The 230686-nt window shown below is 60.4% G+C and carries 190 protein-coding genes, 5 tRNA genes, 7 rRNA genes and 2 pseudogenes (2 of these 204 only partly in view); 115 read left to right on the forward strand and 89 right to left on the reverse strand.

Annotation, left to right across the window (positions count from 1 at the left end; genetic code table 11):
- From P3R38_RS00280 to P3R38_RS00295, 4 genes are all read left to right on the forward strand, one after another.
- Positions 1-1866, forward strand: the 3' portion of a protein-coding gene (locus tag P3R38_RS00280) for a M3 family metallopeptidase (protein WP_277686708.1). 144 nt of this gene lie to the left of the window's left edge; only the last 1866 of its 2010 coding nucleotides appear in the window; its start codon lies off the left edge, out of view; the stop codon is at positions 1864-1866.
- Between the two features lie 76 nt (positions 1867-1942).
- Positions 1943-3001: a PA0069 family radical SAM protein gene (locus P3R38_RS00285; protein WP_023377994.1), complete on the forward strand. Its 1059-nt coding sequence runs from the start codon at positions 1943-1945 to the stop codon at positions 2999-3001.
- A gap of 292 nt (positions 3002-3293) precedes the next feature.
- Entirely contained in the window at positions 3294-4013 is a 720-nt protein-coding gene (locus P3R38_RS00290) for a carbonic anhydrase (RefSeq protein WP_023377995.1), read from the forward strand.
- A 187-nt stretch (positions 4014-4200) separates the two neighbouring features.
- Complete coding sequence (locus P3R38_RS00295; protein ID WP_023377996.1) at positions 4201-5736, forward strand: SulP family inorganic anion transporter; 1536 nt, start codon at positions 4201-4203, stop codon at positions 5734-5736.
- Between the two features lie 104 nt (positions 5737-5840).
- Here P3R38_RS00295 and P3R38_RS00300 read toward each other — a convergent pair whose 3' ends face one another.
- Positions 5841-6482: a hypothetical protein gene (locus tag P3R38_RS00300; RefSeq protein ID WP_023377997.1), complete on the reverse strand. Its 642-nt coding sequence runs from the start codon at positions 6480-6482 to the stop codon at positions 5841-5843.
- A 370-nt stretch (positions 6483-6852) separates the two neighbouring features.
- Here P3R38_RS00300 and coxB point away from each other — a divergent pair, with 370 nt between their 5' ends.
- Genes coxB through P3R38_RS00320 form a run of 4 tightly spaced genes read left to right on the forward strand, consistent with a single transcriptional unit; the run spans position 6853 to position 11094 of the window.
- A complete protein-coding gene (gene coxB, locus P3R38_RS00305; RefSeq protein ID WP_023377998.1) occupies positions 6853-7980 on the forward strand; it encodes a cytochrome c oxidase subunit II in 1128 nt (375 codons plus the stop codon).
- 43 nt (positions 7981-8023) lie between these two features.
- Positions 8024-9613, forward strand: coding sequence for a cytochrome c oxidase subunit I (gene ctaD, locus P3R38_RS00310; protein ID WP_023377999.1), 1590 nt, complete (start codon positions 8024-8026; stop codon positions 9611-9613).
- Positions 9614-9623: 10 nt separating this feature from the next.
- Entirely contained in the window at positions 9624-10190 is a 567-nt protein-coding gene (locus tag P3R38_RS00315; protein ID WP_023378000.1) for a cytochrome c oxidase assembly protein, read from the forward strand.
- Positions 10191-10206: 16 nt separating this feature from the next.
- On the forward strand, positions 10207-11094 hold the full coding sequence (locus tag P3R38_RS00320; protein ID WP_023378001.1) for a cytochrome c oxidase subunit 3: 888 nt from the start codon (positions 10207-10209) through the stop codon (positions 11092-11094).
- Between the two features lie 45 nt (positions 11095-11139).
- Here P3R38_RS00320 and P3R38_RS00325 read toward each other — a convergent pair whose 3' ends face one another.
- Positions 11140-11343 carry a twin transmembrane helix small protein gene (locus tag P3R38_RS00325; protein WP_023378002.1) on the reverse strand — a complete coding sequence of 68 codons (204 nt, stop codon included), beginning with the start codon at positions 11341-11343 and terminating at the stop codon, positions 11140-11142.
- A gap of 63 nt (positions 11344-11406) precedes the next feature.
- On the opposite strand from P3R38_RS00325, the gene P3R38_RS00330 reads away from it, so the two are divergent.
- From P3R38_RS00330 to P3R38_RS00350, 5 genes are read left to right on the forward strand one after another with little or no spacing between them, the layout of a single operon-like run.
- Positions 11407-12147, forward strand: a complete 741-nt coding sequence (locus P3R38_RS00330) for an SURF1 family protein (protein WP_041925427.1) — start codon at positions 11407-11409, stop codon at positions 12145-12147.
- Positions 12113-12697 carry a hypothetical protein gene (locus P3R38_RS00335; protein WP_202675790.1) on the forward strand — a complete coding sequence of 195 codons (585 nt, stop codon included), beginning with the start codon at positions 12113-12115 and terminating at the stop codon, positions 12695-12697. The genes P3R38_RS00330 and P3R38_RS00335 overlap by 35 nt, the downstream gene beginning before the upstream one ends.
- A 9-nt stretch (positions 12698-12706) precedes the next feature.
- The gene (locus tag P3R38_RS00340) at positions 12707-13780 is read left to right on the forward strand and encodes a COX15/CtaA family protein (RefSeq protein WP_023378007.1); all 1074 of its coding nucleotides are present in this window, start codon (positions 12707-12709) and stop codon (positions 13778-13780) included.
- The gene (gene cyoE / locus P3R38_RS00345) at positions 13765-14664 is read left to right on the forward strand and encodes a heme o synthase (protein ID WP_277686709.1); all 900 of its coding nucleotides are present in this window, start codon (positions 13765-13767) and stop codon (positions 14662-14664) included. The genes P3R38_RS00340 and cyoE overlap by 16 nt, the downstream gene beginning before the upstream one ends.
- Positions 14661-15293: an SCO family protein gene (locus P3R38_RS00350; RefSeq protein ID WP_023378011.1), complete on the forward strand. Its 633-nt coding sequence runs from the start codon at positions 14661-14663 to the stop codon at positions 15291-15293. The genes cyoE and P3R38_RS00350 overlap by 4 nt, the downstream gene beginning before the upstream one ends.
- Before the next feature lie 120 nt (positions 15294-15413).
- Here the strand turns inward: P3R38_RS00350 and P3R38_RS00355 are convergent, their stop codons facing one another.
- From P3R38_RS00355 to P3R38_RS00365, 3 genes are all read right to left on the reverse strand, one after another.
- The gene (locus P3R38_RS00355; RefSeq protein ID WP_023378012.1) at positions 15414-16184 is read right to left on the reverse strand and encodes a MetQ/NlpA family ABC transporter substrate-binding protein; all 771 of its coding nucleotides are present in this window, start codon (positions 16182-16184) and stop codon (positions 15414-15416) included.
- 64 nt (positions 16185-16248) lie between these two features.
- The gene (locus P3R38_RS00360) at positions 16249-16920 is read right to left on the reverse strand and encodes a methionine ABC transporter permease (protein ID WP_023378014.1); all 672 of its coding nucleotides are present in this window, start codon (positions 16918-16920) and stop codon (positions 16249-16251) included.
- A complete protein-coding gene (locus P3R38_RS00365) occupies positions 16920-17927 on the reverse strand; it encodes a methionine ABC transporter ATP-binding protein (RefSeq protein ID WP_023378016.1) in 1008 nt (335 codons plus the stop codon). Before P3R38_RS00365 ends, P3R38_RS00360 begins: the two co-directional genes overlap by 1 nt.
- Positions 17928-18155: 228 nt before the next feature.
- On the opposite strand from P3R38_RS00365, the gene katE reads away from it, so the two are divergent.
- A complete protein-coding gene (katE, locus tag P3R38_RS00370) occupies positions 18156-20291 on the forward strand; it encodes a catalase HPII (protein ID WP_277686710.1) in 2136 nt (711 codons plus the stop codon).
- A 24-nt stretch (positions 20292-20315) separates the two neighbouring features.
- Here the strand turns inward: katE and P3R38_RS00375 are convergent, their stop codons facing one another.
- The 4 genes from P3R38_RS00375 to zur all read right to left on the reverse strand — a co-directional run bounded on the left by P3R38_RS00375 (position 20316) and on the right by zur (position 23181).
- Positions 20316-21023: a PA5502 family lipoprotein gene (locus tag P3R38_RS00375; protein ID WP_023378018.1), complete on the reverse strand. Its 708-nt coding sequence runs from the start codon at positions 21021-21023 to the stop codon at positions 20316-20318.
- 127 nt (positions 21024-21150) lie between these two features.
- On the reverse strand, positions 21151-21933 hold the full coding sequence (znuB, locus tag P3R38_RS00380; RefSeq protein ID WP_023378019.1) for a zinc ABC transporter permease subunit ZnuB: 783 nt from the start codon (positions 21931-21933) through the stop codon (positions 21151-21153).
- Positions 21926-22699, reverse strand: coding sequence for a zinc ABC transporter ATP-binding protein ZnuC (znuC, locus tag P3R38_RS00385; protein ID WP_023378020.1), 774 nt, complete (start codon positions 22697-22699; stop codon positions 21926-21928). The genes znuB and znuC overlap by 8 nt, the downstream gene beginning before the upstream one ends.
- The gene (zur, locus tag P3R38_RS00390) at positions 22696-23181 is read right to left on the reverse strand and encodes a zinc uptake transcriptional repressor Zur (RefSeq protein WP_277686711.1); all 486 of its coding nucleotides are present in this window, start codon (positions 23179-23181) and stop codon (positions 22696-22698) included. Before zur ends, znuC begins: the two co-directional genes overlap by 4 nt.
- Before the next feature lie 18 nt (positions 23182-23199).
- Between zur and P3R38_RS00395 the strand changes: the two genes are divergently transcribed.
- Positions 23200-24156, forward strand: a complete 957-nt coding sequence (locus P3R38_RS00395; RefSeq protein WP_277686712.1) for a zinc ABC transporter substrate-binding protein — start codon at positions 23200-23202, stop codon at positions 24154-24156.
- Positions 24157-24266: 110 nt separating this feature from the next.
- Here the strand turns inward: P3R38_RS00395 and P3R38_RS00400 are convergent, their stop codons facing one another.
- Positions 24267-25217, reverse strand: a complete 951-nt coding sequence (locus tag P3R38_RS00400) for a homoserine kinase (RefSeq protein WP_277686713.1) — start codon at positions 25215-25217, stop codon at positions 24267-24269.
- Between the two features lie 69 nt (positions 25218-25286).
- On the reverse strand, positions 25287-25574 hold the full coding sequence (locus tag P3R38_RS00405) for a DUF2782 domain-containing protein (protein ID WP_277686714.1): 288 nt from the start codon (positions 25572-25574) through the stop codon (positions 25287-25289).
- Between the two features lie 74 nt (positions 25575-25648).
- Between P3R38_RS00405 and polA the strand changes: the two genes are divergently transcribed.
- On the forward strand, positions 25649-28396 hold the full coding sequence (gene polA, locus P3R38_RS00410) for a DNA polymerase I (RefSeq protein ID WP_023378025.1): 2748 nt from the start codon (positions 25649-25651) through the stop codon (positions 28394-28396).
- A 352-nt stretch (positions 28397-28748) separates the two neighbouring features.
- On the opposite strand, the gene yihA is transcribed toward polA, so the two are convergent.
- Positions 28749-29381 carry a ribosome biogenesis GTP-binding protein YihA/YsxC gene (gene yihA, locus P3R38_RS00415; RefSeq protein ID WP_023378026.1) on the reverse strand — a complete coding sequence of 211 codons (633 nt, stop codon included), beginning with the start codon at positions 29379-29381 and terminating at the stop codon, positions 28749-28751.
- Between the two features lie 193 nt (positions 29382-29574).
- Here yihA and P3R38_RS00420 point away from each other — a divergent pair, with 193 nt between their 5' ends.
- The 8 genes from P3R38_RS00420 (at position 29575) to P3R38_RS00455 (ending at position 37331) form a co-directional block, all read left to right on the forward strand.
- On the forward strand, positions 29575-29877 hold the full coding sequence (locus tag P3R38_RS00420) for a c-type cytochrome (protein ID WP_023378027.1): 303 nt from the start codon (positions 29575-29577) through the stop codon (positions 29875-29877).
- Positions 29878-29908: 31 nt separating this feature from the next.
- Positions 29909-30526: a c-type cytochrome gene (locus P3R38_RS00425; protein ID WP_023378028.1), complete on the forward strand. Its 618-nt coding sequence runs from the start codon at positions 29909-29911 to the stop codon at positions 30524-30526.
- A gap of 151 nt (positions 30527-30677) precedes the next feature.
- Positions 30678-31310: a thiol:disulfide interchange protein DsbA gene (gene dsbA / locus P3R38_RS00430; protein WP_023378029.1), complete on the forward strand. Its 633-nt coding sequence runs from the start codon at positions 30678-30680 to the stop codon at positions 31308-31310.
- 12 nt (positions 31311-31322) lie between these two features.
- On the forward strand, positions 31323-32177 hold the full coding sequence (locus tag P3R38_RS00435; RefSeq protein WP_023378030.1) for an endonuclease/exonuclease/phosphatase family protein: 855 nt from the start codon (positions 31323-31325) through the stop codon (positions 32175-32177).
- A 96-nt stretch (positions 32178-32273) separates the two neighbouring features.
- On the forward strand, positions 32274-34271 hold the full coding sequence (locus P3R38_RS00440) for a GGDEF domain-containing protein (RefSeq protein WP_104883087.1): 1998 nt from the start codon (positions 32274-32276) through the stop codon (positions 34269-34271).
- Between the two features lie 103 nt (positions 34272-34374).
- Complete coding sequence (locus P3R38_RS00445; protein WP_023378032.1) at positions 34375-34770, forward strand: hypothetical protein; 396 nt, start codon at positions 34375-34377, stop codon at positions 34768-34770.
- Positions 34771-34851: 81 nt separating this feature from the next.
- Complete coding sequence (locus P3R38_RS00450; protein WP_104883086.1) at positions 34852-35628, forward strand: N-acetylmuramoyl-L-alanine amidase; 777 nt, start codon at positions 34852-34854, stop codon at positions 35626-35628.
- A gap of 92 nt (positions 35629-35720) precedes the next feature.
- Complete coding sequence (locus tag P3R38_RS00455; protein WP_023378034.1) at positions 35721-37331, forward strand: EAL domain-containing protein; 1611 nt, start codon at positions 35721-35723, stop codon at positions 37329-37331.
- A gap of 18 nt (positions 37332-37349) precedes the next feature.
- Here the strand turns inward: P3R38_RS00455 and P3R38_RS00460 are convergent, their stop codons facing one another.
- On the reverse strand, positions 37350-39128 hold the full coding sequence (locus P3R38_RS00460) for a KinB sensor domain-containing domain (RefSeq protein ID WP_023378035.1): 1779 nt from the start codon (positions 39126-39128) through the stop codon (positions 37350-37352).
- Positions 39125-40471 carry a sigma-54-dependent response regulator transcription factor AlgB gene (algB, locus tag P3R38_RS00465; RefSeq protein ID WP_023378036.1) on the reverse strand — a complete coding sequence of 449 codons (1347 nt, stop codon included), beginning with the start codon at positions 40469-40471 and terminating at the stop codon, positions 39125-39127. Before algB ends, P3R38_RS00460 begins: the two co-directional genes overlap by 4 nt.
- Positions 40472-40681: 210 nt before the next feature.
- On the opposite strand from algB, the gene P3R38_RS00470 reads away from it, so the two are divergent.
- The 6 genes from P3R38_RS00470 to P3R38_RS00495 all read left to right on the forward strand — a co-directional run bounded on the left by P3R38_RS00470 (position 40682) and on the right by P3R38_RS00495 (position 46078).
- A complete protein-coding gene (locus P3R38_RS00470; RefSeq protein WP_277686715.1) occupies positions 40682-41503 on the forward strand; it encodes a BON domain-containing protein in 822 nt (273 codons plus the stop codon).
- Between the two features lie 175 nt (positions 41504-41678).
- On the forward strand, positions 41679-41963 hold the full coding sequence (locus P3R38_RS00475) for a hypothetical protein (RefSeq protein ID WP_027906625.1): 285 nt from the start codon (positions 41679-41681) through the stop codon (positions 41961-41963).
- Between the two features lie 43 nt (positions 41964-42006).
- A complete protein-coding gene (locus P3R38_RS00480) occupies positions 42007-42168 on the forward strand; it encodes a DUF1328 domain-containing protein (RefSeq protein WP_003252966.1) in 162 nt (53 codons plus the stop codon).
- 2 nt (positions 42169-42170) lie between these two features.
- Complete coding sequence (locus tag P3R38_RS00485; RefSeq protein WP_041925428.1) at positions 42171-42641, forward strand: inhibitor of vertebrate lysozyme family protein; 471 nt, start codon at positions 42171-42173, stop codon at positions 42639-42641.
- A gap of 736 nt (positions 42642-43377) precedes the next feature.
- Complete coding sequence (gene gltP / locus P3R38_RS00490) at positions 43378-44712, forward strand: glutamate/aspartate:proton symporter GltP (RefSeq protein ID WP_023378040.1); 1335 nt, start codon at positions 43378-43380, stop codon at positions 44710-44712.
- 136 nt (positions 44713-44848) lie between these two features.
- Positions 44849-46078 carry a spore maturation protein gene (locus tag P3R38_RS00495; RefSeq protein ID WP_023378041.1) on the forward strand — a complete coding sequence of 410 codons (1230 nt, stop codon included), beginning with the start codon at positions 44849-44851 and terminating at the stop codon, positions 46076-46078.
- Here the strand turns inward: P3R38_RS00495 and P3R38_RS00500 are convergent.
- The 9 genes from P3R38_RS00500 to P3R38_RS00540 all read right to left on the reverse strand — a co-directional run bounded on the left by P3R38_RS00500 (position 46060) and on the right by P3R38_RS00540 (position 56228).
- Complete coding sequence (locus P3R38_RS00500) at positions 46060-46683, reverse strand: ABC-type transport auxiliary lipoprotein family protein (protein WP_023378042.1); 624 nt, start codon at positions 46681-46683, stop codon at positions 46060-46062. The two genes, P3R38_RS00495 and P3R38_RS00500, sit on opposite strands and share 19 nt — an antisense overlap.
- Complete coding sequence (locus tag P3R38_RS00505) at positions 46680-47618, reverse strand: MlaD family protein (protein ID WP_023378043.1); 939 nt, start codon at positions 47616-47618, stop codon at positions 46680-46682. Before P3R38_RS00505 ends, P3R38_RS00500 begins: the two co-directional genes overlap by 4 nt.
- Before the next feature lie 3 nt (positions 47619-47621).
- Positions 47622-48413, reverse strand: a complete 792-nt coding sequence (locus P3R38_RS00510; RefSeq protein WP_023378044.1) for an ATP-binding cassette domain-containing protein — start codon at positions 48411-48413, stop codon at positions 47622-47624.
- Positions 48410-49543, reverse strand: a complete 1134-nt coding sequence (locus tag P3R38_RS00515; protein WP_027906622.1) for an MlaE family lipid ABC transporter permease subunit — start codon at positions 49541-49543, stop codon at positions 48410-48412. Before P3R38_RS00515 ends, P3R38_RS00510 begins: the two co-directional genes overlap by 4 nt.
- A gap of 99 nt (positions 49544-49642) precedes the next feature.
- Positions 49643-50662 carry a DUF5924 family protein gene (locus P3R38_RS00520; RefSeq protein WP_023378046.1) on the reverse strand — a complete coding sequence of 340 codons (1020 nt, stop codon included), beginning with the start codon at positions 50660-50662 and terminating at the stop codon, positions 49643-49645.
- A 94-nt stretch (positions 50663-50756) separates the two neighbouring features.
- Entirely contained in the window at positions 50757-52160 is a 1404-nt protein-coding gene (locus P3R38_RS00525) for a pitrilysin family protein (RefSeq protein WP_277686716.1), read from the reverse strand.
- Positions 52161-52189: 29 nt separating this feature from the next.
- The gene (locus P3R38_RS00530) at positions 52190-53848 is read right to left on the reverse strand and encodes a Na/Pi cotransporter family protein (RefSeq protein ID WP_023378048.1); all 1659 of its coding nucleotides are present in this window, start codon (positions 53846-53848) and stop codon (positions 52190-52192) included.
- 235 nt (positions 53849-54083) lie between these two features.
- Positions 54084-54854 carry a TerC family protein gene (locus tag P3R38_RS00535; RefSeq protein WP_277686717.1) on the reverse strand — a complete coding sequence of 257 codons (771 nt, stop codon included), beginning with the start codon at positions 54852-54854 and terminating at the stop codon, positions 54084-54086.
- A gap of 66 nt (positions 54855-54920) precedes the next feature.
- Entirely contained in the window at positions 54921-56228 is a 1308-nt protein-coding gene (locus tag P3R38_RS00540) for a CitMHS family transporter (protein WP_023378051.1), read from the reverse strand.
- Positions 56229-56494: 266 nt separating this feature from the next.
- Here P3R38_RS00540 and P3R38_RS00545 point away from each other — a divergent pair, with 266 nt between their 5' ends.
- On the forward strand, positions 56495-56899 hold the full coding sequence (locus P3R38_RS00545; protein WP_023378052.1) for a GFA family protein: 405 nt from the start codon (positions 56495-56497) through the stop codon (positions 56897-56899).
- Between the two features lie 35 nt (positions 56900-56934).
- Here P3R38_RS00545 and P3R38_RS00550 read toward each other — a convergent pair whose 3' ends face one another.
- The 10 genes from P3R38_RS00550 to P3R38_RS00595 form a co-directional block, all read right to left on the reverse strand.
- Positions 56935-58893, reverse strand: a complete 1959-nt coding sequence (locus P3R38_RS00550; protein WP_104881018.1) for a DUF4105 domain-containing protein — start codon at positions 58891-58893, stop codon at positions 56935-56937.
- Positions 58890-59210: a DUF2388 domain-containing protein gene (locus P3R38_RS00555; protein ID WP_027906620.1), complete on the reverse strand. Its 321-nt coding sequence runs from the start codon at positions 59208-59210 to the stop codon at positions 58890-58892. Before P3R38_RS00555 ends, P3R38_RS00550 begins: the two co-directional genes overlap by 4 nt.
- 36 nt (positions 59211-59246) lie before the next feature.
- On the reverse strand, positions 59247-59540 hold the full coding sequence (locus P3R38_RS00560) for a DUF2388 domain-containing protein (protein ID WP_023378055.1): 294 nt from the start codon (positions 59538-59540) through the stop codon (positions 59247-59249).
- A gap of 87 nt (positions 59541-59627) precedes the next feature.
- Positions 59628-59945 (reverse strand): DUF2388 domain-containing protein, encoded by a 318-nt coding sequence (locus tag P3R38_RS00565; RefSeq protein ID WP_023378056.1) that lies wholly within the window; start codon positions 59943-59945, stop codon positions 59628-59630.
- Between the two features lie 302 nt (positions 59946-60247).
- Positions 60248-60463: a DUF1127 domain-containing protein gene (locus P3R38_RS00570; RefSeq protein ID WP_023378057.1), complete on the reverse strand. Its 216-nt coding sequence runs from the start codon at positions 60461-60463 to the stop codon at positions 60248-60250.
- Positions 60464-60857: 394 nt separating this feature from the next.
- Entirely contained in the window at positions 60858-62351 is a 1494-nt protein-coding gene (locus tag P3R38_RS00575) for an acetyl-CoA hydrolase/transferase family protein (RefSeq protein ID WP_023378058.1), read from the reverse strand.
- Positions 62352-62538: 187 nt separating this feature from the next.
- A complete protein-coding gene (locus P3R38_RS00580) occupies positions 62539-63975 on the reverse strand; it encodes an NAD(P)(+) transhydrogenase (Re/Si-specific) subunit beta (protein ID WP_023378059.1) in 1437 nt (478 codons plus the stop codon).
- 2 nt (positions 63976-63977) lie between these two features.
- Positions 63978-64292, reverse strand: a complete 315-nt coding sequence (locus P3R38_RS00585) for an NAD(P) transhydrogenase subunit alpha (protein WP_023378063.1) — start codon at positions 64290-64292, stop codon at positions 63978-63980.
- 11 nt (positions 64293-64303) lie between these two features.
- Positions 64304-65425 carry a Re/Si-specific NAD(P)(+) transhydrogenase subunit alpha gene (locus P3R38_RS00590; protein ID WP_023378065.1) on the reverse strand — a complete coding sequence of 374 codons (1122 nt, stop codon included), beginning with the start codon at positions 65423-65425 and terminating at the stop codon, positions 64304-64306.
- Between the two features lie 408 nt (positions 65426-65833).
- A complete protein-coding gene (locus tag P3R38_RS00595) occupies positions 65834-66760 on the reverse strand; it encodes a LysR family transcriptional regulator (protein ID WP_023378066.1) in 927 nt (308 codons plus the stop codon).
- 162 nt (positions 66761-66922) lie between these two features.
- Between P3R38_RS00595 and P3R38_RS00600 the strand changes: the two genes are divergently transcribed.
- From P3R38_RS00600 to rrf (P3R38_RS00660), 13 genes are all read left to right on the forward strand, one after another.
- Positions 66923-68104, forward strand: coding sequence for an acyl-CoA dehydrogenase (locus P3R38_RS00600; protein ID WP_023378068.1), 1182 nt, complete (start codon positions 66923-66925; stop codon positions 68102-68104).
- A gap of 15 nt (positions 68105-68119) precedes the next feature.
- Positions 68120-69340, forward strand: coding sequence for a CaiB/BaiF CoA-transferase family protein (locus P3R38_RS00605; RefSeq protein ID WP_023378069.1), 1221 nt, complete (start codon positions 68120-68122; stop codon positions 69338-69340).
- 547 nt (positions 69341-69887) lie between these two features.
- A 16S ribosomal RNA gene (locus P3R38_RS00610) occupies positions 69888-71424 on the forward strand.
- Between the two features lie 86 nt (positions 71425-71510).
- Positions 71511-71587 (forward strand) — tRNA-Ile (locus tag P3R38_RS00615).
- A 26-nt stretch (positions 71588-71613) separates the two neighbouring features.
- A tRNA-Ala gene (locus P3R38_RS00620) sits at positions 71614-71689 on the forward strand.
- 242 nt (positions 71690-71931) lie between these two features.
- Positions 71932-74823, forward strand: a 23S ribosomal RNA gene (locus P3R38_RS00625).
- Positions 74824-74953: 130 nt separating this feature from the next.
- Positions 74954-75069 (forward strand): 5S ribosomal RNA (gene rrf / locus P3R38_RS00630).
- A 442-nt stretch (positions 75070-75511) separates the two neighbouring features.
- Positions 75512-77048: ribosomal RNA gene (locus P3R38_RS00635) — 16S ribosomal RNA — on the forward strand.
- An 86-nt stretch (positions 77049-77134) separates the two neighbouring features.
- Positions 77135-77211: transfer RNA gene (locus P3R38_RS00640), tRNA-Ile, on the forward strand.
- Positions 77212-77237: 26 nt separating this feature from the next.
- A tRNA-Ala gene (locus P3R38_RS00645) sits at positions 77238-77313 on the forward strand.
- 242 nt (positions 77314-77555) lie between these two features.
- Positions 77556-80447 (forward strand): 23S ribosomal RNA (locus P3R38_RS00650).
- A gap of 130 nt (positions 80448-80577) precedes the next feature.
- Positions 80578-80693 (forward strand): 5S ribosomal RNA (gene rrf, locus P3R38_RS00655).
- A 109-nt stretch (positions 80694-80802) separates the two neighbouring features.
- Positions 80803-80918, forward strand: a 5S ribosomal RNA gene (rrf, locus tag P3R38_RS00660).
- Together the 16S, 23S and 5S rRNA genes with 4 tRNA genes alongside form the textbook arrangement of a ribosomal RNA operon.
- A 95-nt stretch (positions 80919-81013) precedes the next feature.
- On the opposite strand, the gene P3R38_RS00665 is transcribed toward rrf (P3R38_RS00660), so the two are convergent.
- Complete coding sequence (locus P3R38_RS00665; RefSeq protein WP_277686718.1) at positions 81014-81703, reverse strand: GntR family transcriptional regulator; 690 nt, start codon at positions 81701-81703, stop codon at positions 81014-81016.
- Positions 81704-81923: 220 nt separating this feature from the next.
- Between P3R38_RS00665 and lapG the strand changes: the two genes are divergently transcribed.
- Positions 81924-82667 (forward strand): cysteine protease LapG, encoded by a 744-nt coding sequence (gene lapG / locus P3R38_RS00670; RefSeq protein WP_177429831.1) that lies wholly within the window; start codon positions 81924-81926, stop codon positions 82665-82667.
- Positions 82668-82677: 10 nt separating this feature from the next.
- Positions 82678-84621: a cyclic di-GMP receptor LapD gene (gene lapD / locus P3R38_RS00675; RefSeq protein WP_277686719.1), complete on the forward strand. Its 1944-nt coding sequence runs from the start codon at positions 82678-82680 to the stop codon at positions 84619-84621.
- A 76-nt stretch (positions 84622-84697) separates the two neighbouring features.
- Here lapD and P3R38_RS00680 read toward each other — a convergent pair whose 3' ends face one another.
- Together P3R38_RS00680 and P3R38_RS00685 are read right to left on the reverse strand one after the other, a co-directional pair.
- Positions 84698-85039, reverse strand: a complete 342-nt coding sequence (locus tag P3R38_RS00680; RefSeq protein WP_023378073.1) for a hypothetical protein — start codon at positions 85037-85039, stop codon at positions 84698-84700.
- Positions 85040-85120: 81 nt separating this feature from the next.
- Positions 85121-96319 (reverse strand): retention module-containing protein, encoded by an 11199-nt coding sequence (locus tag P3R38_RS00685; protein ID WP_277686720.1) that lies wholly within the window; start codon positions 96317-96319, stop codon positions 85121-85123.
- 548 nt (positions 96320-96867) lie between these two features.
- On the opposite strand from P3R38_RS00685, the gene P3R38_RS00690 reads away from it, so the two are divergent.
- From P3R38_RS00690 to P3R38_RS00760, 15 genes are all read left to right on the forward strand, one after another.
- A complete protein-coding gene (locus tag P3R38_RS00690) occupies positions 96868-99024 on the forward strand; it encodes a type I secretion system permease/ATPase (RefSeq protein ID WP_277686721.1) in 2157 nt (718 codons plus the stop codon).
- Positions 99014-100390 (forward strand): HlyD family type I secretion periplasmic adaptor subunit, encoded by a 1377-nt coding sequence (locus P3R38_RS00695; protein WP_104882317.1) that lies wholly within the window; start codon positions 99014-99016, stop codon positions 100388-100390. The genes P3R38_RS00690 and P3R38_RS00695 overlap by 11 nt, the downstream gene beginning before the upstream one ends.
- Positions 100391-100691: 301 nt before the next feature.
- Entirely contained in the window at positions 100692-102182 is a 1491-nt protein-coding gene (locus tag P3R38_RS00700) for a BcsE family c-di-GMP-binding protein (RefSeq protein ID WP_027907871.1), read from the forward strand.
- The gene (gene bcsF / locus P3R38_RS00705; protein ID WP_023378078.1) at positions 102179-102364 is read left to right on the forward strand and encodes a cellulose biosynthesis protein BcsF; all 186 of its coding nucleotides are present in this window, start codon (positions 102179-102181) and stop codon (positions 102362-102364) included. The genes P3R38_RS00700 and bcsF overlap by 4 nt, the downstream gene beginning before the upstream one ends.
- Entirely contained in the window at positions 102357-103976 is a 1620-nt protein-coding gene (bcsG, locus tag P3R38_RS00710) for a cellulose biosynthesis protein BcsG (protein WP_277686722.1), read from the forward strand. Before bcsF ends, bcsG begins: the two co-directional genes overlap by 8 nt.
- Positions 103973-104197 (forward strand): cellulose biosynthesis protein BcsR, encoded by a 225-nt coding sequence (bcsR, locus tag P3R38_RS00715; protein ID WP_027907873.1) that lies wholly within the window; start codon positions 103973-103975, stop codon positions 104195-104197. The genes bcsG and bcsR overlap by 4 nt, the downstream gene beginning before the upstream one ends.
- Complete coding sequence (gene bcsQ, locus P3R38_RS00720; protein WP_277686723.1) at positions 104194-104910, forward strand: cellulose biosynthesis protein BcsQ; 717 nt, start codon at positions 104194-104196, stop codon at positions 104908-104910. Before bcsR ends, bcsQ begins: the two co-directional genes overlap by 4 nt.
- Positions 104907-107516, forward strand: coding sequence for a UDP-forming cellulose synthase catalytic subunit (gene bcsA, locus P3R38_RS00725; RefSeq protein ID WP_277686724.1), 2610 nt, complete (start codon positions 104907-104909; stop codon positions 107514-107516). The genes bcsQ and bcsA overlap by 4 nt, the downstream gene beginning before the upstream one ends.
- Complete coding sequence (gene bcsB / locus P3R38_RS00730; RefSeq protein ID WP_277686725.1) at positions 107513-109795, forward strand: cellulose biosynthesis cyclic di-GMP-binding regulatory protein BcsB; 2283 nt, start codon at positions 107513-107515, stop codon at positions 109793-109795. The genes bcsA and bcsB overlap by 4 nt, the downstream gene beginning before the upstream one ends.
- 2 nt (positions 109796-109797) lie before the next feature.
- Positions 109798-110910, forward strand: coding sequence for a cellulose synthase complex periplasmic endoglucanase BcsZ (gene bcsZ / locus P3R38_RS00735; protein ID WP_277686726.1), 1113 nt, complete (start codon positions 109798-109800; stop codon positions 110908-110910).
- The gene (gene bcsC, locus P3R38_RS00740) at positions 110898-114419 is read left to right on the forward strand and encodes a cellulose synthase complex outer membrane protein BcsC (RefSeq protein ID WP_277686727.1); all 3522 of its coding nucleotides are present in this window, start codon (positions 110898-110900) and stop codon (positions 114417-114419) included. Before bcsZ ends, bcsC begins: the two co-directional genes overlap by 13 nt.
- 211 nt (positions 114420-114630) lie before the next feature.
- A complete protein-coding gene (locus P3R38_RS00745; protein WP_023378086.1) occupies positions 114631-115530 on the forward strand; it encodes a TauD/TfdA family dioxygenase in 900 nt (299 codons plus the stop codon).
- Positions 115531-115548: 18 nt separating this feature from the next.
- Positions 115549-116568 (forward strand): ABC transporter substrate-binding protein, encoded by a 1020-nt coding sequence (locus P3R38_RS00750; RefSeq protein ID WP_023378087.1) that lies wholly within the window; start codon positions 115549-115551, stop codon positions 116566-116568.
- Positions 116569-116574: 6 nt separating this feature from the next.
- Positions 116575-117438: an ABC transporter ATP-binding protein gene (locus P3R38_RS00755; protein ID WP_104883075.1), complete on the forward strand. Its 864-nt coding sequence runs from the start codon at positions 116575-116577 to the stop codon at positions 117436-117438.
- Positions 117439-117451: 13 nt separating this feature from the next.
- On the forward strand, positions 117452-118315 hold the full coding sequence (locus P3R38_RS00760; RefSeq protein ID WP_277686728.1) for an ABC transporter permease: 864 nt from the start codon (positions 117452-117454) through the stop codon (positions 118313-118315).
- An 80-nt stretch (positions 118316-118395) separates the two neighbouring features.
- On the opposite strand, the gene P3R38_RS00765 is transcribed toward P3R38_RS00760, so the two are convergent.
- Positions 118396-120183 (reverse strand): monovalent cation:proton antiporter-2 (CPA2) family protein, encoded by a 1788-nt coding sequence (locus tag P3R38_RS00765; RefSeq protein ID WP_277686729.1) that lies wholly within the window; start codon positions 120181-120183, stop codon positions 118396-118398.
- A gap of 121 nt (positions 120184-120304) precedes the next feature.
- Positions 120305-121279: a GlxA family transcriptional regulator gene (locus tag P3R38_RS00770; RefSeq protein ID WP_104882309.1), complete on the reverse strand. Its 975-nt coding sequence runs from the start codon at positions 121277-121279 to the stop codon at positions 120305-120307.
- 178 nt (positions 121280-121457) lie between these two features.
- Between P3R38_RS00770 and P3R38_RS00775 the strand changes: the two genes are divergently transcribed.
- Both P3R38_RS00775 and ycaC read left to right on the forward strand, forming a co-directional pair.
- On the forward strand, positions 121458-121823 hold the full coding sequence (locus tag P3R38_RS00775; protein WP_023378092.1) for an AraC family transcriptional regulator: 366 nt from the start codon (positions 121458-121460) through the stop codon (positions 121821-121823).
- A 74-nt stretch (positions 121824-121897) separates the two neighbouring features.
- On the forward strand, positions 121898-122524 hold the full coding sequence (gene ycaC, locus P3R38_RS00780) for an isochorismate family cysteine hydrolase YcaC (RefSeq protein ID WP_023378093.1): 627 nt from the start codon (positions 121898-121900) through the stop codon (positions 122522-122524).
- 28 nt (positions 122525-122552) lie between these two features.
- Here the strand turns inward: ycaC and P3R38_RS00785 are convergent, their stop codons facing one another.
- Positions 122553-127649, reverse strand: a complete 5097-nt coding sequence (locus P3R38_RS00785) for an ATP-binding sensor histidine kinase (RefSeq protein ID WP_277686730.1) — start codon at positions 127647-127649, stop codon at positions 122553-122555.
- A 244-nt stretch (positions 127650-127893) separates the two neighbouring features.
- Here P3R38_RS00785 and P3R38_RS00790 point away from each other — a divergent pair, with 244 nt between their 5' ends.
- Both P3R38_RS00790 and P3R38_RS00795 read left to right on the forward strand, forming a co-directional pair.
- Complete coding sequence (locus P3R38_RS00790) at positions 127894-128886, forward strand: response regulator (RefSeq protein ID WP_023378095.1); 993 nt, start codon at positions 127894-127896, stop codon at positions 128884-128886.
- Positions 128883-129254 (forward strand): response regulator, encoded by a 372-nt coding sequence (locus P3R38_RS00795; protein WP_023378096.1) that lies wholly within the window; start codon positions 128883-128885, stop codon positions 129252-129254. Before P3R38_RS00790 ends, P3R38_RS00795 begins: the two co-directional genes overlap by 4 nt.
- A 47-nt stretch (positions 129255-129301) precedes the next feature.
- On the opposite strand, the gene P3R38_RS00800 is transcribed toward P3R38_RS00795, so the two are convergent.
- Positions 129302-129556, reverse strand: coding sequence for a DUF2790 domain-containing protein (locus P3R38_RS00800; RefSeq protein ID WP_023378097.1), 255 nt, complete (start codon positions 129554-129556; stop codon positions 129302-129304).
- A 145-nt stretch (positions 129557-129701) separates the two neighbouring features.
- Positions 129702-130832 (reverse strand): annotated as a pseudogene (locus tag P3R38_RS00805) (YifB family Mg chelatase-like AAA ATPase); the annotation flags it as partial.
- A gap of 368 nt (positions 130833-131200) precedes the next feature.
- Here P3R38_RS00805 and P3R38_RS00810 point away from each other — a divergent pair.
- From P3R38_RS00810 to P3R38_RS00825, 4 genes are all read left to right on the forward strand, one after another.
- Positions 131201-132319, forward strand: coding sequence for a site-specific integrase (locus P3R38_RS00810; protein ID WP_277686731.1), 1119 nt, complete (start codon positions 131201-131203; stop codon positions 132317-132319).
- Positions 132309-134351, forward strand: coding sequence for a hypothetical protein (locus P3R38_RS00815; RefSeq protein WP_277686732.1), 2043 nt, complete (start codon positions 132309-132311; stop codon positions 134349-134351). Before P3R38_RS00810 ends, P3R38_RS00815 begins: the two co-directional genes overlap by 11 nt.
- A gap of 61 nt (positions 134352-134412) precedes the next feature.
- Positions 134413-136176: a tyrosine-type recombinase/integrase gene (locus P3R38_RS00820; protein ID WP_277686733.1), complete on the forward strand. Its 1764-nt coding sequence runs from the start codon at positions 134413-134415 to the stop codon at positions 136174-136176.
- Positions 136176-136631 carry a hypothetical protein gene (locus P3R38_RS00825; RefSeq protein WP_176511371.1) on the forward strand — a complete coding sequence of 152 codons (456 nt, stop codon included), beginning with the start codon at positions 136176-136178 and terminating at the stop codon, positions 136629-136631. The genes P3R38_RS00820 and P3R38_RS00825 overlap by 1 nt, the downstream gene beginning before the upstream one ends.
- A gap of 39 nt (positions 136632-136670) precedes the next feature.
- Here the strand turns inward: P3R38_RS00825 and P3R38_RS00830 are convergent, their stop codons facing one another.
- Positions 136671-136967: a helix-turn-helix transcriptional regulator gene (locus P3R38_RS00830; protein WP_176511372.1), complete on the reverse strand. Its 297-nt coding sequence runs from the start codon at positions 136965-136967 to the stop codon at positions 136671-136673.
- Between the two features lie 85 nt (positions 136968-137052).
- On the opposite strand from P3R38_RS00830, the gene P3R38_RS00835 reads away from it, so the two are divergent.
- The gene (locus P3R38_RS00835) at positions 137053-137505 is read left to right on the forward strand and encodes a hypothetical protein (protein WP_176511373.1); all 453 of its coding nucleotides are present in this window, start codon (positions 137053-137055) and stop codon (positions 137503-137505) included.
- 60 nt (positions 137506-137565) lie between these two features.
- On the forward strand, positions 137566-137772 hold the full coding sequence (locus P3R38_RS00840; protein WP_236193417.1) for a hypothetical protein: 207 nt from the start codon (positions 137566-137568) through the stop codon (positions 137770-137772).
- Positions 137773-138307: 535 nt separating this feature from the next.
- On the opposite strand, the gene P3R38_RS00845 is transcribed toward P3R38_RS00840, so the two are convergent.
- Together P3R38_RS00845 and P3R38_RS00850 are read right to left on the reverse strand one after the other, a co-directional pair.
- Positions 138308-138763: a lipocalin-like domain-containing protein gene (locus P3R38_RS00845; RefSeq protein WP_176511374.1), complete on the reverse strand. Its 456-nt coding sequence runs from the start codon at positions 138761-138763 to the stop codon at positions 138308-138310.
- A 9-nt stretch (positions 138764-138772) separates the two neighbouring features.
- Positions 138773-139537: an SDR family oxidoreductase gene (locus tag P3R38_RS00850; protein ID WP_176511375.1), complete on the reverse strand. Its 765-nt coding sequence runs from the start codon at positions 139535-139537 to the stop codon at positions 138773-138775.
- 102 nt (positions 139538-139639) lie between these two features.
- Here P3R38_RS00850 and P3R38_RS00855 point away from each other — a divergent pair, with 102 nt between their 5' ends.
- The 3 genes from P3R38_RS00855 (at position 139640) to P3R38_RS00865 (ending at position 142938) form a co-directional block, all read left to right on the forward strand.
- Positions 139640-140575 (forward strand): LysR family transcriptional regulator, encoded by a 936-nt coding sequence (locus tag P3R38_RS00855; protein ID WP_277686734.1) that lies wholly within the window; start codon positions 139640-139642, stop codon positions 140573-140575.
- A gap of 76 nt (positions 140576-140651) precedes the next feature.
- The gene (locus P3R38_RS00860) at positions 140652-141833 is read left to right on the forward strand and encodes an alcohol dehydrogenase catalytic domain-containing protein (protein WP_236193416.1); all 1182 of its coding nucleotides are present in this window, start codon (positions 140652-140654) and stop codon (positions 141831-141833) included.
- 106 nt (positions 141834-141939) lie between these two features.
- A complete protein-coding gene (locus P3R38_RS00865; RefSeq protein ID WP_176511377.1) occupies positions 141940-142938 on the forward strand; it encodes an AraC family transcriptional regulator in 999 nt (332 codons plus the stop codon).
- Between the two features lie 17 nt (positions 142939-142955).
- On the opposite strand, the gene P3R38_RS00870 is transcribed toward P3R38_RS00865, so the two are convergent.
- The 11 genes from P3R38_RS00870 to mhpB all read right to left on the reverse strand — a co-directional run bounded on the left by P3R38_RS00870 (position 142956) and on the right by mhpB (position 156550).
- Entirely contained in the window at positions 142956-143870 is a 915-nt protein-coding gene (locus tag P3R38_RS00870) for a hypothetical protein (protein WP_176511378.1), read from the reverse strand.
- A complete protein-coding gene (locus P3R38_RS00875) occupies positions 143870-144853 on the reverse strand; it encodes a DGQHR domain-containing protein (RefSeq protein WP_277686735.1) in 984 nt (327 codons plus the stop codon). The genes P3R38_RS00870 and P3R38_RS00875 overlap by 1 nt, the downstream gene beginning before the upstream one ends.
- A gap of 296 nt (positions 144854-145149) precedes the next feature.
- Positions 145150-146793, reverse strand: a complete 1644-nt coding sequence (locus tag P3R38_RS00880; protein WP_277686736.1) for an acetolactate synthase large subunit — start codon at positions 146791-146793, stop codon at positions 145150-145152.
- A 197-nt stretch (positions 146794-146990) separates the two neighbouring features.
- Positions 146991-148739: an FAD-dependent monooxygenase gene (locus P3R38_RS00885; protein WP_277686737.1), complete on the reverse strand. Its 1749-nt coding sequence runs from the start codon at positions 148737-148739 to the stop codon at positions 146991-146993.
- A gap of 411 nt (positions 148740-149150) precedes the next feature.
- Complete coding sequence (locus tag P3R38_RS00890; RefSeq protein WP_277686738.1) at positions 149151-150419, reverse strand: OprD family porin; 1269 nt, start codon at positions 150417-150419, stop codon at positions 149151-149153.
- A gap of 41 nt (positions 150420-150460) precedes the next feature.
- On the reverse strand, positions 150461-151678 hold the full coding sequence (gene mhpT / locus P3R38_RS00895; RefSeq protein WP_176511383.1) for a 3-(3-hydroxy-phenyl)propionate transporter MhpT: 1218 nt from the start codon (positions 151676-151678) through the stop codon (positions 150461-150463).
- A gap of 267 nt (positions 151679-151945) precedes the next feature.
- Positions 151946-152956, reverse strand: a complete 1011-nt coding sequence (gene mhpE / locus P3R38_RS00900) for a 4-hydroxy-2-oxovalerate aldolase (protein ID WP_277686739.1) — start codon at positions 152954-152956, stop codon at positions 151946-151948.
- An 11-nt stretch (positions 152957-152967) separates the two neighbouring features.
- Entirely contained in the window at positions 152968-153906 is a 939-nt protein-coding gene (locus tag P3R38_RS00905; RefSeq protein ID WP_176511385.1) for an acetaldehyde dehydrogenase (acetylating), read from the reverse strand.
- Between the two features lie 12 nt (positions 153907-153918).
- Entirely contained in the window at positions 153919-154713 is a 795-nt protein-coding gene (mhpD, locus tag P3R38_RS00910; protein ID WP_176511386.1) for a 2-keto-4-pentenoate hydratase, read from the reverse strand.
- Between the two features lie 11 nt (positions 154714-154724).
- Positions 154725-155582 carry an alpha/beta fold hydrolase gene (locus tag P3R38_RS00915; RefSeq protein ID WP_277686740.1) on the reverse strand — a complete coding sequence of 286 codons (858 nt, stop codon included), beginning with the start codon at positions 155580-155582 and terminating at the stop codon, positions 154725-154727.
- A 23-nt stretch (positions 155583-155605) separates the two neighbouring features.
- On the reverse strand, positions 155606-156550 hold the full coding sequence (gene mhpB, locus P3R38_RS00920) for a 3-carboxyethylcatechol 2,3-dioxygenase (RefSeq protein ID WP_277686741.1): 945 nt from the start codon (positions 156548-156550) through the stop codon (positions 155606-155608).
- A gap of 322 nt (positions 156551-156872) precedes the next feature.
- On the opposite strand from mhpB, the gene P3R38_RS00925 reads away from it, so the two are divergent.
- Positions 156873-157538 (forward strand): GntR family transcriptional regulator, encoded by a 666-nt coding sequence (locus tag P3R38_RS00925; protein ID WP_277686742.1) that lies wholly within the window; start codon positions 156873-156875, stop codon positions 157536-157538.
- Here P3R38_RS00925 and P3R38_RS00930 read toward each other — a convergent pair.
- The 4 genes and pseudogenes from P3R38_RS00930 to P3R38_RS00945 form a co-directional block, all read right to left on the reverse strand.
- Positions 157533-158450 carry a transporter gene (locus P3R38_RS00930; protein ID WP_236193415.1) on the reverse strand — a complete coding sequence of 306 codons (918 nt, stop codon included), beginning with the start codon at positions 158448-158450 and terminating at the stop codon, positions 157533-157535. The two genes, P3R38_RS00925 and P3R38_RS00930, sit on opposite strands and share 6 nt — an antisense overlap.
- Positions 158451-158471: 21 nt before the next feature.
- The gene (locus P3R38_RS00935; protein WP_176511389.1) at positions 158472-159011 is read right to left on the reverse strand and encodes a cupin domain-containing protein; all 540 of its coding nucleotides are present in this window, start codon (positions 159009-159011) and stop codon (positions 158472-158474) included.
- A gap of 45 nt (positions 159012-159056) precedes the next feature.
- Positions 159057-160172 carry an alcohol dehydrogenase catalytic domain-containing protein gene (locus P3R38_RS00940; protein WP_176511390.1) on the reverse strand — a complete coding sequence of 372 codons (1116 nt, stop codon included), beginning with the start codon at positions 160170-160172 and terminating at the stop codon, positions 159057-159059.
- Between the two features lie 824 nt (positions 160173-160996).
- Positions 160997-161359 (reverse strand): annotated as a pseudogene (locus P3R38_RS00945) (magnesium chelatase domain-containing protein); the annotation flags it as partial.
- Between the two features lie 248 nt (positions 161360-161607).
- Here P3R38_RS00945 and P3R38_RS00950 point away from each other — a divergent pair.
- Both P3R38_RS00950 and P3R38_RS00955 read left to right on the forward strand, forming a co-directional pair.
- On the forward strand, positions 161608-161820 hold the full coding sequence (locus tag P3R38_RS00950) for a PLDc N-terminal domain-containing protein (protein ID WP_023378100.1): 213 nt from the start codon (positions 161608-161610) through the stop codon (positions 161818-161820).
- A 328-nt stretch (positions 161821-162148) separates the two neighbouring features.
- Positions 162149-164173 carry a DUF4034 domain-containing protein gene (locus tag P3R38_RS00955; protein WP_277686743.1) on the forward strand — a complete coding sequence of 675 codons (2025 nt, stop codon included), beginning with the start codon at positions 162149-162151 and terminating at the stop codon, positions 164171-164173.
- Positions 164174-164200: 27 nt separating this feature from the next.
- On the opposite strand, the gene P3R38_RS00960 is transcribed toward P3R38_RS00955, so the two are convergent.
- Positions 164201-164464, reverse strand: coding sequence for an accessory factor UbiK family protein (locus tag P3R38_RS00960; protein WP_023378102.1), 264 nt, complete (start codon positions 164462-164464; stop codon positions 164201-164203).
- Positions 164465-164932: 468 nt separating this feature from the next.
- On the opposite strand from P3R38_RS00960, the gene glnK reads away from it, so the two are divergent.
- The 3 genes from glnK (at position 164933) to sutA (ending at position 167415) form a co-directional block, all read left to right on the forward strand.
- The gene (gene glnK, locus P3R38_RS00965; RefSeq protein WP_002555808.1) at positions 164933-165271 is read left to right on the forward strand and encodes a P-II family nitrogen regulator; all 339 of its coding nucleotides are present in this window, start codon (positions 164933-164935) and stop codon (positions 165269-165271) included.
- Positions 165272-165318: 47 nt separating this feature from the next.
- Positions 165319-166650, forward strand: coding sequence for an ammonium transporter (locus P3R38_RS00970; RefSeq protein ID WP_023378103.1), 1332 nt, complete (start codon positions 165319-165321; stop codon positions 166648-166650).
- A 432-nt stretch (positions 166651-167082) separates the two neighbouring features.
- Positions 167083-167415 (forward strand): transcriptional regulator SutA, encoded by a 333-nt coding sequence (gene sutA / locus P3R38_RS00975; protein ID WP_277686746.1) that lies wholly within the window; start codon positions 167083-167085, stop codon positions 167413-167415.
- Positions 167416-167493: 78 nt separating this feature from the next.
- Here sutA and P3R38_RS00980 read toward each other — a convergent pair whose 3' ends face one another.
- From P3R38_RS00980 to P3R38_RS01005, 6 genes are read right to left on the reverse strand one after another with little or no spacing between them, the layout of a single operon-like run.
- The gene (locus tag P3R38_RS00980; RefSeq protein WP_023378105.1) at positions 167494-168189 is read right to left on the reverse strand and encodes an HAD family hydrolase; all 696 of its coding nucleotides are present in this window, start codon (positions 168187-168189) and stop codon (positions 167494-167496) included.
- Positions 168186-169085, reverse strand: coding sequence for a tyrosine recombinase XerC (xerC, locus tag P3R38_RS00985; protein WP_023378106.1), 900 nt, complete (start codon positions 169083-169085; stop codon positions 168186-168188). Before xerC ends, P3R38_RS00980 begins: the two co-directional genes overlap by 4 nt.
- Positions 169085-169795 carry a DUF484 family protein gene (locus tag P3R38_RS00990; protein WP_277686747.1) on the reverse strand — a complete coding sequence of 237 codons (711 nt, stop codon included), beginning with the start codon at positions 169793-169795 and terminating at the stop codon, positions 169085-169087. The genes xerC and P3R38_RS00990 overlap by 1 nt, the downstream gene beginning before the upstream one ends.
- A 13-nt stretch (positions 169796-169808) precedes the next feature.
- Entirely contained in the window at positions 169809-170639 is an 831-nt protein-coding gene (gene dapF, locus P3R38_RS00995) for a diaminopimelate epimerase (protein WP_023378108.1), read from the reverse strand.
- Between the two features lie 4 nt (positions 170640-170643).
- Complete coding sequence (lysA, locus tag P3R38_RS01000) at positions 170644-171891, reverse strand: diaminopimelate decarboxylase (RefSeq protein WP_104883071.1); 1248 nt, start codon at positions 171889-171891, stop codon at positions 170644-170646.
- 9 nt (positions 171892-171900) lie between these two features.
- On the reverse strand, positions 171901-172113 hold the full coding sequence (locus P3R38_RS01005) for a lipoprotein (protein WP_023378110.1): 213 nt from the start codon (positions 172111-172113) through the stop codon (positions 171901-171903).
- A gap of 257 nt (positions 172114-172370) precedes the next feature.
- Here P3R38_RS01005 and cyaY point away from each other — a divergent pair, with 257 nt between their 5' ends.
- The 3 genes from cyaY to rnk all read left to right on the forward strand — a co-directional run bounded on the left by cyaY (position 172371) and on the right by rnk (position 173484).
- The gene (gene cyaY / locus P3R38_RS01010) at positions 172371-172703 is read left to right on the forward strand and encodes an iron donor protein CyaY (RefSeq protein WP_023378111.1); all 333 of its coding nucleotides are present in this window, start codon (positions 172371-172373) and stop codon (positions 172701-172703) included.
- Position 172704: 1 nt separating this feature from the next.
- Positions 172705-172926 (forward strand): DUF1289 domain-containing protein, encoded by a 222-nt coding sequence (locus P3R38_RS01015; RefSeq protein ID WP_023378112.1) that lies wholly within the window; start codon positions 172705-172707, stop codon positions 172924-172926.
- Positions 172927-173073: 147 nt separating this feature from the next.
- A complete protein-coding gene (gene rnk / locus P3R38_RS01020; protein ID WP_023378114.1) occupies positions 173074-173484 on the forward strand; it encodes a nucleoside diphosphate kinase regulator in 411 nt (136 codons plus the stop codon).
- Between the two features lie 16 nt (positions 173485-173500).
- Here rnk and P3R38_RS01025 read toward each other — a convergent pair whose 3' ends face one another.
- From P3R38_RS01025 to P3R38_RS01035, 3 genes are all read right to left on the reverse strand, one after another.
- Entirely contained in the window at positions 173501-176365 is a 2865-nt protein-coding gene (locus P3R38_RS01025; protein ID WP_027907883.1) for a class I adenylate cyclase, read from the reverse strand.
- A gap of 144 nt (positions 176366-176509) precedes the next feature.
- Positions 176510-176755, reverse strand: coding sequence for a TIGR02647 family protein (locus P3R38_RS01030; protein WP_023378117.1), 246 nt, complete (start codon positions 176753-176755; stop codon positions 176510-176512).
- Positions 176756-176824: 69 nt separating this feature from the next.
- On the reverse strand, positions 176825-177127 hold the full coding sequence (locus P3R38_RS01035) for a hypothetical protein (protein WP_023378119.1): 303 nt from the start codon (positions 177125-177127) through the stop codon (positions 176825-176827).
- Between the two features lie 112 nt (positions 177128-177239).
- On the opposite strand from P3R38_RS01035, the gene P3R38_RS01040 reads away from it, so the two are divergent.
- Positions 177240-177902: a glutathione S-transferase gene (locus P3R38_RS01040; RefSeq protein WP_023378120.1), complete on the forward strand. Its 663-nt coding sequence runs from the start codon at positions 177240-177242 to the stop codon at positions 177900-177902.
- Positions 177903-177977: 75 nt separating this feature from the next.
- On the opposite strand, the gene argH is transcribed toward P3R38_RS01040, so the two are convergent.
- Positions 177978-179372, reverse strand: a complete 1395-nt coding sequence (argH, locus tag P3R38_RS01045; RefSeq protein WP_023378121.1) for an argininosuccinate lyase — start codon at positions 179370-179372, stop codon at positions 177978-177980.
- A 310-nt stretch (positions 179373-179682) separates the two neighbouring features.
- Here argH and P3R38_RS01050 point away from each other — a divergent pair, with 310 nt between their 5' ends.
- The 7 genes from P3R38_RS01050 (at position 179683) to P3R38_RS01080 (ending at position 186098) form a co-directional block, all read left to right on the forward strand.
- Complete coding sequence (locus P3R38_RS01050) at positions 179683-180426, forward strand: LytTR family DNA-binding domain-containing protein (protein WP_023378122.1); 744 nt, start codon at positions 179683-179685, stop codon at positions 180424-180426.
- A 158-nt stretch (positions 180427-180584) separates the two neighbouring features.
- A complete protein-coding gene (gene hemC / locus P3R38_RS01055) occupies positions 180585-181526 on the forward strand; it encodes a hydroxymethylbilane synthase (protein ID WP_277686748.1) in 942 nt (313 codons plus the stop codon).
- Positions 181523-182290, forward strand: a complete 768-nt coding sequence (locus P3R38_RS01060) for a uroporphyrinogen-III synthase (RefSeq protein WP_023378124.1) — start codon at positions 181523-181525, stop codon at positions 182288-182290. The genes hemC and P3R38_RS01060 overlap by 4 nt, the downstream gene beginning before the upstream one ends.
- Before the next feature lie 45 nt (positions 182291-182335).
- A complete protein-coding gene (locus tag P3R38_RS01065; protein WP_023378125.1) occupies positions 182336-183436 on the forward strand; it encodes a uroporphyrinogen-III C-methyltransferase in 1101 nt (366 codons plus the stop codon).
- Positions 183433-184671, forward strand: a complete 1239-nt coding sequence (locus tag P3R38_RS01070) for a heme biosynthesis protein HemY (RefSeq protein ID WP_277686749.1) — start codon at positions 183433-183435, stop codon at positions 184669-184671. Before P3R38_RS01065 ends, P3R38_RS01070 begins: the two co-directional genes overlap by 4 nt.
- A gap of 221 nt (positions 184672-184892) precedes the next feature.
- Complete coding sequence (locus P3R38_RS01075; RefSeq protein WP_023378127.1) at positions 184893-185396, forward strand: disulfide bond formation protein B; 504 nt, start codon at positions 184893-184895, stop codon at positions 185394-185396.
- A gap of 231 nt (positions 185397-185627) precedes the next feature.
- Positions 185628-186098, forward strand: coding sequence for an Rsd/AlgQ family anti-sigma factor (locus P3R38_RS01080; RefSeq protein WP_023378128.1), 471 nt, complete (start codon positions 185628-185630; stop codon positions 186096-186098).
- A gap of 9 nt (positions 186099-186107) precedes the next feature.
- Here the strand turns inward: P3R38_RS01080 and P3R38_RS01085 are convergent, their stop codons facing one another.
- Positions 186108-186773 carry an FKBP-type peptidyl-prolyl cis-trans isomerase gene (locus P3R38_RS01085; protein ID WP_023378129.1) on the reverse strand — a complete coding sequence of 222 codons (666 nt, stop codon included), beginning with the start codon at positions 186771-186773 and terminating at the stop codon, positions 186108-186110.
- Positions 186774-186998: 225 nt separating this feature from the next.
- On the opposite strand from P3R38_RS01085, the gene P3R38_RS01090 reads away from it, so the two are divergent.
- Positions 186999-188168: an AlgP family protein gene (locus P3R38_RS01090; protein WP_277686750.1), complete on the forward strand. Its 1170-nt coding sequence runs from the start codon at positions 186999-187001 to the stop codon at positions 188166-188168.
- Here P3R38_RS01090 and P3R38_RS01095 read toward each other — a convergent pair.
- On the reverse strand, positions 188144-188626 hold the full coding sequence (locus P3R38_RS01095) for a TIGR02444 family protein (protein WP_023378131.1): 483 nt from the start codon (positions 188624-188626) through the stop codon (positions 188144-188146). The genes P3R38_RS01090 and P3R38_RS01095 overlap by 25 nt on opposite strands.
- Before the next feature lie 50 nt (positions 188627-188676).
- On the opposite strand from P3R38_RS01095, the gene P3R38_RS01100 reads away from it, so the two are divergent.
- The 3 genes from P3R38_RS01100 (at position 188677) to P3R38_RS01110 (ending at position 191928) form a co-directional block, all read left to right on the forward strand.
- Positions 188677-190587, forward strand: a complete 1911-nt coding sequence (locus P3R38_RS01100; protein ID WP_104882301.1) for an ATP-binding cassette domain-containing protein — start codon at positions 188677-188679, stop codon at positions 190585-190587.
- Positions 190587-191174: a mechanosensitive ion channel family protein gene (locus P3R38_RS01105; RefSeq protein WP_277686751.1), complete on the forward strand. Its 588-nt coding sequence runs from the start codon at positions 190587-190589 to the stop codon at positions 191172-191174. Before P3R38_RS01100 ends, P3R38_RS01105 begins: the two co-directional genes overlap by 1 nt.
- 121 nt (positions 191175-191295) lie before the next feature.
- Positions 191296-191928: a LysE family transporter gene (locus tag P3R38_RS01110; protein WP_023378134.1), complete on the forward strand. Its 633-nt coding sequence runs from the start codon at positions 191296-191298 to the stop codon at positions 191926-191928.
- Positions 191929-191986: 58 nt separating this feature from the next.
- Here the strand turns inward: P3R38_RS01110 and P3R38_RS01115 are convergent, their stop codons facing one another.
- Both P3R38_RS01115 and P3R38_RS01120 read right to left on the reverse strand, forming a co-directional pair.
- Positions 191987-192739 (reverse strand): slipin family protein, encoded by a 753-nt coding sequence (locus P3R38_RS01115; protein ID WP_023378135.1) that lies wholly within the window; start codon positions 192737-192739, stop codon positions 191987-191989.
- A gap of 2 nt (positions 192740-192741) precedes the next feature.
- Entirely contained in the window at positions 192742-194091 is a 1350-nt protein-coding gene (locus P3R38_RS01120; RefSeq protein ID WP_027907886.1) for a nodulation protein NfeD, read from the reverse strand.
- Positions 194092-194264: 173 nt separating this feature from the next.
- Between P3R38_RS01120 and P3R38_RS01125 the strand changes: the two genes are divergently transcribed.
- From P3R38_RS01125 to P3R38_RS01135, 3 genes are all read left to right on the forward strand, one after another.
- Positions 194265-194723 (forward strand): YbaK/EbsC family protein, encoded by a 459-nt coding sequence (locus tag P3R38_RS01125; protein ID WP_023378137.1) that lies wholly within the window; start codon positions 194265-194267, stop codon positions 194721-194723.
- A 62-nt stretch (positions 194724-194785) separates the two neighbouring features.
- Positions 194786-195028, forward strand: a complete 243-nt coding sequence (locus P3R38_RS01130) for a DUF2789 domain-containing protein (RefSeq protein ID WP_277686752.1) — start codon at positions 194786-194788, stop codon at positions 195026-195028.
- Positions 195029-195098: 70 nt separating this feature from the next.
- Positions 195099-195737 carry a hypothetical protein gene (locus P3R38_RS01135; RefSeq protein ID WP_023378139.1) on the forward strand — a complete coding sequence of 213 codons (639 nt, stop codon included), beginning with the start codon at positions 195099-195101 and terminating at the stop codon, positions 195735-195737.
- Between the two features lie 12 nt (positions 195738-195749).
- On the opposite strand, the gene P3R38_RS01140 is transcribed toward P3R38_RS01135, so the two are convergent.
- Positions 195750-196187: a CBS domain-containing protein gene (locus P3R38_RS01140; RefSeq protein ID WP_023378140.1), complete on the reverse strand. Its 438-nt coding sequence runs from the start codon at positions 196185-196187 to the stop codon at positions 195750-195752.
- Between the two features lie 207 nt (positions 196188-196394).
- Positions 196395-196471: transfer RNA gene (locus tag P3R38_RS01145), tRNA-Arg, on the reverse strand.
- Between the two features lie 275 nt (positions 196472-196746).
- Between P3R38_RS01145 and gabD the strand changes: the two genes are divergently transcribed.
- The 3 genes from gabD (at position 196747) to P3R38_RS01160 (ending at position 201083) form a co-directional block, all read left to right on the forward strand.
- On the forward strand, positions 196747-198189 hold the full coding sequence (gabD, locus tag P3R38_RS01150; RefSeq protein ID WP_023378141.1) for an NADP-dependent succinate-semialdehyde dehydrogenase: 1443 nt from the start codon (positions 196747-196749) through the stop codon (positions 198187-198189).
- Between the two features lie 177 nt (positions 198190-198366).
- Positions 198367-199644: a 4-aminobutyrate--2-oxoglutarate transaminase gene (gabT, locus tag P3R38_RS01155; RefSeq protein ID WP_023378142.1), complete on the forward strand. Its 1278-nt coding sequence runs from the start codon at positions 198367-198369 to the stop codon at positions 199642-199644.
- Between the two features lie 137 nt (positions 199645-199781).
- On the forward strand, positions 199782-201083 hold the full coding sequence (locus tag P3R38_RS01160) for a response regulator (RefSeq protein ID WP_023378143.1): 1302 nt from the start codon (positions 199782-199784) through the stop codon (positions 201081-201083).
- Between the two features lie 45 nt (positions 201084-201128).
- On the opposite strand, the gene P3R38_RS01165 is transcribed toward P3R38_RS01160, so the two are convergent.
- The gene (locus tag P3R38_RS01165) at positions 201129-202106 is read right to left on the reverse strand and encodes a sensor domain-containing diguanylate cyclase (protein WP_027907887.1); all 978 of its coding nucleotides are present in this window, start codon (positions 202104-202106) and stop codon (positions 201129-201131) included.
- Between the two features lie 141 nt (positions 202107-202247).
- Entirely contained in the window at positions 202248-203432 is a 1185-nt protein-coding gene (desA, locus tag P3R38_RS01170; RefSeq protein WP_277686753.1) for a delta-9 fatty acid desaturase DesA, read from the reverse strand.
- 143 nt (positions 203433-203575) lie between these two features.
- Between desA and dibA the strand changes: the two genes are divergently transcribed.
- A complete protein-coding gene (gene dibA, locus P3R38_RS01175; RefSeq protein ID WP_041925579.1) occupies positions 203576-205471 on the forward strand; it encodes a phosphodiesterase DibA in 1896 nt (631 codons plus the stop codon).
- A gap of 51 nt (positions 205472-205522) precedes the next feature.
- Here dibA and P3R38_RS01180 read toward each other — a convergent pair whose 3' ends face one another.
- The 7 genes from P3R38_RS01180 to rpiA all read right to left on the reverse strand — a co-directional run bounded on the left by P3R38_RS01180 (position 205523) and on the right by rpiA (position 212887).
- Positions 205523-206167: a methionine ABC transporter permease gene (locus P3R38_RS01180; protein ID WP_023378149.1), complete on the reverse strand. Its 645-nt coding sequence runs from the start codon at positions 206165-206167 to the stop codon at positions 205523-205525.
- Positions 206157-207266, reverse strand: coding sequence for a methionine ABC transporter ATP-binding protein (locus P3R38_RS01185; protein ID WP_277686754.1), 1110 nt, complete (start codon positions 207264-207266; stop codon positions 206157-206159). The genes P3R38_RS01180 and P3R38_RS01185 overlap by 11 nt, the downstream gene beginning before the upstream one ends.
- A 1-nt stretch (position 207267) precedes the next feature.
- On the reverse strand, positions 207268-208068 hold the full coding sequence (locus P3R38_RS01190) for a MetQ/NlpA family ABC transporter substrate-binding protein (protein ID WP_023378151.1): 801 nt from the start codon (positions 208066-208068) through the stop codon (positions 207268-207270).
- Positions 208061-209449 (reverse strand): LLM class flavin-dependent oxidoreductase, encoded by a 1389-nt coding sequence (locus tag P3R38_RS01195; protein ID WP_277686755.1) that lies wholly within the window; start codon positions 209447-209449, stop codon positions 208061-208063. Before P3R38_RS01195 ends, P3R38_RS01190 begins: the two co-directional genes overlap by 8 nt.
- Positions 209449-210630, reverse strand: coding sequence for an SfnB family sulfur acquisition oxidoreductase (locus P3R38_RS01200; protein WP_277686756.1), 1182 nt, complete (start codon positions 210628-210630; stop codon positions 209449-209451). Before P3R38_RS01200 ends, P3R38_RS01195 begins: the two co-directional genes overlap by 1 nt.
- Positions 210631-210718: 88 nt before the next feature.
- Positions 210719-211960 carry an SfnB family sulfur acquisition oxidoreductase gene (locus P3R38_RS01205; protein WP_023378154.1) on the reverse strand — a complete coding sequence of 414 codons (1242 nt, stop codon included), beginning with the start codon at positions 211958-211960 and terminating at the stop codon, positions 210719-210721.
- 252 nt (positions 211961-212212) lie between these two features.
- Positions 212213-212887 carry a ribose-5-phosphate isomerase RpiA gene (gene rpiA / locus P3R38_RS01210; protein ID WP_023378155.1) on the reverse strand — a complete coding sequence of 225 codons (675 nt, stop codon included), beginning with the start codon at positions 212885-212887 and terminating at the stop codon, positions 212213-212215.
- Between the two features lie 132 nt (positions 212888-213019).
- On the opposite strand from rpiA, the gene ilvA reads away from it, so the two are divergent.
- Both ilvA and P3R38_RS01220 read left to right on the forward strand, forming a co-directional pair.
- The gene (gene ilvA, locus P3R38_RS01215; protein ID WP_277686757.1) at positions 213020-214534 is read left to right on the forward strand and encodes a threonine ammonia-lyase, biosynthetic; all 1515 of its coding nucleotides are present in this window, start codon (positions 213020-213022) and stop codon (positions 214532-214534) included.
- A gap of 38 nt (positions 214535-214572) precedes the next feature.
- Positions 214573-214998, forward strand: a complete 426-nt coding sequence (locus P3R38_RS01220) for a DUF2269 domain-containing protein (protein ID WP_023378157.1) — start codon at positions 214573-214575, stop codon at positions 214996-214998.
- A gap of 67 nt (positions 214999-215065) precedes the next feature.
- Here the strand turns inward: P3R38_RS01220 and P3R38_RS01225 are convergent, their stop codons facing one another.
- The gene (locus tag P3R38_RS01225; RefSeq protein ID WP_277686758.1) at positions 215066-215722 is read right to left on the reverse strand and encodes an HAD family hydrolase; all 657 of its coding nucleotides are present in this window, start codon (positions 215720-215722) and stop codon (positions 215066-215068) included.
- A gap of 140 nt (positions 215723-215862) precedes the next feature.
- Between P3R38_RS01225 and P3R38_RS01230 the strand changes: the two genes are divergently transcribed.
- Positions 215863-216342: an RNA pyrophosphohydrolase gene (locus P3R38_RS01230; RefSeq protein WP_003249017.1), complete on the forward strand. Its 480-nt coding sequence runs from the start codon at positions 215863-215865 to the stop codon at positions 216340-216342.
- Between the two features lie 22 nt (positions 216343-216364).
- Positions 216365-218638, forward strand: a complete 2274-nt coding sequence (gene ptsP, locus P3R38_RS01235; protein WP_277686759.1) for a phosphoenolpyruvate--protein phosphotransferase — start codon at positions 216365-216367, stop codon at positions 218636-218638.
- 69 nt (positions 218639-218707) lie between these two features.
- On the opposite strand, the gene P3R38_RS01240 is transcribed toward ptsP, so the two are convergent.
- Positions 218708-219454: an NRDE family protein gene (locus P3R38_RS01240; protein WP_023378160.1), complete on the reverse strand. Its 747-nt coding sequence runs from the start codon at positions 219452-219454 to the stop codon at positions 218708-218710.
- Between the two features lie 130 nt (positions 219455-219584).
- Between P3R38_RS01240 and P3R38_RS01245 the strand changes: the two genes are divergently transcribed.
- Genes P3R38_RS01245 through P3R38_RS01255 form a run of 3 tightly spaced genes read left to right on the forward strand, consistent with a single transcriptional unit; the run spans position 219585 to position 222213 of the window.
- A complete protein-coding gene (locus P3R38_RS01245) occupies positions 219585-220367 on the forward strand; it encodes a sulfite exporter TauE/SafE family protein (protein ID WP_023378161.1) in 783 nt (260 codons plus the stop codon).
- Positions 220368-220383: 16 nt separating this feature from the next.
- Positions 220384-221193 (forward strand): prolipoprotein diacylglyceryl transferase, encoded by an 810-nt coding sequence (gene lgt / locus P3R38_RS01250; RefSeq protein ID WP_023378162.1) that lies wholly within the window; start codon positions 220384-220386, stop codon positions 221191-221193.
- Between the two features lie 48 nt (positions 221194-221241).
- Positions 221242-222213 (forward strand): thymidylate synthase, encoded by a 972-nt coding sequence (locus P3R38_RS01255; protein WP_023378163.1) that lies wholly within the window; start codon positions 221242-221244, stop codon positions 222211-222213.
- 38 nt (positions 222214-222251) lie between these two features.
- Here the strand turns inward: P3R38_RS01255 and cadR are convergent, their stop codons facing one another.
- On the reverse strand, positions 222252-222695 hold the full coding sequence (gene cadR, locus P3R38_RS01260; RefSeq protein ID WP_023378164.1) for a cadmium resistance transcriptional regulator CadR: 444 nt from the start codon (positions 222693-222695) through the stop codon (positions 222252-222254).
- 83 nt (positions 222696-222778) lie between these two features.
- Between cadR and P3R38_RS01265 the strand changes: the two genes are divergently transcribed.
- The 6 genes from P3R38_RS01265 (at position 222779) to P3R38_RS01290 (ending at position 230488) form a co-directional block, all read left to right on the forward strand.
- Positions 222779-225031, forward strand: a complete 2253-nt coding sequence (locus P3R38_RS01265; RefSeq protein WP_277686760.1) for a heavy metal translocating P-type ATPase — start codon at positions 222779-222781, stop codon at positions 225029-225031.
- 9 nt (positions 225032-225040) lie between these two features.
- Positions 225041-225910 carry a LysR family transcriptional regulator gene (locus P3R38_RS01270; RefSeq protein WP_023378166.1) on the forward strand — a complete coding sequence of 290 codons (870 nt, stop codon included), beginning with the start codon at positions 225041-225043 and terminating at the stop codon, positions 225908-225910.
- A 124-nt stretch (positions 225911-226034) separates the two neighbouring features.
- Positions 226035-227093 carry a putative 2-aminoethylphosphonate ABC transporter ATP-binding protein gene (locus P3R38_RS01275; protein ID WP_023378167.1) on the forward strand — a complete coding sequence of 353 codons (1059 nt, stop codon included), beginning with the start codon at positions 226035-226037 and terminating at the stop codon, positions 227091-227093.
- A gap of 1 nt (position 227094) precedes the next feature.
- Positions 227095-228819: a putative 2-aminoethylphosphonate ABC transporter permease subunit gene (locus tag P3R38_RS01280; RefSeq protein ID WP_023378168.1), complete on the forward strand. Its 1725-nt coding sequence runs from the start codon at positions 227095-227097 to the stop codon at positions 228817-228819.
- Between the two features lie 18 nt (positions 228820-228837).
- A complete protein-coding gene (locus P3R38_RS01285; protein WP_023378169.1) occupies positions 228838-229863 on the forward strand; it encodes a putative 2-aminoethylphosphonate ABC transporter substrate-binding protein in 1026 nt (341 codons plus the stop codon).
- Positions 229864-229939: 76 nt separating this feature from the next.
- Positions 229940-230488 (forward strand): phosphonate degradation HD-domain oxygenase, encoded by a 549-nt coding sequence (locus tag P3R38_RS01290; protein ID WP_023378170.1) that lies wholly within the window; start codon positions 229940-229942, stop codon positions 230486-230488.
- A 107-nt stretch (positions 230489-230595) separates the two neighbouring features.
- On the opposite strand, the gene P3R38_RS01295 is transcribed toward P3R38_RS01290, so the two are convergent.
- A protein-coding gene (locus P3R38_RS01295) for a GTPase/DUF3482 domain-containing protein (RefSeq protein WP_023378171.1) crosses the window boundary here: on the reverse strand, positions 230596-230686 show its end. It continues 1274 nt past the right edge of the window; only the last 91 of its 1365 coding nucleotides appear in the window; the start codon falls outside the window, past its right edge; its stop codon occupies positions 230596-230598.

The following is a 230686-nucleotide window of genomic DNA, read 5'->3' on the forward strand; positions in this document are numbered from 1 at the left end:
ACGCATCCGACCTGGGACGACTTCGTGCTGGCGATCGATGAACTGGACGCCCAGTTGCTGGCCGCCTTCAATGCGTCGTTGCCGCTGCTGGGCAGAGGAGAGGATTGGGGCAAGGCCGTCCTCGGGTTTTATGGAAAGGTTGTTGAACGCTTCGACCAGAAGCTGACCAATGGCCGCCTGCAAGCGCTGTACGAGCGCTTGGCGAGGCGTGCCAACGGCGTGAATCTGGACGCGCACAAGCGTGCCACCTTGCGCTGGTACCTCGACAACTTCGCCATCAGCGGCACGGCCCTCGATACCGACGGCAAGGCCCGTCTGGCTGAGTTGCAGAGGCAGATCACCACCTTGCGCGGGCAATATCAGTTGAATCTCAACCGCCCCGGCCTGCGCATCGACGATGAAGCTCAATTGCGTGGCATTCCCCAGCGTGTGCGCGACGAACTGGCATCCCGAGCGAGGGAGGCAGGTGAGCGAGGTTGGTTGATCGCGTGCGAGACTGCGGTCACTGAAACGGTGCTCATGTACGCTGAGCATCGTCCGCTACGTGAAAGCGTCTATCGTGCGTACCACCTTCGAGGTGTCAGCGAAGATGGGCAGCAGGACAATGGCACGTACTTGCAGCGTCTGGCGGAACTGCTGGATGAGAAAGCGCTTTTGCTCGGTTTTGCCAACCACCCTGAACTGAGCTTGCAAGCCAAGAGCGCGGGGGGACTCGCGCAGGTGAACAGGTTCCTTCACGACCTGGCCGACAATCTGCGGCCAGCCATGATCGAGCGTCGCTCACGGATCGAGAGCCAAGCCGCCGTGCAGGGTGTGAGCGACCCTGAGCCGTGGGACATGAGCTTCTTGCAGGCGCGACACAAAGCGTCGACCAAAGTGCTTTCCACCGAGTCACTGCGCGAGTTCTTCCCGTTGCCCGTGGTAGTGTCGGCATTGACCCAGTTGGCTGAGAAGCTATTTGGCCTCGTGCTTGTACCAAAGCCGTTCGCCGCCTGGGATGACAGCGTGCAGACATTCGAGGCCTGGCAGGACAACGCCTTGATCGGCTTCTTGTATCTGGACGCCGTGCAGCATCCTGGCAAGCAGCTGGATTGGGTGAGCACCACTTACATACGCAGCCGTCGGGTCAATGCCGAAGGGGTGTATCAAGAAGCTGCCGTCGTAGTGTTCAGCGACATTCCAGCCGCCGTCGATGGCGGCCAGCCGCTACTCGATCACCTGTCCCTGCGCAAGCTCTACCATGAGTTTGGCCATGCCTTGCACCACCTGCTGGTGCGTACCACAAACCATGTATTGTCCAATGTGTCCGCGCTCGGTACGGACGGCGTCGAGCTGTTTGGCAAGCTGTTCGAGCGTTGGGTGTGGAACGCGGATTACCTGGCCGGAATCTCGTCGCATCAATGGAACGGCACTAAGCTCGATCGCACGCGGGTGGAGGAATGCCTGGGCCGCCTTAGGCAGGATGGCCTGGAGGAAGCGGCAGGCCACCTGAGCCTTGCGCTGTTCGACCTGGACCTGCATGCCACACCGAAGGATGGTCGGACCCTTGAACAGCGCCTGACCGACGCCCGCGCACGCTGCGGATATTGGCCGCTTGCCGACTTCGAGCGTCCTGCCCATGCCTTCCAGCACCTGGTGAGCGGCTACGATGCGGGCTACTACGCCTATTTATGGTCGGACGTGCATGCCTTCGACCTGTTCACGCGTTTCGAGGCTCAAGGCCTGCTCGACCGTGGCACCGGGCGCGCGTTGCAGGAGGCATTGTTCGCCCCAGGAGCCTCACGGCCACTTCGCGAAGGAATCGAGGCCTTCCTTGGGCGTGCACCAAGCCACCTGCCCTACTTGCGCTGGCATGGTGTGAATTGATACTGCCCTGACCAAAGGGGCTGGAAGAATCATCTGGGCTGAGGCACTGTATGTAAATACAGTATCGAGGTGAGCGATGATTCCTCCAGCGCCGCAAAAGGGCCGTGGCACGGTTCACAATCCGCACAACCGCTTCGCACCGAGTCAATCGGTGGCCGAAGACGATGGCTGGTATCAAGAGGTTCCTCTCACCCAGGGTACCGAGGTGAGCGTCGAAACGGCCAAGTCAGTCATCAGCCGCAACACCTCCCCCGACCTGCCCTTCGATCGTTCCATCAACCCCTACCGTGGCTGCGAACATGGTTGCATCTACTGCTATGCCCGCCCCTCGCATGCTTACTGGGACTTGTCTCCGGGCCTGGATTTCGAAACCAAACTGATCGCCAAGACCAACGCAGCCGAGGTGCTGGCACAACAGCTGAGCAAACCGGGTTATGTCTGCGCACCGATCAACCTGGGCTCCAATACCGACCCCTACCAGCCCATCGAACGTGAACAGCAATTGACCCGGCGTCTGCTTGAGGTGCTGTTGCGCTTTCGCCATCCGGTCACCATCGTCACCAAAGGTGCGCTGGTGCTGCGTGATCTCGACTTGTTGGCGGAGATGGCCAGCCAGCGCCTGGTGCGGGTGATGATCAGCCTCACCACGTTGGATGATGAGCTCAAGCGCGTGCTGGAACCCCGCGCGGCGGCACCCAAGGCGCGGTTGAGGGCGATTCGGGTATTGCGCGAAGCAGGGGTGCCGGTGGGCGTGCTGTGCTCCCCCATCATCCCGATGATCAATGACAGCGAGCTGGAGCACCTGCTGGAAGCCGCCAAGGAAGCCGGCGCGCAGAGCGCCGCCTACATGATGCTGCGCCTGCCACTGGAAGTGGCGCCGCTGTTCGAGCAATGGCTGCACGACCACTATCCACAACGTGCCGCGCATGTGCTCAGCTTGATCCGCCAGAGCCGAGGCGGCGAGCTCTACGACAGTCGGTTCGGGGCACGCATGCGTGGCGAGGGGGTATTCGCCGATCTGCTGGCCCAGCGTTTCGCCAGGGCCATGCGTCGTCTGGCTTTCGAACGCCGGGAGGCTCAGTCGCTGGACTGCTCGTCCTTTTGCCCTCCGGGTGGACAGATGGCGCTGTTCTGAACCATCGAGGCAATGCTGTTGCATCCAATGAGGCTAATGGCAGCCAATAATTTCACTCATAGGGGTTGGCGGCTGATGCTTTTTTGATATTATTCAGCTCCCGCCTCCTTGGTCTGGAACGCTTGTTCTAGAGCCTCCGAATTCAGTTTCAATTAAGTTTTCCCCGCTAGCGTATGCAATCAGTCGGCAGCGACTGTGATGAATGGCCTGCGTGCGTCATCTAAATCCCCGCATAGCCAGAATCTTTCACCGGTAAAATGGATTTACCTACAAACCGTCAAGAGGATGAATCATGCCCGTCAAGGACCCATCCAAGGTCGTTCCGGAGGCCCCCGCCGAGAGCGCCGATGCCGCCCTGAAGCACATCGTCGACGGCTTCCTGCGCTTTCACCATGACGTCTTCCCCGAGCAGCAAGAGTTGTTCAAGAAGCTCGCCACCGCGCAGAAGCCGCGCGCCATGTTCATCACCTGCGCCGACTCGCGCATCGTCCCTGAGCTGATCACCCAGAGCTCGCCAGGCGATCTGTTCGTGACCCGCAACGTCGGCAACGTGGTCCCCCCGTATGGTCAGATGAACGGCGGCGTTTCCACCGCCATCGAATATGCGGTGCTCGCCCTAGGCGTGCATCACATCATCGTTTGCGGCCACTCCGACTGCGGCGCGATGCGTGCCGTGCTCAACCCCAGCTCGTTGGAGAAGATGCCAACGGTCAAGGCTTGGCTGCGCCACGCCGAAGTCGCCCGTACCGTGGTCGAGGACAACTGCTCGTGCGGCAGCGAGCACGAGACCATGAAAGTGGTGACCAAGGAAAACGTCATCGCCCAATTGCACCACCTGCGCACACATCCTTCGGTCGCGTCGCGCCTGGCGGCGGGCCAGCTGTATATCCATGGTTGGATCTACGACATCGAGACCAGTCAGATCGAAGCCTACGACGCGGCAAGCGACAGCTTCCTGCCGCTCACCGCGGGTGAGCCGATCCCCTGCGCGACCCCGAGAGGCCGCTACTAAGCGACCCTGACACCCGCATTACCTTGATAGCCGACTGCACCCGTTCTGGGTGCGGTGCGGCCTTCTGCTGCCTTGAATCTCCCTGACTGTCTTGCCGGCAACGCTGCTGGCGGCCAGCGCCTGCGCGCTTGTCAGGGCCAACATGCCTATGGCCAGAGGAATGGCCTGTGACAGAGGAAGGAAAGAAATGGTGAACAAGACACAGATAACAGCGGCATTGCCGCGCGAACTACTGGCATCAGTCGTAGTGTTTCTGGTGGCCCTGCCGTTGTGCATGGGCATTGCGATCGCCTCGGGCATGCCTCCGGCCAAGGGCCTGATCACAGGCATCATCGGCGGTATCGTGGTTGGCTTCCTGGCAGGTTCGCCGCTGCAGGTCAGTGGACCGGCGGCTGGTCTGGCGGTGCTGGTGTTCGAGCTGGTACGCCAGCATGGCATCGCCATGTTGGGGCCGATTCTGCTGGTAGCAGGCTTGTTGCAGCTGCTGGCCGGGCGCCTGAAGTTGGGCTGTTGGTTCCGGGTCACGGCCCCAGCGGTGGTGTATGGCATGCTGGCCGGCATCGGGGTGCTGATCGTGCTGTCGCAGTTGCACGTGATGTTTGACACCGCCCCGCAGCCAACCGGCATGCAGAATCTGCTGGCGTTTCCTGCGACAGTTGCCGCAGCCCTGCCGTCGGAAAGCGCCGGCGCGGCCTGGCAGGCCGGTGCGCTGGGGCTGGGCACCATCGCCATCATGTGGGGCTGGGAGCGCCTGCGGCCTCAGCGACTGCGCTTCATCCCCGGCGCCCTGCTGGGCGTGGCGTCAATGACGGCAGTCAGCATATGGCTGGGGCTTTCGGTGAATCGGGTGCAGGTGCCGGCCGACCTGACCGAGGCCATCGACTGGATTCGTCCGGATGACCTGCTGAAGCTGGCCGACCCTACGCTTCTGGTAGCGGCCTTCGCCTTGGCTTTCATCGCCAGTGCCGAAACCTTGCTGTCAGCCGCTGCGGTGGACCGCATGCACAGTGGCCAGCGTTCGGACTTCGACCGTGAATTGTCCGCCCAAGGTATCGGCAACATGCTGTGCGGCGTGCTTGGCGCCTTACCGATGACCGGGGTGATCGTACGCAGCTCAGCCAATGTCCAGGCGGGAGCAAAGACCCGCGCCTCGGCCATCTTCCACGGCCTTTGGCTGCTGGCGTTCGTCGTCGCCCTGAGCAGCGTGCTGCAGCAAATCCCGGTGGCAAGCCTGGCAGGCGTTCTGGTGTTCACGGGTATCAAACTGGTGGACTTCAAGGCCTTCCGTGGTTTGGGGCGCTACGGGCGGATGCCGATGTTCACCTACGCGGCCACCGCGCTGGCCATCATTTTCACCGACCTTCTGACCGGTGTGCTGCTGGGCTTTGCCCTGACCCTGCTCAAGCTGGCTTTCAAGGCGGCGCGCCTGAAGATCAGCCTGGTAACCCTGGAAAAGCCTGGGCACATGGAGCTTCGGCTCAGTGGTGCCGCGACCTTTCTCAAGGTGCCGGCGCTGACCCAGGTGCTCGATACCGTTCCGGCGGGTACCACATTGCATGTGCCGCTGGGCAACCTGAGCTACATAGACCACTCATGCCTTGAGCTGCTGGAGGACTGGAGCCGCAGCAATTCGGCCAATGGTTCGCGGTTGAAGATCGAGCAGCGCCGCTTGAAACGGCGCATCGAGGGCCGGTTGCGTACGACCGTGGGCGTCGGAGCGTAACCCCAAACTGGCGTACAGGGTGACGTGGTCATTGGTGGGCGCGGGACAAACCCGCTCCCACAGGTCCGGTGGAATCGAAGGCCTCTGTTGCGCAGCCTTGGCGGTCAAGCCGGCTGGCCCAGCTCCACGCCAAGCTGGCGCGACAGGCACGGCCAGCGTTTCCAGGCTGCGCCGGTTTCCGGGCTGCACAGGTTTTCGCGGTATTGTTCGACCGACTCCGCGGCGAAGCTTTCGTCGTCCAGCATTTCATCGACCGAGTGGTGCACCACCTCATCCAGCTGGTTGGCGAAACTTTCACCGATCAGTTGGTGAGCGATGAGGTTGGCCACGGTCGTGTCGACCGGAATCAATGGCTGCTGGAAGTGGCGGATGTAAAGGTCGTTGACCTCTTCCACCAGCCGGTGTGCCAGGTAAGCCTCGTCCAGCAGGCAATCCAGGCCCACATGACCCTGCATCACGCTGGGTGGCTGCAGGAAGTAGGCTTCGGCGATCTTCAGCACCGGTTTGATCTGCGACTCGATACCCGCCTCGCGGGCGACTGCGTTTGCCGCCTCCAGCAATTCTGGAACCTGGTCGATGTAAGCGCTGACGAAGCGCGCCAAAGTACCCTGGGCGTCCTGCTCAGGCAGTTGGATCGAGGGGTGCAGATGGGGTAGTTGCGCCTCGAGACGCTGTTTCAGTTGGCCGGTACGGCTCTCATGTTGGTGGGCTTGGCTAATCTGCTCGCGCACGGCAGCGATGTTCATGACAACTCCAGGGACAAGGCATTACAAACGGAAGACACTAAGGTAGCTCGGTATACGGAATGCCTAAGACAAGTTTGTTATAAAACCCGCAAACGTGTGCGGCGCGAGCTATATCAATATGCCATTATTGTGCTAGCAAGGCTCTAGCCCGCGGTTTGTGGGGGCATTATCCAATTTCGTGCGGTTCATTTCACGCCCTTCATTGCGCACCATTGGTCGCTGTCTATACTCCCGTTGAACGTGATTCGTTGATGAGGCCCGTCTGCTTTCGCAGGGGCTCGGTCGTCGAAGTCAGGCAGTCTTGACCGCCGTTCCCGCTTGCCGCAGGTGAATGCCTCCGGGACAACAAGAACTAGAAGGGGAACCCGCAATGATGCGACATCCACATGTCTGGATGGGCCTTCTGTTGTGGTCGGTTTTCGGTCAGGCACACGCCGCCTGGACTGTGAACATGGCGCCAGGGGCGACGGAAGTCTCCAACGCCGTGTTCGACCTGCACATGACCATCTTCTGGATCTGCGTGATCATTGGCATCGTGGTGTTCGGTGCCATGTTCTGGTCGATGGTCATCCATCGGCGTTCCACGGGGCAGCAGCCCGCACATTTCCACGAACACACCTGGGTGGAAATCCTCTGGACGGTCGTCCCCTTCCTGATTCTGGTGGCCATGGCCATTCCGGCCACCAAAACGCTGATCGACATCTACGACGCCAGTGAGTCGGACGTCGATATCCAGGTGACCGGTTACCAGTGGAAGTGGCATTACAAGTACCTGGGCCAGGACGTGGAGTTTTTCAGCAACCTGGCCACGCCAGCGGACCAGATCCATAACAAGGCGCCCAAGGACGAGCATTACCTGCTCGAGGTCGATCAGCCACTGGTGCTGCCGGTGGGTGCAAAGGTGCGCTTCCTGGTGACCGCTGCCGATGTCATTCATTCCTGGTGGGTACCCGCCTTCGCCGTCAAGCGCGATGCCATTCCAGGCTTCGTCAACGAGGCTTGGACCCGCATCGAGAAGCCCGGTATCTACCGTGGCCAGTGCACCGAGTTGTGCGGCAAGGACCACGGCTTCATGCCAGTGGTGGTGGAGGTCAAGTCCAAGGCCGATTACGACACCTGGCTGGGTGAGCGCAAGGCAGAAGCGGCCAAGCTCAAGGAGTTGACCAGCAAGGAGTGGACCCTTGAAGAGCTGGTCGAGCGTGGCGACAAGGTCTATCACACAACCTGCGTGGCCTGTCACCAGGCCGAAGGCCAAGGCTTGCCGCCCATGTTCCCGGCACTCAAAGGCTCGAAGATCGCAACGGGACCGAAGGAAGGTCACTTGAACATCGTCTTCCACGGCAAGCCTGGCACGGCCATGGCTGCCTTCGGCAAACAACTGTCGGAAGTCGACATCGCCGCCGTCGTTACCTACGAGCGCAATGCCTGGGGCAACAACAAGGGCGACATGGTCACGCCCAAAGACGTGCTGGCGCTCAAGCAGGCCGAAGCGCAATGAACCGGGATACTCGCGGCAATCAATGGGTTGCAGGAGACAGGACATGAGTGCAGTGATCGACGACCACGCCCACGGCCACGAACATGCCCATGGCCCAGCCAAGGGCTTGATGCGCTGGGTGCTGACCACCAACCACAAGGACATCGGCACGATGTACCTGTGGTTCAGCTTCATGATGTTCCTGCTCGGCGGCTCGTTCGCCATGGTGATACGCGCCGAGCTGTTCCAGCCGGGACTGCAGATCGTGGAGCCGGCCTTCTTCAACCAGATGACCACCATGCATGGTCTGATCATGGTGTTCGGTGCCGTGATGCCCGCCTTCGTCGGACTCGCCAACTGGATGATCCCGCTGATGGTCGGGGCACCGGACATGGCCCTGCCGCGGATGAACAACTTCAGCTTCTGGCTGCTGCCGGCGGCGTTCCTGCTGCTGGTCTCGACCCTGTTCACCCCGGGCGGCGGGCCTAACTTCGGCTGGACCTTCTACGCCCCGCTGTCGACCACCTATGCGCCGGCCAGCGTGACGTTCTTCATCTTCGCCATCCACATGATGGGTATCAGCTCGATCATGGGGGCGATCAACGTGATCGCCACCATCCTCAACCTGCGTGCCCCCGGCATGACCCTGATGAAGATGCCGCTATTCGTCTGGACCTGGCTGATCACCGCTTTCCTGCTGATTGCGGTGATGCCGGTACTGGCTGGCGTGGTGACCATGATGCTGATGGACATTCACTTCGGCACCAGCTTCTTCAGCGCCGCCGGTGGCGGTGACCCGGTACTGTTCCAGCATGTGTTCTGGTTCTTCGGCCACCCCGAGGTGTACATCATGATCCTGCCGGCGTTCGGCGCTGTGAGCTCGATCATTCCGGCATTTTCGCGCAAGCCGCTGTTCGGCTACACGTCGATGGTGTACGCCACCGGTGCGATTGCCTTCCTGTCGTTCATCGTCTGGGCGCACCACATGTTCGTGGTTGGCATCCCGGTGGTTGGCGAGCTGTTCTTCATGTACGCCACCATGCTCATCGCCGTACCCACCGGGGTCAAGGTGTTTAACTGGGTCAGCACCATGTGGGAGGGCTCGTTGACCTTCGAAACGCCGATGCTGTTCGCCATTGCATTCGTCATCCTGTTCACCATCGGCGGGTTCTCAGGATTGATGCTGGCCATCGCACCGGCTGACTTCCAGTACCACGACACGTACTTCGTGGTGGCGCATTTCCACTACGTCCTGGTACCCGGGGCGATCTTCGGCATCTTTGCCTCTGCCTACTACTGGTTGCCCAAGTGGACTGGCCACATGTACGACGAAACCCTGGGCAAGCTGCACTTCTGGTTGTCGTTCATCGGCATGAACCTGGCTTTCTTCCCCATGCATTTCGTTGGCTTGGCCGGCATGCCACGGCGGATTCCCGACTACAACCTGCAATTTGCCGACTTCAACATGGTGTCATCGATCGGTGCCTTCATGTTCGGTGCGACGCAGATCTTCTTCCTGTTCATCGTCATCAAGTGCATCCGCGGTGGCGCACCTGCGCCGGCCAAGCCTTGGGATGGCGCCGAGGGCCTGGAATGGTCGATCCCCTCGCCAGCGCCCTACCACACCTTCCAGACGCCACCGGAAGTGAAATAGGAAAGTGCCCATGAACGGCCTGTCACTCAAACGCCTGGTGCTGCGCCTGCTGATGCTGACCGTTGTGATGTTCGCGTTCGGCTTTGCCCTGGTGCCCCTCTACGACGTGATGTGCAAAGCCTTTGGCATCAATGGCAAGACCGGCGGGCAGTACGAAGGCACCCAGCTCAGCGACCCGTCGCGCAGCGTGCGGGTGCAGTTCATGTCGACCAATGCCGGTGACATGGTCTGGGACTTCTATTCCACGGCCGACCAGATCGACGTCAACCCAGGGGCGGTGAACCAGATGATTTTCATCGCGCGGAACCCGACGGAGCGGCCCATGAGCGCTCAGGCCGTTCCCAGCATCACCCCGGCCGAGGCGGCGGCGTATTTCCACAAGACCGAATGTTTCTGCTTCACCCAGCAGGTGCTGCAACCCGGCGAACGCATCGAGATGCCGGTGCGTTTCATCGTCGATCGCGACCTGCCGGCCAGCGTGAAGCACCTGACACTGGCCTACACCTTGTTCGACATCACCGCTCGCCACCCGCCGGTCGCGCATCTCGCGACCCAGGACGTCCAGGGCGCCCGTTAAGGGAAGGAGAACAGCAATGGCAAGTCACGAGCACTATTACGTCCCGGCGCAGAGCAAGTGGCCGATCATCGCGACGATCGGCATGTTCATCACCATGTTCGGCCTGGGCACCTGGTTCAATGACCTCAAGGCCGGGCATCCCGATTCCCATGGGCCACTGATCTTTTTCATCGGTGCGTTGTTTCTGGCCTACATGCTGTTTGGCTGGTTCGGCGCGGTGGTCAAGGAAAGCCATGCCGGTCTCTACAGCGCGCAGATGGACCGCTCGTTCCGCTGGGGCATGAGTTGGTTCATCTTCTCTGAAGTGATGTTCTTCCTGGCCTTCTTCGGTGCGCTGTTCTACGTGCGCGTGCTGGCTGGCCCATGGCTGGGGGGCGAAGGACACAAGGGGATCGCCCACATGCTGTGGCCAAGCTTCGAGTTCGCCTGGCCGTTGCTCAACACCCCGGACCCGAAACTCTTTCCGCCGCCCAAGGAGGTGATCGACCCGTGGCACCTGCCGCTGATCAATACCATCTTGCTGGTCAGTTCCAGTGTAACCATCACCATCGCCCACCACGCCTTGCGGCGTGATCATCGTGGGGCACTGAAGTTGTGGATGGCGCTGACCATCATCCTGGGCATCAGCTTCATCGCGCTGCAAGCGTACGAATATCACGAGGCCTACACCAAGCTTGGGCTGACCTTGGGTTCTGGCATCTACGGCGCGACTTTCTTCATGCTCACGGGCTTTCACGGTGCCCACGTTACCCTTGGCACGATCATTCTGATCGTCATGCTCGTGCGTATCCTGCGCGGGCATTTCAACCCGGACAAACACTTCGGTTTCGAGGCGGCCAGTTGGTACTGGCACTTCGTCGATGTGGTGTGGGTCGGGCTGTTCATCTTTGTCTACGTGCTGTAGGGGCGGTTGCGGGCAAGCCGGCTTTAGCCGCAGATGCAACGTGTTTCAGAAGGGGGCGTTGGAAACCAGCTGGCCACTGATGAAGCCCCAGGCCACCAGCCCCACGGTGACGGCGGCCAGGGCGACACGAACGGTCAGTGCCTTGAGCAGCCGGGTCGAGTTTTCATCGTCCTTGACCAGAAACACCAGGCCACTGAACAGGCTGGCAATCGTGGCCAACAGCATCAGGACAATCGCGGCCTTGAGCATGACGATACTCCGGGGGGATGCGGTGATGTGGATAAGTATAGCGCTCGACCGTATGAGGCCGTTGTGAGGCCGTTTCGACCAGGCTGGATGCCCACCCTGGTAGTGCTTGCACTGCTGCCGGTGCTGATTTCGCTCGGCGGCTGGCAGCTCGGCCGCGCACAGGAAAAACGCGCCCTGCTGGACACCTATGCCCAGCGCCAGGTGGAGGCCCCGGTGGGCGCGGCTCAGTTGCAGCTGGCTGAGGATGTAGCTTACCGACGCGTGCACCTCTTTGGACGCTTCGATGGCGAACACAGTGTGCTGTTGGATAACCGCATGCGCGACGGCCAGGCAGGCATCGAGCTGCTCCAGCCCTTCCATGACCAGGCCAGCGGGCTGTGGCTGTTGGTCAACCGCGGCTGGCTGCCCTGGCCCGACCGCCGTGTACCCGTGCACTTCGAGACGCCTGCGCAATCCATGGTGCTGGATGCTTCGGTCTATGTGGCGCCGGGCAGTGCTTTCCAGCTTCACCCCGACCCGGAGGGCGGTCAATGGCCTCACCTGCTGACCGCTGTCGACCCCGCCCACCTGTGGCAACAGCTGGACCGCGAAGGTTTCGCCCATGAATTGCGCCTGCAGCCCGGCCCCGCCAGCTACCGTGCAGACTGGCCGGTGGTCGCCATGGGCCCGGAAAAGCACCAGGGCTATGCCGTGCAGTGGTTCGCCCTGGCCACCGCCCTGGTGCTGCTTTACCTCTACTTTGGCTGGCACAACAAGAAGGAGAACGACCATGGCCGCCGCCACCAGTCCACTGGACGTGCCTGAAGGCCGCAAACCCAAAGCCCGTGGGCGTTTGCAGCTGATTCTGATCCTGCTGGTGGTGCTCGGGCCGATGCTGCTCGCCACCTTCATGTACAAGCTGCAGTTCTGGGTGCCGGAGGGGCGCAGCTATCACGGCGTGATGATCGGCAATGGCGAGAGCCTTGCAGACATCGGCGTCACTGCGCAGGACGAACGGTGGCAGCTGCTGGTCAGCACGCCCCAGGCCTGCGCCGACGATTGTCAGAAACTGGTGTACCTGGCCCGGCAGATCCAGATCGGCCTTGGTCGCGACGCCAGCCGTGCCAGTCATGCCTTGGCCATCGCCCAGCCATTGAGCCCCGACTATCAGGCCCTGCTGGGTCGCGAATATCCCCAGTTGCAGCGCTACCCGCTGGATATTCAACGCTACCTGCAGAAAGTGGAGGAGGCCGGTCCGCAACTGTGGATCGTCGACCCTCACGGCAACCTGGTGCTGCGCTATGACGCCAAGGTCAACGGCAAGCATGTGCTGGACGACCTGCGTCACCTGCTCAAGCTGTCCAACATCGGCTAGGAGCCTGTCATGGCCAGACCTGGATTCCGCCTCGCTGTGTTCGCCACCCTGCTGGCACTGCTGGTCGTCCTGCTCGGTGCCTATACCCGCCTCACCCATGCAGGCCTCGGTTGCCCGGACTGGCCAGGCTGCTATGGCTTCATCAGCGTGCCCAAGACTGAAGCGCAGCTGGCCCATGCCGAATTGCACTTTCCCGAACACCCAGTGGAAGAGGCCAAAGGCTGGGCCGAGATGGTCCATCGCTACTTTGCCGGTACCTTGGCGCTGGTGATCGCTTACCTGGCCCTACAGGCGGTGCGCCGTCACGCGCGTGATGGCCAGCCCTACCGCTTGCCGGTATTGCTGCTTGGGGTGGTCCTGGCCCAGGCGGCATTCGGGATGTGGACGGTCACTCTCAAGTTGTGGCCGCAGGTGGTCACTGCGCACCTGCTGGGGGGCTTTACCACGTTGAGCCTGCTGTTCCTGTTGTCGCTGCGTCTATCCCGGGCATTTGCGCCACTGCCAAAACTGCCGTTGAGCCTGCGCAGGGTGGCTGCCTTGGCATTGCTGGTGGTGATTGGGCAGATCGCCTTGGGTGGTTGGGTCAGTGCCAACTATGCCGCGGTTGCCTGTATCGACTTGCCCACCTGCCATGGGCAATGGTGGCCGTCAGCCGACTTCAGCAATGGCTTCCACCTGACCCAACATGTCGGTCCGAACTACCTCGGCGGGCAGCTGGACAGCGATGCGCGCACGGCCATTCATATCAGCCATCGACTGGGCGCGATGATCGTCACCTGTGTCCTGCTGATGCTCAGTTGGAAGCTTCACCGCTGTGGCCTGAGCCGGTTGGCGCGCCTGGTGCTCCTGGCATTGGTGATGCAGGTCGGGTTGGGCATCAGCAACGTGCTGTTCCATTTGCCCCTGGCCGTCGCCGTGGCACATAACGCAGGCGGCGCGCTGTTGTTGCTGAGCATGGTGCTTGTGAACTACCGCATTCGGGTGGTCGACAAGGTTCGCGTCGGTCATGGCTGGCGTCTTACGCCTGTGCCAGGCGTAGGCCTCTCGCAACCTATGAGGAATGATTCGTGGCGACGCTTCTGAGTGCACACCGCTCGCGTGCCGGTTGGCGCGACTATCTGGAATTGACCAAACCCAAGGTGGTCGTGTTGATGCTGATCACCTCGCTGGTGGGCATGTTTCTCGCCACCCGTGCGGGTGTGGCCTGGAGCGTGCTGGTGTTCGGCAATTTGGGCATAGCCCTGTGCGCCGGTGGTGCGGCGGTCGTCAACCATGTGGTCGACAGGCGTATCGATGCACTCATGGCACGCACCCAGAAGCGGCCACTGGCCGAAGGCCGGGTAGCGCCTCTGCCGGCGCTGTTGTTCGCGCTGGCGTTGGCCCTGATGGGCATGGCTTCGCTGCTGGTCTTCACCAACGCCCTCACGGCCTGGCTGACCCTGGCTTCATTGTTGGGTTATGCAGTGCTCTACACCGGCTTTCTCAAGCGCGCCACGCCACAGAACATCGTCATCGGCGGGTTGGCTGGCGCGGCACCGCCGTTGCTCGGCTGGGTGGCGGTCAGCGGCCACATCAGCGCCGAGCCACTGCTGCTGGTGCTGATCATCTTTGCCTGGACGCCCCCGCATTTCTGGGCGTTGGCCATTCACCGCAAGGAGGAATACGCCAAGGCCGATATTCCGATGCTGCCGGTAACCCACGGCGAGGGATACACCAAGCTGCATATCCTGCTCTACACCCTGATTCTGCTGGCGGTTACCCTGTTGCCCTACGCCATCCACATGAGCGGCCTGCTCTACCTGGTTTGTGCCCTTATGCTCGGCCTGCGCTTTCTGCATTGGGCGTGGGTGTTGTACCGTGGCAGCCGGCCGCACGCGGCGATCGGCACGTTCAAGTACTCTATCGGCTACCTGTTCGCACTGTTCATCGCGTTGCTCGTTGACCACTACTTGTTGCTGAACCTATGACTCGAACCCAGAAAACCGTATTCATCCTCGTCGCCCTGGTCGCGCTGATCCTGGGCCTTACCGTCAACAAGGTGCTCAATGGCCGCAGCCAACCCAACCCTGCCGAGCTGATCGACGCCGGCATTATCCTGCTGCCCCAGAGCCGTACGGTGGCGGACGTGACCATGACCAATCAGGACGGCCAGCCGGTAAAGCTGGATGACCTCAAGGGCAAGTGGTCGCTGCTGTTCTTCGGCTACACCTACTGCCCGGACATCTGCCCTACTACCCTGGCCCAGTTGCGCCAGGTGAAGAGCGAACTGCCCAAGGAGGCCGTGGACCGGCTGCAAGTGATGCTGGTGAGCGTTGACCCGAACCGCGATACGCCGAACCAGCTCAAGCAGTACCTGGGCTATTTCGACAAGGATTTCGTGGGGGTCGCGGGGTCGATCGAGGATACCCAGAAACTGGCCAACGCCTTGAGCATTCCCTTCATTCCGGCCGATACCAGCAAGCCTGGGTATACCGTGGATCACAGTGGCAACCTGGCAATCGTCGGGCCGGACGGGCGTCAGCGTGGGTTCATTCGAGCGCCGTTCAATAACCAGAAGCTGGTGGCGCAGTTGCCGGGGTTGGTCAAGCGGGATTGAACCAGGCCCTGAAAGCCCCGCGGGTGAACCCGTTCCCAGAGCTTTTCCGCTGATCTGGAGCACAGCGGTTCACCTGTGGGAGCGGGTTTGCCCGCGAAGAGGCGGGTGTAGATCTGCGGCTTAGAACGCCGGAATCACCGCACCCTTGTACTTCTCTTCGATGAATTTCTTCACCTCTGGCGAGTGCAGCGCAGCAGCCAGTTTCTTCATGTCGTCCGAGTCCTTGTTGTCCGGACGAGCCACCAGAATGTTCACGTAAGGCGAGTCGCTGCCTTCGATGACCAGTGCATCCTTCTCCGGGTTCAGCTTGGCTTCCAGCGCATAGTTGGTGTTGATCAGCGCCAGGTCGACCTGGGTCAGTACGCGGGGGATGGTGGCTGCTTCGAGCTCACGGAACTTCAGGCCCTTGTCGTTACCGGTGATGTCTTTGACGGTGGACAGGATGTTCTTGTTGTCCTTGAGCTTGATCACACCGGCCTTGTCCAGCAGCAACAGGGCACGACCGCCGTTGGTGGCGTCGTTGGGGATGACCACGGTGGCACCGGAGGACAGCTCGTCGAGCTTCTTGATCTTGGTCGAGTAGGCGCCCAAGGGCTCCAGGTGCACGCCGGTAACGCTGACCAGCTGAGTGCCCTTGGACTTGTTGAATTCATCCAGGTACGGCTGGTGCTGGAAGAAGTTGGCGTCCAGGCGCTTCTCGGCGACCTGCACGTTCGGCTGGATGTAGTCGGTGAATTCCTTGACCTTCAGCTCTACGCCTTCCTTCGCCAGCTGTGGCTGGACGAACTTGAGGATCTCGGCGTGCGGCACCGGGGTGGCGGCAACGGTCAGGGTGTCGGCGTGGGCCGAGAAGGCCGCGATGGCGGCAGCGACAGCAAGCAGCTTCTTCATTGATCACTCCTTGTGAGGGCCGCGACGGCCCCCGAACGGGTCGGCCTGGCCGACCCCATTGGGGTTACTTACGGGAAAAATGCACGACCAGTTTGTCGCCCACGCTTTGCAGGACTTGAACCAGAATCAGCAGCAGCACGACGGTAACGATCATCACGTCGGTCTGGAAACGCTGGTAGCCGAAGCGGATCGCCAGGTCGCCCAGGCCGCCGGCACCCACCACACCCGCCATGGCGGTGTAGGACACCAGGGTGATGGCAGTAACGGTGATGGCTGCGAAGATGCCCGGACGGGCCTCTGGCAGCAACGCGTTGGTGATGATCTGGCGGGTGGTGGCGCCCATCGACTGGGTGGCTTCGATGATGCCACGGTCCACTTCGCGCAGGGCCGTTTCGACCAGGCGTGCGAAGAACGGCGTGCAGCCTACCACCAGCGGCGGGATGGCGCCCGCGACACCCAGCGAGGTACCAGTGATCATCACGGTGACCGGGATCATCACGATCAACAGAATGATGAACGGCAGCGAACGCAGCACGTTGACGACGAACGACAACAGCGCATAGACGCCCTTCTGCTCGAACATCTGCCGTGGTCCGCAGAGGAACAGCAGTACGCCCAGCGGCAGGCCTAGCAGCACGGTGAAGAACAGCGAGCCGAACAGCATGATCATGGTATCGACGGTGGCCAGCCAGATTTCGGCCCAGTCGACGTTGGCGAAGAAATTGAGCGCGTCCATCAACGCAGTACCTCCATATGTACGTCAGCTGCCTTGAAGCGGTCGAACGCCGCCTCCATGTCGCCGCCGGTGACGGCCAGGGTCAGCTGTCCATAGGGGACATCCTTGATGCGGTCGATACGTCCAGCGAGGATGCTGTAGTCGACCCCGGTCTCACGGGCCACGGTGCCCAACAGCGGTGCGTAGGTCGCATCGCCCTGGAATGTCAGGCGCACGATGCGGCCTGGCACGTGGGCGAAGTCGTCACGCTGCTCGCTTTCATCGACGTGTTCGTCTTCCTGCACGAAGCGCTTGGTGGTCGGGTGTTGCGGATGCAGAAATACTTCGGCCACCGAGCCCTGCTCGACGATATGGCCGGCATCCATGACCGCAACGCGGTCGCACACCCGGCGGATCACGTCCATTTCGTGGGTGATCAGCACGATGGTCAGGTTCAGCTCGCGGTTGATCTCGGCCAGCAGCTGCAGCACCGAGGCCGTGGTCTGTGGGTCGAGGGCGCTGGTGGCCTCGTCGCATAGGAGGATTTTTGGGTTGGTGGACAAGGCACGGGCGATGCCGACGCGCTGCTTCTGACCGCCAGACAGCTGTGCCGGGTACTTCCTGGCATGGTCCTGCAGGCCAACGCGGGCCAGCAGTTCGCTGACGCGCTTGTCGATCTCGCTGCGCGACAGCTCGCCGGCCAGGGTCAGTGGCAGCGCCACGTTGTCGGCCACGGTCTTGGATGCCAGCAAGTTGAAGTGCTGGAAAATCATCCCGACCTGCTGACGAAAACCGCGTAGCTGGTTGGCATTGAAGGCGGTGACATCTTCGCCGTCGACGATGATCTTGCCGCCCGAGGGCTCCTCGAGGCGATTGATCAGGCGCAGCATGGTGCTCTTGCCCGCACCGGAGTGGCCAATCAGGCCGAATACCTGGCCGTTTTCGATGGTCAGGCTGGTCGGGTTGAGAGCTGGGATTTCCCTACCGGCGACGCGGTAGGTCTTATGCACATTTTGGAACTCGATCACGTAGCGAACCTTGTGGGGCGCATGGAATTTGTGTCGGCGGTTGGCCGGGGGTCGCGTATTTTAGCCTTTTCCCATAGCTGTTCTTAGCATTTATTTTGTCATGCACCAATCCAGCGGGCATAACGCGACAACCGGTAATCCTGATTGAACGCTCGGCAAAGCTTCCTAGTCACTACTTGAACGAGCCCGTACAGGGCATGCCTGAAGACTGACGAGGAGAGCCGACTCATGCCCACCAAGAAGAACGACGCGCCCAAGCACAGTGAAGTCGCCGGCACCGATACCCCTGACCGGGCCAACACCAACGCCAAGCTGCAGCGGCTGGAGTCCTGCCGCAGCGATGCCACCGGGCAGGCGCTGCGCACCAACCAGGGCGTGAAGATCGCCGATAACCAGAACAGCCTGAAGGCGGGCCCTCGCGGACCATCGCTGCTCGAAGACTTCATCCTGCGCGAGAAGATCACCCACTTCGACCATGAACGCATCCCTGAGCGTATCGTCCACGCCCGGGGTACCGGTGCCCATGGCTACTTCCAGAGCTACGGCTGTCATGCCCAGTTGACCAAGGCTGGCTTCCTCCAGGACCCGGAGAAGATCACGCCGGTGTTCGTACGGTTTTCCACGGTACAAGGGCCACGCGGCTCGGGAGACACGGTGCGCGATGTGCGCGGCTTCGCCGTCAAGTTCTACACCGATGAAGGCAACTTCGACCTTGTTGGCAACAATATGCCGGTGTTTTTCATTCAGGATGCGATCAAGTTTCCTGACTTCGTGCATGCCGTGAAGCCTGAACCGCACAACGAGATACCGACGGGCGGCTCGGCCCATGACACCTTCTGGGACTTCGTTTCGCTGGTGCCGGAATCGGCGCACATGGTCATCTGGACCATGTCCGATCGCGCCATTCCGCGCAGCCTGCGGATGATGGAAGGCTTTGGCGTGCATACTTTCCGCATGATCAACGCCGAGGGCGTGGCCAGTTTCGTCAAGTTCCACTGGAAGCCGCGCCAGGGCGTGCATTCATTGCTATGGGATGAGGCACAGAAGCTGGCGGGCAAAGACACCGACTACCATCGCCGCGACTTGTGGGAAGCGATCGAAACCGGTGACTACCCTGAGTGGGAGCTGGGTGTGCAGATCGTACCTGAGGCCGATGAGCACAAGTTCGACTTCGACTTGCTCGATCCGACCAAGATCATTCCCGAGGAACTGGTGCCAGTCACCAAGCTGGGCAAGATGGTGCTCAACCGCAACCCGGACAATTTCTTTGCCGAAACCGAGCAAGTGGCTTTCTGTCCGGGGCACATCGTGCCGGGTATCGACTTCAGCAATGATCCGCTGCTGCAGGGCCGGCTGTTTTCCTACACCGATACTCAGATCAGCAGGCTGGGTGGCCCGAACTTCCATGAGATCCCGATCAACTGCCCGATGTCGCAGAACCACAACGGCCAGCGCGATGGCATGCACCGCATGACCATCAATAGGGGGCGTGCCTCATACGAGCCGAACTCTATCGACGGCGGTTGGCCCAAGGAGACGCCTCCTGCGCCGCAGGACGGCGGTTTCGAGAGCTATCAGGAGCGCATCGACGCGCACAAGATCCGCCAGCGCAGCGAATCGTTCGGCGACCATTTCTCCCAGGCGCGGCTGTTTTTCCAGAGCATGAGCCCGACTGAGCAGCAACACATCATCAAGGCCTACAGCTTCGAGTTGGGCAAGGTGGAGCGAGAGACCATCCGCCAGCGAGAGGTGAACGAGATCCTGGCTAACATCGACCTGAAGCTGGCGGCTGCAGTAGCAGCGAACCTCGGGTTGCCGGCGCCCAAGCAGGGCACGGTGAAGGTCAAGGGAAGCAAACTCGCGCAATCCGAGGCGCTGAGCCAGATGAACCATCCTGGTGACGTCGGTATCAAGGGGCGCAAGATTGCGCTGCTGGTGGCCGATGGGGTGGATGCGGCTAGCGTTGACGCGCTGGTCAAGGCGCTGGAGGCCGAGAGCGCCCGTCCACTGCTGCTGGGGCCGAGCTCCGCGCCGGTGAAGACGGCAGATGGCAAGCAGTTACCGGTAGACGCGTCGATGGAGGGTATGCCGTCGATCATGTTCGATGGGATAGTCGTTCCGGGCGGCAGCGAATCGGTCAAGGCGCTGGCGTCTAGCGGCTTGGCGAAGCATTTCCTGCTGGAGGGTTACAAGCATCTGAAGGCGATGGTGCTGAGCAAGGATCTGGCAAGCAGCCTGGGCCTGAAGCAAGACAGGGGGCTGCTGCTGGGAGATGACCAGGCGGTAATGAATGCCTTCGTCAAAGCCGTCGAAGGGCATCGGGTATGGGAGCGAGAGGCCGTCGCGGAGGGTGTGCCGGCCTGAGGGCTGCAAACGCAGCCCTGATCGTCACTGCTGATGCGGGACCAGAACGACCTGTGCCCGCATCGAGCGTCGGATTTCATGCTTCTGCTTGAGCTCGAAATCGCTGTCGATCTTGTGCACGCGCTTCTCAAGCAGTGTCTTCAGCCAAGGCGCGTCTTCGGTCCGAGGTACCTGGAACACCACCTCGCACTGGTAATTCACCACGTCCTTGGCAATTTCGTCGAGCTGGCGTCGCATCGCCCGGATATCGGTGGTTTTCAGCGCAACGACGGTGCTTGGTGCAGCCGGGTCGATCACCCGCGCCTGGGGCTTGGCCTCGGCAGCCTTCAGCGCTGCCTCGGCTTTTTCCAGCTCGGCCTTGCGTGCCTGGGTAACGGCATCGCCACCGGTCACCGCTGGCGCCTGGGGCATCAGCGCCCGGGCACGGGCCAGCGCGGTGGCTGCAGCATTGACGTCGCCCTTCTGCAGGACGATCTGGCTACGCTGCAGGTAGGCTTCGGCAAGCTGGCGCTGGTATTGCTCCAGGCGTGCGTCGTCGGGCGACTGGGTTTGCAGCGCCGCCAGCTGATCTTCGGCGGTGGCCAGCTCATCGCTGGTGATACTTTGCTGCAATTGCTGCCAGGCATCGGCTTGGGCAGGTGCACCCGCCTGTTCGACCGGCGCGCTGGAACAGGCAGCCAGGAACAGCGAAAACGCGGCAACAAGCAGATAACGGGAGGCGAACGGCTTCATTCCTGCGACTCTCTATTTGCGCAAAAAGCGAGCAAGTCTACACCCAGGGGCATACGCTCGAAAACAGGTCTTACAGACCCTTTACCCTTGAAAAGGTTGCAGGGTATGCCTGGGCACCCCCCGGTTTTCAGCGCTTGGGCAAGGCCAGGCTCAGCAAGAATAGCACTGCGGCGCACACCACGATCGACGGGCCGGCCGGTGTGTCCTTGAACCATGACAGGGCCAGGCCGCCACACACGGCGGTGACGCCCAGCAGGCTGGCACCCAAGGCCATTTGCTCGGGGGAGCGGGCGTGACGTTGTGCCGCGGCGGCGGGAATGATCAGCAGCGATGTGATCAACAGCACCCCGACGATCTTCATGGCGACGGCGATGACCACTGCAATCAGCAGCATCAGCGCCATGCGCAGGCTCGCCACTGGCAAGCCTTCGACCATGGCCAGCTCTTCGTGCACGGTGACCGCCAGCAGGGGGCGCCACAAGGCTGCGAGCAGCAGCAGGACCAGCGCGCTGCCACCGAGGATCCAGGCCAGGTCGGTGGTGCTGATGGCCAGCAAATCACCGAACAGATAGGCCATGAGGTCGATGCGCACATCGTGCATGAAGCTGAGCGCCACCAGGCCCAGCGACAGGGTGCTGGGGGCCAGGATGCCGAGCAGGGTGTCGGAGGCCAGCGGCTGGCGCTGTTGCAGCGTCACCAGCAGGATCGCCAGCAGCAGGCAGCCCACGGTCACTGCCAGCGCAGGGCTGACATCCAGGGCGAAGCCCAGTGCCACGCCGAGCAGGGCCGCGTGGGACAGCGTATCGCCGAAGTAGGCCATGCGCCGCCAGACCACGAAGGAACCCAGTGGGCCGGCCACCAGCGCCAGGGAAAGGCCCGCAAGCAGGGCATACAGAAGAAAATCAGCCATGCTTGCAGTGCTCTCCGTGAACATGGGTGCCAGGGGCGATCACCGAGCCATGCAGGTCATGGCTGTGATCGTGGTGGTGATGGTAGATGGCCAGGCTTGGCGCGTTCTGGCCGAACAGCTCGACGAACGCCGGGTCGTTGCTGACCTGCTCGGGGTGGCCGGAGCAGCACACATGGCGGTTCAGGCAAACCACCTGGTCGGTGGCGCTCATCACCAGGTGCAGGTCGTGCGACACCATCAGCACGCCGCAGCCATGGCGGTCGCGCAGGCGAGTGATCAGGTTGTACAGCTCGGTCTGCCCGACCACGTCGACGCCCTGCACCGGCTCATCCAGTACCAGCAGCTCAGGTTCGCGCAGCAGTGCGCGGGCCAGCAGCACGCGTTGCATCTCACCCCCGGAGATGGTCTGGATCGGGCTGTCGATGACCTGTTCGGCGCCCACTTCCTGCAAGGCCGACAAAGCAGCCGCACGGTCGACACCCGGTACCAGTCGCAGGAAGCGCAGTACCGAAAGTGGCAGCGTGGCGTCCACCTGGATTTTCTGTGGCATGTAGCCGATGCGCAGGCGCGGTTTGCGCCATACCGTACCGCGGTGCGGCTTGAGCAGGCCGAGCACGGCGCGTACCAGCGTGGTCTTGCCGGCGCCGTTGGGGCCGATCAGCGTGACGATCTGCCCAGGGGAGACCGACAGGTCGATGCTGTCGAGCACTGCCTCGCCACCGAAAGTGACGCCGACCTGCTCAAGGCGGATCAGTGCATCGCTCATGCCGCGCTCCGGCAGTTGCCGCACAGGCCGACGATCTCGACGGTCTGGGTTTCGACGCTGAAACCTACATTCTTGGCACTGGCGATGATGGCGTCGCTGATGCTGTCCTGCTCCAGCTCGATGGCTACATGACACACCCGGCAGATCAGGAACTGGCCTTGGTGCGCATGTTCAGGGTGACTGCAACCGATGAAGGCGTTGAGCGATGCGATGCGATGGACCAGGCCGTTTTCGAGCAGGAAGTCCAGTGCCCGGTACACGGTAGGGGGCGCGGCGCGGCGCCCATCCTGCTCGCTGAGCACGGCAAGGATGTCATAGGCGCCCAACGGCTTGTGGCTCTGCCAGACCAGCTCCAGTACGCGACGGCGCAGAGCGGTCAGGCGCAGGCCCTGGCGCGTGCACAGGGCGTCGGCCTCAGCCAGTGCGCTGTGTACGCAATGGGAGTGATCGTGGGGACGGTGAGCCAGCGGCGTAATGGACATGGGCAGCGACGGTTCTGGATGGAGACGTTATTATGTTACCTGTTTCTGACGAGTCGAGTATTCATCGTGTCCCGATTCCTTGTGCTTTTTGTCGCTTTCCTCGCCTGTTCGGCGCACGCCGACGTGCGGGTGCTCACCAGTATCAAGCCGCTGCAGCAGATTGCCGCCGCCGTGCAGGACGGCGTAGGTACGCCCGATGTGCTGCTGCCGCCGGGCGCCTCGCCGCACCACTATGCCCTACGCCCCTCCGACATGCGGCGTGTGGGCGATGCTGACCTGTTGTACTGGGTCGGGCCGGACATGGAGAGCTTCCTGCCACGGGTGCTGGGCAGCCGCAGCAAGCCCACGGTCGCGGTTCAGTCGCTGCCGGGCATGAGCCTTCGTCACTTCGGCGAGGATAGCCATTCCCATGAGGAAGAAGACCACGACGACCATGATCACGATCACCGGCCGGGTAGCCTGGATGCGCATTTGTGGCTGTCGTCGGTCAACGCCCGGGTGATCGCGACGAAGATGGCCGCCGACCTGGCGTCGGTCGATCCTTCCAACGCGGCGCGCTACCAGGGCAACCTGAAAGCTTTCGTCGAACGTCTGGATGCCTTGGATGCGCGTATCAAGGCGCGGGTATCGGGTATCGCCAACAAGCCGTACTTCGTGTTCCACGAAGCCTTCGACTACTTCGAGGCCTCTTACGGTCTGAAACACGCCGGAGTGTTCACTGTCGCTGCCGAGGTGCAGCCTGGCGCGCAACATGTGGCCGCCATGCGCAAGCGCCTGCAGGAAGTGGGCAAGACCTGTGTCTTCAGTGAGCCACCGCTGCGGCCGCGGTTGGCCGAGACCCTGACGGCAGGGTTGCCGGTGCGCCTGGCCGAGCTGGATGCCCTGGGTGGCACCGACCTGGTGGATGCCGGGGGCTATGAGCGGCTGCTGGAGAAATTGGGTGCTGATCTGGCGGGGTGTCTGGAACAGTTGTAAGCCTGTTCCGACCGCTTCGCGGGTAAACCCGCTCCCACGGCGCTAGCGAAAACCCCCAGGTTATCGCTTTAGTGCAGGAGCGGGTTTACCCACCAAGAGGCAGGCGCGGCCTAGAGCGCGAACGGCAGGTGCAACGCCACCTGCTGACGCTGCGCCAGACGCACCTCGAACTCGCTCGGGTCATGGATCATCACGTCCATGCCGGCGAACGACTCGGCCGCGATCAGTCGCGACAGCCAGAACCGCACGCAGCCGACTCGCAACATCTCTGGCCACAGCTCAGCTTCCGCCGCCGTGAACGGTCGCAGCGCCGCATAGGCCGCCAGCAGCGCCTGGGCGCGGGGCACATCGATGGCGCCGTGCTCATCCAGGCACCAGTCGTTCACGGTGATGGCGATGTCATACAGCATCGGGCCCGAGCAGGCGTTGTAGAAGTCGATCACACCGGTCAGGTGGGTGCCTTCGAACATCACGTTGTCGCGGAACAGGTCGGCATGCAGGTTGGCCCGGGGCAAGGCCAGGATCTGCGCCTTGTGCGCGGTGATCTCGTCCAGTGCCGGCTGTAGCAGCGCAGCCTGCCCGGCGGTGAGACGCGGCAACAGCTCGGCACCCGATTGCAGCATCCAGTCCAGGCCGCGGTCGGTACGGCGCTCGATGATGCGCTCGCGGGTGGCGAGGTGAATGTGCGCGAGCAGTTCGCCCACCTGAGCGCAATGCTGGTTGTTGGGCGCCTTGATGTGTTTGCCCGACAACCGTGGTTGCAGCAGGGCCGGCTTGCCGCACAGTTCGCGCAGGGCGTTGTCGTCGCGGTCGCGCAGTGCATAGGGCACCGGCATGTCTGCTTCGTGCAGAACATCGAGCAGCTCGATGAAGAACGGCATGTCCTCGACCGGGCCCCGTTCGACCAATGTCAGGACGAACTCCCCCTGTTCGAGGCTGACGAAGAAGTTGCTGTTCTCGGTACCGGCGGCAATGCCCTGGAAATCGAGCAAACGGCCCAGCTCGTAGGGCGCCAGAAAGGTTTCCAGCTCAGGCCGGGTCACGGGGGTGAAGACTGACATGATGAAGAGTTGCCCATGCGGGCACTTCCGCCGGGAAGTGCCAGGTTGATGTGAACGGTGCGCGTCAGATTACCACTCGAAGATCTTCCAGGACGGAATCAGCATGTCCGGCTGGTCGGAACGAATGAAATTGCCTTCGGAGCCGTCGGCGCGTACCAGAAAGTAAGGCTTGCCGTTCTTCGGCGTGACCTTGATCGCATACAGGAAGCCGTTTTGCCGATATTCCTGGATGGTTTTGTCGCCTTCCGTGCGAATGGTCACATCGGGATCTGCCGATGGGGCGTCGTCCGCCGCCAGGGTGACGACCGGCGTGGTTGCCAACAGGCCGACCAGTAACAGGCGAATGGGTGTACGCATGATAACCTTGTCCCTTTGTCGTCATTGATCTGGCTATTCTAGCGCCGGACCCGCCGAAAAGGTTGATTCTCCTCATGAGCCAAGTGCCCCTCGTCCTGGTGGACGGTTCCTCCTATCTCTACCGCGCCTTTCACGCGCTGCCGCCGCTGACCACGTCCAAGGGCATGCCAACCGGCGCGGTCAAGGGTGTGCTGAACATGCTCAAGAGCCTGCGCAAGCAATATCCAGACAGCCTGTTCGCCGTGGTGTTCGACGCCAAGGGCGGCACGTTCCGCGATGCGATGTTCGCCGAGTACAAGGCCAACCGGCCAAGCATGCCCGACGATTTGCGGGTACAGGTCGAACCGCTGCACGCCAGTGTGAAGGCCCTGGGCTACCCCCTGTTGTGCGTCGAAGGCGTCGAAGCCGACGACGTGATCGGCACCCTGGCTCGCAGCAGTGCCACCGCTGGCCGGCCGGTGATCATCTCGACCGGTGACAAGGACATGGCGCAGTTGGTCGACGGGCACGTCACACTGGTGAACACCATGACCGGGAGCGTGCTGGACGTGGCGGGCGTGCGCGAAAAGTTCGGTGTCGGGCCCGAGCACATCATCGACTTCCTTGCCCTGATGGGCGACAAGGTCGACAACATCCCCGGCGTGCCGGGCGTGGGCGAAAAGACGGCGGTCGGCCTGCTGACAGGGATCGGCGGTGGTCTGAGCGACCTGTACGCCAACCTCGACAAGGTGGCGGCCCTGCCGATCCGTGGTGCCAAGACCCTGCCAGCCAAGCTCGAAGAGCATCGCGATGCCGCGTTTCTGTCGTATGAGTTGGCCACCATCAAGGTCGACGTGGCGCTGGAAATCGACGTCGATGACCTGGTCTGCGGCGAACCCGACCGCGAGGCGCTGCTGGCGCTGTACACCGAAATGGAATTCAAGAGCTGGATCGCCGAGGTCCAGCGTGACGCCAGCCAGGCCGGTGAAGCCCTTGAACCGGTCGAGGCACCGGCGGCCAAGGTTGAACCTAAATACGAAACCATCCTCGACCAGGCTCGCTTCGATGCCTGGCTTGAGAAGCTGCGCCAGGCCCAGCTGTTTGCCTTCGACACCGAAACCACCAGCCTGGATGCACAGCAGGCACAGTTGGTGGGCCTGTCGTTCGCAGTCGAGCCCCATGAGGCGGCCTATGTGCCGCTGGCCCACGACTACGAAGGGGCCCCGACGCAGCTGGACCGCGAGCAAGTGTTGAAGGCGCTCAAGCCGTTGCTGGAAGACCCAGGCAAGGCCAAGGTCGGTCAGAACGCCAAGTACGACATCAATATTCTCGCCAATTGCGAGCTGGCCATTCAGATGCGTGGCGTCGCCTATGACACCATGCTCGAATCCTACGTGCTGGATTCCACTGCCACCCGTCACGACATGGACAGCCTGGCGCAGAAATACCTCGATCACACCACCATTACCTTCGAGCAGATTGCGGGCAAGGGTGCCAAGCAGCTGACCTTCAACCAGATTCCCCTGGAAAAGGCCGGCCCCTATGCTGCCGAGGACGCCGATATCACCTTGCGTCTGCACCAGGCGCTGCAGGCGCGCCTGGCCAAGACCCCGAGCGTGCAGCCGGTTCTGATGGACATCGAGATGCCGCTGGTGCCGGTGCTGGCCAAGATCGAGCGCCAGGGGGCATTGGTCGATGCCGAACTGCTGAAGATCCAAAGTGGCGAGCTGGGTGTGAAAATGGCCGAGCTGGAGCGCCGCGCCTTCGAGTTGGCTGGCGAGGAGTTCAACCTGGGTTCGCCCAAGCAGCTGGGTGCCATCCTGTACGACAAGCTGGGCATGCCCGTGCTGAGCAAGACTGCCAAAGGGCAGCCTTCCACCGCTGAAGCGGTGCTCGATGAACTGGCCGAGCAGGGTTACCCGCTGCCCGAAGTACTGATGCAGTACCGCACCCTGAGTAAACTCAAGAGCACCTACACCGACAAGCTTCCAGGGCAGATCAACCCGCGTACTGGGCGCATCCACACCTCGTACCAGCAAGCCGTGGCCGCGACCGGGCGCCTGTCGTCCAGCGACCCGAACCTGCAGAACATCCCGATCCGCACGGCCGAAGGCCGACGCATTCGTCAGGCCTTCATTGCCAGCCCCGGTTACAAGCTGCTGGCGGCGGACTACTCGCAGATCGAGCTGCGCATCATGGCTCACCTGGCCAAGGACGAAGGCCTGCTGCATGCCTTCCGCAACAACCTCGATGTCCACCGTGCGACTGCCGCCGAAGTCTTCGGTGTGGCACTCGAGGCGGTCACCACGGACCAGCGCCGCAGCGCCAAGGCCATCAACTTCGGCTTGATCTACGGTATGAGCGCCTTTGGACTGGCCAAGCAGATCGGTGTCGATCGCAAGCAGTCACAGGACTACATTGACCGTTATTTCGCCCGCTACCCCGGTGTGCTGGCCTACATGGAGCGCACGCGTGCCCAGGCGGCCGAGCAAGGCTTCGTCGAGACCCTGTTCGGACGCCGCCTGTACCTGCCGGACATCAACGCCAAGAACCCAGCCTTGCGCAAAGGCGCCGAACGCACGGCGATCAACGCGCCGATGCAGGGCACCGCAGCCGATATCATCAAGCGGGCGATGGTGAATGTGGACAACTGGCTCACCCAGAGCAATCTGGATGCCCGTGTGATCCTGCAGGTTCACGACGAACTGGTACTCGAAGTGAAAGAGGGTCTGGTCGAGCAGGTGAAAGATGAAATTCGCACGCAAATGAGCAATGCCGCGCAGCTGGATGTTCCGCTGCTGGTAGAGGTAGGCGTGGGCTCGAATTGGGACGAAGCTCACTGATTACGCTGGAAAAGCTGTGTAGGATCGGGGATGTGTGCCGCGGATCCGAAGCAGGCCTCGGGCCTCTGGTTCTGAAGTTTCATGAAACTATCGCAAATAGTTTTGAGGGCTTCGGAACTAAATCGGTGAAACGGGGCTCAGAGTAACTGAATGGCTGGTGAAGCCTTTCGATGCTCCTATGTTGTGTTAAGTGTTGGCAGATACCCGGACCCCGCCCTAGCGGTCCGGACTTGAACCCCAGACTTCCCCCTCCCCATATGAAGTCCGGGGTTTTTTTTGCCCGGAATTTGACCAGCCGGTACACACCCGCAGGAGCGGGTGGGCCCGCTCCTGCAGGGTGGTTGTGCTCACTTCAGGCAGTTGGCTTGTCTTCGAGCTCCATCCAATCCGCCAGCACGCGGTAGGCATCCTCGACTCCCAGGCGCTTGGGCGCCGAGAACAGCTGGATGGTCACACCGTCGCCCCAACCCTTGCGAATTTCCGACTGCACCTTGAGCAAGGTGTTCTTGCCGGCACCGTGGGTCAGTTTGTCGGCCTTGGTCAGCAGAATGTGCATCGGCATGCCGCTGGCCTTTGCCCAGTCGAGCATCATCTTGTCGAAGTCGGTCATGGGGTGACGCACGTCCATCATCAGGATGACGCCACGCAGGCACTCGCGGCTGCCCAGGTAGGCCTCCAGGTGGCGCTGCCAGTGCTGCTTGAGCGGGATCGGGACTTTTGCATATCCGTAACCCGGCAGGTCGACCAAACGCCGTTCATCGTCCAGACTGAAGAAATTCAACAGCTGGGTGCGCCCTGGGGTCTTCGAGGTGCGCGCCAGGCTGGCATGAGTCAGGGTATTGAGGGCGCTGGACTTGCCGGCGTTGGAGCGACCGGCGAAAGCCACCTCGTAACCCTGGTCGTCCGGACATTGTTCGACCTTGGCTGCGCTGAGGGCGAATTTGGCTTTCTGGCAGAGGCCGAGGATGGGGTTCTTGACTTGCATGGGATATCCGATGTGGGTGTTGCCAAGGCCGAAGCCGGCAAGCGGTGTCGTTTCCGTTTGGATGGCGGAAGTATATAATGCCCCAGTTTTTGTGTGCTCATTCTCCCAGCGAAGGAGATCGAGCATGGGGTGTCGAACAATAGCTCGCGCATCAGAACGCAGCGCGGCCCCCAACCCTGTCAGGTCGTTCCGCATGGCGAAATGGCTGCTTGCTGTCGGTATGTTCCTACCGTTTTTCAGCGCACAGGCTACACAGGATCCCGAGGCGTTGTACAACCGCACGTGTGCGGCCTGTCACGCCGGGCAGTTGCCACAGGCACCCAAGCGGGGTGACCGGGCAGCCTGGGAGCCAAGGCTGGCGCAAGGTGTGAACACACTGGTGGCGCATGTTACCCAGGGTTTCAAGGCTATGCCGCCGCGTGGATTGTGCATGGACTGCAGTGCCGAGGACTACCGTTTGGTCATCCTTTGGATGAGTGGCAGTCCCGATACATAACATTTCACCCTTAGCCGTGTTGGATTAGCTGATGAACAAACTAGTCGTGAGTCTGCTGTTGACCATGGGTGTCGCAGGTGCGGCCACTGCTGCTGACCCCATCAAAGGCGATGCCGCCGCCGGCCAGGCCAAGACGGCCGTCTGTGGTGCCTGCCACAACCCCGACGGTAACAGTCTGGCGCCGAACTTCCCGAAACTGGCCGGCCAAGGCCAGCGCTACCTCGAAAAACAACTGCATGACATCAAGTCCGGCAAGCGTACCGTGCTGGAAATGACAGGCATGCTCGCCAACTTCAACGACCAGGACCTGGCCGATATCGCCGCCTATTTCTCCAGTCAGAAAGGCAGCGTGGGGGCGGCCGATCCAAAACTGGTCGAGCGGGGCCGTGCCCTGTTCAACGGCGGTGACCTTGAGAAAGGCATGCCGGCCTGTACCGGCTGCCACTCGCCCAATGGCGCTGGCATCGCCCTCGCCGGCTTCCCGCACCTGGGGGGCCAGCATGCGCAGTACGTGACCAAGCAGCTCACGGACTTCCGCGAAGGCAATCGCACCAATGATGGCGATGCCATGCCCATGCGCTCGATTGCCGGCAAGCTGAGCAACAAGGATATCGAGGCGTTGTCCAGCTACATCCAGGGCCTGCATTAACATTCGGTTAATGCTGTACGGCAAAGATGAAAGGGCGGCCGGACCGCCCTTTTTTCAGTCCGCAGCCGTTACACTACAGAACTCGGGCCCTTCCCGACCTGTCTGAATTCAGGTCGCGTCGAGGCGACCAATGACTGCTCAGGAGTAAAGCATGCGTAAACTGATTCTCAGCGCTGCGCTGGTCGCTGCCAGCGTATTCGGTATGACTGCCGTCCAGGCTGCGGAGCCCGTGGCCGGCAAGGAATACATCGAGCTGAGCAACCCTGTTCCGGTATCCGTGCCTGGCAAGATCGAAGTGATCGAGCTGTTCTGGTACGGCTGCCCACACTGCTACCACTTCGAGCCGACCATCAACCCATGGGTAGACAAGCTGCCCAAGGACGTCAATTTCAAACGCGTTCCGGCAATGTTCGGCGGCCCATGGGATGCCCATGGCCAGATGTTCCTGACTCTCGAAGCCATGGGTGTGGAGCACAAGGTGCACGCCGCCGTGTTCGATGCCATCCAGAACCAGCGCAAGCGTCTGACCGACCCTGCCGACATGGCTGACTTCCTCGCTACCCAGGGCGTCGACAAAGACAAGTTCCTGGCGACCTACAACTCCTTCGCCATCAAAGGCCAGGTCAACCAGGCCAAGGAGCTGGCGAAAAAGTACGAAATCACGGGTGTACCGAGCATGGTGGTCAACGGCAAGTACCGCTTCGACCTGGGTACCGCAGGCGGTCCGGAAGGCGTCCTGAACGTCGCCGACCAACTGATCGCCAAGGAGCGCGCCGCTAAGTAAGCGGCGAACCCTATGCCCCGCTTCAGAAACACGCGTGGCATTGGCCTGCATCAGCCGCAGGTCAACGAACATCACCTGCAGGCCCCTGGCCTGCCCGAGGATGGCCGCCTGCGGTTGCTGAGCTTCAACATTCAGGTCGGCATCAGCACCGAGCGTTACCGTCATTACCTGACCCGTAGCTGGCAGCATTTGCTGCCGCACAACGGGCGGGCGGGCAACCTGCAAAAGATCGGCGAGCTGCTCAACGATTTTGACCTGGTGGCCCTGCAGGAGGCCGATGGCGGCAGCCTGCGTTCAGGCTTCGTCAACCAGGTCGAGCACTTGGCCCAGTTGGGCGCCTTCCCCTACTGGTACCAGCAGCTCAATCGCAACCTCGGGCGGTTCGCCCAGCACAGCAACGGGGTGCTCAGCCGCCTCAAACCGCATCTGCTGGAAGACCATCCGTTGCCTGGCCCGGCTGGGCGTGGGGCAATTCTGGTGCGATTCGGCGAGGGCGACGACGCGCTGATCGTGGTGATGATGCACCTGGCACTGGGGGCGAAGACCCGTGCCAGGCAGTTGGCCTACATTCGCGAGCTGATCGGCGGTTATCGTCACCAGGTGTTGATGGGCGACATGAACACCCATGCCACCGACCTGCTCGACCACTCGCCTCTGCGCGATCTGGGCCTGATCGCCCCGCAGGCCGAGGCCACCTTCCCCAGCTGGCGCCCTCAGCGCTGCCTCGACCATATCCTGCTCAGCCCGAGCTTGACCCTCGAACGGGTCGAGGTGCTGGCGCAGCCAATTTCCGACCACCTTCCCGTCGCTGTCGAGATCCGATTGCCTGAAGCATTGACTGTGGATACGCTGCCGGTCCTGAGGTAGATCAGCAGAAGCGTTTCGAGCGCTCAAGTGTTCGAAGCGTTCGCCGAAAGCGTGTAATCACAGCTCATAGATGCATCACTTTTTGCGGATCCAGGCATGACCATCGACGCCGAGCGCTGGAAAGAAAAATATCTAAAAAGCATCGAACAGCAGGAAAAGCTCGAGCGTCGCTGGAATGCTCGACTTGACCTGTTGCGCCGGGGCCTGGTGCGCAGCACCCTGGCAGCCGAAGGCAGCGACAAGGCGGTCGACCAGTGCATGAAGGAAATGCGCGAGGTGATCCGCAGCGACAACATGGACGCCGGCCTGGCCGGCCTGATTCCGCGCCTGGAAAAAGCCGTTCTGGATTCCGAGCAGCGACGTGAAACACGGATGAACCAGGTCCGCGATGCGCTCACGTCATTGGTAAGCCAGTTGCAAACGCTGCCATTGCCGGGTGATGTATCCAGATCATTGAAAAAGCTGGCCAAGAAACTCGATGGCGGCGTAAGCCAGTCCCGCGACCTGCCTCCTTTACTCGGCGAGCTCAGCGGTCTGCAAGGGCTCGCCCTGTCCACGCTGAGCAAACCCGAGGAAGAAGCCCGGCCGGGGTTTCTGCAGCGCCTGTTCGGTAATCGCGAAATCGAACAGCAGGGTGAGCAGGCACTGGTCCATGCAGACCAGGCAGCGGCCGATGTTCCCGCGGTACCTCCTTCGCTCGACGTCGCGCCCGCGCCGCCAGCTTCCGATGTAGTCGAGGCACCAGCGCCCGATGTGGATGAGCTGCAGCCGCTTGCGGCGCAGCTGCAAGCGCCTGCCGAGCCCGTGAGTGCCGAGCAGCCCCAAATGCCGGAAGCCGTTGCAGAGTCGGAACCGACCGTGCTGTCCGAGCCTGCGCTGGTCGAGAACCAACGCCATGAGCCACCGGCGGCCCCATCCGCTGCGCCGTTGCCCGTGTCTGAGCAGCTCCAGGAAGGCGAGCTGCCTTCACTGGTCGACGCTTCGTTGCAGGTCGAGGATGCTGCTGGCGAGGACGGCCCCTATGCCTTGCCCGACGCTGTCGAACCACCTTACAGCCAGGTCGCCGCGCATATCGAGCAGACCCTGATTGGCCTGCTCGACGACCTGAGCCTGCCCGAGCGCCACAAGGCACAAGCCCTGGCAATGCGCGAGCGGGTGGCGCGCGGCTTGAACTGGTATGAGCTGATCCCGGTTCTCGACGACCTGGCAGTGCTCATGCTGGCCATTACCGACAGCGGTCAGCACGAATTCGAGGCTTACCTGCAACAGCTCAACGAGCGCCTGGAGAATTTCCAGAGCCACTTGCAGGAAGCCAGTGCCGGACACGCCGACAACAGTACCGCTGCCCGTGAGCTGGACAGCCAACTGCGCGAACAGGTCGATGGCCTGCAAAGTAGCGTACAGGGCGCGGCGGACCTGGAAAGCCTCAAGCACATCCTGGAAAACCGTCTTGAGGGGTTGTCTGTCACCATTGACGATCATCAGCGTGAGCGCGACCGCCGCGAACAGGAACTGGCAGGGCGCCTGCAGGGCCTGGCCGAACGTGTGGCCAGTATGGAGCAGGAAGCCCTTGGCTACCGTGAGCATCTGGAGGAGCAACGGCAGAAGGCGCTTATCGACCCGCTCACCGGCTTGCCGAACCGCGCAGCCTGGGCCGAGCGGGTCGAGCGCGAGGTCCAGGACTGGCAGGAGGGTGGCGGGCATCTGCTGATGGCTATCCTTGACCTGGACCATTTCAAGCGCATCAACGACGGCTACGGCCACCTGGCCGGCGACAAGGTGCTGAAGATCGTTGCCGACCAACTGCGCAAGCGGCTGCGAGGCCAGGATTTCATCGCCCGCTTTGGCGGTGAGGAGTTCGTCCTGTTGTTGCCGCAGACCTCCCCGGCTGCCGGTCAACAATTCGCCGAAGTGCTACGCGCGGCCATCGAGGCGTGCCCATTTCACTTCAAGGGCGAGCGCGTGGTGATCACCGCTTCCATTGGCGTGAGCGCTTTCCGCTCCGGCGAGCGTGCCGACCAAGTGCTCAAGCGTGCCGACGACGCCTTGTACCGGGCGAAGGACCTGGGGCGTAACCGGGTCGAAATGGCATAAACAAGTACCGCATTCATCGCGCCTACGAGGTCGAGACTGCGTAACCGACATGTGCACTGTCGTGCATGTCGTTACGGAACGATCTCTGATGAGGAGCCGAGCGATGAAAGCATTCAAAGCGTGGGTTGTACTAATGATGGGGTTGGCCTACCAGGCCTCTGCCCTGGCCAATGAAACCTGGTGGACCGCACACATTGGCGGTGACGGCAGTGTGTTGCGCCAATGGCCAAAGTGGATCGAAAGGGTCGAGCACAAACCTCAGGACAACTACTTCACCCAATACACGCTGTTCTTCAACAAGCGCATCGTGCATCAGGACCCCGGCTTCTGCTCGGTCTCGCCGATCGATGCCAGCAGCGAAAACAGGCTGGTACATGGCTACGCCAAAGTGATCGGCAAGCCATTGGCCGAGCAGGCAACGGTGCTGACCCAACTGGTGGATGTGAAAGGCCCCAGTGGCGACAACTCGATGGAATTCCTGGTGCTGTGCACACGCTGAATCACTCTTTAGCCTAATGGCCGGGAAGGAGCACGTTATACTGTAGCGACGATGTAGACTCCTCCAGACGTGCTCCCACCGATGAAAACCTTATTCACCGCTTGCATGCTGTTGATCCTAGCGGGCTGTTCCACAGGCCTGCGCATCGACCGCAGCCATGTTTCCGCCAACCAGGACGACCGAATCCAGTTCGTGGTCCTGCATTACACCAATGCGTCCCTTGAACGTTCCCTGGCGCTGCTGACCCATGGTGAGGTCAGCAGTCATTACCTGATAGGTGACGGCCCGGCGACGGTCTACCAGTTGGTCGACGAGAGCCGTCGGGCCTGGCATGCCGGTGACAGCCAGTGGCAAGGTCGAACCTGGCTCAATTCGAGCTCCATCGGCATCGAGATCGTCAATCCTGGTTTCACCGACACCCCCAATGGTCGGGTCTGGCACCCTTACAGCGAGGCGCAGATCCAGTCGCTGATCGCCCTGCTCAACGATATCGTCAAACGCAATCACATCGAGCCGCGCCACATTATTGGCCACAGTGATATCGCACCATTACGCAAACTGGACCCCGGGCCGTTGTTCCCCTGGAAGCGCCTGGCCGAAGCGGGCCTCGGGATTTGGCCAGACGCCGCGGCGGTAGCACGCCAGCAAGCATATTTCAGTGCCAATCCCCCCACGATCGGCTGGTATCAGCAAGAATTAGCCCGTTTTGGTTACGCAATCGAGCAAACCGCAGAGCTGGACGTTGCCACCCGCCATGTGATCGCTGCATTCCAGATGCGCTTCCGTCCAGCGCGTTTCGATGGCATGCCGGACGCACAGACAGCCGCAATTCTGCAGGTGCTCAACCGCATGCGTTAGTCAGGCGCCCCCACGCGCCTTAATCACCGCTCAACGGGCAGGCTGAGTGTCAAACCAGTTGCTATACCTTGTTAATCAACTGGATGCTAGCGATGTCAGCCTTGCTCACTGCACTGCGCCAATTTTTTTACCGTCCCTGGATGCTGGCCACCTTGGCAGCGTTGGCCAGTGGCGCAGTGCTGCTGACTGCCAGCTTCGGTATCGCCCTGCAACAGATGAAGCAGAACGAAAGTGCGCAAATGAATGCGCAGGGCGACCGATTTCTCGAGCGGCTAGAGCAGGTATTCGGCCAGCTGCGCGAGGGCGTCGATGCGTTGCAGGCGCAGCCCTTGCGCGGCTGTGACGCGGCGATGTTGCAGGCCTTGCAGGCAGTCGGCCTCGGGTCGCGCTTTATTTACGAGGCCGCATACATCGACGGCAACATCGCCTGTTCGAATCGGGGGGGTGAAAGGCTCATCGAATCCCTGCGGGCGCCAGACATTCGAGGCCCCACCTACAGCTATTGGTTGAACACCACCACCGAGCCTGATGAAAACCTGGCGGCGCTGATGTTGGGGCGCGGCAGGTTCGTGGTTTCGACATCCCGTGGGCACCTGACCGATGTGGTCGACTTGCCCCCCGGCGGCAGCTTGCTGGTCGTGCTCGACAATGGTGCCCGAGCCATCCCGGTGCTGGGCCCGCCGCAAGTCTGGCCGCCTGCTGCTGCCTGGCCTTCCAGCGAGAACACGCTACTCGAACTGAGCGACCGTCTTATCTATCGCATGCCGACGAAATCGCCGGATTACCAGTTGGTGCTGATCGCTCCACGGGCGAGCCTGCCATTGAAAATGAACGGCATGCTCTGGTTGCTGATTCCTGGCAGCCTGTTGGCGGCCTGCTGCATCGGTTGGCTGGTGCTGCAGCTGGTGCAGCAGCGGCGCTCGATGAGTTCCGAATTGCAGAACGCTCTACGCCGTGGCGAACTGCAAGTGCTTTACCAGCCCATATTCGAACTCGACAGCCGACGATGCGTGGGGGCCGAGGCGTTGGTGCGCTGGCGCCGCCCAGACGGGACGCTGACCAGCCCGGATTTGTTCATTCCCCTGGCCGAGAACACCGGGCAGATATGCCAGATCACCGACTTCGTCCTGCAGCGTGTGCTCGAACAACTTGGGCAGTTGCTGCGTTCGCACCCCAACCTGTACATCTCGGTCAACCTCGCTGCCTGTGATGTGATGGTGCCGCGCATCGGGCGAGTCGCTGCACGGTTATTGGCGTTGCACCGGGTGTCGGCCAGCCAGATCGCCTTCGAGGTTACCGAGCGGGGGCTGATCGACGTGGTAGTGGCCCGTGACAATCTGCAGGCGTTGCGGGCCGTGGGGCACCAGGTGCTGATCGATGATTTCGGCACGGGATATTGCAGTCTGGCCTACCTGCAGACCTTGCCCGTGGATTGCCTGAAGATCGACAAAGCCTTCATCGATGCACTGGGGCACGATGCCGCCAGTAGCGGAGTTGCACCGCACATCATTCGCATGGCCCATGACCTGCACCTGCGAGTGATTGCCGAAGGCATCGAATGCGAAGACCAGGCCGAGCTGCTCAACAGCGAAGGGGTGAACTACGGCCAGGGCTGGTTGTTCGCCCATCCACTTAACGCACGGCAGTTCGCCGAGCTGGTGACCCGCGGAAGACAGGTTGCAGCTCGGCGGGGTGAAAACTGACTTGCGTTGGGCGAGGGTTCAGACAGGCAGCGCCATATAGAATTGGGTGCCTTGTCCGGGGCGGGAAAACACGCCCATGCGCCCCCCATGCAGTTGCACGATCTCCTTGCACAATGCAAGGCCCAGCCCTGCGCCGCCCTTCTTGCGGCCCACCTGCACGAACGGTTCGAAAATTCGGCCTTGCTGCCCATAGGCGATACCTTCGCCATTGTCTTCGACACTGATGATCACTCGCTCTGCGTGCCGCCGTGCATGCAGGCGGATCTTTCCACCGTTTGGAGTATGGCGAATGGCGTTGTGCAGCAGGTTGTCCATTACCCGGTCGAGTTGAGCGACGTCGGCCTGTATGCGTGGCAATGGCGGTTCCAGGACGTTGACCAATTCGATTTGCTTATGCGCAGCCTGCTCGGTGAAGCGTGCCTTGGCGCGTTCAAGCAGGTCGTCGATGGGGCAAGGCGCCAGTTCGAGTTTTTGCAGCCCACTTTGATAGCGTGAAAAGTTCAGCAGGTCATTGATCAACTGGGTCAGACGCTGCATCTCTTCGCCGATGGTTTCGATCAGGTCGTACTCGCGTGCATCCGGGGGGAATGTCAGGCGTTCGCGAAGCAGGCCGAATGCCATGTGCATGCCGGTGATCGGCGTGCGCAGCTCATGGGAGGCACGCAGTACGAACTCGCTGCGTACACGCTCGAAGGCGCGCTGCTCGGTCACATCGTGCAGCACCATCACCGCGCCCAGAATTGGCCCCTGTGGATGGCTGACCGGTGTCAGGCTATAGGTCAGCAGCCGAGACTCTTCGTCGACTTCGATCTGCAGGTCGTCAGGGGGGCGATCGAGGTTGCCGCCGCGCAATACCTGTCGCAGTTGATGTTCCAGCTCCGGGCGCTGCAGGGCGTCGGCCAGGCTGCTGCCCACACGGCTGTCGCTCCAGCCCAGCTGACGCTGTGCTACCGGGTTCAGATGCTCCAGATGGCCTTGGCGGTCGATGATCAGCAAGCCATCGTCGATGCTGTCGAGCACAGCCTGCAGGCGCTGCTGGCCGGCCATCAATTCATCGACATTGGTTTCCTGGTGCTTGCGCAGCGCTTCGGCCATCAACCCGAAACGGCGAGTCAACTGGTTCAGCTCGGCTGCCTGGGTGACCGGCAGGGTGACGTTGAAGTTGCCTTTGCCCAGTTGGTCGGCGGCCTGGGCCAGGGCCTCGATCGGTTGGCCCAGGCGGCGGGCGATCTTGTGTGCGGTGACGAACCCTAGCGCCAGTACTACAAGGCCGATCAGGCCAAGCAGGCCACTGACCAGCAGGGCGCGGCTGCGCGTCTGCTCTTCGCTGCGGATGATGAGCTCTAGCGTTTGCCTGTGGGAGTCGATCAGGTCGGTGCGCACTTGACCAAACGCCGCGCCAAGCGGTTGATCCGCACCCATGCTTCGAGCCGGATTGGCGCTTTCCCGATAGGCCCGCAGAAAGCTTTGAAAATGGCTACTGGCCTTGCTGAAGCTGCTCTGTTCACCACCCTGAGCTAGACCCTGATCGAGCAGGGCCTGGAAGTTGTCCTGCAGCGATTGCAGATGCTCGGGGACGGTATCTTCATCGAGGATCAAGGTCAGTTGTTCGCCTAGGTTCTGCCGCAACTTGAGGCCGATTTCCAGGGCGTGGGTCGCTTCTTTCACCAACTGCTGCTGTACCGTCGCCATTTGCATCACGCTGACCAGACCCAGGGTCAGGCCAAGCAGAGATGCTGTAACGAGCGTTGAAATGCTTAGAAAAAGCCGCGTGCGCAGCTTCATCGACCATTTCATAAGTTGTACTGCTTACGCTTGCGGTACAGGGTGGAGGCATCGATACCCAAGGTCTTGGCGGCTTGGTCCAGCGTATCGCTGGTGGCCAGCACCGCGCCGATATGGGCGCGCTCCAGCTCATCCAGACTGAGGGCCGCGCCGATCCGAGGGGTGTTGCCTGCAGGTTGTTCACCCATTCCCAGGTGGCTCATTTCCACCCACTCCTGCGGGCAGATGATGCTGGCCCGCTCCACCACGTTACGCAGTTCGCGGATGTTGCCCGGCCATCGGTAATTGAGCAACGCAGTGCGAGCTTGCTCACTGAAGCCTCTGGCGGGGCGGGAGTATTCCTTGACGAAGCGGGCCAGGAAGCGCTCGGCCAGGGTCAGGATATCCTCGCTGCGCTCCCGCAGAGGTGGCAGGTGCAACGTGATGACGTTGAGACGGTACAGCAGGTCTTCGCGGAAACGGCTTTCGCGCACCATTTCTTCCAGGTTCAGGTTGGTGGCCGCGAGAATCCGTACGTCGGCTCGCCGGGTGACCGGATCGCCTACCCGCTCGTATTCCTTATCCTGGATGAAACGCAGCAGCTTGGGTTGCAGGGTCAGCGGGAAATCGCCGATCTCGTCGAGGAACAGCGTACCGCCATCGGCCTGGCTGACGCGCCCCAATGTGCTCTCGCTGGCGCCGGTGAAGGCACCACGGGTATGGCCGAACAGTTCGCTTTCCATCAGCTCGGCGTTCAGTGATGGGCAGTTGATGGTGACGCATGCCTTGCGTGCCCGCTTGCTCCAACCATGAATCGCCCGGGCCAGTTCGCCCTTGCCGGTGCCCGATTCTCCCAGAATCAGGATATTGGCATCGGTGGTGGCGACTTGGCGGGCAGTCTCCAGGACAGCCATCATCGCCGGGCTGTGCGAATCCAGCCCGTCCTTTGGTTTGCGTACTTCGCCTTCGAGGGCTTCCAGCCGCGCCGACAGCTGGCGCACTTCCAGTTGTTTGGCCGTGGCCAGGCGCAACTGGTCGGGGCTGCAGGGCTTGACCAGATAGTCGGCAGCCCCGGCCTGAATGGCGTCCACCGCCGTGTCGACCGCGGAATGAGCGGTGACGATCACCACCCGCATCCACGGCGCTTGGATGCGCATCTGGGCCAGTACGTCCAGGCCGTTGTCATCGCCCAGGCGCAAATCCAGGAAGCACAGGTCGAACACCTGGCGCTGAAGCAAGGCTTCGGCCTGGGCGGCGCTGCTTGCGGTGGACACGCTGTAGCCTTCGTCCTCGAGGCAATAGCGGAATGTACGCAGGATAGCGGACTCATCATCCACCAGCAGAATGCGGCCTTGGGTGTCCTGGGCTGACTCCATTTCCTGCGCTCCTTAGGATGTGTCTTCAATTAGTGTGGGAAAAATCGGGCAAGTTGCATGGTCAATATTGACGGATTCTGTCCTTTGCATGCTAGCCAATGGCCCATCTTCGCGGTGAAGCCGCGATATCTCGATGATTGGCTTAGAGGTGTCGAATGGCACATTGGTTGCGAAGATTTTTAGCTTTTGCCTACAGAAGGAGGTGCAGTCATGCCCTTTTCCTACCGCCTGGCCGTGTTGGCGGTCACGCTGCTACCAGCATTCCCCCCAGCTTTCGCTGACCCTGTGAATGACGCTCGCCTGGAGGGTGCCCTGCAAACGGCGTTGGCGTTGAACAGCATGCTGAACCCGTTTCGTATCCAGGTAGAGGTCGACGGCCAGCAGGCCCGACTGGCCGGCGAAGTCGAGAACGAGGTCGAGCGACAGCTTGCAGAAAAGGTTGCCCGTGCCACTCGGGGGATCGAAGAGGTCGACAATCAGCTGCGGATCAACGCCGACCTGGTGGAACGGCCGCTTGAACTGCGTGCCTACGCGCAGCGTCTGGAGGATGCGACGCTGGCGGCGAAGATAAAGGCGCGGCTGCTTTGGAGCCACACCACCGAGCAGGCACCTATAGACGTGCAAAGCAGTGAGGGCGTGGTGACTTTGCGAGGCAAGGTCGATAGCGCGCAGGCCAAGGAGTTGGCGGGTGTTCTGGCGCGGACCACCGAGGGTGTGTATCTGGTCAACAACCTGGTCAGCCTGGACAGCGCAGCCATGGCCAAGGCCAGGGAAACGCCTGTGGGAGCGCAAACCGGGCCGCAACCCAGTGACCGCTGGGTGGTGGACAAGATCCAGGCCAGTTTCAGGTTCAGTCGCAATCTCGATGGCTTGAATATAAAGGTGGACTGCGAGCAGGGGCTCGTCAGGCTTTCTGGCGAAGTGGTCAGTCGCGAGCAGAAGAGCATCGCGGTGGAAACCGCTCGACAGATCTCTGGAGTGCGTGGCGTCGACGCCGACCTGCTGAAAGTAGCCACCAAAGTAGAGGGTTGAATCGTGCAATACGCACGATGCCAGAGGGGGCATCGTGCAGGATACGTCCCCTGCGCCTTGCGGCTTGTTTCATAAGTAATTGATTTATAAGGTTTTTTATTAAAATAAAAGTCTGGCATGCAGGCTGCAATTACCTGTTCAGGTTTGAACAAGAATTACAGCAGGAGAAGCCGGCATGAACCGCCCATCCGTGGACCGTTTCCAAGCTGCAGCATTACCCATTCGCCAGGCGTTGTTTCTTGCACTGGCGCTGCTGTTGACGCTGGCTGCCGGTCTCTTTCACTACAGCTGGCAGACCGCACGGCTGTCCGAGCAAGTGGCGGCTCAAACGGCGTTGATCATGCAGATCCAGTCGACCCGTGCCAACACGCTGGTGAAGGCAGCCGATCCTTTGCCTTCGGCCAAGACTTCCCCTGCCACTCTCGAAAACGTCGTGCCGCAGGACCGTTGGGTGTTCTGAGGCACGCTGACGGGCTGATTTCAAAAAAGAAAGGAGAACCACCATGCTGAGCTGGGCTATCACTTTCCTCATCATCGCCATTGTCGCTGCTGTGCTGGGCTTCGGTGGCATTGCCGGCGCTGCCACTGGTATCGCGAAGATCCTGTTCATTGTCTTCCTGGTGCTGTTCGTAGCCTCCTTCTTCTTTGGACGTGGTCGAGGTTGAAGATGAGCAGGATGCTTCGCAACGCCCTGGTTACCGCCCTGCTGTTGGGCGGTAGCGCAGGGGCGATAGCGGCCAATGACGGCCAGGTCCGGGTCGACCAACTGCTGGGCTCGGACCCCCAATATCGCGAGACGTGGCAGCACACCATCGAGGACGAGGAGCGGCTGCCAGACTGGGTCATCAACCTGAGCGGCAGTGCCCAGGAGCAGATGTCGGCGGTCACCGAGGACGGTGATCGCTACCTGGTCGGTCCTTTGTGCGAATCGGCGGACAAGTGCACCTACAAACGCCTCATCGTGGCCTTCAGCTGGGATAAGGACGATGCCTACGGGATGCTCGTGGAGGTGCCCGAAGGCCTGCCGAGCGACAAGTCGCCGACCCGCCATGCACAGTACCGCTGGTTGGGCGACCCGGATGACGGCATGAAGGCAATGCTGCAAGAGCAACTCAAGCGCGATCCGAAGTGGTACTGACACCGATGCGCGCGCTGTCACGAAATAGAAGCTGAACCTTTCTATATTTCACGCTTCTATGATGCGCTGCCCCGAGGAGGGGCTGCACATGACCAAGGGGTCGGGCTGTTCTGATTGTTGCAGGATCGGAGTGGCCTAGGGGTACAGGGAGTGCCTCCAGCAATGGGCCGGGTCAGGAAAGGCAGATTCGGAAGTCCCGGACCGGTCGTGTCTTCAAAGCTGAAAGACACTTCGGACCGGTCGGGCTTCCGAGACGCCATAGGGATTTGTCCCATTCCCTTTCTGGATTTTTCCTACGAGACACATTTTGTCTCGACCGTATATCCATTTTTTTTCGTCTGCCGAGAGGGCGGAAGAGGTGTCATTTCGGCCATTCGGATTGTCGAACAAGCCATTTTCAGCCCGGCTTGGGTACGGTCAAATCTGCCTAAGAATGGCGGTTTGGTCTTGTTCGGGATTCCGAACGTTACAAATCAAAGGCTTGAGAACAGTGGTTTAAGGACAGAAACGTTATGCATATTCGGCATGGGGTATCTGTTTCCGGCATTAGATTTCCCCCTTCCCCATCGCAATAGTTGCGGCCTTTTTTCGCTGGTCGAGCACCCGAATGCTCGGCAGCGGTGTCTTTACATGCGGTCTCCGGTTGGAATCAAAACGCTAACGAAGACGTTAAGAACGGCTCTGTTACGCGCCTCTCCAGCCGGCTCCCATGACCACTACAACAAAGGGTAATGACATGAAGAAGGCAAAACTGAGCCTCGCCTGGCAGATTGTGATCGGTCTGCTTCTGGGCGTTGCAGTCGGCGCGCTACTGAACCATTTCAGTGCAGAAAAGGCATGGTGGATCAGCAACGTACTCCAGCCCGCCGGCGACATCTTCATTCGCCTGATCAAGATGATCGTCGTCCCGATTGTGATTTCGTCGCTGATCGTGGGCATCGCCGGGGTAGGCGACGCGAAGAAACTGGGCAGCATCGGCCTGAAGACCATCATCTACTTCGAAGTGGTGACCACCATCGCCATCGTCGTCGGCTTGGTGTTGGCGAACCTGTTCCACCCGGGCGCTGGCATCGACATGAGCACCCTGGGTACCGTCGATATCTCCAAGTACCAGGCCACTGCGGCCGAAGTGCAGCATGAGCACGCGTTCATCGAGACCCTGCTCAATCTGATCCCGTCCAATATCTTCGCAGCGCTGATGCGTGGCGAGATGCTGCCGATCATCTTCTTCTCGGTCATGTTCGGCATGGGTCTGTCGAGCCTCAATGCCGACCTGCGCGAGCCGTTGGTGCGTACCTTCCAGGGCGTGTCGGAGACCATGTTCAAGGTCACCCACATGATCATGAACTACGCCCCGATCGGCGTGTTCGCCCTGATCGCCGCTACCGTCGCCAACTTCGGTTTCGCCTCGCTGCTGCCCCTGGCCAAGCTCGTGCTGCTGGTGTACTTCGCCATCGCTTTCTTCGCCTTCATGGTGCTGGGCCTGGTAGCGCGCGTATTTGGCTTCTCGATCATCAAGATCATGCGCATCATGAAAGACGAGCTGATCCTCGCCTACTCGACCTCCAGCTCCGAGACCGTCCTGCCGCGCGTGATCGAGAAGATGGAGAAGTACGGTGCGCCGAAGTCGATCTGTTCGTTCGTGGTACCGACTGGCTACTCGTTCAACCTCGACGGTTCGACCCTGTACCAGAGCATCGCAGCGATCTTCATCGCCCAGCTGTACGGTATCGACCTGTCGATCGGCCAGCAGCTGATGCTGGTACTGACCCTGATGGTCACCTCCAAAGGTATCGCTGGCGTGCCGGGCGTGTCCTTCGTGGTCTTGCTGGCCACCCTGGGCAGCGTGGGCATTCCGCTGGAAGGCCTGGCGTTCATCGCCGGTGTCGACCGCATCATGGACATGGCCCGTACCGCGCTGAACGTGGTGGGTAACGCACTGGCCGCCGTGGTCATTGCCCGCTGGCAGGGTATGTACGACGCTCAGAAAGGCGAGGCGTACTACACATCGCTGGTGCAGGCTGCAGGCAAGAAAGAAGCCGTAGTCGTCGGCGAAACCGCCAAGCACTAAGCCTCACGTACTGAACGAAGAGCCCCGACTTGTCGGGGCTTTTTGTTGTCTGAGGGCGTTACGGGCTGCATCAGGGACGCAGCCCTCGCGGATAATCTCCGCTATCATTCGGGCATTTTTCAGGGGGAATACACGGATGCTCAACGGCCTTTGGCTCGGCTTTTTCCTGGTGGCGGCGGTGTCCGCGCTGGCCCAGTGGCTGTTGGCTGGCAATGCCGGTATTTTCGCCGCGATGGTCGAGAGCATCTTCGCCATGGCCAAATTGTCCGTCGAGGTCATGGTCTTGCTGTTCGGCACCCTGACCCTTTGGCTGGGCTTTCTCAAGATCGCTGAAAAGGCCGGAATCGTTGAATGGCTGGCAAAAGTCCTCGGCCCGTTGTTCGCACGGCTGATGCCGGAGGTGCCGCCGGGGCACCCTGCGCTTGGCCTGATCACCATGAACTTCGCTGCCAATGGCCTGGGCCTGGACAACGCTGCTACGCCAATCGGCCTCAAGGCCATGCGTGCCCTGCAGGAGCTCAACCCCAGCAGCACCACCGCGACCAACGCACAGATCCTGTTCCTGGTGCTCAATGCCTCGTCCCTGACGCTGCTGCCGGTTACCATCTTCATGTACCGCGCCCAGCAAGGCGCGCCCGACCCGACCATGGTGTTCCTGCCAATTCTTCTGGCCACCAGTGCCTCTACCCTGGTGGGCCTGCTGTCGGTCGCAGTGATGCAACGCCTGCGGCTATGGGACCCGGTGGTGCTGGCGTATCTGGTTCCTGGCGCGTTGTTGCTGGGCGCTTTCATGGCGTTTCTCGGCACATTGTCCGCCGCCGCCCTGGCAAGCCTGTCATCGATCTTGGGCAACCTCACGTTGTTCGGCGTGATCATCCTGTTTCTGCTGGTTGGCGCGCTGAAGCGGGTGAAGGTCTATGAAGCCTTCGTCGAGGGAGCCAAGGAAGGCTTCGACGTTGCCAAGAGCCTGCTGCCATACCTGGTAGCGATGCTGGTGGCCGTCGGCGTGCTGCGTGCCTCGGGGGCGCTGGAGATTGCGCTGGATGGCATACGCCACGCGGTGAACTGGATGGGGCTCGATACCCGTTTCGTAGAGGGGTTGCCAACGGCGCTGGTCAAACCGTTCTCGGGCAGTGCCGCGCGCGCCATGCTGATCGAGACCATGCAGACGCAAGGGGTGGACAGCTTCCCGGCGCTGGTGGCAGCGACCATTCAGGGCAGCACCGAAACGACTTTCTACGTGCTGGCGGTCTACTTCGGTGCGGTTGGCATCCAGCGCGTGCGCCATGCGGTTGGCTGCGCGCTGCTGGCCGAACTGTCCGGCGTGATTGCGGCGATCTTCGTCTGCTACTGGTTCTTCGCCTGAGCCTGGGCACTGCGGGCCACTGTCCAGTCCACCACCTGCGAGGCCAGTTGGTCGCTGGCCGCGCCAAAACCTGCCACCACTGCTGAGACCTCGGTGCCGGCCAGCGGCTGGTGGATCTCGAAGCGCTTGCTGGCGAGGATGCGCTGGCTACGGCCCTGAACCAGTCGTGCGTCATAGCGGATCACCACCTCTACCGTACCGCCCGGACGATACTCGCTCTGGAAAGCCTGCAGCTCACCTGCCAGTTCGTAGTCGGCCTGCAGGTTGCTATCGTCGGCGCTCAGGCGCTGTACCCGGCCGTCACGCTGGAACCCATCGAGCAGCCGGTTACGCACCAGCAGGGGCGTCGGGTCGCTCCAGCGGGCGCCCTTGTAGCTGCTGATCACATTACCTTGGGGGATCACGGCGATACGCGGCCCGGCGAGCACTTCACTGGCCAGTGGCTTGTTCAGGCGCAGTGACCAGTCCACCGCCACCACGTTTCGGCTGGCTTGGCTCACTGGCAGGCGGTAGATATCCACAGGCTCGGTTTTCGGCAGGATTGAGCAGGCCGTGGCCAAGCCCATCGTGGCCGCCAGGGCCATCACGCGCAGCAACGGTTTCATGGCTGGAACTCCTTGTTGTTGTCGCGGCCCAGCAGGTAACCACTCGGGTCTGCCTCCAGGCGCCGGGAAATGCCCTTGAGCGCATTCAGGGTTTCACGTAGCTCGCGTATGGCGGGGGCTAGCTGATCGAGGCCCTGGGCGCCTCCATCGAGGGCTTCGCGGTTGTCCTTGAGCAGCTCGTTGATGGTCGCTGTGCTTTCGGCGAGCGACTGCATGGCTTGCTCGGCGCTCCCGAAGGCCTGCCTGCCCTCTTTGCCCAGTAGGCCGTTGGCGTTGTGCATCAGCGCCTGGGTCTCTGCCAAGGTGGCGCTGGCCTGCTTGCCGACTTCGGCCAATTGCTCGATCGCCTGGGCAATGCCGCCTTTCTGGCTGGCGAAGGCACCGGTGGTTTGTTCCAGGTTGGACAAGGTGTTGCTCAGTCGGTCGATATTGCTTTCCGAGAACATCTGGTTGGCGTTGTGCAACAGCATGTTGATGTTCGTCACCAGGTCGCTGCTGTCATTGAGCAGACGCGAAATGGGCGAAGGCGAGGCGATGATGACGGGTAGCTTGCCGTCCTTGCCCTTGAGTTCCGGGCTCTTCGGCGTGCCGCCGCTGAGCTGGATGAACGAGTTGCCGGTCACCCCAGCCAGGGTCAGTTTGGCCTGGGTGTCTTCCTTGACGGGCGTATCGCCACTGAGGCGCACACGGGCCAGTACACGGCGTGGGTCCTTCGGATCGAGGCGCAGGCTGGTGACGTCGCCGACCTTGATCCCGTTGTATTGCACCGGGCTGCCCCGGGACAAGCCAGAGACCGCTTCGTTGAAGACGACTTCATAGTCCTTGAACGCGTCGTCGACGCTGGACTTTGTCAGCCACAGACCAAAAAGCATGGCGCCGGCCACCACCAGGACGGTGACCAGGCCGATCAGGACGTGATGAGCTCGGGTTTCCATTGTTCAGCGCTCCTGCGCCGCGTTGGTGGCGGCGTGTTCGGCCGCCCGCCCGCGCGGGCCGTGAAAGTATTCGTGAATCCAAGGATCGTCGGTCTGCTCGACCTCGGCCAATGGTCCTGCCACCAGTACCTTCTTCTGCGACAGCACGGCCACACGGTCGGTGATGGTGTAGAGGGTGTCCAGGTCGTGGGTGATGAGAAACACCGACAGGCCCAGGGCGTCGCGCAGGGTAAGGATCAATTGGTCGAAGGCTGCGGCACCGATGGGGTCGAGGCCGGCGGTAGGCTCGTCGAGGAACAGGATGTCCGGATCCAGCGCAAGGGCGCGGGCCAGTGCGGCGCGCTTGATCATGCCGCCGGACAGTGACGACGGGTACTTGTCGGCAGCGGAAATCGGCAGCCCTGCAAGGGCCAGCTTGACCCCGGCCAGGTGCTCGGCATCGGCGCGGGACAGCCCCGCGTGCTCGATCAGGGGCAAGGCAACGTTTTCGGTCACCGTAAGTGAAGAGAACAAGGCGCCCTTCTGGAACAGCACGCCAAAGCGTCGCTCTACCTGTGAGCGCTGGCTCTCATTGAGGCTGGCCAGGTCCTGGCCGAACACCTTGACCTGCCCTTCGTTGGGCCTGCGCAGGCCGATGATGCTACGCAGCAGTACCGACTTGCCGCTGCCAGAACCGCCGACCACGGCCAGGATCTCGCCCCGGTTAAGGTCGAGGTCGAGGTTTTCGTGCACGCTCTGGCTGCCGAAGCGGTTGCAGATGCCCCGCGCTTCAATCACTGCATCCCGGCCATTCACCAACCCATCTCCATGCAGAACAACGCCGCCACCGCATCCAGCACGATGACCACGAAAATCGACTGGACCACGCTGGAGGTGGTATGTGCACCGACCGACTCGGCGCTGCCGCTGACCTTGAAGCCCTCCAGGCAGCCGATGGAGGCGATCAGGAAGGCAAAGAACGGCGCTTTGGCCAGCCCGACGAGAAAATGCTGGACGCCGATGTCGCTTTGCAGCAGCGACAGGAACATCGCAGGCGAGATATCCAGTGTCAGGGCGCAGACCACGGCGCCGCCGACGATGCCGCAGATCATTGCGAGGAAGGTCAGCAACGGCAGGGCTATCAACAGGGCCAGTACCCGCGGCACCACCAGCAGTTCGATCGGGTTCAGCCCAAGGGTGCGGATGGCGTCGATTTCTTCATTGGCCTTCATCGAGCCAATTTGTGCGGTGAAGGCGCTGGCTGTCCGTCCGGCCATGAGGATGGCGGTCAACAGCACCCCGAATTCGCGCAGGAAGGAAAATGCCACCAGGTCCACGGTGAATACGGTTGCACCGAAGTCCGCCAGCACCGTAGCGCCGAGAAACGCCACCACCGCCCCCACCAGAAAAGTCAGCAGCGCCACGATGGGCGCTGCATCCAGGCCGGTTTGCTCGATGTGCGCGACCACTGGCGTGACCCTCCAGCGGTGAGGCTGGAAGACGCGCAGCAGGAGGGTTTCCAGGATCAGGCCGACGAAGCCCAGTATCTGCCGGGTGTCCTGCCAGAGTTTGTCCACCGCCCGTCCGATACGTTCCAGTAGCTGCAACAGTACCGGGCGTTCTGGTTCCTTGACCGGAATGCAGTAGTCCTGCACCGAGCAGTAGACATTCTTGAGCAAGGCGCGGCTGGCCTCGGGTAGGTCGTCGGTACAGCGCGACAGCCGATCTGAGCCCAGCAGCTCGGCCAGCAACGAGGCGCCGGCGGTATCCAGTCGCCCCAGTTGACTGAGGTCGGCAATGGTGTCGGCGCCGTATTGCGTACGCAGGTGCTCGCTCGCACGCTTGAGGCTGGCGTAATGGGCCAGCGTCCAGTCACCGACAATGCGCAGGCAAGCCGGTTGAACGCTAGTGTCCAGGGTGGCGCTTGGGGTGGTCATAGGCTCCATGCAACTGACGGTCCGCTAGGCGTAGAGCCTGATCATAGCGCAGCAGGCATGGAGTGGTTTGTTGAGAATGTGCTGTCTACGGCTACAAAAGACCTGAGCTCATGGCGCGGCGTCGTCCACCACCTTGAAGCGCAGCACGCCGATGACCTGGCCATCCTCGGTCAGCACTCGCACTTGCCACTTGCCCACCGGGTTGGGCGGGAAATTCTGCTTGTGGGTCCAGGCCCGGTAGCCTTCCTTGCGCCCGCCATGGATGTCGAGGGCGATGCGGTCGACCTCTTTGCCATCCTTCTGCCACACATGGTAGATCCGCTCGTTCAGGCCCCGAGGTGCGTTGATGGCGGTGTAGGCGTACAAGCCACTGCTGCGGATGCGACTGGCGGCAATTTCATCGAGCGAGTCGCCCGGCTGGCGGTTCAGCACCTCAGTGCTCACTGCCACTTCGGTCATCCACAACGTCGCCGGTGGTACCCAGGAACGCAGCAGCCATCCGCCGCCGCCGACCGCCAGGGTCACCAGTACCAGCGCCACGCCTCGCCGCCAGTTGTTGATCGGGAAACTGCTGGCCAGGCTCGGGAACGACAGCGCCATTGCCGCGATCAGCGCCAGCTTGAAGCTTTGGGCTGTGGTCAGGTGAAGGATGATCGGGAGCGCGGTGAGCAGCGCTGCGAACAACGTCAGGGTATGCAGGGCGAGGAACAGCCAGCGGCGCGGGGCCAGCCACTTGTAGTACAGCGGGTCGATGATCGAAATCAGTCCGGCAGCGCCCAGCAAGCCGGTGAAGACCAGTTGTCCGCTGTTCCAGGTGGTGGTGATGAAGAAGAACGGCAGGACGAAGAACAGGCTTTCCTGGTGGATCATCTGCGTCGCGTAACGCAGCAGCGGCTGTGGGATCTCGCGGTTGAAGGTGCGGGCGAACAGGCCGGTGAGGGTGTTTTCGAGCATCAGCCAGACCCAACTGACCAGCATGAGAACGGCTACCCAGCTAGCCAGGCCGGCTTGGCGATCGACCAGGATGAAACTGCCGATACCGGAAAGAAAACCGCCGAGAGCGATGATGCCGGGGTAGCGTTTGAGCAGTTCGATGACGCGCTGGACGAAGTGGGGTATTGGGGGCATGGGTTTACAACAAGGCATATGGGGAGGCAGTGTCGGCCTTTCGCGGGTAGACCCGCGAACCGGCCGCTGATGGCGAAAGGATACCGCCGATTTACTACTGCCGTGTAGCACCGCTTGGTCGCTTCGCGCCATGACCGCGCCAACGCAGCAACCCCAGCGCCAGAATCAGTCCCAGCAACAAGGCAACCAGCCCATACAGTTCGTCATACCCCAGCAACGGCTTCTCGATACGCAAATAGCCTTGGTCCTTGAGCAATGTCTGCAACGCATCGTTGGCTTGCTCCAGTGTCACTTGGCGTAGCTTGCGTGCCGGGTCGGGGAAGCGTCCGTTGCTGTAGTCGTTGAGCGCCCCCCAGTAATAGTCAGCAAGGGCACTGTTACCCTGGGTGCTCCAGCTTTCCTTGGCGACGGCGGCATCCTTGATGCGCGCGAAGGTATCAGGGTCCAGGCCGTCCTTGCGCAGGTGATCCAACAGCTGTTGCATCACCTTGGTCGCCTTGTCGATGTCGTCGCGCTCAAGGTCGGCGTTGAGGCTGAGCATGCCGCTGTCACCGAAGCTCTCACGCTGAACAGTTGGACCGTACGACAGGCCATGACGCAGGCGCAGCTGGTCGTAGACGGCCCACTCCAGGTAGCGTGAGAGCAGCTCGAGGGTGCTCTGGTGGTCGTTGTCCAGGACCGGCTCGATGAACAGCCAGTGCAGTTTGACGCTGTCGCCGAGCCACCCTTTGATGAGTTCGCGACGTTGCTGGGCAGGTTGGCTGATGCTGTCGAGGTTGCGTCGTTCTTCGGGTTCGGTGGCTGGCAGTTCGCCATAGGTGCGTTCGAGGTAGGCCGGCAGCAACCGATCAAGGCCACCGACCATGATCAGCGTCATGTTGTTGGCCGCGTACCAGCGCTCGCGCAGGGCTTGGACCTGCTCCAGGGTCATGTCGTCCAGCTTGGAGCGCTCCGGACATTTGAGGCCCAGCTCGACAGCCAGCTGGTCGCTGGCGGGGTGACCGATGTCCTGGCGGTCGAGCCAACGCTGCAGGTGACCATAATGGCCACCATCTTCACGTTCGATGATGCGCTTGGCCGTGGCCAGCGCCTCGGCGTCGATGCGAGTATCGCGGATGACCGCCAACAGCAGGTCGAGGACTTTGCGCTGGTTGCGTGCCGGCGCTTCGATCACGAACGTGGTGTCGGCGCTGCTGGTGTAGGCATTCCATTCCCCGCCCAGTGCCTGCAGCCGTTCTTCGAGCCCCCCCTCCCCGGTCTCGTCGATACCGCTGAACAGCAGGTGTTCGAGCAGGTGCGGCAACTCCTTCTGGTCACAGTCGAAATCGTCCAGGCCAACGCCCACTACCAGGCGGATGGCGACATGGTCGCGTTCATAGCCGGACTTCAGGATCACTTGCAGGCCATTGGGTAGCAGATAGCCCTCAACGCTCGACCGGTCGAGGGCCAGCGTGGGCAGGCTGCAGATCAGCAGGCAAAGGAACATCAGGCAACGCATGGGCGAGCTTGGGTCTCCGGTCAGCGAGATCAGGGCAAGCGGGCTTCGTCCGGTACAGTGTCGAGCATCAGCCCGCCAGTATCGGAACCGCCCAGTACAACGTAGGCACTGCTGCAGAACAAAGAGTTCAACCGCTTCATGTCAGCGATCAGCTCCAAGTGTAGCGAACTGGTTTCGATACTTTGTACCACCTTGCGTTGCAGTCGGCTGACATGGGCATGAGCCAGGCGCCGCTCCTGGGCTCGGAAGCGACGTTTTTCCCGGAGCAGCAAGTGGGCGCTCTGAGGGTCGGCGCTGAGAAATACCGACAGGCCAAGTCGCAGGTTGGCCAGCAACTGCTCCTGCAAACCGGTCAGTTCCTCCAGGCCGACTTGGGAAAACTCCCGGCGCTGGCTGGTTTTCTGCTGCTGGACTTTGCGCAGCATGCGCTCGATCAGGTCGCAGGCCAGCTTCAGGTTGATGGCCAGTTCGATGATCTCGGCCCAGCGGCGATTGTCTTGGTCGCTCAAGTCTTCGCGAGTCATTTGTGCCAGGTACAGCTTGATCGCGCTGTACAGGGCCTCGCCATCCTCGCCCAAGGCCCGGACCTGCTGAGGCAAGGCGGTCTGGGTGCCGCGCAAGGCGCCAAGCATCGCTTCGAGCATGTTGTCGACGATGTCGCCCAGGCGCAGGGTTTCCCGGGCGGCGTTGGCCAGGGCCAGGCTGGGCGTGCTCAAGGCGGCAGGGTCGAGGTGACGGGGGCGAATCTGGCCGTTTCCGTTTTCACGCTCGGGCAGCAGGCTATTGCACAGCCGACCCATGGGTTTGACGGTGGGCAGCATGATCAGGCAGCGCAGCGTGTTGTAGAGCAGGTGGAAGCCGATGACCAGCTCTTGCGGGCTGAAACTCAGGCTATCCATCCAGTTCACCAGTGGATGCAGCACGGGAATGATCAGCAGCAGGCCGATCAGCTTGTACAGCAGGCTGCCCAATGCCACTCGGCGGCCGGAGGCGTTCTGCATGCTGGTGCTGATGAAGGCCAACAGGCCACTGCCGATGTTCGCGCCCACCACCAGGCCGATGGCCACGGGCAGGCTGATCAATTCGGCGCCCGCCAGAGTGGCGGTAAGCAGCACGGCGGCCAGGCTGGAATAGGTGATCATGGCGAACAGCGCGCCAACCAGGGCGTCGAGCAGAATGTCGCCAGTGAGCGAGGCGAACAGCACTTTTACGCCCTGCGCGTGGGTAATGGGCGCCGCGGCCTGTACGATCAGTTCGAGGGCCAGGATGATCAGACCCAGGCCGATCGCTACCCGGCCCAACTGGCCCAGACGCGTCTGTTTGCGTGACAGGAAGAAGATGACGCCGATGAACACCAGCAGCGGCGACAGCCACGACAGGTCGAAGGTCAGGACCCTGGCCATCAACGCAGTGCCGACGTCGGCCCCCAGCATGATCGCCAGCGCGGGGGTCATCGCCATCAAGCCTTGGCTGACGAACGACGTCACCAGCATGGCGGTGGCGTTGCTGCTTTGCACCATGGCTGTAACCAGAATCCCGGCGATGAAGGCCATCGGGCGGCGGTTCATGTTCTGGCTCAGTACGCGGCGCAGGTTGGAGCCGAACACGCGCAGGATCCCAGTACGGACGATGTGTGTGCCCCATACCAGCAATGCCACGGCGGAGAGCAGGTTGAGCAGGGTCAGCATGTGTAGCCCCCCTTCCTTCTATGCCCCAGTGTCAGGGCCAATGGGTGAAGCGGTGAGCCTGGCCCGGGGGTGGGCTTCTTTTCAGTGCTCACTCAAGCTTTAGTTGTTTTGCGGACGTGGCGCCAGCTTGGCATGGCTGGAACATATTTGAAACATTTGATGATCGTCCGGCGACAGTGCAGGTCACACGAACAAAAAAAGCCCCGAAGGGCTTTTAATGTCGCACGCTCCAGTCTTATTGACCTGGAATGTCCTTGCGCAGTTTCACCGGCTCATGCTCTTTGCCCTGCTTGCGCGCCATGGCGGTACGCATGCGGATGTTGATGGCTTCCACCGCCAGGGAGAAGGCCATGGCGAAGTAGACGTAGCCCTTGGGCACATGCACGTCGAACGACTCGGCGATCAGCACCGTGCCCACCACGATCAGGAATGACAGCGCGAGCATCTTCAGCGACGGGTGTTTGTCGATGAAACTGCTGATGGCACCTGCGCACAGCATCATCACCAGTACAGCCACGATGATGGCGGCGATCATGACCGGCACATGCGACACCATCCCAACGGCAGTGATGACCGAGTCCAGGGAGAACACGATGTCGATGATGGCGATCTGGATGATGGTGTAGAAGAACTTGCCGCCTGCGCCTTTGGGTTCTTCTTGGTTTTCGTCCTCACCTTCCAGGCCGTGGTAGATCTCCTGGGAGCTTTTCCACAGCAGGAACAGGCCACCGAAGAACAGGATCAGGTCGCGGCCGGAAATACCCTGGCCGAAGATCACGAACAGGTCGGCCGTCAGGCGCATGACCCAGGTGATGGACAGCAGCAGCATGATGCGCGTGACCATGGCCAGGGCCAGGCCGAAGATCCGGGTGCGCGGCTGCATGTGCTTGGGCATGCGGCTGACCAGGATCGAGATCATGATGATGTTGTCGATACCGAGAACGATCTCAAGCGCGGTGAGGGTGAAAAAGGCAACCCAGATTTCCGGGCTGGTCAGCCATTCCATGTGTATTCCTTCAAACGATAAAGGCGCTGCGCACAGTGAAGCACGCAGCGCGGTTGGGTGATGCGTTTACAGACTGCTGAACAGCGGGAAAATGCCCATCAACAGCGCGGCGAGCATTATGCACAGGCAGACCAGCACTGCCCACTTGAGGGTGAAGCGCTGATGGTCACCGAACTCGATACCGGCCAGGGCCACCAGCAGGTAGGTAGAGGGTACCAAGGGGCTCAGCAGGTGTACCGGCTGTCCGACGATCGACGCACGGGCCATTTCCACCGGGCTGATGCCGTAATGGCTGGCGGCTTCCGAGAGCACCGGCAGTACGCCGTAGTAGAAGGCGTCGTTGGACATGAAGAAGGTGAACGGCATGCTCACGATCGCGGTGATCACCGCCAGGTACGGCCCCAATGCCTCTGGAATGACCGCGAGCAGGCTCTTGGACATCGCCTCGACCATGCCGGTACCCGAGAGAATGCCAGTGAAGATGCCGGCGGCGAAGATCAGCCCGGTGACTGCCAACACGCTGCCAGCATGGGCGGCGATACGGTCTTTTTGCTGCTGCAGGCACGGGTAGTTGACGATCATGGCGATGCTAAAGGCGATCATGAACAGCACGGGCAGCGGCAACACGCCTGCGATCAGGGCCACCATCAGTGCGGCGGTCAGGGCACCGTTGAACCAGATCAGCTTCGGACGACGAGCTTCGGGGAACTGCGAGACGCTGATTTCGCTGTGGTCGATATCGTCGGTCGGCAGGTGCAGTTCGCCCAGGCGGGCACGCTCGCGCTTGCCGTACAGATAGGCGATGGCAAGAATCGCCAGCACGCCGAAGACCATGGCCGGAATCATCGGCACGAAGATGTCGGATGGGTCCACATGCAGGGCGCTGGCGGCGCGAGCGGTCGGGCCGCCCCATGGGGTCATGTTCATGACCCCACCGGCCAGGATGATCAGGCCGGCCATGATCCGCGGGCTCATGCCCAGGCGGCTGTACAGCGGTAGCATCGCGGCGCAGCAGATCATGTAGGTCGTGGCGCCGTCCCCGTCGAGCGAGACCACCAGGGCCAGGGCGGCAGTGCCGACAGAAACTTTCAGCGGGTCGCCCTTGACCAGTTTGAGGATCTTGCGCACGGCCGGGTCGAACAGGCCGGAATCGATCATCAGGGCGAAGTAGAGGATGGCGAACATCAGCATCACGCCAGTCGGCGCAAGCTTGCTGATGCCCTCGAGCATCATGGGGCCGATCTTGGCGGAAAAGCCCCCGAACACGGCGAACAGGATCGGTACCAGGATCAGCGCGATCAAGGCCGACAGGCGCTTGGTCATGATCAGGTACATGAAGGTGATGACCATGGCAAAGCCGAGGAAGGTCAGCATGGCGGTACTCCAGGCGTGGCGCGGCGAAAGGACAGTCGATTCGGGCTGATCAGCGCGTGATGCGCTGCGCGGGGAGTAAGCGAAGTGGGACTACGAACGGGCGGGCACAGGAAAACATCAGAATCACCATTGTTGTTGTTGATTGGGCCGGGCATGGACGTTTCCGAATGCCCTGGCTGACCGGTCTGCTGCCGGTGGTGGGGCTATCCTATTGGCGCAAGCTTTCAGCCAGCTTTCGCCTCGATGAAGGCGACAGGAGGTAGGTCATGACGGAATCACTCGAAGGAGGTTGCCATTGCGGCGCCCTGCGCTACCGGCTGGAGGGCGATCTGACGGATATCGCCCATTGCCATTGCTCGATCTGCCGGAGGGTCACAGGCGGGTTGCTGGTGACTTGGCTCACCCTGCCCCGCGACGGTTTCACCTGGCTGGCCGGCACGCCCAACCGTTATGTCGCGCCGACCAGTTGTAGCCGGTACTTCTGTGGCCACTGCGGCGCGCACGTGGCGTTGGAGACCACGCACAGTCCGCAAAGCATCGATGTGACAGTGGGCACGCTGGACTACCCGGAGCGCGTCCGGGCCAACCGGCATATCTGGATTGCAAGCCGCTTGCCGTGGCTGCACCTGGATGAGGATTTGCCTGGGGAGGTCGAAGAGAGATACCTGTAGGAGCCGACTAGCCGGCGATGAGGCCGCTGCAGGCACTACGGTAACTGCAACCCACCCGCGGCCTTGTGCAGCGCCCGCAGGTGCTCGCCAACCTGCTTCACATTGGCCTCGACAGCGGCAATTTCCCTGGCCCGCGACGTCTTCAGCAACGCCCTCACCTCTTTGTCCAGGTCGGTGCTCAGGCGCAGTAGTTGGGCCTGCCGCTCACTGCTGACCTTTTCCAGGTGCTGGCGCTCTTCCGGCTGCGGCAGGCCGTAGCCCCTGGCGTCGAGCAATTCTGCTGGCCGGCTGAGGAAGCCACTGTTGGCCAGCATCTGCTGCAGGGCCTTGTTGGCCTTGTCGATGCTGCCATCCTTGAGCGCACTGGCATTGAGATAGCGTTGCTTGACCTCATCCTGAGCCAGCAGAAGTTGGCGACGCAGACTGGCTTGTTCGAGCAGTAGCAAAGCCGCACTGGTTCGCAGATCGGCCTGCTGGAACCAGCCGCGACGCTGATCGGCATCCAGGGCTAGCCAGTCCTCGACCTTGTCCTGCTTGATCGGCAACTGCTTCTTCAACACCTCGAACATGGCCTGGTAGCGATCGCGGTAGGAGTCGAAGCGATAACCCAGGCGCAGCGCCTCGCGCGGGTCGTCGAGCACGCTGGTATCGGCCAGCCCTCGCCCTTTGAGCACTTCCAGCAGGCCGTTGGGCATGATGTTGTCCAGGTCGTTCAAGCGTGGATTGGCCGTGCCGCTGCGCAGCAGCTTGAGCGATTCCACTGCGCAATTGTTGGACAGGAAGTAGTAGTTGCCGTCATAGCTCCAGTGCATCTCTGCCGCTTGGCGGACCAGGTTTTCGATCTCTGGGCGGCTGAGCTTGAGGGGAACGGAGGCCAGGCTGCGCAGTTCGGTCTTGGTGTATTCGTCGATCACCTGACCCAGCGGTAGGACGAACAGCCGTGATGGATACGCCCCGACCAGGCCGTCCCAGCTGGACAGTTGTACGTCGTTGACGAACGCGCGATACGACAGTACCAGATGCTGGTCAAGGTCCAGCCGACAGTCTGGGCCGCGTGGGCGCCCTGGGGCGCAGATCACCAGGCGCAACATGCTGTGGCCCCAGCGGCTGACCCAGTTCTGATTGGCTTCGGCCAGCAGGTAGTCGACTTCGTAGACCCGTTGCGGGTCGATTTCGCCCAGCGGTTGGCGGGCGAAGTCGCTGCCTGCGTTGAGGAACGGCAGGCCCTTGGCACAGGTGTCCTGCGGCGGCGCCCAGCCAAAGTGGTCTCGCAGATACTGGTTGAGCGCTGGGCGGCGGCAACCGTAGCTTGGGTCAAGCAGGAAGTACTCCATATTGACCGCGATGAATTCCTTCGGGCTGCTCAGTTCATACGTGTCAGGGCTGCGAACGCCCTGGCCGTTGTGCTGTTCGCGTTCTCCACGGCGCCCCACGTACTGCGGCCAGCCGGCAAGGTCCAGCAGACGTGGGTCGTCACTCAGGGTGAAGCGGCGTTCGGCCTGGCCACGGCATTGTTCTGGCAAGCCGACTTTGCCCAGGGTGCCCTGCTGGCGCTTGCATTGGGCAATCAAAGAACGATCGGCACTGGACCAGAGGCGGGCTCGGTCGTAGATATGGGTCAGTTCGTGCAGAACGGTGGCCAGAAGTTCCTGGCGAACCGTGCCGTGCGGGCGGTTGGTGCGTTCGCGCGCGGCGCTGCCATCGACCAGTCCCGGCAGTAGCCGGCTGTTGAGCGCCAGCGTGGAAACCAGAGATGCCTGTCCATAAGCGTCAGCGGGCATCGCATTGCTCCAGCTGACCAGGATGCGGCGGTCCAACTGCTGTTTGAAGCGCGGCGGCAACTTGCCCAGTGCTTCGTCAAGCAGGGCTTGGGTGGCTTGCTGTTCTGGGGAAGTGAGGCCGGAAGCCTGCAGCTCGAGCTGCAGGTCGGCCAGGGCGGGCGTGCCGAGCAGTGTCAGCACACCGCCGAGCAGCCAGGCACGCAAGGATTTCACAGCGCGAGGATGGCTTCTGCCAGTACCTGGTCACTGGCGCCACGCGCTTCGGGAACGCGTTCGCGCAGGGTGTTGAAGGCAGCCTCGAGCTGGGCGCCACGGATATCACCGTTGCTGGCGACAAAGCTGGCAGCATCGTCGTGCGCTTCACGTACCACTTTCGAGTCGCGGATCGAGGTGGTGGTGTCAGAGGTGAAGTCGATCGAACGGCCAAAGGCACGCACGATGATGTTGCTGGTGGCCACCAGGGTTTGCGCCTGAGCCAGGTCGGCCAGCACGAGCATGCCGAGGGTGGCGGCGATCAGCGATTTACGCATGGAACATCTCCGGAACATACAAGGAGTCAGGTGTAGTTATTGGACGAGAATTGCTTCTGCCAGTTCAAGGTCGCCGACAGAGTGCCGGGCACCACTGTGCCGCAAAGCGCCGAGGGCGGCTTCAAGGCGGGCACCGCGAATCATGCCGTCGCTGGCCACGAAGGCCGCAGCATCGTCCCGGGCTTGCCGGACCAGCTTGCGGTCGAACGGGGCGGTGGTGACCTGACTGGTGACATAGCCAGTGATGACCAGGCTCTGTGTGGTGGTGTCCATGGCATGGGCTTGCGCCATCCCGACAACGGCGAACAGCAAGGGCAACAGATAACGCATGGGTATTCTAAAGGCTTGGACGTGGACAGCGAAGGCTACCCCGGATGGGCCGGCCAGAGCCAGCGCATCCGTTTTAGCCGTTACGAGTCAAAGCGCGAGGATGGCCTGGGCAAGTTGAGCGTCACTGGCCTGCAGGGCGGGCATCTGCGAGCGAATGTGCACGAAGGCGCTTTCCAGCTTGGCGCCGCGGATGGCGCCCTGGCTACCGACGAAGCTGGCGGCATCGTCACGGGCGGCCTGAACGATCTTGTCATCTTTGAACGAGGACGAGACATCGGACGTGGCGTCGGTCGAGGCGGCGACTGCGCCAACGACAGCATCGGTGGTAACGACGAAGCTGGTGGCGTTGGCAGTGCCGACGAGGCTCAGCAGCAGTGCGGCACCAATCAGGTGGTTGCGGGACATGATCGTGGACTCCTGGACTAGGGGCAGTGGTACTGCTTATCGGACGCTTACACGGCTATTGGCGGTACGTTACAACAAGATGTTCTACCAGAGTGCTGAAGCAAGCGTATCACGCGCCGATGTTTCTGGATGTTAATGAGCACTGCGCAGCTTAACTGTTATGGTTGTTTTCTGAATTACAGAAACTGTACCTGTTTCGAGTTAGGGGTGCTCTAGCTCGGGGCCTAAATAAAAAACCCGCTGCAGTTTCCTGCAACGGGTTAGGGAAATCGCGGTGCCGGCCGTAGCCGGCGAACCGGTGCTTAGCGCCAGAACGGCTTGCTCAGCTCTTCGTAACGCTGCGACTCGCTGATACCGGCGTCGGCCAGCAGGCGGGCGTCCAGGCGAGCCAGTTGACGGCGGCTGGCCATGCGACGCTGCCAGAGCAGCAGGGTGGAGAGCGCGCGCAGCGGCAGCGAAGCGTTAGATTGCTGGGCGTTGTTTTCAAAAACCAGACCGGAACTGAGGGTACGTTCCATGATGTGACATCCTTCCGCTTATGGCGGCATTAGGTAGTGATTTAACTGATGCCAATGATCCTCTCCTGTCGTCCATAACAGTAGATACAGTTCAATGGTAATGCGATGGTCCAGTTAACTGTTTAACCCTACTGTTGCACTCGAAACTGGCGCAACTGTACTGGTCCGCACTGATATGGTGCGAATTTGAATAATGAGATGGGTTTTATGCGTCGGGAAGGTCGCGATTAACGGTACAGTAGTACAGTTTTTTCGTGAGACTGAAGTGGTCTGTCCGGGCGAGTGGTTTGACTGTACTGGCGCTATCGCCGGCAAGCCGGCCCCTACAGGGATGGTGTACATCCAGTAGGAGCCGGCTTGCCGGCGATAGGGGTGTCACAGTGAAGCGGCTGGATCAGCTGGCCAGCATGCGACCGGTTTCTTCCAGGTTTTCGTGCCAGCTCAGCGCCTCACGCAGGATGTGCGGGGTGTGGCCGCCACGTTGGCAGGCGCGCTCGAAGTAATCGTTCAGCGCGGCGCGGTAGTCCGGGTGGACACAGTTGTCGATGATCGCACGGGCCCGCTCACGTGGCGCCAGGCCGCGCAAGTCTGCCAGGCCTTGCTCGGTGACCAGAATGTCGACATCGTGCTCGGTGTGGTCGACGTGGCTGACCATAGGCACGACGCTGGAAATGGCACCGCCTTTGGCGATCGACTTGGTCACGAATACGGCAAGGTGCGCGTTACGGGCGAAATCGCCGGAACCGCCAATGCCGTTCATCATCTTGGTGCCGCACACGTGGGTGGAGTTCACGTTGCCGTAGATGTCGAACTCCAGGGCGGTGTTGATGCCGATGATGCCCAGGCGACGCACGACTTCCGGGTGGTTGGAGATTTCCTGCGGGCGCAGGACCAGCTTGTCCTTGTAACGCTCGAGGTTGCCGAAGACGTCGGCATTGCGACGGGTCGACAGGGTGATCGAGCTGCCCGAGGCGAAACTCAGCTTGCCGGCGTCGATCAGGTCGAAGGTCGAGTCCTGCAGTACTTCGGAGTACATCGTCAGGTCTTCGAACGGCGACTCGATCAGGCCGCACATCACCGCGTTGGCGATGCTGCCGATACCGGCTTGCAGCGGGCCGAGCTTGTTGGTCATGCGACCGGCCTCGACTTCGCCCTTGAGGAAGTCGATCAGGTGGTCGGCGATGGCCTGGGTTTCGTCGTCCGGCGGCAGAACAGTCGACGGCGAGTCCGGCAGGTCGCTGATGACGATACCGACGATCTTGGCTGGGTCGATCGGGATGGCGGTGCTGCCGATACGGTCGTCGACCTTGACCAACGGAATGGGCGTGCGGGTCGGACGGTAGGTCGGGATATAGATGTCGTGCAGGCCTTCGAGATTGGCATTGTGCGACAGGTTGATCTCGACGATCACTTGCTTGGCGAAGATCGCGAAGCTCGCTGAGTTGCCCACCGAAGTGGTCGGCACGATGTGGCCCTCTTCGGTGATCGCCACCGCTTCGATGACAGCGATGTCAGGCAGTTTCAGCTGCTTGTTGCGCAGCTGTTCGACCGTTTCCGAAAGGTGCTGGTCGATGAACATAACCTTGCCATCGTTGATGGCCTTGCGCAGGGTGCTGTCAACCTGGAAGGGCATGCGACGAGCCAAGACTCCGGCTTCGGTCAGTTGCTTGTCCAGGTCGTTGCCCAGGCTGGCGCCAGTCATCAGGCTGATTTGCAGCGGCGACTGCTTGGCGCGCTCGGCCAGTGCATGGGGTACGGCCTTGGCTTCGCCGGCGCGGGTGAAACCGCTCATGCCGACGGTCATGCCGTCCTCGATCAGACCAGCGGCATCAGCCGCACTCATTACCTTGCTGTGCAGGGAGGACAAGCGGATACGATCACGGTACATGGATTGTTATCTCGGGCTACTGAGGCTACTGCAGCGCAGTCTAGAGATTTCGCCCGTCGCCGTCCCACGACCATGGTCGTATGAGAACCCAGGAAATAGAGCCGTTGATCTGGAGCAATGAATGAGGAAGCCCCGGTCGATTCTGACCGGGGCTTCCTTTATAGCGCAGGGTTTGAAGCGGGTGTCGTCACTCCACTGCCTTGACCATGTCCTCGATGACTTTCTTCGCGTCACCGAACACCATCATGGTCTTGTCCAAGTAGAACAGTTCGTTGTCCAGGCCCGCATAGCCGCTGGCCATGGAGCGCTTGTTGACGATGATGGTCTTGGCCTTGAACGCTTCCAGGATTGGCATGCCGGCAATCGGCGACTTAGGATCGTTTTTCGCTGCCGGGTTGACCACGTCGTTGGCACCCAATACCAACACCACGTCGGCCTGGCCGAACTCGGCGTTGATGTCCTCCATCTCGAACACCTGGTCGTACGGCACTTCGGCCTCGGCCAGCAGCACGTTCATGTGTCCAGGCATGCGCCCCGCTACCGGGTGGATCGCATACTTCACGGTCACGCCGTTGTGGGTCAGTTTTTCGGTCAACTCCTTCAACGCGTGCTGGGCGCGCGCAACGGCCAGGCCGTAGCCCGGAACGATGATCACGCTGTCGGCGTTGCTCAGCAGGAACGTGGCATCGTCGGCCGAGCCGGACTTCACCGGGCGTTGTTCTTTCGAACCCGCCGCTGCGCCGGCATCGGCATCACCGCCAAAGCCGCCGAGGATGACGTTGAAGAACGATCGGTTCATCGCCTTGCACATGATGTACGAAAGAATCGCACCGCTGGAACCGACCAGCGAGCCAGCGATGATCAGCATCGAGTTGTTCAGCGAGAAACCGATGCCCGCCGCCGCCCACCCCGAGTAGCTGTTGAGCATCGACACCACCACAGGCATGTCGGCGCCACCGATCGGGATAATGATCAGCACACCCATGATGAAGGCCAGGACCAGCATCAGGGTGAAGGCGCTGTAATGGCCAGTGAAGGTGAACAACAGGCCCAGCACGATCGTGGTCAGGCCCAGGATCAGGTTCAGTTTGTGCTGACCCGCGAACTGTACCGGTGCTCCTTGGAAGAGACGGAACTTGTACTTGCCGGACAGCTTGCCGAAGGCGATCACCGAACCGGAGAAGGTGATCGCACCGATAGCCGCACCCAGGAACAGCTCCAGCCGGTTACCGGTTGGAATCGGGTCGCTGATGCTGGCCACGATACCCAGCGACTGAGGTTCAAGCACGGCGGCGATGGCGATGAACACGGCAGCCAGGCCGATCATGCTGTGCATGAAGGCGACCAGTTCAGGCATTTTGGTCATTTCAACGCGCTTGGCCATGATCGAGCCGGCGGTACCACCGATCAGCAGGCCCAGGATCACATAGCCGATACCTGCGGTCGCCAGTTCGGAACCAAGCTTGTAGATGAGGCCGACGGTGGTGAGCATCGCGATGCCCATGCCGATCATGCCGAACACGTTGCCGCGGCGCGATGTGGTCGGGTGCGAAAGCCCCTTCAGTGCCTGGATGAAGCACACCGACGCGACGAGGTAGAGAAGCGTTACCAGATTCATGCTCATGCTTACTTCTGCCCTTCGTTCTTGGTTTTCTTCTTGAACATCTCAAGCATGCGTCGGGTGACCAAAAAACCACCGAACACATTCACCGCGGCCAACGCCACGGCCAGGGTGCCCATCAGCTTGCCGGCCGGGGTAACGGTCAGTGCGGCGGCCAGCATGGCGCCGACGATGACAATGGCGGAGATGGCATTGGTAACCGCCATGAGCGGTGTGTGCAGCGCCGGGGTGACGTTCCAGACCACGTGGTAGCCCACATAAATGGCCAGCACGAAGATGATCAGGTTGTAGATGCCGTGGGAAATCAGCATGTCTTCCATTGTCGTGCTCCTTAGCCGTTCTTGCGGACGACCTGGCCATCACGGCACATGAGGCAGGCCGCGACGATGTCGTCTTCGAGGTTGATGACCAGCGCGCCGTCCTTGTCGAACAGCAGCTTCATGAAGTCCAGCAGGTTGCGTGCGTACAACGCCGAGGCATCGGCACCGACTTGAGCGGGCAAGTTGGTGGGGCCAACGATGGTCACACCGTTCTCCATCACTACTTGATCGGCAACGGTCAGCGGGCAGTTGCCGCCTTGGGCGGCTGCCAGGTCGATGACCACCGAGCCCGGCTTCATCTGCGCCACGGTTTCGGCGCTGAGCAGGGTCGGTGCCTTGCGGCCGGGGATCAGTGCGGTGGTGATGACGATGTCGGCCTGTTTGGCGCGTTCGTGTACGGCCTGAGCCTGGCGCTGCATCCAACTGGCCGGCATCGGACGCGCATAACCGCCTACCCCTTCGGCGCACTCACGCTCTTCATCGGTTTCGTAGGGCACGTCGATGAACTTGGCGCCGAGCGACTCGATCTGCTCCTTCACCGCGGGGCGAACGTCCGAAGCCTCGATCACTGCCCCCAGGCGTTTGGCCGTCGCGATGGCCTGAAGGCCAGCTACGCCTGCGCCAAGAATCAGGACACGGGCGGCCTTCACGGTGCCGGCGGCAGTCATGAGCATCGGCATGAAGCGCGGGTAGTGGTGAGCTGCCAGCAGCACGGCCTTGTAACCGGCGATGTTGGCTTGCGACGACAGCACGTCGAGGCTTTGAGCCCGTGACGTGCGAGGTGCGGCTTCCAGGGCGAAGGCGGTGATACCGCGCTCGGCCATCTTGGCGATCAGCTCGTTGTTGAAGGGGTTGAGCATGCCCACCAGGAGGCTGCCACTGTTGATCTGCGCAAGCTCCTCGTCGTTGGGGGCAACGACCTTGAGGACCAGTTGGGCGCCGTAGGCATCGGCAGCGCTTCCCAGGGAAGCTCCCACGGCCTCATAGGCACTGTCCGGAATGCTGGCGTTAAGCCCTGCCCCCCGTTGGACGGTGACCTGATGGCCTTGGCCAATCAGTTTCTTGATGGTTTCTGGGGTCGCAGCGACCCTTGTCTCACCGGTCTGCGTCTCGAGAGGAACACCAATGTGCACGACTTTGTCTCCTGCGGTGACCTTTTGTCTTTGTGAATCCAGCGCACTACGGGTGGTGCGCTGGTGTGGCCGATAAGCGCCGAGCCGCCTGTTTACGGGCGGGCGAAGCATTTTGCAGACGAACCCGGAGCCCTTCAACCGGTTCTGAAGCGATACGAACTTAAAACTACAAGTCACCCTGTGACCGTATGTCGCAAGGGGCGGGATGCAGCCCGTCAAATACGGGCAATTGGCAGATTAGGGGAAATTTTGAAATTTTTTGCAGAGATTTCGCTGACAGGCCTGCAAATGTCGCAAATACTGCTGGAGGCCGCGTCCTTGGCAGCTTTCAGCAGCTTTTTCGGTTCACCTGAACAGTTTGCTGTTTTGCGACAAATAATTATATCTGTAGGTGTTAAAAATAATTGACTACAAAGGTCGGGAAGGCGTTCTGCCCGTCTGCGCTGCCGTGAACAGTTGCGCCTGTTGCAGTAGCCAGTCGCGGAATGCGCGCAGGGAAGCGGATTCGACCTTGCGTTCAGGGATCATGAGGTAATAGGCCTTGTCGCTCGTCAGTGCGTGCCCATTGGCCTGCACCAGCCTACCCTCATCCAGCTCGTGCTGAATCAAAAATGGAGGGATGAGCGCAACCCCCATCTCATGCATGGCTGCTTGGGCAAGCATGGAGAATAGTTCATAGCGTGGGCCTGTCATGTCGCCTTCGACATTAATGCCCAGGCTGCCGAACCACTGCCTCCAGGCATAGGGGCGGGTGGTCTGCTGCAGCAAAGGGAGCTCGGCGATGCGCCGCGCGTCCAGTCTGCCCTCCCCGCCCAGCAGGTTTGGGCTGCACACAGGGACTGGATTTTCGCCCATTAGGCGGTGAGCCTGGGTACCAGGCCAATCGGCATCACCAAAATAGATGGCGGCGTCAAAGGCTGTATCGGCGAACAGGAAGGGCCGAGTGCGGTTGGTCAGGTTGACGGTGACATCGGGGGTGCGCTGCTGGAAGTCCTTGAGTCGGGGCAGCAACCACTGTGTGCCGAAAGTTGGCACCACCGCCAATTCGATTACGTTCGCGCCCTGCTGGCGCATGACCGACAAGGTATCGCGTTCCACCGCGTCTAGCTGCGCGGCGACTTGCCGACTGTAGGACAAACCTGCCTCGGTTAGCTTTACGCCGCGTCGAGAGCGGCGGAACAGCTCGACGTTCAGGAATGCCTCCAGGCCGCCTATTTGCCGACAAACGGCGCCTTGTGTCAGGGCAAGTTCATGTGCGGCCTTGGTGAAGCTTTCGTGGCGGGCTGCTGCCTCGAAGCAAACCAGGGCGGCGGTACTGGGTATCTTGCGGCGCATGTACGTCAACCTCACTCGTTCGGCAGGCGGTATAAGGAGTCTGCTGGCTACGGAGTGACAAATTATCACTTAATGGTGCGCAATCCTCGTTTGTAGAGGGCGCAGATCAGGCCTAGGATCAAGGGCACAAGAACTACCTCCCCTATTTCGAGGATCTCGCTCATGGCTGGTAAAGCAAGCTTCAACTGGATCGACCCACTGCTGCTCGATCAGCAGCTCACTGAAGAAGAGCGCATGGTGCGTGACAGCGCTTATCAGTTCGCCCAGGACAAGTTGGCGCCCCGTGTGTTGGAAGCCTTCCGGCATGAGCGGACAGACCCAGCGATTTTCCGCGAGATGGGCGAGGTCGGCCTGCTGGGTGCGACCATCCCGGAGCAGTACGGTGGCAGCGGTCTCAATTATGTGTGCTATGGCCTGATCGCCCGCGAGGTGGAACGCATCGACTCGGGCTATCGTTCGATGATGAGTGTTCAGTCGTCCTTGGTGATGGTGCCGATCAACGAGTTCGGCACCGAGGCACAAAAGCAGAAGTACCTGCCCAAGCTGGCCAGCGGTGAGTGGGTCGGTTGCTTCGGGTTGACCGAGCCTAACCATGGTTCCGACCCAGGTTCGATGATTACCCGTGCCAAGAAGGTTGAAGGCGGCTATCGCCTTACGGGCAGCAAGATGTGGATCACTAACAGCCCGATCGCCGATGTGTTCGTGGTGTGGGCCAAGGATGATGCGGGCGATATTCGTGGTTTCGTCCTGGAGAAAGGTTGGCAGGGCCTCAGTGCCCCGGCGATTCATGGCAAGGTTGGCCTGCGTGCGTCGATTACCGGCGAGATCGTGATGGACAACGTCTTCGTGCCTGAGGAAAACATCTTCCCGGATGTCCGTGGCCTGAAAGGCCCGTTCACGTGCTTGAACTCGGCACGCTACGGCATCTCCTGGGGCGCCCTTGGGGCTGCTGAAGCCTGTTGGCACACTGCGCGCCAGTACACTCTGGATCGTCAGCAGTTCGGGCGCCCACTGGCTGCCAACCAGTTGATCCAGAAGAAGCTGGCCGACATGCAGACAGAAATCACGCTGGCGCTGCAGGGTTGCTTGCGCCTGGGTCGTATGAAGGACGAAGGCACGGCCGCCGTCGAGATTACCTCGATCATGAAACGCAACTCCTGTGGCAAGGCCCTGGACATTGCGCGCATGGCGCGCGACATGTTGGGTGGCAATGGCATCTCTGACGAATTCGGGGTTGCGCGTCATCTGGTGAATCTGGAGGTCGTCAACACCTACGAGGGCACGCATGACGTGCATGCGCTAATCCTCGGTCGTGCGCAGACCGGCATTCAGGCCTTCTACTGATCGAGGAGCCAGCCCATGGGCGCGCTTTCACATTTGCGGGTGCTAGACCTTTCGCGTGTGTTGGCCGGGCCCTGGGCCGGCCAGATCCTGGCCGACCTTGGTGCTGATGTGATCAAGGTGGAGCGGCCAGGCAGCGGCGACGATACAAGGGCTTGGGGGCCTCCTTTCCTGAAGGACGTCCAAGGTGAAAACACCAGCGAGGCGGCTTATTACCTCTCGGCCAACCGCAACAAAAGATCGGTGACCATCGACTTCACGCAGCCCCAGGGGCAGCGCCTGGTGCGTGAGCTTGCGGCCAAGTCGGACATTGTCATCGAGAACTTCAAGGTTGGCGGGCTAGCGGCTTATGGGTTGGATTATCAAAGCCTCAAGGCGGTGAACCCGACGCTCATCTATTGTTCGATTACCGGGTTTGGCCAAACAGGGCCTTATGCCAAGCGTGCTGGCTATGACTTCATGATCCAGGGGCTGGGTGGGCTGATGAGCCTGACCGGGCGACCCGAGGGTGAGGAGGGGGCGGGTCCGGTAAAGGTGGGTGTGGCCCTGACCGACATATTGACCGGGTTGTACTCCACTGTGGCGATACTCGCCGCCCTCGCCCACCGCGACCAGTCCGGTACCGGGCAGTACATCGATATGGCGCTGCTGGATGTGCAGGTGGCCTGCCTGGCCAACCAGGCGATGAACTACCTGACGACAGGCATCCCGCCAAAGCGGTTGGGCAACGCTCACCCAAATATCGTGCCTTATCAGGATTTCCCGACCGCGGATGGCGATTTCATCCTTACCGTGGGCAACGATGGGCAGTTCCGCAAGTTTGCGGAAGTGGCTGGGCAGCCACAGTGGGCTGACGATCCGCGTTTCGCAACGAATAAGCAGCGCGTCGCCAACCGGGCCGAGCTGATCCCATTGATCCGTCAGGCTACTGTGTTCAAGACCACGGCCGAGTGGGTCAGTCAGCTGGAGGCAGCAGGCGTGCCGTGTGGGCCGATCAACGATCTGGCGCAGATGTTCCAGGATCCGCAGGTGGTCGCTCGAGGGTTGTCAGTGAGTCTTGATCACCCGTTGGCAGGCAAGGTGCCCCAGGTGGCTAGTCCCATTCGGTTATCGCAGACGCCAGTGGAATACCGCCATGCGCCGCCTCTGTTGGGTGAGCACACCGAGGCCGTATTGCATCAGCTGTTGGGATTGGATGCGGGTGAGGTCCAGCGATTGCGTGATGCGGGTGTGCTTTGAGGTGATGGAAGGTGAGCGCTAAGCGGGGAGGCCGTCAGGCCTCCCCGCTTGGCTTTTTAAGCGGTATTGAAGTTTCTTGGAATTAAAAGGTTGACGGCCTCTCGAATCCCCTTATAATGCGCCCCACTTCCGACGCAGTCGAAACGAAAAACTCCTTGTTAATCAACAGGTTGAGCGTTTAGAAAGCAATCGGAAGGACTGAAAGAGGTGGTTGACAGCGTTTTAAAACGCTGTATTATTCGCCTCCCGCTACGAGAGATCGCAGCGGGTCAAGTGTTTGAAGCTAAACGAGTTTCTCGCAAAAAACTTCAAAATAAACGCTTGACAGCAAATGAGGAAAGCGTAGAATGCGCGCCTCGGTTGAGACGAAACGCTCTTAGCCAAACGCTCTTTAACAAATCGAATCAAGCAATTCGTGTGGGTGCTTGTGAGTATGGACTGATAGTCACAAAGATTATCAGCATCACAAGTGACCATGCGAGAAATCACATAGTCATTTGAGATTGCTGAGCCAAGTTTAGGGTTTCTTAAAAACCCAAGCAGTATTGAACTGAAGAGTTTGATCATGGCTCAGATTGAACGCTGGCGGCAGGCCTAACACATGCAAGTCGAGCGGATGACGGGAGCTTGCTCCTTGATTCAGCGGCGGACGGGTGAGTAATGCCTAGGAATCTGCCTGGTAGTGGGGGACAACGTTTCGAAAGGAACGCTAATACCGCATACGTCCTACGGGAGAAAGCAGGGGACCTTCGGGCCTTGCGCTATCAGATGAGCCTAGGTCGGATTAGCTAGTTGGTGAGGTAATGGCTCACCAAGGCGACGATCCGTAACTGGTCTGAGAGGATGATCAGTCACACTGGAACTGAGACACGGTCCAGACTCCTACGGGAGGCAGCAGTGGGGAATATTGGACAATGGGCGAAAGCCTGATCCAGCCATGCCGCGTGTGTGAAGAAGGTCTTCGGATTGTAAAGCACTTTAAGTTGGGAGGAAGGGCAGTAAGCTAATACCTTGCTGTTTTGACGTTACCGACAGAATAAGCACCGGCTAACTCTGTGCCAGCAGCCGCGGTAATACAGAGGGTGCAAGCGTTAATCGGAATTACTGGGCGTAAAGCGCGCGTAGGTGGTTCGTTAAGTTGGATGTGAAAGCCCCGGGCTCAACCTGGGAACTGCATCCAAAACTGGCGAGCTAGAGTACGGTAGAGGGTGGTGGAATTTCCTGTGTAGCGGTGAAATGCGTAGATATAGGAAGGAACACCAGTGGCGAAGGCGACCACCTGGACTGATACTGACACTGAGGTGCGAAAGCGTGGGGAGCAAACAGGATTAGATACCCTGGTAGTCCACGCCGTAAACGATGTCAACTAGCCGTTGGAATCCTTGAGATTTTAGTGGCGCAGCTAACGCATTAAGTTGACCGCCTGGGGAGTACGGCCGCAAGGTTAAAACTCAAATGAATTGACGGGGGCCCGCACAAGCGGTGGAGCATGTGGTTTAATTCGAAGCAACGCGAAGAACCTTACCAGGCCTTGACATGCAGAGAACTTTCCAGAGATGGATTGGTGCCTTCGGGAACTCTGACACAGGTGCTGCATGGCTGTCGTCAGCTCGTGTCGTGAGATGTTGGGTTAAGTCCCGTAACGAGCGCAACCCTTGTCCTTAGTTACCAGCACGTTATGGTGGGCACTCTAAGGAGACTGCCGGTGACAAACCGGAGGAAGGTGGGGATGACGTCAAGTCATCATGGCCCTTACGGCCTGGGCTACACACGTGCTACAATGGTCGGTACAGAGGGTTGCCAAGCCGCGAGGTGGAGCTAATCTCACAAAACCGATCGTAGTCCGGATCGCAGTCTGCAACTCGACTGCGTGAAGTCGGAATCGCTAGTAATCGCGAATCAGAATGTCGCGGTGAATACGTTCCCGGGCCTTGTACACACCGCCCGTCACACCATGGGAGTGGGTTGCACCAGAAGTAGCTAGTCTAACCTTCGGGAGGACGGTTACCACGGTGTGATTCATGACTGGGGTGAAGTCGTAACAAGGTAGCCGTAGGGGAACCTGCGGCTGGATCACCTCCTTAATCGACGACATCAGCCTGCTGATGAGCTCCCACACGAATTGCTTGATTCTTTGTATAAAGACGATGCTGTAACGCGACCCTGTTATAGGTCTGTAGCTCAGTTGGTTAGAGCGCACCCCTGATAAGGGTGAGGTCGGCAGTTCAAATCTGCCCAGACCTACCAATTACTTGGTGCGGCCTAGAACACACGGGGCCATAGCTCAGCTGGGAGAGCGCCTGCCTTGCACGCAGGAGGTCAGCGGTTCGATCCCGCTTGGCTCCACCACTCTTTCAGGTTGTACAGCTGCTCAGAACTTAGAAATGAACATTCAGATCGAATGTTGATTTCTGACTTTTGTCAGATCGTTCTTTAAAAATTCGGATATGTGATAGATAGACTGACACGCACTTTCACTGGTGTGATGTCAGGCTAAGGTAAAATTTGTGAGTTCTGCTCTTAATTGAGCAACATGCGAATTTTCGGCGAATGTCGTCTTCACAGTATAACCAGATTGCTTGGGGTTATATGGTCAAGTGAAGAAGCGCATACGGTGGATGCCTTGGCAGTCAGAGGCGATGAAAGACGTGGTAGCCTGCGATAAGCTTTGGGGAGTCGGCAAACAGACTGTGATCCAGAGATCTCTGAATGGGGGAACCCAGCCAGCATAAGCTGGTTATCTTGTACTGAATACATAGGTGCAAGAGGCGAACCAGGGGAACTGAAACATCTAAGTACCCTGAGGAAAAGAAATCAACCGAGATTCCCTTAGTAGTGGCGAGCGAACGGGGACCAGCCCTTAAGTTGATTTGAGATTAGTGGAACGCTCTGGAAAGTGCGGCCATAGTGGGTGATAGCCCCGTACACGAAAATCTCTTATCAATGAAATCGAGTAGGACGGAGCACGAGAAACTTTGTCTGAACATGGGGGGACCATCCTCCAAGGCTAAATACTACTGACTGACCGATAGTGAACCAGTACCGTGAGGGAAAGGCGAAAAGAACCCCGGAGAGGGGAGTGAAATAGAACCTGAAACCGTATGCGTACAAGCAGTGGGAGCCTACTTTGTTAGGTGACTGCGTACCTTTTGTATAATGGGTCAGCGACTTATATTCAGTGGCGAGCTTAACCGAATAGGGGAGGCGTAGCGAAAGCGAGTCTTAATAGGGCGTTTAGTCGCTGGGTATAGACCCGAAACCGGGCGATCTATCCATGGGCAGGTTGAAGGTTAGGTAACACTGACTGGAGGACCGAACCGACTACCGTTGAAAAGTTAGCGGATGACCTGTGGATCGGAGTGAAAGGCTAATCAAGCTCGGAGATAGCTGGTTCTCCTCGAAAGCTATTTAGGTAGCGCCTCATGTATCACTCCAGGGGGTAGAGCACTGTTTCGGCTAGGGGGTCATCCCGACTTACCAAACCGATGCAAACTCCGAATACCTGGAAGTGCCGAGCATGGGAGACACACGGCGGGTGCTAACGTCCGTCGTGAAAAGGGAAACAACCCAGACCGTCAGCTAAGGTCCCAAAGTCATGGTTAAGTGGGAAACGATGTGGGAAGGCTTAGACAGCTAGGAGGTTGGCTTAGAAGCAGCCATCCTTTAAAGAAAGCGTAATAGCTCACTAGTCGAGTCGGCCTGCGCGGAAGATGTAACGGGGCTCAAACCATGCACCGAAGCTACGGGTGTCATCTTTGATGACGCGGTAGAGGAGCGTTCTGTAAGCCTGTGAAGGTGAGTTGAGAAGCTTGCTGGAGGTATCAGAAGTGCGAATGCTGACATGAGTAACGACAATGGGAGTGAAAAACTCCCACGCCGAAAGACCAAGGTTTCCTGCGCAACGTTAATCGACGCAGGGTTAGTCGGTCCCTAAGGCGAGGCTGAAAAGCGTAGTCGATGGAAAACAGGTTAATATTCCTGTACTTCCAGTTATTGCGATGGAGGGACGGAGAAGGCTAGGCCAGCTTGGCGTTGGTTGTCCAAGTTTAAGGTGGTAGGCTGAGATCTTAGGCAAATCCGGGATCTTAAGGCCGAGAGCTGATGACGAGTTGCCTTTAGGCGACGAAGTGGTTGATGCCATGCTTCCAAGAAAAGCTCCTAAGCTTCAGATAACTGGGAACCGTACCCCAAACCGACACAGGTGGTCGGGTAGAGAATACCAAGGCGCTTGAGAGAACTCGGGTGAAGGAACTAGGCAAAATGGCACCGTAACTTCGGGAGAAGGTGCGCCGACGAGGGTGAAGGACTTGCTCCGTAAGCCCATGTCGGTCGAAGATACCAGGCCGCTGCGACTGTTTATTAAAAACACAGCACTCTGCAAACACGAAAGTGGACGTATAGGGTGTGACGCCTGCCCGGTGCCGGAAGGTTAATTGATGGGGTTAGCGCAAGCGAAGCTCTTGATCGAAGCCCCGGTAAACGGCGGCCGTAACTATAACGGTCCTAAGGTAGCGAAATTCCTTGTCGGGTAAGTTCCGACCTGCACGAATGGCGTAACGATGGCGGCGCTGTCTCCACCCGAGACTCAGTGAAATTGAAATCGCTGTGAAGATGCAGTGTATCCGCGGCTAGACGGAAAGACCCCGTGAACCTTTACTATAGCTTTGCACTGGACTTTGAATTTGCTTGTGTAGGATAGGTGGGAGGCTTTGAAGTGGGGACGCCAGTTCTCATGGAGCCATTCTTGAAATACCACCCTGGCAACTTTGAGGTTCTAACTCAGGTCCGTTATCCGGATCGAGGACAGTGTATGGTGGGTAGTTTGACTGGGGCGGTCTCCTCCCAAAGAGTAACGGAGGAGTACGAAGGTGCGCTCAGACCGGTCGGAAATCGGTCGCAGAGTATAAAGGCAAAAGCGCGCTTGACTGCGAGACAAACACGTCGAGCAGGTACGAAAGTAGGTCTTAGTGATCCGGTGGTTCTGTATGGAAGGGCCATCGCTCAACGGATAAAAGGTACTCCGGGGATAACAGGCTGATACCGCCCAAGAGTTCATATCGACGGCGGTGTTTGGCACCTCGATGTCGGCTCATCACATCCTGGGGCTGAAGCCGGTCCCAAGGGTATGGCTGTTCGCCATTTAAAGTGGTACGCGAGCTGGGTTTAGAACGTCGTGAGACAGTTCGGTCCCTATCTGCCGTGGACGTTTGAGATTTGAGAGGGGCTGCTCCTAGTACGAGAGGACCGGAGTGGACGAACCTCTGGTGTTCCGGTTGTCACGCCAGTGGCATTGCCGGGTAGCTATGTTCGGAAGAGATAACCGCTGAAAGCATCTAAGCGGGAAACTTGCCTCAAGATGAGATCTCACTGGAACCTTGAGTTCCCTAAAGGGCCGTCGAAGACTACGACGTTGATAGGTTGGGTGTGTAAGCGCTGTGAGGCGTTGAGCTAACCAATACTAATTGCCCGTGAGGCTTGACCATATAACACCCAAGCAATTTGCCGACGCAGATTGCGGTGGTGAAGACGAAACGACCGAAAGTTCGCAAGACCACAAATTCACATATCCGAATTGGCCAAGAGTGTTTACACGACATTCTGGCAACAGAATTTCTTGACGACCATAGAGCATTGGAACCACCTGATCCCATCCCGAACTCAGCAGTGAAACGATGCATCGCCGATGGTAGTGTGGGGTTTCCCCATGTGAGAGTAGGTCATCGTCAAGATTCATTTCGCAAAACCCCTATCTGCGTGAGCAGGTAGGGGTTTTGTCTTTAAGTAGAAGCAGATGCTTCGTCCTGGACAGCCGATGGGCTGGCAAGGAAAAGGGGGTTGACAGCATTTCTGGATGCTGTATTATTCGCCTCCCGCTACGAGAGATCGCAGCGAGTTAAGTGTTTGAAGCTAAACGAGTTTCTCGCAAAAAACTTCAAAATAAACGCTTGACAGTAAATGAGGAAAGCGTAGAATGCGCGCCTCGGTTGAGACGAAACGCTCTTAGCCAAACGCTCTTTAACAAATCGAATCAAGCAATTCGTGTGGGTGCTTGTGAGTACGGACTGATAGTCACAAAGATTATCAGCATCACAAGTGACCATGCGAGAAATCACATAGTCATTTGAGATTGCTGAGCCAAGTTTAGGGTTTCTTAAAAACCCAAGCAGTATTGAACTGAAGAGTTTGATCATGGCTCAGATTGAACGCTGGCGGCAGGCCTAACACATGCAAGTCGAGCGGATGACGGGAGCTTGCTCCTTGATTCAGCGGCGGACGGGTGAGTAATGCCTAGGAATCTGCCTGGTAGTGGGGGACAACGTTTCGAAAGGAACGCTAATACCGCATACGTCCTACGGGAGAAAGCAGGGGACCTTCGGGCCTTGCGCTATCAGATGAGCCTAGGTCGGATTAGCTAGTTGGTGAGGTAATGGCTCACCAAGGCGACGATCCGTAACTGGTCTGAGAGGATGATCAGTCACACTGGAACTGAGACACGGTCCAGACTCCTACGGGAGGCAGCAGTGGGGAATATTGGACAATGGGCGAAAGCCTGATCCAGCCATGCCGCGTGTGTGAAGAAGGTCTTCGGATTGTAAAGCACTTTAAGTTGGGAGGAAGGGCAGTAAGCTAATACCTTGCTGTTTTGACGTTACCGACAGAATAAGCACCGGCTAACTCTGTGCCAGCAGCCGCGGTAATACAGAGGGTGCAAGCGTTAATCGGAATTACTGGGCGTAAAGCGCGCGTAGGTGGTTCGTTAAGTTGGATGTGAAAGCCCCGGGCTCAACCTGGGAACTGCATCCAAAACTGGCGAGCTAGAGTACGGTAGAGGGTGGTGGAATTTCCTGTGTAGCGGTGAAATGCGTAGATATAGGAAGGAACACCAGTGGCGAAGGCGACCACCTGGACTGATACTGACACTGAGGTGCGAAAGCGTGGGGAGCAAACAGGATTAGATACCCTGGTAGTCCACGCCGTAAACGATGTCAACTAGCCGTTGGAATCCTTGAGATTTTAGTGGCGCAGCTAACGCATTAAGTTGACCGCCTGGGGAGTACGGCCGCAAGGTTAAAACTCAAATGAATTGACGGGGGCCCGCACAAGCGGTGGAGCATGTGGTTTAATTCGAAGCAACGCGAAGAACCTTACCAGGCCTTGACATGCAGAGAACTTTCCAGAGATGGATTGGTGCCTTCGGGAACTCTGACACAGGTGCTGCATGGCTGTCGTCAGCTCGTGTCGTGAGATGTTGGGTTAAGTCCCGTAACGAGCGCAACCCTTGTCCTTAGTTACCAGCACGTTATGGTGGGCACTCTAAGGAGACTGCCGGTGACAAACCGGAGGAAGGTGGGGATGACGTCAAGTCATCATGGCCCTTACGGCCTGGGCTACACACGTGCTACAATGGTCGGTACAGAGGGTTGCCAAGCCGCGAGGTGGAGCTAATCTCACAAAACCGATCGTAGTCCGGATCGCAGTCTGCAACTCGACTGCGTGAAGTCGGAATCGCTAGTAATCGCGAATCAGAATGTCGCGGTGAATACGTTCCCGGGCCTTGTACACACCGCCCGTCACACCATGGGAGTGGGTTGCACCAGAAGTAGCTAGTCTAACCTTCGGGAGGACGGTTACCACGGTGTGATTCATGACTGGGGTGAAGTCGTAACAAGGTAGCCGTAGGGGAACCTGCGGCTGGATCACCTCCTTAATCGACGACATCAGCCTACTGATGAGCTCCCACACGAATTGCTTGATTCTTTGTATAAAGACGATGCTGTAACGCGACCCTGTTATAGGTCTGTAGCTCAGTTGGTTAGAGCGCACCCCTGATAAGGGTGAGGTCGGCAGTTCAAATCTGCCCAGACCTACCAATTACTTGGTGCGGCCTAGAACACACGGGGCCATAGCTCAGCTGGGAGAGCGCCTGCCTTGCACGCAGGAGGTCAGCGGTTCGATCCCGCTTGGCTCCACCACTCTTTCAGGTTGTACAGCTGCTCAGAACTTAGAAATGAACATTCAGATCGAATGTTGATTTCTGACTTTTGTCAGATCGTTCTTTAAAAATTCGGATATGTGATAGATAGACTGACACGCACTTTCACTGGTGTGATGTCAGGCTAAGGTAAAATTTGTGAGTTCTGCTCTTAATTGAGCAACATGCGAATTTTCGGCGAATGTCGTCTTCACAGTATAACCAGATTGCTTGGGGTTATATGGTCAAGTGAAGAAGCGCATACGGTGGATGCCTTGGCAGTCAGAGGCGATGAAAGACGTGGTAGCCTGCGATAAGCTTTGGGGAGTCGGCAAACAGACTGTGATCCAGAGATCTCTGAATGGGGGAACCCAGCCAGCATAAGCTGGTTATCTTGTACTGAATACATAGGTGCAAGAGGCGAACCAGGGGAACTGAAACATCTAAGTACCCTGAGGAAAAGAAATCAACCGAGATTCCCTTAGTAGTGGCGAGCGAACGGGGACCAGCCCTTAAGTTGATTTGAGATTAGTGGAACGCTCTGGAAAGTGCGGCCATAGTGGGTGATAGCCCCGTACACGAAAATCTCTTATCAATGAAATCGAGTAGGACGGAGCACGAGAAACTTTGTCTGAACATGGGGGGACCATCCTCCAAGGCTAAATACTACTGACTGACCGATAGTGAACCAGTACCGTGAGGGAAAGGCGAAAAGAACCCCGGAGAGGGGAGTGAAATAGAACCTGAAACCGTATGCGTACAAGCAGTGGGAGCCTACTTTGTTAGGTGACTGCGTACCTTTTGTATAATGGGTCAGCGACTTATATTCAGTGGCGAGCTTAACCGAATAGGGGAGGCGTAGCGAAAGCGAGTCTTAATAGGGCGTTTAGTCGCTGGGTATAGACCCGAAACCGGGCGATCTATCCATGGGCAGGTTGAAGGTTAGGTAACACTGACTGGAGGACCGAACCGACTACCGTTGAAAAGTTAGCGGATGACCTGTGGATCGGAGTGAAAGGCTAATCAAGCTCGGAGATAGCTGGTTCTCCTCGAAAGCTATTTAGGTAGCGCCTCATGTATCACTCCAGGGGGTAGAGCACTGTTTCGGCTAGGGGGTCATCCCGACTTACCAAACCGATGCAAACTCCGAATACCTGGAAGTGCCGAGCATGGGAGACACACGGCGGGTGCTAACGTCCGTCGTGAAAAGGGAAACAACCCAGACCGTCAGCTAAGGTCCCAAAGTCATGGTTAAGTGGGAAACGATGTGGGAAGGCTTAGACAGCTAGGAGGTTGGCTTAGAAGCAGCCATCCTTTAAAGAAAGCGTAATAGCTCACTAGTCGAGTCGGCCTGCGCGGAAGATGTAACGGGGCTCAAACCATGCACCGAAGCTACGGGTGTCATCTTTGATGACGCGGTAGAGGAGCGTTCTGTAAGCCTGTGAAGGTGAGTTGAGAAGCTTGCTGGAGGTATCAGAAGTGCGAATGCTGACATGAGTAACGACAATGGGAGTGAAAAACTCCCACGCCGAAAGACCAAGGTTTCCTGCGCAACGTTAATCGACGCAGGGTTAGTCGGTCCCTAAGGCGAGGCTGAAAAGCGTAGTCGATGGAAAACAGGTTAATATTCCTGTACTTCCAGTTATTGCGATGGAGGGACGGAGAAGGCTAGGCCAGCTTGGCGTTGGTTGTCCAAGTTTAAGGTGGTAGGCTGAGATCTTAGGCAAATCCGGGATCTTAAGGCCGAGAGCTGATGACGAGTTGCCTTTAGGCGACGAAGTGGTTGATGCCATGCTTCCAAGAAAAGCTCCTAAGCTTCAGATAACTGGGAACCGTACCCCAAACCGACACAGGTGGTCGGGTAGAGAATACCAAGGCGCTTGAGAGAACTCGGGTGAAGGAACTAGGCAAAATGGCACCGTAACTTCGGGAGAAGGTGCGCCGACGAGGGTGAAGGACTTGCTCCGTAAGCCCATGTCGGTCGAAGATACCAGGCCGCTGCGACTGTTTATTAAAAACACAGCACTCTGCAAACACGAAAGTGGACGTATAGGGTGTGACGCCTGCCCGGTGCCGGAAGGTTAATTGATGGGGTTAGCGCAAGCGAAGCTCTTGATCGAAGCCCCGGTAAACGGCGGCCGTAACTATAACGGTCCTAAGGTAGCGAAATTCCTTGTCGGGTAAGTTCCGACCTGCACGAATGGCGTAACGATGGCGGCGCTGTCTCCACCCGAGACTCAGTGAAATTGAAATCGCTGTGAAGATGCAGTGTATCCGCGGCTAGACGGAAAGACCCCGTGAACCTTTACTATAGCTTTGCACTGGACTTTGAATTTGCTTGTGTAGGATAGGTGGGAGGCTTTGAAGTGGGGACGCCAGTTCTCATGGAGCCATTCTTGAAATACCACCCTGGCAACTTTGAGGTTCTAACTCAGGTCCGTTATCCGGATCGAGGACAGTGTATGGTGGGTAGTTTGACTGGGGCGGTCTCCTCCCAAAGAGTAACGGAGGAGTACGAAGGTGCGCTCAGACCGGTCGGAAATCGGTCGCAGAGTATAAAGGCAAAAGCGCGCTTGACTGCGAGACAAACACGTCGAGCAGGTACGAAAGTAGGTCTTAGTGATCCGGTGGTTCTGTATGGAAGGGCCATCGCTCAACGGATAAAAGGTACTCCGGGGATAACAGGCTGATACCGCCCAAGAGTTCATATCGACGGCGGTGTTTGGCACCTCGATGTCGGCTCATCACATCCTGGGGCTGAAGCCGGTCCCAAGGGTATGGCTGTTCGCCATTTAAAGTGGTACGCGAGCTGGGTTTAGAACGTCGTGAGACAGTTCGGTCCCTATCTGCCGTGGACGTTTGAGATTTGAGAGGGGCTGCTCCTAGTACGAGAGGACCGGAGTGGACGAACCTCTGGTGTTCCGGTTGTCACGCCAGTGGCATTGCCGGGTAGCTATGTTCGGAAGAGATAACCGCTGAAAGCATCTAAGCGGGAAACTTGCCTCAAGATGAGATCTCACTGGAACCTTGAGTTCCCTAAAGGGCCGTCGAAGACTACGACGTTGATAGGTTGGGTGTGTAAGCGCTGTGAGGCGTTGAGCTAACCAATACTAATTGCCCGTGAGGCTTGACCATATAACACCCAAGCAATTTGCCGACGCAGATTGCGGTGGTGAAGACGAAACGACCGAAAGTTCGCAAGACCACAAATTCACATATCCGAATTGGCCAAGAGTGTTTACACGACATTCTGGCAACAGAATTTCTTGACGACCATAGAGCATTGGAACCACCTGATCCCATCCCGAACTCAGTAGTGAAACGATGCATCGCCGATGGTAGTGTGGGGTTTCCCCATGTGAGAGTAGGTCATCGTCAAGATTCATTTCGCAAAACCCCTATCTGCGCGAGCAGGTAGGGGTTTTGTCTTTAAGTAGAAGTTATAGATTTTCGCTGAAGCGTCCGCAGGACGGATCGGCACACAGAATTTCTTGACGACCATAGAGCATTGGAACCACCTGATCCCATCCCGAACTCAGCAGTGAAACGATGCATCGCCGATGGTAGTGTGGGGTTTCCCCATGTGAGAGTAGGTCATCGTCAAGATTCAAATCCAGAGCCCCTGTCTGCGTTGCAGACAGGGGCTTTGTCCTTTTTGGCTTATCGTCACGTCAATTGCTAAGCGCTTCAGGTGAGCACACTTAGCGGGCCGTTTGCTTGTCCAGGTAGGCCCTGATCACACGAGCGGCTGTATTGAGGTGCTTTTCCAGCACCGTGACCGCTTCGTCCACCAGCTTGTCGCTGGCCGCATCGACCAAGGCGTTGTGATCATCCTGGGTCAATTTGCCCAGCCCCATCGAAGACAGATGGAAGCGCAGGAAGCGTTCTTCTTCGTTGAGTTCATTCTCGATCAGCCGCAGCAGTTTTTGGTTCGGCGCCTTGTTGTACAGTGCCATGTGGAGCAGCCGATTGAGACGACCGATTTCGGCGTGGCTGGTTTCGCTTTCCAATTGCTGGATATACCCACGGGCCTGAGCAATGTCATCGGCATTGAGCAGGGGGATCGACTGGCGCAATGCCTCGGATTCCAACAGTACCCGCAGTTCGTAGGTATCGACTGCATCTTCACCGATCAAGGGCGCAACCACGGCCCCTTTATGCATTTCCACCTTGAGCAGGGACTGCGCTTCCAACTGACGTAAAGCTTCACGCACTGGCATGCGGCTGACACCGAACAGGGTCGCGAGCTCCTGTTGGCGCAGGGCTGTTCCCGGAGGCAAACGACCGTCTAGGATGGCACTGCGCAAGCGTTCTTCGATCATGCTACGGGCCAGGTGTGCTGGTACCTGTTCGCTGGCCAGCACTTTGCTCAGTTTGAATTTCTCGGCCACGCGAAGTCTGCCTCGACGATTAAAGTTGGATCCAATTACACTAGTGACGAGCAAGGAGGCTTGTCAAACCACTGCCCACACAGCAGGGAGCGCCCCAAAACCGCGGGTATGGTGGAGCAAGTCGCCTACCAAAGAAAGCAATACACATATCGAGTTAACAATAAAGTTAGATTAGCCCGACTATCGGCATCGTGATTGCATCGCGCCATTGTCTTTTGCCTTGGCAGGCCGCACCATCGCTGCATTAGGCTGGCCTGAACAGGTCTTCGCAGTGGCGATATCCTGGATACTTAAAACCGTCTTGCGTTGTTTCGGCCTTGCCACGTTGCTGGGGGGCTTGTTGCTGGGCGCTCTGCACGCCGACTGGGATTTCTCCCAGATCAGCCGCAAGTCTCAGGCGCTCTACGGCCCCCTGGGTGCCGGAAAGGCCCGTATCGATGCCTGGCAGCAGTTGATGGCCACACAACAGCAGGGCAGTGAGCTTGAGCGGTTGCAGGTGGTCAATCGCTTCTTCAACCAGCAGTTGCGTTACGTCGAAGACATCGACTTGTGGCGTGAGGTCGATTATTGGGCAACGCCCATTCAGGCCTTGATCAAAGGCGCTGGCGATTGTGAGGACTACGCTATCGCCAAGTACTTCAGCCTACGGCGTATGGGCATCCCCAGTGAAAAGCTGCGCATCACTTACGTCAAAGCCTTGCGGCAGAACAGGGCTCACATGGTCCTGACCTATTATTCAAGCCCACAGGCCCAGCCGCTGGTACTCGATAGCCTGATGGATGCCATCAAGCCGGCGAGCCAGCGTCCTGACCTGTTACCGGTGTATGCCTTCAACGGCGAGGGCCTGTGGCTGACCGGTACCACGGGCAACAAGAAGGTAGGGGATACCAAGCGCTTGTCGCGTTGGCAGGATCTGTTGAAAAAAATGCAGGCCGAAGGGTTCCCGGCCGAACCGGTTTACTGAGGGAGCGCAGATGTCACTGTTCAAACAATTGCTGTTGGCCATTTGCTTGTTCCTGGTGGTCGCTTTCAGTGGAAGCTTCGTGGTCAGCCTGGAAAGCTCGCGCAGCCAGTACGTCAACCAGTTGCGTTCACACGCGCAGGATGCAGCCACTGCATTGGCCTTGTCGCTGACACCCAATATCGACGACCCTGCGATGGTCGAGCTGATGGTCAGCTCGATTTTCGACAGTGGCTACTACGCAAGCATCAAAGTTATCGATCTGGACTCCAACGCCACCTTGGTCGAGCGCCACGCCGAGCCCGACAGCAGTGGTGTGCCGAGCTGGTTCGTGCGCATGATTGGCCTAGAACCCGCAGGTGGGGATGCCATCGTCAGCCGCGGCTGGCAGCAGGCCGCGCGCGTCGAGGTGGTGAGCCACCCCATGTTCGCCGTCGCCAAGCTCTGGCAGAGTGCGTTAGGCAGCCTTGGCTGGTTGTTGCTGTGTGGTGCGGCTAGTGCGGTGCTTGGCGCGTTGTTGCTGCGTCGGCAACTGCGACCGTTGGACTACATGGTGGAGCAGTCCCATGCCATTGCCCGCCGCGAGTTCCTCACCTCGCCGCTGCCACGTACCCCAGAATTGCGCCGTGTGGTGCAGGCCATGAACCAGATGGTCGAGAAGCTCAAGGCATTGTTCACCGAACAGGCCGAGCGAAGCGAGCGACTCCGAGCAGAGTCATACCAGGACAGCCTCACTGGCTTGTCCAATAGACGCTATTTCGAAATGCAGCTCAATGCCAAGGTGAGCAACCTTGAGGAAGCCCGAGCCGGCTATCTGTTGTTGCTTCGAGTGCAGGATCTTGCAGGCCTCAATGCCCGATTGGGTGGCCAGCGGACGGACCAGTTGCTGCAGGCGGTGGGTGAGCACCTGCGCCGTACCTGTGCCGGTTTTCCCGAAACCAAAGACCTGATTTCTCGCAGCCGTGGAGGCGAATTCGCCGTGCTTGCACCAGGCATGGTGCATGAAGAGGCGGTGAAGCTGGCCCAGGCACTCGAAGCTTCGTTGCACAGTCTGCATGACACTGGGGCCAGCGATGTCGCTCCGGTCGCCTGTATCGGCTTGGCACCCTACACCCCAGGCGATGCACCGCAGGCACTGCTAACACTGGCGGACGAGGCCCTGGCAAGGGCTGAGAACCAACCGACACCGGGCTGGGTGTGCCTTGAGCAGGGCGCGGCGGCCGTGGCCGGGGACAGCCAGCACGACTGGCACTCGCGCCTGGACAAGGCCTTCGTCAACGGCCATTTCGAATTGTTCTTCCAGCCCGTGGTGGACTGCCAATCCACTGAAGTAGTGCTGCACCATAAAGTTATTTCCCGACTTGACGACGGGCGTGGCGAAGCACTGACGGCGGGCCGTTTCCTGCCCTGGCTTGAGCGCTTTGGCTGGATGGCCCGGCTGGATCTGCTGATGCTGGAGAAAGTGCTCGCCCACCTGCGTGGCCATGACCAGGTGCTGGCGCTGAACCTGTCCGGGGCAACCCTGGCCGACCCCGAAGCACTGAGGCGAGTCTATGAGCTTCTGGGCCAGAACGTTGCATTAGGGCCACGGCTGATCTTCGAGATCGGAGAGGAGCAACTGCCCGAACAATCGATGCTCGAGCAATTGACCCGGCGCCTGCGTGGGTTGGGCTTCGGCCTCGCGTTACAGCGCTTTGGCGGACGTTTCAGCATGATTGGCAACCTGGCTAATCTGGGCCTTGCCTACCTCAAGGTGGACGGAAGCTACATCCGCAACATCGACCAGGAACAGCACAAGCGCCTGTTCATCGAAGCCATCCAGCGGGCGGCGCATGGCATCGACTTGCCACTGATCGCCGAGCGGGTAGAGACGGAAGGGGAACTGAGCGTCCTGCGAGAAATGGGGGTAGAGGGCGTTCAAGGACAACTGGTGGGCGAACCTGCGCCCTGGCGATGAGTACACGGGCATCCTAGGAGCCGGCTTGCCGGCGATTGGGCCAGCAAAGACAGCGGCTCCTGCATCCCACCCGCCCTCAGATCAACCCACCTTCGCTTTCCTCCTCGATCAGGTTGTTCAGGCTGCCCAATGCCCTACGGGCCGTTGAGCGGTTGAGCAGCTTGGCCTGGGCGCCGACGGGCAGGTCGGTGATGCTGATCACCCCCTTGGTGGTCAGCACCTCGATCAGGTCCTCGAGCACCCGGATCATGTCCAGATCACTCTGCTTGAGTTGCTTGAGGCTGTTTTCGACGACGTCGTCGGCAAACCACTCCTGGATCTCGGCATGGTCGGCCGGGAGGATTTCCGCGAAGCCCTCGAAGGGGGCGGCCTCGACCCGCAGCAACTCCCCTTCACTGTCGCGTTGCACGTAGAACATGGCATCCGTCCTCGTCACTTGGGTTCCTTAACGGTTGAGCTATGCGCAGCTTAGGCAAAGTTCCCGAGCTGCGCCTGCCGGTCAGTTATTGGAATTGTCGATCTTGATGGTCGGGTCGGCACCGCTTATGAGCGAATTGATCGTGGTGTTGGACAAGTTGACCCCTTCCAGCTTGATCGAGACATCGGCATTGGCCAGCCCCCCGGCAGCATTGAGCTTGCCCTCCGTACTGATTTGCAGGGTCGACTCACCGCCAACGGTGGTGATCTTCAGGTAGTTGTCGATCGTCGATCCACGCTCCCCCTGCAGAAGGTCGCTCAGGTCAAGACGGTCGCCCTCGCTCATTTTGAAGTCCTTGATCACATCCTGGCCGATGTCGCCGAGCTTCCAGACGAAGGTGTCCGCGCCGGCGCCGCCGCTGAGGATGTCGTTACCCTTGCCGCCGGTCAGGGCATCATTGCCGGCTCCGCCAAACAGCAGGTCGTTGCCGTCGCCCCCCAGCAGGGTGTCGTTACCCGCGCCGCCCAGGAGGATGTCATTGCCCTTGCCGCCATCGAGGTAGTCGTTCCCGCCCTGGCCGAAGATGATGTCGTTGCCAGCACCTCCCATCAATGTATCGGCACCGTCGTTGGCGCGGGAGATATCGAACTCGGAGTAATGCTCGGAAACGTACTTGTGCATCGTTCGCGCATCCACGTCGCCCGCATCCACACCGAGCTTGAGGGCAACATAGGTCTGGATCGCTTCCACGCCGGTGCCAGGGATCGAGTCGAAGGTGACAAGGTCACCGAAGATGATGTCGTGGCCATCGCCGCCATCGACTCTGTCCGAGCCGGGCTGTGTCACTTCGGTGTGGCCAAGGATGGCCTCCGCCAGTTTGCTGGGGTCGATGTTCGATTGCGGCGTCTTGTCCGAGTCGAAGGGTTTCAGATCGTTCGTATCGACGCCGCTGTTCAGGCCGATTGCCTCCACTACCGACAGCGCCGCGAGAATCTTGAAACTGTCGTTGGAGTTGTTCAACGTTGCATCATTGGTGGTGTTGCCAGTACCTGCGCGAGTCGACAGCTCATAGCCGCCATTGCCTTCGGCGCGAATCGTGCCGCTGGTCACGGTGTTCCACTTGTAGCTCCAGGTCAGTAGGTCGAAGCTGCCGCGCGTCTCGGCGGTCAGTTTGCCGCTGCTGTCGATCGATACCCGGTTGGTGGTGTCGAGCTGGTAGTTCGTGACAGTGTCACCAGCCTTGTAGTTGATGCTACTGAGGAAGGTATCGAGTTTCACGCTGCTGTTGGCCAGGTTCGGGTTGGCTTGCTCGCCGGTCTGGTAGTAGGTCGGTTGGCCGTCGGTGATGAAGAACGTCTGGTTGCTGCCAGTGTTGCCGGCATTCTTGAGATTCTGGAACCAGTTGGCGGTGGTCTTGAAGGCGTCCTCGTAGTTGGTGCCGCCCTCTGAGCTCATGGTGCCCAGGGCGTTGAGCAAGGTCTTGAGCCCGGTGTCATTGAGGGTAACCGAGATGGAACTCTTGACCTGCGTGGCGAAGTCCACCAACAGAATGTTCACCGTGCCCGATTGTGCACCCTTGACGCTGGCGGCCAAGGTCCGGAACACCGACTCCATGGAGGCTTTGGCGGCATCCACACCGGACGCCCCCATGCTGCCCGAGGTGTCGACGATGAATGCGATGTTGTAGTCCTTCCCCGCCACGACGTGCAGGCCTGTCACATCGGCGACGATGAGATCGTTGTTCACGGTACCGGTCGCGGTGTCGCTATCGGTACCCAGGTTGCTGGAGGTGTAGTTTTCCGGGTAGACGGTGACTTTAACCGAGCCTTCGTTGATGGCTTGGCTGCCTCCCACGCCTTCTTTGGAGGTGGAGGTGATCTTCACGTCGAACTGGCCAGAGTAGTAAGCCGGTGGCTTGATCGCCAGACTGCCCAGGTTCCAGCCAGTGACATCGACCGCCGTTGCACCCACGGTGATGCTGTGTCCCGCGTTGTCGCTCACCACCGAACCTGCCGGAATCCCGGCAAGCTTGACGCTCAAGGTTTCCGAACCGTCGGTATCGGTCAGGCTGGTGCTGATGCCCACCAGCTTGACGCTGCCGTTCTCTGGCCCTTCATTGAGCTTGTAGCCATCGTAGTAACCCTGGCCATTGCTGCCATGCAGGTCAGACACCGTCACCCCGGCGTTAGCCAACTCGGTGACGTTGGGGTACATCGGGATAGTCGCACTGTTGAAGTCGCCGACCGAACCGTTGCCGACCTTGATGTTGATGTCGTAGCTGCCTGGCCCGGCCTGGTTGGCGTGGTAGATCTCCAGGGTGTAGTAGCCGCTAGCGCTGGGTGTAAAGCTGCCCGAGACATTTCCGCCCGCACCCCAGGTGGCGGTGACCACCGTCTTGCCGCCGATATTGACCAGCAGACTGTCATCAGCCGTGCCGCTGAAGGTATAGGTCTTGCCGGCTTCCAGATAGATCAGGCCCGAAGTTTTCGAGCCGGACTGGGCGGCGACGCTGGCCTCGGACTGCACATTGGTCGTGGTTTCGCTCTTGCTCGCACTGCCGGAGTTGGCGAACACGGATTTCAACGCATCACCGGTGATACCGTTGCCGCTGTTGGTCAAGCCGGTGAGGGTGTTCCAGGTTTCTTTGGTCAGGCCTAGGGAGTTGACGTTGTTGTTGCCAATGTTCAGCTCAGGTTTGTCGGCGACGGGTGTGATGTCCACCTTCAGCGTCGCCTCGCTACCTGGGCTGCTGCCGTCGGTGGGCTTGTATTTGACCTGGGCATAATCGGCCTGCTTGTTGCCCACGCCGGAGCCGCCGTAGCCATCGGCCCCCGACTGATTGGTCAGCGGTACGAACTTGAGTTTGCCTGCAGCGATGTCTGCCTGGCTGATGGTCTGGTTGACCGTCACGTTCACCCAGGCCGTGCCGTTGAAGTACTTCAAGTTCCCGAGGTCAGGCAGCTTGGTGATAGTCACCCCAAGGTTTGCGGCGGAGCTGTCGACGTCGGTGATGTTGAAGTCACTCCAGTTCAGCACCAGATCGGTGTCCTCCGAGCCAGTGGCCGCCCCACCTATGGTGACTGGCGCATCGTTGACCGCAACCACATTGACCGTGGTGGTGGCCGTGTTGGAAACGTTGACCCCATCGGTCACGGTAACGGTGATCACGCGGGGTGTAGTGCTTGGGTCGTCGCTGGTGTTGACGAAGGTGATGTTCTTGATGGCCTGCATGTAGTCTGCCAGCGACGCTGCACCGCTCAAGGTGAGCACCACTTTGCCGTCGGTCACGCTTGATGTGACGGTGATGCCGTTGACGCTGTTGCCGAGGTTGAGCGCATCGCCAGGCTGGCGATTGGTCAGGGTGACGGTAGCGCCGGTCAGTTGGCTGCTGTCGAAGTCGGTGATGGAGATGTCCAGGTCACTGATGGAATTGCCGTTGCCGTTCTCGGTGAAGGTGGTCTGGTAGTCCGCGCCGTTCTTGCCGCTGGAGTCGTTGGCATCGAGGTCCAGCACTGGGGCGGGTTCATAGATCTGGGTCGTGACACTGGATGCACCGGCGTTGATCACAAGGCCTTCGAAGTTGCCGCCTGTGGCTGAGTCGATCTTCACATTGATCTGTTCGGTGCCCTCATTGATGGCGTCCTTGAGGGTGGGGATAGTGAAGGTTGCCTGGGTGCTGTTGGCCTTGATCACCACAGTTGCGACGCCGGTGTAGTCGACGCCATTGGTCGCCGTACCGCTATAGCTCAGTTTGACGGTGACGTCAGTTTGCGGGGCATTGCTCAGGGTCAGGGTGTAGGTGGCATTGTTGCCCTCGGCCACTGCCGCGCTGCCGGAGATCCCTAGTGTGGTGTTGTTCAGGGTATCGGAAACGGCCGTGACCGCTGGCGCCGGGTTGACCACGAGGTTCTCGAAGTTGCCGCCACTGGTATTGGTGATCGTGGCACTGACTGGTCCAGCGTCGATGTAGACGTCATCGGAAGGTGCGGCCACCGTCACGCTGCCGGAGGATTGGTTGGCGCCGATGGTGATGGTCTGGCCGTTGCTCAGGGTTAAGGTAAGCGCGGTTTGCGCAGGGTTGGTCAGGGTCGCGGTATAGACGATCTGGCCGCCCTCTGTCACGGTAGGTGTGGCCGTCAATGTGACGGTGGTGGTCTCCTGTACATCGGTGACTGTACTGCTGACCGGGCTATTGTTTGCCACCAGGTTTTCGTAGTTGCCGCCGCTGACATTGCTGATGCTGTTGGTGACTGGCGCGTGTCCTTGGTAGACGTCGTTGGTCACGGCACCGGTGGCAGTACCGGAGCTTTGACCGACCGGGATGGTGATGGTTTGACCGTTGGCCAAGGTAACCACCACTGGACTACCGGTGACGGGGGCGCCGACGCTGGCGGTGTAGATAATGGTCCCGCCTTCGGCGACGCTTGGCGTGGCGGTCAGGGTGACCGTGGTGGTGTCTTGAACATCGGTGACGGTGGTGCTGACCGGTGCCGGATTGGCAACCAAGTTCTCGTAATTACCCCCGCTCACCCCGGTGATGCCGTTGGTGACTGGCGCGTGCCCTTGGTAGACGTCGTTGGTCACGGCACCGGTGGCGGTGCCGGAGCTTTGACCGACCGGGATGGTGATGGTCTGGCCGTTGGCCAGGGTGACCACAACCGGGCTACCGGTGACGGGAGCCCCCACACTCGCGGTGTAGACGATGGTCCCGCCTTCGGCGACGCTCGGCGTGGCGGTCAGGGTGACCGTGGTGGTGTCCTGCACATCGGTGACGGTGGTGCTGACCGGTGCCGGATTGGCGACCAAATTCTCGTAACTGCCACCGGAAACGCTGGTGATGCTGTTGGTGACCGGTGCCTGCCCTTGGTAGACGTCGTTGCTCACGGCGCCGGTGGCAGTACCGGAGCTTTGCCCGACCGGAATGGTAATGGTCTGGCCGTTGGCCAAGGTGACCAGGACCGGAGAACCTGACACTGGCGCATTGAGCGTGGCGGTGTAGATAATCGTCCCGCCTTCGGCGACGCTCGGCGTGGCGGTCAGGGTGACCGTGGTGGTGTCTTGAACATCGGTCACGGAGGTGCTGACCGGTGCCGGATTGGCGACCAGGTTCTCGTAACTGCCCCCGGAAACGCTGGTGATGCTGTTGGTGACTGGCGCGTGCCCTTGGTAGACGTCGTTGGTCACAGCACCGGTGGCCGTGCCGGAGCTTTGACCGACTGGGATGGTGATGGTCTGGCCGTTGGCCAGAGTGACCACAACCGGGGTGCCGGTGACGGGGACGCCGACGCTGGCGGTGTAGATGATGGTTCCACCCTCGGCCACCGAAGGGGTGGCGGTCAGGGTGACGGTGGTGGTGTCCTGAACATCGGTGACGGTGGTGCTGACCGGTGCCGGATTGGCGACCAAATTCTCGTAATTGCCCCCGGAAACGCTGGTGATGCTGTTGGTGACTGGTGCGTGCCCTTGGTAGACGTCGTTGGTCACAGCACCGGTGGCGGTGCCGGAGCTTTGACCGACTGGAATGGTGATGGTTTGACCGTTGGCCAAGGTCACCACCACTGGACTACCGGTGACGGGTGCACCTACAGAGGCGGTGTAAATAATCGTGCCACCCTCGGCCACCGATGGCGTGGCGGTAAGGGTGACGGTGGTGGTGTCCTGCACATCGGTGACGGTGGTGCTGACCGGTGCCGGATTGGCGACCAAATTCTCGTAATTGCCCCCGGAAACGCTGGTGATGCTGTTGGTGACTGGTGCGTGCCCTTGGTAGACGTCGTTGGTCACAGCACCGGTGGCGGTGCCGGAGCTTTGACCGACTGGAATGGTGATGGTTTGACCGTTGGCCAAGGTCACCACCACTGGACTACCGGTGACGGGTGCACCTACAGAGGCGGTGTAAATAATCGTGCCACCCTCGGCCACCGATGGCGTGGCGGTCAGGGTGACCGTGGTGGTGTCTTGAACATCGGTGACGGTGGTGCTCACCGGCGTCGGATTGGCGACCAGGTTCTCGTAGTTACCGCCACTCACCCCGGTGATGCTGTTGGTGACCGGTGCCTGCCCTTGGTAGACGTCGTTGGTTACGGCACCGGTGGCGGTGCCGGAGCTTTGCCCGACCGGAATGGTAATGGTCTGGCCGTTGGCCAAGGTGACCAGGACCGGCGAACCTGACACTGGCGCATTGAGCGTGGCGGTGTAGATGATCGTCCCGCCTTCGGCGACGCTCGGCGTGGCGGTCAGGGTGACCGTGGTGGTGTCTTGAACATCGGTCACGGAGGTGCTGACCGGTGCCGGATTGGCGACGAGGTTTTCGTAGTTGCCGCCGCTGACATTGCTGATGCTGTTGGTGACTGGCGCGTGCCCTTGGTAGACGTCGTTGGTCACGGCACCGGTGGCGGTGCCGGAGCTTTGGCCGACTGGAATGGTGATGGTTTGGCCGTTGGCCAGGGTGACCACCACTGGACTACCGGTGACGGGAGCCCCCACGCTGGCGGTGTAGACGATGGTCCCGCCTTCGACGACGCTCGGTGTGGCGGTTAGCGTGACGGTGGTGGTGTCCTGAACATCGGTGACGGTGGTGCTGACCGGTGCCGGATTGGCGACCAAATTCTCGTAATTGCCCCCGGAAACGTTGGTGATGCTGTTGATGACTGGCGCGTGCCCTTGGTAGACGTCGTTGCTCACGGCGCCGGTGGCAGTACCGGAGCTTTGGCCGACTGGAATGGTGATGGTTTGGCCGTTGGCCAGGGTGACCACCACTGGACTACCGGTGACGGGTGCACCTACAGAGGCGGTGTAAATAATCGTGCCACCCTCGGCCACCGAAGGGGTGGCGGTCAGGGTGACGGTGGTGGAGTCCTGAACATCGGTCACGGAGGTGCTGACCGGTGCCGGATTGGCGACCAAATTCTCGTAATTGCCCCCGCTCACCCCCGTGATGCTATTGCTGACTGGTGCGTGCCCTTGGTAGACGTCGTTGGTCACAGCACCGGTGGCGGTGCCGGAGCTTTGACCGATTGGAATGGTGATGGTCTGGCCGTTGGCCAGAGTGACCACAACGGGGCTGCCGGTGACCGGTGCGCCAACGCTCGCGGTGTAGATGATCGTGCCACCCTCGGCCACCGAAGGGGTGGCGGTCAGGGTGACGGTGGTGGTGTCCTGGACATCGGTGACTGTGGTGCTCACCGGTGCCGGATCGGCGACCAGATTCTCGTAGTTACCGCCGCTCACCCCCGTGATGCTATTGCTGACTGGCGCGTGCCCTTGGTAAACGTCGTTGGTCACGGCACCGGTGGTGGTGCCGGAACTTTGGCCGACCGGGATGGTGATGGTTTGACCGTTGGCCAGGGTGACCACCACTGGAGTACCGGTGACGGGTGCACCTACAGAGGCGGTGTAAATAATCGTGCCACCCTCGGCCACCGATGGCGTGGCGGTCAGCGTGACCGTGGTGGTGTCTTGAACATCGGTGACGGAGGTGCTGACCGGCGCCGGATCGGCGACTAGATTCTCGTAATCGCCACCGGAAACGTTGGTGATGCTGTTGGTGACTGGCGCGTGGCCTTGGTACACGTCGTTGCTAACGGCGCCGGTGGCGGTGCCGGAGCTTTGGCCGACTGGAATGGTGATGGTCTGGCCGTTGGCCAGGGTGATCACGACCGGGCTGCCGGTGACCGGTGCTCCTACACTCGCCGTGTAAATGATGGTCCCGCCTTCGGCGACGCTTGGCGTGGCGGTCAGCGTGACCGTGGTGGTGTCTTGAACATCGGTGACGGTGGTGCTCACCGGCGTCGGATTGGCGACCAGGTTCTCGTAGTTACCGCCACTCACCCCGGTGATGCTGTTGGTGACCGGTGCCTGCCCTTGGTAGACGTCGTTGCTCACGGCGCCGGTGGCAGTACCGGAGCTTTGCCCGACCGGAATGGTAATGGTCTGGCCGTTGGCCAAGGTGACCAGGACCGGCGAACCTGACACTGGCGCATTGAGCGTGGCGGTGTAGATGATCGTCCCGCCTTCGGCGACGCTCGGCGTGGCGGTCAGGGTGACCGTGGTGGTGTCTTGAACATCGGTCACGGAGGTGCTCACCGGCGTCGGATTGGCGACGAGGTTTTCGTAGTTGCCGCCGCTGACATTGCTGATGCTGTTGGTGACTGGCGCGTGCCCTTGGTAGACGTCGTTGGTCACGGCACCGGTGGCGGTGCCGGAGCTTTGGCCGACTGGAATGGTGATGGTTTGGCCGTTGGCCAGGGTGACCACAACCGGGCTGCCGGTGACCGGTGCTCCTACACTCGCCGTGTAAATGATGGTCCCGCCTTCGGCGACGCTCGGCGTGGCGGTTAGCGTGACCGTTGTGGTGTCCTGAACATCGGTGACGGTGGTGCTGACCGGTGCCGGATTGGCGACCAAATTCTCGTAATTGCCCCCGGAAACGTTGGTGATGCTGTTGATGACTGGCGCGTGCCCTTGGTAGACGTCGTTGCTCACGGCGCCGGTGGCAGTACCGGAGCTTTGGCCGACTGGAATGGTGATGGTTTGGCCGTTGGCCAGGGTGACCACCACTGGACTACCGGTGACGGGTGCACCTACAGAGGCGGTGTAAATAATCGTGCCACCCTCGGCCACCGAAGGGGCGGCGGTCAGGGTGACGGTGGTGGAGTCCTGAACATCGGTCACGGAGGTGCTGACCGGTGCCGGATTGGCGACCAAATTCTCGTAATTGCCCCCGCTCACCCCCGTGATGCTATTGCTGACTGGTGCGTGCCCTTGGTAGACGTCGTTGGTCACAGCACCGGTGGCGGTGCCGGAGCTTTGACCGACTGGAATGGTGATGGTCTGGCCGTTGGCCAGAGTGACCACAACGGGGCTGCCGGTGACCGGTGCGCCAACGCTCGCGGTGTAGATGATCGTGCCACCCTCGGCCACCGAAGGAGTGGCGGTCAGGGTGACGGTGGTGGTGTCTTGAACATCGGTGACGGTGGTGCTGACCGGTGCCGGATTGGCGACCAGATTCTCGTAATCGCCACCGGATACGTTGGTGATGCTGTTGGTGACTGGCGCGTGCCCTTGGTAGACATCGTTGGTCACGGCACCGGTGGCGGTACCGGAGCTTTGGCCGACTGGGATGGTGATGGTCTGGCCGTTGGCCAGGGTGATCACGACCGGGCTGCCGGTGACCGGTGCGCCAACGCTCGCGGTGTAGATGATCGTGCCACCCTCGGCCACCGATGGCGTGGCGGTCAGGGTGACCGTGGTGGTGTCTTGAACATCGGTGACGGTGGTGCTCACCGGCGTCGGATTGGCGACCAGGTTCTCGTAGTTACCCCCGCTCACCCCGGTGATGCTGTTGCTGACCGGTGCCTGCCCTTGGTAGACGTCGTTGCTCACGGTGCCGGTGGCCGTGCCGGAGCTTTGCCCGACCGGGATGGTGATGGTCTGGCCGTTGGCGAGAGTCACCACGACCGGTGAGCCCGTCACTGGCGCATCGACCGTGGCGGTGTAGACGATCGTGCCGCTTTCGGCCACAAATGGGGTGGCGGTCAGGGTCACTGTCGATGTATCCGGGGTATCAGTAACGGTCGTCACCGCAGGTGTGCCGTTGATGGTGAGGTTCTCGAAGTCGCCGCCCGTGGCGCTGGTGATGCGCGAACTGACGACCCCGGCATCGATATAGCGATCATCGCTCGGCGCCGGCACGCTGACACTGCCTGAGGTCTGGTTGGCCGCGATGACGATGCTAACGCCATTGCTCAGGGTGACGGTGACCGCGGACTGGCCGGGGTTGCTGAGGGTCGCGGTGTAGATGATCTGGCCACCTTCGGCAACGTTTGGGGTTGCGCTTAGGGTAACCGTGGTCGTGTCCTGCACATCGGTGACCGTGGTGCTCACTGGCGTTGGATTGGCGACGAGGTTCTCGTAGCTACCGCCGCTCACGCCAGTGATGCTGTTGGTGACTTGCCCCTGCGATTGATACACATCGTTGCCCACCGGCACGCTGATCGTGCCGCTGCTTTGGCCAACCGGGACAGTGATGGCTTGCCCGTTGGCGAGCGTGACCACCACCGGACTACCCGTCACAGGCGCCGAAAGACTCGCCGTGTAGACGATGGTGCCGTGCTCGCTCACCGATGGTGTCGCAGTAAGAGTAACCGTGCTGTCGTCGGTCGAGTCGTTGACGACTGTCAGGGCAGGGGCCGGATTGACCTCCAGGTGTTCGAAGTTGCCTCCGCTCGCCGAGGTGAGGCTGGCACTGAGCGTCGTGCCGCCCTTGTACACATCGTTGGCGGTCTGCAGCGTTACGCTGCCACTGGTCTGTCCAGCCCCGATAGTGATGACTTGGCCGTTGGACAGCGTCAGTGTCACGGCCGTCTGCGCGGGGTTGCTCAAGGTTGCGGTATAAGTGACAGTCCCTCCCTCGGTGACCGCCGGGCTGGCAGTGAGGGTCGCGGTGGTGGTGTCCACCGTATCGACCACGCGCGTGGTGGCGGGGGTGCCATCGATGCTGACCGGCAGGCCACCTCCGCGGGTCCCGCTGATGCTCGCCGACACCGCGTGGTCATCGACATAAACCGTATCGTTGGCAGGAACCGCTACGCTCACCGAGCCGCTGGTTTGCCCGGCGGCAATGACGATGACCGCGCCATTGGACAGGGTCACTGTGAGGTCGCTGAGCGGTGCCTGGCCGACAGTGGCGACATAGACGATCGAACCCCCAGCCTCGCTGATCGAAGGAGTGGCGCTCAAGACTACGGCCGTGCCCGCAACAACTGGATCGGAAGGCGTCGTCGTATTCGAAGCCTGTAACCCTGCGAACTGCTCGAGGCTCAGCGCGTCGCTGAAGTCCAAGGGGCCGGTGGTATAACCCACGGTGGGTGCGACTGCTCCCGCAGTTGCCTCCAGCAGCACGAAGCTGTGTCCGCCACCGAGAGCGCCGCTACCGCCCGCGGCGCTTGGCCCGGCAGCGGTTGCCTCCAACGCAGTGGTCGGGTCGACACCAGCCTGGATCGCCTGCTGCAACTGTTCGACCGAGGGTGCTGCCTGCGCCGTTGCCTGGCTCAAATCGGTGCTGCTGTCTGGCGTTTCGGCGCTCCATTGGCTGTCACGCCCCAAGTCCACGTAGCGACCATCGGCCAGCTGCAAGGTGACGGCGCCACCCGGCCCGGTCAGCACTTGCTCACCCGCATACAGGCGGTCACCTTCGATCAGCAGGCGTCGGATGCCCTCTGGGGATACCGCGATGACTTGGCCAACTATGCTTTTGACGATGGCAACCACAGTGCTCATAGGGCTCTCCCGATAATCCCGATGCGTGTCTTCCATGACCGACCGATGGGTGAAATCAGCCGATGTCGAAGGTGCGGCGAAATGCAGTTAGTGTTTAATTATCAATGTGTCGAAGTCTTTCCCGTTCAAACGGCGGAACGTGGCGAACTATTGACTCCTCAGTCTCATCGCAGGACTTGGGCAATCTAATGTCATATCGTTAATTCGCTTGTTGCCAACTCTTACTTTTGTATTAGTTGGAATGTGAGCTCTTGGGCTTGGTGATCATTTAGTAACGACTTCCTGACCCGCACCCGGGTTGGTGCGCTGTATCTCAAGGGCGGCGATACCTTTTGTCATAGCGCTGTGTGGGCGATTTATATGTAACTTTTGGCTTGCGCCCATGGCGCCAGGCGTTAGTCTTTGAAGTAGTGTTGCCTGGCAACATGCGCCTGTACGAAATACTCAATGCACGCATGAACCTTTGGGTTGCCAAGGCGTCACCTGAAAGAACATCGGGCCATGGTTGACGGATTGTTACCCTCAACCACCAAGGAAGAGAGCGCCACGTGGAATCCGAAGTCGGTCGAGTCCAACTCAGTCACGATCCGCGTAGTCAGCACGACGATCCCCTGCTGGACTGTCTGCTGACCTTGTGTGTGTTGCATCAAAAGCCTGCCAGTCGGGTGATGCTGACCACCGGATTGCCACTGCCTGCCCAGCGCCTGTCCCCCGAGTTGCTACCCCGTGCCGCAGCCCGCGCCGGGTTGCAGGGGCGCTTGCTGCAGCGCAGGTTGGAGCAGATTCCCAGTATCGCCATGCCCGCCATATTGTTGCTCAAGGAGGGCCGCGCCGCTGTTCTGCTGGGCTGGGAAAACGCCGACACGGCACGCCTGCTGCTCAGCGAGAGCGACGGTGGCGAGGTCCTGGTCAGCCGCGAAGCATTGCTTAGTGATTACAGTGGCCGTGTGTTCTTCGCCCAGCCGCAGCACAAGTTCGATGTCAACCACGGCAACCTCATCCCACGAGCCCGCTCCTGGTTCCGCGATACGCTGCTGCGCAGCAAATGGCTTTACATCGACGCCATCGCCGCCAGCCTGGTCATTAACCTGATCGCTTTGGCCGCACCACTGTTCGTGATGAACGTGTACGACCGAGTCGTACCCAACCAGGCCACCTCCACCCTCTGGGTATTGGCGGTGGGCATCACCGGGGCCTATGTCTTCGACCTTATCCTCAAGGGATTGCGCAGCCTGTGCCTGGACCTGGCTGGCAAGAAGACCGACCTGATCATTTCGGCGACGCTGTTCGAGCGCATCGTCGGCATGGCGATGAAGTATCGCCCGGCGCGGGTCGGCAGTTACGCGCAGAACATCCACGAATTCCAAGGGCTGCGCGACTTCCTGGCCTCGTTGACGCTCACCAGCCTGATCGACCTGCCGTTCACCCTGATCATCCTCATGGTGATCGCGATCATCGGGGGGCACCTGGTATGGATTCCCGTCCTGGCCTTCCCGTTGGCCCTGGGTATCGGCTACGCCTTGCAGAAGCCCTTGATGGCAACCATGGAAAAGACCATGGCACTGGCCTCCGAGCGTCAGTCGAGCCTGATCGAGACCTTGGCGGGCCTTGACGCGGTCAAGGTCAACAACGCCGAAAGCGAACGTCAGTACATGTGGGAGCAGACCCTCGGCACCCTCAGCCGCCTGGAGCTACGGGTCAAGGTGCTGTCGGGTCTGGCCATGAACATCACCCTGTTGATCCAGCAACTGGCCGGGGTCGCGATGATCTGCGTCGGCGTCTACCTCATCATCGACGGCAGCCTCAGCATGGGTGGCCTGGTAGCCTGCTATATGCTCAGCGGCCGTGCGCTCGGACCGCTGGGCCAGCTTAACGGGCTGCTGGCGCGCTACCAGCAGGCGAAGGTGACCATGGCTGCCACCGACCAGATAATGGAGCTGCCTCAGGAGCGCAATTTCGAAGAGCGTCCGCTCAGGCGCCAGGTGCTGCAAGGCGCCATCGAGTTCCGTGGTGTTGATTTCACCTACCCCAACCAGCAGAACCAGGCACTGAAGAACGTCAGCCTTACCATTCGCCCAGGGGAGAAGGTGGGCATCATCGGACGCAGCGGCTCGGGCAAGAGCTCGCTGGCCAAACTCATCGTCGGCCTGTACGAAGCTTCCAACGGTTCGCTGTTGGTCGACGGGGTGGACATTCGCCAGATCGACGTCAGCGAACTGCGCCACAACATCGGCTACGTGCCCCAGGATATCCAACTGCTGGCCGGCACCCTTCGCGATAACCTGGTCAGTGGTGCCCGCTACATCGAAGACGAGATGATCCTGCAGGCCGCCGAGCTGTCCGGCGTGCATGAGTTCGCCCGCCTGCACCCCGATGGCTACGAGCTGCAGGTTGGCGAGCGCGGGCAGAACCTTTCCGGCGGCCAGCGCCAGAACGTCGCCCTGGGCCGGGCACTGCTGCTCAACCCGCAGATCCTGTTGCTCGACGAACCGACCGCGTCCATGGACAACACCGGCGAAGAGCGCCTCAAGCAGCGCCTGCAGGCGGTCATCGAAACCAAGACTGTGGTGCTGGTGACCCACCGCGCTTCGCTGCTGTCGCTGGTCGACCGGCTGGTGGTCATCGACCGTGGCCAAGTGGTTGCAGACGGTCCGAAAACCGCCGTCATGGATGCGCTGAAGAAGGGGCAGATCAGTGTCGCTTAAGCTCGATATCGGTCACCTCAAGGACCACCTGCGGCGTTACTTCAAAGGCTCGGATTCGCTCCGTGGGCAGCCGCTGCCCGAGGTCAACAAGGCGCTGATCGAAGATGCCCCGCGGGTGGTGCGCATGACCATCTGGGGGGTGATCACCTTCTTCATTTTCCTCATCGTCTGGGCCAGCTTCGCGCCCATCGACGAAGTGACGCGGGGCGAGGGCAAGGCGATTCCGTCGTCCAGGGTGCAGAAAATTCAGAACCTCGAAGGAGGTATCGTCGCCGAAATCTTCGCCAAGGAAGGGGAGATCGTCGAAGTGGGCGAGCCACTGTTACGCCTGGACGAAACCCGCTTCGCGTCGAACAAGGGCGAAACCGAGGCCGATCGCGTGGCCATGGCCCTGCGTGTCGAACGCCTGAGCGCCGAGGTTGAAGGCACGCCTCTGAACATCGACCAGAAACTGCGCGACGCAGCGCCCAGCCAGGCCGCGAGCGAAGAGTCGCTGTACCAGAGCCGACGTCAGCAGCTAAGCGATGAGGTGGGGGGCTTGCAGCAACAGTTGGTGCAGCGCCAGCAAGAGCTGCGCGAGTTCCAGTCCAAGCACGACCAGTACGCCAGAAGCCTGCAGCTGCTGCGTCAGGAAATCAGCATGTCCGAGCCACTGGTGGCCAAAGGCGCGATCTCCCAGGTCGAGATCCTGCGCCTGCGTCGTTCCGAGGTAGAAACCCGCGGCGAGGTCGATGCTACGGCCCTTGCCATTCCCCGCGCCGAGGCGGCGGTGAAGGAGATCCAGAGCAAGATCGAGGAAACGCGCGGCAAGTTCCGCAGTGATGCCCTGACCCAACTCAATGAAGCCCGGACCGAACTGAACAAAGCCACCGCTACCACCAAGGCGCTCGACGATCGAGTCAACCGCACCGTGGTCACCTCGCCGGTGCGTGGCATCGTCAAGCAGTTGCTGGTCAATACGATCGGCGGCGTGATCCAGCCGGGCAGCGACATCATGGAAGTGGTGCCGCTGGACGACTCCCTGGTCATCGAGGCCAAGATCCTGCCCAAGGACATCGCCTTCCTGCACCCGGGCCAGGAAGCCATGGTCAAGTTCACGGCCTATGACTTCACCATCTATGGCGGCCTGGAAGCCAAGCTCGAACAAATAGGCGCCGATACCATCCTCGATGAGGACAAGAAGACCACTTACTATCCCATTCGTCTGCGCACCGAGCGCAGTCACCTCGGCAGCGACGATAATCCGCTGCTCATCATCCCTGGCATGGTAGCCACGGTCGATATCAAGACCGGCAAGAAAACCATCATGAGTTACCTGCTCAAGCCGATCATCAAGGCGCAGACCGAGGCGCTGCGGGAGCGTTAGGCGCTGTGCAAGCGTCGGCGGAATGCGTTTGCGGGCGGCTGGCGAGATCTGGAATTACCGGCGAAATTTGACCTTGGTCACACAAATCGTTCGGCAAACGTGTGCGCCCGCGTCGTTACATATCATGTTGACACTACTTTTCCGAAGTGCTGTAGAATTGACGTCCTAAACCAAGCCTGCCTTCGCATATGTCGTTTTTTTGACGCCTCCTTTTCGTCATTAAGCCGCAGTTGCTCGTGTGCGGCTCTAACCCTCGAAATAGCTTCATCTAGAATTCAGAGTCAGAGTTTTGACGAAAAGCATTCCGTTGTTGGCTATTCCCGGATTAGGTGCCGAGCATAGTCAGTTTCACGAGCAAGGCCTGTATTGGTTGGCCTGTGACACCGCAGAAGACGCCACCACACTATGCCGGCAAGTCATCGAGGGCATGTCCGATCAGGGTCGGGCGGCTCTGATCGGTGACGGGCGTGGTGTGCGTGAGGTACTGGACGGGCTGGATGCGGCTCGCGGTCCAGCGGAGCTGGCACTGTACGAGGCCGAAGGCCAGGCTACCTTGCGCCTGCTCGATGACCTGCCCCGTATCGATATCCCCGGACGCGTTATCCTGGCCCTGGTACCCACCGACGTGTGGGAGGGTAGCAAGGTCGAGCGCTGGTGCCATGCGCTACGCCAGGCTGCCCTCAAGGATGGCGCATTGCTGCTGGTCGTCAGCACGGGGCAAAGCGTCTGGCTGGTGGAACGGCTTCGCGCGTTCAACCAGGCTATCGACGGGCTGGCACAGGTTTACCGTGGCAAAGGCGGCGTGCGGTACCTGCAGCATTTCTGGAGCAACATGCTCGGCGTGACGGGTACGCAGGACGTCGAGCTGGCGCGCCAGGAAGGGGGCTTCGCGGTTGCCGGTACCCTGCAATCGCTGCCTGATACCGGCGGCGATGAAATACTCTGCCTGGCCCAGCGCGAGGTGCTGGAAGGTGCGCCCGCGTTCTCCGAGCATTGGGAAGTGTTCGACAGTATCAGCGAGCTTGGCGCCAAAGCCAGTCGCGCCATCTCGGCCACCGTGATCTTCGCCATGGACGCTGGGCAGCGTCTCGATGTCCTGGCCCGTCAGCTGCATACCCTGCGCCAGTTGCGCGGTAATGCCCTGAAACTGGTCGTGCGCGAGATGGCCCCCACACTGCGCTATCAGGACGAACAGTTGCTGCTGGCCTGTGGCGCCACGCAGATCGTGCCGTTCGGTGCCAGCCTTTCGCGCTTCCTCACCATGGTCGACAGCATCCAGGGCTATGTCTGGCGCCGCAGCTTGCCAACCGATTTCGATGCCTTGCTTGCGCGCCTCCGCCCGCTCCCCGTGTGTGGTTTGGTTGCGCCCCGTACCTTCGCCGAGGCGGTGCAACAGATGTGGCATGGCGTGCGCAATGGTGAAATCGTCCACCAGTTGTTGGTGCTGCGCCCAGCGCCCGGCTTGAGTCCCTTGCAGGCGTGTTCGCGCACGGTGTTCCGCCGCGATGGCGACATAGCCTGTGTCGTGGGCGATGTGCTGTTCCTGTTCCTATTCGCATGCCGCTCGGAAGGTGTTGAACAGGCGCTGGATCATATCTTCCAGCTGTCCTGGAAAGAGCTCTTCATCAGTCAGGATGTGTTGGTGGGTCTGGACAACCTGGCCACCCCGGCATTTCTCGACGAAACCATGCCGAAGCCTCCGCTGGCCGAATCGGTCGCCTTGCCATCGGCGCAGAAAAGGGCGGCCCTGGCGCCTCGTCAGATCGCCCTGCGTCAGTGGGGGGCAGTATGAATTTTGCGCAATTGCTGCAGGTCATTGGCCTCAGCGCACTGATGACCCTGCTGCTGGTTCTGTTCGTGATGCGTGTTCGCACCCTGGCGCTGGGCTGGCTGCGCCGTCATTTGCGCCCCCGCCACTTGCGACCGGTCGGTGTGCGCCGCCGAGTCGTGCGCCAGGATCCTGAACATGACTAGTTCGACACTCACCGCATCGGTACCCGCAGGCTGGCGCGGCCTGGGTGCCTGGAACCTGTATTTCCTGGCCAAGTTCCTGTTGGTCGCGCTTGGCATGCTCGACTTCCAGGCATTGCCGAACCTGCTGTTCGCGGCACTGCTGTTGGTACCGTTGCCGGGAAAGTGGCTGCGAATCGGTCGGCAGGTCGTCGCGTTCCCGCTGGGTGCAGCGTTGTTTTATCACGACACTTGGCTGCCGCCGTTCCGCCGTCTGCTGGAGCAACCGGGGGTACTCGACTTTTCCTGGAGCTACCTGCTGGAGCTGATGGCAAGGTTCATCAATTGGAACCTGATCGGTGCACTGGTATTGCTGTTGGTGGGCTACCTGTTCCTGCGCCACTGGTTGCGCCTGAGCACCCTGAGCCTGGTCGGGCTCGCGTGGCTGGCCGTCGGCGGCCTGCCATCGCTGAACGTCGTGAGCAGCTCACCGACCCTTGCGGGAACCACCACGGCGGCTGCCAGTGCGCCCACGGCGGCGGTGGCTGACAATGCGACCCTCAATGCCTGGCTCGACCGCTTCTTTGCCAGCGAGCGCCAGCGGGTGACCTCATTCCCCGCTGTGAAAGAGGATGAGCAGCCGTTCGACTTACTGGTGATCAACGTCTGCTCGTTGGCGTGGGACGACCTCTCGGCCGTCGGCCTGCATGACAACCCGTTGTTCTCCCGGATGGACGTGATCTTCGATCAATTCAACTCGGCCACTTCCTACAGCGGCCCCGCCGCCATTCGTGTGCTCAGGGCCAGTTGCGGGCAGTCGTCCCATGCCGGCCTGTACCAGCCGGCTCCCGACCAGTGCCTGTTGTTCCAGAACCTCTCCAGGCTGGGCTTCCAGAGCCAGACCTTGCTCAACCACAGCGGCCGTTTCGACAATTTCATTGGCGACATCACTAGCCAGCACATGCCCCAACCTGGTTTCAGCACCGGCGATTTTCCAAGGGCGCTGGTCAGCTTCGACGGCTCGCCGATCGCTGGCGACCTGGATGTCCTGAGCGGATGGTGGGGCAAGCGCAAGGCCTCGGGAGAGCAGCATGTCTCGCTGTTCTACAACACCATCAGCCTGCATGACGGCAACCGCATGGTGACGGCCGACGGCGGTACACGCCCGGCTGACTATGCCACGCGGGCCAATCGCCTGTTCTCGGACCTTGGCAAGTTCTTCGATGAGCTCGAAGGCAGCGGCCGTCGGGTGGTGGTGGCCATCGTCCCGGAACACGGCGCCGCCTTGCACGGCGACCGCATGCAGTTGTCCGGTATGCGTGAGATTCCAACGCCATCGATCACCCACGTACCGGTCGGCCTCAAGTTCATCGGCATGGGCCAGCCTGCTCGTAGCGAGCCGCTCAAGGTCAGTTCGCCGACCAGCTTCCTGGCCTTGTCCGAGCTGGTGTCGCGCGTGTACGCAGGCCTCGGGGCTGGCCAAACCCTGGACTTGCCAAGCTTGCTGACAGACCTGCCGACCACCGAGCTTGTTTCGGAAACCTCCGGTGCCCAGGTCCTGAACTTCCAGGGCCATACCTACATGCGCTTGCAAGGCCAGCCGGATTGGCAGCCCATTCCCAAGGAGAGCCCGTGATGGCTGGTAAAGCTGACCCATCCGATCGCAGTGACGACATCGCTCAGCTTCGTCAGTTTCTGGACATGTCTACCCTGAGTTACCAGGACATCTCCATGATGGTGGGTGTGCAGCAGGCATTGCAGCGCTGGCCATTGCTGGGTGAAAGCTGCCGGGCTCGCCAGGAGCAGGCCCGGCATGATCGCGATCGTACAGTGCAGCCTGAGGCAGTCGTGCCATGATCAGCCTGGCGATGCACGGTTTGCGTGGTGGCCTCGGCCGCAGTGCTGTGCTTGCAGCGCTGGGTTATGCCCTGCGCGAATTGGGCGAGCGCGTGCTGTTGGTCGATCTGAGCCCGGATAATCTGCTGGGCCTGCATTTCAACCTGCCACTGGACCAGCAAGACGGTTGGGCACTTGCCGAACTGCAAGGGCGGCCCGTCGAAGAGCCTCTGTTCGAAGTGCTCGATAGACTGTGCCTGATCCCCTTTGGCGACGTTGGCCACAGCCAGCTCAGGGGCCTCGAGGGTTACGACACGGCTGAGCGTTGGCGTCTGCGACAGGCCGTGCTGAGCAAGCATTTCGACTGGCTGTTGTTCGACCTTCCCCATCCTGTCAGTGCCGAGACCACCCGTGGTTTCGAGACGGACATGCGAATCTTGGTGGCCGAGGCCGAGATGGCAAGCCACGTCCTGCTCGGTCGCCAGCAGGTCGAGCGCTACGACCTGCTCATGGTCAATCGCTTCGACCCCGCGAGCAGCCTGCAGAGCGATGTATTGATGGTTTGGCGTGACCTGTTCCGCAACCGTTTGCCGATGCAGTTGGTGCACCGGGACGAAGCTTTCGTCGAAGCCTTCGCCTGCAAGGCGCCGGTGGGCCACTATGCACCGCAGAGCCTGGCATCCCGTGATGTGCAGAGCCTGGCGGTGCGTTGCCTGGCGAGGCGGCAAGCGTGAATCTGACGCCTCTTTCGGCCTACGACTACTTCACCGCTCGGGGCGCTCATCGCCCCGTCGCGCTGCTGTTCACCCTGGGCGTATGGCTGGCATATCTGTTCCTGCGCCTTGAGTCGCCTGCCTGGCAAGCGTTGCTGGCTGAGCGTCAGCGACTGTTTCCGCAGTTCGTCGGCAAACGGCCCACGTTGGGCGACCCGCTGCGCCTGTTGATCCAGTGCCTGTGGTTACTGCTCAGACGCGTACCCTCACCTCGCAATACAGGCCGATTGGCGCGTGGTTTGACCGCCGTGGCGAGTCGCCTGCGTAGCGTGTGGCAGGGTATACGCCGTTACCGCGCCCGATTGGCCGAAACCATGATGCAGGTACCCGCGCGCTTTCGAGACAGTGCCTTGCAGCACGATGCGGCCCAGCGCTTGCGCCGCTTGAGCGTTTTCGGCAGGCGCCTGTTCTATACCGTTCTTACCCTGTGCGCCGTGGCGCTGGCCCTGCTGTGCGTGACGGAGCCCTTCGGGTATATGGCGCAGTTGGTGTTCATTTTCCTGCTGTGGGGCATCGCCATGCTGGTGCGCTACATGCCAGGCCGATTCCCGACGCTAATGCTCATCGTGTTGTCGACGATCATCTCGTGCCGCTACCTGTGGTGGCGTTACACCTCGACACTGAACTGGAACGACACGCTCGACCTGGTCTGCGGTGTGATTCTGCTGGCAGCGGAGACCTACTCGTGGTTCGTCTTGATCCTGGGTTATATCCAGACGTGCTGGCCGCTGCAGCGCAAACCCGCAAGCCTTCCGCAGAACCCCGGACACTGGCCCACCGTCGACCTGATGATCCCCACTTACAACGAGGATCTGTCGGTGGTACGCACCACCGTGCTCGCCGCACTCGGCCTGGACTGGCCACGTGATCGCCTGCGCATCTATATCCTCGACGATGGCCGGCGCGACGCGTTCCGTGCCTTCGCCGACGAAGTGGGTGTGGGCTACATCGTGCGCCCCGACAACAAGCACGCGAAAGCTGGCAACCTCAACCATGCCCTTGGTGTGACCGAGAGCGAGCTGATTGCCATTTTCGACTGCGACCATGTGCCGGTGCGCTCCTTCCTGCAGATGACCGTTGGCTGGTTCCTCAAGGATCCCAAGCTGGCGCTGGTACAGACACCGCATCACTTCTTCTCGCCCGATCCATTCGAGCGCAACCTGGGCTCTTTCCGCCGGCGGCCAAACGAAGGCGAGTTGTTCTATGGGCTGATCCAGGACGGCAACGACATGTGGAACGCCGCCTTCTTCTGCGGCTCCTGTGCCGTCCTGCGCCGCACCGCGCTGGAAAGCATTGGTGGTTTCGCCGTCGAAACGGTCACCGAAGATGCCCATACGGCCTTGCGCATGCACCGCCAGGGCTGGACCTCGGCCTACCTGAGCATTCCCCAGGCCGCCGGGCTTGCCACCGAAAGCCTGTCGGCGCACATCGGCCAGCGCATTCGCTGGGCGCGTGGCATGGTGCAGATATTCCGTACCGACAACCCATTGTTCGGCCGTGGCTTGAGCCTGTTCCAGAGGGTGTGCTACGCCAACGCCATGCTGCACTTCCTTGCGGGCCTGCCTCGGTTGATCTTCCTCACGGCGCCCTTGGCGTTTCTGCTGCTGCATGCCTACATCATCTATGCGCCTGCCGTGATGATCCTGCTCTACGTGCTGCCGCACATGATTCATGCCAGCCTCACCAACTCGCGCATGCAGGGTAAATATCGTCAGACCTTCTGGGGCGAGGTCTACGAGACGGTGCTGGCCTGGTACATCGCACGCCCCACCACCGTTGCATTGTTTGCGCCGAAGAAGGGCAAGTTCAATGTCACGGCCAAGGGCGGGTTGATGGAGCAGGAGCAGTTCGACTGGCGCATTGCCCAACCGTACTTGGTCCTGGCGGCGCTCAATGTCGTTGGTCTCGGGTTCGCCGTCTGGCGCTTGATCACAGGCCCTGCTGCGGAAATCGGCACCGTGATCGTCAGTTCGCTGTGGGTGATCTACAACCTGCTGATCCTCGGCGCCGCCTGCGCGGTGGCTGCCGAAGTGCGTCAGGTACGTCGGGCCCACCGTGTACAGATGCACTTGCCGGCTGCGCTGCTGCTCGAAAGTGGCCACGGCTTCCCCTGCACATTGGTCGACTACTCCGATGGCGGCATCGGCCTGCAACTGGGCGACGGTGTGACGCCAGCCCCAGGCGCGCGTGTACGCTTGCTGTTGACCCGGGGCCAGCGCGAGTTTGCGTTCAATGCCCGGGTCACCCGAATCGTCGGCCGTCACCTGGGCCTGACCTTCGACGGCCTGAGCCTGCAACAACGTATCGACCTGGTGCACTGCACCTTTGCCCGTGCCGACGCCTGGCTGGGCTGGCAGGACAAGCATGAAGTCGATCGCCCGCTGCGCAGCCTCGGCGAGGTGCTCAAGCTGGGTGGCATAGGCTACCTACGGCTGGTCGAACACGCCCCGGGCTGGCTCAGCGAGCGTCTGCAACCAGTGCGTGAACTGGCGCGTTGGCTGGCCAGCTACATGCCACGCACACCACAACCCCTTCCATCCACGAATCTTGTTGACCGAGACGCATGATGACTCGTTACCCCGCGCGCACTTGGGGCCTGGCGCTGGCGCTGCTCGCCTCCCTGTTCCAGAACGCAGCTGTCGCCTCCGTAGCCCCTCTCGTTATGCCGGCCGAGCCAACGGTCCCCAACTGGCCGGTGATCAAGACGTTCGAGCAACTCGGCCAAGCCTCCGACAGCCTGTTGCTGGGTGTGCGCAACAGCGAAAACATCGAGTTCGGCGTGCGTCGGGATCGCCTGGCCACCGAGGCGGTCCTGCAACTGGACTACACCCCTTCGCCAGCGCTGTTGCCGAACCTTTCCCACCTGCGCGTCTACCTCAACGACGAGTTGATGGGCGTGGTTCCGGTAGAGAAGGATCAGCTCGGCCAGCGTGTGCGGCGTCAACTGCCTCTGGACCCGAAGCTGGTGACCGACTTCAACCGCGTTCGCCTGGAGTTCGTCGGGCATTACACCGACATCTGTGAAGACCCGGCACACAGCGGCCTGTGGTTGAACCTCAACCGCAAGAGCCAGGTGCAGCTGCGCGAGCAGGCGCTGGCTGTGGAAAACGACCTCGCTTACTTCCCGCTGCCGTTCTTCGACGCGCGCGACACTAGCAAGGTCGAGCTTCCGGTGGTGTTCGCCGATTCGCCGACGCTGGGTGAGCAGCGAGCGGCAGCGATCCTGTCGTCATACTTCGGCAGCAAGGCCGGCTGGCGCAAGGCGACCTTCCCGGTATCGTTCGACAGCCTGCCTGCCAGCGGCGACAAGCCCAAGCCGGCCATCGTGTTCGCCAGTAACGAACGGCGCCCGGCGTTCCTCGCCGACCTGGAGAAATTTCCGCCGGTAGATGGTCCAGTGGTGCAACTGATCGACCATCCGACCGATCGCTGGAGCAAACTGCTGCTAGTGCTTGGGCGCAACGACGACGACTTGGTCAAGGCCGCCTCGGCGCTGGCGGTGGGCACCGAATTGTTCCGCGGGTCTCGGGTCAAGGTCGAGCAGATGGCCGCCCTTGAGCCGCGCAAGCCATACGACGCGCCGAACTGGACGCGCACCGACCGGCCGGTGCGTTTCTCCGAGCTGCTCGATTATCCGGAACAGTTGCAGGTCAGCGGCTTACAGCCACGGCCGATTACCCTTGACGTGAACCTGCCACCGGACCTGTTCGTCTGGCGCAACCAGGGTATTCCGTTGCAGACCCTGTACCGCTACACACCGCCGGCCGTTACCGACGAGTCGCGCCTGAGCATCAGCGTCAACGACCAGTACATCACCAGCATGCCGTTGGTGGGTAACGATCGTCGCAGCAGTACGCTCGAAGAAATGCGCTTGAGCGTGCTGTCCACCGACAGTACTGCATTGACCGAGCAATCGTTGGTGCCCGCCCTGAAAATCGGTGCGCGTAACCGCTTGCGCTTCGACTTCAGCTTCGCCAGCACCCTGGGCAGCGCCCAGCGTGACCATTGCCAGACCTCACTGCCCGTTGATGTGCGAGCGGCGATCGATGAGAACTCGACCATCGACCTGTCCGGTTACCACCACTACATGGCGATGCCAGACCTGCGCGCCTTCGCCCGCAGCGGTTTCCCTTACAGCCGCATGGCCGACCTTTCCGAAACCGTGATCGTCGTACCGAGCACGCCCACACCGATGCAGGTCGGTACCTTGCTCGACGTCGTCGGCAGCCTGGCTGGGCAGATCGGTTACCCCGCGCTGAACGTCCGCCTGAGTGACAACTGGAGAAACGTCGCGGATGCCGACGCCGACCTGCTGCTCATCGGCACACTGCCCGAGAGCCTGCACGACGTCCCCAACCTCGGGCTGTTGCTCAATGCCCAGCGAGACTGGATGGTGCAGGGGCGTACCCTGGATGTACCGGGCAGCCAGCGCTTCGATAACGCGCCGGTTGTGCCCAATAGCCGCGTCGAAGTCAGCGCGCAGGCGCCGCTCGCTGCAATCACCGGTTTGAAGTCGCCGTTCCATGAGCAACGCAGTGTCGTGGCGCTGCTGGCCCGTTCCGACGCCGATTACGCCTTGTTGCGCGACGTGCTGGCGGACTCCGGCAAGCTGGAAGCCGTGGCCGGTTCTGTCGCGTTGGTGCGCACCAGCGGCGTCAGCAGCCAGTTCGTCGGTGAGCATTACTTCGTCGGTGAGCTGCCATGGTGGCTGTTGCTGTGGTTCCACCTGTCCGACTATCCGATGCTGATCGCAGTGAGCGCTACCGTCAGCGTGCTGTTGTTCGCCTTCCTTCTGTGGCGTGCGCTGCGTTGGGCCGGGCGTCGTCGCCTGGGTGAGGCTGACTGAACATGCGTCTGCTGCTGGGAGCATTGCTGGTGATGTGCTTGCCCACTGTCGCGGTGGCCTCGACGGCTTGTCCGTGGCCGGCCTGGGAGCGTTTCAAGACCGAGTTGGTCAGCGAAGATGGCCGGGTGCTCGACCGCAGTGACAAACGCTTGGTCTCGACGTCCGAAGGGCAGAGCTACGCGTTGTTCTTTGCCCTGGTGGGCAATGATCGCCAAGCCTTCGCCAACGTGCTGCGCTGGACCAGCAACAACCTTGCCGAAGGGAACCTCGCAAGGCATCTGCCAGCCTGGCTTTGGGGGCGTAGCCCGCAAAACCAGTGGCAGGTGCTGGACAGCAACAATGCCAGCGATGCCGACCTGTGGATCGCCTACAGCCTGCTCGAAGCAGGGAGGCTCTGGAGCGAACCCGGCTATGGCCAATTGGGCCAGAGCATGCTCTGGCGTATTGCGGCACAGAGCGTCCGCAAGCTTCCCGGCCTGGGCGTCATGTTGCTACCCGCGGACTACGGTTTCGAGAGCGACAAGGGCTGGCGGTTGAACCCCAGCTACCTGCCACCGCAACTGTTCGACCGCTTCGCCCTGGTCGACCCGTTGTGGGGCGAGATGGCCAGTAACGTTCGCCGAGTCTGGTTGCAGGCTTCGCCCAAAGGGTTCGCACCGGACTGGCTGTTGTGGACTCCAGCGGCCGCTATCCGCCCCGACCCTGAGCATGGAAGTGGCGGTGACTATGACGCCATTCGCGTCTACCTGTGGCTCGGCATGCTGGCCGAGGGGGCGGCGCAGCGCGACGAGATGCTGCGCCATTTCGCACCGATGGCTGCGTTGACCCTGCGCAGCGGCCTGCCGCCGGAAAGCATCGATGCCCGCAGCGGTCAGGAAAGTGGCCATGGCCCGATTGGCTTTTCAGCGGCCTTGCTGCCACTGCTGGCCAGCATTCCGGATGGCCAGGTGGCCCTCGAAGCCCAGCGCAAACGGCTGCATGAGTCACCGGCCGAGCCGCAAGCGTATTACAACCAGGTCCTCGCCTTGTTCGGCCAAGGCTGGGACGAAGCCCGCTATCGCTTCGACAAAGAAGGTCGTTTGCTGCCTGCCTGGAGTGCACCATGTTCCGAATGATCGGCGTGCTGACGCTGAGCGCGTTGTCCTGTGCCGTGGCCGCTCAACCGAAGGACAGCGACGGGCAGCGCCAATGGCTGCTTGAGCAGGTGCGAATCGGCGAGGCGTTGCACCGTGACGATCTGGTTCATAACGCCCTGGCCAGGTTGCGGTTGTTGGAGCCACGAAACCCCGACGCGTTGCTCGCCGCGCTGAGCCTGGCGCTGCGTGAGCAAAAGCCGCAGGAAGCAGAGCAACTGCGCGAAAGCATAAGCCAAGTCGCTCCCGGCAGCCCCCAGGAGCGCCAGGCCAGGCGTTTGCTGCAACTGCAGCAGCCGGAGCAGGTGCAACGCCTTCAGCAAGCCCGCCTCATGGCCGTGACAGGGCGCTATGACGAGGCACTGGTTGCCTATGACCAGTTGTTCGCGGGCGAGCCCCCTAGTCTGGAGTTGGCCCTGGATTATTGGCGCGTGCGAGGAAACCTCGCCGGTCAGCGGCCGGACGCGATCGAGCAGTTGCAGCAACTGGATCGACAGTACCCGGGCAACGCCGGTCTACGGCAAACCCTGGCCAGCTGGTTGTTCAGTGAAGGGCGCAACCACGAAGCGCTGGCGGTGCTCGAACAGCTGTCCCGCGACCCAGCGGCACGCGACGCTGCCGCGCAGCGCGAATTCGACTATCTGTCCGAACAACCTGTGAGCGCCAACAGTGTCGCGGGCTGGCAGGCTTTCGCCCAGCGCTATCCCGCTTCGCCGCTGTTGCCACTGGCCGGCGAAAACCTCAAGCAGCAGCGCACCCTCGTGGCTGACCCTGCCTGGCAGGCCGGCCAGCGGGGCAAAGCGTTGCTCGACCAGGAGCAGAACGTTCAAGCCGAGGCACAACTGCGCCTGGCGCTGCGTCGTTATGCGGACGATGCAAGCCTGCACGGGGCGCTGGGCGTCGCATTGATGCGCCAGCGTCGCTATGCGGAGGCGAACACGTCATTCCGCCAGGCGGCGTCCATCGAGCAGAACACTCGCCTGATGAGCAAGTGGAAAGACCTTGAAGCGTCCAGTCAGTACTGGGGCCTGCTGCAGAAGGCAGACAGCTTGCTCGAGAAGCAAGACCTGCGCGGTGCTCGTGCACTTTACCAACAGGCGCGTCAGCAACGTCCTGAAGACGAGTTCGCCTTGCTTGGTCTGGCCGATGTGGCATTTGCCGAAGGCGATCTGGCCGGTGCCGAGCGGCAGTACCTGCAAGTGCGGCGAATGGTGCCGGACAATGAAAGCGCGGTGCGCGGCCTGATGCGTATCTATCAGGCGCAATCCACGGCCAAGGCCGAAGCCTATCTGGACAGCTTGCCAGCAGCGCAACAGGCCCAGTTCGCCAGCCTGCGCCGCAGCCTTGTCCTTGGCCGCCTGCGCGAGCAGGGCGACGCGGCCCTACAGCGACAGGACTGGATCACTGCCAGCCAAGTGCTGGGGCAGGCTGTCGAGCTCGCACCGGATGAGCCATGGCTGGTTTATCAACTGGCCAACAGCCTGCGCCAGCAAGGGCGTGACGGCGAGGCGGACGCCGCGTTCGCAAGGTTGCTGCAGCGCCAGCCAGCGGATCCGGCTACCCGCTATGCCCATGGCTTGTACCTTGAGTCCAGCGACCGTGATGCATTGGCTCGCAATACCCTGCAGGCTGTCCCGCAAAGCGCCTGGACCGACGATATGCATGCGCTGGACAAGCGCATGCGTCGTCGCATGACCTTGGCGCAAGCTCAGCGCTTGCAGGAGCAGGGCCGTACCGATGAGGCGACCGCCGTTCTGGAAGCGGGTCTGGCCCACGGCGAGGGTGACCCCGACGACCTCCTGCTGATGGCTGACTGGGCGGCAGAGCGGGGCGAGCATGGCAAGGCCCGTGGCTATTACCAGCGTGTGCTGGACGTTCAGCCGCAGCGAGCCGAAGCGCGCCTTGGCGTGATGGAGAGCTGGGTTGCCGAAGGTGACCTGGCGCGTGTGCGACAGGCATTGGCCGCACAGCCGCTGCAACTGAACGATCAGGAGATCGACTCCCAGCGGCGCCTGGCGACCGTCTGGGTCGCATTGGGTGAGAAGGACAAGGCCGCCAGGCTATTGGACCGGATTGCCGCGCGGCAGACCCAGCCCGACCCATTGCTGCGCCGAGACGCTGCCCGCCTGGTCGCGGCCAAGGACCCTCAGCGGGCGCTGGACTTGTATGCCGCAGCGATGGCCGACGCGCAGTTGCTCAGCCGCTCGGCGGTATCGCCACGCGACGACCGCGCCCTGACCTTGGCCAGTCGCGCCAAGGACGCGGACGACTGGTTGGTGCGCAGCCTGCGCAGCGATGTGGATGAGCTGTACCGCCAGCGCAATACCAACGTCACCCTGATGCATGACTACGGTTGGCGCAAGAACGACGGCACTCCTGGTATTTCCAGGTTGAGCACCCAATCGACCCTGCTGCATGTCGATACGCCCTGGGAAGACGGTAGGGCGTTTGCGCGCGTGGAGCGCATCGGCATGGATGCTGGTTCGTTCGATCTGGACGAGAATGGCAACAACACCGCTGATTTCGGTACTTGCCAGTTCGTCGGCGTCACCCGTAGCGGGGCGCTATTGCCGACCTGCCGCCCGGGCTCGCAAACGGCCAATGGAGGTGTTTTGGCGCTTGGTTGGCAGAACGAGCGCTGGGGCTTCGACCTGGGCACTACCCAAGGGTACGAGGTCAATAACTGGCTGGGCGGCGCAATCGTCAACGGCGACCTCGGACAGGTCGGTTGGTCGCTGGCTGCCTCGCGCCGGCCGATGAGCAACTCGTTGCTGTCTTTCGCAGGTGCTCGCGACCCGGCTACCAACGTCCGCTGGGGCGGTGTTACGGCCAACGGTGCCACCCTTGGCCTGAGCTGGGACCAAGGCGGGGACCATGGCGTCTGGGCAAGCCTCGGGCACCACTGGCTGTACGGTGAGAACGTTGCCGACAACCAGCGTACCCGCGCGATGGCCGGCTATTACTACCGTGCGGTCGAAAAGGCGGACGAGCGCGTGCGGGTCGGCCTGACCCTGATGCACTGGCGATATGACAAGGACCTGGGAGGCTACAGTCTGGGCCAGGGCGGTTACTACAGCCCGCAGCGCTATGAGTCGATCGGAGTACCGGTCAGCTATGCCTGGCGCAACTACGATTGGTCGTTCCTGGTGGAGGGGTCGGTCAGTTGGTCCCGTGCCCACAGCGACAGCAGTCGTGTCTATCCGAACGAGAGCCTGAACCGCAAGTTGCTGGCGCGTTACGACATCATCGCGTCGAACATCGACGCCATGACCGAAGCCAGCGACAGCAATGGCCTGGGCTACCGCTTGCATGGGGCGTTCGAACGGCGCTTGAGCGACCGCTGGGCATTGGGCGGTGGGTTCGACTGGCAACACAGCGATGACTACGCACCCAGCCATGCGATGCTCTATGTGCGCTACATGTTCGAACCTTGGCGAGGCAACCTGGCGTTACCGGTCACCTCACTGGAGCCCTACAGCGAGTGGCGCTGATGGGCATCCAGCGCTTGGGGCGATGCATGAACGGCTTCATATGGTTATTCGTTAAAGATATTTAAATTATTTTTCTTATGCCCTTATAGTCGCTCCCACTGCGTACCCGCCGACCAATCGGCGCGCCGCACGACTTGAACCCACACGGGAAAACCCCGTGCGTTTCTGATCGTCGCGCGCCCTGAAGTCGCGCACTGCGTGGGAGTGAAACATGTCAGCCGCCTCGAACGCCTTGTCGTCCATCGACAGCGCCCAGCCGCAATTCTTCGAAATCCGTCCATTCTCCGGTGCCGTGGGGGCCGAGATCATCGGCCTGGACTTGGCCAAACCAGTCAACGCCGAAGATTTCCAGCGCATTCACCGTGCCCACCTTGACCACCATGTGCTGGTGTTCCGGGAGCAACGGATCAGCCCCGAACAACAAATCGTCTTCAGCCGCCGCTTCGGCGAGCTGCAGATTCATGTGCTCAAGCAGTTCCTGTTGGCGGGCCACCCGGAAATCCTGATCGTGTCCAACATCGTCGAGGAAGGTCGCAACATAGGCCTGGGTGATGCTGGCAAGTTCTGGCACTCGGACCTCTCGTACAAGGAACTCCCCAGCCTCGGCTCGATGCTCCATGCCCAGGAGCTGCCCAGCGAAGGGGGCGACACGTTGTTCGCTGACATGCACAAGGCCTGGGACGCGGTGCCCGAAGCCCTGCGCAAGGTGGTCGAGGGCCGCAGCGCTGCACACTCCTATACCGCGCGCTACGCCGAGACCAAGTTCGAAGGCAACTGGCGTCCGACCCTGACCGCCGAACAACTGGCTCAAGTACAGGAGGTCATCCATCCGGTGGTGCGTACGCACCCGGAAAACGGGCGCAAGGCACTGTTCGTCAGCGAGGGGTTCACCACCCGTATCGTCGGCCTGCCAGAGGACGAAAGCCGTGACGTGCTGCAGCAGCTCTACGCCTTGAGCGTGCTTGAGCAAAACATCTACCGCCATCAGTGGCAGCCCCATGACTTGGTGTTCTGGGACAACCGCTCGCTGATCCACCTAGCCACCGGCTGCCCCGCACACCTGCGGCGCAAGCTGTACCGCACCACCATCCAGGGCGATGCCCCGTTCTGACGACTGAGGAACCACATCATGCGCAAATCCATCAGCCGCCTGGCGGCGAGCATCGGCCTGGGCGCAAGCCTGGTCATCGGCAGCCTCGCCGCACCCGCGGTAGCCCAGGCCGAAGGCAAGATCCGCATCGCCGAGCAGTTCGGCATCGTCTATCTGCTGTTGAATGTGGTGCGCGACCAGCACCTGATCGAGAAGCACGGCAAGGAGCAGGGCATCGACATCGAAGTCGACTGGGCCCAGCTTTCCGGTGGCGCCGCGATCAACGACGCGTTGCTGTCTGGCTCGGTTGACATCGCTGGTGCCGGTGTCGGCCCGCTGCTCACTGTCTGGGACCGCACCAAGGGCCGGCAGAACGTCAAGGCCGTGGCTTCGCTAGGCAACTTCCCGTACTACCTGGTCAGCAGCAATCCTAATGTGAAGACCATCGCCGACCTTTCCGAGAAGGACCGCATCGCGGTGCCGGCCGTGGGTGTTTCGGTGCAGTCACGCTTCCTGCAGTACGCTGCCGCGCAGCAGTGGGGTGACAAGGAATACAACCGCCTGGACAAGTACACCCTGGCCGTTCCGCACCCGGATGCCACCGCAGCCCTGTTGGCGGGTGGCACGGAACTCAATGGACACTTCTCCAACCCGCCGTTCCAGGACCAGGTGTTGGCCAACAAGAACGTGCATGTAGTGCTCAACAGCTACGACTTGCTAGGGCCAAATTCGCCGACCTTGCTGTTCGCCACCGAGAAATTCCGCAAGGACAACCCCAAAACCTACAAGGCCTTCGTCGACGCGCTGGCCGAGGCGGCGGACTTCGCCCAGAAGAACAAGGCCGCCGCGGCCGATACCTACATCCGCGTGACCAAGGCCAAGATCGACCGTGACGCGCTGATCAAGCTCATCGACAACCCGCAATACGAATTCACCGTTACGCCGAAGAACACCTACAAGCTGGCGGATTTCCTCTACCGCGTCGGTGCCATCAAGAACAAGCCGGAGTCGTGGAAGGACTACTTCTTCCAGGATGAACGCCCGCTGCAGGGGAGCTGATCGATCATGACCGCCCCATTGCCAGGCCACACGGCCAGCAACCTGAGCCGTGTCGACGCACCCGCCTTGCTGCAGGTGAATAATCTCAGTCTCGAATACCGCACGGCGCAGCGCGTGGTGCGGGCTACCCACCAGGTCAGCTTCGAAGTCGATCACGCCGACCGATTCGTTCTGCTCGGCCCGTCTGGTTGCGGCAAGTCCACCTTGCTCAAGGCCGTGGCCGGCTTCATCGAGCCCCAGGAAGGGCAGATCCTGTTGCAGGGCCAGCCGGTCAAGGGCCCCGGCCCCGACCGCATCGTGGTATTCCAGGAATTCGACCAACTGCCGCCGTGGAAGACGGTGAAGCAGAATGTGATGTTCCCGCTGCTGGTGTCTGGTCAGCTCAAGCGCGCCGAGGCCCAGGAGCGCGCCCTGCACTATTTGAACAAGGTTGGCCTGGCGGCATTCGCCGATGCCTACCCGCATACCCTGTCGGGTGGCATGAAGGCGCGGGTGGCCATTGCCCGGGCACTGGCCACCCAGCCCAAGATCCTGCTGATGGACGAGCCTTTCGCCGCGCTCGATGCACTGACCCGTCGCAAGATGCAGGAAGAACTGCTGCTGCTTTGGGAAGAGGTGCGTTTCACCCTGTTGTTCGTCACCCACTCCATCGAAGAGGCGTTGGTGGTGGGTAACCGCATTCTGCTGTTGTCGCCGCACCCAGGGCGGGTGAGGGCGCAAGTGCACAGCCATCAGTACGACCTTGGCAGCCTGGGGGCTGCCGATTTCCAGGCCAGCGCCCGGCGTATCCATCGTCTGCTGTTCGACGAGGCGGACGCACCCGAGCAGGCGGCCGACCTCGGCTTCAACGATATTCGCATCGCCTACTGACAGGAGCTCAGCCATGACCACTACACCTGTACGCCAGGAATACGAGGTGCCGCTGGAGCCGCTGCTCAGTGTGCCTCTTGAACGTCGACTGCCACTGGCCCAGCGCCTTTGGCAACTGGGCGGGTTGCGCAAGGCGGTGATCCTGATCGCCATCGCCGCCCTGTGGGAAGCCATCGCCCGCTACCAGGGCAATGACCTGTTGTTGCCGAGCTTTTTGCAAACTGCAACAGCGCTCTGGGACGGCATGTTCAGTGGTGAACTGCCAGCCAAGGTCGGCGTGTCGCTGGTGGTGTTGCTCAAGGGCTACGTGCTCGGCATCGTCCTGGCGTTCGGGCTGACCAGCCTGGCGGTATCGACCCAGCTCGGACGCGACTTGCTCGGCACCCTCACCTCGATGTTCAACCCATTGCCGGCCATCGCCCTGCTGCCCTTGGCCTTGCTGTGGTTCGGTCTGGGGGACAACAGCTTGATCTTCGTGTTGGTGCACTCGGTCCTTTGGGCGCTGGCGCTCAATACCTATGCAGGGTTCCTCGGGGTATCGGACACCTTGCGCATGGCCGGGCGCAACTACGGCCTCAAGGGACTGCGCCTGGTGTTGCACATTCTGGTGCCGGCAGCGTTGCCGTCGATTCTGTCGGGGCTGAAGATCGGCTGGGCGTTTGCCTGGCGTACCTTGATCGCGGCGGAACTGGTGTTCGGCGCCAGCAGCGGCAAGGGCGGCTTAGGCTGGTACATCTTCCAGAACCGCAACGAGCTTTACACCGACAAGGTGTTCGCAGGCTTGGCCGTGGTGATCCTGATCGGCTTGCTGGTGGAAGGGTTGGTGTTCAACACCTTGGAGCGGCTGACGGTGCGGCGATGGGGAATGCAGCGGTAGATGACGGTGCAAACGACCTTTGCCAAGCCGCGCGGCGGGAGCCCCCTCCCTTGGCGCGACTGGCTTTGGCCTAAAGGCGCTCAATCCGCATCGGAGTCGAACAACCGCTCCAGCTCCATGCGCGCCTCCTTGGCGGTCTGCATGACTTTTGCCCGGTCATCGCGCACCTGTCCCTGAGCAACCAGCACTTCTTCATCATGCTGGGTGAATCGTTCGATGCGGTCAGTGGCCTGCTCTTCGCTCAAGCCCAACCCAACCAGAGCGCGGCGTGACATTTCCAGGCTCGAGTAGAACGTCTCGCGAATCGGTTCGGCACCCACGTCCACCAGCTTGTGCACATGCTGACGGTTGCGTGCGCGTGCCAGCACCTTCAGGTGGGGGTACAGACGCTTCACGCGTTCCGCCGTGCGAGTGGTGATTTCCGGATCATCTGTGGTGATCACGAAGTACTCCGCTTCGCCGACCTTGGCCGCGTGCAGCACTTCAGGACGCAGTGGGTCGCCGTAGAACACCGGAGCCTGCTCGAACATGTGCGTCATTTCGATGGCGTCCACCGACGTTTCCAGGGCAATGAATGGGATCTTCTGGGCCCGCAGGATACGCGACACGATCTGCCCCATGCGGCCCATGCCGACAATCACCACGCGTGGCGTACCAGCATCGATGGACTTGTACTGCTCCGGCACTTCACGCGGTGGCTGCGGGCGTTTCAGTGCCCGAGCGCAACCGAGCATCAGCAGCGGCGTGATGGCCATCGACAGGGTGATGGTCATCAGCAGCAGGTCGTAAGTCTGGGCATCGAACAAGCCCTGGTCCTTGCCGAGCTTGAACACCACGAAGGCAAACTCGCCACCCGCCGCCAGGACCATGCCCAGGCGCAGGGCGCTGGCGCTGTTCAGGCCACCGGCCAAACGTCCCACCCCAATCAACAGCACCAGCTTCACTGCCACCAGCAACAGTGTCAGGCCCAGCAGTACCAGCGGCATGTCCAGCAGCAGGCGCAGGTTAGCGCCCATGCCCACGCTGATGAAGAACAAGCCCAGCAGCAGCCCTTTGAACGGTTCGATCTGCGATTCCAGCTCGTGGCGGTACTCCGAGTCAGCCAGCAGCAGGCCGGCAAGGAAGGCGCCCAAGGCCATGGAAATACCGGCTTGCTCCATCAGCCAGGCGGTGCCGATGACCACCAGCAGCGCCGTGGCGGTGGACACTTCCGGCAGTCCGGTACGGGCCACTGTGCGGAACACCGGACGCAGCAGGTAACGACCACCGACGATCACCACGGCGATACTGGCAAAAACCTTGAGGCCATGTTCCAGACTGTCGCCGTGGCTGGTGTCAGGGCCGCTCGCGGCCAACAGCGGTACCAAGGCAATCAACGGGATGGCGGCAATGTCCTGGAACAGCAGGATGGCGAACGCCAGGCGGCCATGGGGGGCATTGAGTTGCTTGCTTTCGGCCAGGCTCTGCAGGCCCAGGGCGGTAGACGACAACGCAAGGCCCAGGCCCAGCACCACGGCGGCGGGCAATGACTGGTCGAAGCCATACAAGGCAATGGCACCGATGACCGCGCCGGTCAGCAGCACCTGTGCAGTACCAACGCCGAACACCGATTTGCGCATCAGCCAAAGGCGCCGAGGTGACAGTTCCAGGCCGATGATGAACAGCAGCAGGACGACTCCCAGTTCCGAGATGTGGGCGACGCTTTCGGTGTCGCGAATCAGGCCCAACGCCTGCGGGCCGATGGCCACGCCGGCCAGCAGGTAACCAATGACGGCGCCCAGTTGCAGGCGCTTGGCCAAGGGCACGGCGACAACGGCGGCGAGCAGGAAGATGACGGCGGTTTGCAGCAGGCTGCTTTCATGTGGCATAGGCTCGGACTCCATGAGCTGCCTGGGCAGCGAGGTACAGGATGAATACGCATTTTGCGGACTGTGGCCGGGTACGACAATCCCGCGGCGAGGGGACAGATTGTCCCATCATGGAAGACAATCAATGCCCGCCAAACTGCGCCCGATACTGCGCCGGCGTCATGCCGATTCGCTCGCAAAATACTTTGCGCATGTGCCGGTCGCTGCTGAATCCGCATTGTGCCGCCACGACTTTCAATGGCAGGTCGCTCTCTTCCAGCAGCTTGCGCGCCCGGTCTATACGGGCATTCTGCAGGTACTGCATGGGTGTGATGCCGACTTCGCGCTGGAAAGCACGGGCGAAGTTGCGGCTGCTCATGGCCACCCGCTCAGCCATTTTCTGCACCGTGAAGGGTTGCTCGATATGGTCGACGATGTAGGCCTGAGCGCGGGCGATGGGGGTGTCGTCCCGAGGTACAGCTGCCAACAGCGGCCCATACGGCGTCTGCCCGCCCTGGCGATGGCGGGCTACCAGCAACACCTTCGCCACCTCCAGGGCAAGCGACTTGCCGTGGTCTTCCGCCACCACGGCCAATGCCAGGTCGATACCCGCGGTGATGCCGCCGGAAGTGATCAAATTGCGGTCGATGACGTAGATCTGCTCGGTTTCCACTTTCGCTTCAGGAAAGGCCCGGGCCAGGCGCTCTACGTAGTTCCAGTGAGTCGTGCATCGATAACCGTCCAGCAACCCGGCACGCCCCAGCAGGAAGACGCCCGTGCAGATGGCACCGAACCGTCTGGCGCTACGCGCCGCCTGGGGTAACCAGCGCTCCAGTGCGGGCAAGGCGACATCGTAGGCCCCCGGTCCACCCGGCACCAGCAGCAGGTCGACCGCCTCGGGCAAGTCTTCGAGGGGTGCATCGGCCAGGGCCTTCAACCCACAGGATCCGCGAATCGCGGCGTGCCCTTCGGCCACCGTGATCAAGCGATAGTGTCGATCCTCCGGTAAGAACCGGTTGGCGATGGCAAAGGCATCCAGCGGGCCGGTGACATCCAGCAACAGCACATCATTGAACAACACCATGGCCACGGTGCGGTGAGCACGATTTTCCTGCATGCCTTTCTCGCCTTGATACGGGCCCGTTCAGGGGCCGACTACTGAACACGAAACTCATCTTAGGTTATCGGTCTGGCAGGGAGGGCCAGTAGTGCAGGTTTAAGAACTATTAAGGTTCGGCTCAGGACTTTGTCATGCTCCGGGCGCGAGACTTTCTCCATTGAACAGGAGAGTCGCCATGCACCCGGACCCTTGCCCTCCCGGCGCCCTGACCCCCGCCCGCCTGCATCAGGCCAAGGAGCTGATGCTGCGCAGCTCGTTGTCGATCATCGAGATTGCCGGGGTGTGCAACCTCACCCGCAGTCACTTCTCGCGCGCCTTCAAGGTCACCACGGGTCTCTCGCCCCAGGCATGGCGTTTGCTGGCGCGGATGGAAAAGGCCAAGCGCCTGCTGGCCACCGAGGCGCCGATCACCCATGTGAGCCTGGAGTGCGGTTTTTGCGATCAGGCCCACTTCACCCGTGCATTCAGCCGTCTGGTCGGACAACCGCCCAAAGCCTGGCGCCAGGCAGCCAAGGCCGAGCCCCTCGGCGCACATCCTTAAGCCGAAAGTATCCGTCGGTATAGCCACATAGGGACAGTACCGGCCCCGTTCACCCAACCCAAGGAGTCACACTCATGAGCCAACCAGACTACAAGCGCCTGAACAAAGACGACGCAGTCGTACTGCTGGTCGACCACCAGACCGGCCTGATCTCGCTGGTGCAGGATTTTTCCCCCAACGAGTTCAAGAACAATGTGCTGGCCCTGGGCGATCTGGCCAAGTTCTTCGGCTTGCCAACCATCCTCACCACCAGCTTCGAGCAAGGCCCTAACGGCCCGCTGGTGCCAGAGCTCAAGGAAATGTTCCCGGATGCTCCCTACATCGCACGTCCGGGGCAGATCAATGCCTGGGACAACGAAGACTTCGTCAAGGCGATCAAGGCGACCGGCCGCAAGCAACTGATCATCGCGGGTGTAGTGACTGACGTCTGCGTGGCGTTCCCGACCCTGTCGGCGCTGGCCGAGGGCTTCGAGGTGTTCGTGGTGACCGACGCCTCGGGCACCTTCAACGAAACCGTGCAGCAGGCTGCTTGGGTACGCATGACCGAGGCGGGCGCGCAGATGATGAACTGGTTCTCGGTGGCCTGTGAGCTGCACCGTGACTGGCGCAACGATATCGAAGGCCTGGGTAACCTGCTGTCGCAGCGTATTCCCAACTACCGCAACCTGATGAACAGCTATGCGGCCCTGAGCGCCCGCTGACCTTACCCAGTCGCCGGCTAGCCGGTGGCTACGCGAGGGGAGGCTGGATCGGTACGCTGAATCTGATCCGGCATCCCCCCAGCTCCGACACCAAAGCTTGCAAGCGCCCGCCGTGGGCCTGCACCACTGAATTGCAGATCGCCAGCCCCATGCCCAATCCACCCGACTTGGACGTGTAGAAAGCCCCGAACACACGCTCCCGTTCTTCTGGCGCTATGCCTGGGCCGTTGTCATCCACGCAGATTTCCACCGTATCGCCCACCACTGTCGAGACAATGCGTAGCACGCCGTCACTGCGGTAACCCGCCAGGGCTTCCAGGGCATTGGTGATCAGGTTGTACACCAATTGTTGCAACTGCACCGGATCTGCCATGACGCTCACTGCCGCGTGCAATTGGGTACTCACCTGCACCCCACACTTGAGGGCATCGGCGGAGGTCAGGCGGACCACTTCAACGACTAGCTCATCGAGATTCATGGCCTTGCGCTGCATCGGTGACTGTTTGGCCAACGAGCGCAACGCCTGGACGATGTTCGCGGCCCGCTCGCTGTCAGCACGGATGTCTTCCAGGCCGGCGATGGCTTCGGCCAGGTCAGGCTCACCGCGCTTGAGCCAACGAAGGCTGGCCGCGGCGTTGGAGGCTATGCCCAGCAGCGGTTGGCTGATTTCGTGGGCAATGGACGCCGACAGTTCGTTCATCACCTGCAGGTGCGCGCTGCGGGCCAGTTCGGCGCGCGACCGACGCAGTTCGGCTTCCATCTGGGCGCGGGCCTGATTGTCCTCGGCCAGGCGTGTATAGAACTTGGCGGTCTGCAGCGACACCGCCGCCTGTGAGGCGAGGATTTCCAGCATGGCCAGACGCTGGCTGCCGAACAGGTTGGGCACCAGACGGTTTTCCAGGTAGACCAGGCCGATCAGCACGCCCTGGATCACCAGGGGCAGGCACAGCACGGATCGCGCGCCGCGGGCCTGAAGCTCCGGGCGAAAGGCTTCCGGGCAATCGTTCGCTGCGTCGTTGAGCGTCAAGGGCTTCTTGGTACGCATGGTGGCATTGATGATCGACAGTGGCGCCTGGGTCCTGAACGTCTGGCAGTCATCCAGCCGGACATGCAGGCCCGCGTCGTCGATATAGGACAGTGCTGCCATCTGGAACTCGGCACCGCTGACGATCAGCAGGGCACCATGGTCGGCACCGGAATGCTGGGTCAGGTGGCCCATCAGGGTTTCGATCAGCCCTTCGAGCAGCACTTCTTCGGACAGCGCTCGCGCGGCTTCGATGCCCACTTCCAGGTCCAGCCGGGCCTGGCTGGAGGCGCGGTAGGTTTCCTGCACCGGTTGAGTTCGCAGGAATGGGTGTAAGGTCTCCAACTGGCGGACCTTGCCTGTCGCACCCCAAATGTGGAAGCAGTCGCGTGCAAGTCGCAGGTGCAGGTTGGCACCGGAGATCAGGCCGCTGGGGATGCACACTTCGGCCAACTGTTCGTGGGCGAGCGCCTGTTCGTGAATGAAGCCGGCGGCAGTGGCGGCGATCTGGGCCTGGTCGAAGCAGCGTATGGCTGCCAGGCCGTCACCGTTAAGCTTGGCGATGACGCCTTCGATCAACAACAGCTTGTTACGGAACGTGATGGGGTTGAACTCGGCCCATTGCGCGAAGCGCTCGCGCAGTTCGCCCAAGGTCTTGCGTTTCATCTCGGGTGTGCCAGGCGCTTCTGGGCTGCCCAGCGCCAGACCGCGAAACAGCTGGTAGTCGGCCAGGTTGATATGCGCCGGGGCAGCCCAGGCATGTGTTCCGGCTTCGTCCAGGCTTACGATCGCCTGGCATATATCGCCCAGGTAGAACGCGGACATACCGTTGAACAGCGCCTGGAAGAACCGCGTCGTTCTGGAGGTGCCGAGTTCGTGCGTGAGGGTCGCTGTCGTGCCTGACGTCAAGCCACTGCGGCAAGGTTCGGCAGTGCTCATGTTGGCAACGAAGTGTTGTTGCGCCAGGAGGATGCGTTCGATATCCCGATAGCCGTAACGGCGCACGGTGTCGAGGCCCTGTTCTACCTCGGCAGCGACTGTTTGCAGATGGTGGCCCATGAACAGCGAATCCGACACCAGGTGGTTGCAGGCATAGCAGGCCATGGCCAGGTCGCCGCTCAGGCGCGCCGAATCGATGGCTTCGAGTGCGGTGCGTCGGGCGAACTCCATCGGGGCGGTCCAGGCACTGACTTGGTCCAGCGCGAGCAGGGCGCTGGTCAGGTCGGCCTCGAACCCCTGTCGCTCGATCAACTTGAGCGCGGCCAGGCAGTAGGCGTGCCCATCATGATAGGCGGCGAAGCGTTCGGCATTCATGACCCCGAACCAGGCCAGCCCATAAGTGCTGCCAGGGGCCACGCCATATGCCAGGGTCAGCTCCATGATCTTGGCCAGGTGCAGGCAGCACAGGTCATCCTCCACGAAGAACGACGAAGAGAGCGTCGCCAGCAGTTCTATCGCGACGATCGCGTGCTCGGCTTCGGCCTTGGGCAGCGATTCGAGGCAGTGGCGACCTTGCTGCTCGATCAGGCCGCGTATCCGTGCATATTCGCTCTCGACCATGTGCCTATCGTTGCCGCGTGCCAGCGAGATACCCAGCAGACCAAGGCCTGTCAGGGCTGCATCGATGGCGGTTTCATAGTCGGAACGCAAAGTGTGCAACCGTGCCTCCAGCCGGTAGGCGCGGGCGTGCAGCAGGGGTGTGCTGGCGCGTTGTCGGCATTGGGCGATGTGTGCTTCGGCTTCGGGCATGCGCGACATCAGCATGTCGCACTCCGCCGCCAGGGCGGCGAAGGTGAAGGCCTTGGCCCTGTACGTTGCTGATTCGCAGCCTTGCCTCAGCAGGGCTTCACCGGCTGCCAGGTAGCTGGCGGCTTGCGCGTATGAGGCGTCATCGCGGGCCCGAAGCGCGGCGTCCTCCAGCATCGTCAGGAACGTTGAGTATTCATCTGCTTCGAAGGCCTGCAGGCTGGCGCGTTGCACCTGGTTGGCGATATCGAGCACGGCATTGTGCAGGTCGTCCTGCCAAACCTCGCGCATGGCCTTGGCGATACGTGCATGTTGCGCAGCTCGTTCGCACTCTGGGGTCAGTTCGTAGGCAGCTTGCATGACCCGGTCATGGGCGAAGCACAGGCCTTTCTGGCTGGGCAGCAGAAAGCCCGCGTCGACCAGTGCCTTTAGCCGTTCACCGAGACGGGGTACGCCGCAAGGCAGCGTCTTTTCAAGCAAGCGCTCGTCGCAACGGCCGCCTGCAGCACTGGCAAGGCGCAGCACATCGCGTTGGGCAACCGGCAGGCGTGTCAGGCGATCGACCATCAGGTCGGCGACGTTGTCGGCGTAGCGATGCTGCGACACGGCCTGTAAGGACCACGTCCAGCGCATGGTCTGGGTGTCGAAGGTGAGCAGGCCATCTTCGACCATGACCTGCAGGATCTGGTTGATGAAGAACGGGTTGCCGGCGGTCTTGGCGTGCACCAGTCGTGCGACCTGTATCGCCTCTTCGGGCGGCACATGGTAGCGCTCGCCGATCAGATCCGACACCGCCGCAACGGAGATCGGGCGTAGCTCGATGGTCGTGATGCGCACTTCCTCGGGGCGAGTCGGTAGGGCATGGGCGGGTGCTGGATCGTTGCGCCGGGCGAGGATCAACAACAGGCCGTCGGGCGGCTGCGCGAGCAGTTCTGCTAAAAGGTGCAGGGTTGCGCTATCGGCCCACTGCGCATCATCGAAAAACAGCACCAAAGGCTGGCCGGGCCGGCTGAACACCCCTAGAAACTCGACCACCGCCCGCAGCTCTTTCTGCATCGCAAGGCGGGTGGGTTTTTCCGGCAATTCCGCCATGGGCCCGATGATCAATTGCAGGTCAGGGGCGAGCTTGCCCAGCAGCCGTCCGCGTCCCTTGAGGCGACGCAGGATCTTGTGTCGCAAGGAAGCCAGGTCTTCGCTGTTCTTGGCCAGCAGCTGCGTGGCCAACGAACCCAGTATGTCCAGCCACGGCGCATAAGGCGCGCCTTGTTCCAGGCAGGTGCACTTGCCAGATGCCCAATACCCCTCGGCGTAAGTCTTCAGTGCGGCATGGACCAGGCTGGACTTGCCCATGCCGGTGGCACCGTTGACGAACAGCACTTGGGGCTTGCTGTCCCGGCGCAGGGCCCTGAACAGTAGGCCGATGGTTTTCAGCTCGGCCGTGCGTCCATGAAGTCGCTCGCGGGTGGGTGATATCGGTTCGGCGCAGCCAGGCGTGAAGTGATCGAGGGGCTCTTTGGCTGGGTAATGTCGGCGGCAATGGGCAAGGTCGATCGCCAGCGCCCGTGCACTCTGGTAGCGGGCATCGGGTTCCTTGGCCAGCGCCTTGTTCAGCACTTGGCTAAGTGCCCGTGGCACCTTGGCGTCGACTTCGCAGGCCGTTCTGGGCTGCACGCCAGCATGCAGTTGGCGCCAGTGCGACATGTCACGGCCTAGCAGAGGCAGTTCGCCCAGCAGCAGCTGGTAGAGGATTGCGCCCAAGGCATAGATGTCGCTGCGCCGGTCGCTGACGCTGCCATGGGGGCAGACCTGCTCTGGGGCGAGGTAAGCCCAACTGCCTACCGGTGTCTGCTGTTCGCCGACCAGCTCCGGTGGATCGGCATGGAAGCCGCCGATCTTCACGCCCAGGTCGTGCTGGACGAACACATGCTGAGGTTGCAGGGCACCGTGCAGCACGTTGCGCTCGTGGGCCTGAGCCAAGGCCGTGGCGGCGTTGGTCGCCACGTCGAGGAACGTCGATAGCGTGATCGGGCCAAGCTCCGCAAGGTCATTGATCGAGCGACCTGCCGGATAGATCAGCAACGGGCCTTCTGCGGAGCGGACGAAGGCTGAGGGAAGTACAGCCCATTGCGGGTCCAGCTGAAGGCGGTAGTTGCGTTCGAGGCGCCGGCAGGCGGCAGGGGCTGCGAGGGCCGCGCGAATCGCTACCCAGGCCTGTCCCGTCGCACTGTCGCGCAGACGGAAGTAGGTCAGGTCGCCTTCCTGCCCCAAAGGCGTGATGTCGCAGCGGCCCAGCCAGCCGTCGTCGATCGACTGGTCATAATCGATGGGCCTGTAGGCAAGGCGTTCATCGAGCATAAAGCACCCCTGCTAGCGACATCCAAGGGCGCGAGTATACGCAGCGCGAATGCCCCGCACGCTCTGGCTGGCCGGTTTGGCAGGATCGGGAACCATCTTGACCGTAATCGGCCCCAGGGTGGCGGCGCTGGCTTGTATAGTCCAAAGGCCAACCTATCCCTCGGGATAATTGTATGAATGTGGATGCTGGCCTAGATTGCACGGGGCTGCGCAACCGCCCGGACTCGCGAGATTCGAAAAGATCATGATCCGTATAGGCAATGCCCAGGTGTCGCTGGAGCGGCGGGAAGTGTTTCTGGACGGCAAACCGCTGCCCTTGGGTGGGCGTGCGTTCGAGGTGCTGGCGACGCTGATCCGGGCCAACGGCCGGGTGGTGTGCAAGGACGAGCTGTTCAGCCAGGTCTGGGCCGGCACAGTGGTGGAAGACAACAACCTGCAGGTGCAGATTTCGCTGCTGCGCAAAGCCTTTGGTGACCGGGGCCTGATCCAGACCGTTCCCCGCAGGGGTTACCGGCTGGCGGCGCAAGTGTCCAGCGATGTGGCTGCGTTGGCGCCAGGCAGATCGCCGCTTTCAGCCACTGCTGGGCCGCCGCAGGACGACATCGAAGCCGTGATGGTGCTGGTGGTCGATGACGACCCGTCGGTACGCACGGCCCTGGGCCGGCTGTTCCGTGCCGAGAATATTCCTCATCGGTTGTACGCCTCGGCGGAGGAACTGCTCGAACAACCCTGCGACACACCCTACGCCTGCCTGTTGCTGGACATGAACCTGCCGGCTGCCAGCGGCCTGGACGTGCAGCAGGCGCTGCGCAGGCTCGATGTTCCCTGGCCGGTCGTGTTCATGACCGGTTACGGCACCATCCCTATGACCGTTCAGGCCATGCGTGCGGGTGCTGTTGAATTTCTCACCAAGCCGTTCGATGAGTACGAGCTGCTGACGCTGCTGGGGTCGGTACGTGCGCGCGCCTTGGCGCAGGGGCGCAAATGGTGGGATACGCGTCAGGTCCGGGAAAAGTACCGGCGCCTGACCCAGCGCGAGCGGCAAGTGTTCTCGCTGGTGGTAGGGGGGCTGACGCACAAACAGATCGCCAAGACCATCGGTACCAGTGAAGTGACGACCAAGGTTCACAAGAAGAACATCATGAACAAGATGCAGTCGCGCTCGCTGGTCGAGCTGGTCGCCATGCACCATGTCATCGATGCCGGCCCCCGCCTTGAAGACCAGGGCGTTGCATGAGCGCAACGGTATGCATCGTCGATGACGATGCTTTCGTGCGCAGAAGCCTGGCCAACCTGTTGCGTTCGGCCGGCTTCGACACCTTGCTGTTCGGGTCGGGTGCGCAGCTGCTGGCTTCGCCCCAGGCGCGTGGGGCGGGGTGTGCCTTGCTGGACTTGAGAATGCCTGGACTGACAGGTTTGCAGGTCCAGGGCGAGCTGGCCCGGTTGGGTTGGCAGCTGCCCGTGATCTGCATGTCGGCGCATTGGGATGATGCGGCCTTGGAAGCTTCCCAGCGCAATGGCGCGGTAGCCTGCCTGGGCAAACCCTTCAATGAAGACGTACTGCTGAAGGCGGTCGAGGCTGCGTTGGCCTTGAACGTGCGTTGAACGTTCACGAGCCAGGCCGCCCAAGCGGCCTGTCCGTGCGCGTCGCCTCAATTCTGGTTGGCCAGGTTGGTGTTGGGTTGGCTGTAGCTCAAGGAGCGGACTTGGCCATTGCTGTCGCGGTAGGTCAGGGTGGCGGTAGTGGTGTGGCCTTGAGCGTTGGCTGGCGTTTGCACGGCGATCACCTGGGCAATATCCAGCGCCATGCCGTAATGGTAGGGCGTGGCTTCGACGGACTGGGCGAAAGCGCCGGTGCTGGTGACCAAGGCGAAGGTGGCGGCGGTGAGTGCTTTGCTGAGGGTCATGATCGTTCTCCAGGTTCAGTGAGGTGGGTGACGACTGCTTGCTGTCTGGAGTTAATATTGCGCTCAATTAATTAGCGCGCAAAATAAAATACCACTATGGCCTGCATTGACTTCGCCCATCGGCGAATCTGCACACGTCGATGAGTCAGGTGCCAGGGCGATACTGGAGGGCTTCGGCCAAATGAGCCCTGGCTATCGAGTCGGTTCTGTCCAGGTCAGCCAGCGTCCGCGCGACCTTGAGTAGGCGGTGCGCAGCCCGTAGCGACAGGGTCAGCCGTTCGCAGGCGCTTTCCAGCCAGGCCTGGTCAGCTGCAGTGAGCTCGCAGTGACGGCGCAAGCCATCGAGGTCGAGGAAGGCATTCGCGCAGCCCTGGCGGCGCTGCTGCCGTTCGCGGGCCTCAGCCACGACACGGGCGACCTTGGCGCTGGTGTCGCCACAGGGGTGGTTGTCGAGTGTGGTGGCTTCGCGCGCCACAGTCAGGTGCAGGTCGATGCGGTCGAGCAACGGGCCTGACAGTTTGTTGCGGTAGCGCTGGATCTGCTCTGTGCTGCAGCGGCAGCGGCCTGAGGGATCGCCGAGGTAGCCACAAGGGCAGGGGTTCATCGCCGCTACCAGTTGGAAACGGGCAGGGAAGCGCACTTTGTCCTTGGCACGGGCGATGACGATCTCGCCGGACTCCAAGGGTTCACGCAGAACCTCAAGCACCCGTCGCTCGAACTCTGGCAACTCATCGAGAAACAACACACCATGGTGCGCCAGCGTGATTTCGCCGGGTTGCGGCCGGCTACCGCCGCCTACCAGCGCAGGCCCGGATGCTGAGTGATGGGGGTGGCGGAACGGACGCTGCGGCCAGCTTTTCAGGGGCGTGTGCCCACTGATCGACTGGATAGCCGCGACCTCCAGGGCTTCGTGCTCGTCCAGCGGCGGCAGCAGCCCTGGCAAGCGACTGGCCAGCAAGGTCTTGCCGGTACCGGGTGGCCCGGTGAACAGCAGGTTGTGCGCGCCAGCGGCTGCCAGCAGCAGTGCCCGTTTGGCCGCGACCTGGCCTTGTACTTCGCTCAAGTCGGGGTAGGGCCGACTTTGCAGCAGCAGGCCATTGGCGGCATATGGCGGCAACACCACCTGGCCGTTGAGGTGGGCGACCAACTCTAGAAGGTGCCCCACTGCGTAGACCACCAGGCCACCCGCCAGACTGGCTTCTTCAGCGTTTTCCTGCGGGACCACCAAGGCCCGACCTGCTTCGCGCGCTGCCAGGGCGGCCGGCAGTATCCCCTGTTAGTCGGACCTGGACTCTGCACATGATTTATGTAGCGGGTTATTAGTTTTATGGTCGCATGCAGATAGTATTTTGAATACCGATTATTTTTTCTGATAAATATCAGATAGTTGGCCAGGGGCTCTTAATATATGTGAGCTTTGCTAGTTATAGGGAAGGTCGCATTAGTGAGTGTGCGGGGCACGCCTGAAAGTCTTTAGATAGAGAGCTTGAAGTGGAGAGACACAACGCGGTGTTTATAGATATGTGCTGTAGGTGCGATTCAATACATAACATGTAGCTGTAAGAGGCCTGTATTGGAAAACCCACTACTGGCTTAATTTGCATATATGGCTATCCTGAGATCCACTATCTGAGGTGGGTACTCATGACTACTCTTCTGAACGTTGATTTCACCAGTTCGTTAAATCCAACAATATCTGAAATCCCTCATTCCGTCCCCCAGCTCTTTCTGAGTGATATGCAGCCTTTTTCGTCAGCCAACAGATATCTGCGGAATTGTTCTAGGCGAATGTTGCCAAAGAGTTTGAATACATTGGCGGAGCATCTCAAAGAGTTATCAAGTTGGCTTGAAGGCTCTGGGCTGGACGTCGAGGATATGACCGAAGTTTACTTTGATGCGTACGTGGACGCTCTGTGTACATATCGCCGTCGGACTGGTTGTCCTCTAAGTTGGAATACGGTGAACGCTCGTGTTGGTGGGGCGTATCGATTCTTAAGATGGGCCTTAAAAAATGGTCACTGCGCAGACCTCAAAGATAGCGATGTGGAAAATTCATACCGCTCTTCGCGTAAGAAATACCTTATGAGAGGACACCCGGCGAAAAAGCTCGAAGAGCCAGTTCGATTCTTGCAATTGAGCGAAGCAATCAAGTTTGTCGAATATTTGGCGGATTGTGACAGCACAGTTGATGCCGGAATTAGGTTCCGAAACAAGCTGATGGCTTCCTTGATGCTCCAGGTTGGGCTTAGAGTTTCTGAGGTTATCAATTTCCCACTAAAAGATCTTCCTGAGGTGAATGCTCGTGGGTATTTTACTCCAGCTAGGGTCGTCGGGAAGGGTATGAAAGCCCGATGCGTTTTAATTCCGAATTCGCTACTCTTGAAGCTTTGGGAGTATGTGGATTTTACTCGCGAGAAGATATGTGAGTCGGTGCTTGTAAGGCCCGATTCAGTGGGCTTTTTATTTTTGAGTATTGAAGGAAACGCTGTTACTCGTAACTGGATGGAAAAACAATTCGCCCTAATCAGCAAGAGGCTTGGCATTAAGTCAACCCCGCACTCTCTCAGGCACACATTCGGAACATATCATTATCTGCTAAATAAGGATTTGCCCAGTCTTGCAAATCTTATGGGCCATGCCAGCGAGAACACAACCCGCAGATTCTACGTTCATACTGCAATGCTCGTATCGTATGCCGGTACCTACAGTGCTTTCCAAGCCGAGATAGATCGACTCATAGGAGGCAGTGGCTTTGTCGGATAAGTATAAAACACTGGGATTTATCAAGCGCGCTGAGGCAGTGGTCCAGGAGGAACTCAGATTTTCAGCCGTTTGTAAAAATACCGGTAGGGAATACAGCTACGATTTTAACTCCAAGAAATATGCTCGCGAGTGCCGCCGTATCTGCGAGGTTTTTGTCTGGGCACTGTATAGACGTCGAGACTCACTAGGGCATACATCCAGGGTGGCAGTAGTAGAGCGAGCAAGTTGTTTTTTTAAGTTTTTGGCGGTTTCAAACATTACTTTGCCTGAAGAGCTAAGTGATGCCACGTTGGTTGAATTTTCGCATTGGTTAAAGACGCAATCTGGACAGAGTTACCCTACTGCAGCTAATACGTATCGCAGCCTAACTACAACTTTCAAGGAAATGAGCCGTCATCCTAAGGTCTCTAGCGAATTTGTTGTTCAAAAGAATTCATTCCCTAAAGCGTCAAGCCAGGTAATGACATCTCAGGGTTATGATGAACATGAGCTGAAAGCTATTTTGAAAGCCGCGGTGCTGGGCGTGCGCGAGAGTGCAGCGAAACTAGAGCGAGCTTATCAGCCGAAGTGGATCGGATTCCCACCTCCTTTGGATGATGTGGCTCCACAGAATGTCAGGGGGAGACATTCCATTTGGCAGAGTAAAGAACATAGGATTTGGTGGTGGGAGAATAACTGTGGCTTCCAGAGAGTAAACACTGCTTTTTTGCGCGGTAAAGCACAAGGGCAAGATTTTCTTAGTGGTATGTCGCCAGAAGGGCGCGGGTCGGTTGCATTGCTGGAAAAATTCTATGACGAAATTGGCGCAGGAAAAGCGTACGAACCGCGCTATCTTGGCGCGCCGTCGCCTATTAAATATAGAACGCCCTGGGCAAAAAAAGAGTATTTAGAATGGTATTGGGAAAATCATCTCGATTGCCGTCCCCTGACTCGTAAGGATGTTAATAAAAAAACATACAAATTTCTTCGGGCCATCTCAGATAATTTCAATGGCCGTATCAAGCAATTTTTTAATTCGCTGGGTGTTGGGAAGTGGATAGGAGCATCGGATCTAATTCCGTATTACTTGATGCTATTAATCCGTACGGGGCTGAATCCATCCACGATCCAGAGGTTGACGATTTACTGTCTGAGCCAAGACCCTACGGATAACGAAAAGTTTTTCATTAATTGGGAGAAGTTTCGTTCATCCAAACGTGGTGCCACCATTCCTTCTGGTTTGGGTAATGATAAGTGGCCGGTGTCGATAATTAAACGCGTTATCCAGATTACCGAAAGCATCCGTGAACCTGGTCAGGTTGAATTGTGGATTGGGAATGCAAACAGACACAAGAGAACCCTGCCATTACAAAATAGCGCCTTCAAACGGGGCTTGCAAGAATTCTCACGCAAGCACGACTTGCGTGATCGTAATGAAAAGCCTATGAGTATTCATGCAGGTCTACTCAGGCCGACGCTAGCCTGGCACGAGTACGTGAGAACTGAGGATCTTAATTACTTAAATCAGTTGTTAGGGCATACTAAAATGTCCACAACGGCTGAATATATTAGGCGCGTTGAAGACCCCGTTCTTCGCACTAGGCGCGGAATCCACCAGGATGCAATGTTTCTAGGATTGCTGACAGGCGAATTCAACGCGCTGGATAAATCGTCAGGGTCGATGATCACATCCGAGTGCGTCTTGAATCACTGTAGGGACCAGTTGAATTCGCCTCAGCACGGGCAAAAAATCGGCGTGATTTGTACCAGTGGTCATGAGGTTTGCTTGGGTTGTCAGAACCTTATTATTACCCTCGAAGATATCAAGAAGTATATGTGTTTTATCGCGTTTCATGATCATTTGTTACGTGCGGGTGATATCAATGATGCGGAATATTCTCAAGCAGTTAGTGAAAAAAGGTACTTTTGGGAAACATATATTTTTCCAAGATATCCTGAAGATGTGGTTCAGCGCATAGCCACTGACGCACGCCGTTCCCCTATCGAAGCCTGGGATATTGATAAATATGAGCAAGATAAGCAGATTCCCTAGTGCAGGAGCCCAATTGGCTTCAATTAAGGCAGAGAGTTTTCGCCCGTCGACGCTAGTCCTGATGGCTGAAGAAGTTCGAAATGAGATTAGGGTCTCACGTAAATCTCTCTATGCGGATCACGTATGGGATTTCTCCGAGGAAAATCCGTATCTGTCAGCTAAGTCGGCTGTTATCACCTTCGCAAATCTCAGCTTTGAGGATGGAACGAGATTAACGTGCGCCAGTAATCGGCATTACTTGATCGCCGTTAAAGAGTATATTTATTCTTTGATTGTGAACCCGCCATACACAAGGCCGACTTTGTCATCAATATGCCAGTCGATGAGAAAAGGTATTCGGAACTTGTTGCTTTACATGTGGCGAACCGGTGTGCAGAGGTTTTCGGATCTTACTCAAGCGGATATGCAATCCTTTACTTGCTCCATCGCAGGAAAGTCGAATGGTTCTGGTGGCCCATTGACAGACCGTACTTTAAGAACACGGATCTATGGCTTGCCTTGGCTGTATGAGCAGTCCAGGTCGAGGAAGCTGTCTGATGGATTGACTGTATGGCCTTTCGGCGATTGCGAGTCCGGTAGTGAATGGAGTAAAGCAAACGCGCAAAAAGTTATGGATCGGACGGTATTTACCACGCCCGAAATGCCAGATGAGGTAGCAGTCAAAATCATCCAAAAAGCGGTTGAAGAAATAGAAATTTCCTATTTCATCGAGGAGGTCAGGCGCGCCCAAGAAAGCCAGAAGATAACTGGGCGCAAGATGATCATCCAGACAACGTATGGCAAGGTGATGTGCGACACGCGAAAATTCCCATGGAATAAGTACGGACTGTCGTCACAATGGGATCTTCATGCGCTTGTGCAGCGAGTTCAAACGTCGGGTTACATACTAATTGCATTTCTGACAGGAATGCGGTTCCACGAAATTATTAATATAAGAAAACATGATTGCTGGATTAAAAGCACGGTTAATATTAACGATGCTATGAGGTCGTTCTGCTTTATCAAGTCGACTACCACCAAGCTCGAAGCTGTGCCTGTTGTCACTGAGTGGCAAACGGTACCTTTTATCGAATATGTCATTGATGCTTTGAGGCGATGTTTCCGTCATAGCTCTACTGAAATTAGCTCGTGGCTGTTCAGTTCTCGTGAGGGAGGAAGCCGCCTAGGTATAAGTACTATCAATTTTCGATTGAAAAATTTTGTTGAGTTGCATGATATTCGTTTCAATGGTGAGTTGTGGTCGTTGGCAACCCATCAGTTTCGGAAAAAACACGCGCGACTCATGATTCGCCAGGGTTTGGGTTTGATGTGGCTAAAGGATCAACTTAAGCATTGGGATGTTGAAATGACCAAAGGCTACGGTGATTTAAGCCTCTATACTGAGCTTCAGCAAGAAAAATTTGCTATGTCATCTGAAAAATATGCTGAGCTGATAGGTAGTCAGTTGCCCATAATCGGAGGCGGTGCGGATGATATAAGTGAGATACGCAAGATATTCTCGGGAATGATCGCCTCTGAAAAAGAGGAGTTCCTGGCCGAATTGCCCAAAAAGGCATTGATTGAGCAGACCGACGATGGCCTTTGCATGTATCGTCCGAGCAAGGCTATGTGTGGGGGGGATCGGAGAAATTGTCGCCCTGCCGATTGCAACAACTCTGTGATACCAGCGCTGAGTCTCAAGCGGACAATTAAATGGCGTTTGAGTGAAAATGCTAGGTTAAGAACATTCTTCAGTAATGAACCGCATAAGATTGCGCATCTAGACGATCGTATCGGTGAGCTTACCAAATTGTTGAGTCAACTCGAAGGCGTCGGAGGTACGTGATGAAAAACAAACCGAGAGGAAGCCAGGTTGGTCTGAAAAAGAACAGGGAAGACACGAAGGCAAAAAATACTTCCGCCATGTGGGCTGTGATTCAACGACTTCGAAAGGAAAAGTCGTCGGTTGTCTGGAGCTACAAAGAGGTGTGGCAGGGTGCCGGGCTCAAAAGCCATGTGCCACTCTCAAGCCCATGGAATGTAAGCGTGCGAGGTGCAATCGACGCGCACAATGCTGAGGTTCAGCAAAGGATTGAACAGGGGCCTCCGGTATTGGCTCAGCGCCGGACACAGAGAGATGCCAATCGCGAGCTGCAGAAACAGATCAAGGTACTAACAGCCGAGAGGGACCTGGCGCTATCCAAAATCGCCGTGTACGAAGCTGATGCCGATTACTACCGTGCCGAATGCCAAAAGCTTGCTTTGATCAACACCCGGCTTCGTCAACAGCGATCAGGTTAACCGTCACTAGGCCGTCACATGCGATATCAGGGGTAAAGCTCACTCGGGAGAAGTGAAGGGCGACTGCATACCGTCAATGTCCTCTCGCACCCTCTGCAACAAAACGTCCGGAGATACACCATCTTTGGCAGCATAGGTATACACGAGCAACGTGATCGGATGAACCCTTAGCATCGGTGCGAGAGCTTCGAGTCTGTCGATGGTGGGAGAATGTATGCCCCGTTCGAGCGTACTGATGTACGTTCGACCACTGACATCCGAAAAATCCTCCTGACTGAGTCCATTACGGGTCCGGAACCAGCGGAACACCTTCCCGAAAGCCTTTTTCAGTTCCATTTGCACAATCCGCAAAAGGAACGATGAAGCCGTTTTGAATAGTATATCGCTACACAGTATACTGTTCATTTTGAGGCATTTTGGTATGTTCGTTTCTGACAGCAGGGCGGAAGTCAGAGGGTTGGCTCCGCTTCTTGAGCCCGGCCAGCAGGGTTGGCACGTCATGCTGAAGCCACAAATTTCACCATGGTTTCACGCCACGGTGATCAGAAGGGATGAGGGCTTCGAATCCCGTCATGTGGTGTTTATCGACTCTTTGCCCACCCTCGGTTTTTGGATTGAGCAGGTGGAGGGCGAGGTGCGCTTGGAGTCTCTCCAGCTGGTTTCACCTGGGTGGCTGAATGGAAAACAATCTTGGGAAATGGATGTTCTGACGGAGATAGCCCAAAATCTTCAGAATGGTGAGACGAGGTTGTCTCTTCAGGATGGCAGGGTATTGTTTTTCCCAGATGCCAAGCCAATCAGTCGGGAAGGCTATTCAAAAGTCATTTACCGCTCAGTGCCGGCAGACGGTCGTCGCGATGCCCGGAATTCATAAGGCAGCGTTGACTGCGTAGCCATTGCGCGTCGAAATCAGAGGCAAGGAGGTTAATGTTCGATGCCTTCGCCACAAGACATTCTCCCGCCTGATCATCAAGCGTATACGGATGCCGTAGAAGCTATGCGTCTGTACTACGAGGCGAAAGCAGCGGGGCTACCTGAGCAAGCAGTCGAGCGCTTGAGGCTAATCGCTGAGGCGCAATTCCAGGCGCTTAGCGATTACCAGCTTAGTGCCTGGGGAATGCAGTCAAAGCCAGTCCATTGATTACTAGCTCTTGCTCGGTTTTAGGCCCTCGCGGACTTCGCTTTGCGACCTCGTCTACCTCACTCGCGCTGCAGTCTTTAACTCGAAGCCCATTCACTGACGAGGTTGCCGCCTATCCCGTGGGTGAATCGTAAAAATCTAGACAGGAATAGGACGCCGGTGGTGTTGCCAAAGGGCGAGCAAATTTTGAGGGGTAGTCGCAGCGATCCTTTAGCTCCCAGCCTTGCGGCATTGGGTTCAGAATCCGACCGGCTATGCCCGCCGTCACTACCGCAGAGAAACCAGCTTCCTCTGCTGCCAAAATTGCGGGGGGCTTTTGCTGGTAGCCAGTCCCGACGGATGCGCAGTTGCAGTCCTCAGCTGTAAGCATACACAAACTGGCAGGCGTGTCAGTCAAATTGGAGGGCCGCGCCTTAACGCGCTAGAAAACGCGCCCATCCTGTACTCATCAGAGTTAACTCCTCGTCCGGCCGGACGTGCAAGGCAAGCCGTACTTGGCAGCCTAAGGTAGCTCTCCAAATCGCCTTTCAGCGTTTCAGCCAAGAATGCTACTTGCTCGACGCCAGAGGATGCGGGCATTCACCGCACGTCCTAGCGACCGATATTGACTGGTATTCCCCAGCTCCAAGGTATCTCCTGCGAGCTTCACCGTTCGCGGTTGCACCTGGCCTATCCAATTCGGAAACATCGAGACTGCGATGGTGTGGGTGAGCTCACCCGAGTGCTCGTCTACATTAAAGGGGCCGCTGTAGGAAATGTACGACAGGCCTTGAGAGCGGTACTCCGCATCAGTGCCCTGGAACCAGTCACCTGAGGAAAACAACGCCCGATTCGGCATGCTCAACTGAGCCGACATATAGCCATCTGCCGAGTAGATTATGAATCCTTCAGGATTTTCACCGAAGGGATATACAGGGGCAGATCCGTCCACTGGGTATTCTGTGTAGGTTTCGAGAACCCAGGTTCCAATCAGTTTTTCACGCATGCTCATGGTCGTACCTCACATCGTCTGCTGCATGTCGTTGTCGATGGGCAAAAGCTGTCCAGAGATGGACTTGCCTGCGTCTGATGCTAGGAAAACTGCTAGTTCTGCAATGTCCTTCGGGTCCACCAGGCGTTGGAGGGATTGAACAGAAAGCGCCTTGCTACGTTCTTCCTCCACGGAGTTGCCGCTGAGATTGGCCCTGCCTTTGAGCACGTTCTCAAAGCGTTCCCCTTGGACAGCTCCGGGCAGAATGGCGTTAACACGAATGCCATACGCGCCGAGCTCACGTGAAAGGCTCTTGGTGAAGCCAATCAGTCCCCATTTACTCGTCGAATAGGGGGAGCGATCTGGGTAGCCCAGTCGTCCCGCAACAGAAGACATGTTAATGATTGTGGGTTGGGATGAACGCTTGAGAGCAGGGACGGCCAAGCGCGTAACGTTGAAGGTCCCATTCAAATTTATCTGCATGACCTTGTCCCACTCATCGGGATCAAGTTGCTCAACGGGAGCGGTGGGACCGGATGTCCCGGCGTTGTTGACGAGCACATCTAGACCCCCCATGGCTTCGATAATGACCGGAATATCGAGTTCAAGGCTTCGGCGATCAGATACATCGCATACTGCAGTGCGAATACCAGGATGCTCTACATGAATGCGACTTAAGCTCACGGTGTCGATGTCCACTACCGTGACGTCAGCACCGCGGCTGTTGAAGGCCAGAGCGATCGCATATCCAATACCAGATGCTCCCGCCGTTATCAGTACTTTCTGCTTTCTCATGATTGATCCCCATAGCGTAGGTCTGCCAGAACATTAAAATCTTGCGGAGCTATCCATGAAATTGTTTATCGTTATGCGACCTATCATCGGGGTGGATTGGTTATGGACCTGTCGCGTATTGATCTCAACCTTTTGGTTTCGCTGGACACGCTACTGGCTGAGTTGAACGTGACCAAGGCAGCATCACGCCTTCATATCAGCCAGCCCGCGTTGTCTGCACAGCTTTCTCGCTTGCGCGAACTGCTGGGCGATCCGCTGTTGGTCCCGATTCAGAAAGGCCGGAGCATGACCCCCACCGCCCGGGCATTGGCGCTGCGGGGACCTCTACGTGCAGCCCTGATGACTCTCGGTTCAGTCATTCAGAGTGAGTTGGGATTCGATCCTTGGAATGACAAGAGAGTCTTCCGCATAGCCGCCTGTGATACCGCCTTAAGCACCATTTGTGAGCCCTTGATTGCATCGATCGCCAAGCACGCTGGTACCCAAATTCAGGTGTCTCTCAATGCCGTTGATCCTGGGCTCATAGGAAGGCAGATGGAGGAAGGTATTTTCGATCTGCTGATCGACTCTAGCCGCGGCGTTCCTCTGGGGATGAGATGCACGGCACTTAGGACCGATGAGTTCGTCATGGCGCAGCGCAAAGGGCACCCTCGTGGAGGCGAGCCTATTACCCTGGATGGGTACTGTGATCTCAATCATCTTGTCGTATCGCCAGAGCGGGAGAGCTTTAGGGGCTATATGGATGAGTATTTACGCTCCGCCGGCATGAGCCGAAGGATCTACCTTACCGTACCGACCGCCGGGATGGTCCCAGGGATTCTGATGTCCACGGACTTGGTCTGTACGATGCCTCGCATGCTTATTCAGTCCCAGAACGATGCCATCCTGACGTTTGAGTTGCCATTTGAAAGCGAGCCTTTCCAACTCATGATGGCTTGGCATCCGAGGGATGATGCTGACGCGGCTATTCTCTGGCTGCGTCAGTTAGCTCAAAATCTGGCCGCACCACTTCAAACCTCACCGAGCGATGCCAAATAATTTCGTTATCTGGATAGCGGCTACTGGGCTTGGATAGTCACGCTCGAAGCCGAGCGGATAATTGGAGCTGTGGCCGATGCGCCGGTCACACCTCAACGGCTTTCAAGAGCCTCACAGCCCTGACAAAGAAAAAAAGAGGGTTTGCTTCATGCCAGGTACGATGTTGGCTGCTCGCCTCCACAAAGTTGGTGGCAAATTTACCGTGGACGAAATTCCGCTTCCTGAAGTTGGCGAGCATGACGTCCTGGTCAAAACCGCCGCCTGTGGCGTTATCCCAAATCTGCGTAACGTCGTCACAAATTTCCCTGAGTGGTACCCTTTCCTACCTCTTCCTGACTTGCCTGCTGTGTTCGGGTTGGATGCCGCAGGTACTGTGGTATCGGTTGGGCGCTCTGTGAAAGATTTCAAGGAAGGTGACCGGGTCTATGTTAATCCAGGACTGAGTTGCGGTGGCTGCAAACAGTGCCTGGCCGGCCTTCCGACGCGATGCGCGAGCTACACCTTCATGGGTTATTTTGGATTTAGCCCGCTCTCGAAAGAGGTATTTCGCGAGTATCGTCATGCAGGGTACGCCCAATATCTCCGTGCACCTGCGCGCAACCTGATCACTTTGGCTGATGATTTGCCGTTCGCAGTAGCCACGCGCCTTGGATACCTATGTACTGCTTACTCTGCGTTGAAAAAGCTCGAACTCACGCCAGGTAAGAGCTTGCTGGTACTGGGAGCTTCTGGAACCCTGGGTATCGGTGCGACGCTTGCCGCAGTAGCGATGGGCGTGACAGACATCATCGTGGCTGCACGAGATGGGAGTGTACTCGAACGGCTTCGACAATTGGCCCCAAAGCGCATTCGTACCCTGCAGATTACGAGTACCGATTTGCGTTACAGCATCCGCGAAATGGCTCCGTTAGGAGTTGATGCGGTCGTTGATACGCTCGGCGCGAAAGCTCCCGCGGAGCTTTCTGTTTCGTCGATGAATGCCGTCAAGTCGGGAGGAAAAATCGTGCAGATCGGCGGTGTAAGCGGACCTATTCCTATCGATCCACACCCGTTCATGTGTACCCAGCTTCAGTACATCGGCTCATTGTGGTTCACCACCGCAGAAGCGCAGGAGTTGATGGCGTTGATCAGAGCGGGGTTGCTCGACACTAATCAGTGGGCGTCTCGGCCTTATACATTAGACCAGCTCAACCAAGCCCTCGAAGACATCCAAACCGATGCCAGCGGCTTCTTGAACTACCACATCGTGCACGACTAACGGCGGATCATGGCGACGACACAGATCGTCGCCATGACATTGTTCTCGACTCCGTTTTGTTGCTAGGTTGCTCGTATAACTTACTGCCGTTTTTGAGGGCTTTCCCATGACCTGGCCCAACGTCGCCCCGTTCATACCTTCAGATGAGGTCCTCGCTGATTTCAGTGTGTGCGAGTCGTCCGACCTAGAAGAGGCGGTGCTTTGCGGTGAGCGGATGTTCTGCAAGAACCGGCTTGAGAAAAAGGGAGTCGACTTTAAAGCTAGATTTTTTTATCGATCGGCCGGCGAGGCAGGGGTTGCCAGAATGTCATTCGGGGGGGAGATCGCCATCAACCCAGGAAAGCTGGATGACATCGTACTGATCCAGTCGGTCCTCACAGGCCATGAGCACGTGATCAGTGATCAATTGCGCCTCAGCTGCAACCCAGGACATGCTACGGTTTTTAACTACCATCGAAACTCCTTCTTCAATCATTTCCCTGGCACTGACAAGCTGCTCGTTCGCATTGATCGAACGCTGCTGGAAGCCGCGCTTCAACGTCAGCTGGGGAGGAGTATCAAGCAAGACATTTACTTTCAGCCTCACCTGCCCACGGATACGTCCGCTGGCCAGAACTGGCTTCAGACGCTGGGGTGGGCTTACAGCCAGTTATCATCCAGCTCTTTAATTTCCTCGCATCTACAACGCCAGATTGGTGAGGTGCTGGCTTCTTCTTTGCTCGAGTTTCATGAAAGCAACCACAGCCAGGCGCTACGAGAGTCATCCGAAAAAATGGTAGTGCCTGCGGTTGTTCGGAAAGTTGAGGCGTTTATGGAAGAGCACGCTCAGGAGCCCCTCACAATCTCGCAGATTGCACGGTACGCTGGCGTGACTGCTAGAACAGTCCAGCTGAGCTTTCTACGCTTCCGCGGATTATCACCGATGCAGTACTTGAAGGAGATTCGTCTACAGCGCATTCGAATAGAGCTGGAAACTAAGAGTTTAACGGGCCTTCAGGTGTCGTCTATAGCATTGAAATGGGGCTTTACCCATTTAGGTCGTTTTTCCGCGGAGTACAAACAGAGATTCGGAGAATCACCCTCAGCTACAGTGAGGCGCCGGTGAGCCGGTGGCCGAAATTTTTAGAAGCTTCTCTCCATGATCCCAGAGTTGCGCACGCGCTCCAGAGATTTAGTGATTGGCGTGCAAAGAGTTTCGGCTAACGTCGCGAGAATGCTGATTTGATTTTCTTCATCGGCATGTTTGATCTGCATCAGCCATTTTTGTCCGCCGTCCGCATTGCCTATAAGCTTTCTGAACTGTATGCCTCGGTTGTTTTTGATAAATAAATCTGCGCGCTTGTAGTTCCAGTCATTGCGGAGTTCACTAGGGTGCTTCCAACTCCTCTCTCCTGATAAGAAATACATCAAAATCGCTGCCTCTATCCAGCCGGTCTTATCTACGACCCCCTTAAGCACATGTTTTCTGACTTGGTCCCATGCGGCAACATGAGGTTTTGCGCCGCTTGATCGATAAACTATTTTATTGCCCGATATTTCTCCGATAAAGTTCTGCGGCGGGGAGTCGGAGAATTGTTGAACTAAATTAGAAGGTCCAGTCATTTTTGACAGAAGCGCTCCAATATCCTCTGATGCGAGCGACATAGGCAGCAAGCCATGAAGGCGGGCCATTTCAATGGCCGCAAAGAACGCAGAGTAGTAGGCTGTCACAATTAACCAGCCAGTATTTACGTTCGAATTCTTGCTTGCCAATAAGTTTGCGTGCTGTGCTTTTACTCTTTTTGCTCCCAGCACGAAATCTACAAGCCTGCCTTCACATATTGATGGGCCCTCTAGAATAAGGTCGCCATCTATTCTTTCAGATATGGAGAAGCTGGTTGGCGTTTCGACTGTGACCTCAACTAGAGGGTCATACAGTATGGAGTATTTAAGCCCGTCATTGTACGTGATGCTGGAATAATCAGTCCTCTGCGAAATCTCTGCGAGACGGGCAATTACAGCAACACAGTTGTCTTCAAGGTGGCTGATTAGTTTCATTAGAATAGAGATTTTGCCATGGTCGAGTATCGGGAGATCTCCAGCTTATCCAACAAGTCTTTCTCTAGTCGGCTGATGGCGTCTTCGTTTGTGCCGGAATGCAGTTCAAAGTCGATCTTGTTCAGGCACTCAAAAACCTTAACGAAAGTCTCTTTTTTGTAGTTTTGACCGGTAATCAATGCCTGCTCGCAAAAGCTATTAAACACCCGGAAAACCGCTTGGAAAAATGCTGACTGTGTCAGCTTGTTAGGAACGTTGGCTTCTTTTAGGTTGTGGTCAACTCCGTACAAGTAGTTTGAAATCAGCGCTTTTTGCTCCTCATACTGCATTCCTTTTAGCCGAGGAAGATCCAGTACTTTGTTGATGGCAATTTCAAATGGTACATGGGAGAGGTAGCCAGGGCCGCGCTGCTCTGCGCTGAGCTTTCCGAATAGAACTGACTCAGGGTCAGAATTAAGCTCTTTGAATAGCCGAAGTCGAGTCTGCTCAATCGATCCCTGTTCGACTAAGAACTTTGTTAGTTCTATTCGTAGCGTCTTTGGAACACCTTTCTGTGTAGAGTTAATATCAATAAAATATTGAACTTCAGCAAGCAGCGAGAGGTCGGTTAAGATGCAGACGGGTAGAAGAATATCATCTCCATATTCGCTCGCCAAAAAATGAGCGCCATAGAGGCGATGCTGGCCATCAATAACCAGAAGTGAGCGGTCAGGATTTTTCAGCTCCAGCTCACTTGAATCTCGATGATAGGTTACGTCTGTGTCTTGCTGAGCGCTTAGGATAATCGCGCCGGGGATGACTTTTTCTCGAAGATATGCCGCAATTTTTCTCGATTTAGGTACGTCCAGTTGCCGCTGGAAGCCCTCTTCTGGATTCTCGCTGATGCGCTCTACGCGGGAAACTTGGAAAAGCTGGCTGGCAGGCAATGCTGCTAGATAGAAGCCAACACCATTGCGAGATAGGTCGAAAGCTGCGAACTTCATCTTCTAGTTCCTACAAGGTTTTGTTCAGCCGAGTATACTCCAAGCTTTAAAAATCTGTTGCAGTCAGAGTGAGTCAATGTAAGGCATGTTTGTTGGTTGGTCATGCTCACGTACTCGGGCCGGCCACAGAGAGTCATAGCTCTTGCCATGGGCGCTATTACCCGCTCGGTCCGCTTGCCTCTGGCTAGGAGCAGCGGTTCGGAGAAATGCCTCGTTCGATGCACAAGTGACGATGCGTCTAAAAATACCTAGGCACCCGTAAATGCCTAGGTATTGAGCTATTGGGCCTCGGTCTATCAGGTTGCCAATGCACGCTCTCGAAGGTCGGTGTTCAGGATGCGATCATTCTCGCTGTAATCGATCGGGCAATCGATTACATGCACGCCCGGGTTGGCGATGCAGTGATCGAGCAGTGGCAGCAAGGCATCCGCGCTTTCCACCCGGTGACCGTGGGCACCGTAGGCTTCGGCGTACTTGACGAAGTCCGGGTTGCCGTAGTCTAGGCCATAGTCGGTGAAGCCCATATTGGCCTGCTTCCAGCGGATCATGCCGTAGCCGTCGTCACGCAAGATCACCACGGTAATGTGCATGTCCAGGCGCACAGCGGTTTCCAGCTCTTGGCTATTCATCATGAAACCGCCATCGCCGCACACGGAAATCACCGGGCGGTCCGGGTACACCAAGTGTGCGGCCATGGCCGATGGCAGGCCGGCGCCCATAGTCGCGAGGGCATTATCCAGCAGCACGGTGTTTGGCTTGTGCGCCTTGTAGTTGCGGGCGAACCATATCTTGTAGATGCCGTTGTCCAGGGCCACGATGCCTTCGGACGGCAGTACGCGACGGATGTCGGCCACCAGGCGCTGCGGGTAGACCGGGAAGCGGTCGTCGTCGGCGCCTTCGGCGATCTGCGCTTCATTGGCTTCACGAATCGCCATCAGGCGGCCGAAGTCCCAGTGCGAAGTGTCGTTCAGCGCTTCGCTGATCTGCCACACGGCGTTGGCAATGTCGCCGATCACTTCGACCTGCGGGAAGTACACGGCATCGACTTCGGCGGAGCGGAAGCTGATGTGGATGACTTCGGTGCCGCCACGGACCATGAAGAATGGCGGTTTCTCGATCACGTCGTGGCCGATGTTGATGATCAGATCGGCGGCTTCGATGGCGCGGTGAACGAAATCACCGGACGACAGCGCGGCGTTGCCCAGGAAGCGCGGGTGCCGCTCGTCGACCACGCCTTTACCCATCTGCGTGGTGATGAACGGGATGCCGGTCTTGTCGATCAGCTGCTTGAGGACATTGGCGGTCATCTTGCGATTGGCGCCGGCGCCGATCACCAGGATCGGGCTGCGGGCCTTCTGCAGTTTTTCTACAGCGGCCTCGATGGCCACGTGCTCGGCCAGTGGGCGACGGTGCAGGCTGCGCGGGATCGGCAAGGCGTCGGTCTGTTCGGCGGCGATGTCTTCCGGCAGCTCCAGGTGCACGGCGCCCGGCTTCTCTTCTTCAGCCAGGCGGAAGGCTTCGCGCATGCGCGCCGGGATGTTGTCGGCCGAGGCGAACTGGTGGGTGTACTTGGTGATGGGGTCCATCATGCCGCACACGTCAATGATCTGGAAGCGGCCCTGCTTGGACTTCTTGATCGGCTTCTGGCCGGTGATCATCATCATCGGCATGCCGCCCAGGTAGGAGTACGCACTGGCGGTCACCAGGTTGGTTGCGCCAGGGCCCAGGGTCGACAGGCTGACGCCGGTCTTGCCGGTCAGGCGGCCATAGGTGGCGGCCATGAAGCCCGCGGACTGCTCGTGGCGGGTCAGTACCAGCTTGATCTTCGACTTGCGCAGGGATTCCAGCAAGTCGAGGTTTTCCTCACCAGGAATGCCGAACACATACTCGACACCTTCGTTTTCCAGGCATTGCACAACGACATCAGCGGCCTTAGCCATATTTCACCCTTATCGCACTCGAGGCAGTTTGGGTCCATAGAGTGAGGCGTAGGAGCAGGTGCGCCGCTCTACCCAGGGACCTTTATCGGTTGGTTTTCTGTTTCTAGCGTTTGCAGCGCAAGGGCCGAGTGGGCTCCTACGCTGTTGAGGCAAATAAAAAGAAGGCCCGGTCTAGATCCGGGCCTTTGAGGAAATGCTTAACCGAGGACGCTTTGGAGCGCCTGCTGCAGTTCTGCGGTGGCCTCGTCGGTAGACCAAACAGCATTGCTGTGCCGCCAGGCAACATAGCCATCAGGTCGAACCAGAAGCGCACCTGCCTCGTGAATTTCACGAATCGATTGCCAATCGCAGTAAAGGTCCGCAGTACCTTTTGCGCCTGTGACAACGGTTTTCAGGAATGGCTGATTCAAGCCTTCTGCAGCAGCCACCCAAGCCTGACCGGCAAGGCCTGTGATAAGGGTCATTTGCCCTTTACCCACGACATCGAGTGTAGAAATTCGGTGCCCGTTCTCGTTAACCAGCCAGGCGTGAGGAAGCTTGGCACCTGGGCGAGTGGTGGCCTGTAGGTAAAGTTCTTTGTCCCGGGCCCAGAGTTCCACACCGTCTCTTGGGTCCGGCTTAACGGCAGAAGACACGTAACGCTGGTTCAGCTCGACGCCTTGAGCGTTAAACTCGCGACTCTTGATTTCCAGCGCTTTCTGCAGGTTCATGCGAACTTCTACACCCGTCGGGCTCGGGTCGCGCATGCGATCAAGCAGTTTGGCGATGGTGTCCACGCCATTGCCGAAGTTGAAGCACTCTTTCAGCAGGGCATAGTCCTTACGAGACTGGTTGGCACGAGCCACGATCTGCTTGCCCACCGGAGCGCGCTCTGCGGTGTAGCTTTCCAGTAGATTCGGATTGGCGAATCCTTTGAGGACGTAAGCCAGTTTCCAGGCGAGGTTGAAACCGTCCTGCATGCATGTATTGGAGCCCAGACCGCTGGATGGCGGGTGACGGTGGACAGCGTCGCCGGCACAGAACACGCGACCACGGGAGTATTCGGTGGCATGCGCCTGGTTTACATACCAGGTCGACATACGCTCAACCTGGACTTCCAATTTAGGATCGCCGACCAAGAGTCGGATTTTCTCCAAAACTGCTTCTGGTGACAGATCGGGGGCGCCTTTGGCCATGTCGAAGCCCCAGCCGGCAATCCACTGGTCCCATGGGCGAATGGCGCGCAGCAAGCCCATCCCGATTTCGCCAAAACCAGCTTCTGGAGTTGCGATCCACTGCAGGATGCTCGGCCGGTGTTCGACGTACTTGCTCAGGTCTGCGTTGAAGATTACGTATGCGGTTCCGGCCCTGGCCATCTCGCCCACAATCGGTAGATCAATGTCTTTAGCTACTTTGGAGTTAGCTCCATCGGCGCCCACCAGGTACTTCGCTCGGACTTCGTATTCGACACCGGTCAAAACGTCTTTCATGCGAGCAGTCACACCTTCGGCATCTTGCACATGGCTCAGATACTCGGTGTTGAAGCTGAGTTGAGCACCGCGGATCGCGGCATGCTTGAGAAGGATTGATTCCATCTCGGGCTGGATGAGATCCAGCATGGTGCATGGGCTGCCTTGGACATAGTCGCCCTTGCGTTTGTCGCCAGTACCCCAGGTGCGCATACGTGCGATTTCTTCACCGGCTAGGCTGGTGGTGAAAAGCGTATCACCCATCTGCTCCCAAGGTGTGGCTGCTCTGATGACTTCCTCTTCCAACCCAAGATCACGCACGACCTCCATGGCGCGCTGGTTCGTGATATGGGCTCGCGGCGAGTTCGCCAGCCAATTGAACATGGTGACCATTTTGACCCGCACACCGTAGGTGGCGAGCGCCAAGGCAGTAGTTGCACCAGCTGGGCCAGTGCCGATCACCAGTACGTCGGTATCGAAGCTAGTGGAGGTAGTCATTTCTTATTCTCCAGGCATTACATAGTGATGCTCTGAACTTGCACGCAAGCCCGGAACACATCCGACAAATCCCGAAGCCAGCCAGCACGAAGCAGCACCGACCTGACATTCGAGACGTTAAAAAATTGGGGAATCGGCGGGCTCTACTTGAACCCGCTGCTCGGGCGAGCGATGCGAATGAGGGGGAAGAGATTCATGGTACCTCCTGATCTTGTATTTTTTTTCAGGCCATCAGAGTGTCTGGTTCAGCGGAACTAGCCGGCAGGGAGATCACTCAATTTGTACTTGCATGCTAGCATGCAAGAATAGCGGTCGCAATCATCTGGAAATGCCTTTCGTCACGCCAAAAAAAGCCACGAGGTGAGTTCGTGGCTAAAGGTGCAGCGCGTAGTGAGTGGAGCTACGTCGGCTTCACCAAAGGGCAAAGGTGTAATCAATGTTCACACGAAGTTCATTGTCATCCCGGTGTGTAGCGCCAGGGCCAAAATCATTTCGGTACCAAGCATGTCTGACCCGGAATGCAACGTCCTTGAACGTGCCGCTTTGAATCACATAGGAGATCTCGATGTCTTTTTCCGATTCTTTGAGTTTGTTGCCGCCGAGGTTCGGAAGGTCAATGTTGTCCCCGCTGACGTAACGCAACATCCCCTTCAGGCCAGGAACACCAACGCCGACAAAGTCATAGTCGTATTTGACCTGCCAGCTTCTCTCCTTGGGGTTTAGGAACTCCGAGCTCAATGTGCCTTCCGTGATCACCAGCGGTTCGGTACCAAAGAGATAGGGCATTGCGGTATCGCCGGTCAGCTGCATGTAGCCAGCGCCGAGACGATGGACGCCGAGCTGGTAGGTCAACATCAAGGCGGTGTTGCGGTTGTCAATCTTCCCAGCCTTTGCAGATCCGTTGTCTTTGGAATCATAGAAACGGAAGTCTGAGGTGAGCCGACCTGGGCCCAGCTCACGGTTGTCGACGAAACCGAGGTAGTTCTTGTCGTAGATGTCCTCAAGCTCAGCGTAGTAATACTTGAGCGTGAGGTTCTTCGACCAGGCGTAATCGCCGCCAAGGAAATAAAACGCATCAGACTCGACTGCGCCGTTGAAGCGTCCGTTTGGCGCTGAAACTCGCATTTTTTGGTAGTCAGTAGAATCCCGCAGGTTGATTCGGTCGAGCCACCCCGCATGCAGAGATAGATCTGTGATGTCTTGCGAGCGCAGGTAGGTGCCGCGGAACGTTTGTGGCAGCAGCCGTGTTGGACTTGCGAACGCGATTGGCAAGAACGTGCTCACGGTTCCGTATTGAAGCTCAGTTTTGGAAACCTTGACCTTCGCTGTCAGCCCTAGCTCGGAGTAGTCCTTGGCTGGCTCCCTGGTGGAGGTAGAGAACGGCAATAGACCGGTGCCGACACGATCTGGCGAGGAGTCAAGGCGCAACCCCATCATGGCTTGAGCATCCAGTCCAAAGCCGACTACACCCTCGGTGAAGCCCGAAGTGAAGTTGACGATGAAACCCTGGGCCCACTCTCGCGCTGCAGCTTGCGGTGTTTGGTTGATGTAGTTGCGATCGAAGTAGTAGTTGCGCAGTGTTACCTTGGCTTTCGAATCTTCCACGAAGCCGGCCGCTTGGAGTGAAGCAGCATGTGCAGCCAGCAGTCCTGCGAATGCAATTTTTGTTGATTTGCTCATGTCGTCTCTTCTTTCTTGTTTTTGTAATAACGCAAGGCTGGTCAAACCACTGAGGCACTCAGCTCAGGGCGTCTTTTTAGCGAAGAGAGATAAAGCAGCGAGATAGCCGCCAGAACGATGCCCGGCGCCGACGCCAACATCACACCACCCGCACCGGCTCCCAGGACCATCATTTTTCCTACGACGAGTGGGCCGGTCATGGCACCAACACGACCGACTGCGAGTGCTGCACCGGTCCCGGTAGCCCGACCATTGGCGGGATAGAACTGAGGAGCAAGGGCGTAAAGCACGCACTGGCCACCCGTTGTGAAGATGCCGGCCAAGAATCCTGCACCGATCATGGTAGGGAGTGAGGCCGCCACGGTGAGGCAGGCCAAGGAAATCAGAATACCCCCATAAACCAGCGCCGACATGGCCCAGATAGGAAGGCGATCCATAGCAACACCAAGCATCAACGTACCCACGGCCGCGCCGAGTTGCATGGCCAACACGACGACGCTTGCTTCGCTTGGTTTGAATCCCTGTCCAATCAAGATGCTTGGCAGCCAGTTGATCAGGATGTAGGTGACCATCAGTGTGAAGAAGAAGCTGACCCACAGGAGCAGAGTTTTCTTCAGCGCGCCGCCTTCAACCAAGATGGCTTTAGTGGAGGGAACTTCGATCGTTGCGGTGGCTGCAATTGCTTGCTTGTACACGTCGGGCAGGAAGAGAACCAGCAAGGGAACGATGACCAAAGGGACCACGCCGCCGACGTAGAAGACGAGCTTCCAACCCGCCCCGAAATCCAGCAGACCAATGGCGGCTGCCAACGCGGCCCCCAGCGGTACACCGCAATACATCAAGCTTACTGCCGTGCCTCGCATGCGCTCACCAGCGGCTTCAGAGGCAAGTGCGATCAGGTTGGGCAGCGATGCGCCCAGTCCCACGCCTGTCAGGAGTCGAGCGAACAGCAACGCGCTGAAGCTCCAGGCAACAGTAGTGACGAGGGAGAAGATGCCGAATAGGGCAACAGAGACGATGAGTACTTTCTTCCGGCCATAGCGATCAGCAAGGCGGCCGCCAACGAAAGCGCCTGGGAGCATACCAAGGACGCCGACACTGAAGACCCATCCCATTTCCAGCTTATCCAAGCTGTAGTCGGCAGACATGCCGTGAGCAGCGATTCCTGGGGCTTGAAGATCCAAGCCTTCCATCAATGCAACAAGGAAACAAAGCGCGATTGTGATGAAAAGTTTGGTCTTATCAGTTTTTTCAGTCATAGCGACCCCCTCCAAAGACCTTTGGGCGGTCTTCAGAAAACACGTGATTTTGGTTTTAGTAACGCCAGTGATGCAGAGCTACATCAGCACAGCAATCACTCAAGAAAGAGTGAGTAGTTGGGCTGATCACTGCGTGTTCGGAGGTGCTGTGAGTAGGGATTCTGCGAGGCATTCATGTTGGTGATCTCTCTTATTGTTGTGTCATAGATCCCCTCCCTTACGGGAGGGGATTGCTGCAGACAGCTTGCGTGGAGCTGTCTGCGAACCTCAGCGCTTCAGCAGATCCAATGCGACGTCGACGATCATGTCTTCCTGGCCGCCAACCATGCGGCGTTTGCCCAGCTCGACCAAGATGTCTACTGCTTTGATGCCGTAGCGAGCAGCTGCAACTTCTGCATGGCGAAGGAAGCTCGAATACACACCGGCGTAACCGAGCGCGAGAGTCTCTCGGTCAACACGTACCGGGCGGTCCTGGAGTGGGCGAACCAGGTCATCTGCTGCATCCATCAGGGCGTACAGGTCAGTGCCGTGGTTCCAGCCCAGCTTATCTGCGGCTGCAATGAAAACTTCCAGTGGTGCATTACCAGCACCGGCGCCCATCCCTGAAAGACTCGCGTCGATGCGGTCACAGCCTTCCTCGACGGCGACGATCGAGTTGGCGACGCCTAGGCTCAGGTTGTGGTGCGCGTGGATACCGGTGTGAGTGGCCGGATCGAGCACCGCTTTCACTGCGCGGAAGCGCGCACGAATGTCATCCATATTCATTGCGCCGCCGGAGTCGACGACGTAAATGCAGGTGGCACCGTAGCTTTCCATCAGTTTTGCCTGCTGCGCGAGCCCTTCGGGGGTCTGCATGTGGCTCATCATCAGGAAGCCAACCGTGTCCATGCCGAGTGCACGGGCGTATTCGATGTGCTGCTTGGAGACGTCTGCCTCGGTGCAGTGGGTGGCGACACGGACGACACGAGCGCCCGCGCTATAGGCCGCTTTGAGGTCGTGCAGAGTACCAATGCCGGGGAGCAGCAACGTTGCAATCTTGGCGTGCTTCACCGCGTCAGCGGCAGCTTCGATCCACTCGATATCGGTATGCGCACCAAAACCGTAGTTGAAACTGGAGCCCTGGAGACCGTCCCCATGGGCGACCTCGATCGAATCGACCTTGGCGGCATCCAGGGCACGAGCGATCGCTTGGACCTGATCCAGTGAGTACTGGTGACGAATTGCGTGCATACCATCACGCAGGGTCACGTCGGAGATATAGAGCTTTTTAACGTTCATATCTGCGCTCCTCAGGCCTGGCTCATCGACTGCGCCATGCGCTCGGCGGTAGCCAGCGCAGCGGAAGTCATGATGTCGAGATTGCCTGCATACGCCGGCAAGTAATGGGCAGCACCCTCGACCTCAAGGAACACGGAGGTCTTCAGTCCACTGAACTTGCCCTGGCCGGGAATGTTCAGTGGGGCAGATTCAGGGATGACTTCAAACTGCACTTTCTGCTTGAGGCGGTAGCCAGGGACATATGCGTTCACTGCGGCAACCATTTCTTCAATGGAGGCCTCAACCTGATGCTGGTCCGCTGCTTCAGACAGCACGTAGACCGTGTCCCGCATCATCAGAGGAGGCTCAGCCGGGTTCATGATGATGATGGCTTTACCTTTGGCTGCGCCGCCAATTACTTCGATGGCTTTCGAGGTGGTTTCAGTGAACTCGTCGATGTTCGCACGGGTGCCAGGGCCTGCCGATTTGGAGGCAATTGATGCGACGATCTCTGCGTAATGCACTTTGGCAACACGCGATACTGCAGCGACCATCGGAATAGTTGCTTGCCCGCCGCACGTGACCATGTTCAGGTTCTGCGCGTTGACGTGTTCTTCGAGGTTCACCACCGGCACACAGTATGGGCCGATAGCTGCCGGAGTAAGGTCGATCACACGGATGCCCGGTTTGCACTCACGCAGCATGGCGTCGTTTTTGACGTGAGCACCGGCGCTGGTTGCATCAAAGACGAAATCGATGTCAGCAAACTCTGGCATTTTGATCAGGCCGGCGACCCCTTCGTGAGTGATAGCCACGCCCATTCGGCCTGCGCGGGCCAGGCCATCAGATGCAGGGTCGATACCAACCATCACGGCCATTTCCAGGTGCTTGGAATTGCGCAGAATCTTGATCATTAAGTCGGTGCCGATGTTTCCGGAGCCGACGATGGCGACTTTGCGTTTTGTTGTCATTTTAGATCTCCATCACTCGACACTGAACGACACGCCGACTCGGCCAAGGCCATCGATCTCGGCTTCAAAATGATCACCTGGGCTTACGCCAACCATCGGCCCTAATGCACCGGTGAGGATGATGTCACCTGCTTTCAGTGGCTCACCAAACTCAGCCATTTTGCGGGCGAGCCAAACGGCCGCGTTCAGCGGGTTACCCAGGCATTCAGCGCCACTTCCGGAGCTGACAAGTTCACCGTTTTTCGAGAGGCGCATCGTTGCACCCCGCAGGTCAAGCCCGTCGATGCGCTGTGCAGGACCACCGAGCACAAAGCATCCGCTTGATGCGTTGTCTGCTACGGTGTCGGCGAACTTGATGTTCCAGCCCTCAATGCGGCTGCCGACAATTTCAAGCGCCGGGAGTACCCAGCCGGTAGCAGCGATGACATCTGCGAAGGTTGTGGAAGCGCTAGGGAGGTCGCGTTCCAGAACCAGTGCAATTTCTGCCTCGATTTTGGGCTGCAGAACACGTTCGAACGGAACCACTTCGTTGTCGCCGTAAGCCATGTCAGCGAACAGGCATCCGAAGTCCGGCTGGTCTACGCCCAACTGGGCCTGGACTTTGGGATTGGTCAAACCGATCTTGCGGCCAACCAGGCGTTGTCCATTGGCGATGGCGTAGGCTTGGTTCAAGCGTTGAATCGCATAGGCACTTTCCACGTTTGTGGCGCCGATGACGTCACGCAGTGGTCCAACTGGCTCGCCCTTTCCTTCAGCTCTGCGCAGATCTGCCGCCAAGCGCTCAAGGGTCTCTTGTGTGATGTTCATCGTGACCTCGATCAGTGGGTGAGGAAGTCGAGAACCATGCGGTTGAACGTGTCCGCGTGTTCCCATTGGGCCCAGTGGCCGCATTTGTTGAAGACATGCAGTTGTGAGTTGGGAATGCCGGCAACCAGGCGCAGACCGGTGTCCATCGGCACAAAGCGGTCATTGCGACCCCAAACTACGAGGGTCTCGGCCTGAATCTCGCCGAGGCGATGGCTGAAGTCAGGGAACTGCTTGAGGTTCGCAGCGAGGCTCGCGGTGAAGTTTTCGAGGTGGTCTTTTCGAGCCAACATGTTGTCCAGGCGCGCTTGGAACAGTTCCTCGGTGAGGTCGCTGGTGTCGTAGACGAAGATGTTCATCATCTTCTTGAGGTTTTCGATCGTTGGCTCGCGGTACAGACCGTTGAGCAATTTGATGCCTTCAGTCGGCATTGATACGAATGGGCTGACCCCACCGGTGCCACCGCCCATAAGCACGAGTTTGCCTACGCGCTCAGGCCAGGTCAGCGTGAAAGCTACGGCTGTATGGCCACCCATGGAATTGCCGAGCAAGTGCACCTTGTCTAGGTCAAGCTTATCGACCAATCCTTTCAGAACGCGGGCATTGAGATCGGAGCGAGAGCCGGTGCTGACGATCGAATCACTTTTACTCCAGCCAGGGCAGTCCATGAGGATGACCCGGAAGCCAGCCTCTACAAGCGGCTCGATGTTGCGATTGAAGTTGGCCCAGCCGCTCGCACCAGGGCCAGAACCGTGCAGCATGACAACCGTTTCTTTGCCTTCACCGCAGTCGTTGTAATGAATATTCAGATCCAGCTCGTCGTCTTGGATGCGAACGAATTTGCTGGTGCCTTTTTCAGTAATTGCAGTCACGATTGAATCTCCGTGAAGGTGTGTTAGCGCTGAGAGTGCGCACTGATTGAGCCGAAGCCTGCGATCCACTCTGGGATCTCTCGGTAATAGCGATCTGTCGCGGTGTATGCGCCGTGGGCAGCGAGCGCTGAGAAGGCTGCGACCCAGGCCTTGACCTCATGCGTGGATTTACCGGCCAATTCGGAAAGATGTGCGTTGGGGAGGTGATCCAGGTCGCTCAAAAGGTCCTGCTCAACAACGTCGAGGAAGTACTGATCCCACTCGGGATTCAGCGGGTGCAGGGTGTTCTGGTCTTCGACAAACCGCTCAGCTGCGATGACCACTCGTTGAGTGCGGGCGGTGCGCTCATCTTCTGGCAGATTGCGTCCACTGCCCATGAGCCGATCAGCCATCCGGGCATCAACTTTGGCTAACTCTGGAACTGGCGGTTGGTGCGAAAGGCCTCCCGATCCTAGGAACAGCACTCGCTTGTTCAGAGTGCGGGTGAATCGACCAACCGCATCACCCATCAACCTGACTCGCTCGAAGGTAGGCAGAGGTGGGGCCACACAGTTCACGAAGATCGGCAAGACCGGATATTTGTTCAAACCGCCAAGAAGGAATTCGAGCGGTTGAGCGAAGCCGTGGTCGACCTGCATGCGATACGAAACAGGCATGTCGATGCCATTGCTAAGCAGAGATTCAGCGCAAGCTTCAGCGATGGATTTGGGGACAGAAAGGGTGCCGGCGAGCGAGCCGAAATCGCCGATGGCTTCAGCGGCCATGCCCAGACAGAAAGGGGGCATGACATCGTAGAAGAAGCCGTTGTAATGGTCTGGAGCGAAAAGCACCACAAGCTCAGGATCGAACTCGGCGATGCGTGCACGGGCAGCGCGGACCACCTCATCCACTTCATCGAGCACGTTCTTGGGCGGATCGAAATGCCCAATGAGGGGCGTGTGCGATAGGCAATGCAGGTAAGCGTTCATCGATACGAAACCTTCACGTCGTGCCCCAGTGCAGGCCGCCTCGCACTGGGACGGCATGAGCGCTTTCCTCAATGCCTAGGCAGAGAAGCAACGCCATGCAGGTAGATTTGTTTTTGTCTGCCTAATCATCATGCACGCTAGAATGCTAGCATGCAAGCTTGGCGATGCCCGCTCATCGTCGAGCGTTTCCTCGCCTTCGGATGGGGCGCGACGGATGACTAAGCGATGGATGCAAAAATCTGGTTTACTATCCGAAATGCTAGTATGCAAGCCAGTTAGCGAAATGTTGAACCGCGCATTCAGTCCTAGGAAAACCACAACGATGCAAGTGGCAAACAAGAAGACCGCTATCTACCAGCACATTTTGGAACGCCTACTGAATCGTAGATACGCGTTCGGTGAAAAGATTCTGGTAAAAGAAATTGGCGAAGAGACTGGAGTCAGTCGTCAGCCGATCATGACCGCGCTGAACAGCCTGCAGGAAAGGGGCTTTGTTGTGATCACAGCCCAGGTTGGATGTGAGGTTGTGCATCCTACACGTTTGGAAGTTGATGACTTCTACCAAATGTTTGCGAACAACGAAGCGTTAATCGCAGGGCTTGCTGCTGAACGTGGGGCCCCTGATGATGTGCTGCGTATGTCTGAAATCAACGACAAAATTAGAAGTATCAATCCAGCTCACAGCGATGCCGCCGACAGCTATCGGACATTGAACGTCGAATTCCATCGCCTGCTGCACGCAATGGCAAAATCGCCAATACTCTCGGCACGCCAAGTAGCAAATTTTGAGCTGTCCGACTTTTTTATCGTGCAGACCTGTGGCTTCCAAGTGCATTTGGATGCTGCTACTGATGAGCACGATGAGATTCTTGCAGCGCTAAAAACCAGAAACAAAAAGGCCGCAGCCAATGCGGCTGCGAGCCATATTCACAGTGTGGCCAAGGATGTCGTATCTAAAATGCCTGAGGAAGCGAAGCTAGCCTCATAGTGGGAAAGCGAACTCAAGCCATACTGAGTCGCCTTTAGGGCCGTTTTTGACCGCGGTCTCACGCATCCACTTGAGCACGACCCCTGACTTCTGATCAAACGCATAGAAAATCTGGGGGCCAACGGCTAATTTGCTCAGCCGATTCCCATCATCGAGGTCACCATGGTCGTAGCGATCATCGGTGACCTGTTTTGTGTAATACCCCACCAAGCCCAGCTGAATCTTGGGATTCGACTGCAGCCTGTAGCCGAGCAGGTAGTCGACGTTGAACACGTTGCCCGAGCGATAGTCGGTATCGTCATTCTTCGCATTGATGGTGAAGGTGGGTGCAATCGAGACCTCCCAGTTAGGATGGGGGAACCAGGTTAGGTCGAATTCTTGGGTATAGCTCGCATTGCCTGTCGGGCTATTAGCTAACTTATTACCGTCATAATTTCCCAACGGGACGAAGGCACTGAATCCAGTCAGTAAGTGCAAATTTTCTGAAGGCGAGTAGCCGACATAGAGAGGGGTTAGGTACAGCTGCCTGAAGCCTGAGTCTGTATCGCTATTTCCGAACGCCCCAACCTTAATTTTGTTTGCTGATCCGATGATTCCGCTGCTGAGTGTAACGCCGCTATCAAACTTCACATCCCATGTATGTACCACACGAATAGCCTGAACAAAGTTTTCGAGGCTGAATCCAGGGACAGAAGATTTGCCACTGTTGTCTTTGAAGCTATCCGCCTTGTAGTAGGCGGTATAACTGTACAAAGAGGTTTCACCTGGGAGAGGCAATATTGCTGGAAGAACGGTCTGTACGCCCAGCGGCCAAACGGTATCCCCATTTTCAGTGCCGTAACATAGCGAAGAAACGAGCAAAGAGCAGCCGAGCGCGCTGACAGCGCCAGCGCGTGTTACATAACTTTTCATTGTTATTATCCTATGTAATTTTTACCGCTGAGAGTGGGCACCAATCAGAACGAATGTAACCAGTGCAGGTTCGGTCCCAGGGTTCCGCCAAGCATGAATGTTGCCTTGCTGCACAACGATGTCTCCGCTCGCGAGCTCCCTGATCTGGCCGTCATCCAGTTCAAGAACGAGTGGACCTTTGACCACAATGCCGTAGTCGATCGTCGGGGAGGCGTGCATACCTGGTCGCGCTGGGTCGAAGCATTCATAAAGCCCAAGCAGGCGGCGTTGCTGCTCAGCATGAGCTTCCTCGGGATTGAAATCCGAGGACTGGAAGATTGAGTCAGGCGGGAAGCTCACCGCCAGGCACTTAGTTTCTCCAGGCTGTGGCAGCAGAGAAGAGGTGGCTTGAACCGGGTCGTGAAATTCTTCAGGAAGGGTCGGAGATGCCACCGTTTCCCAGATCAAAGAGGTAGCGAATCCTGGAATCTTTTTGTACTCATACGTCTGAGGCGCCACACCGTCGGCAAGGAATACAGCTTTACCGTTCTGCGTACCCGCAACCACTCGTCTCACTTTCATGTTCGGTCTCCGATTGAGCGCCGCCCGATCGAGCGGCGCTGCACTTCAGGTCAGGCTGGGATTGATAACAACGTTGGTGAAACCGCCTTTGCGATCTGCTATTGCGTCCATCGCCTCGTTGACCTGTTCGATGGCGAAGACCTCCTGGTCGAATACCGACAGATCCAAGGTGCCGGCGGCAGCCATTTCGGCCATGTCCTGACCTTCTGCCACAGTGAACCAGAGGGAGCCGATGACGCTGATTTGGAAGCACATGAGTTTGAACATCGGTACCGGCAGGTCCTCAGACATCCCGCCGATATCTACCATGCGGCCGCCGCGGCGAAGCGCACCAATTGCCTCAACGGTAAGCTCATGAGGAGCACCCGGGCCAACCGCATCGATGAAGACGTCAGCACCGAGCTCATCGGTATGCTTCCGAACCCAATCACCCAATGGCTCATCGCCGACGGAAATCGTGAAAATGCGATCTGGGGCGAGAGCACGTACGCGCTCCAGCAATTGGCGGTTTCGGGCCATCGCGAAGATTTTTGTAGCACCCATGGCCAGGGCAAGCAGGACTGCCCCGAGTCCTAGCGTTCCGGTGGCGCCACTGATCAACACAGACTGACCAGAACACACACCTGCTTTTCGAAGGGCCGAATATGCGGTGCCGAGATAGCCAAACCGGCATCCTTGCTCGAAGGAGATTGCTTCAGGGAGCTTGACCAAGCCCGACGCCGGCGCGGTCATGTATTGGCACAGTCCGCCGTAGGGGTAGTCTTCGAAGATTTCTTGGGAGCCAGGGCCAAACCCGAAGTAGCCCTGGAAAGTGAATGCAGTGCAGTTGATGTGCTGACCGCGCAGACAGGCATGACAGGAGCCGCAGCTACGTCCGGGGTTCACGTACACGCGGTCTCCGACTTTAATGCCGTGCACGCCTTCGCCCACTTCTTTAACGATACCAGCAGCATCCAAGCCGTAAACCGCCGGTAGCTTCGGAAGCGGGAGGTAGGGGAACCAGGTGGAGTAGCTCTCGATGACATTGCGAAGGTTAGGTACCAAGTTGCAAGCCTTCACCTCTACCACCACGTCATGCGCACGGGGTCTAGGGACCTCGATCGAGTCGAGTTGGAAGGTCGGACCAACCTCATGCAGACGGGCAGCTTTCATCATGCTCATTTCTATTTTCCTTATTTTCATTGGGCCAGAGGCCGTGGGCGCTAAACAGAGAGACCCCTCTAGCTCGAGAAAGCGAAGGGATTGATCTGCTTGGGAAAACGAGTCGGAGAAGATCTGCCTTGCTGGCAGGCTTCAGGGGATCGCGTCACATGCCAGTGTGACGAGAAGGGAAAGGAGTCTTTGCACGCAATGCTGACCATGATGGGCACCGCTTGTTTGTAGTTATAAAGTCATCATGCATTACTGGAATGCTAGCATGCAAGAGGCGTTTCGACAGACGGGAGAAACCCCTAGTCGGTGGCTTTACGAGGTCTGCTGATCAAGGAGTCAGCTGCCTGGGTAATATTTAGCTAGGCGCTGAGCCGGGATTGGACAAGACAGGGCGCAAACATCAATAGAGATTCTGCTCAACGCCAGTAAGCTTTTTGGGAGGAGAAAGTGGGGTGGATTGAGTGCCCTGGCAGGAGTGAAATCGCCGAAAACCCCCGCAAATAGGGCGTTGTAAACTAGTTTTTTTCACTGTAAACCACAGTGGTTTACAGTGAAAAAAACAGGTTTACACCGATGCTCTGAAGGGGCCTCGTAGAGGCTCCCCAGGCAGCATTGCCTTATTAGAAATCTTGGGCTGGTTCAGCGGCTATGAGGTTCAAAACTCGCGAATCTAGCATGAGCGGCTAAGACCCCGACTGTTCTGGCATCGTCGGACAATGCTATTTGCAGCTGTAGCTTGGCAGAGCGTGACTGCATAGCGAAGAACGTGATTCACGTAGTAAGTCTCCATTGCTTAAGACCCAGCATGAATGCATGGCTTTCGGTCCGCCTAAACCCTGCACAGGCCGTAATTTGCCGGACAACGCCAGCTCACCCAGGCACTCGATGTCGTTCAAGGCGTGCACCGGTACCTGGCCGTTGGCGGCGAGTATCCCCAAGGCGATGGCCAGGTCATAACGGCCGCCATCCTTGGGCAGATCGGCTGGGGCAAGGTTCTGGGTGATACGCCTGGCGGGATAGTCCAGGCCGGAATTGACGATGGCGCTGCGTACTCGATCCTTGCTCTCCTTGACCGTGGTTTCGGGTAAGCCGACCAGAGTGAGATTGGGCAGGCCGTTGGCCAGATGCGTTTCGACACTGACGGCAGGTGCCTGCACGCCCACCTGGGCGCGACTGTGGACGAGGGCTAGGGACATGGACGCTCCGTTGTCGTTTAAGGCGCCGCATCCTGCGGCATCTGCCAAGCATAGTGAGCCGACGCAGGAGAGGCGGCAGAAGAGTGCGTCGAGGTTTTGCAGGGTGGCCGAGCACCTGCCGGGCCACGACAGGTTGCCTGTGCCGTCGTGGCATTCGGCAGGCACAGCAATGTGCTCGAAGGAAAATCGGAATGAACCCTCACAGCTGGCCGGGACTCAATCGAATACATGCCAGCAGGAGAGTGCTTATGGAAATCGGAACGATCTGGATCATTGTCGCGGCCTTGGTCATCATCCTTGAGATCTTTGCCATCTGGCACATCATCGGCAGCGACCGGCGCGCAGAGCGCAAGATGCTGTGGATCGTGTTCGTGGTCTATGCACCGTTCCCAGGGTTGCTTTTCTGGGCCTGGCGGGGGCCGCGGGCGGTGAAGGGCAGGGCGGTGCTGCAGGAGAAATGATTGAGCGACCAGGATGAAATCCCTTGACCCGGTAGCGCAACGCCATGAGCAAGGCTCAGCAGGCTCTCTCTTAGGGCTCGCTATGCTCAGTTACTTGCTTGACCGCTTCGATCTTGAATGCTTTGGGGTTGCGTTGACCCGTCATGACACCTCCTGGGCCTCATCATGTGGGCCTGGAGTCTCCGAAAGTCAGGGGGTTTTAATCCGCAACTTTTGGATCCAATAATTTTGCGCAGGGCTTGCCAATGGCTTAGTGTTCAACGATCACTGACGTTGTCACCGGACGACAACGCGGCTTCGTCAAAATGGACTTACAAGGTAAAGCCCTGTGCAAACGCTCACTCGCACCCGTCAGGACATCCACGAACTGGTGCAGGCCAATGCATTTCCTGAACTCAACGATTACTTCAACGTTCTCGAAGCGCGCTGGTTGCAGGCGTCCCCTGGTGAGTGTCCTGCTTATCTGGAGGCATTCGAATGGCACCTGCAGGCCTGTTCGGGCATCCAGGGTGGCAAGGCTCTCACCCAGTTCCTCAAGGCCTGGATCCAGGCCTGCCCCAATGCCTATCACCCGCGGGTGGCCATGGGTTTTCACTGCCTTGATCGTGCCCGCCATGTGCAGGGGGGCGATGGCACCGACGAAGTGAGCGAAGCGCGTTGGCTGGCGGCCGAGCAGGTCTGCGAAATCGGCGCGGTGCACCTGCTGCGGGCCATGGCGCTGTCCAACGTGCCGGTGGCAGCGGCCATCTGCATGCTGCACATGAGCGCGCATTTCCGTGAACCGGGGTGGCTGAACGAGCTTCTACATGGCAAGCCCGCACGCTACAGGCCCAGTGCCCACCCTGACGTGGAGATCCAGGAGGCAGCGGCACCGTTTCTGGTCCGATTTGGCTTCGCACCTTTAGTCGACCTGCCACAGTACCTGCCACCCTGCCTGGCCATGCGGTCTGCGCGCTGGGACGAAAGTGCGCAGCAGTATTGGCTGGGCCATGCTCTGCGCTGGTTTGCCGGCTGCTTCGAGGCGGTCGAGGCATATGCAACCTACCTGCTACCCCGTTGGGGTGGGAGCCTGCAGGCGCTCGAAGATTTGGTCAGCGGCCCGTTTTGCCAAGGTTGGGGGGACGCCCAACGTAACGCCATCCGCGCGCTGCAGTTCGAAGGCGACTTCCGGCTATCGGGCCCCCTGCAGTCTCAGGAGACCGGCCAATGGCAATGTATCTTCGACCACTGGTGGCCGCGTGAACTCAGGCCGAGGGAGCGTGCCATGCTTCTGGCACGACGGGGTACATGGCGCTGGCACACGTCGCGTGACCATGCCGGTGCCATGGACGACTTCGTAGCCTGTGTCGACCTGAGCCCTGACCACTGCTTCGAGCGCGGCGGGGCGCAGTCGTTCTACACCTTCGCCTGCCTGGTCGTGCAGCACGGCATGCAGGACGACAGGCAGTCGCTGCGCATCGCCATCGAGCATCTGTGCGAGAGCCGCATGTTTGCGGCCGCCTGTGCGCTGCGGGCTGTAGGGTGTCAGTTCGGGCTGTGGGGCTTTGTCCGGTCCCTTGAGCAGGCCCGCGAATGGTTGGAGGCCGCTGTAAACCGGCAATCGGAATGCCAAGGGCAGGGCTTCGACATGCAGGAAGTACCGCGTCTGTTATGGGCAGCCCGGTTGTACGAGCCCGCGCGTTTCTTCGACGAGCAATGTGCCGAATGCGGGCTGTCGGACGCTGCCATGCGCCTTCACGATCTGCATCGGGGAGGGCTGGAGGGCACGCCGGAATGCTATCTGGACGCCGGGGCCGCGCAGCGCTGGTTGATGCGTGCGCTGGCCTTGGGCAGCCCGCGGGCTAGCTACGAGGTGGCTTGTCGGCGCATGGCCGATGAGGACCTGAGTGAGCGCGGTGCGATGCTGTCGGTCAAGCGATTGTTGCTCGATGCCATGGGCCACGCGCAGACAGATGCCCATGCGCGGCTGCAACTGGGAAGCTTGTTGCGCCAGTTCGGTGAACCTGTCGAGCGCGAAGAGGCCGTCGGATACTTGCTTGAACTGGTACAGCACGAGGATCCCTGCATCGCCGGGCGTGCCTGCGCGCACATGGGGCTGGCCTGGATGCAGGGACACGGCACACGCAAGCAAAGCCGCTTCGCCGCCATCGAGTGGGTAAGCAGGGCGGCCGTGCTGCAGCCGGACGACCCGGAAGTCGAAGGTATCCGCAGCGCGATACTCAACTCGCACAACGTGTTCAGGACACTGCTCACGTTCTGCGGCGCAACGCTGTTTCGCGGAACGCTTTACCCCAACGAGTTACCGCCTCCGGCATCGACCGCCAGGCGCGAGCGCACGCGCGCCTTAGTGTAGAGCAAGGCCAGCAGGGCTGGCCGGGGGTTATTCCTGGGCGTTAGGCGCCATGCGGGCTTCCAGCTCGGCGACCTGCTTTTCCAGGGCCTCCAGGCGAGCACGGGTGCGTGCCAGAACGACCATCTGGCTGTCGAATTCGTCGCGGCTGACCAGGTCCAGCTTGCTGAAAGCGCCTTGCATCAGCACCTTGAACTGGCTTTCCAGTTCGGCGCGGGGTTGGGCAGTGTCGCTGTTGAACAGGCGCGAGGCCTGGTCGCTCAGGGCGTCGAGAAAAGCTTTTGGCGCGAGCATGTTCGGCTTGTCCGGTAATCGTCGAGAAAGAGCGGGAGTGTAGCACGCGGGCGTTTGGCTGCTTCAGGGCGCCGTCGATCGCTGCCGAGCATGACCCAACAGAGGGCGGGGATGAACTGCTTGGGTTGCACGCTTTTTGCGCAGTGTGCGAGGGCTGCGCGCACTGAAATTGTGCATCTTTTTAGTGCTGGCGACTGGCCAATTCCGACTGTTTTACGCAACACGCTGTTTTTTGGCGGTTTATCGGAACTGGCAAGGTTTCTGCAAAGACCACTGCGAGCCATGCACTGATGCAGTTCCTTGTGACCAGGCAGTGCGCACGCGGAGCCGGAAGGTCTTGCGTCACAACCGAAACGTCAGTCGGTTGCAAGAACGAGCCGACGACGCGTTACAAAGCCAACCGCTGCGCTTAGACTTGAGACGGGTTTGTTTTCCTGGGGCAAGTCCACCAAATCGGGAGAGAGTTTCATGAAGCTAGTCACAGCCATCATCAAGCCGTTCAAGCTGGACGACGTGCGCGAGTCGCTGTCGGAAATCGGCGTGCAGGGCATCACCGTCACCGAGGTCAAGGGCTTCGGCCGGCAGAAAGGCCATACCGAGCTGTATCGCGGCGCCGAGTATGTCGTCGACTTCCTGCCCAAGGTGAAGATCGATGTCGCCATCGACGACAAGGACCTTGATCGAGTGATCGAGGCCATCACCAAGGCCGCCAACACCGGCAAGATCGGCGACGGCAAGATCTTCGTTGTGAATCTGGAGCAGGCGATCCGTATCCGTACCGGCGAAACCGATACCGACGCGATCTAAAGCGACAAAAAAAGCCTCACCAAACCCAACGCCCCAGGAGAAAACAAATGACTCTGCGTAAGATCGCAGGGCTAGGAGCCCTATTGTCCCTCGTAATGCCCGGTCTCGCCCTGGCAGAGGAGGCTGCCCCAGTGCTGAACTCCGGCGACACCGCGTGGATGCTGACCGCGACGGCGCTGGTGCTGTTCATGACCATCCCAGGCCTGGCCCTGTTCTACGGTGGCATGGTGCGTTCCAAGAACGTGCTCTCGGTGATGATGCAGTGCTTCGCCATCACCGGCCTGATGAGCATTCTCTGGGTCGTCTACGGCTACAGCATGGCCTTCGATACCACAGGTATGGAAAAGGGCGTGCTCAACTTCAATTCCTTCGTCGGCGGCTTCTCCAAGGCGTTTCTGAGCGGTGTCACGCCCAGCAACCTGACCTCGGCCGCTGCGCTGTTCCCTGAGGCAGTGTTCATCACCTTCCAGATGACCTTCGCCATCATCACCCCGGCGCTGATCGTCGGTGCGTTCGCCGAGCGCATGAAGTTCTCCGCCATGCTGATCTTCATGGGCGTCTGGTTCACCCTGGTCTATGCGCCGATTGCGCACATGGTCTGGAGCGGTGACGGCGCGCTGATGTGGGACTGGGGCGTGCTGGACTTCGCGGGCGGCACCGTGGTGCACATCAACGCCGGTATCGCCGGTCTGGTGGCCTGCCTGGTGTTGGGCAAGCGCAAAGGCTACCCAACCACTCCGATGGCACCGCATAACCTGGGCTACACCCTGATGGGTGCTGCCATGCTGTGGGTCGGTTGGTTCGGCTTCAACGCAGGCTCCGCCGCCGCTGCCAACGGCACTGCCGGCATGGCCATGCTGGTTACCCAGATCGCTACCGCCGCTGCCGCGCTGGGCTGGATGTTTGCCGAATGGATTGGTCACGGTAAGCCGAGCGCCCTGGGCATCGCCTCGGGTGTGGTGGCTGGCCTGGTGGCCATCACCCCTGCCGCCGGCACCGTTGGTCCGATGGGCGCACTGGTGATCGGCCTGGTCGCTGGCGTGGTCTGCTACTTCTGCGCCACCACCCTCAAGCGCAAGCTGGGCTACGACGACTCGCTGGATGCTTTCGGTGTGCACGGTATCGGCGGCATCATCGGTGCACTGCTGACCGGTGTGTTCGCAGCCCCGGCCCTGGGGGGCTTCGGCGCGGTCACCGATATCGGCGCACAGCTCTGGATTCAGGCCAAGGGCGTGATCTTCACCGTGGTCTACACCGCTATCGTCACCTACATCATCCTCAAGGTGCTGGACGTGGTGATGGGCCTGCGGGTCAACGAAGAAGAAGAGTCGGTCGGCCTCGACCTGGCTCAACACAACGAGCGCGGCTACAACCTGTAACCGCGACGCTGGAAAAACTTGCCCGGTTCGCCGGGCATTTTTTTGCCTAAAATTCGTCATTTCCAGCAGTGCAAACGGTTTATCGTTCACGTTCGCGACGTAGGGCGAATACTTACAAGATGCAGGGCATTCATGGTGCTTTGCTTTTTCTGCGAGCGCGCTAGAATGCGCGCCGAAGGGTGTTTGACGAGCAGTCCACACGCTTCGCCAGCCTTTGCTAGGCTTGCCAATAGCGTGTGGCCAGCAGGGTCCGGAAGAATTTGTCAGTCCCTGCCAGGAGTAGGGTCTGTTTGGTACCGCCTCCCATCAGGAGCGGGTGCCACAAGGGCAGTGGCCAACCCACGGCCAGTTGAATTTTCACTGGTGACAGCCGGTCTACGGCTGCGCACTGGTCTATAACTAACCTGCTTTTCGCAAGTCATGAGGTAGAACATGAGCGACGACGATCTGGAAAACGATGACCTCGAAGTAGGCGACGAAGACGAGGGTGATGAGGGCCTCGAAGCTGCGGCTGACGATGGCGCCGAAGATGCTGGCGATGACGACAGCAGCCCGGCACCCGCTGCCAAGGGCAAATCCTCCAAGTCGGCTGTCTCGGTAGACGAGATGCCGAGCATGGAAGCCAAGCAGAAGGAACGTGACGCCCTGGCCAAGGCCATGGAAGAGTTCCTGGCCCGTGGTGGCAAGGTTCAAGAGGTCGAGGCCAACGTGGTCGCCGATCCACCCAAGAAGCCGGACAACAAGTACGGCAGCCGCCCTATCTGAGTGGCTGACGCAAAAAAGCCCGCCGTCGCTGCGGGCTTTTTTGTGGGCCGTGGTCAGGCCTGAAGGCGCGGGCGAGCGTCAGCGCCAGCGCGCGATCACGTCGGGCAACTGCGACAGTCGTTGAATTTCGGCATCCGGTGCGTTTTCTCCGGCCCAGGTCTTGCCCTGCGGGTTGAACCACACAGCGCGCAATCCAGCACGCTGAGCCCCGGCAATGTCATCGCCTGGGTGGTCACCGATATGCACCGCCGCGCTCGCGTCAACCTCGCCACGGCGCAGCGCTTCCACGAACGGTGCGGGGTCCGGCTTGCCGATGCCAAGGTCTTCGGCGCACAGGGCAAACTTGAAGTAGTCCGCCAGCCCCAGGCGGCTCACGTCGGCATTGCCGTTGGTCACCACTCCCAGGGTGTAGTGGTGACGCAGGATTTCCAGCACGGGCTGCACCTCGGGGAAAACCTCGACCTGGTGCCGCGCGTGCAGGAACACTTCGAACCCTTCGTTTGCCAGCTCCTGGGCGTGCTTTTCGCTGTAGCCGACTTCTTCAAGGGCATGGAACAGTACGCGCCGACGCAACGCGCTGATGCGGTGCTTGAGGCCTGGTTCGGCCGCCACCAGCCGCTCACGGATGGCGAACAGGTGTTCTACAGGCACACCGCCGAGGATTGGGGCATTGGCTTCGAGCCAGTCGCGCAGGACCACCTCCGCGCTGGCGATCACCGGCGCGGTGTCCCACAGAGTATCGTCAAGGTCGAAGGTGATCAGCTTGATGCTCATGAGTCTGTGCCTGTGCTGCGTTTGGCCCGAGGGTGGGCGCTGTCGTAGACCGCGGCCAGGTGCTGGAAGTCCAGGTGGGTGTAGATCTGCGTGGTGCTGATGTCGGCATGGCCGAGCATCTCCTGCACCGCGCGCAGGTCCTGGGACGACTCCAGCACATGGCTTGCGAAAGAATGGCGAAGCATGTGCGGATGCAGGTGTTGGCCAAGCTCGCGCTCGCCAGCGGCTTTTACCCGCATCTGGATGGCTCGTGGGCTCAGGCGGTTACCTTGACGCGTGATGAACACCGCGCCGTCGCGAGGGTTGCCGATGCCGCGCAGTCGATACCATTCCTGCAAGGCCTCACGGGCCTTGCGGCCTACCGGCAGTACGCGCGCCTTGCCGCCCTTGCCGAGCACTTGCACTAGGCCGGCGGCCAGGTCGAGGTGTCCGAGGTCGAGGTTGGTCAGCTCGGACAGGCGCAGGCCAGAGGAATAGAACAGCTCGAGAATGGCCTGGTCGCGGCGGGCGATGAAGTCATTGTCCACGCCTCCTTCCAGCAACTGCAGGGCGCGGTCGGTGTCCAGTACCTTGGGCAGGCGTCGCTCGGTCTTGGGCGGTGCCAGGCCGTTGGCGGGATCGTGCTGGCACAGGCCTTCACGGACCAGATAGCGATACAGTCCGCGCACCGCTGAAAGCAAGCGCGCCAGGCTGCGTGAGGATTGGCCATCGTGATGCAGGCGTGCGATCAGCTGTCGAAGCTGCTGGATCTGTAGTTCATTCCAGCTGGCGATGCCTTGGTTCTTGCAGTATTGGATGACCTTGGCGAGGTCGCGGCGATAGCCCAGCAGGGTGTGGTCGGACACTTGGCGCTCGTTGCGCAGGTACGCGCAATAAGCCTCCAGCTGGCGCTCCATCAGCGCACCGGGCGCAGGGTCTGGGTGACACGGGGAACCACGCGGCCAAGCACCTCAGCGATGTAGCCGAGGAACAGCGTACCGACACTGCTCTTGTAGTGTTGCGGGTCACGGCTGCCGATTGCCAGGACCCCATGCAGCCCCTGGTATTCAAGGGCGGCCACGGCGCTGGAGCCGACTTCGTGACGCTGCTCCTCACCGAACAGAAAGGCCAGTTCGTGTTCGCGCAGGTTGCCGCTGACGGTCTTGCCACCGCCCAGCAGCCCGCCAATGGCCTGCTGGGCCTCGGCATTGCTGACCCAGCGTCCGACTGGGGCGACGTTTTCCCCGAACAGGATCAGGCTCACGAAGGGCACCTGGAATTCCTGGCGCAGGCTGTCTTCGACGGCCATCACCACTTCTTCGAGGCTGGCGGCATCCAGCAAGTCGAGGGTCAGCCGACGGGTCTTGTCGAACAGCCGGTCGTTGTCCCGTGCCACGTCCATCAGTTGCGACAGGCGATGGCGCATCTCGATGTTGCGGTCGCGCAGCAGCTTGAGCTGACGCTCTACCAGCGACACGCTGTCGCCACGCTGATGCGGAATGCGCTGCTCTATCAGCAACTCATCGTGCTCGGCGAAGAAGGTCGGGTGGGCGCGCAAATACGTGACCACCGCTTCGGCATCGAGCTCGCTGGGTTGCTGGGGTACAACGTTAGGCTGTTCGGTCATGGCGGTTACTCGTTTAGAGACGAACCTGTCCTTCGTAGACACGCACGGCGGGGCCGGTCATCAACACAGGCTTGCCGGGGCCGGCCCATTCGATGTTCAGGCGTCCACCAGGCAGGTCGAGGGTGACCGGAGAATCCATCCACCCCTGACTGATTGCAGCGACCGCCGCAGCGCAAGCACCGGTGCCGCAGGCCTGGGTTTCCCCCGCGCCGCGCTCCCACACTCGCAGGTTGGCACGATGACGGTCGATGACCTGGAGGAACCCGGCATTGACCCGTTGTGGGAAGCGAGGATGATTTTCGATCTTCGGCCCCAGCTCATGCACCGGTGCCGTTTGTACGTCATCGACACGCAGCACCGCATGGGGGTTACCCATGGAGAGGGCGGCAATCGAATAATCGCGGCCGTCGACCTCCAGCGAGTAGCTCAGCGCCTGTTGCTCGGCGATGAAGGGAATCTCGGCCGGGATGAACCGTGGCGGGCCCATGTCGACGCATACCTGGCCATCGTTCTGCACGTCCAGCTCGATGATCCCGCCTTTGGTTTCGACGCGGATGCGCTTCTTCGCAGTCAGGCGCTTGTCCAGCACGAAGCGGGCGAAGCAGCGCGCGCCGTTGCCACACTGTTCAACCTCGGACCCGTCAGCGTTGAAGATGCGGTAACGGAAATCCACTTCCGGATTGTTCGGCGCCTCGACGATCAGCAACTGGTCGAAACCGATGCCGGTATGGCGGTCACCCCATTGCTTGGCGTGCTTAGGCTGGATGTGGGCGTGCTGGCTGACCAGGTCCAGGACCATGAAGTCGTTGCCCAGCCCATGCATCTTGGTAAAACGCAGCAGCATGGGCTCACTCCGGCAGCAGGCTTTCGCCAGCGTACAGTTCGGCGATGGTCTCGCGGCGGCGGACTTCGAAAGCCTGATCGCCGTCGACCAGGATTTCCGCGCAACGGCCACGGGTGTTGTAGTTCGAGCTCATGACGAAACCATAGGCGCCCGCGGACTGAACGGCCAGCAGGTCGCCCTCGGCCAGGTTCAGCTCACGGTCCTTGGCCAGGAAGTCGCCGGTTTCGCAGATCGGCCCGACCAGGTCATAGGCCCGGCCTTTGCCCTCGCGTGGCTTGACCGCGCTGACACCCATCCAGGCCTGGTACAGGGCGGGGCGGATCAGGTCGTTCATCGCCGCATCGATGATGGCGAAGTCCTTGTGTTCGGTGTGCTTGAGATATTCCACGCGGGTCAGCAGGACACCTGCGTTGGCCACGATGTAGCGGCCCGGCTCGAACACCAATGCCAGGTCGCGGTCGCCCACGCGCTCACGGATGGCTTTGATGTAGTCGGCCACCTGCGGTGGCTCTTCGTCACGGTAACGCACGCCAACACCGCCGCCCAGGTCCAGATGGCGCAGGTGGATACCACACTCGGCAAGGCGGTCGACCAGCACCAGCAGGCGGTCGAGGGCATCGAGGAACGGGTCGACGGTGGTCAGCTGCGAACCGATATGGCAGTCGACGCCGACCACTTCCAGGTTCGGTAACTGCGCGGCGCGCACATAGATGGCTTCGGCATCGGCAATGGCGATGCCGAACTTGTTCTCTTTGAGGCCGGTGGAGATGTACGGGTGGGTACCGGCATCGACGTCCGGGTTGACCCGCAGCGAGACCGGGGCGACCTTGCCCATCTCGGCGGCCACCACTTGCAGGCGTTCGAGTTCGTCGGTGGATTCGACGTTGAAGCAGTGCACGCCGACTTCCAGTGCCCGGCGCATGTCTTCGCGGGTCTTGCCGACGCCAGAGAACACCACGCGATCGGCGCGGCCGCCCGCGGCCAGCACACGCTCCAGCTCACCGCCGGAAACGATGTCGAAGCCCGCGCCCAGGCGCGCCAGGACGTTCAGTACGCCCAGGTTGGAGTTGGCCTTGACCGCGAAGCACACCAGGTGCTCGACGCCTTGCAGGGCATCGGTGTAGCTGCGGTACTGAGCCTCGATATGGGCGCGCGAGTACACGTAGGTAGGGGTGCCGAAACGTTCGGCAATGGCCGACAGGGCCACGCCCTCCGCGAACAGTTCACCGTCGCGGTAGTTGAAAGCGTTCATCTGATTTCCTTACTGCTCTGGCGTCTGCTCGGGCTCGATTGGCTGCTCTGGCTGCTGCTCTTGCATTGGCGCAGGTTGAGCGTGCTGGTGCTGATGCGATTTGTGGCTGCCTTTGCCGTCCTTGCCTTCTTCAGGCAGGTACAGAGGGCCTTTCTGACCGCAGGCCGAAACGAGGCAGGCAACAGCGACCAGCGCCGCAAGTGAGGAAATCAGGCGCTTCATGGGTGAAATCCTTTGAAATAAGCAGTATTGCGACCGAGTATACCGAGCGACCAGCGGATTGCCTATGCAAGAGCCGGTCCGTCGGGCGGGCTATCCTTGTGTGCTGCCGGTGCCGGAAATCGCCTTGCGCAGGCACTGTAGGAGCCGGCTTGCCGGCGATGAGGCCAATGAAGGCCACGGCAAACCTTTGCATTCAACGGCAAGCGCCCGTATCTTGCCCGCCTTGCCTGTAAGCAGCCAATTTCGAGGTTCCTGCAATGAGTTTGAGCGAAGCGCGTTTCCATGATCTGGTCGACGCGACCCAACAGGCCCTGGAAGACCTGTTCGACGAGAGCGACCTGGACTTGGACATGGAGAATTCCGCAGGGGTGCTGACCATCAAGTTCGACAACGGCAGCCAGCTGATCTTCAGCCGCCAGGAGCCGCTGCGCCAATTGTGGCTGGCCGACCGTTCCGGTGGGTTCCACTTCGATTATGACGAAGAGAGCGGCAAGTGGGTCTGCGAGAAAAGCGAAGAGCTGCTCGGCGAGATGCTCGAGCGCATTGTCTGGGAACGGGCCGGCGAGAAGCTGGACTTCGACGAGATCTGACATGAGCGCCCAGGTGCGGCCGCCCAAGCCGCTGTACAGCAATGTCAGTCCCGCAGTGCCGTCGCCATGCATCAGCGTTTGCCGACTGGATGAGCACAAGGTTTGTACCGGCTGCCACCGCCATGTCGAGCACATCCGTGAATGGCGCTCGGCGGACGACGAACGGCGCCGGCAGATCTGCCGCGAGGCCCAGGCGCTGCGCGAGCAGGCACAGGCACATTGACCCCACGGGGTTGAGTATTTGCCCGTCTGTGGTAGTGTCGGGGTCTGCGTCGGTGACGCCAAAGCATCCACAAACCCCGCCCTTGGGCGGGGTTTTGCTTTATCTGTCCGATGAAAACAGCCTGTTCACAAGGAGCCTGACTGGATCATGAGCACCAAGCCTTCCCTCATCCTCACCCGATTGGACGTACAGCGTCTCGAGCGCCTGATCGACAGCCTCGACGAAAGTACCCCGGGTGTGCTCGCCCTCCAGGGCGAGCTGGACCGCGCCGAGCAGGTGGTCGGTCATGAGGAAGTGCCAGCCGGCGTGGTGACCATGAACTCCCGCGTGCATTGCCGCGAGGAGGCCAGCGGCAAGGACTACCACCTGACCCTGGTGTACCCGAAGGATGCCGGTGCTGACGGCAAGGTCTCGATCCTGGCGCCCATTGGCTGTGCGCTGTTGGGCCTGTCGGTGGGTGAGCAGATCGACTGGCCGGCGCCGGGCGGCAAGACCCTCAAACTGAAGCTGCTGGCAGTCGAGTACCAGCCGGAAGCTGCGGGCGACTTCGACCTCTGACGGTCATCGCGGCCGTTCAGGGCTCCAGGGCCGCCTGTAACTGTGCCAGGCCCTCGTTAAGCGACTGTTCCAGTTGGCGCTTGTAGCGCAAGTAGAGAATGGTCGACCCTAGTTCGTCGCCGAGCAGCTCCGAGAGGTCCAGGTCGGTGATGTAGCACCGGTACTGCCCGGCGCTACGACGCTGGCCGAGAATCTGTCGGGCGACCACGGCATACAGCTCATCGCCGTGGTCCAACTCGGAAAATTCCAACTGGTCGCAATAGAGCGTGACATGCACGTCGTTGTCAGTGCCTGCCTGAAGAATGGCCTGGACTTCGTAGCAAGGCTGATCGAGGCCTTCGTTCGGTGCGGGTCGTGGCTCGATGCCGCGTGCCTTGCCAGGCCCGGACGGCAACAGCTGCGCATAGTGGATTTGCAGCGGCACTTGCCTTGAGTAATCCAGGGGTAAGCGGGCATCACGGCGCATCACCACCGAACGCAGAAAACGCTGCAAGGGCAGCAATAGATGACGCTCGTCCTGCAGCGGCAGGCGTTGCTGCCACAGGGCGTTGTACTCGTCGAGCACATACAGGTCAGCCCAGCCATCGAACAATCGGTAGAACACCTGGATGCAGTCGGGGCGGCCTTGCTCGAGCACCAGTGGCAGATCGTGATCCTGCAGGGCATTGGCGTCCAGGTACAGTGGGCTGTAAGCGCTGCGTTCCTCGCCCAGGTAATCGAGCACGGCCTCCTGGCTGTCCAGCGTGACCAGGGCGACTTGGCCGGGTTGCAACTCCAGGGCATGCGTATGCTGTGCTACTTGCAGCAGGTAGCGATGGTTCTGGCCTTGATCGAGCAGCAGTTGCACCGTGTCGAAAATCTCTTCGACCCGCTGGCTGATGGCCTGGGCGCGGTTGTGGCAGAAACAGCGCACCCGCACCCGTGGTCGATGGCTGCGCTGGCCGAGTGTGTTGAGGAAGTCGCGTAGGCAACGCAGCAGCGCATGCTCGCCGTCGTAACGCTGCACCAGCACTTCGTTCCAGCTATTGAGGGTGATTTGGTCAACGGTCAGCACCAGGTTCTCGCGCACCCCGGCGTAGCTCAACGAGTCGGTGCGCTCGGTGGTCATCAGGATGTTCAGGTCACGGTGATGGCGCAGCGGGTCGACCCCGACGTTGACCAGCAGCAGAATTTCATCGGCAACGCTGGGTTGCAGCAGGCGCACCTCGCTGACACTGCCCAACGGCAGGGGGAGGCTCTGCTGCAGGCTGCCCAGCAGGTTGAACAGCTCGAATTCCGTCAGGTCGCTGACCCCAGGGTGCAGCGCCAGGCGCGTGCTGCTGTCGATGACGCCGTTGCGGTGGGCCCAGGTCAGCAGTTCGAGCAATTCGCGGCAGCGCTTGATCGGGCTGAAGTGTTCCCACTCGTGCACACCGAGATTGCCGTTGTACAGGCCCCAATGGTGGCTGCCAGGCTCCTTGCGATTGGGCGACTGGACCAGCGTCAGGGTGTCCTCGGCCAGGTCCGGGGCAATGCCGGGGTTGATTACCTCGATCTTGCCCGCCCGGCGCTCGAAGGCGGCATACAGGCGTCGGCCGAGCACGTTGAGGTCGCGCTGGTCAGCGCGGCTGCTGGCATTCTGGTTGTGTGCGAACTGGCTGAGGAAGCGGTAACTGTGGTTGAGTTCGGCAACCAGTTCGCGGCGTTCGAGGGCGACCTGGCGCACTTTCCACTGGCTACGGCTGTCGAGCATGGCCAGTTGTCGTTCGTCCCAACCCCACTCATCGGTCAGGCGCTGCAATAGCCGACGCTGCCAGCCACTGTTGCGTGAGCGGTCAAGTGTGCTGATTTTCTTGTTTACCTTCAGGTAGAGGCTGCGCCGCACCAGTTCGAGGCGGGCGGTTTCTCCCCGTTGCAGCAGATAACGCTCGATTCGCCGGTACACCATCACGTAGGGGTCCAGTTCATCGAGGTTGAGCTGATTGGCGAAGACAGATTGCTTGTAGTCCAGGCTCAGGCAGCGCCCGCTCGGGTGTTCACTGGCATAGACCTCGGTCAGCAGTAACTTGAGCAAGGATTTGTAGGGTGAGTCGATCCCCTTGAACAGCTGCCACAGGCCGGCGCCGACAAACTCACCGGGCGGAATGTGCGCCAGGTTGCCCAGGTCCAGGGCGTCGGTGCTACGAATGAATCGCTTGGACAATAAGGTTTCGGTGTAGCCGCGATAGTTGTGTTCCTCATACACGGGCACGAGCCACCACAGCGGCGTACGTCCGGCCAACCAGATAGCGGTGCGGTAAAATTCATCGAGCAGCAAAAAATGCTGGGTGGTACCGCAATCGTCCGAGCTGAGCTGGCTGTCTCGCTGGCCTTGGGCGAAACCTTGCGGGTCGATCAGGAAGAAGTGCGCTTCGGCGCCCTGGCTGTCGGCCCAGGTTTCGAGCAACTGGCATTTGCGCCGCAGCTCCTGGAGCTGATGGTCGTTCAGGCCTGGTGCATGGCACACCCAGAGGTCCATGTCGCTCTGTTCGGCCTGGGCCAGAGAACCCAGGCTCCCCATCAGGAACAGGCCATGAATCGGCCGATGCGGGTTGCCCAGGCGCGTCTTGTACGAGAACGAGCGGGCCAGTCGTTGGCCCTCGGCGACCAGTTCTGCATCGGGCTCGAAGCCCGAGACACCGGCCGGTGTGCTGCCGGAGACATAACCGGGCAGCAACGGATGGTTGACGTGAAACAACAGCGGCAGAAGGGTCAGCACCTGTTGCTGGCGCGTCGAAAGCCCGTCCTTGGCGCGCTGCAGCCTGCCTTCGTTGACCTGCAGGAACCGCGCACGCAATTTCGCCAGCACCTTGCGGTCGATGCCTTCGTCCAGGTCGGGGCGGATTTCGTGGGGGTGGTTCATTCAGCGCTCAGAGCAGGCCAGGGTAGCTGCGGCGAGTTTAGCCTGAGTATCGCAGTCGGATAAGTCGAAAAGCGCAAAATTTGACGCCATTTTGCCAGCGCATGGGCCCCCACCAGCGGCGCGCCGCTGATGGGGCCCATGCCATCAGGCCGGTTGCGCAGTCTTGAGGATGGTCAGCAGCTGCTGGACACTCTGGGCGGCATCGAGCCCCAGGCTAGTCAGGTAGCCGCCGTCAGGCTGGTCGGTCAGTTGTTTGTCGAACAGCCGCTTGGCTGCCGCGACAAGGGCGGGCGACGCGTTGCTGTGGACCTTGATGCCTTCCTGATGGCTGTCCAGGTTGAACAGGGCGAGGACTTCCAATTCGGCGATCAGTTCGGGGGTGAAGGACATGGCGACTCCTGACTTCCAGACGAGGATGGCGGCACCGGCAGCGGTGCCTGATCCTGGAGTGTAGTCGGCTTATTCGTCGTCGCCTTGATACGCCTCAGGGGGAAGCTCCGGCAACGCGCGCAAGGCTGTTTCGTACCACTCACCGTCGAACGGACGGTCTTCATCGAGCATGTTGTCGATTTCAATGGCCAGCACATGGGCCATGAGGTTGAGGATGTCTTCGCGCGCGTAACCCACCAGGGTCAGCTTGTTGAACGTGGCCTTGGCAGCGGGCGGCTCGCCGCTTTCGATCTGGTTCTCGATAGCCTGGGTCAGCGTCGCTTCGGCGAACGCTTCTTCGTCGTCATTGTCGATGTCGGTGGGCTCGCTCATGGCGGTACTCCTGTAGTGGGGCATACAGTTTGCCACGCCTTGGCTGGTCATGCCTGGCTGTTCAGTCTATAAAAGCCGGGCCAACCCCACACGGCCTGGAGGCTGTCAACCAATGCTCAAGCTTCATGGATTCTCGGTCAGCAACTACTACAACATGGTCAAGCTGGCGCTGCTGGAGAAAGAAATCCCCTTCGAAGAGGTGCCGTTCTTCGGCGGCCAGCTGCCCAATGCCTTGGCCATCAGCCCGCGTGGCAAGGTGCCGGTGCTGGAGACTGAGCACGGTTTCCTGAGCGAAACCAGCGTCATCCTGGACTACATCGAGCAGACGCAGGGCGGTAAGCCATTGCTGCCTGCCGATGCGTTTGCCCAGGCCAAGGTGCGTGAGCTGCTCAAGGAAATCGAGCTGTATATAGAGTTGCCCGCGCGTACCTGCTATGCCGAGTCGTTCTTCGGTATGGCGGTCGAGCCATTGATCAAGGAGCGTGCGCGCGCCGATCTGCTGGCGGGGTTCGCCACACTCAAGCGCAACGGGCGTTTCGCGCCCTATGTCGCGGGCGAGCAGATGACCATCGCCGACCTGATGTTCTGCTTCTCGGTGGACCTGGCTTGTGCCGTGGGCAAGAAGGTGCTGGGCATCGACTTCCTGGCGGACTTCCCGCAGGCGAAGGCGTTGCTGGGTCAAATGAATGAGAACCCGCACATGGCGCGGATCGTGGCGGACAAGGAGGCGGCGATGCCGGCGTTCAGGGAGATGGTGCGCAGCGGTAAGCGCTGAAAGCAATCGCCGGCAAGCCGGCTCCTACAGGTCGCACATCCACTGTAGGAGCCGGCTTGCCGGCGATCGAGTGCCTTAGCGCGAAGCCAGCAGGGCCTTGCCGCGCGCCACCGCAGCACGCACCTGGGCAGGTGCGGTGCCGCCAATGTGGTTACGGGCATTCACCGACCCTTCCAGGGTCAACACGGCGAACACGTCCTGTTCGATCTGGTCGCTGAACTGGCGCAGTTCGTCCAGGCTCATCTCGGCCAGGTCCTTGCCAGTGTCGACGCCGTACTTCACGGCATGGCCCACGATTTCGTGGCAATCACGGAACGGCAAGCCGCGGCGTACCAGGTAGTCCGCCAGGTCGGTCGCGGTGGAGAAGCCGCGCAGCGCCGCCTCGCGCATGATGGCATGGCGTGGCTTGATGGCCGGGATCATGTCGGCGAAGGCACGCAGCGAGTCGCGCAGGGTGTCGGCAGCGTCGAACAGCGGCTCTTTGTCTTCCTGGTTGTCCTTGTTGTAGGCCAGCGGCTGGCCTTTCATCAGGGTCAGCAGGCCGGTCAGGGCGCCGAACACACGGCCGCTCTTGCCGCGCACCAGTTCCGGCACGTCCGGGTTCTTCTTCTGCGGCATGATCGAGCTGCCGGTGCAGAAACGATCGGGCAGGTCGATGAACTGGAACTGGGCGCTGGTCCATAGCACCAGCTCCTCGGAGAAGCGCGACAGGTGCATCATGGCCAGGCTGGCGGCGGCGCAGAACTCAATGGCGAAGTCGCGGTCCGAGACGCCGTCCAGCGAGTTGCCGGCCACGGCCTCGAAGCCCAGCAGCTTGCAGGTCAGTTCGCGGTCGATCGGGTAGGTGGTGCCGGCCAGCGCCGCGCTGCCCAGGGGCATGCGGTTGGTGCGCTTGCGGCAGTCGACCAGACGCTCGTAGTCGCGGCTGAGCATTTCGAACCAGGCCAGCAGGTGGTGGCCGAAGGTAACGGGCTGGGCCGTCTGCAGATGAGTGAAGCCGGGCATGATGGTTTCGGCTTCGCGCTCGGCCTGCTCCAGCAGGCCCTGCTGCAGGCGGGTGATCTCGGCCAGGATCAGGTCGATCTCGTCGCGCAGCCACAGGCGAATGTCGGTGGCGACCTGGTCGTTGCGGCTACGGCCGGTGTGCAGCTTCTTGCCGGTGATGCCAATACGATCGGTCAGGCGAGCTTCGATGTTCATGTGCACGTCTTCCAGGTCGACGCGCCAGTCGAAGTTGCCGGCCTCGATTTCAGCCTGGATGGTTTTCAGGCCATCGACGATGGCATCGCGCTCGGCATCGGTGAGGACGCCGACCTGCGCCAGCATGGTGGCGTGGGCGATCGAACCCATGATGTCGTGGCGGTACAGGCGCTTGTCGAAATCGACCGAGGCGGTGAAACGGGCGACGAAGGCGTCGACGGGCTCACTGAAGCGGCCGCCCCAGGACTGATTGGTCTTGTCGGTGCTCATGGATTCACTCATTGAAGGCGTGAACGAAAAAAGTGGCGCCGATGATAACAGGGTTGGGCTGGCCGCCGTAGGACGCCGGTCGAGAGAAATATCGAGAAAATACCCGCAGGCGGGGAGGCCAGCGATATTTGACGATTGAACGGCAGTGTTCCACGGACCGTCTACAGTTGGACAAAGGACTGGCAACGAATATGCCGGCCTAGTGAATCTTTGGCCATCGCACCGGTCTAGAGCGTGACCGCAGTGTCGCTCGAACCATACCTGTCTACGCTATACCTGTGCGAGACTCACTCAGGAATCCAGCGCAATTATGAATGTCCTGATCGTTGATGACGAACCCCAGGCCCGCGAACGCCTAACACGGCTGCTTGGCGAACTGGAGGGTTACACCGTGCTGGAGCCCAGCGCCACCAACGGCGAGGAGGCCTTGGCCCTGATCGAAAGCCTCAAGCCCGACGTGGTCCTGCTGGACATCGGCATGCCAGGCCTTGACGGCTTGCAGGTGGCCGCCCGCCTGTGCGAGCGCGAGGCTCCGCCGTCGGTGGTGTTCAGCACCGGCGACGATGAATACGGTAGCGAGGCGTTCAAGGGCAGCGCGCTCAGCCATGTGACCAAACCGATTCAGCCCCAGGCGCTGCGCGAGGCGCTGCGCAAGGCCGAAAAGCCCAACCGCGCCCAGTTGGCAGCGCTTACCCGACCGGGCAGCGAAGGGGGCGGCCCGCGCAGCCATATCAGTGCGCGAACCCGCAAGGGCATCGAGCTGATCCCTTTACCCCAGGTCATCTACTTCATTGCCGACCACAAGTACGTCACCTTGCGTCATGAAGCAGGCGAGGTGCTGCTCGACGAGCCCCTCAAGGCACTCGAGGACGAATTCGGCGAGCGGTTCGTACGCATTCACCGCAACGCGCTGGTCGCCCGCGAGCGTATCGAGCGCTTGCAACGCACGCCGCTAGGGCACTTCCAGCTGTTTCTCAAGGGGCTGGAAGGCGATGCCCTGACAGTCAGCCGCCGCCATGTCGCTGGCGTGCGCAAGATGATGCAGACGCTCTAAGCGCGTCTCGTCGGCAAGTCGGCTGCGACCACGCCCAAGCCGGCTTGCCGACGATAGCCCCGCAACAGGCCGCGCCAGACGAGCGATTGACCCGCATCTGCTAGCGAAGCCGGCGGAGCTGTTATCATCGGCGGCATTTCTCTGGTTCGGGGCGTTCCATGTCCACTCGCGAAATCCGCATTGCCACCCGTAAAAGTGCCTTGGCCCTGTGGCAGGCCGAATACGTCAAAGCCCGTCTGGAGCAGGCCCATCCAGGTCTGCTGGTTACGCTGGTGCCCATGGTCAGCCGGGGCGACAAGCTGCTCGACGCGCCTTTGGCGAAAATCGGCGGCAAGGGCCTGTTCGTCAAGGAGCTGGAAACCGCCTTGCTGGACAACGAGGCCGACATCGCCGTGCATTCCATGAAGGATGTACCGATGGATTTCCCCGAGGGCCTGGGCCTTTATTGCATCTGCGAGCGTGAAGACCCGCGCGATGCCTTCGTTTCCAATACCTTCGCCAGCCTGGAGGCACTGCCGGCCGGCAGCATCGTCGGCACTTCGAGTCTGCGCCGTCAGGCGCAATTACTGGCGCGTCGTCCTGACCTTCAGATCCGTTTCCTGCGTGGCAACGTCAATACTCGCCTGGCCAAGCTCGACGCCGGTGAGTACGACGCGATCATCCTCGCCGCGGCGGGTCTGATTCGCCTGGGCTTCGAAGACCGTATCACCTCGACCATCAGCGTCGATGACAGCCTGCCGGCAGGCGGCCAGGGCGCGGTTGGCATCGAATGCCGCAGCGCCGACATCGAGATTCATGCTCTGCTGGCACCGCTACACCACGTCGACACCGCTGACCGCGTGGTGGCCGAGCGGGCCCTGAACAAGCGACTCAATGGCGGTTGCCAGGTGCCCATTGCCTGCTACGCGGTGCTCGAAGGAGAGCAGTTGTGGCTGCGCGGGCTGGTCGGCCAGCCAAGCGGAGGTACCTTGCTGGTGGCCGATGCCCGTGCTCCCCGCTCCCAGGCCGAGACGCTCGGTGTTCGGGTGGCTGAAGACCTGCTGGGCCAGGGTGCCGAGGCAATTCTCAAGGAAGTCTACGGCGAGGCGGGTCACCCGTGAGCCCCTGGCGCCTGTTGCTGACCCGGCCCGAAGAGGACTGCGCGGCACTGGCGCAGAGCCTGCTTGCCGCAGGAATAGCCAGTAGTTGTCTGCCGTTGCTAGCGATCGAGCCAGTTGCGCTGGATGACGGTCGACGTCAGTTGCTGGCCGATCTGCACCGTTACCAGGCAATCATCGTGGTCAGCAAGCCGGCGGCCCGGTTGCTGCTCGAACGGTTGGCGGAGGTCGGCTTGCCCCTCCCGGAGCGCGGCTGGTTCACGGTAGGCGAGGCGACCGCTCAGGTGCTGCGCGAGGCGGGGGCGTACGTGACTTGCCCGCCACGGGGCGATGACAGCGAGGCCTTGTTGGCGCTCCCTGAATTGCGTGAAGCCATCGAGGCGTCTGCGCCGCGGGTTCTGATCGTTCGTGGCAAGGGAGGTCGCGAACTGCTCTGCGAGCGTCTTGGAGAGCAAGGTGCTAGTGTCGATTATCTGGAACTGTATCGTCGATGCCTGCCAGAGTATCCGGCGGGCACGTTGCTGCGTCGCATCGAAGCGGAACGCCTCAATGGGCTGATGGTCAGCAGTGGGCAAGGTCTTGAACATCTGCGGCAAATGGCGGGCGCCGACTGGGCCAAGCTCGCGCAACTGCCGCTGTTCGTGCCAAGCCCCCGAGTCGCCGAGCAGGCCAGGGCCGCTGGGGCTCAACAGGTTGTGGATTGCCGTGGCGCCAGTGCCGCGGCCTTGCTGGCAGCCGTGCAGCGCAGCGCTGCACCTGCCTCTTAAGGCGCTAAGCTCAGAGCGATGCGCCCCCATGCAAAGGATGGATACGTGAGCGAAACTGTCTTGTCCAACAATGATCAACCGTCGGCACAGGCGCCGGCGGATCCTGTCAGCACGACACCCACCAAACGTTCCGGTAATGGCCTGGCCCTGCTTGCTCTGCTGCTGGGTGCGGCCGGTGTGGCAGTGGGCGGCTGGGGTGTCTGGCAAGTGCGGCAGCTGCAAGGCAGCGAGCAAGGCCAGGGACAGCACCTGGAGGCACTGACCTTGCGCGCCGAGGCATTGCAGCAGCGCGAGCAGCAGATCAGCGCGCAGCTGGCCAGCCTGCCGGCAGCCAGCGAGTTGGAAGACCGCCGTCGTCTGGTGGCCCAGCTGCAAAGTGATCAGCAGCGCCTGAGTCAGCGTCTGGAGACCGTGCTCGGTGAGAGCCGCAAGGAATGGCGCCTGGCCGAGGCCGAGCACCTGCTGCGTCTGGCTACCCTGCGTCTGTCGGCGTTGCAGGACATCACCAGCGCCAAGGCCCTGGTCGAAGGGGCCGACGAAATCCTCCGCGAGCAGAGCGACCCGGGTGCCTTCGCGGCTCGCGAGCAACTGGCACGCAGCCTCGCGACGCTCAACAGCACCCAGCAGCCGGACCGCACCGGGCTATTCCTCAAGCTTGCCGCCCAACGTGAACTGGTGCAGCAGCTCAGTGCCCAGTCCCCAGAATTCGATAGCAACGCCGATGCGCTGGGCGCCTTGACCTCCGACGGCGATGGCGCCAGTCGCTGGTCGCAGTGGTGGGCAGAGATATCCAAGTATTTCCAGATCGACTTCAACGCCGATGAAAATGTGCGGCCCTTGCTGGCCGGGCAGTCGCTCAACCAGCTTCGCCTGGCCCTGAGCCTGACCATCGAGCAGGCCCAATGGGCGGCGCTCAACGGCGAGGCCAAGGTGTACGACCAGGCTCTGGACGATGCTCGCAGCGTGCTGCTGGCCAACTTCAATGCCGACAACCCACAAAGCAAGGCGATGCTCGAGAGCCTCAATGAACTGGCCGCACAGCCGGTCTCGGTCGTTACCCCTGACCTGAGTGAAAGCCTTGCTGCCGTGCAGGCCTACATCCAGCGCCGCCATCTGCCCGCCGAGGCTGAAGGGGGCAAACCATGAAGCGCGTCTACTTGCTGGCGGTGCTGGCCATCGTGGTCGCAGCAGCGCTGGGCATTGCTGTCGCCAAGCACAGCGGCTATGTGCTGATCTCCTACGGCAGCTTCCGCTATCAATCGGGGCTCTGGGCGGCTTTGGCAGCATTGCTCGTGATCGTTGCGCTGCTGTGGTTGCTGCGTTACCTGGTTGGCCTGGTGCTGACGTCTTCCGGTGTAGTCAACCCATGGTCGCGGCGCAATCGTAGTCGGCGTATCCGCCTGGCGGTCGAACAGGGTCAACTCGACCTCGCCGAGGGACGCTGGGCCAGTGCGCAGCGTCACCTGCATCGAGCCGCCGAGGCCGAGCGCCAGCCTTTGCTGTACTACCTCGGCGCTGCCCGCGCCGCCAACGAGCTTGGGCGTACGGAAGACAGCGACAACCTGCTGGAGCGCGCTCTTGAGCGTCAGCCCCAGGCTGAGTTGGCGGTGGCCTTGACCCATGCCCAGCTGCAGATGGACCGTGGCGACAGTGATGGCGCCCTGGAAACCCTGCTGGCGATGCACGAGCGCCACCCGCACAACGGCCAGGTGCTGCGTTTGCTGCAACGCCTGTATCTCGAGCGTGGCGACTGGTCGGCGCTGATCCGTCTGCTGCCTGAGTTGCGCAAGGGCAAGGTGCTGCCCGCCGATGAACTCGCCGCGCTGGAGCAACGCGCCTGGGGCCAGAACCTGAGCCTGGCAGCGACCCGCGGTGAAGATCCAGGCAGCGCGCGCCAGTCACTGGAACGGGCCTGGCAGCAACTGACCTCGGCACAGCGTCAGGAGCCGCAGTTGGTGCTGGCCTACGCCGAGCAACTGCGGCAGGTGGGCGCCCAGGGTGAAGCTGAGCAGGTGCTGCGCAACGCTCTGAAGCGCGAATACGAAAGCCACCTGGCCCGCCTCTACGGGCTGGTACGTGGCGATGACCCCGCGCGGCAGCTGCAAACTGCCGAGGGCTGGCTCAGGGCCCATCCACAAGACCCAAGCTTGTTGCTGACATTGGGGCGCCTGAGCTTGCAGAACCGCCTCTGGGGCAAGGCGCGCGATTACCTGGAGAGCAGCCTGCGGATGGAGCGCAACCCTGAAGCCTGTGCTGAACTGGCCCGTCTATTGGCAGGCCTGGGTGAAACCGAGCGCAGCAATCAGCTGTTCCAGGAAGGCTTGGGTCTGTTGGACGAGCGCCTCTTGGCCTTGCCGCTGCCGGAGAGCGTTCGCGCTTGACCGACCCATGGGCCCGCGCCAAGGCGCGGGTTCACGGGCCGGGTAACTTATCTTCTTCTGTAAGCTGGTTCTGCAGTCCATTTCTTCGGAGTTTTCCTACTGCACGACTGGAAAATTCTCTGCTATTCAGCGACTTGTCACGCCTGTAGCGCCTTGAAACAAAGCGCGCGTTTCCTCTACCGTTTCAGGCCATGTCACTGACCCTGGGACTCTCACTGCCCATGCTGCCGGCCCGTTTGCGCACCTATTTCGTTCCTGCATGCCTTGCATCGTTGGCCGTGCTGCTGGCGTCTTTCCATCTGGAGCACGCGCTTGGGCTGGTTCCTTGCCCGCTGTGCTTCAGCCAGCGTCTGCTGCTTGGCCTCTATTCGCTCGCGGGCCTCTGCGCGGTGTTGCATTTCCCTGGGCCATCGGGGCAGCTTCGCTACTCACGGGCGATGCTCGCTTTCGCTGGCAGCGGGGCCTTGCTCGCCGGGCGGCATGTCTGGTTGCAAGGTGATGAGACGGTGCACGGTTGCCCGCTGCCGTTCCTGCAGGTGCTGGAGCGGTCCTGGAGCGAGGCTGCACGGCAGTTGCTGCTGGGAGGCCCTGACTGCAACTCGCTGACTTGGAGTTTTCTCGAGCTGACGCTGCCAGAATGGAGCCTCTTGGCCTTCCTGCTCCTGGCGGCGCTGCCCTTGAGCTGCCTGCTGGCGTATCGTTTCCGCACACTGAGCAAAGCTTGATCCAGAGCAAGGCCGACCCTGCAGCGCGACCAATGGTGCTGAGAAAGGGTATTAAACACTTGTATGAACTTTGTCCGCTGCGTACCTTGAAGCTCAGCACGCGCGGGAATAATCTCCCAGCACGCATACCGAAAACACAACTGCTCGATGCCGTCCTGCTGATGTCACCTTTGTGCTGCACGGTCGTGGTGCGAGGTGCAGCGGCATCTACCCAGAAGGGATGAGAACGCCATGCTCGATAGTTGTCAGAACGCTCAGGAACGCTGGGGTGGGGTTCACAAGCTGATCGACCGCTGGCTGAAAGAGCGCCAGGACCTGGTGCAGGCTTTCCGCAATTTGCGGGACGTCAAGCCAGCTTTTGCCGACAAGGACAAGAACCGCGATTTCTGCGCGATCCTGGTCGATTACGTTTCGGCGTGGCACTTCGAAGTGTGTGAGCAACTGGTCAGCGAGGCGAAGGCCTTCGGTGATGAGAAAGCGCTGAAGCTCGCCGAAGAAATCAACCCGCGGATCAACGACATCACTCAGATCGCCATCGCCTTCAACGACCACTGCGAAAAGGGCGAGTGCAAGGACACCGAGCGCTTTGCCGAGAAACTGGGCAAGCTGGGCAGCCTGTTGCACGAGCGCTTCGAACTCGAAGACTGCCTGATCGAAGTGCTGCATAACGCGCACAGCCAAGAGGATGTTGTCCAGGCCTGATGGCGTGGATCAGTTGGCCACCGACAGCAACTCGATTTCGAACACCAGTGGTGTGTAGGGCGCAATCAGATCACCTGCGCCCTCGGCACCGTAAGCTTTTGCCGAAGGGATCACCAAGCGCCATTTCGCACCTGTCTTCATGTGCGGTAATGCCACCTGCCAGCCTTCGATCACCGAGTCCAGGCTGAACCATTGCGGCTGCTGGTTCTGGTCGAACACAGAGCCATCCGGCAATCGGCCTACGTAACGCACCTGTACCTTGCCCCCGGCCTTGGGTTGAGCGCCTGTACCGCTTTGCAATTCACTGTAGAGCACGCCTTCTGGCAACTCGTGCACGCCAGCGCGTGCCCGTTCGTTGGCCATGAAGCGCGTTTCCACTGCCTGCAGTTTGTCCGCTTCAGCCTGCTCGACGGCGCTGCCTGCCTGTTCTTCATGCTGCTGGAGGATGGCCTGCATCCGCGCTTTGTCGAGCTTCAGCGGCTGGCCTTGATAGGACTGGCGCAGGCCTTCGATCAGGGCATCCAGCTGCAACCCGGGCATTTCCTGGCGCAAGCGCTCACCCAGGCTGGCGCCAAGGCTGTAGGCGAGATCCTGGTCGTTGGCAGGAGGGGTGTCAGGGTTGGCCAGGGCAGCGGTGGCCAGAAGGCAAAGGCCGAATAAAAGATGACGAGACATGCTCAACTCCTGCTCCAATGAGCGGGGAAGTATGCCAGCCCTGTTGTCGATGGATGTGTAAATATCAGCAACGATTTATTAAGCAACTACACTTGCACGGAGCTGCAAGATAACAACTTTGCCCAGGCATGCAACGCGGCGCCATCGATACTGTCAACATGCCCTAGCGGCGGTAGCAGCAGAAGCATAGTATGAGCCGCAATCTCGTCAGCCAGGAGGTAAACCATGTCGGCTAAGAAGAAGCCAGTCAGTACGCCGTTGCACCTGCTCCAGCAACTTTCGGGCAGCCTGCTCGAACATTTGGAAGACGCCTGCTCCCAAGCGCTGGCGGATGCTGAGAAACTGCTGGCCAAGTTGGAAAAACAACGCGTAAAGGCCCAGGAAAAACTGCATAACGGTCGCCTGAAGTTGCAGGACGCGGCCAAGGCAGGCAAAGCCAAGGCCCAGAGCAAAGCGCACAAAGCCATTGGCGAACTTGAAGAGTTGCTCGATTCGCTCAAAGACCGTCAATCGCAGACACGTACTTATATCCAACAACTCAAGCGCGATGCTCAGGAAAGCCTGAAACTGGCCCAGGGTGTTGGCAAGGTTCGTGAAGCCGTGAGCAAGGCGCTCGACCAGCGTGCAGTGGCCACTAAAGCCAAGCCTGCGGTTGCCAAGGCGCCGGCGAAGGCTGCCGCTAAACCAGCCGCTGCCAAATCTCCTGCCAAAGCGGCTGCTGCGAAAGCCCCAGCCAGGACTGCTGCCGCCAAGCCAGCTGCTGCGAAAGCTCCAGCCAAGACTGCTGCCGCCAAGCCAACTGCTTCGAAAGCTCCAGCCAAGACTGCTGCCGCCAAGCCCGCCGCTGCGAAAGCCCCAGCCAGGACTGCTGCTGCCAAGCCCGCCGCTGCGAAAGCCCCCGCCAAGGCTGCTGCTGCCAAGCCCGCCGCTGCGAAAGCCCCCGCCAAGGCTGCTGCCGCCAAGCCCGCCGCTGCGAAAGCCCCCGCCAAGGCTGCTGCTGCCAAGCCAGCTGCTGCGAAAGCCCCAGCCAAGACTGCTGCTGCGAAAGCCCCAGCCAAGACTGCTGCTGCCAAGCCAGCTGCTGCGAAAGCTCCAGCCAAGGCGACTGCTACCAAGCCAGCTGCTGCGAAAGCCCCCGCCAAGGCAACTGCTGCCAAGCCGGCGGCTACCAAGGCGCCAGCCAAAGCCACTGCTGCCAAGCCAGCCGCTGCCAAAGCTCCCGTCAAAGCTGCTACCGCCAAGCCAACTGCTGCCAAGGCGCCAGCCAAGCCAGCCGTCAGCCAGGCACCTGAAGCCAAGCCGGCCTCACCCGCACCCGCGACCAATTCGGCCGCTCCCGCCCCATCGCCGGCACCTGTGAGTACTGCTGTTCAGGCGCCGTCCTCGGCGTCCTGAGTCCCTGCGGCCGCGACGCGCAATCGAACCAGCGCGTCGTGGCTTCGGGCCTGGTCCGGCACGAGCAGGGCCAGCCAATCCTCCGTACGCTCACCAGCGTCCGCGGGCCATTGTTGCGAACGCTGCTGCAAGCGTTCGAGCAGCGCCTTCTCTGCCTGCAGTTCCAGCCCCTTGACCTGTTCGCGCAGCGCCAGCAACTGCGGGTCGCTCGTCGCCGCTTCACGCCATTGCTGGCGAAGGTGGCGCAGTGGGGCCACTACCTCGCGTTGCCAGGGGGCGGCCAATTCACGCAAGGCACCCACGCGCGCGCGACTGGCTGCCACTCCACGTATTTGCAGCCAGGTGCCACACAGCAACAGGCAGACATCGGCCCCTGACGCTTGCAGTGCCAGGCAGGCCTGTTCCACACCAGGCCGGGCGTACAAAGCGAGGGCGTGATTCCATAGGTCGGTGTACATGATTCCACTCACGCTACGGGCCGAGGAAGCTGGTAGACTCCGCGACCATCATGATCAGACTATCCAACCTCACTTTACAGCGTGGTCCGCAGCGCTTGCTAGAAGGCGCCGAGATGACCCTGCACGCCGGTCACAAGGCCGGCCTGATCGGCGCCAACGGTGCCGGAAAATCCAGCCTGTTCGCCCTGCTGCGCGGTGAGCTATCGCCCGATGCCGGTGACTGCCAGCTGCCGGGCGACTGGCGCATAGCCCACATGCGCCAGGAGGTCGATACCCTCGACCGGGTTGCCGTGGACTATGTGCTCGATGGCGATGTCCGCCTGCGCAAGGTCCAGGCTGAACTCGCCGCCGCCGAGGCTGCCCACGACGGCACCGCGCTGGCGCGCCTGCACAGTGAGCTGGACAGCGCCGACGGCTATACCGCCGATGCCCGTGCGCGCAAGCTGCTTGCCGGCCTGGGGTTCACCAACGAGCAGATGGACCGCCGCGTAGGCGATTTCTCTGGTGGCTGGCGGATGCGCCTCAACCTGGCCCAGGCACTGATGTGCCCATCCGACCTGTTGCTGCTCGACGAACCGACCAACCACCTGGACCTCGATGCGATCCTGTGGCTGGAGGACTGGCTCAAAGGTTACCCCGGCACACTATTGCTGATTTCCCATGACCGCGATTTCCTCGACGCCGTGGTCGATCACGTTCTGCATGTCGAGCAGCGCAAGCTCAACCTGTACAAGGGCGGCTACACGGCTTTCGAGCGCACCCGTGCCGAACGCCTGGCGCAGCAGCAGCAGGCCTATGAGAAGCAACAGGCCCAGCGTGCGCACATGGAGAAGTACATCGCTCGTTTCAAGGCCCAGGCCACCAAGGCTCGCCAGGCGCAGAGCCGGATCAAGGCCCTGGAGCGCATGGAAGAGCTGTCGGCGGCACATGTCGATTCGCCGTTCGACTTCGTCTTCCGCGAGTCGGAGAAAATCTCCAGTCCGTTGCTGGACCTGTCCGAAGGGCGTCTGGGCTACGGCGACAAGGCGATCCTGGAAAAGGTCAAGCTGCAACTGGCGCCGGGTGCCCGCATCGGTCTGCTCGGCCCTAACGGTGCCGGTAAGTCGACCTTGATCAAGAACCTCGCCGGTGAGTTGCAGCCATTGGGCGGGCGCCTGGTGCGCGGCGAAAACCTGGCCGTCGGCTACTTCGCCCAGCACCAACTCGACTCCCTCGACGACAAGGCCAGCCCGCTGCTTCACCTGCAGCGGATTGCCCCGACCGAGCGCGAGCAGACGTTGCGCGACTTCCTTGGCGGCTTCGACTTCCATGGCGACCGTGTCGACGAGCCGGTGGTGAATTTCTCCGGTGGCGAGAAGGCGCGCCTGGCCCTGGCCCTGATCGCCTGGGAACGCCCGAACCTGTTGTTGCTCGACGAACCGACCAACCACCTCGACCTGGAAATGCGCCTGGCTCTGACCATGGCGCTGCAGGAGTTTGCCGGTGCCGTGGTAGTGGTCTCCCACGACCGTCACCTGCTCAAGAGCACCACCAACGATTTCCTGCTGGTGGCCGATGGCAAGGTCGACACCTTCGATGGCGATCTGGACGACTACAGCCGCTGGCTGGTCGATTACCGCCAGCGCAGCGCGCCGGTCAACAGCACGGTGGCCAACCCGGACAAGACCGACAAGAAGGCCCAGCGCCAGGCAGCAGCGGCCCTGCGTCAGCAACTGGCGCCGCACAAGCGTGCGGCCGAGAAGCTCGAGGCCGAGCTCAATCAGGTGCACAGCCAGCTGGCCGAAATTGAGACCGCGCTGGGCGATGGCGGACTGTACGACGCAGCACGCAAGGACGAGTTGCGTGACCTGCTGGCCCGTCAGAGCAAGCTCAAGCAGCGCGAAGGCGAGCTGGAGGAAGCCTGGATGGAAGCCCTGGAGACTCTGGAAAGCATGCAGGCCGAACTCGAGGCGCTGTCCTGATGGAGGAGCTGCGCTCGCTGTTGCCGGGGCAATGGATGGATACCTTCTGGCTTGGGCTGCAGATACTGCTGATTCTGGTCGTAGCGTTCGTCCTTCAGCGTATCGTGGCCCGTGGCCTCAGCCGCCTGGGCCAGCGTTACCCCTTGCCGCCGGAGCTGCTGATGCCTGTGCGTGGTGGTCTGCGCTGGCTGATCATGGGCAGTGCACTGCTGTTCGTGCTGGAGCGCATGGGGGTATCGGCGACGGTGTTGTGGACGGCGTTGTCCGGCTTCGTCGCCGTCGCTGCGGTGGCGTTCTTCGCCATGTGGAGCGTGTTGTCCAACCTGCTGTGTGCGGTGTTGATCTTCACCGTCGGGCCGTTTCGCATCGGTGATGTGGTCGAACTGGTCGATAACCTCGACAAACCTGGCGTCAAAGGTCGGGTGATCGCTATCAACCTGCTGTTCACCACGCTGATGGAAATGCCCGAGGCCGGTGGTGCGCTGGTGCAGGTACCCAATAGTCAGTTCTTCCAGAAGTCGGTACGTCGCTGGCGGGGAACCGAGGTGCAGTCCCTCCAGCAAGACGCTTCGGTCGAGGCGGACTGAGTTGTCCGAGGCGGCCGTGTCGTTGTGTTCCGGCGATACAAATCCTTCAGAAAGCACTGGTTATTTTTTCGCCAACACCTTAGCTTAATGTTTTGCAACAAATGTTCGAGCGAGGTGTGTGATGTCGATGGAAGTGTGGTTGGGCTTCTTTGCCGCGTGCTGGGTCATCAGCCTGTCGCCGGGTGCGGGGGCGATCGCCTCCATGTCCAGTGGGCTGCAGTACGGTTTCTGGCGCGGTTACTGGAATGCCCTGGGCCTGCAACTGGGCCTGATCATGCAGATCGCCATCATTGCCGCCGGTGTCGGCGCCATCCTTGCAGCCTCTGCCACCGCCTTCCAGGTCATCAAGTGGTTTGGCGTGTTCTACCTTGTCTACCTGGCCTATCGGCAATGGCAGGCGTTGCCGATGGACATGTCCGACGAGTCGGGAGTGCGCCCCATCGGTAAGCCGCTGAGCCTGGTGTTCCGTGGTTTTCTGGTGAACGTCAGCAACCCCAAGGCACTGGTGTTCATGCTGGCGGTACTGCCGCAGTTCATCAATCCGCACGCGCCGCTGCTGCCGCAGTATGTGGCGATCACCATAACGATGGTCACCGTCGACATGCTGGTGATGGCCGGATACACCGGATTGGCTTCGCGGGTGTTGCGCCTGCTGCGTACGCCTAAGCAACAGAAGCGCCTGAACCGCACCTTTGCCGGGTTGTTCATCGGCGCGGCGACTTTCCTGGCCACCTTGCGTCGTGCGCCGCTCTGATTGAGCGTGGGCTGCCGTGCAGCCCATCTCCTTGCACCGACCCGCGACTCGACCGTGTCTATTTCTGCCGGTCCATCAACCCCTTGAGCAGGTCCAGCGGCAAGGGGAAGACGATGGTCGAGCTCTTGTCTCCAGCAATCGTCCCCAGGGTCTGCATGTAGCGCAGTTGCATGGCCCCTGGCTCCTTGCTGAGCATCTGCGCGGCCTGCATCAGTTTTTCCGAAGCCTGCAACTCCCCTTCGGCATGGATCACCTTGGCCCGCCGCTCACGCTCGGCCTCGGCCTGGCGGGCAATGGCCCGGACCATCGACTCGTTCAGGTCGACATGCTTGATCTCGACGTTGGCTACCTTGATGCCCCAGGCATCGGTTTGCGCGTCCAGCACTTGGCGAATGTCCGAGTTGAGTTGCTCGCGCTCGGCCAGCAACTCATCAAGCTCATGTTTACCGAGCACAGCGCGCAGGGTGGTCTGGGCCAGCTGGCTGGTGGCGACGAGGAAATCCTCCACCTGGATGATCGCCTTTTGCGGGTCCAGTACGCGGAAGTACAGCACGGCGTTTACCTTGACCGAGACGTTGTCGCGGGTGATCACGTCTTGCGGTGGAACGTCGAGTACCACCGTGCGCAAGTCGACCCTGACCATCTGTTGTATCACTGGAATCAACAGGATCAGTCCAGGCCCTTTGACCTGCCAGAAGCGCCCCAGCTGGAACACCACACCACGCTCATACTCGCGCAGGATGCGAAACGCCGAGAGCAGCAAAACCGCCAGCAACATCAGCAGGGCACCGAAGCCCAATTGCATGAACATCATCATTCCCCTTGCGCCCCGGGTGCTGCAGCGCTCACATCCAGCATGACACCGTGACGGGCCATCACCCGGACGGACTGGCCGACTTGCAGCGGTGTCTTGCACTGGACTTGCCATTGTTCGCCCTGGGCCTGTACCGAGCCGCAGAACGGGTTGTCCGCCATCACTTGGGTAACCTTCACCAGGCTGCCGACCAGGCCGGCATCACCGCTGACCAGCGCCCGTCGTCGCGCCCTGAGGGCCATGCCCACCACGCCGCCGAGCAGCAGTGCCGAAGCCACTGCGAGCGTGACGATCAACGCCAACGGTATGCCGAAGCCAGGGGCGTCGGTATCCATCAGGATCACAGCGCCGACGACAAAGGCGACGATGCCGCCAAAACCGACCACGCCGAAACTGGGTAGGAACGCTTCGGCGATCATGAACGCAAGGCCGAGCAGGATCAGCGCCACCCCCGCATAGCTCACCGGTAGCAGCTGCAGGGCATACAGCGCCAGTAGCAGACATATCCCTCCCACCACTCCGCCTACCCCCGAGCCGGGGTTCATGAACTCGAACAGCAAGCCGTACACACCGATCATGATCAGAATGAGCGCTACGCTCGGGTTGGTGATGACCGCGAGCAGCCGGGTGCGCCAGTCCGGCAAGTGCTCGACAACGCGAGCTCCATCGGTTTGCAACGGGCGTGGCTGGTCAGCAGCCGTAAGTGTCTTGCCATCGAGCTGACGCAGCAGATCGGGCAGGTCACTGGCGACCAGGTCGACCACCTTCAGACGCAGCGCTTCACTGGCCGACAAGCTGACGGCCTCGCGCACGGCCTGCTCCGCCCAGGTCGCATTGCGTCCACGCAATTGCGCCAGGCCTCGAATGTAGGCCGCGGCGTCATTGACCTGCTTGCGTGCAAGGGCGTCTTCGTCACCACTGGGTTTGGCCTTGTCATCCTTGGGCGTACCTGGCGGCGCGCCGATTTGCACCGGCGTTGCGGCGCCAAGGTTGGTTCCCGGGGCCATGGCTGCCACATGGCTGGCATACAGGATGTAGGTACCAGCACTGGCGGCGCGGGCGCCGCTGGGGGCCACGTAACTGGCCACAGGGACAGGGCTCGCGAGAATAGCCTTGATCATCTGGCGCATCGCGCTGTCCAGGCCGCCAGGGGTATCCATGCGGATGACCACCAACTGCGCGCCTTGCTCATGGGCTTGTTCAAGGCTGCGAATCAGGTAATCGGCGCTGGCCGGGCCGATGGCATCGTCGATGCTCAGCAGCCAGACTGGAGCGGGCGCGGCAAGGCCGCTCTGGAAGGTGCCGAGCATCAGTAACAGACATAGCCAGCGCACGCAGCACCTGATCACCTGTCGTCACCTCGTCCACCTCTGTAAATGAAGTTTAGTCGTGCCTGTTGGGGTAAGGCCTAAACTTGGAGATTAGGGGCCGCGTCACCAAGGTATTTCGAAGCTGATCTTCAGCTCGTCGCGACGTAAGGCCGCTCCTGACAGAGACTTGGGGGGCGAACCGGAGGTGCATCATGCGTATGGCCAAGACCCTGCAGCAGCGCCTGGACCAGGCCAACTGCGATTACGACATCATTCCCCATCCACACTCCGCCACGAGCCTGGAATCGGCACGCACGGCCGGTGTACCCGCGGAACGGGTTGCCAAGTCGGTGATGCTTGATGACCGTCATGGCAACTACATCATGGCGGTGCTACCGGCCAACCGCCATTTGGACATGAGCAAGGTACGCATGTCCGGTGACTGGCAACTTACCCGCGAGAGCGGGCTACCGAGCCTCTTCGTCGATTGCGAGCGAGGCGCCGTGCCTGCGGTGGGCGATGCCTACGCTATAAAAATGCTCTTGGACCCCAACATCACCCGTCAAGGCGATGTCTACCTCGAAGCAGGCGATCACGATCACCTGATCCACATGAGCATGGAGCAATACCTCAAGCTCGTGCCGAGCGCCGAAGTGCGCGAGCTGTGCTGATGTTCTCAAACCAATGCCGGGCCGGCGTCGTGGACGGTCTGCCCGGCGCATGAGGAGGAATCATGGAAGCACCGATCCATCCATTCGCGGAATTGTTCAAGCAACTGGGTCTGCCGGACGATGCCGTGAGCATCGACCAGTTCATCGCCAGCCATTCGCCCTTGAAGAATGAGATAAAACTGGTGGATGCACCGTTCTGGACCGACGCCCAGCGGGCTTTCCTGCAGGAGAGCATCATCGAAGATGCCGATTGGGCGGTCCCTTTCGACCAGTTGAACGAGGCCTTACGTCGCCCTCGTAAATAAAGCGCCGAGCGGCACCTGATGAGTGATTTGGCCGTTGCTATGCTCAGGAAAAACAAGAGGGGATAGCGCAATGAAAGATCCCTACGCGCCAGGCTTCTGGTGCTCCGTGACGATCCTGGGCACACTGACGGCCGGTTATTTCTACGGCATCCGCCATACCCAGCAGATGAACCAGGCGGTGCAGTTCCTCTATGCCGCCGCGGCGGTGACCGCGGCGGTTGCCCTGATGGGACTGGCCTGGATCGCCTGGCAGCAGTTGCACCTGAACAAGCGCGAGGTGGTTCAGGGGCGAACGTTGTTGACCATCTGGAACACCAAGGTTGCGCTGCGCCGTGTCGAGACTGTGTTCGACCGCTATTTCTGGGGTAGCTACTGGCACTCCGGGCGTACCTTCGAAGAGGTCATGGGCGAACTCAAGGGGACGCCACTGGAGCAGAGCCTGGATGCGCTCAAGCGCCAATGCCGGGCGCTCGACCGCGAAGTGCACGACCATCATCACCGCTGGCTTGCCAACGCCCGTGACCTGTCCAGCGTGGCGACGGCCATGGCCCGCGAGCGTTATCAGCTGGATCTGTGCGAGCCGTCTAGCACGGGCCATGGCAACACGGCAGTGCTGAATCGGGATCTTGAAGTGCTGGTGTACACCTGGTCGGCGCGCCTGCGCAGTTTCGACCATCAGCTGGACGAACTGGAGCGCGCTTACCATTGAATACCAAGGCGATCATTCGCCGCGGATGTATTGCTCCAGCTGCTTGATCAGGTTGGCCTGTTCGGCGATGGTTTCCTTGACCAGGTCACCGATCGACAACAAGCCCAGCAGTTCGTCATTGCTGACCACGGGCAAGTGCCGCAGGTGCCGGTCGGTCATCAGGTTCATGCAGTACTCGAGGTTCTGCTTGGGCTCCACCGTGACCACCGGCGCGCTCATGATGTCGCGCACCGGCGTGGCAGCCGAAGAGCGGCCCTTGAGCACCAGCTTGCGGGCATAGTCACGCTCGCTGACGATCCCCACCACTTTGTCGTTCTCCACCACGGGCAGAGCGCCGACATTCTTTTCTGCCAGCAACTTCAGGGCGTCGAGCACCGAGTCGTCAGGGCCGATGGTGTAGACGGTCTGATGCTGGGACTTGGTCTTGAGGATTTGTTCGACGTTCTTCATACAGGCCTCTGCGGGTGGAAAAAGCGATCTGTCCGAGTAAATAAAGCATCCGGTACGAAGGCTTGCACGGTAATGCAGGAAACGGCATGGAGGCGATTGAAAAACGTCATGACGCGGCGCGCCTGTTTTCGGCCGGGCTCATTCGCGAGTGGCCTGTCAGGCGGCCAGAACGAAAAAGCCCCGGGAGTGATCCCAGGGCTTTTGATATGGCGCACTCGGCGGGATTCGAACCCACGACCCCTGCCTTCGGAGGGCAGTACTCTATCCAGCTGAGCTACGAGTGCAACGCGCACGCATAATACCCATCTGTGTCGATGACGTCCATCGCCTTGATCTGTGGCCATTTTTCCCCCAGTCGTCCGGCACCACGCTGTACCTGCAGGGGCCGGCTTGGCGGAGGTTGCACCGTGAAATTCCAGACGGGGTGTTCAACCGTTCGTTCTTTTTTTCGAACAGCCTATTGTCCAACACCCCAGCACCCGCTTAGCATTCGTTTGAGATTTCAAACGCTCCGTGCCACGGGCGCGCTTTTCAACAATCAACAATTCGGGAAGCCGACATGCAGCTCAAAGACGCTCAGTTGTTCCGCCAACAGGCCTTCATCAATGGTGAATGGCTGGACGCGGACAGCGGCCAGACCATCAAGGTGACCAATCCGGCCACTGGTGAAGTCATCGGTACCGTGCCGAAGATGGGCACCGCGGAAACTCGCCGCGCCATCGAAGCCGCCGACAAGGCCCTGCCGGCCTGGCGTGCACTGACCGCCAAAGAGCGCTCGGCCAAGCTGCGCCGCTGGTTCGAACTGATGATCGAGAACCAGGACGACCTGGCTCGCCTGATGACCACCGAACAAGGCAAGCCACTGGCCGAAGCCAAGGGCGAAATCGCCTACGCCGCCTCGTTCATCGAGTGGTTCGCCGAAGAAGCCAAGCGCGTGTACGGCGACACCATTCCGGGCCACCAGCCGGACAAGCGTCTGATCGTCATCAAGCAGCCGATCGGTGTCACTGCCGCGATTACCCCGTGGAACTTCCCGGCCGCGATGATCACCCGTAAAGCCGGCCCGGCCCTGGCCGCTGGCTGCACCATGGTGCTCAAGCCTGCTTCGCAAACCCCGTACTCCGCCCTGGCCCTGGTCGAGCTGGCCAACCGTGCCGGCATCCCGGCTGGCGTGCTGAGCGTCGTGACCGGCAGCGCTGGCGAAGTCGGCGGCGAGCTGACCGGCAACTCCCTGGTACGCAAGCTGTCCTTCACCGGCTCGACCGAAATCGGTCGCCAGCTGATGGAAGAATGCGCCAAGGACATCAAGAAGGTTTCCCTGGAGCTGGGTGGCAACGCCCCGTTCATCGTGTTCGACGATGCCGACCTGGACAAGGCGGTCGAGGGCGCGATCATCTCCAAGTACCGCAACAACGGGCAGACCTGCGTCTGCGCCAACCGTATCTACGTGCAGGACGGTGTCTACGACGCGTTCGCCCAGAAGCTGGCTGCCGCTGTCGCCAAGCTCAAGATCGGTAATGGCCTGGAAGAAGGCACCACCACTGGCCCGCTGATCGATGGCAAGGCTGTCGCCAAGGTCCAGGAGCACATCGAAGACGCCGTTGGCAAAGGTGCCAAGGTGTTGGCGGGCGGCAAGATCATCGAAGGCAACTTCTTCGAACCGACCATCCTGGTCGACGTACCGAAGACCGCTGCCGTCGCCAAGGAAGAAACCTTCGGCCCGCTGGCGCCGCTGTTCCGCTTCAAAGACGAAGCCGAAGTCATCGCCATGTCCAACGACACCGAGTTCGGTCTGGCTTCGTACTTCTACGCCCGTGACATGAGCCGCGTGTTCCGTGTTGCCGAGGCCCTGGAATACGGCATGGTGGGTATCAACACCGGCCTGATCTCCAACGAAGTGGCGCCGTTCGGCGGCATCAAGGCTTCCGGCCTGGGTCGCGAAGGTTCCAAGTACGGTATCGAGGACTACCTCGAAATCAAATACCTGTGCATCAGCATTTGATGTAAAGGCTTTACCTCTGCCAGCGGGGCGCGAGAGCGACGCCTCGCTGGTCTTTTTGACACTGCAGTACCTGGTGGCCAGGCCGTTCGCGACAGTCGATCAACGAATACTGATCGCGGGCAGCGCCAGCCACCCCCGAATAAGAGCGCCGTCAGAGTCGGCGCGAATGAGGGCATTATGAGCAAGACCAACGAATCCTTGATGCAACGTCGTGTAGCCGCCGTCCCACGTGGCGTTGGCCAGATCCACCCGATCTTCGTCGAAAGCGCGAAGAACTCGACCGTGATCGACGTTGAAGGCCGCGAACTGATCGACTTCGCTGGCGGCATCGCCGTACTGAACACCGGCCACCTGCACCCGAAAGTGGTCGCGGCCGTGCAAGAGCAGCTGACCAAGGTCAGCCACACCTGCTTCCAGGTCCTGGCGTACGAGCCCTATGTAGAGCTGTGCGAAAAGATCAACAAGCTGGTTCCAGGTGACTTCGCCAAGAAAACCCTGCTGGTGTCCACCGGTTCCGAAGCTGTCGAGAACGCCGTCAAGATCGCCCGCGCCGCCACTGGCCGTGCTGGCGTCATCGCCTTCACCGGCGGCTACCATGGCCGCACCATGATGACCCTGGGCCTGACCGGTAAAGTCGTGCCGTACTCCGCTGGCATGGGCCTGATGCCAGGTGGCATCTTCCGCGCCCTGTTCCCGAGCGAGCTGCACGGTATCAGCGTTGACGACGCCATTGCTTCGGTCGAGCGTATCTTCAAGAACGACGCCGAGCCGCGCGACATCGCCGCGATCATCCTCGAGCCAGTACAAGGTGAAGGCGGCTTCCTGCCAGCGCCGAAAGAGCTGATGAAGCGTCTGCGCGAGCTGTGCGACAAGCACGGTATCCTGCTGATCGCCGACGAAGTACAGACTGGCGCTGGCCGTACCGGTACCTTCTTCGCCATGGAACAGATGGGCGTTGCGCCTGACCTGACCACCTTCGCCAAATCCATCGCCGGCGGCTTCCCACTGGCCGGTGTCTGCGGCAAGGCCGAGTACATGGACGCCATCGCCCCGGGCGGCCTGGGCGGCACCTATGCCGGTTCGCCGATCGCCTGCGCCGCGGCCCTGGCCGTTATTCAGGTGTTCGAGGAAGAGAAGCTGCTGGACCGTAGCAAGGCTGTTGGCGAGCGCCTGACCGCTGGCCTGCGCAAGATTCAGGAAAAGCACCCGATCATCGGTGATGTTCGTGGCCTGGGCTCGATGATTGCTGTCGAAGTCTTCGAGAAGGGCACTCACACCCCGAACCCAACCGCGGTAGCCCAGGTGGTTGCCAAGGCGCGCGACAAGGGGCTGATCCTGCTGTCCTGCGGTACCTACGGCAACGTTCTGCGTATCCTGGTTCCGCTGACCGCCGAAGACGCGCTGCTGGACAAAGGCCTGGCAATCATCGAAGAGTGCTTCGCTGAACTCGCTTGATGTGACCTGCGTCAGAAAAAAACCCGCTTCGGCGGGTTTTTTTTGTGCCAAGAAAACGCCGGTGGCGCTATGTTTGTCGGAGGACTTGCCTTGGAAGCTGCAACGGATTGCGTGTCAGGGATATTCAGGAGTTGGCCATGAACGCTGCAGACCCCACCCCACCTTGCGTATTGATTGCCGAGGGCGACCCCTGGGTGCGCGATATGCTCAGCGAAATGCTGCTCAGTGTCCGCTGCGATGCTCGTCTGCAAGTGTGCGCCGATGGCGCCCAGGCGCTGACTGCACTGTCCAGCAAGCCCGACCTGATCATTGCGGCCCGTGAGCTGGCAGGTGTCGATGGTCTTGACCTGCTGCGCAAGGTCCGCGCCAAAGGCCCGGAGTTGCCGTTCATTCTCATGAGCAACCGCAGCGACAGCGCCAGTGTGCGCGAGGCCTTGCCATTGCACCCCACGGCCTATCTGAGCAAACCACTGAACCTCGATAGCCTGCGCAAGCGCCTGGAAGCGTTGCTGTTGGAAGTTGGCGAACAGATCGCTTGCCCGGTTCAACCCTTGCAGCCGGGTATCACGCTGAGTGCCTTCCTGGAGCAGCGCCGTGCCACCGCTGATGGCGGCCCCCTGTTCGCTGACGTGGAGCTTGCGATCAAGCGAGCGCTGAATCCACAGGGGTTGGACCTGAAGGTGCTCGAAGCCGAAGTGCGTGACGATCCGCAAATTACCGCGGTGCTGATCGCCGCTGCCAACAGCGCCGCCCTGCACCGCGATGCCCCGGTGCAAACCCTGTTGCAGGCGTTGAACAAGCTGGGCAGCACGCAGAGCATGAACCTGATACTGGGTATGACGCTCAAGCGCAGCGCGCGCCTGAGCGACCCGTTGCTGGCGAGCCAGGCCACGCACTTCTGGAAGCTGTCGCTGCACAGCGCTGAGTATGCCCGCAGCTTGGCGCGCATGCTCGAGCTCGATGAAGAGCGCTGTTATTGCGCAGGCTTGCTGCATTGCCTGGGCGACCTGGCTGTATTGCGCTGCCTGCAGGAGTGGCGACTGGGGGGAGGCGCACTGGACGAACATCAGGTGCAGCAGTCGCTTGATGAGTTCGGTGCGGCGTTCGGCTCGGCGTTGCGCACCCGTTGGCGCTTGCCGCTGAGTCTGCGCGAGCTGATTGCAGCCATCTACCAACTGGGTGGGGGGGTGTACTCGCGGGAGATCCTGGCCATGAACCTGGCTGGGCAATTGGCGCGGTTGCCTGGGGACCAAGGGCTGGAAAAGCTGGCCAGCAGCAAGACCGCCCGCCTGCTCAAGGTCGGCTTGCCCGAGTTGAACCGGCTGCGCAAGTTGGACAGTGCCGAGGTGAAGCCGAAGGAGGACGTGACGGTTGAGGTGGCTGTAGCAACTGCTGATGAAGAGGAGCCCTCATCCAACGAGGGAGAGTCTCCGGCCTGACAAACCGGAGTCGCAGTACGGGCTAGGCGCTGGTGGCTTGCCGGTTCATCCCATCACTATCTGGTTCTTGCCTTGCCGCTTGGCCTGGTACATGGCCGCATCCGCCCGGGCGAATACGCTGTCCAGCGATGCATCTTCATCGGTCAGCCCGGTCAATCCCTGGCTGATGGTCACGCCATAGGTGTGATCGCCATGGGTGAAGCTCAATCGCTGAATCTCTCGCTGCAGGCGCTCGGCGATCTGCTCCGCCATCTGCGCCGTGCAGCCTGGAAACACCGCGGCGAACTCCTCGCCGCCAATACGCCCGAATACGTCGCCGCGCCGTAGAACGGCTTTGCCGCTATCGGCGATGCGCTGCAGGACTTGGTCGCCTTCCTGGTGGCCGTAGCTGTCGTTGATCTGTTTGAAGTCGTCGATGTCCAGCAGCAGGAAGGCCAGTGGTGTGCCAGCCTCGCGGGCACTGGCGAAGGCCTGGTTGGCACAGTCGAAGAAATGCCGGCGATTGCTGCTCTGGGTCAGCACATCAGTGGTGGCCAGGCGCTGCAGTTCGCCTTCCAATTGCTTCTTTTCGGTGATGTCCTCGGCGATGCCGACGATGATCACGCGTTGCTCGCCATCACGCTGCTGATTGATGTAGCACTTGTCGCTAAGCCAGCGTACTTGGCCGTCGGCATTGATGATCCGATACTCGCGGTCTTCCATCGAGCCTTTGAGCAGCACCTGGGCCAGACTGCGTTCGGCGTGCTCCAGGTCATCCGGGTAGATGCTGTCGCGCCACTCGTTGTAGTCGGCCAGCACCAGGCTGGCCGGTCGGCCGAAGATGCGTTCGTAGGCTGGGCTGACGTACAACACTTGACGGGCTTCCCAGTCGAAAGCCCACAGCACTGCGTTGACGCTGTCGAGCAGCGAGCTGAAGAGCTGCTCACGCTCGCTGAGGCGGGCGACTTCACCTTGCGCATGCAGCAGAGCCAGCAGGGTCTGGGCGGCTTCCGGTGGTTGGGATGAATGGTTGGGCTTGGCCATGTGCACGAAGCAGTTCTCGACATGAAAGCGTGCGGCCACAGACCGGCCTGCCACGCGGGCGATGTGCCGGTTTGAGTTTAAGTGCTGGCGGGAAGTTCCAGGCAAACGCCCCGCTGGATGGGGCGTGCCGATCAACGGTTATCAGGCGCCGGTAGGGCGCAGGGAGTAGGTCTTGAGCTGCGCTGCGAAGTCGTGCAGCGCGTGGATACCACTGGCCTCGGCCTCATGCACCCAGTCCTTGATGGCGGCAAGCATGTCATGGCCGTTGGCGCTGGTCCGGGCCCAGATCTGCTGCAGGGCCAGGCGCTTCTCGTAGATGGTCTTCAAGGCCTGGCTATGGGCGAGCATGGACTCGATGCGCGCGTGGTGGCGATCTTCCAGCAAGCTGGTTTCCCGCGACAGCAGGCGTTTGGCGCGGCGGAAGTGGTGGCGCACCGAGGCGTCCACCTTGGCCAGCTCTTGCTTGACCAGCGGGCCGATCACCAGCTTGCGGTACTGAGCCATGATCTGGAAGCGGTTGTTGAGGATGGCCATGGCGGTATCCATGTCCAGGCTGGCCTTACCCTCGACCCGGTGGGCGATAGGCGCGACCCGCTGTACCTTGGCCAGGCGCAGCAGGCAGAACAGGCGGATCCAGGCCCAGCCCATGTCGAATTCCCAGCGCCTGACCGAAAGCTTGGCCGAGTTAGGGTAGGTATGGTGATTGTTGTGCAGTTCTTCCCCGCCAATGACGATGCCCCATGGCATCAGGTTGGTGGCGGCGTCGCGGCATTCGAAGTTGCGGTAGCCGACGGCATGGCCCAGGCCGTTCACCACGCCTGCGGCCCAGAATGGAATCCACATCATCTGAACTGCCCAGACGGTGATGCCGAGGGTGCCGAACAGCAGCAGGTCGATGACGGCCATCAGCGCGATGCCGCCCAGCTTGTAGCGTGAATAGAGGTTGCGCTCGATCCAGTCATCCGGGCAGTTCTTGCCGTAGATGCGCAGGGTCTCGGGGTTGCGCGCCCCTTCCCGGTAGAGCTCCGCACCTTTGCGCAGCACGGTGCCCAGGCCCTTGTAGACCGGGCTGTGCGGGTCTTCAGGGGTTTCGCACTTGGCGTGGTGCTTGCGGTGGACGGCGGTCCATTCGCGGGTATTCTGCGCCGTGGTCAGCCACAGCCAGAAGCGGAAAAAATGCTTGAGCGCACCGTTGAGCTCCAGGGCGCGGTGGGCGGAGTAGCGGTGCAGGTAGACGGTGACGCTGACGATGGTCACATGGGTCATCAGCAAGGTGATGGCGACCAGTTGCCAGGCCGACAAGTCGAGCAGGCCGTTGTACCACATAGGTTTGGAAACCCTCGAAAACAGGGAAGGGCCTGATTATCCCTTGGTAGGGAAATAAAACCAGTCACCCTTTCAGATAGGAAGTCACGACATGTTTCAGCCTTTATAATGCCCCATCCTTTTTCATGGGCTTTGCACCCGACATGTCTGTTTCTGTTCGCGACGCCTTGCGCATGGCTGCGCTCTACGTGGTGCTCTCGATCCTCTGGCTGGTGATGTCCGAGGTGGTGTTGCACAGTATGTCTGAAGACCCGCTGGCGTTGACCGTGGGGCGGCAGATCAACGTCGTGCTCTGGGTGCTGGTCAGCGCTGCGCTGATTTTCGTCTCCCGCGCCCGCCTGCTCAATTTCATCGGGATGGGCGCCCGCCTGCGCAGCGAGGACCGTGAGCGCTTGCGCATGGCGGCCGCGGTGTTCGACAGCACCCTCGAAGGTGTGTTGGTCACCGATCGTCAGGGCCTGATCGTGCACGTCAATCGTGCGTTCATGCGCATTACCGGCTATCAGCAGGACGAAGTGCTCGGCCAGCGGCCCAGCAAGTTCAAGTCCGGACGCCACGGCGCGCCGTTCTACCAGCAGATATACGCCACTTTGGCACAGAAGGGCGAGTGGAGCGGAGAAATCTGGAACCGGCGAAAAAGTGGCGAGATCTACCCGCAATGGCAGACGATCTGCGCTATTCGCGACGATGGTGGTGACCTGACTCATTATGTTGCCGTGTTCAGCGATATCAGTGCGATCAAGCATTCCGAGCAGGAGCTTGCCTACGTGGCTCACCATGATCCGCTCACCGGTCTGCCTAATCGTTTGCTGTTCAACGACCGTGCCGCCCAGACCCTGGGTGCCGCCCAGGCCAACAAGCGCGGTTGTGCGTTGCTGCTGCTGGACCTGGACCACTTCCAGAGCATCAACGACGGCCTGGGCCACACCATTGGCGATCAGTTGCTCAAGCTGGTCGGCGAGCGCCTGGTCGAAGTGTTGGGCAATGGCGTGACCCTGGCGCGCCTGGGTGGCGACGAGTTCGGCGTGTTGTACGAAAACTGTCAGCAGGTCGGCCAGGCCGGCAAGTTGGCTCAGCGCATCATCGAACGGATGCGCGAACCGTTCACCTTCGACGGCCATCGCCTGTTCATCAGCGCCAGCGTCGGTATCAGCCTGTTCCCCAACGATGCGCTGAGCGCAGAGCAGCTGTTGCGCAATGCCGACTCCGCGCTGTTCAAGGCCAAGAGCAACGGCAGGGCCTGCTATGCGTTCTATACCGAAGAGTTGACCGCTCACGCCCAGCATCGGGTGGAAACCGCCGGCGAGTTGCGGCGGGCCCTTGAAGAGCAAGAGCTGCGGGTCTTTTTCCAGCCAGTGCATGACCTGTTCACATCGAAAATGGTCGGGGTCGAGGCACTGGTCCGCTGGCAGCACCCTCAGCGTGGCCTGGTACCGCCAGGCGAGTTCATCCCGATTGCCGAGCGCACGGGGCTGATCGCCGAAATCGATGCCTGGGTGTTGCACCAGGCCTGCCGGCAGATGGTGCAGTGGCAGGTCGAAGGGCGGCAGTTGGCGTTCGTCGCGGTGAACATTTCCAGCCGCCTGTTCAGCCAGAACGACCTGTATCGGCAGGTGGCCGAGGTGCTGCACGAAACCGGGCTGAACCCGGCTTTGCTGGAGCTGGAGGTGACCGAAAGCGCGGTGATGGAGGACCCGGAGGTCGCCTTGGAGCAACTGCACCGCTTGCGTGAGCTCGGTCTGAACCTGGCCATCGACGACTTCGGCACGGGTTACTCATCGCTGCTGCGGCTCAAGCGCCTGCCGGTACAGAAGCTGAAGATCGACCAAGGCTTCGTCGCCGGCCTGCCGCTCGATGACGATGACATCGCCATTGTCCGGGTGATCATCGCCCTGGCCCGCAGCATGGGCATGCAAGTGCATGCCGAGGGCATCGAGCAGCCCGAGCAGGCGCGGTTCCTGCTCGAACAGCAGTGTCAGCTGGGGCAGGGGTACTGGTTCGGACGCCCAGTGCCCGCGCGGGATCTGCACTGGGGTTGATCCCTTTGCTGGCAAGCCAGCGCCCTATGGGAGCCGGCTTGCCAGCGAGACTCACCGCTTGTTCAACCCTTTCGCCAGCCGATCTCCACCCAGCTGGATCAACGCCACCAACGCTACCAGCAAGGCGATGACGGTCAGCATGATCTGGCTGTCGAAGCGCTGGTACCCGAACCGATAGGCGATATCCCCCAGCCCGCCAGCGCCGATCGCCCCGGCCATGGCCGAGGAGTTGATCAAGGTGACCAGGGTAATGGTAAATCCGCCGACGATCCCGGGTAACGCCTCGGGCAGCAGCACATGCCAGACGATGTGCCAGCGGCGGCAACCCATGGCCTGGGCTGCTTCCACCAGGCCATGGTCAACCTCGCGCAGGCTGACTTCGGCAATACGGGCGAAGAATGGTGTAGCAGCGATGGTCAGTGGCACCACGGCTGCCCACACGCCATAGGTTGTGCCGACCACCAGGCGGGTGAAGGGGATCAGTGCGACCATCAGAATCAGGAACGGGATCGAGCGGAACAGGTTCACGAACGCTCCTGTCACCCGGTTCAGCAGCGGCGCCTCGAAGATTCCGCCCTTGTCGCTGGTGACCAGCAGCACCGCCAGGGGCACCCCTACCAGCAGCGCGATCAATGAAGACACACCGACCATCAGCAACGTGTCGAGCAAACCTTCCAGCAAGCGATCAAACCACATGGCCCAGCACCTCCACGTCTTCTGCCCAGAGGCAGGCACGCTCCAGCAAGTGGTGAGTGTCGTGCGGCGAACCCTGCACCGACAGGATCAGTTGCCCCAAGGCCTGCTCGCCGATGGTTTCCACACCGCCCTGGAGTAACCGCACACGACCACCCAGGTCATTGAACAGGTCGGAAAGCGCGGGCTCGCCGATGACGGTCAGCTTGAGGACCACTGCACTGTTACGTCCGGCCGGGGCCGACCTGAGACTGGCCTGCAGCGCTGCGGGAAGCTTGGCCTGCAATGGCGCCAGCAAGGTCCGTGTGACTTCGTGGCGGGGAGAGCCGAACACCTTCCAGACTTCACCCTGCTCGACAACTTCGCCGCGTTCGAGCACCACCACGCGATGGCAGATGTCACGGATCACCGCCATCTCATGGGTGATCAGCACCACCGTCAGGCCCAGGCGCAAGTTGATGTCGCGCAGCAGTTCGAGGATCGAGGCCGTGGTTTCCGGGTCCAGCGCCGAGGTGGCCTCGTCGCACAGCAGGATCTCGGGGTCATGGACCAGCGCCCGGGCGATGCCGACCCGCTGCTTTTGTCCCCCGGACAGCTGCGCCGGGTAGACATGATGCTTCTCGCCAAGGCCCACCAGTTCCAGCAACTCGCGTACTTTGCGCTGGCGCTCGGCCCTGGCCATGCCGGCCACCTTCAGTGGCAGTTCGACGTTCTGCCACACGGTCTTGGCCGACATCAGGTTGAAGTGCTGGAAGATCATGCCGATGCGTCGACGCAGCGCAACCAGGCGATCCACGTCGAATGGGGCGATGTCCACCTGGTCGATCAATACCCGGCCCTGGCTGGGTTGCTCCAGGCGATTGATGGTACGCAGCAGTGAGGACTTGCCTGCGCCACTGCGTCCGATGATGCCGAAGATCTCACCGCGGCGGATGTTCAGGTCGATGCCCTGCAAGGCCGGTTGCGCCTGGCCGGGGTAGGTCTTGCCCAGGCCAATGAAGCGCACGTGGGCTTCATTGACGTCCGGGCGCAGGGCCTGCTCGCGTGACGGTGGTGGCGAGGTGTCGGTGATGGGCGCCTTGAAGGCGCGGGCCTGGCTCATGTCAGCCTTCCCAGCCGGCCTGGTAGAGCTTGCCGTGCGCCTTGTTCAGCGCCGCGCGCACGGTCGGCGAGTGCTGGTAGATGTCGACGAACTTGGCCAGGCGTGGGTCGTTCTTGGTTTGCGGACGAATGACGAACTGGATGACGTATTCCTTGTTCTCCAGGCCATCGAACAGCAGTGCCGAAGTGGCGTCGAAACTGTTGGCCAGGCGGATGTAGGCAGGGTAGCCCTGGACCAGGTCGGCATCGTCATAGGCACGCACCAACTGGACGGCCTCGACCTGGAGGATTTTCAGCTTTTTCGGGTTGGCGACGATGTCGTCTTCGGTGGCCTTGTAGCCAACGCCCGGCTTGAGGGTGATCAAGCCAGCCTTGGCCAGCAGTTGCAACCCGCGTCCGCTGTTGATCGGGTCATTGGCAATGGCCACGCTGGCGCCTTCGGGCAGTTCGGCGAAGCTTTTGTATTTTTTCGAGTACAGCCCGACGTTGTTGATGATTCCCGGTGCGTACGGCACCAGGTCAAATCCAGCGGCGGCCTTGGCGTTCTCCAGGAAAGGGATGTGCTGGAAGTAATTGACGTCGATGTCGCCGCTGTTGAGGCTGACGTTGGGTGCGATCCAGTCGCTGAACTCGATCAGCTTCACTTCCAGGCCTTGCTTGTGCGCCTCTTCCACGGCGGCCTCCAACGGAATCGCGAAGGCTGCGGTGGTGCCGATCTTCAGAGGCTCGGCGGCGAGCAGCGAGCTGGACAGGCCAAGGGTCAGGGCGATGGCCGCGACGGGCCGGAACAGTTTCTCAAGCATGGTGCAGGACTCCAGTCGGGGCAGGGGCGGTTGAGCGGTAATTCGAGCCAGGGTGGCCGTCGGGCAAGTAGGGGTGAGCGCTGTCGAACAGCTTCTCGCGCAGGGTGCCCTCGGCGTAGGCAGTCTTGTAGCGGCCTCGTTGTTGCAGTTGCGGGACCACCAGGTCGATGAAGTCTTCGAAACTTTCCGGGGTGACGGTACGGGTCAGGTTGAAACCATCCAGACCGGTCTCGTCGATCCAGGCGATGAGCTGCTCTGCGACCTGTTCGGCAGTGCCGACCAGGGTCACGTAGCGTCCGCCCAGAGCGTGCTGCTGCAACAGGCGGCGGCGGGTCCAGGCGTTCTCCTGCAACTGGCGGGTGGCCGACTGGATGGCATTGCCTTTGCTGAAACCGATGGGCTGGTCCAGCGCATAGGCGGCGAAGTCGATCCCGGTGGAGGCCGCGAAGTGCGCTACACCCGCTTCGGGGCTGGCGTAGCGCAGGTATTCGGCATGCTTGGCCTGCGCCTGGTCTTCGGTGGGCGCGACGATCACGGTGATGCCCATGAACACCTTGATGGACTGGGGGGCGCGGCCGGCTACCTGGGCCGCTGCGCGCACCTTGTCGACCTGGGCGCGGGTGCCGGCCTTGTCCTGCCCGCTGATGAACACGCATTCGGCATGATTGCCGGCAAAGGCCAGGCCGCGAGGCGAGCTACCGGCCTGGAACAGCACCGGGGTGCGCTGCGGCGAAGGCTCGCACAGGTGATATCCTTCGACCTGGTAGAACTCGCCTTGGTGCCGAACTTCACGCACTTTGTCTGGCCGGGCGTAGATACGCTGTTCGCGGTCTTGCACCACGGCATCGTCGTCCCAACTGCCTTCCAGTAGCTTGTACAGCACCTGTAGGTATTCATCGGCCTGGTCGTACCGGCGGTCGTGCTCAGGCTGCTGCGCAAGGCCCATGGCGCGGGCGGCGCTGTCGAGGTAGCCAGTGACGATGTTCCAGCCGACCCGGCCATTGCTCAGGTGGTCGAGGGTCGAGAGGCGTCGTGCGAACAGGTACGGCGCCTCGTAGGTAAGGTTGGCGGTCAGGCCGAAGCCCAGGTGGCGGGTCACCGCGGCCATGGCCGAGACCAGCAGCAGTGGGTCGTTGACCGGTAGCTGGATGGACTCCTTGAGCGTCAGGTCCAGCGAACTGCCATAGATGTCGTAAGTGCCGACGATGTCGGCGATGAACAATCCGTCGAATAGCCCGCGTTCGAGCAGCTTCGCCAGGTCGGTCCAGTATTCCAGGGTCTTGTAGCGTGTCGAAGTATCCCGGGGGTGGGTCCACAGCCCGTGGTTGATATGCCCGACGCAGTTCATGTTGAAGGCATTGAGCAGAATCTGCTTGGCCATCAGATGGTCCCCCGGCGCGGCGGGTTCGTGTCGTTCAGGTAGTAGTTGCCGATGGCGTGGTACTTCCAGCGCACCGGGTCATGCAGGGTATGAACCCGGGCATTGCGCCAGTGGCGGTCGAGGTTATGTTCGGCGAGGGTGGCCTGGCTACCGGCCAATTCGAACAGCGTGGTGCCGGCGGCGAGGGAGATTTCGGTGCTGATCGCCCGTGCCTCGGCCACGGCGATCGACGCAGCGGCGACGGTGTCGGCGTTGCTGTCGTCGCGGGCGCGGTCGAGGTATTCCCCTGCGCGCTCCAGCAGGGCTTCGGTGGCGTGCAGGCGGATCGCCAGGTGACCGAAGCTTTTCAGGGTCAGCGGATCGTCGGTGGCTTTGTCGAGGCCGGAGTCGACCCAGGGCCGGCTGCGGGTGCGCACGAAGTGCAGGGCATCCTCATAAGCGGCGCGGGCGATACCGGTGTCGATGGCGGCATGAAGAATCTGGGCCAGCGGGCCGACGGGTGTCGGCCGCTCGAAGGCGCTGTCGAACGGCACCACGTCGTCGGCGCGCACGAACACGTTGTCGAACACCACCGAGCCGCTGCCGGTGGTGCGCTGGCCGAAGCCACTCCAGTCGTCGATCACCTGCAGCCCTCGGCTATTGGCAGGGACGAAGGCCAGGTGCTGAGTACCGTGCTCATCGACGACCGAGGTGGGGATGCGCTGGGCATAAAGCGCACCAGTGGCGTAGAACTTGCGGCCATCGATACGGAAACCTTCGGCATCGCGGGTGAGGCGAGTGGTGCGGTCGTGGGCGGTCTTGGTACCCAGTTCGGCCAAGGCATTGCCAAAGCGCTGACCTTTGAGAACTTCACCGTAAAGGCGTCTTTGCTGCTCAGTGCTGCCATTCACGCGCAGCACTTCCAGGGCGTAGAAGTGGTTTTGCGGGATCTGCCCAAGGGAGGCGTCGGCCTGGGCGATTCGGGCGATGACCTTGGCCAGCGTGACGTTGGATACGCCCGCGCCGCCGAAGGCTTTGGGCACGCTGATGGCCCACAGGCCAGAGCGGCTGAACAGATCGAGCTCGGCGTGGGGCAGGCGGCGTTCGCGGTCGCGCAGGGGGCTGTCCTGGCGCAGTTTCTGGGCAATTTCTTCAGCGACGGACAATGCCTGGGCATCGCTGGTGATGATCGATGTCGTCATTTTGTTCTCCGGGGTGGAGCCGCGTGCCACGCCATCGGCGACAAGCCAGCGCCTACAGGGCACCGGCGGTTCGGCGATGGGGGGCGAATCAGATCCAGGAATGCCGTGCAGGCAGGGTGCCGTTAAGGTGGTACGCGCCCACCGCGTGGTACTTCCAGCGCACCGGGTCATGCAGCGTGTGCACCCGGGCATTGCGCCAGTGGCGGTCGAGGTTGAACTCGGCGAGGGTGGCGCGGCTGCCGGCCAGCTCGAACAGTTTCTCGCTGGCCTGCAGCGAAATCTCGGTGGTCAGTACCTTGGCCTCGGCCACGGCGATAGAGGCACGGGCTGCCGCTTGGGCGTCGATCGGTCCGGCGTTGACCTCGTCAAGCACTCTGGCCGCCTTGCGTAGCAGGGCTTCGGCGGCGTGCAGCTCGAGTTTCAGGCGGCCGATGTCGGCGATCACATAAGGGTCGTCGCTGGCGCGCTCGACCTTGGCTTCGATCCATGGCCGGGATTTATCGCGCACGAAGGCGATTGCATCTTCGATCGCCGCTTCGGCGATGCCTGCGTCGATGGCGGCCTGGATCAGTTGCGACGCAGCCCCTTGAATGTTGGGGATGTCACGCTGGCGCCAGTTGTCGATGACCAGGTCGGCCTCCACCGGCACCTCGTCGAGCAGCACGGTGCCGCTGGCGGTGGTGCGCTGTCCGAAGCCCGACCAGTCGTCGACGATGCGCAGCCCAGGGCTGCCCCGGCGTACGAATGCCAGGCGCTGTCGGCCTTCGTCGTCCAGTGCCTTGACGGCAACCCAATGGGCGAACAGGGCTCCTGTGGAATAGAACTTCTCGCCGCTGACGCGGTAGCCGTCACCTGTGCGGGTGATCCTGGCCTTGAGGGTCAGGGTATCCTTGGTGCCGCGTTCAGGCCCGGCATTACCGATACGCCAACCGTCGAGCACGCTGCGGAAGATCACCGCCTGCTGGGCTTCGCTGGCGGTCAGACGCAGCAATTGCAGCATGCCGAACTGGTTCTGTGGGATCTGCCCCAGAGCCGGGTCGGCGGCGCTGATCAGGCGGAATACCTCGGCGATGGTTTCGAAGGAAACGTCCGGGCCGCCATAGGCCTTGGGCACACTGATGCTACCCAGGCCGCTGCGGGTGAACTGTTCGATCTCGGCCCACGGCAGCTTGCGTTGCTGATCCCGGCGCGAGGCCTGCTCGCGAGCGATCGCAGCCAGTTCACGGGCGGCTTGCAGAGCTTCGGCGTCGGTACGCAGCACCTTGGCCGGCAGCAGCAGTGGCGAGCTGTCGAGGTCGCTGTGAAATTGGGTATTTGGCTGGCTGGACATCATTGCCGCTCCTTGGCTGCACTCAATGCCCTGGCGTTGCGCACTGGGGTGATTGTGACCCTGACCATTCCTTACCTCACAAAATAGAAACGTCGCTTCAGCTGAACGCGACAAACATTTGGTGGTCCGGTGGTCCGGTTTATATACCCTAATGGCTTATAAGAAGTTTATGAACTAACTCTTTGGAATATGCATAGAAGGCGGGGTGAAGACGGCGCAGGCCCTGAACGTAGAGCCTGCGCCGCCCAGCTGTTACTCGGCTTTCAGGCTTTTCACGCCTTCTGCAGTGCCCAGCAGCAGCAAGTCGGCGGGACGGGCCGCGAACAGGCCGTTGGTGACGACGCCGACGATCGCGTTGATCTGGCGCTCCAGCTCTACCGGGTTGGTGATCTGCAGGTTGTGCACATCCAGGATCACGTTGCCATTGTCGGTCACCACGCCCTCGCGGTACACCGGGTCGCCGCCCAGCTTCACCAGCTGGCGCGCGACATGGCTGCGGGCCATTGGGATGACTTCGACTGGCAGCGGGAAGGCACCCAGCACCGGCACCAGCTTGCTGGCGTCGGCGATGCAGATGAAGGTCTTGGCCACGGCGGCGACGATCTTCTCGCGGGTCAGGGCCGCACCGCCGCCCTTGATCAGGTTCAGGTGCGCATCGCTTTCGTCGGCGCCGTCGACGTAGAACTCCAGTTCGCTGACGCTGTTGAGCTCGTACACCGGAATACCATGGCCCTTCAGACGCTGGGCGGTGGCCTCGGAGCTGGCGACCGCGCCATCGAAGGCGGTCTTGTGCTGGGCCAGGGCATCAATGAAGAAGTTGGCGGTCGAACCGGTTCCGACGCCGACGACGCTCTTTTCATCCAGCTTGGGCAGAATGAAGTCGACAGCGGCCTGGGCGACGGCCTGTTTGAGTTGGTCCTGGGTCATGCGGGCTCCGAAAGGGGCAGGGCGGTTTCAAAGTTGCCTAGTATAACGGCTCGGGCGGCTTTGCTGTGGTCGCCCGACGTAGCGCTGGGGTAGACTCCCAGCCCTTGTCCCGCGGCCAGTGATGCTTTCCCGATGCTCGAACAGTACGTCAAGAAGATCCTCACCTCGCGCGTCTACGACGTTGCGGTCGAAACCCCGCTGCAGAGCGCCGGGCAGCTGAGCAAGCGCCTGAACAACCAGGTGCTGCTCAAACGTGAAGACCTGCAGCCGGTGTTCTCCTTCAAGATCCGCGGGGCGTACAACAAGCTGGCGCAGTTGAGCGCAGAAGAACTGGCCCGTGGCGTGGTCACCGCCTCCGCCGGCAACCACGCGCAGGGTGTAGCCCTGGCGGCCCGCGAGCTGGGCATCAAGGCCACCATCGTGATGCCCAAGACCACCCCGGAGATCAAGGTCGAGGGCGTGCGTTCGCGGGGCGGCAAGGTGGTGCTTCACGGCGATTCGTTCCCCGAGGCGCTGGCTTATTCGCTCAAGCTCGTGGACGAGAAGGGCTTCGTCTACATCCACCCTTACGATGACCCGCACACCATCGCCGGCCAAGGCACCGTGGCCATGGAAATCCTGCGCCAGCACCCCGGCCAGCTGGACGCGATCTTCGTGCCTGTGGGCGGCGGCGGTCTGATCGCCGGTATCGCGGCCTACGTGAAGTACCTGCGCCCCGAGATCAAGGTGATCGGTGTCGAGCCGGACGACTCCAACTGCCTGCAGGCAGCGATGGCGGCAGGCGAGCGCGTGGTGCTGCCCCAGGTGGGGCTGTTCGCCGATGGCGTCGCGGTAGCCCAGATCGGTCAGCATACCTTCGACATCTGCCGTCACTACGTGGACGAGGTGGTGACCGTCAGTACGGATGAAATCTGTGCGGCAATCAAGGATATCTACGACGATACCCGCTCGATCACCGAACCTGCTGGCGCATTGGGCGTTGCGGGCATCAAGAAGTACGTCGAGCTCAAGGGCGTGAGCGGCCAGACCCTGGTGGCCATCGATTCGGGCGCTAACGTCAACTTCGATCGTCTGCGCCACGTGGCCGAGCGTGCCGAGTTGGGTGAAAAGCGCGAAGCGATCATCGCCGTGACCATTCCCGAGCGGCCAGGCAGCTTCAAGGCCTTCTGCGAGGCCATTGGCAAACGCCAGATCACCGAATTCAACTACCGTCGCCACACTTCCGACGAGGCGCACATCTTCGTGGGCGTACAAACCCATCCGGAGAACGACCCTCGGGCGGCCTTGGTGCAGCATTTGAGCGATCAAGGTTTCCCGGTAACCGACCTGACCGACAACGAACTGGCCAAGCTGCACATTCGCCATATGGTCGGCGGCCATTCGGCAGGCGCCAGCGATGAGATCGTGCTGCGTTTCGAGTTCCCTGAGCGGCCCGGTGCGCTGTTCAACTTCCTCAACAAGCTGGGCGGGCGCTGGAACATTTCGATGTTCCATTACCGTAACCATGGCGCTGCCGATGGACGCGTGGTGTCCGGTTTGCAGGTACCGGAAGATGAGCGCCATTTGGTGCCGGCGGCCTTGGCCAAGATCGGTTATCCGTACTGGGACGAGACCGACAACCCAGCATACCGGCTGTTCCTGGGTTGAGCGGCTAAGCTAGACCTATCGCTCAAGGACGTGAAGACATGGAACACCTGACAACGCTCAAGACCCTGCACATCGTCGCCACCGCCCTGTTGTTGCTGGGTGCGCTGGGGCTGGCGGTCTGGACCATTGTGGCGCGCCGGCGGGGCGATACCCAGGCGTATGGCAAGCTGTTGCGCCGGCCGTTGGTGTTCGTCTGGCTGCTGATGGGGGTGTGCTTGGTGAGCATGCCGTTCACCGGGTGGTGGCTGGTACACCTGGTCGGCTGGCCGCTGGGGCAGACCTGGCTGCTGGCGTCCAGCGTCATCTACACCTTCGGCGCGTTTGCCGTGTGGTGGTTGCTGGTGCGTCTGAATCGCCTGCGCAAGGCCGAGGTGGTGGGTTTGAAGTTCACCTTGGCGCTGGCGGTATTCAGTGGGGTGTGCTTGCTGTCCATCGCCGGGCTGATGGGGGCCAAGCCGATATAAGGCAGCTTCGCTGCGCTGGGGGAGCGGCTTTGTGTCGCGAAGGGGCCGCATAGCGGCCCTGTCGGTCTCAATCCCTGAGCGACAACACCTGCCACCCACGCCGCTCCGCCTCCGCCCGCAGTTTCGGATCCGGGTCCACGGCCACCGGCCGCTCAACCTGCTCCAGCAAGGGCAGGTCGTTCATCGAGTCGCTGTAGAAGCTGCTGCCCTGCAGGTCATAGCCGTTCTCCAGCATCCAGCGCTTCAGACGCGTCACCTTCCCTTCACGGAAACACGGTATATCGGTACTGCGCCCGGTGTACCGGCCGTCGATGATCTCGCATTCGGTAGCCAGCAGGGTGCGTACACCCAGGCGGCGGGCGATGGGTGCGGTGACGAACCGGTTGGTGGCGGTGATGATCAGCAGGTGGTCGCCGGCCTCGCGGTGCTGGCGCAGCAGAGCCTCGGCCTTGGGCAGGATGATCGGCTCGATGCAGTCGTGCATGAAGTCGCGGTGCCATTCGTCGAGCTGGGCAGGCGCCGTGGCAGCGAGGATTTCCATGGAAAAGGCCAGGTACGCCTGCAGGTCCAGGGTGCCGGCCAGGTAGTCCTGGTAGAAACCGTCATTGCGTTGTTTGTAGGCGACCGGGTCAAGGATGCGCCGTTCGCACAGGTAGTCGCCCCATGCATGGTCGCTGTCGCCACCGAGGAGGGTATTGTCCAGGTCGAATAAAGCCAGGCGCATCGCGGTCACTCAGGTCTGCCACAAGGAAGCCCGCAGAATACGGAGTTTTCACCTCGCTGCACATAAGCTTGGTGGGCGCGTTGCTGCGCTCGTGAGCTTTGTGGAACAATGCGGTGACATGCGTTTGCGAGGTTGCTGCCGTGATCGACCCGGATGGTTTTCGCCCTAACGTCGGGATCATTCTCACGAATGATGCCGGGCAGGTGCTATGGGCTCGGCGGATCAACCAGGATGCCTGGCAATTTCCCCAGGGCGGTATCAACCCTGATGAAACGCCGGAAGATGCCCTGTACCGCGAGCTGAACGAAGAAGTTGGCCTTGAACGCGACGATGTGGAAATTCTTGCCTGCACCCGTGGCTGGTTGCGTTATCGTTTACCCCAACGCCTGGTACGTACCCACAGCCAGCCGTTGTGTATCGGCCAGAAGCAGAAGTGGTTCCTGCTGCGCCTGGTGAGTAACGAACAGCGGGTGCGGATGGACCTGACCGGCAAGCCAGAGTTCGACGGCTGGCGCTGGGTCAGTTATTGGTACCCGCTGGGCCAGGTGGTGACATTCAAGCGCGAGGTCTACCGACGCGCCCTGAAAGAGCTAGCACCGCGTCTGCTGACGCGCGACTGACGACGGAGTTCGACCCCGAGCCATGCTCAATACGCTGCGCAAGATCGTCCAGGAAGTGAACTCCGCCAAAGATCTCAAGACGGCGTTGGGTATCATTGTCTTGCGCGTCAAGGAGGCCATGGGCAGCCAGGTCTGCTCGGTCTACCTGCTTGACCCGGAAACCAACCGTTTCGTGCTGATGGCCACCGAGGGCTTGAACAAGCGCTCCATCGGCAAAGTCAGCATGGCCCCCAACGAAGGTCTGGTCGGCCTGGTCGGCACCCGCGAAGAGCCGCTGAACCTGGAAAACGCCGCCGACCACCCCCGTTACCGCTACTTCGCCGAAACCGGCGAGGAAAAATTCGCCTCCTTCCTTGGCGCGCCAATCATTCACCACCGCCGCGTGGTGGGGGTGCTGGTGATCCAGCAAAAGGAGCGCCGCCAGTTCGACGAGGGCGAAGAAGCCTTCCTGGTCACCATGAGCGCGCAACTGGCCGGGGTAATTGCCCATGCCGAGGCCACAGGCTCTATCAGGGGGCTGGGGCGCCAGGGCAAGGGTATCCAGGAAGCGCGTTTCGTCGGCGTGCCGGGCTCGCCAGGCGCTGCAGTCGGGCGTGCCGTGGTCATGCTGCCGCCCGCTGACCTCGAAGTGGTTCCCGACAAGGCGGTCGACGATATCGACGCCGAGCTCATTCTGTTCCAGAACGCGCTCGAAGGCGTGCGCGAAGACATGCGCAAGCTGTCCGCCAAGCTGGCCACGCAGCTGCGCCCGGAAGAACGCGCGTTGTTCGACGTCTACCTGATGATGCTCGAAGACGCCGCCCTTGGCGGTGAGGTAACCGAAGTCATCAAGACTGGCCAATGGGCTCAGGGCGCGCTGCGCCAGGTGGTCGGCGAGCACGTCAGCCGCTTCGAGCTGATGGACGATGATTACCTGCGCGAGCGCGCATCCGACGTCAAAGACCTCGGTCGACGCCTGCTGGCTTACCTGCAAGAGGCCCGCTCGCAATCGCTGGTCTATGCCGACAATACCATCCTGGTCAGTGAAGAGCTGACCCCGGCCATGCTCGGCGAGGTGCCGGAGGGCAAGCTGGTAGGGTTGGTGTCGGTACTGGGCTCGGGCAACTCCCACGTCGCGATCCTGGCTCGGGCCATGGGGATCCCGACGGTGATGGGTCTGGTCGACCTGCCGTATTCCAAGGTCGACGGCATCGAAATGATCGTCGACGGCTACAAAGGCGAGGTGTTCACCAACCCCAGCGACGTGCTGCGCAAGCAGTACAGCGATGTGGTGGAGGAAGAGCGCCAGCTCGCCCAGGGCCTTGACGCTTTGCGCGAACTGCCCTGCGTGACCCCCGATGGCCACCGCATGCCGTTGTGGGTCAACACTGGTCTGCTCGCCGATGTTGCCCGTGCCCAGCAGCGCGGCGCCGAAGGTGTAGGGCTGTACCGTACCGAAGTACCGTTCATGATCAACCAGCGCTTCCCCAGCGAGAAAGAGCAGCTGGCGATCTACCGCGAACAGTTGGCGGCGTTCCATCCGCTGCCGGTGACCATGCGGACCCTCGACATCGGCGGTGACAAGGCCCTTTCATATTTTCCGATCAAGGAAGAGAACCCGTTCCTGGGCTGGCGCGGCATTCGCGTCACGCTCGACCACCCGGAGATCTTCCTGGTTCAGACCCGCGCCATGCTCAAGGCCAGCGAGGGCCTGAACAACCTGCGCATCCTGCTGCCGATGATCTCGGGCATTCATGAGCTCGAAGAAGCCCTGCACCTGATCCACCGGGCCTGGGGCGAGGTCCGCGACGAGGGCACCGATGTACCGATGCCACCGGTCGGCGTGATGGTCGAGATCCCTGCTGCGGTGTACCAGACCAAGGAGCTGGCGCGGCAGGTGGACTTCCTGTCGGTGGGCTCCAACGACCTGACCCAGTACCTGCTGGCGGTCGATCGCAACAACCCGCGTGTCGCCGACCTTTACGACTACCTGCACCCAGCGGTGTTGCAGGCGTTGAACACCGTGGTGCGCGACGCCCATGGCGAAGGCAAGCCAGTGAGTATCTGTGGCGAGATGGCCGGTGATCCGGCGGCGGCGATCCTGTTGATGGCCATGGGCTTCGACAGCCTGTCGATGAACGCTACCAACCTGCCGAAGGTGAAGTGGATGCTGCGCCAGATCAACATGAGCAAGGCCAAGGAGCTGCTGACCGAGGCCATGGGTCATGACAACCCGCAGGTTATCCACAGCTCGTTGCAGCTGGCGCTGAAGAACCTTGGGTTGGCGCGGATGATCGGCCCGAACAAGGCGCTCTGATTGATGTGTCCCTATCGCCGGCTAGCCGGTTCCAACGGCCTTCGGGGCCTGGCTTGCTGGCGATAGGCATCAGACTTCGAGGGTAACTTCCCCCAAATGCCCACCAAACGGGCCGAAACTGCGCTCGAACAGCCGTCTTCTGCCATGATCGTCCACGATCAGTACCGTACTGGCGCGTGTTCCGTAGCTCTGGCTGGCGATGAACACACTCGACAGCAACTTCTCGGTCGCCAGTCCCACACCCGTCTCAGGCAGTTCGCCATCCGCCGCGGGTTCGGCATCGGCCAGCAACGCCAGCATGCGTTGTGGGTCCGCTGATTCCAGTAACGCCTCCAGGCCGTTTCGCGCCTTCACCAGCTTCGGCCATGGCGTATCCAGCCCGGCATTGGACAGCCCATACACACCGGGGGCCAGCAGTCGGGGCTCTGCTTCGCGGGCATGCAGGTAACCCAGTCGCTGACCGTCACCGACCAGTAAGTTGAACCCCGAATACTGCCCGCTGCGGCTGGCGACTTGGTCGAGATACCCTTCGAGCCCCTGATCACCCTGCAGAAACGCCGCCACCAGTTCACCCCGGCTGCGCGCCCCCAGCGGCTGGCTAGGGTCGCGGATGTTGGTCAGCGCGGCGAAGCGCCCCTGGGGTCCCACGCCCAGCCAAGTGCCCCCGGCCTCCAGGTCGCGACCGGCATACACGCCGGGCGCATCATCCCAGCCCGCCAGGGCCAGTGCGGGACGGGCATAGAATTCGTCACGGTTGGCCGCGACGATCAGCGGCAGGGGGTGTCCGGGCCGCCAGGCGAATACGATCAGGCACATCGGTTGGGCCTCTGTGTTTTTAGCCACTCTACCCATTGCGGCCGTGTCGATCCATCCTGTCACAGACTTCACTAGAGCCCCGAGCCCGGCTTCCGTTACCATGCCGGATTGTTTTTCTTGGGGGCGACGAATGGAGTTCGTACTCTATCTGCTGTTGGGCGCGTGCGCCGGCGTGCTGGCCGGGCTGTTCGGCGTGGGCGGCGGCATCATCATCGTGCCGGTGCTGGTGTTCAGCTTCACCCTGCAGGGCTTCGACCCCTCGGTGCTGACCCACCTGGCGGTCGGCACTTCACTGGCGACCATCGTATTCACATCGATCAACGCCGTGCTCGAGCACCAGCGTAAAGGCGCGGTGCAATGGCCGATTTTTGCCTGGATGACCCTCGGCATCCTCATCGGGGCCGGTATCGGTGCCAAGACGGCTTCGCTCATTCAAGGTCCGCAGTTGCAGAAGATCATCGGTGTGTTCGCCCTGATCGTCGCCGTACAGATGGCCCTGGACCTGAAACCCAAGGCCAGCCGTGGCATCCCCGGCAAGCCCGCATTGGTCGGTGCTGGCGGTGTGATCGGCTGGGCCTCGGCCATTTTCGGCATCGGTGGCGGTTCGCTGACCGTGCCGTTCCTGACCTGGCGCAGCCTGCCCATGCAACAGGCAGTGGCGACCTCCTCGGCGTGTGGTCTGCCGATTGCGGTGGCCAGCGCCCTGAGCTTCATGTGGCTGGGCTGGCGCGAGGAACATTTGCCGGCCCATAGCCTGGGCTACGTGTACCTGCCGGCACTGGTCGGCATTGCCGTCACCAGCATGTTTTTCGCCCGCTACGGCGCGCGTCTGGCGCACAAGCTTTCGCCACGTTTGTTGAAACGCCTGTTCGCAGCACTGCTGTTCTGCGTCGGCCTCAGCTTTTTGATTTGAATCGAGAGGAAGTTCCATGCTGCCTTACCCGCAGATAGACCCCGTGGCCGTGGCCATCGGGCCGCTGAAAATCCACTGGTACGGCCTGATGTACCTGATCGGCATCGGCGGCGCCTGGCTGCTGGCTTCGCGCCGTCTGAACCGCTTCGACCCCACCTGGAGCCGTGAAAAGCTCTCGGACCTGGTGTTCTGGTTGTCGATGGGGGTGATCGTTGGCGGGCGCCTGGGCTACGTGTTGTTCTATGACCTGCACCAGTACCTGGCCAATCCGACGTTGATCTTCGAGGTGTGGAAGGGCGGCATGTCGTTCCATGGTGGCTTCATTGGCGTGATGTTGGCGGCGCTGTGGTTCGGCAAGCGCAATAACAAGTCGTTCTTCGAACTGATGGACTTCGTCGCCCCGCTGGTACCGATTGGCTTGGGCGCCGGGCGTATCGGCAACTTCATCAACGCCGAACTGTGGGGCAAGGCCACCGATCTGCCTTGGGCGATGGTGTTCCCACCGTTCAGCGACCCGGCCCAGTTGCCGCGTCACCCGTCGCAGCTTTACCAGTTCGCCCTCGAAGGTGTGGCACTATTCGTCATCCTCTGGCTGTACTCGCGCAAGCCGCGCCCGACCATGGCCGTTTCCGGCATGTTCGCGCTGTTCTACGGTATCTTCCGTTTCATCGTGGAGTTCGTGCGGGTACCCGACGCCCAGCTTGGCTACATCGCCTTCGGCTGGTTGACCATGGGCCAGTTGCTTTGCGTGCCGATGATCGCCGGCGGCATCTTCCTGATCTGGTGGGCCTACAACCGTAAACCGACGGCCAAGGCCACCGTTTGATTTTCACGGCAGGGGCGATCCCCCTGCCGTTCTTGTTACAGGTAAGCCATGAAACAGTATCTAGATCTGGTCCGTGACGTCATCGAGAACGGCACCTTGCAAGGCAACCGCACCGGTATTCGCACCATCAGCCTGCCGGGCGCCATGCTCAAGTTCGACCTGCAGAAAGGCTTCCCGGCCATCACCACACGCAAGCTGGCGTTCAAGTCGGCCATCGGCGAGATGGTGGGTTTCCTGCGTGGCGTGAAGAGCGCCGGTGAGTTCCGCGAGCTGGGCTGCAAGGTCTGGGACCAGAACGCCAACGAAAACGCCCAGTGGCTGGCCAACCCATTCCGCCAGGGGCATGACGACCTCGGCGAGATCTACGGCGTGCAATGGCGCAAGTGGCCGGGCTACAAGCGCGTTCCGCTGAGCAACCCGGCAGCGATCGAGATGGCTGAAAAGCAGGGCTTTCGCAGGATCGCCCAGGACGAGGAAGAGGGCCAGGCGTTCGTCATCCTGTACAAGGCCATCGACCAGGTGCGTCAGTGCCTGGACACCATCGCCAACGACCCGGGCAGCCGTCGCATCTTGTTCCATGGCTGGAACTGCGCCCAGCTGGATGAAATGGCCCTGCCGCCGTGCCATCTGCTGTATCAGTTCCACCCCAATGTCGAGACCAAGGAAATTTCCCTGACGCTCTACATTCGTTCCAATGACCTGGGCCTGGGAACGCCGTTCAACCTCACCGAGGGCGCGGCCCTGCTGTCGTTGTTCGGCCGCCTGACCGGTTATACCCCGCGCTGGTTCACCTATTTCATTGGTGATGCCCATGTGTACGAGAACCACTTGGACATGCTCAACGAGCAGCTCAAGCGCGAGCCGCTGGAAGCACCCAGACTGGTCATCAGCGACCGCGTGCCGGCGTTCGCCGAGACCGGCAAGTACGAGCCGGAGTGGTTGGAGAAGATCGAGCCGAGTGATTTCTGGCTGGAAGGGTATGAACATCATGCGCCGATGACGGCGCCGATGGCAGTCTGACGGCCCCATCGTCTGCACCGGCCTCTTCGCGGGCACTTCTAGTGCCCGTGACTGCGCCCCACGTGCGAATGCTCGGTTTCTGGCACCGACACCGCCCCGTTCACTTCCAGTTGCTGCAAGATCGCGCATTCGTTTCCCTGTGCGTTGCAGCGCTGTCGCAGTTCCACCAACTGTTCTTGCAACGCCACCAGGCCATCGATTCGCGCCTGCACATGCGCGATATGCTCATCGATCAGCGCATTGACGCTGCCGCAAGAACCTTCCGGGCTGTCGCGAAGGCTTAGCAGGCTGCGGATCTCGTCCAGGGTCATGTCCAAGGTACGGCAGTTGCGGATGAACGTCAGTCGCTCGACATGCGCCTGGGTGTACAGCCGGTAGTTGCCGTCCGTACGAGCGGGCTCTGGCAGCAAGTGCTCTCGTTCGTAATAGCGGATGGTCTCCACGGCGCAGTCGGTGGCTTTGGCCAGTTCTCCGATCTTCATCACGAAATCTCCAGCGTGTGGCTTGACCCTATAGTGGCTACAGGGTGTTCACTTGGCAACAGGCGCATTTTAAGGACGACCTCATGAACCAGCCTGTCAGCCACGAACACACGCACGACCATGCCCACGGCCAGGGTGGCGATAGCCACTGCCACGATTCCCATGCTCACAGCTGCTGCGGCGCCAGTGCTGCGCCCGCGTTCGTGCAATTGACCGAAAAGGCCAGTGATGATGCGCAGTTCAGCCGCTTTCGCATCGAGGCCATGGACTGCCCGACCGAGCAGACGCTGATCCAGGACAAACTGGGCAAGCTGGCCGGTATCGAGCAGTTGGAATTCAACCTGATCAACCGCGTGTTGGGTGTGCGCCACACGTTGGGTGCAACAGCCGACATCGAACGGGCCATCGACAGCCTGGGCATGAAGGCCGAGCCGATTGCTGCCCAGGACGATGCCACGCCAGCCACGCCACAACCGGCCAAGATCCGCTGGTGGCCTCTGGCATTGTCAGGTATTGCCGCGATCGCCGCCGAAATCGTGCACTTTGGCACACTGGCCCCGGAGTGGGCAGTAGCCGCATTGGCGCTGGCAGCCATTCTTGGCTGCGGTCTGGGCACTTACAAGAAGGGCTGGATCGCCCTGAAAAACCGTAACTTGAACATCAACGCGTTGATGAGCATTGCGGTGACGGGCGCCGTACTGATCGGGCAGTGGCCCGAAGCTGCCATGGTGATGGTGCTGTTTACCATCGCCGAGCTGATCGAAGCGCGTTCGCTGGACCGCGCGCGCAATGCCATTGGCGGGTTGATGCAACTGACTCCGGACATGGCAACAGTGCAGCAGGCGGATGGCCAGTGGCGCGAGGTGGCGGTGCGTGAGGTGGCTCTTGGCGCGCGGGTTCGGGTACGCCCCGGTGAACGCATCAGCCTGGACGGTGAAGTGACCAGCGGCCGATCCAGTGTCGATCAAGCACCGATCACCGGCGAAAGCCTGCCTGTGGAAAAGACCGTGGGCGACAAGCTGTTCGCCGGCACCATCAACCAGGCGGGGGCGCTGGAGTTCCGGGTAACTGCTGCTGCCGGGCAGTCGACCCTGGCGCGGATCATCAAGGCCGTCGAGCAAGCGCAGGGCGCGCGCGCCCCTACCCAGCGTTTTGTCGACCGTTTTTCGCGTATCTACACGCCGGCAGTGTTTGCCATCGCCTTGGCTGTGGCACTCATCCCTCCGCTGCTCATGGCTGGTGCCTGGTTCGACTGGGTTTACCGCGCCCTGGTGCTGCTGGTGGTGGCCTGCCCGTGCGCCCTGATCATCTCGACCCCGGTGACCATCGTCAGCGGCCTGGCGGCAGCCGCGCGCAAAGGCATCCTGATCAAGGGCGGCGTTTACCTGGAGGGTGGACGCCATCTGGACTTCCTGGCCCTGGACAAGACCGGCACCATCACCCACGGCAAACCGGTGCAGACCGACGTCAAGGTGCTGGAACCGACGTTCGAAGACCGCGCACAAGCCCTGGCCGCCAGCCTGGGCGAGCGCTCTGACCACCCGGTTTCCCGCGCTATCGCCCAATACGGCAAGGAGCAAGGCCTGGCCATGAGCGAGGTGGATGATTTTGCCGCGCTGGCCGGGCGTGGCGTGCGAGGCACCATTGCCGGTGAGGTCTACCACTTGGGCAACCACCGCCTGGTAGAGGAGCTGGGGCTGTGTTCGCCCGAGTTGGAATCCCAGCTGGATGCGCTGGAACGCCAGGGCAAGACCGTGGTCCTGCTACTCGACCGCTCTGGCCCGCTGGCGCTGTTCGCCGTGGCGGACACCGTCAAGGACAGCAGCCGCCAGGCCATCGAAGAGCTGCATGGGTTGGGCATCAAGACTGTCATGCTCACGGGTGACAATCCGCATACCGCGCAAGCCATCGCCGCCGTGGTAGGGATAGACCGTGCCGAAGGTAACCTGCTGCCCGCCGACAAGCTGAAAACCATCGAAGCGCTGTACGCCCAGGGTCATCGGGTGGGTATGGTCGGTGACGGCATCAACGACGCCCCGGCCCTGGCCCGCGCCGAGATCGGTTTTGCCATGGCGGCAGCCGGTACCGACACTGCCATCGAGACTGCCGATGTGGCACTGATGGACGATGACTTGCGGAAAATCCCGGCCTTCGTCAGGCTGTCGCGCCACAGTGCGGCGATCCTCATGCAGAACATCGTTCTGGCATTAGGCATCAAGGCGATATTCCTGGCGATCACCTTCGCCGGCATGGCCACCCTGTGGATGGCGGTATTCGCCGACATGGGCGTGAGCCTGCTGGTGGTGTTCAACGGCTTGCGCCTGTTGCGCAAATAGAGGACATGCATGCTGAGTTCGGAGCTGAAAGCCTTCTACATGGTGGCCCGTCTGGGCAGTATCACCTTGGCGGCGAAGAAGCTTGGGCTCAGCCAGCCCACGGTCACCACGCAAATCCGTAACCTGGAAGGCCAGTACGCCGTGGAGTTGTTCTACCGTGGCGGGCGGCGCCTGGTTTTGAGCGAGGAGGGCGTGCGCCTGCTGCCGATGGTCAAGGCATTGCTGCAGCAGGAGGCCGACATCGAGTTCGAGCTGCGCAACAGCGGCCAAGCCCAAGGCAGCTTGCGCCTCGCGGCGACCGCGCCGTTCTACATTCTTGACCTGGTAAAGATCTACCGCGAACGCTTGCCGCAGGTGGAAGTCGCGGTGGAGATCGGTAACTCGCAGCAGGTACTGGAAATGCTTGAGGACTACCGGGTGGACATCGCCGCATCGTCGCAACTGGTAGAAGATCCGCGACTGGTTCGGCGGGTCCTGGGGAGCGATCCGCTGGTGGTGGCGGTGCACCGTAGCCACCCGTTGGCCCATCGCCAGACGGTATCGATCGAGGCGGTGGCCGGGCATTGCCTGCTGGTACGCGAGAAAGGCTCGACCACCCGCAAACTGACCGAGCAGATGATGCAGGAGGCGGGGGTGAAGGCCGGGGCACTGTTGGAAATCGGCAGCCGCGAGTCGATACGCGAGGCGGTGCTGCGCAATATCGGCATCAGTGTGATTGCCCGCCACGAGGTGCCGCACAACCCGGAACTGCGGGTGCTGGCGCTGGAGGATGCGCCAGTCATGCACGAGTACCTGTACTGCCTCAAGGAGCGGCGCCAGGCCAGGTTGCCAGCGGCCTTCCTTGGTGTAGCCCAGGAAGTGGCCGGTTCACGCTTCTGAGGATCTTGCAGGAGCGGTCGATACAAAATCTGCCTATGCCACTATCACCGGCTTTTGCCTGAAAGCCACAGAACCTTCGCACAGCATTCCTAGCATGGCCCCATCTCTTCGATGAGGCCCTGCCATGACCCCCACCAACTCCGGCGCACCACTGAAAGTGCGCAACATCCACAAGCGCTTCGGTGCCTTCACGGCGCTCAACGATGTTTCGCTGGACATCACCGCCGGCGAACTGGTGTGCCTGCTTGGCCCATCCGGCTGTGGCAAGACGACGCTGCTGCGTTGCATCGCCGGGCTGGAGCGTCAGGACCGTGGTGCGCTTTACGTCGGCGAGCGCGATATCTCCGAGCTGCCACCCCAGGCCCGAGACTACGGCATTCTGTTCCAGTCCTACGCGCTGTTCCCCAACCTTACCGTCGAAGCCAACATCGCTTACGGCCTTGCTGGCAGTGGTCGCGAGCAGGTCCGCCAGCGGGTGGCCGAGATGCTCGATCTGGTAGGCCTTTCTGGCAGTGAGAAGAAGTATCCCGGGCAGCTCTCCGGTGGCCAGCAGCAACGGGTGGCCCTGGCCCGCGCACTGGCGCCGTCGCCATCGCTGTTACTGCTGGACGAGCCGATGTCGGCACTGGACGCCCGGGTGCGTGAGCACCTGTGCACCGAACTGCGCGAACTGCAACGCCAGTTGGGTATCACCACGTTGATGGTTACCCACAACCAGGATGAAGCCATGCTGATGGCCGACCGCATTGCGGTGATGAACAACGGCCAGGTCGAGCAGTACGCCACCCCGCAGGAAATCTACGACCAGCCGGCCACGCCGTTCGTCGCCGAGTTCGTCGGCCAGGGCAACTGGCTGCCATTCCAACGCCGCGACGACAGCCATGCCCTGGTCGGCGGCCTGGACATGCGTCTGGCGCCAGGTTCGGCCCAGGCCAGCAGTGGCCGGCTGTTCTGCCGCCCGGAGGCCATCACGGTGAACCCAGTGGTACACGAAGACAACGTGTTCCCCGCCAGGGTCCGCGAGATCACCTTCCTCGGTAACCGCTGCCGCATGAGCTTCGAACTCAAGGCACTGCCAGGCCATGCCCTGCTGGCCGAACTGACGCCCGAGGTGATGCCACGCCTGGGTTCGCAGGATATCTGGGTGGCGTTGCCACCGCAGAGCCTGCAGGTGTTTGCCTGAGATGGCCGTGCCAATGTCCCTGCCGCTCAACCAGGGCAAGGCCGCGCCGCGTGCTGGCGTCGCCCTGAGCGACCGGTTGTTCGTCGTCGGCGGCAAGAGCCTGCTGCTGATCCTTCTGGTGCTGGCCGTGCTGATGCCGCTGCTGGCGATCTTCTGGCGTGGTTTCAGTGGTGAAGCGGGTCAGGGCGGTGGCTTGCTGGCGGCCCGTGAACTGTTCGCCAGCGACAACTTCCACTGGTTGCTGGGCAACAGCCTGTCGGTGGCCTTCACCGTCGCGGTCATCGTCGTGCCGCTGGCCTACCTGTTTGCCTTCGCCTTGCAACGCACGTTGATCCCGGGCAAAGGCCTGTGGCGAGGGATTTCGCTCTTGCCGCTGCTGGCCCCGTCGATGCTGCCAGCCATCGCATTGGTCTACCTGTTTGGCAATCAGGGCCTGCTGCGCGGGTTGTTCGACGACAACATCTATGGTTTCTGGGGCATCGTGCTGGGCGAGGCGATCTACACCTTCCCGCATGCGCTGATGATCCTGCTGTCGGCATTGTCGCTGGCCGATGCTCGCCTGTTCGATGCCGCCTCGAGCATGGGCGCCGGTCCGTGCCGGGCATTTACCAGCATCACCTGGCCGGCCACGCGCCACGCTGTGTTCGCTGCGTTCTGCCTGGTCTTTACCCTGACCATCACCGACTTCGGCGTACCGGTCGTGGTCGGTGGCGACTATCAGGTGCTGGCGCTGGAGGCTTACAAGGCCGTGGTCGGCCAGCAACAGTTTGGCCGTGGCGCGCTGATCGGCATGGTGCTGCTGCTACCAGCCCTGTTCAGCTTCAGCGTCGATGCCTGGCTGCGCCGGCGTCAGGGCCAGGCCATGAGTGGCCGTGCCCAGGTATTCGAACCCAAGCCGTCGCGTGGCCGCGATGCCTGCTGCCTGGCCATCGTGCTGCTGGTGTGTGCGGCATTGCTGCTGGTGATCGGCATGGCGGTGTACTCATCGCTGGTCACCTTCTGGCCCTACAACCTGTCGCTGTCGCTGCGTCACTACAGGTTCGAAGACACCGCCGGTGGCGGCTGGCTGGCCTATCGCAATAGCGTGACCATGGCTATTTGCACCGCGCTGATTGGCAGCGTCGTGATCTTCACCGGTGCCTACCTGATGGAGAAGACCCAAGGCCAACGCCTGCTCAACCAAGCGCTGCGCCTGCTCAGCTTCATTCCCATGGCCGTGCCGGGACTGGTGCTGGGGCTGGGCTACGTATTCTTCTTCAACCTCAATGGCAACCCGCTGCATGTGTTTTACGGCGGCATGGGGTTACTGGTGGTGTGCACCATTGCCCATTACCTCACCACCGCGCAGATGACCGCGACCACTGCCCTGCGTCAGCTCGACGGTGAGTTCGAGGCGGCTGCGCTGTCGTTGAAGGCGCCGCTGTGCAAGCACTTCCTGCGGGTGACCGTGCCAATCTGCCTGCCGGCGCTGCTGGACATCATCCGCTACCTGTTCGTCTCGGCGATGACTACCGTGTCGGCCGCGATCTTCCTGTATAGCCCCGATACCCTCCTGGCCGCGGTTGCCGTGCTGAACATGGACGACGCCGGCAACGTGGGGGGTGCCGCCGCCATGTCCACCTTGATTCTGCTGACCAGTGCCAGCGCTTCACTGTTGCTGGCCACAGCCTCACGCGGCCTGCTGCGCCGCTCCCAAGCCTGGCGCCAACGCGCCGCGACCGCCTGACCTGTAAGGACCCAACCCATGTACAAGCACCTTGCACTTGCCGCAGCCGTTTCCGCCATGTTCAGCCTGCAGGCCTCGGCCGCGGGTACCCAGCTGATGGTTTACACCGCCTTGGAGGCGGAACAGCTCAAAAGCTACAAGCAGGCCTTCGAACGGGCCAACCCGGACATCGAGATCAAGTGGGTTCGGGACTCCACTGGCATCATTACCGCCAAGCTGCTGGCCGAGAAAGACCGTCCGCAAGCCGACGCGGTATGGGGCCTGGCGGCGTCCAGCCTGGCCATCCTCGACCAGAACGGCATGCTCGAAGCCTACGCCCCGAAAGACCTGGGCAAAATCGCCGCCAATTACCGCGATGCCGCCAACCCCCCTGCCTGGGTGGGCATGGACGTGTGGGCCGCGACCATCTGCTTCAATACCATCGAGGCCCAGAAGCAGGGCCTGAGCAAGCCGGTGAGCTGGCAGGACCTGACCAAGCCGGAGTACAAGGGCAAGATCGTCATGCCCAACCCCGCTTCGTCGGGTACCGGCTTCCTCGACGTGAGTGCCTGGTTGCAGACCTTTGGCGAGCCGCAAGGCTGGGCCTACATGGATGCGCTGCACCAGAACATCGGCCAGTACGTCCACTCCGGTTCCAAGCCGTGCAAGCTGGCGGCGGCAGGCGAGTTCCCGATCGGTATCTCGTTCGAGTACCCGGCCGTGCAGCTCAAGCGCCAGGGTGCGCCGCTGGACATCGTGTTGCCGAAGGAAGGCCTGGGTTGGGAAATCGAGGCGACGGCGGTGATCAAGGGAACGCCCAAGGCAGATGCGGCCAAGCGTCTGGCTGACTTCTCGGCAAGCCCAGCGGCCATGGAGCTGTACAAGGAAAACTTCGCCGTACTGGCTGCGCCGGGCATCGCCAAGCCGCAGACCGAGTTGCCGGCGGACTATGAACAACGCCTGATCAAGAACGACTTTGCCTGGGCTTCGAAGAACCGTGATCAGATTCTGGCCGAGTGGCGCAAACGCTATGACGGCAAGTCGGAAAAGGTGGCCCAGCAGTAACCACCTGCCCTTTCTCGGGCGCAGCGGTTTTGTCCGGGAAATGGCCAGCAACCCATCAAGCCAGGAGAAAACAGTCATGCCCACCCCAGCGCAGATCGTGGACAGCACCTTCGCCCTTTATGAGCGGCACGGCAGCGACGACTACATCGGCGAAGCCATCACCCAGCTCGAACACATGTCCCAGGCTGCGCAACTGGCCATGGCCGAAGGTTTCGACGATGAAGTCGTGCTGGCGGCGTTCTTCCATGACATCGGCCATCTGTGTGGCGGTGACGCCAGCATGGGCGGCTATGGGGTGGTTAGCCACGAACGTATCGGTGCCGAGTATTTGCGCCGCTGTGGCTTTAGCGAGCGCATGGCGCGGCTAGTTCAGTTTCACGTGGAGGCCAAGCGCTACCTGACCTTGCGGCAACCGGGGTATTACCAGCGGTTGAGTGAGGCGAGCCGGCGGACCTTGGAATATCAGGGAGGCGTGATGAGCGACTCGCAAGCCGATGCGTTCGAACGGGACCCGCTGTTCGACGTGAGCCTACGGATGCGGGAGTGGGACGAAAAGGCCAAGGAGGTCGGAGTGCCGGTGATCGACCTCCATGTGTTGAGGCAGAAGGCGCTGGCGCTGCTTTAAGGAATGGGCACTTGTGCTCGGCTCTTCGCGGGTAAACCGTTCCTACAGGTTCAATGCAACCCCTGACTGTAGGGGCGGGTTTACCCGCGGAGGGGCCAGGGCGCCTCTCAAAATTGCGAAACCAGCGCCTCCAACTGTTCCTGCCGTTCAGCCTGATTCAGCTTCGCCCCCGGATTGAGGGTCGACCATTGCGGGTGC

This window comes from Pseudomonas sp. NyZ480 (assembly GCF_029537255.1).
GTDB classification, from domain to species: Bacteria; Pseudomonadota; Gammaproteobacteria; order Pseudomonadales; family Pseudomonadaceae; genus Aquipseudomonas; species Aquipseudomonas taiwanensis.

Coding starts and splice junctions, on each gene's coding strand:
- bcsZ (WP_277686726.1), top strand. CDS start 109,798: ATGCGTCTGCTGCTGGGAGCATTGCTGGTGATGTGCTTGCCCACTGTC.
- lapD (WP_277686719.1), top strand. CDS start 82,678: ATGTCACTGTTCAAACAATTGCTGTTGGCCATTTGCTTGTTCCTGGTG.
- P3R38_RS00770 (WP_104882309.1), bottom strand. CDS start 121,279: ATGCAGGAAAATCGTGCTCACCGCACCGTGGCCATGGTGTTGTTCAAT.
- P3R38_RS00750 (WP_023378087.1), top strand. CDS start 115,549: ATGCGCAAATCCATCAGCCGCCTGGCGGCGAGCATCGGCCTGGGCGCA.
- P3R38_RS00990 (WP_277686747.1), bottom strand. CDS start 169,795: ATGACCGAACAGCCTAACGTTGTACCCCAGCAACCCAGCGAGCTCGAT.
- P3R38_RS00775 (WP_023378092.1), top strand. CDS start 121,458: ATGCACCCGGACCCTTGCCCTCCCGGCGCCCTGACCCCCGCCCGCCTG.
- P3R38_RS00420 (WP_023378027.1), top strand. CDS start 29,575: ATGGCGAAATGGCTGCTTGCTGTCGGTATGTTCCTACCGTTTTTCAGC.
- P3R38_RS01285 (WP_023378169.1), top strand. CDS start 228,838: ATGTACAAGCACCTTGCACTTGCCGCAGCCGTTTCCGCCATGTTCAGC.
- P3R38_RS00525 (WP_277686716.1), bottom strand. CDS start 52,160: ATGCGTTGCCTGATGTTCCTTTGCCTGCTGATCTGCAGCCTGCCCACG.
- P3R38_RS01140 (WP_023378140.1), bottom strand. CDS start 196,187: ATGAAGAACGTCGAACAAATCCTCAAGACCAAGTCCCAGCATCAGACC.
- P3R38_RS01195 (WP_277686755.1), bottom strand. CDS start 209,449: ATGGCCAAGCAGATTCTGCTCAATGCCTTCAACATGAACTGCGTCGGG.
- P3R38_RS01200 (WP_277686756.1), bottom strand. CDS start 210,630: ATGACGACATCGATCATCACCAGCGATGCCCAGGCATTGTCCGTCGCT.
- P3R38_RS00500 (WP_023378042.1), bottom strand. CDS start 46,683: ATGAAACCGTTGCTGCGCGTGATGGCCCTGGCGGCCACGATGGGCTTG.
- P3R38_RS01030 (WP_023378117.1), bottom strand. CDS start 176,755: ATGTCCTTCACCCCCGAACTGATCGCCGAATTGGAAGTCCTCGCCCTG.
- P3R38_RS00450 (WP_104883086.1), top strand. CDS start 34,852: ATGAAAACCTTATTCACCGCTTGCATGCTGTTGATCCTAGCGGGCTGT.
- algB (WP_023378036.1), bottom strand. CDS start 40,471: ATGGAGTCAGCCCAGGACACCCAAGGCCGCATTCTGCTGGTGGATGAT.
- P3R38_RS00400 (WP_277686713.1), bottom strand. CDS start 25,217: ATGTCAGTCTTCACCCCCGTGACCCGGCCTGAGCTGGAAACCTTTCTG.
- P3R38_RS00530 (WP_023378048.1), bottom strand. CDS start 53,848: ATGCTGACCCTGCTCAACCTGCTCTCCGCCGTGGCATTGCTGGTATGG.
- P3R38_RS00540 (WP_023378051.1), bottom strand. CDS start 56,228: ATGCTGACCTTCCTCGGCTTTGCCATGGTCATCACCTTCATGTACCTG.
- P3R38_RS00865 (WP_176511377.1), top strand. CDS start 141,940: ATGACCTGGCCCAACGTCGCCCCGTTCATACCTTCAGATGAGGTCCTC.
- katE (WP_277686710.1), top strand. CDS start 18,156: ATGCCCACCAAGAAGAACGACGCGCCCAAGCACAGTGAAGTCGCCGGC.
- rpiA (WP_023378155.1), bottom strand. CDS start 212,887: ATGACCCAGGACCAACTCAAACAGGCCGTCGCCCAGGCCGCTGTCGAC.
- gabD (WP_023378141.1), top strand. CDS start 196,747: ATGCAGCTCAAAGACGCTCAGTTGTTCCGCCAACAGGCCTTCATCAAT.
- P3R38_RS00970 (WP_023378103.1), top strand. CDS start 165,319: ATGACTCTGCGTAAGATCGCAGGGCTAGGAGCCCTATTGTCCCTCGTA.
- polA (WP_023378025.1), top strand. CDS start 25,649: ATGAGCCAAGTGCCCCTCGTCCTGGTGGACGGTTCCTCCTATCTCTAC.
- rnk (WP_023378114.1), top strand. CDS start 173,074: ATGAGCACCAAGCCTTCCCTCATCCTCACCCGATTGGACGTACAGCGT.
- P3R38_RS00470 (WP_277686715.1), top strand. CDS start 40,682: ATGCCCTTTTCCTACCGCCTGGCCGTGTTGGCGGTCACGCTGCTACCA.
- P3R38_RS00765 (WP_277686729.1), bottom strand. CDS start 120,183: ATGCCACATGAAAGCAGCCTGCTGCAAACCGCCGTCATCTTCCTGCTC.
- P3R38_RS00445 (WP_023378032.1), top strand. CDS start 34,375: ATGAAAGCATTCAAAGCGTGGGTTGTACTAATGATGGGGTTGGCCTAC.
- P3R38_RS01165 (WP_027907887.1), bottom strand. CDS start 202,106: ATGGCCAAGCCCAACCATTCATCCCAACCACCGGAAGCCGCCCAGACC.
- P3R38_RS01275 (WP_023378167.1), top strand. CDS start 226,035: ATGACCCCCACCAACTCCGGCGCACCACTGAAAGTGCGCAACATCCAC.
- P3R38_RS00375 (WP_023378018.1), bottom strand. CDS start 21,023: ATGAAGCCGTTCGCCTCCCGTTATCTGCTTGTTGCCGCGTTTTCGCTG.
- P3R38_RS00795 (WP_023378096.1), top strand. CDS start 128,883: ATGAGCGCAACGGTATGCATCGTCGATGACGATGCTTTCGTGCGCAGA.
- P3R38_RS01095 (WP_023378131.1), bottom strand. CDS start 188,626: ATGTACACCGACCTATGGAATCACGCCCTCGCTTTGTACGCCCGGCCT.
- dibA (WP_041925579.1), top strand. CDS start 203,576: ATGTCTGTTTCTGTTCGCGACGCCTTGCGCATGGCTGCGCTCTACGTG.
- P3R38_RS01070 (WP_277686749.1), top strand. CDS start 183,433: ATGAAGCGCGTCTACTTGCTGGCGGTGCTGGCCATCGTGGTCGCAGCA.
- gltP (WP_023378040.1), top strand. CDS start 43,378: ATGAAGAAGGCAAAACTGAGCCTCGCCTGGCAGATTGTGATCGGTCTG.
- P3R38_RS00745 (WP_023378086.1), top strand. CDS start 114,631: ATGTCAGCCGCCTCGAACGCCTTGTCGTCCATCGACAGCGCCCAGCCG.
- P3R38_RS00570 (WP_023378057.1), bottom strand. CDS start 60,463: ATGGAACGTACCCTCAGTTCCGGTCTGGTTTTTGAAAACAACGCCCAG.
- P3R38_RS00905 (WP_176511385.1), bottom strand. CDS start 153,906: ATGACAACAAAACGCAAAGTCGCCATCGTCGGCTCCGGAAACATCGGC.
- P3R38_RS00425 (WP_023378028.1), top strand. CDS start 29,909: ATGAACAAACTAGTCGTGAGTCTGCTGTTGACCATGGGTGTCGCAGGT.
- P3R38_RS00890 (WP_277686738.1), bottom strand. CDS start 150,419: ATGAGCAAATCAACAAAAATTGCATTCGCAGGACTGCTGGCTGCACAT.
- P3R38_RS00950 (WP_023378100.1), top strand. CDS start 161,608: ATGGAAATCGGAACGATCTGGATCATTGTCGCGGCCTTGGTCATCATC.
- P3R38_RS00930 (WP_236193415.1), bottom strand. CDS start 158,450: ATGAAAAGTTATGTAACACGCGCTGGCGCTGTCAGCGCGCTCGGCTGC.
- P3R38_RS01075 (WP_023378127.1), top strand. CDS start 184,893: ATGCTGCCGGCCCGTTTGCGCACCTATTTCGTTCCTGCATGCCTTGCA.
- P3R38_RS01100 (WP_104882301.1), top strand. CDS start 188,677: ATGATCAGACTATCCAACCTCACTTTACAGCGTGGTCCGCAGCGCTTG.
- hemC (WP_277686748.1), top strand. CDS start 180,585: ATGTCCACTCGCGAAATCCGCATTGCCACCCGTAAAAGTGCCTTGGCC.
- P3R38_RS01255 (WP_023378163.1), top strand. CDS start 221,242: ATGAAACAGTATCTAGATCTGGTCCGTGACGTCATCGAGAACGGCACC.
- bcsQ (WP_277686723.1), top strand. CDS start 104,194: ATGATCAGCCTGGCGATGCACGGTTTGCGTGGTGGCCTCGGCCGCAGT.
- P3R38_RS00685 (WP_277686720.1), bottom strand. CDS start 96,319: ATGAGCACTGTGGTTGCCATCGTCAAAAGCATAGTTGGCCAAGTCATC.
- P3R38_RS00295 (WP_023377996.1), top strand. CDS start 4,201: ATGGTGAACAAGACACAGATAACAGCGGCATTGCCGCGCGAACTACTG.
- P3R38_RS00565 (WP_023378056.1), bottom strand. CDS start 59,945: ATGTCCCGCAACCACCTGATTGGTGCCGCACTGCTGCTGAGCCTCGTC.
- P3R38_RS00880 (WP_277686736.1), bottom strand. CDS start 146,793: ATGGCTAAGGCCGCTGATGTCGTTGTGCAATGCCTGGAAAACGAAGGT.
- P3R38_RS01130 (WP_277686752.1), top strand. CDS start 194,786: ATGGAAGCACCGATCCATCCATTCGCGGAATTGTTCAAGCAACTGGGT.
- P3R38_RS01290 (WP_023378170.1), top strand. CDS start 229,940: ATGCCCACCCCAGCGCAGATCGTGGACAGCACCTTCGCCCTTTATGAG.
- P3R38_RS01005 (WP_023378110.1), bottom strand. CDS start 172,113: ATGAAGCGCCTGATTTCCTCACTTGCGGCGCTGGTCGCTGTTGCCTGC.
- P3R38_RS01245 (WP_023378161.1), top strand. CDS start 219,585: ATGGAGTTCGTACTCTATCTGCTGTTGGGCGCGTGCGCCGGCGTGCTG.
- P3R38_RS00325 (WP_023378002.1), bottom strand. CDS start 11,343: ATGCTCAAGGCCGCGATTGTCCTGATGCTGTTGGCCACGATTGCCAGC.
- xerC (WP_023378106.1), bottom strand. CDS start 169,085: ATGGAGCGCCAGCTGGAGGCTTATTGCGCGTACCTGCGCAACGAGCGC.
- mhpD (WP_176511386.1), bottom strand. CDS start 154,713: ATGAACATCACACAAGAGACCCTTGAGCGCTTGGCGGCAGATCTGCGC.
- P3R38_RS00475 (WP_027906625.1), top strand. CDS start 41,679: ATGAACCGCCCATCCGTGGACCGTTTCCAAGCTGCAGCATTACCCATT.
- P3R38_RS01025 (WP_027907883.1), bottom strand. CDS start 176,365: ATGAACCACCCCCACGAAATCCGCCCCGACCTGGACGAAGGCATCGAC.
- ctaD (WP_023377999.1), top strand. CDS start 8,024: ATGAGTGCAGTGATCGACGACCACGCCCACGGCCACGAACATGCCCAT.
- P3R38_RS00600 (WP_023378068.1), top strand. CDS start 66,923: ATGGCTGGTAAAGCAAGCTTCAACTGGATCGACCCACTGCTGCTCGAT.
- znuC (WP_023378020.1), bottom strand. CDS start 22,699: ATGAGCGATGCACTGATCCGCCTTGAGCAGGTCGGCGTCACTTTCGGT.
- mhpE (WP_277686739.1), bottom strand. CDS start 152,956: ATGAACGTTAAAAAGCTCTATATCTCCGACGTGACCCTGCGTGATGGT.
- P3R38_RS00340 (WP_023378007.1), top strand. CDS start 12,707: ATGGCCAGACCTGGATTCCGCCTCGCTGTGTTCGCCACCCTGCTGGCA.
- P3R38_RS01035 (WP_023378119.1), bottom strand. CDS start 177,127: ATGAGCGAGCCCACCGACATCGACAATGACGACGAAGAAGCGTTCGCC.
- P3R38_RS01270 (WP_023378166.1), top strand. CDS start 225,041: ATGCTGAGTTCGGAGCTGAAAGCCTTCTACATGGTGGCCCGTCTGGGC.
- P3R38_RS00825 (WP_176511371.1), top strand. CDS start 136,176: ATGAAAAACAAACCGAGAGGAAGCCAGGTTGGTCTGAAAAAGAACAGG.
- P3R38_RS00840 (WP_236193417.1), top strand. CDS start 137,566: ATGCCTTCGCCACAAGACATTCTCCCGCCTGATCATCAAGCGTATACG.
- P3R38_RS00555 (WP_027906620.1), bottom strand. CDS start 59,210: ATGCGTAAATCGCTGATCGCCGCCACCCTCGGCATGCTCGTGCTGGCC.
- P3R38_RS00515 (WP_027906622.1), bottom strand. CDS start 49,543: ATGGAGCCTATGACCACCCCAAGCGCCACCCTGGACACTAGCGTTCAA.
- P3R38_RS01190 (WP_023378151.1), bottom strand. CDS start 208,068: ATGCTTGAGAAACTGTTCCGGCCCGTCGCGGCCATCGCCCTGACCCTT.
- P3R38_RS00830 (WP_176511372.1), bottom strand. CDS start 136,967: ATGGAACTGAAAAAGGCTTTCGGGAAGGTGTTCCGCTGGTTCCGGACC.
- znuB (WP_023378019.1), bottom strand. CDS start 21,933: ATGGCTGATTTTCTTCTGTATGCCCTGCTTGCGGGCCTTTCCCTGGCG.
- bcsG (WP_277686722.1), top strand. CDS start 102,357: ATGACTAGTTCGACACTCACCGCATCGGTACCCGCAGGCTGGCGCGGC.
- P3R38_RS00940 (WP_176511390.1), bottom strand. CDS start 160,172: ATGAGCATGATGAAAGCTGCCCGTCTGCATGAGGTTGGTCCGACCTTC.
- P3R38_RS00360 (WP_023378014.1), bottom strand. CDS start 16,920: ATGGACGCGCTCAATTTCTTCGCCAACGTCGACTGGGCCGAAATCTGG.
- P3R38_RS00480 (WP_003252966.1), top strand. CDS start 42,007: ATGCTGAGCTGGGCTATCACTTTCCTCATCATCGCCATTGTCGCTGCT.
- P3R38_RS00495 (WP_023378041.1), top strand. CDS start 44,849: ATGCTCAACGGCCTTTGGCTCGGCTTTTTCCTGGTGGCGGCGGTGTCC.
- P3R38_RS01105 (WP_277686751.1), top strand. CDS start 190,587: ATGGAGGAGCTGCGCTCGCTGTTGCCGGGGCAATGGATGGATACCTTC.
- P3R38_RS00605 (WP_023378069.1), top strand. CDS start 68,120: ATGGGCGCGCTTTCACATTTGCGGGTGCTAGACCTTTCGCGTGTGTTG.
- P3R38_RS00800 (WP_023378097.1), bottom strand. CDS start 129,556: ATGACCCTCAGCAAAGCACTCACCGCCGCCACCTTCGCCTTGGTCACC.
- P3R38_RS00290 (WP_023377995.1), top strand. CDS start 3,294: ATGCCCGTCAAGGACCCATCCAAGGTCGTTCCGGAGGCCCCCGCCGAG.
- P3R38_RS00870 (WP_176511378.1), bottom strand. CDS start 143,870: ATGAAACTAATCAGCCACCTTGAAGACAACTGTGTTGCTGTAATTGCC.
- P3R38_RS00575 (WP_023378058.1), bottom strand. CDS start 62,351: ATGTACCGTGATCGTATCCGCTTGTCCTCCCTGCACAGCAAGGTAATG.
- P3R38_RS01050 (WP_023378122.1), top strand. CDS start 179,683: ATGAATGTCCTGATCGTTGATGACGAACCCCAGGCCCGCGAACGCCTA.
- P3R38_RS00835 (WP_176511373.1), top strand. CDS start 137,053: ATGTTCGTTTCTGACAGCAGGGCGGAAGTCAGAGGGTTGGCTCCGCTT.
- P3R38_RS00320 (WP_023378001.1), top strand. CDS start 10,207: ATGGCAAGTCACGAGCACTATTACGTCCCGGCGCAGAGCAAGTGGCCG.
- P3R38_RS01280 (WP_023378168.1), top strand. CDS start 227,095: ATGGCCGTGCCAATGTCCCTGCCGCTCAACCAGGGCAAGGCCGCGCCG.
- coxB (WP_023377998.1), top strand. CDS start 6,853: ATGATGCGACATCCACATGTCTGGATGGGCCTTCTGTTGTGGTCGGTT.
- P3R38_RS01085 (WP_023378129.1), bottom strand. CDS start 186,773: ATGTCTCGTCATCTTTTATTCGGCCTTTGCCTTCTGGCCACCGCTGCC.
- P3R38_RS00960 (WP_023378102.1), bottom strand. CDS start 164,464: ATGCTCGCGCCAAAAGCTTTTCTCGACGCCCTGAGCGACCAGGCCTCG.
- P3R38_RS01080 (WP_023378128.1), top strand. CDS start 185,628: ATGCTCGATAGTTGTCAGAACGCTCAGGAACGCTGGGGTGGGGTTCAC.
- bcsB (WP_277686725.1), top strand. CDS start 107,513: ATGATGACTCGTTACCCCGCGCGCACTTGGGGCCTGGCGCTGGCGCTG.
- P3R38_RS00335 (WP_202675790.1), top strand. CDS start 12,113: ATGGCCGCCGCCACCAGTCCACTGGACGTGCCTGAAGGCCGCAAACCC.
- P3R38_RS01220 (WP_023378157.1), top strand. CDS start 214,573: ATGGAACACCTGACAACGCTCAAGACCCTGCACATCGTCGCCACCGCC.
- P3R38_RS01125 (WP_023378137.1), top strand. CDS start 194,265: ATGCGTATGGCCAAGACCCTGCAGCAGCGCCTGGACCAGGCCAACTGC.
- P3R38_RS00810 (WP_277686731.1), top strand. CDS start 131,201: ATGACTACTCTTCTGAACGTTGATTTCACCAGTTCGTTAAATCCAACA.
- P3R38_RS00355 (WP_023378012.1), bottom strand. CDS start 16,184: ATGAAGAAGCTGCTTGCTGTCGCTGCCGCCATCGCGGCCTTCTCGGCC.
- lysA (WP_104883071.1), bottom strand. CDS start 171,891: ATGAACGCTTTCAACTACCGCGACGGTGAACTGTTCGCGGAGGGCGTG.
- P3R38_RS00760 (WP_277686728.1), top strand. CDS start 117,452: ATGACCACTACACCTGTACGCCAGGAATACGAGGTGCCGCTGGAGCCG.
- P3R38_RS00350 (WP_023378011.1), top strand. CDS start 14,661: ATGACTCGAACCCAGAAAACCGTATTCATCCTCGTCGCCCTGGTCGCG.
- P3R38_RS00790 (WP_023378095.1), top strand. CDS start 127,894: ATGATCCGTATAGGCAATGCCCAGGTGTCGCTGGAGCGGCGGGAAGTG.
- P3R38_RS01240 (WP_023378160.1), bottom strand. CDS start 219,454: ATGTGCCTGATCGTATTCGCCTGGCGGCCCGGACACCCCCTGCCGCTG.
- ycaC (WP_023378093.1), top strand. CDS start 121,898: ATGAGCCAACCAGACTACAAGCGCCTGAACAAAGACGACGCAGTCGTA.
- P3R38_RS00875 (WP_277686735.1), bottom strand. CDS start 144,853: ATGAAGTTCGCAGCTTTCGACCTATCTCGCAATGGTGTTGGCTTCTAT.
- P3R38_RS00285 (WP_023377994.1), top strand. CDS start 1,943: ATGATTCCTCCAGCGCCGCAAAAGGGCCGTGGCACGGTTCACAATCCG.
- P3R38_RS00855 (WP_277686734.1), top strand. CDS start 139,640: ATGGACCTGTCGCGTATTGATCTCAACCTTTTGGTTTCGCTGGACACG.
- P3R38_RS00315 (WP_023378000.1), top strand. CDS start 9,624: ATGAACGGCCTGTCACTCAAACGCCTGGTGCTGCGCCTGCTGATGCTG.
- argH (WP_023378121.1), bottom strand. CDS start 179,372: ATGAGCACCGACAAGACCAATCAGTCCTGGGGCGGCCGCTTCAGTGAG.
- P3R38_RS00680 (WP_023378073.1), bottom strand. CDS start 85,039: ATGTTCTACGTGCAACGCGACAGTGAAGGGGAGTTGCTGCGGGTCGAG.
- bcsC (WP_277686727.1), top strand. CDS start 110,898: ATGTTCCGAATGATCGGCGTGCTGACGCTGAGCGCGTTGTCCTGTGCC.
- P3R38_RS00535 (WP_277686717.1), bottom strand. CDS start 54,854: ATGGAATGGCTGACCAGCCCGGAAATCTGGGTTGCCTTTTTCACCCTC.
- P3R38_RS00860 (WP_236193416.1), top strand. CDS start 140,652: ATGCGCCGGTCACACCTCAACGGCTTTCAAGAGCCTCACAGCCCTGAC.
- P3R38_RS00545 (WP_023378052.1), top strand. CDS start 56,495: ATGACGGAATCACTCGAAGGAGGTTGCCATTGCGGCGCCCTGCGCTAC.
- P3R38_RS00460 (WP_023378035.1), bottom strand. CDS start 39,128: ATGAAATGGTCGATGAAGCTGCGCACGCGGCTTTTTCTAAGCATTTCA.
- sutA (WP_277686746.1), top strand. CDS start 167,083: ATGAGCGACGACGATCTGGAAAACGATGACCTCGAAGTAGGCGACGAA.
- P3R38_RS00395 (WP_277686712.1), top strand. CDS start 23,200: ATGGAGACGTTATTATGTTACCTGTTTCTGACGAGTCGAGTATTCATC.
- P3R38_RS00850 (WP_176511375.1), bottom strand. CDS start 139,537: ATGAGAAAGCAGAAAGTACTGATAACGGCGGGAGCATCTGGTATTGGA.
- P3R38_RS01205 (WP_023378154.1), bottom strand. CDS start 211,960: ATGTCCAGCCAGCCAAATACCCAATTTCACAGCGACCTCGACAGCTCG.
- P3R38_RS01040 (WP_023378120.1), top strand. CDS start 177,240: ATGCTCAAGCTTCATGGATTCTCGGTCAGCAACTACTACAACATGGTC.
- P3R38_RS01015 (WP_023378112.1), top strand. CDS start 172,705: ATGAGCGCCCAGGTGCGGCCGCCCAAGCCGCTGTACAGCAATGTCAGT.
- P3R38_RS00585 (WP_023378063.1), bottom strand. CDS start 64,292: ATGGAAGACATGCTGATTTCCCACGGCATCTACAACCTGATCATCTTC.
- P3R38_RS00935 (WP_176511389.1), bottom strand. CDS start 159,011: ATGAAAGTGAGACGAGTGGTTGCGGGTACGCAGAACGGTAAAGCTGTA.
- P3R38_RS00300 (WP_023377997.1), bottom strand. CDS start 6,482: ATGAACATCGCTGCCGTGCGCGAGCAGATTAGCCAAGCCCACCAACAT.
- P3R38_RS01115 (WP_023378135.1), bottom strand. CDS start 192,739: ATGTTCATGCAATTGGGCTTCGGTGCCCTGCTGATGTTGCTGGCGGTT.
- P3R38_RS01160 (WP_023378143.1), top strand. CDS start 199,782: ATGAACGCTGCAGACCCCACCCCACCTTGCGTATTGATTGCCGAGGGC.
- P3R38_RS00485 (WP_041925428.1), top strand. CDS start 42,171: ATGAGCAGGATGCTTCGCAACGCCCTGGTTACCGCCCTGCTGTTGGGC.
- glnK (WP_002555808.1), top strand. CDS start 164,933: ATGAAGCTAGTCACAGCCATCATCAAGCCGTTCAAGCTGGACGACGTG.
- desA (WP_277686753.1), bottom strand. CDS start 203,432: ATGTGGTACAACGGCCTGCTCGACTTGTCGGCCTGGCAACTGGTCGCC.
- P3R38_RS00755 (WP_104883075.1), top strand. CDS start 116,575: ATGACCGCCCCATTGCCAGGCCACACGGCCAGCAACCTGAGCCGTGTC.
- mhpT (WP_176511383.1), bottom strand. CDS start 151,678: ATGACTGAAAAAACTGATAAGACCAAACTTTTCATCACAATCGCGCTT.
- P3R38_RS01180 (WP_023378149.1), bottom strand. CDS start 206,167: ATGTGGTTTGATCGCTTGCTGGAAGGTTTGCTCGACACGTTGCTGATG.
- P3R38_RS00595 (WP_023378066.1), bottom strand. CDS start 66,760: ATGCGCCGCAAGATACCCAGTACCGCCGCCCTGGTTTGCTTCGAGGCA.
- P3R38_RS01225 (WP_277686758.1), bottom strand. CDS start 215,722: ATGCGCCTGGCTTTATTCGACCTGGACAATACCCTCCTCGGTGGCGAC.
- P3R38_RS00885 (WP_277686737.1), bottom strand. CDS start 148,739: ATGACTACCTCCACTAGCTTCGATACCGACGTACTGGTGATCGGCACT.
- cadR (WP_023378164.1), bottom strand. CDS start 222,695: ATGAAGATCGGAGAACTGGCCAAAGCCACCGACTGCGCCGTGGAGACC.
- gabT (WP_023378142.1), top strand. CDS start 198,367: ATGAGCAAGACCAACGAATCCTTGATGCAACGTCGTGTAGCCGCCGTC.
- P3R38_RS01185 (WP_277686754.1), bottom strand. CDS start 207,266: ATGAGCCAGGCCCGCGCCTTCAAGGCGCCCATCACCGACACCTCGCCA.
- P3R38_RS00980 (WP_023378105.1), bottom strand. CDS start 168,189: ATGAGCATCAAGCTGATCACCTTCGACCTTGACGATACTCTGTGGGAC.
- P3R38_RS00520 (WP_023378046.1), bottom strand. CDS start 50,662: ATGCCCCCAATACCCCACTTCGTCCAGCGCGTCATCGAACTGCTCAAA.
- P3R38_RS01135 (WP_023378139.1), top strand. CDS start 195,099: ATGAAAGATCCCTACGCGCCAGGCTTCTGGTGCTCCGTGACGATCCTG.
- cyaY (WP_023378111.1), top strand. CDS start 172,371: ATGAGTTTGAGCGAAGCGCGTTTCCATGATCTGGTCGACGCGACCCAA.
- P3R38_RS00455 (WP_023378034.1), top strand. CDS start 35,721: ATGTCAGCCTTGCTCACTGCACTGCGCCAATTTTTTTACCGTCCCTGG.
- P3R38_RS00925 (WP_277686742.1), top strand. CDS start 156,873: ATGCAAGTGGCAAACAAGAAGACCGCTATCTACCAGCACATTTTGGAA.
- P3R38_RS00580 (WP_023378059.1), bottom strand. CDS start 63,975: ATGAGCATGAATCTGGTAACGCTTCTCTACCTCGTCGCGTCGGTGTGC.
- mhpB (WP_277686741.1), bottom strand. CDS start 156,550: ATGAACGCTTACCTGCATTGCCTATCGCACACGCCCCTCATTGGGCAT.
- dapF (WP_023378108.1), bottom strand. CDS start 170,639: ATGCTGCTGCGTTTTACCAAGATGCATGGGCTGGGCAACGACTTCATG.
- P3R38_RS00505 (WP_023378043.1), bottom strand. CDS start 47,618: ATGGAAACCCGAGCTCATCACGTCCTGATCGGCCTGGTCACCGTCCTG.
- P3R38_RS00440 (WP_104883087.1), top strand. CDS start 32,274: ATGACCATCGACGCCGAGCGCTGGAAAGAAAAATATCTAAAAAGCATC.
- ptsP (WP_277686759.1), top strand. CDS start 216,365: ATGCTCAATACGCTGCGCAAGATCGTCCAGGAAGTGAACTCCGCCAAA.
- yihA (WP_023378026.1), bottom strand. CDS start 29,381: ATGCAAGTCAAGAACCCCATCCTCGGCCTCTGCCAGAAAGCCAAATTC.
- P3R38_RS00560 (WP_023378055.1), bottom strand. CDS start 59,540: ATGCGTTATCTGTTGCCCTTGCTGTTCGCCGTTGTCGGGATGGCGCAA.
- P3R38_RS00820 (WP_277686733.1), top strand. CDS start 134,413: ATGGCTGAAGAAGTTCGAAATGAGATTAGGGTCTCACGTAAATCTCTC.
- lgt (WP_023378162.1), top strand. CDS start 220,384: ATGCTGCCTTACCCGCAGATAGACCCCGTGGCCGTGGCCATCGGGCCG.
- zur (WP_277686711.1), bottom strand. CDS start 23,181: ATGTCCATTACGCCGCTGGCTCACCGTCCCCACGATCACTCCCATTGC.
- P3R38_RS01265 (WP_277686760.1), top strand. CDS start 222,779: ATGAACCAGCCTGTCAGCCACGAACACACGCACGACCATGCCCACGGC.
- ilvA (WP_277686757.1), top strand. CDS start 213,020: ATGCTCGAACAGTACGTCAAGAAGATCCTCACCTCGCGCGTCTACGAC.
- bcsF (WP_023378078.1), top strand. CDS start 102,179: ATGAATTTTGCGCAATTGCTGCAGGTCATTGGCCTCAGCGCACTGATG.
- P3R38_RS00435 (WP_023378030.1), top strand. CDS start 31,323: ATGCCCCGCTTCAGAAACACGCGTGGCATTGGCCTGCATCAGCCGCAG.
- P3R38_RS01110 (WP_023378134.1), top strand. CDS start 191,296: ATGTCGATGGAAGTGTGGTTGGGCTTCTTTGCCGCGTGCTGGGTCATC.
- P3R38_RS00785 (WP_277686730.1), bottom strand. CDS start 127,649: ATGCTCGATGAACGCCTTGCCTACAGGCCCATCGATTATGACCAGTCG.
- P3R38_RS00405 (WP_277686714.1), bottom strand. CDS start 25,574: ATGCGTACACCCATTCGCCTGTTACTGGTCGGCCTGTTGGCAACCACG.
- P3R38_RS00845 (WP_176511374.1), bottom strand. CDS start 138,763: ATGAGCATGCGTGAAAAACTGATTGGAACCTGGGTTCTCGAAACCTAC.
- dsbA (WP_023378029.1), top strand. CDS start 30,678: ATGCGTAAACTGATTCTCAGCGCTGCGCTGGTCGCTGCCAGCGTATTC.
- P3R38_RS01090 (WP_277686750.1), top strand. CDS start 186,999: ATGTCGGCTAAGAAGAAGCCAGTCAGTACGCCGTTGCACCTGCTCCAG.